Here is a 230686-nt window from a genome sequence, read left to right on the forward strand (position 1 = left end):
CACACACAGGCAGCATTTTCTCGGTGACTTCGCCCGACCACAACAACAGATTCATGCCATACTTCATCGAATTCTTTTCAACCTTGCTCAGGAGGGGGGGAAACAGGACGTTGGTAGCGTCACGGTGTAGCTTACCCTAGCTCGAACAAGCAGGCCACTGTCGTAGCTTGGGACCATTGTCCCGAGCGAGCGGACCGGTCTGGGACGGGACAATGGGTCCCATCTCACGAATCGCAGGATATTACAGAGCCGGATACGCCGCTGCCCCGTTCGGGTCGCTGAGCAGCCGGTCGTGATTCTGCAGCACTTCCGCTCTCGCCTCCGGCAGCCACCGCTTCACCGCCTCGGGCAGTGGTTCCAAACCGACCCGGGCCATGACCTGATTGAGACGCATCAACAGAGACGTATCGTCGGCATAGTCGTACAGGAACCGGGTTTGGGCGAATCGCCGCAACGTCTCCGCAATCCGGTCACTCGGCTTGCCCGTGATTTTATTGACACGCGCCTCGATTTCCTCCAGGGGCGCCTCATCGAACAATCCGTAGTAGCGATCGACCCACGGACGCTGTGCAATCACATAGTTCGCATCGAGCAGCATTTCGATCAGGATGTGACCGACGAACGAGGGCCGAAATCCTGCGTCGCCCGGGAGACGGTCCCGCAACTGTACGGCGAACTCGAGATTCATCCGAGCGAAGGTCTCGCCGCCGTGGAACCAGTGGTCGTCTGCGATATGGGTGACGATTCCCTGGGCGACGTTTCGCAGGATGATATCCGACGAATCCAAAAAAGGCTCCGCCGCACGCCCGCGAGCCCGAACGCGGCGATCGATCACCGATAGAAAATCGGGCATCCCGGTACAAATCGCTCGCGCGGGTGCATCCGATGGGGAAGACCGCATCATGGTGGGGAGTGCATGGCAAAGAAAGTTCATGGTGCCAGTTGAGCAAGCCAATCAGCCATCGACCACCGGAGAGAGTCTTGATTCTCCGCGATGGCTTTGTTGAGTCGGTCGACCAAGCGGGCGTTTTCCTTGCGAATCCAGACCTTACCAATCGTGTGTTCTGCTAGGTCGCCAATTTCTTCGGCGGCGTCGCCGCCGAGTTTGCTGATCCGTTCAACTTCGAATCCGCTCACCACGAGTGAAGCCTGCTCGATGGCCACATCCAAGTGCATCGCGGGTGGCACTTCGCTAAAGTCCGCCGCCATCCCCATCGTCAGTGTCGTCCGCATGGCCAGGTTCATCTTGCCGGAAATCTCGATGCTGTACCACTTCGCACCCAAATTCCAACGCTCGACACGGATCGAGAAGTGGGCTGGCGTCGAGACCGTCGCGTCGGCACGCCAACTCTGCAAACCGTCGTCGGACGAAACCGGCGTCACGCTATGAATTCGGACAATGTCGGACGCTTCATAGGGCTGCAGCAACGCCGCAACATCGCCGTCGGGCGGCTCGGTACTCGCAAGTGAAATGGGTGAGATTTCTGCCTCGGCGATCTGAGACGCCTCGTCGAGTTGCCCGGGGAGTTCGATTTCATAGCGAATCCAGCGACCGTGCCGCAGTTCACGCCAACGTCGATGCGTTTTGAGTTCCCAGCCCTCGCGGCGGACTTTTACCCCTGCCCAGACTTTTTTGGTGTCGCCCCAATCGTCGTCGCCGTCGATTCGGTGGGGAACGTGCTGCATCAATTGGTCCGCCAGCCACTGTACCGACTGGCGAGTTTGGTCGGGCGTCATCGATACCCCGGCCGTTGGCGGGGCAAAAACGGCGGGAGGCACTGATTGTGCGGCCAGGGAATTCGCTCCGCATATCATCAACACGCTGGCAATCATCAACACGCTGGCAATTGCCATCCGGATGACGGGCGAGTCGTCGGCATGTCGGGATCGCTGGTGTTGCACGCGGGCACTCCGTACCAAAAAAGAAAGAATGGACAGCACCGTGACCAAACGTGTCACCCCGTGCGGCGATGCTATGGATGTTCCAGTTCGGAAGCTTGCCACGTTTCCATCCTTTTGAATAATACCAACCCATGACCACACTCACCCTCGACCCCGTCACTTCGTCCGCACCGGTCGCTCTCGTTCAGCCACGCCAGCGAAAACCGCTGACGCCTCAGCAGATGCTACGAATCGCGATGCTCGACTCCGACCAATGGGCAATCGAGCTGGACTACGCCGACAGCAAAGGCAAACGGACTCGCCGCACGGTCAGCCCGATTCGCTTTTCCACTTCGGAACGATTCCTGGGCCTGTGCCTGTGTCGGGAACAACCGCGACAGTTCTATCTCAACCGGTGTAGCAACCTCCACATCGTCCGCAGCGAAGACATCATGATGCCCGTCGAAATGGTGCAACTTGACGACTGATCACTACACAAACATCTCCCACGTCGTCGGCTCGCCTCGGGTGAGTTTTCGTTTGGCGGTGCGGCCGCAGACACGTGGCCATTCTTTGGGCGTCAACCCATGGCCAGGACGGACGATACGAAGGCAATGAGGGCCGACCGTTTCGCCTTCCGCCACATCTTCGCTGATGAAAATGGAGCGGCGGAATACCAGTGATTTCTGTTGCGGCCCGGCGCTGCCGTATCGAATTTCACCGAGGGCCTGCCAAGCCCGCTCGGTTTCAACGACCAAACTTTTCAGCTCGTCCGGTTCTAGCGAGAATGCGGAATCGACGCCACCATCGGCGCGGCGGAGCGTGAAGTGTTTCTCGATCACCGTCGCACCCAATGCGACCGCGGCAACGGCCGCACCGATCCCACCGGTGTGATCCGATAGTCCGACCTGCAGACCAAAACTGTCTCGCAGATGCGGGATCGTTCGCAGGTTCGTCGACTCCGGAGTCGCGGGATAATTGCTCGTGCACTTCAGGAGCACCAATTCGCCGCAACCATGCTCGCCAGCACACTCCACCGCTTGGTGAATTTCAGCGAGCGTCGCCATGCCGGTCGACATGATCAGTGGCTTGCCCGTTGACGCCGCTTTGGCGATCAAGGGCAGATCCGTGAGCTCAAACGATGCGATCTTGTACGCGGGTGTGTCGAGAGTTTCAAGGAAATCAACGGCCGTTTCATCAAACGGCGAACTGAATGCGATGATCCCACGAGACCTGGCATGGGCAAAGATCGCCTCGTGCCAATCCCAGGGGGTAGCGGCTTCCTGGTAGAGTTCGTGCAGTCGGCGTCCAAACCACAGACTCTCCGGGTCCAGGATCTTGAACTCATCTCGATCGACGTCCAGCGTCATCGTGTCGGCAGTGTAGGTTTGCAGTTTGATCGCGTGCGCGCCCGCATCCGCGGCAGCGTCTACAATTGCAAGAGCTCGGTCGAGCGACTGATTGTGATTGCCCGACATCTCGGCGATCACAAAGGGAGGTTGATCCGGTCCGATCGAGGTCGTGGCGATTTTCAGGCTCGGCAAACTCATGCGGCTTTCAACGCTTTTTGCTTCACGGTGGCATTGATGCGACTGAGTTCCGGTCGCCGCGTGAGCAACTCCAGCACCTGATCGGTCGTGACGAGCTCGTCCCTGCCGATGTGGCGGAACACGGCTTGGAAAAACACAAAATCGGTGGGCTCGTCGAGCGTCCAACGCATGGCAGATTGATCGACTGACTGGGCAACATTCTCGAGCACGAAACGCTCGGGGTGCTGATAGAAATAGGGCGTCACATGCTCGCGTTCGTATCTTTGGGTCGCCTCTTGATAAGCGATCTGCAACACGCGCATGCTGAACATCTCGATGTCGAGCCCATGCGGATAGGTCCGGTGCTGCGTGTTCGAAATGTAGTCGACGGGGCAGTCACTGTTTAACCGTGCCTGGTACCGCTCGACGAGATGGTCCACCAATTTGGGGTCGATTAACGGACAATCGGCTGTGATTCGAATGATTTCGGTAGCACGAGAAACAAGGGCCGCATGATGATAGCGGGCGAGCACATCGTGCTCGCTGCCGCGAATCACCCGTACCTTGCAACGTCGACATTCATCGACGATCGCATCATCGGCGTCTTCGTTGGTTGTGGCGACGACCACTTCGTCGACTCGCGTGCAACGCCGCATTCGCTCGACGATTCTGCTCAGTACGGTTTGATTGCCGAGACGAAGGAGCACCTTACGTGGTAACCGGGTCGAGCCTACCCGAGCTTGGATAATGACAACTGTTTTCATGGGTTTTACTTTAGATCCGAAAAATGGAACGTCGCCCTACCTGGTTGGCGGCAGGGCATCCACCCATGACCGCTTCGATCAATTGTCCGTGTATCGCTCCGTCAGCCAGAGCGTGGCCGGGTTGGTCGCGTTGTTGGCAGATCCGTCGACCGTCTGATGACGAGAGCGGCGCTGCGTGATTCAAATTCCCAAACGCATTCTTACGCGGCAATGGATCGTGACGTTACCGATGAGGCAAACGTCTGTTGAACCGACGTGATGACCTGAGTCACCTCCGCATCTGTCATCGCTGGAAAGATCGGGATGCTCAGTGCTCGATCGTAGTGTTTCACTGCACCCGGAAATTGGGGTGCGGTGTGACCATAGCGATCGGCATAAAAGGGCTGCATCGATACAGGGTAGTAATGAACCTGCGTGCCAACACCGCTGTCACAGAGACTCTCCATCACGTCGACGCGACTGCGTCCTAGCGATTGAAAATCAACATGCAAGCAGAATAGATGCCAGGCCGATGTTGAGAGTGTGCTCGCCTGCGGCAAGCTCACTCCGGAAATGTCAGCGAGTTCGTGCAGGTATCGATCCGCGATCTCCCGACGCCGGGCTACAAACCGATCGAGTTTCTTCAGTTGCGAGCAAGCCAAGGCGCACGACATTTCCGGAATTCGATAGTTGAATCCAGGTGCGTGCATCTCATAATACCACGGCCCTTCGGTGGGGCGGCGCAGCTGGGTGATCTGTTTCGTCATCCCATGGCAGCGAAAGCTGCTCAGGCGTTTTTGTAGGTCGGGGCAATCGGTCATGACGGCGCCGCCTTCGCCCGCAGCGATATGTTTAACGGGATGGAAACTGAATGTCACCATCGACGCATATCCCAACGATCCGATAGGGGAACCATTGCGGTGGACTCCGCCAATCGCGTGGCTGGCGTCTTCGATCACTGCCGCGCGTGGGCACAATCGTTGGACGGTTTCGCCAATCGCCGCCATGTCGCAGGCTTGACCGGCAAAATGCACCGGAGCAACGGCACGAACCTGCTGGCGAACATCCGTGCGGAGCGCAGCGGCGAGCGTCGCGCTCGTCATCAGACCCGTTTCGGCATCCACATCGCAAAAGCGAACTTCCGCACCGAGATAAATCGCGGCGTTGGCGGTGGCGAGGAACGTGTTGGTGGGGACGATCACGACGGTTCCTGGACCGACGCCGGCAGCGGCATAAGCCATGTGCAGAGCAGCGGTCCCGGAATTGCATGCGACGGCGTATCGCGATTGGCACTGCTGAGCGAGAGACTCTTCGAATGCATCGATTGCCGGGCCCTGCGTCAACCAGTCTGAACGTAGAGTCGCTGCGACCGCTTCAATATCCGCCTCGTCAATTGATTGACGACCGTATGGAATCACTTGAATGGCCCTCCTTGGCCAATAAGACATTCTTGGTGTTGTCTCGTTCAGAGACCCCGCTAAGCGGTTGTTGGTGTCGTCGAAGTTCGACCGGCAATGGTGAGCCGAATGCAGTCAGGTATCGGGTAACACGTGCCACCCGGCCGCTTACGCGACTCGGCTCATTTAATCTACAGTCCGCTAAGCGGTTGTTGGTGTCGTCGAAGTTCGACCGGCAATGGTGAGCCGAATGCAGTCAGGCATCGGGTAACACGTGCCACCCGGCCGCTTACGCGACTCGGCTCATTTAATCTACAGCCCGCTAGGCGGTTGTTGGTGTCGTCGAAGTTCGACCGGCAATGGTGAGCCGAATGCCGTCTGGCATCGGGTAACACGTGCCACCCGGCCGCTTACGCGACTCGGCTCATTTAATCTACAGCCCGCTAGGCGGTTGTTGGTGTCATCGAAGTTTGACCGGCAATGGTGAGCCGAATGCCGTCTGGCATCGGGTAACACGTGCCACCCGGCCGCTTACGCGACTCGGCTCATTTAATCTACAGTCCGCTAAGCGGTTGTTGGTGTCGTCGAAGTTCGACCGGCAATGGTGAGCCGAATGCAGTCAGGCATCGGGTAACGCGAGCCACCCGGCCGCTTACGCGACTCGGCTCATTTAATCTACAGCCCGTTAGGCGGCAATTCGTACGCGATGGGGTTGAACGGGACCGCAATGTTTCGCAATCGTGTCACGCAGTTCCTCCACGCTCAGCCAGTGTGGGTTGTTGTCGCTGGCGTAACAGAACCCGTCTGCACACTGTTTCCCGGAGGCAACATAGCTCGGTTCCTCTTTGGACCACGGACGAGCAGAAGGTTGGACGATGTAATGATCGTCAAACTCCAGTGTCATCCGGGCTTCGTCAGCAGGAATCATGCACTCGTGCATCTTCTCGCCCGGACGAACACCGATGACCTTCGTTTTGCATTCCGGCGCGACCGCTTGGGCGATGTCCATGATCGACACACTTGGGATCTTCGGCACGAAAATCTCTCCGCCTTCCATCCGCTCGAACGCTTTCAGAACGAATTCAACCCCTTCTTCAAGCGTGATCACAAACCGCGTCATGTCGGGGCTGGTAATCGGCAAGACACCTTCGCTGCGTTTGTTTTCGAAGAATGGCACCACCGATCCATTGGAGCCGAGCACGTTTCCGTAACGAACGGCACAAAAACGAGTCCCGTCGACGCCTGAGAGTGAGTTCGCCGCGGCAAACAGTTTATCGCTGCATAGTTTGGTGGCGCCGTATAGGTTAACCGGAGCGGCCGCTTTATCGGTCGACAACGCGACCAGCTTCTTCACGCCGGTGTCAATACAGGCGTCGATGAGGTTTTCGGCACCGCCGATGTTCGTGCTGATGCACTCCTGCGGATTGTATTCGGCGATATCGACGTGTTTCATCGCCGCGGCGTGAATCACATAATCGATTCCACGGAGTGCACGCTGAAGGCGGTTCTTATTGCGAACATCGCCGACAAAATATCGGACCTCGGGAAACTCGGAAGCGGGGAAATGGTTTCGCGCCATGTCCACGTGTTTTTGCTCATCCCGGCTGAACACCACCAAACGCTTGGGGCGATGTTCTCGCAGCAGCGTCTCCACGCATTTTTTCCCGAACGAACCGGTACCACCGGTAATCAAAACATGGCTTCCTGCTAGCGACGACATTCGAAATCCTTTCGAGAGTTGGGTATCACGGCTGCAGTCTAGTGATTTGCCAATTCCTCACCAAGATCAATCTGGATGGAAATATTATTGGAGTTTCGGGGCTGATGATCCGCACGCGACGAAGGCGATCAGCACGGAGAGTCGGGCGACAAGGGATACCAAACCTCGCCGATACCACCGATGCTGCGGTCGCCACGACTGGTCGACCACGTGGAGATCTCGATCGCAGCACTCGCCGGTGGCCAGATGGACTGGATCTCGGGACGATTCAACACCAAAGCACGAAATGGCGTCTCGAGCTCAACTGGGGAAGTAAAGCGAATGGGCGGTAGCGATATCGGGGTCGCGAGGATCAACGTCCCGCGCCGCATGCCATAACCGACATGTTCAGCGACCACGCCGCCGACCCCGATGGTGCCGGCAACCTGCCACGACGCCAGCCCTGGCCCGGCATTCCCCGCGATCCAGACCTCGCCGCGCCGCATTCGATTTCCGGCAAAATCGCCCACGTTTCCCGAAACCACAATCCGACCACCATTCATCCCCACCCCGCGTGACCCGGTCGACGCACCGAGATACCCGCCGGCGTTTCCGCCAATCGTGATCGTGCCGCCGCTCATGCATGCACCGCAGTAGTCGCCAATGTCGCCCTCCACGATGATTTGACCGACGCGGTGTTGATGACCGATTCGATGGACGCCGCTGCAATTTCCTTGCAGAGTCAATGTCGGGGGGGCAGCGGGGGTTCCCCGGCAATCAATTTTAAATATTTCTCCTAGCTCCACGCGCGTCGATGAAACCAGAATCGACTGGCGAGCGATCTGGTCGGCGGACTGCTCGATGAGCTGATCGAGTCGCAGGCTCGCAGCATCGATCGATGCTGCGTCGTCGGCTCGCAAGCGAAGCGTGATCGACTTCATGACCTTGCCTCCGCCAGAACATCATGCAAGCGAAAGTGATGGCGACCGAGTTTGCCGCCATAGTTGCCCGCCGTAACGCCCACCAATCCATCGCTGCCCACCGATTCACAGGCGGCCTTCATCCCCATCGCCATCGCAGCGGCGATCTCGTCGAAGCTCATGCCGTCCAGGACAACCTCGAGCACGGCCGTTGTCTCGGCGGGCAGTTCCGTTTTCGTCAGTTCGCGAAGTGACGGACAAAAGGCTTCGTTCGTCGACGCAAACAGAGCTGCGTACTTCGATCCGACCTTGGAACCACTGCGGGTTGCACCGCCCGGAAAGGGCGTGATCACCCCAGGCAGAGGTGCGATCGCCGCGATCGCGGCGCGGCAGGCAACGCTCACTGCCTCGATCGACCGGCCGAGCAGAATGAAATTGCCACCGCCAATCGCTTCGGTACGTCCACAATCGTGCTGGCAAACGAATTCACCATCCATTACCGGAATCCGCCAATACCGGACCGCTTCTTCGCGAGCGGGCGCGTCGCTGCTCTCTCCGGTGCGCCGGATTTGTTTGCTGATTTGATGTCCATCGCCAAAGTAGCGGAGTGTTTTGCCTAACGGCACACGATTGGGGTACACGCTGCGATCACCGACCAAACCTGCATAAAGCGCCGTGGTTGGGCAGGTTAGAACGCACTGCCCGGCGCGACGCGGAATTTGTTTTTCGAGTTCCTTGCCTGAAACCGCGAACGCCAAAACCGCGACCCCCGGCCGCCCGTCAGGCGTTTCAGCAGGTGACAGCAGGCGTTCGACTGCGATCTCGACACCACACGCGATCACACTTGTGCCGAATCCCACCATCGCTGTTGCGGCGGCATCGCACCACTGCCGATCAGCCGCCGTGATGATCAACCGCGTCATTTTCATGTCGAACGCTTCGGCAAACGTCGCATGAATCGGCACGCCCCCGATCCTCAGCGGTGAATTGCGAACCCAATCGCTCGCATCCAACGCCATCGTGTTGTCTTCGCTGCTCACGATGCTGCTCCTGAATTGGCCGGTGGGATGTCCGATCGCAACCCCGTGCTGAGCAACCGGCTGCCGAGCACCTCCTCCATCTCGCCATCATCGATCCACAATCGATCCAGTGCGAAGGTGCCGTTTCGGGCATACCGCTCCCGAAAATCAGCGAGTTGCTGTCGATCGATCGGGCAGCCCGTCTCAGTCAGATCAGCGGCCAGTGTGCGGTCCAGCACCGTGTCGTTGGGGTGCACGACCTCGCCATCACGACGAATCAATCGCCCTGACTTAAAGACAAATCGGGGGACCGCGAACATCTTTTCAATGCTGTCCTGCTGTCGATAAACCACCACATCGGCGACGCGACCCGTCGCGAGCGTACCGCGATCGGTCAATCCCAGAATCCGCGCTGGTGCCGAACGCGTCATCGTGGCGATGTCGGTGAGCGAGTACTCACGCGAAATTCCCGCCAGCGAACTCGCCCCTGCCGCCTCGGTATGAATTTCAGCAAGCGCTGTTTCTCGCAGCGAACGATCAGCCAGCAGACCGAGCAAGTGGGGATATGCCGTGAACGGACCACCGTTGGGATGGTCGGTGGTCAAGAAGACCCGCGATGGATCATCAATCATCAAGAACAATTCCAGGCCGATCGCCCACTGCAACGAATGCACGAACTCCCGGCGCCGATAGCGGAACGGAACCACTCCGCATCCCGCTTCGCACTCCACATCCACCAATACGGATTTGCGTGGCTTCGCATGGGCCGCGTTGACATGCTGATGCATGGAATCGGCGCTGATGGTGACGGTTTGCCCAAACTGAATCTGCCCGACATCGATCGTCACATTGGGATGCTTGCCCATCGCCTCTACCAACTTCGATGCCGCCGACGAGAAGTGATAGGGGCCTTCGGTTCCGTAACAATGAAACTGCGCGTGCGTCAGATGAATCGGATATCCATCGGCCGCAGCAATCGTCGCCAGCGTGGAGGCGATATTGCCAGGCACACCCAGGTTGCTGCAGTGCACATGCAGCGGATGCGCCAAGCCGATCTCGTGCACGGCCCGGCACAGCGTCCGGATGATCTGCCCGGGCGTGACGCCGTTGTCCGGGTGCGGGGTGTCGACATCGAACGATCGCTGATTGAACTTGAAAGCGTTGATGCCGCCAGGATTGACGATTTTCACGGCGATGCAACGGGTCGCCATCACCATCCAAGCCACATAGGCATTGATCACTTCCTGCGGCGACTTTTCCGCGATCATTTGCAACAGGACGTCATCGTTACCGAGTAGGCAGTAGCCGCCGGTATCGATGCCCTGCACATCCGCCATTTCCGCGTGGGCCGAGCGTGCGTTGCAGGGAATCACAGCGGGCTCGAGACAGGTTGTATAGCCCATGTCGAGATACCGCGACGCCGTCATGCTGGCCGACGGCAGAAAGTGCGACTCCGCCGGCCGGGTCGCTGCGACGGGTTGCGACGTCCGCCAGGGTGGCATTTGATCCCGCAATAGCATCCGGGCCAGCGAGACCTTTCCGCCCCCGATGTGAGTGTGCAAGTCGATACCGCCCGCCATCGTCACGCATCCGCTGGCATCGATTTCGATGTCGGGCGCGACCGATTCCCGTGGAGCGTCGATGATCAAGCCATCTCGCATCCATAATTCCTGCTCATCCCCTGGGCCGCGTTCCAACCCACCAATCGACCGCTCGGGATCGATCAATCGGCTGCCGCGAATACAAGTCAGCATGAGTGTCAAGCTACCAGAGTCAGGAGATGGGGCCGCGAATGATCCGCCGGATTGTCTCACAAACCAGAGTGTTTTAGTAGACCGGAACACCCCTGGGCGCCCACATCACGTCACCCGACGGATGTCGCCCAACCGGATCATTCACTAGGGTATGCCGATTCATTTGCATGTGGATTCCTGTCAACTTTTCACCAAGAATACTTTCATGAGCGAACTGATTATCAGTGTGAGTGGTTTGCGCGGCATTGTCGGCGAAACCCTGACCCCCGACGTAGCCTGCCGATACATCGCCAGTTTCGCTGCTTCGATTCCCGCCGGCCCGATCGTGATCGGACGCGATGGCCGTACGACGGGTCCGATGTTGAAAGCTGCCATCATCGCGGCGCTCAACGCGTGCGGCCGCGATGTGATCGATGCCGATGTGGCCGCGACCCCCACGATCGGTGTACTCGTCCGTGAGAAATCGGCGGCCGGTGGCGTGCAAATTTCCGCCAGTCATAATCCGTCGCCCTACAACGGGATCAAGCTTTTCGGCAGCGATGGACGCGTGCTCGACGCCGTGTCGGGAGGCCGAATTCGTGATGGTTACCTTGCCGGTACTGCCGCGTGGTGTCGCTACGACGCGATCGGATCGACACAAACCGAGCCCGATCCTCACGCCGCTCATCTCGAGAAAGTACTCGCGACAATCGAGGTCGATGAAGTTCGTAACGCGAAATTCAAAGTGCTTTTGGACAGCAACCACGGTGCGGGTGGCCTGCTCGGAGTGCGGTTACTTGAATCACTCGGATGCGAAATCGAAGCCATTGGCCAGCAGCCCACTGGGGTTTTTGCTCATGTGGCTGAGCCGACGGCCGAGAATCTCGCCGGGATCGCATCGCGGGTTGCCGGCAGCGGGAGCGTGATCGGGTTCTGCCAAGACCCCGATGCGGATCGCTTGGCGTTGATCGATGAAAATGGCCGCTATATCGGCGAAGAAGCCACCCTGGCACTGTGCGTCCGGCGGGCCATGATGGTCGGTCGGACCGATGGCCCGATCGTGATCAACGGAGCGACCAGTTCCATGAGTGGACTCGTCGCGAAAGAATATGGTGTGGAAACCATTCGCAGCGCCGTTGGCGAAGCCAATGTGGTCGACAAAATGATCGCTCACTCGGCAGCCTATGGTGGCGAGGGCAACGGTGGGCCCATCGACCCCACCGTGGGATATGTTCGCGATAGCTTTGTCGGCATGGCCCAGGTGCTCGATTTGATGCAGCGGACCGGTAAACCGCTCAGTCAACTCGCCGACGAGCTGCCTAAACTGGCCATTTACAAGGACAAAGCCGAGATCACGGTGAGCCAATTACCGGCCATTTTTGAACGATTACAAAATCGATTTCAGGACGCTCACGCTGACACTAGCGATGGACTACGCCTACAATGGACAGATTGCTGGTTGCTTGTCCGTGGTAGCAATACGGAACCCATTGTGCGAATGATCGCGGAAGCAGAAACATCCGAGAAGGCCAAGTCGTTATGTGATCAAGCGGCTGATTTGATCAATCCGTAGCGGCAGTCGTCAAGACATCGAAAGTAAATGCCATGCTCAACAGCGACACCTCGACGCCATCAACATCACCACGAATTTTCGTGGCTGAATATCTCTGTGGTGGTGGCATGCTCGATACACCCGTCGACGCGATCCCCGAATCGCTTCTGCGCGAGGGAATGGCGATGTGGCGGACCCTCGTCACTGACTTAGCCGGTTGGGCGAGGGTGCGAACACCCGTCGATCCCCGCTTGTCATTGCCGGCACCCACTTTACCTTCGTCGATCGCCGCCCACGTCGAAACCGTTCCGATGCAGCCCTGCATGGAGCCATGGGTGGGCTGGATCGCTGCCGCCCGTGAGTGTGATGTGGCCATTGTCATCATCCCAGAGACGGACGGCCTGTTGACCAAAGGCATCTCACTTTTGCGCGCCGCGGGGATCCATGTGCTCGCTCCGACAGGTGTAGCGATCGGTCTGGCAGCGGACAAATGGGCGACCGCGAAATGGCTGCATCTCAACAACATCGCCCATCCAGATACCTGGTCACTCGAACGGCGAAGCACGGGGCTAGCGGATCGTCATTACACGCGTTCCAGGCCGCTGGCTGCCGGACGACTCGATCCCGTCTTCAGCGGCTTCCCAAACTCGGGGTATCTCGTCAAGCCACGCGACGGTTGCGGCGCAGTATGCATTCGCCGGTATGATGAACTCGAGCCGGCGCTCGCATCGATGAAGCCACACGAGATCACTCAGCAGTATTGGACCGGCCGCTCCGCATCGGTCTCCGTGATCGCCAGTTCCGGGGACGCCCGGGCCAGTATGTTGCCCGCCGTTTGGCAACACCTGGAGGTGGTGCCGCACGCGACATCGCTCGACAGCGTGTCCACCAGCCACTTTGTTTACCAAGGTGGTAGCGGGCCGCTTTCAAAGGAACTCCAACTCCGTGCTCATGCATTGACCTCACGCGTGCTCCAAGCTCTCCCGGGAAAGCTGGCCGGCTTCGTCGGCATCGATTTGGTCCTCGGCGAGAACGCCAACCATGACGCCGTGATCGAAATCAACCCCCGGCTCACCACTTCGTATATCGGCCTGCGAAAAATGACCGACGAAAATCTGACCCAGCGACTATTCGGCGCTCACGACCAAGCCGCCGCCATCAACGTTCCCGCCGAATCAGTTCACTGGAACCTGCACTCGGTCTTGGCTTAGAGTTTTTTCACGGCTGGGAATTTTGAGTCGACGATAGTGAAGCTTGTTGAAAATCCTCACGCAGCAGGATCGCTTGCTCTCGATCGAATCGTTCGCTCTCGACCGAGATGCCCCGCAAATGGTCAAACCCCAACCCGGCCTGCAACGCCACGAGCACGCCCAAGGGAAACAAACCGGGGATTAAAGAGAAGGTTCAGCGGCGAAAGAACCCTACGTTTTTTGGCCTGCGTACCGTAGGCCGCGAATGATCGCATCGCGGACATCCGCCGCGGAGGCGCGACGTGCGACCTCCATGTTCGTTTTCCATTCCGGACGCATGCGGCGATCGAACAACGTCATCCCACGTGTCAACTCGCCGCTCACTTCGACATCACCCGCCATTTCTTCCCATTGAAACAACTCGGGTTCAACGAGCGAAGTCAAGGTCACGGCGTCCTGCAGCGGCATCACTTCGCGACCAAGTTTTTGATGCCCGGCGCGAAACTTGTACGGCAAAATTTTGTGCAGCAGCCACCCCGCCCGGGTGCCTTCCCCAGGCAACTTTTCAATCAGATCGAGCCCGAACGTGATCGAGTCCGTCACGTCCAATGGCACTAAGCTCTTCGTTGTCAGTGACGCGAATACCTCTCGAGCACTGGTGGGATCGAAAAAGAAGTTCATCTCGGCAACCGCGTTCGCGTTACCGCTGTGGGCGACCGCGCCGCCACTGATGACGACTTTGTCAATCAATGGAATCAGCATCGGATCACGCCGCAGTAAGCGGGCGAGATTCGACAACGGTCCCAAACACACGATGGTCACCTCACCGGGATATCGCCGAATCACATCGGCCATTACCTTTACACTGGGATGATCGTTTTGACGCGTAGCCGTGGGGAAATGACACCCCGCTAAACCGTCGGGGCCGTTCAGATGCAAGTCATCCAGAACGGGTGCATCCTGGGGCGGTACCGCCGTGCCAATGCGCGGATAGCGTGCCGGATCCAGCTTGGCAATGATCGCCGCTGTATTCGTATTGGCCTGCTCCGCGTCCACCGTGCCCGCTGTGGCCGTGACGGCCAGCACGTCCAAGCGTGGATCGAACAAAGCCATCGTGATGGCGACCGCGCCGTCGATCCCAGGATCACAGTCGAGTATGATTTTTCGTGACATACCCTTCAGTCTAAGAACTCCACCCCCAGCGGAGAAGAGGAGAGAGGGGAAGATCGGGAGACACGGAGAGACAGAGTTTTTCGTGCCTGCCCCTTTGCCCGCACTCTCCCACCTCCTTATTTCCTCGCCCCACCTCTCAACCACCCGCTGACATGCTTGATTTCCCCGCAGCCATTGACCTCGCCCGCTCCGGCACCGATCTGACGTCGGAACAGACTGGGCATCTGATCGACATGATGCTCCGTGGCGAAGCGGCGGAGGCGAGCGTGGGCGAACTGCTCTTGGCCCTGCGAGACAAAGGCGAGTCGGTGAGCGAACTTGTGGGAGCAGCCACGGCGATGCGCGGCCACATGACACGCATCGAGCACGGCCACGATATCCTGCTCGATACCTGTGGTACCGGCGGCAGCGGATCGGGAACCTTCAATATTTCCACCGCCGTTGCCATCCTCGCCGCGGCGTGCGGCGTGGCGGTGGCCAAGCACGGTAACCGGGCCGCCACCAGTCGCTCGGGATCGGCAGACGTGCTCGAGCATCTCGGTGTGCCCATTGAATCGGATGCTACCGACGTCGCCCGCAGCCTCAACGAGATCGGCATCTGTTTCTGCTTTGCCGCGAAACTGCACCCGGCGATGCGTCACGTCGTCGCCATTCGCCGCCGCCTCGGCGTGCCCACGCTGTTTAACCTGCTCGGACCGCTGTGTAATCCCGCCGCCGCCACGCATCAGCTTCTCGGGACCGTCTCCCCCGCGTCACAGACCAAAATTGCCGCAGCACTGAGCCAGCTCGACACCCAGCGCAGCTTTGTCGTGCGTGCCGAGGATGGGCAAGACGAAATATCGCTCGACGGAACCACACAGTGTGTCGAAGTCTGCTCGACGGAGCAAACCAGCCACACCTGGACCGCCTCCGATTTCGGACTCCCTGCAGCAAAGGCCGACGCCCTCGTCGTCGCCGACCCAGCCGAAAGCGCCCAAGTCATCCGCGACATATTCGCAGGCAAACCCGGCCCACCCCGCGACACCGTCATCGCCGGCTGCGCCGCCGCACTCTTGCTTGTGCGAAAGACGGACGATTTGCTGCACGCCGCTCGCATCGCCGCAGACGCCCTCGACAGCGGAGCAGCTCAAGAAAAGCTGCGACAGCTCTGCCGCAATTAGGGGGCCGCCTGGCAACTCATGCTCTCAACGATGAATCTGGCCGGCATCACCGGCATCATTCGGGTAAGTCCGCAGAATCTTTCACGAGATCGATTGCCGCTTGCATGTCAGTCGACGCGGCGGTATTCGCCGCCCGTTTCGTTCGCGAGCGTTTCGAGGAAGTCGCCGGTAACGCGGTTCACTCCGATCCCGATGGTGTTGAATTTCAAATGCCGCATGCGATTCCGTCCCACGATGTCAGCGATGATCGTTTGGGGGCTGATCGTGACTCCGGCTGTGGGGCGCCCGTCGGTGAGCACGAATACGGCTTCGAGTTGATCGTCGAACCGGAGCGATTCGCTGAGGACACCGTGCGTGTTGGTGCGATCACCTAACTCGATGTGTTTCACAAAATCGATCGCACTGAGTTTGTTCTCCTGCGTCGCGGCCAATAGTTCGTTACGCCACGACTGGACTTCTGTTTCGAACAGCATGATGGCAAATTCCGCGTCGGGCGAAAGCTGATCGATGGCGTGAATGAGCTCACGCTTGGCACTCTGCAGGCGTGTCTCATGGTAGGCGGGCTCGCGCATGCTGCCCGAGCGGTCGATGATGAAGAGCATCCGACCGGCGTTCAGTTCAATGCCATAGTACTCGCCCTTGGTCAGCCGAACTTTTCCCTGCGACTCCGACGGAGCGTCATGTAATTTTAGTTTTCCTGGCCCGGAGAGAGAGACCGCCGAGGCTGGCTGGACGGGCGTGATCGATCTCGGAGGCATTCCAAGCTTTGCCATCTCGGCATCATCGTCGAGCTCCTCGAGGTAGGTCTGGTATCGTTCGCGGTCGCCATCAAAATCTCGCAGATCGACGTTTGCCAGCCGTGCTTCAATTTCATGACGAAGCTGACCGTCGAGCTGCTTGGCGAGCCGATGCAACCACTCGATGCTCTCGGGGCAATGCAGTCGAGCGAGCGCCCGCACCAACGCGAAACGAAACGCATACTGTTCCTCGAATGCCGGTCGCTTGATCTGCGAGACAATATCGTCAACGGCGGTGTTGAATTGCATTTCACCGATCGTGTCCATCGCGATCATGGCCACATGGGTGTCGGGATGATTCAGAGCCTCGATGACGACCGCGTGTGCGTCCTCTTGAGGGCTGTTGCCGAGCAGTTTGAGCAATTGCGTGAGGGTCTCGGAAACGGCGGTGCGGTTGCCCGTTCCGCGAGGCTTCTCGTCGTCGGGTAGATCATCAGCACGCTGGTCGAGAAGTTGCTCCGTGGCCTCGATGACCGCACTGAGATTGGCATCGAGCTCGCCCCGCCGGGTGAGAAACAGCGAGATCAATTTGAGTTTCGCCGGTTCGCTGCGCCCGGTCAAAATCTTGATCATCCGCTTCTGAGCGGGCGTTGCGGCGGCGTTGATCTCTCCATCGGCCCGCTCCGCAGCGACCAGTCGCGTCCCGCTCTCGGCAGCCATGAGTAGGCCCAGTACGAGCGCTGTCCATTTCCACATCATCTGAGTTCCCCGTGCGGCGCAGAATACACGGTCACAAAGATTCGACCGTTTTGAGACATCCTCGATTCTAACGAGTTTTAGTCGTCACGGGGAGACAAAATCGCGTTTCAGCGGCCTTCGCGTCGCGAGGAGGATTTGGTGGCGAACCGACTGAGGGTGCACTGCATGTCCGCCAAGTCCTGTTCGATCTCCACGCCAAAGTCCGCCTCGATCACGTCGCGGACGAATCGCTGCGAAAGTAGGTGCCAATCCAGGGATGCGATCGTGTCACGGTCGCAGTCAGTCCCTGAGCAGGGTGTGTTGGCGTCGAATTCAGCTTCCGAGGAGAGTGACATGATCAATTCCCTGATGAATGCGTTGGGCGGACACTATTAAGATGCAGCGAACCGGAAGAAAGTTCGGCAAATTGATTGCCAATCCGAAATGGTTCCGCCCGCCTCGCGGAATGCGACTACTCCTTTCTTCGGATTGTACGTGCCTCCGAGTCCAGGCTGATTGAGGCGGGTTTTGGCAAGAGTCGAGGAATTCTGAAGATTTTTGCGCCAGTTTGCCAAGATTCCCCCGCCTGTAACGAAGAACCTATCAGAGACCACATCTGTCCGAGACAACTCGGATGGTTTTGCCGCCCTGTCGCGGTAAAGCGGCCCGTTGCGGCAGACCGGTGGGACGAAACATCACTTTCAATTGGGGAAATCCATCATGTTACGCAAGATTTTTATGGCCGGGACAACCTTGGCTCTTCTGTCGGGGCTGACAATCGCCACACCGATCGGCTCCTACGCTCGCTGTGCCTGGAACTACGTGACCGATTCCGCTGGCGATGCCGTTCCGCTGGAGTGGGAACTCAAACGGGCCCGCCAAATGATCGCCGATCTGCAACCGGAAATCCAAAATAACGCGCGGCGAATCGCGAAAGAAAAGATCGAAGTCGTTAAGCTCGAGCGACAAGTCGGCCAAACCGACTCCGGCTTGGTCAAGGCGCAAAACGAAATCGAACGACTCACCAGCGACCTCCGTGACGAAAACTCCAGCTACACCTATGGTGGCAAAACGTACACCTCGGTACAGGTGAAGTCCGATCTGAGCAGCCGGTTCAAACGCTTCAAAACCCGTCAGCAAACGTCTGAAAAATTGCAGAAGATGCTGTCGGCACGACATGCCTCACTGCGAGCGGCGAGTGAGCGGATGGAAGCGATGCTCGACGCACGTCGTCAACTCGAGGTCGAAGTCGAGAATTTGCAGGCTCGATTGGGCGCCCTGCGGGTCGCGCAGACGAGCAGCGAACTGAACTTGGACGACAGTGCTCTGTCGCGTTCACGTGAGCTTCTCGATGAGATCGCCACACGCATCGACGTCGAAGAAGAAACCATGAACGTGGATGTCGAGTACTTTGGTGAAATCGATTTGGACGAACCATCGGACGAGAATTTACTCGACAACATTTCAGCCTATATCGACGGTCTGAGCGGGTCGAAGTCCAATACGATGGTTTCGATCGATTTCAACAATGACGACGACGACACTCTTTGAGCTCGATGAATCGCCATGTTTGCTACCCTGGAACCTACCGTCATGAACTTCACTTACTCTCCCAACGATACCGTCCTCGGCCGGTACACGATTCGTCGTGGCATCGGTGTGGGCGGTTTCGGTGAAGTTTACTTTGCCCTCAGCCAAGCCGGTAAAGAGGTCGCACTGAAGCGGATCCAGCGAAACTTGGCCGTCGAGCTACGAGGCGTTTCTCACTGTCTCAACCTCAAACATCCCAACCTGGTTTCGCTGCACGATATCTGTCGTGATCAAGATGACCAAACGTGGGTGGTGATGGAATACGTCGCGGGCAAAAACCTGCGTGAGGTACTCGATGACGCAGACCCGAGCGGCCGGATCTGCACGGCAACAACTTCCGGCGCGACGGCGTTGCCGAGTGGCCTGGCGATGGATGAAGTCCACCGCTGGTTTTGCGGGATGGCTGCGGGAACCGCCCATCTGCATGCCGCCGGATTGGTCCATCGTGATCTCAAGCCGGGAAACCTGTTTGACGATAACGGGCTGATCAAGGTGGGCGACTACGGATTGAGCAAGTTCATTTCGATGTCTCATCGCAGTGGTCACACCGAGAGCATCGGCACGCTGCACTACATGGCTCCGGAAATTGGACGCGGTCAATACGGCCGCGAGATCGACGTCTATGCGTGCGGGATCATCCTGTTCGAGATGCTCGTTGGATCGCTGCCGTTCGACGGGGAGACGCCGCAAGAGATCATTGTCAAACACCTAACCGATAGACCCGATCTATCAAACGTCCCCGCTGATTTCCGCAATGTCATCGCCGCTTGTTTGCAAAAGGATCCAGCGTCGCGTCCCAGCGATATCGCAGCGATGATGGAGCTGACGCCATGGGCAAACGACTTCCACACGCCCGTCGCATGGTCCTCGAGTTCACCCGCATCGAGTTCACCCGCATCGGGTGCAGCCGCATCGGGTGCAGCCACGTCAAATTCACCCACGGGCGAACCCGAGGGGGTCAGGTCAAACCATTCGGCGTCAGGCCCCGCTGCTCTCCCGCGTGTGATGTTGAGCCATCCGGCCACTGACGAACCGATCGCACGCGCTGTCGGCAGGGCGGTGTCGGACGCACGAATGTGGTGGCGGAGCCTGGAGTGTTCTCCGGTTGCCAAGTTGGTGATTGCGATTTCGGCTGCCGCCATCCTGTTGATCAATACGCACTGGTTGCTGCCGGTGCTCTCGCTGTTTGCGTTTGTTTATATTCCCTATTTCATCGTCCGCCACATTGTGTTGCAGTTGGCTGGGGCGGATGCGGCACCGAGGCAGAACATGGCCAATCAGTACGGAGAATATTCCCACGCGAAGTACAGCGGCACCTATTCAAGTTACAACGCTGCCCCGCCCGCGACCGTTCACCCTCGGCCGGCACCCATGCGGCTATCAAAATCGCAGACACGAAAGCTGCTCCGCGAATCGCTCGCCCAGCGAACACGGCTTTCGTTGGCTGCGGAGTGGGCGCTGTCGGCTGTGATTTCGTTGGTGGTCGCGGCCACGTTGCTGGTGATTTCAGCGGTGGTTGGGCTGCGGCACTCGGTGGTGTCGCCGATCACGATCGCGCCCTTCGTGTGGATGGCAAGCGTGGTGTGGCTGGGAGCCGCTGGGTTGCTCTCGCTCGGTAAGGCATGGGAGTCCAGTGACGGAGAAGGCCTGCCGCGTCGATTGGTTGCCGCGTTCCTTGGCGCCGGTGTCGGCGTGGTGGCTTACTTGCTCGCCGATGTCTTGATGGTGCCGCTGGACCAAGGATTGAGTCGCGAGATTGACGCGACGTCACTCCCATCGACTTTCTATCAGGCCTCGGGAGTGCCGACGGCGGCCGCGATGATGGCTCATTTCGCCCTGCTGTTCGCCCTGCTGCGAATGTGGAAACCGGTTGACCCGCTGCGTCGCCGACGGTTGAGCCCGTGGGCCGTTGCCGTCGCGGTGGTGGGCGAATGGCTGGTCCAGCAAATTGTTCCGATCCCGCAACCGGCCGGGATGCTGATTGTCGGCGGTATCATCTTGATGTCGCAAATCTCGGCGCCATGGGTGAAATCCGACTCGATCTCGACGGTCATCTCAACATGAGCGCTATCTCGAATCAAGGTTTGACAATGAATTTTTCATGCAATTGGATCGCCGTCGCGATAGGGGTGCTGGTCTCGGCCGCGTCCTGTGGGATGCACGCCCATGCCGAGGATCGGGCAACCGATGCCGAGGAGCGGGCAGTTGATGCGGAGGTCGCCGTGGTGACGGAGCAGGCATCGACATTAAGTGTGGCACCGCTCGACCACGTTGATTATCCGCTGGATCGGCCCAGTTGGATCGAGGAGCACCGCATTCCCAGCCCCCCCAGTGATGGCGAGGATCTTTTGATTTCGGTCGGTTCCGGCCCGGCGGCTTCTCCTGAAATCGCGTCCGAAATGATGGAGGTGATGGCTCGCGGGGCGGTGGAAAACTATCTCGAACAAATCGCACAGGAGGGGCCCGAGATTATCCCTGCCGACCGAATCCAGGTCGACATGGACTGGGTGCGCGACGAGCTGATCTCACGCCGGTACGAGGGCACCGTCGGCAGTGGCAATGATGTTCGCTACGAGAGCGTCTGCCTGTTGCGAATCAGCGAAGCGCAGCAGCACAAACTCGCACAGTCCATTGACAACTATCGGCTGCAGGGCCGGCTCTCGACGGTCGGCGTGATCGCCTTGACGGGCTTTGCCGGCCTGCTCGGTGGGGCCATCGGATTCGGATGGCTGGCCTCACGCCAACGGCCACGTCCCACGGTTTCGTAGCTGGGTCGCCTCGTAACTGGGTCAACTCGTAGCTGGCGGGCTATTAGCTAAGTGCGGGGCCCGAGCGTCTGGCATGTGAAAGAAAAATACCCTCGGCGGGATTCGAACCTGCGACCTGCTCGTTAGGAATGAGCTGCTCTATCCATCTGAGCTACGAGGGCGGGTGGGCCCAGAGTTTACTCGATCGCTCGCTGCGCGGGAACGGCGTCAGCATGCCCCCAGCAGAAATTTCAGGCTCGCCGCAACGGTAGCGGGACGTCCGCGTGAGCGCCCCGGAAATCTCGCTGAACGCTCGTTTTTCCAGCCGCCCCGCATTGTCGCAAGGGCAGGGCGGCGAGCGACAAGGCCCGCGGGCGCGGGACGCTGTAGTGTCCTGCCTGTGGCGCTGTGGCAAGAATAGCTAGCAAAGCGAGCCGTTGGGGTGTCACACGCCTGCCAGGCTGACACCACGGCCTTGGGGCTGATCTCGAAGACTCCCTCGTTCGCTGCCGCAAGCCTTTTGCAGATAGAGACTTGCGTCTTGCCTTCAGCGATCGGTACGGCGATTGCTCTAGCGAGTGGACCGTGGCGTGTCGCTGTCCGTCTGACCGATCGGACCGGACCCCACGTCACTTAACCAACTCATTCACCCCCTACCTTTCCCGGGCCGCAAGGCCTGTCTCAGGAGATTCACACCGTGGCAAAGCAAATCGTTTTCGACGATGACGCAAGAGGCCCCCTGCTGGCTGGCGTCAGTAAATTGGCTCGCGCTGTCCGTAGCACACTCGGCCCGCGTGGCCGTAACGCCGTCTTGGACAAAGGCTGGGGTTCGCCCAAGGTTACCAAGGATGGCGTGACGGTCGCCGAAGACATTGAACTGGATTGCCCGTTTGAAAACCTCGGTGCGCAACTCGTCAAAGAAGCTGCCAGCAAGACCAATGATGTCGCTGGCGACGGTACCACCACGGCCACCGTGCTGAGCGAAGCGATCTTCCGCGAAGGCCTGAAGATGGTCGCCACCGGCGCCGACCCGATGGCATTGACCCGCGGGATGCAAAAGGCTGTCGACGTTTGCGTGACGCAAATCGCAAAAATGTCGACGCCAATCCGAGAAGGTAATCGCTCGGATATCAAACAAGTTGCCACGATCGCTGGCAATAACGATCCTGAAATCGGCGACGTGCTCGCCGACGCATTCACTAAAGTCGGTAAGAACGGCGTCATCACCGTCGAAGAAGGTCGTTCCAATGAAACCTACGTCGACGTCGTCGAAGGCATGCAGTTCGATCGCGGCTTTCTGTCGCCGCACTTCGTCACCAACCAGGACGACGTGTCGGTCGAATTGGATGACTGCTACGTGTTGCTCTTCGAAGAAAAAATCAGCAACAACAAGAAGCTCATCCCGTTGCTCGAAGCGATCAGCGAATCCAAGAAACCGTTGCTGATCATCGCTGAAGACGTCGAGGGCGAAGCCCTGGCGACGCTCGTCGTCAACAAGATGCGTGGCATCCTGTCGGTGTGTGCGGTCAAGGCTCCTGGTTATGGCGATCGCCGTAAAGCGATCCTCGGCGACATTGCCGTGTTGACCGGTGGCAAGGCCATCTTCAAAGACCTCGGTATCGACCTGGAAAGCGTCAAACTCTCCGATCTCGGTCGTGCGAAACAAATTCGCATCACCAGCGAAGCGACCACGGTCGTCAGTGGTGCCGGCAAGAAAGTCGATATCGAAGGCCGCGTGACACAGATTCGCCGCGAAATCGAAAATACCGACAGCGATTACGACCGCGAAAAGCTGCAAGAGCGATTGGCGAAGCTAGCCGGTGGCGTTGCTCAGATCAACGTGGGTGCTGCGACCGAAACTGAAATGAAAGAACGCAAAGCATTGATCGACGATGCTCGCGCCGCGACTCAGGCCGCTCTCGAAGAGGGAATTGTACCTGGTGGTGGCACCGCGCTGCTGCATTGCCGCAAAGCCGTCGATAAACTCGAGAAGGAAACCGAAGGCGATCAAAAGCTCGGCGTCCGCATTATCCGTAACGTGCTCGACCAGCCCATGCGTGCGATCGCAAACAACGCGGGCGTCGACGGCGCCGTTGTTGTCAACCGTGTCTCGCAGCTCAAGAGCAAGACCGAAGGGTATGACGCCAATGCTGACAAGTACTGCGACCTGATCGCCGCAGGTATCGTTGATCCGGCCAAGGTCGTTCGCACCTCGCTGACCAATGCTGCCTCGGTTGCCGCACTGCTGCTGACGACCGAATCGCTGATCGTGGATATTCCTGTTGAGGAAGAACCCGGCGGCGGCGACCAACATGACCACGGCATGGGCGGTGGAATGGGCGGCATGGACATGGGCGGCATGGGTGGTATGGGCGGCATGGGTGGCATGGGCGGCATGATGTAATTCACGCCGCAGAGCACCCGCGTCTCTGCAGTCGAGCGAGCCCGCAGTCGCTCCAGTAGTTTGGGTGGTGGACCTTGAAAAAGGGTCCACTGCTGGGGATCTTTCGCAAGATCCGATCTTTCATCTTCAATACATCAATCAGTTTAAACATTTAGGGATTTCACACATGGCAGCGACCAAGACCATCAACCTTCGCCCGCTCGACGACCGCGTGATCGTGCAACCTAACGAAGCCGAACAAACGACCGCTGGCGGTATCGTGCTTCCCGATTCGGCTCGTGAAAAGCCACAGCGTGGCACCGTCGTGGCCGTTGGCCCCGGCAAGATGCTCGATAGCGGCAACCGTGGCGAACTCAGCGTGGCTGTTGGCGACGTAGTGATTTACGGCAAGTACGGCGGCAGCGAAATTGAAGTTGACGGCCAAGAGCTGAAGATTCTTCGTGAAAGCGACATCTTAGCCAAGATTGCCTGAGCTCTGCTCGCTCGCTTCCCTTCCTTCCATTTTTCATTCACTTAGGAATCTCAACTGTGGCAAAACAATTGCTATTTGAGGACCACGCTCGGGCCCGCATGCTGGCCGGTGTGGAGAAACTCGCCAACGCGGTCGCGATCACCATGGGCCCCACCGGCCGCAACGTGATCATCGACAAATCCTTCGGCGGACCGACCGTCACCAAAGACGGTGTGACCGTTGCCAAGGAAATCGAACTGGAAGACCGGTTCGAGAACATGGGTGCTAAACTCGTCATCGAAGTGGCTCAGAAAACGAGCGACCTCGCGGGCGACGGAACCACCACCGCCACCGTGCTCGCCCGTGCGATCTTCAAAGAAGGTCTGCGGAATATCGTGGCCGGTAGCAACCCGACGGCAATTCGTCGCGGCATCGAGAAAGCTGTCTCGGCTGCGTGCGAGAATCTTGTCGCGATGGGACGCCCAGTCAGTGGCAAGGAAGAAGTTGCTCACGTCGGTGCCATCTCGGCAAACAACGACAGTGAGATCGGGAACTTGCTCGCCGACGCGCTCGAGCGTGTGGGCAAGGACGGCGTGATCACGGTTGAAGAGGGCAAGAGTCGCTCGATGGAAGTCGAGTACGTCGACGGCATGCAGTTCGACAAGGGCTACATCTCGCCGTACTTCATCAACGAACCCGGCACGATGGAAGCGTCCCTCGAGAACGCGCTCGTCCTGCTCTACGAAAAGAAGATCAGCAACATCCGGGACCTTGTCCCATTGCTAGAAAAGTCGGCGCAATCCGGCCAACCGTTGTTGATCATTGCCGAAGACGTTGACGCCGAAGCGCTCACGCTGCTCGTCGTCAACAAGCTCCGTGGCACGCTGAACGTTTGTGCTGTTAAGGCACCAGGATTTGGCGATCGTCGCAAGGCGATGCTCGGCGATATTGCGACACTGACCGGCGGTACGTTGATCAGCGATGACCTCGGCATCCAGCTCGAGAATGTCACGCTCGAACAACTCGGTCGCGCCAAAAAGGTGACTGTCGACAAGGGTCACACGACCATCGTCGAGGGTGGCGGAAAACGCGAAGATATCGACAAGCGGGTTTCGCAAATCCGTGCTCAGATCGAGCAGACCGATAGCGACTATGACAAGGAAAAGTACCAAGAACGCCTTGCCAAACTTGCCGGTGGTGTTGCCGTCATCAGCGTCGGTGCCGAAACCGAGGCCGAGATGAAGCAAACCAAGGCTCGCTTGGAAGACGCATTGCACGCGACTCGTGCCGCCGTTGAAGAAGGCATTCTGCCCGGTGGTGGTGTGGCGCTTGTGTATTGCCGCGAGGCTGTCCAAGCAGCACTGAAGAAAGCGAAGGGCGACGAGAAGGTCGGCGTGAACATTGTGCTCCGCGCCCTCGACGCGCCCATGCGTCAGATCGCTGATAACGGCGGTATCGATGGCAGCGTTGTCGTCGATGAAGTGCTGCAGAAGAGCAACCCGAAGATCGGTTTCAACGCCCATACGGGCGAGTACACCGACATGATCAAAGCCGGTGTGATCGACCCCGTGAAGGTTGTTCGGACCGCGTTGATCAACGCTTCCAGCATCGCTGGATTGTTGCTCACCACCGAAGCGCTCGTGACGAACTACGAGCAAGAAGATAAGGACAAACGACCTGTCGAAGGCGTTGTCAGCTAACTCCGGATCCATCGCCACCCTCCTCTGGCATTGCCGCTGGGGGAGGGTGGTTTTGTTTCAAAATTCAGGCATTCTGCCTTCGAATCCCCTTCACTTGCACTCGGTTTCATGGCAGCCAAGACTTGTTACTACGAGATCCTCCAAGTCGAGCGATCGTCCAATAAGCAACAGATCGATCGTGCCTACCGCAAGCTGGCGATAAAGTATCATCCTGACTCCAACAAGGGTGAGGATGCTGTAGCACGCTTCAAAGAAGCGACCGAAGCCTACGAAGTGCTCAGCGACCAGTCCAAGCGTTCTCGCTACGACCAATACGGTCACGCGGGTGTCGAGGGATCGACGCATCAATACAACGATGTCGAAGACATCTTCGAAGCATTCGGCGATCTTTTCGGTGGCGGTTTCGGTGACTTCTTTGGCGGCGGAGGCCGTCGCGGCGGTGGCAGTCGGAAACGGGTGCGGCGTGGCGCCGACGTGCGCTGCGATGTCTCGCTTACGCTCGAAGAAGCCGCTCGCGGTTGCCACAAAGATATTGCGTTCCGCCGCCGGATCATGTGCGAAACCTGTGATGGCAGCGGCGCCGCTCCCGGCAGTGAGCCGGTCACCTGCACGATGTGCGGCGGGCATGGCCAGGTGATCCAGTCCGCCGGGATCCTCCGTGTGCAAACCACCTGCCCCACCTGCCAGGGTGCCGGCAAGCAAATCAGTCAACCGTGCGGCAGTTGTCGCGGCACCGGATTGCAAAACGAAAAAGCCGAACTGAACGTTGAGATTCCCGCGGGCGTTGATGACGGCATGCGAGTGCGTCTGCAGGGTGAAGGCGAGCCAAGTCCAGACGGCGGGCCCGCGGGCGATTGCTACTGCTTTATCGCGGTGAAGCCACACAGTCTGTTCAAACGCGACGGGAAACATCTCGTCCTGCAATTGCCGATCGCCTATGCCCAAGCGGCACTCGGAGCGGATATCGAAGTCCCCACGCTCAACGGCCCCCATCAGCTCACCGTGCCTGCGGGCACCCAAAGCGGTGAAGTGTTTACCGTTCGTGGGCAGGGCATCGTCGATCATCGCAGCGGTCGCAATGGCGATCTGCTTGTCCAGGTATTTATCGAAGTACCGAAGAAGCTCAGCTCCGAACAAGAAAAGATCTTGCGTCAACTCGCTGACCTTGATCATGAGGCTGTCCTACCACAACGCACTACATTCCTGGACAAACTCAGGCACTTTTTTGATCCTGAACCTGAAATCCCGTCGGAAACCAAATCATCATGAACGAAAACCAATCTCACCCTGAAGACGACGTTGACTTCGGCGGCGAAAACGACACGCAGAACGAAGTGGAAACTGCCACGGATCAAGCCCACCGAGCGTTCGATGCACCGGAGACTCGCGACGAAGAAGTGATGCGTCTTCGTAGCGACGTGGTGGCAGCTGACAAACGTGTGCTGCAGGCCCAAGCGGAAGCGGAGAACTTTCGCAAGCGGATGCGGCGGGATTATGAAGACCAGCTGAAGTTCGCCGCGATGCCGCTGATCAACGACATTCTGCAGGTCCGCGACAACCTCCACCGCGCCGTTGATGCGGCCGGTTCGAGCAGCGATAGCGGTTCCGCAGTCGGTTTGCGAGACGGCGTGGTGATGGTCATCAAGCAGCTCGACGATACGCTGGCGAAATACGGCGTTGAGCCGATCCCAGCGGAGGGCGAAGAGTTTGACCCGAACTATCACGAAGCGATCTCGCAGATGCCGCACCCGGAGATTGAAGCCGGCAGGGTTGCCCATGTCGCGGGCGGTGGTTTCCGCATGCACGGACGAGTCATCCGCCCCGCTCAGGTAGTTGTGAGTACTGGAACACCATAACGGTCTGATTCATTCACTGTATTCGGTCCACAGCACCGTGGGCTAATGCGACAAAGTTCCATGATCCACCGGCAGGCGCATGACCGGGTTTCTATCGATGTTTACCGGTCCGTTCATCGTCGCCTGCTGTACTGCGGCGGTGACATTGACGCTCACCGTCACGCAACTGCGTTCGCACGTCAACGGAGCTCGTGACTTGCACGATATGTGAGTCGCGACCATCGAAGGCTCTGTTTCAGTTACATTCGCTTCGCCAGTGTCGCGATGCGAACGCGGCGCTAGCGCGACTGGTCGTAGGCAAGTGTGATACGGTGGTCTGCGACGCGCCGAAAGAAGGCAGTGCAAGCTTCCGCAACGCGGCTCTCGCTGAATCGCTCCGCAGACACTCTCGCTCCAACGGAACTCTGTTGATAAAATGCTGCGTCGTCCCACAGTCGCTGAATAGTCACCACCCACGCGGCTACTTCATCAGCGTGCGGCAGTCTTCGGGATTCCGGAGTGTAAACAGCGGGGATAGAAAATAAAAAACCACCCTCGCCGACCACCTCAGGTAACGCCCCGCGATCGCTCCCCAGGAACGGAATGCCGTTGAGCATCGCCTCGATTGCGACTCGGCCAAAACTCTCATTCGACAGTGATGGCATCAACAGCATTTTACTGACACGGTAGAAGTCACGCGGGTCGGGTGTGTTGGCCATTCGGTGCAAGTTGTTTAATCCATCGAGCTGGATATCCAGCTCTTGAAACCGATCCACGCCCCCGCGTCCCTCCACTACTAGCAACGGGATGTCCGGTCGTATTCGCCCCAGTTCTGCTGCAATTCGGGCGAACACCGTCATGCCCTTTCCATACTGCGGATTCACGAATGTCACAAACCGCTGCGACGGGGCAGGCTCGCACCTTACCCGCTCCCAAATGATCGGTGAGGAAATTGGCGTGCATCTCAAGTTGAGCTTCCGGCGGTGATATGCCGCTGAGAACTGCGAAGGCACCAACACCTCATCGGCGTGGCTGAAAAAGCGGTCATCGCGATACGCAAAATTTCGCAGCGAGAAGACGATGCGGATCTCCCGCTGCTTTGCCGCCTGCATCAATCGTTGTCCCACCCACTGCCCGCCATAAGTCATCAACACGTCAGGTTGCCAGGTGTCCAGCAGCCGCTCATAGACCGACATGAACGCGTCGACCTCCGCCGAGTTGGGCTCGCCCTGCCCGTCAGGCAAAAAAACACTCACCGGCACAGCCCCCTGACGAAAATTCAAAATCGAGAATGGTGTCGCGGTCGAGTCAAAGCGGTTTTCGTCTACCGACACGCTGGCTTCCTCGATCACCCGTCGCGGTGATCGACCGTCGCCATGATCGAGCCGCGGACCACACATCACTCGCGTCGGCCAGCCTCTCGAGGCCAACATCTGCAGCATGTCGCGGGTCGACGTCGCTGCGCCGCTCGAAGGATCCAAATAACAGTGGTACGACGCAAACAGCACCCGCGGCTGCGTGTCAGCATCCAGCTCCGAGTCCATTCCACCCTGTCTTTTTCGAGCCTGAGCAATACAGCGGGCCGTGATGACACCCGCCACACCCGACCGCTCCCCCTGCTCCGGTTCAGAGCCAAAGGCGGAGTTTTTAGCACGTACGCTTCCCGAATTGCTCTGCCCGTCACCCAAACTCTCTGATCTCTGACGACGACTATCCCATTCGGGTCCGACTAGCCTCTCCGCCCGCAGCGGACGCATCGAAGCGATGGCAAAGGAACGGGTCAAATACAGAACGTGGGCGTATCGCCGCAGTGCCACGTTGTAACGCAAACGTTGCGCGTCGTGCAAACATACAACCGACTCCGGACGAGCACGCCGGCGAACTAAATCCAGACATGCGGCCCGGCGACGCGAATCGACGAAAAATAGATCGCTATCGGCTCGCTCGTGCAATTCAAAATACGCCCGCGAATGATTGGACGCCACCAACACCGCCAACCTCCGATTAGTGACCGGCAGCGGCTCGACCCACTTCAAAACCGGCGAGATGGCAAAGACCTCCGCTCCTGCAGCCAACGCCATCGACGTATTCTCACCCGGCCCCCATTCGAACACCCGGCGCGGCTGGATCACCTCCAGCACGCGAGCGTAGTGTTCCCGGTATGTCTGCACGCCCCCGCCGCAATCGCAATAGAGCACTGGGCAATTACAAAGCTCAAATGGGTTGTCGTACATGGAATTAAAATAAAAAAACGATGAACGAAGTTGGCGGACTGCTTGGTCGTATCACACCACGAGTGGCATGATTTCTCAGTTTGCGATTCCGAAATTGCCAACGGAAAGCTCATTCCCGAAGCCGTGCTTCAATTTGTTCGAATGCGTCGTCCCAAGATCCACGCTGAGCGGCACGGAAGACGCGCATCGTCGGATACCAGGGCGAATCTTCCCCCGCAAGAAACCATCGCCAGTCGGGAACAGATGACAGCATCAGCCAAACGGGAACCCCCAGCGCTCCGGCGAGATGCGGAATGGAAGTATCGGACGTGATCGCCAAGTCCACGTTGTGCAGAATCGCAGCGGTGTCCAAGAAGGCGCCGTAATCCTCGTCCAGATCGTCCAAATGCAAGATACCAGCATCGGTGAGTTGATGCCGAGTCGAATCATCCACGTGCTGTTTCTGCAAAGAAATGAACTGCACATGAGGAAGACGTTTTGCCAGACTCGTGAAATAGCGAAACGGAACACTCCTAAATTGATCCGTTTTGTACGTTGGACTCCCTTGCCAGGCGATCGCGATCTTACGGTCTTCATAGCCAGCCAAACGCTGCCGCCAAAGTTCAATCCGCTGGTCGTCCGCGTGCAGGTACGGAACGCTCTGCGGGATCGAATCGAGCGTCGTCCGCAAGATCGTTGGCAAACTCATTAAAGGTGCGTGAAAATCGAACGGCGGCTGACAATTCAAGACGTCGTCACGTGACACAACGACGTCACAACCTTCCGAGCCTGACAACAGCGGCACGAGTGGGCTCTGGCACGCCAACACAACACGCCCACCTCGCTGTTTGACCTCAGCGGCGTAGCGGACGAACTGGATCGTATCACCAAGTCCCTGTTCGGCGTGCAGGAGGATCGTCTTTCCTGCAAGCGGACGCCCATCCCAGCGCGGGCAAGGAAACCGACGCTGCCGCTCACTGAACTTGCGCCAACGCCACTCGTACTCCAACCACCCCCGTTGGAAATCTCCTAACGACAACAACGCCAGCGACCGGTTCCACCTCGCGTCGATAATGTCCGGCTGCATCCGCAAAGCGTCCTCAAGCGTTTGCAGCGATTCCTCAACCCGGCCCAGTAATAAATAGATCGCCCCCAGGTTACTGCGGGCCGCCGCATAGTCAGGTTTGATTTCCAATGCGTCCACGAACCAACTCTCCGACTCCTCGATCCGACCCTGTTCCATGATTGCGATGCCCAGGTTGTTCATACAAACCGCATCGCGAGCATCGATTTCAAGTGCTCGGCGGAGGGTGATTTCCGCTTCCTCATACCGTTTCAAGCCAGTCAGTAAGGCGCCGAGGTGTGTGTGCGCCGAAAGCGAATTTGGTGACAATGAAATCGATTTCTGGAACTGCTGCACGGCCTCATCCAGGCGATTCAATTCCCGACATGCTGAACCCAGCCCATCGAAAGCGTCAGCTCGATTCGCATCGAGCAAAATCGCCTTTTGAAACTGTTTCATCGCTGGATCGTAACGCTTTTGCGTTAGCAGCGATTTTCCCAGGTTGATATATACCGTCGGATCATGACTCGCCAGTTGGCGGGCCAGTTCCAGCGTCCGGGTCGCCTCCTCAACAAGTCCCAAATCGAGCTGGGTAACGCCGAGATTGTTAAGCGCGATCGTATTGTCCGGCTTCAGTCGCAATGAATCCTCGAACGCTCGCGCCGCTTCCTCTAGCCGGTTCGTCTCGCGGTAAACAAGCCCCAGATTACAGTAAAACGCAGTGCAGCCCGGAGCCAAACGGATTGCCTGGCAGAGCAACCGCTCGGCCTCCGTATACCGTTGTAATTGCATCGCCGTCACGCCCAAGAACGCCATCGCATCAACATGCTCGGGCTGCTCCGCCAGTATCTCACGGTAGAGACGCTCCGCAGCCTCATACTTACCTAGCTGCTGATACTGCTGAGCCTGTGAGAACTTCAGGCGGAGAGAATCAGGCATTTTTATCTCTACCGCTTGCCACGAGTATCCGACTCCGATTTATCGTTGGGGGACAATGCCAGAGGCGGGAACGCAGCATAGGCGTTCCATTTCGCGTAGCAAAAGTTCAGCATGCAATCAAAGCTAAACGCGGGGAATGTTCGATTGAGTGCAGGAACACTCAGTTGGTCATTACAGATTGGAAAACAAGCTTGCAGAAATTTGTTGGCGCCTGTCGGAGAGACTGCGTATGCGAGCGCACCAAAGGCATGAATCAATCGCATTGGGACCACCGGTTGACGGGTTTGTTGAAAGCGTTCGATTTCTGCAGCGCCGATGGCGTGATTGTCAAAGATCCCGTGCAGCTGTTGCACTCCAGGCAGAAACTCGACGGCGAACGCTGAATCAAAATTGTACCCCATTAGGACAAAATCCCAGTCCGCTGGCAGCAGCGCGAGCAGCGATTGCCACGCGGTGGCAAAATCGGCTCGGAAGACCGCGTCATCCTCGCAGACTAGCATCGGTTGCCCCGCATTTTTCGCTTTCAAAATCAATTCTCGATGACTGATCGCACAGGCCAGTGCTCCCAGCTCGCAATGGGCACCCTCTGCCAGCACGCCCTGACTCCGCACTTTTTCAACATCGAGACGCCGTGACTCCACGGCGGGAATAACCGAAAACGCCAGCCCCTCGATCCCGTCATTGAGCGAGAAAAAACGCTCCAGCCGATCTCGACGCCGCTCAAGATTGATGACGTGGAACGTGCGAACAGAAACGGCATCCGGTATGAATGGCACAGGCATAAGCAGGAAAATCAATAGGTAGTGGCGAGCGGGGGCATGAGTGGCCACAGGTCGTGCTAGCAAATACCTCCGACTCCCGCCCAGCACTCGAAATGCCAAACGCGAATCTGAAATCAAGGTGATATTCCGTTGAAATGGATTTTGACAATCTCTTACTTTCACTGGAGACCTCATCCTGAACACTCAATTTATCGACTTACTGCCTGACGTGCAAAGCAAATTACGATCAGCAAAATCTCTCTGTCTCGATCGGTTCCTGTCCTAGGCTGTTGATGATGCAGGGACACGATTTCTTGCCAGCGGTCGACATTCTCAGCAACTGGCTAGAGCAGTACCATCGCGACCTCAGCCAGAGGAAGTTCTCAGCCTAATCGATCAAGCCCATCCGATCTCCACCGACAACCACGCTCAGTGCGACCGCTTTGCCAAAGCGACGCACTTTTTTCATGCGTTGAGCACTCACCGTCGGAGCATGGCAGGCTCAAGCCTCGACTCGGTCGCTCCCATCGCACATCCCACGAACACGCTCTCTAGAATTCTCAGCAATTTGGCAAAAGGACCTTCTGAGGCTCCAGATCCATACAGTCACAATTCAGCAGAAAGTGCGACCGCAATTTGGTCGGCAACAACTATCTGATCCCTCTCAGCAGACCTTCTAAGCCTTCGTCAGAGAAGATGGTCCGATCACCAATAGGCTTAAATGGCCCAGCAATAACTTGATCGCCTTTGTCAATCAAAGAGACCTGCCACACGCCGTTGGACAGGGCGACGGACATTGTAGATGTAGCTTTAAAGAGTTTTTCGCTGACGGGCAATTTATTGAATTTCTGGCTAAATACGGTGGTGCCAGGAGACTTGATCCATAAAACCTCCAAGGCAGATTCAAGACGAACGTTCGAAAGCAACATTGTTTTGGCAAATTTTAGCGATCCGACTAAGATTCGTTGATCGCCGCAAATAATCACGGCATTGACTGGTTCATCCGCCATCGTCTCCAAGGTCAACGAACGTGACGGTTCACTAAGCACGTCGGGTGAATTTATTCGGCATAATTAAAAAGCGTAGGCATATACGACACTTCTCCAAACTCATTGAGTGTTTTCGTAAGTGTGTTTAGCAGTGTACTGAAGCGCTCCCAGGCGCCAGCGGGGAGCAGTTGGTACTTGAGTTTTTTCCAAAGCATTTCAATTGCATTCAGCTCTGGACTGTATGGCGGCAGATGGTAGATGTAGAGTCCTTTCTCTGCCCAGTCTTCCATGCGAGTTTGAAATGCTCCGCTCGTGTGGACTGAGGCATTGTCAAGGACCACAACAGTTGGACCGTCGATTGTTTGGCAATAATCATCGAAAATTGCAATCACCATTTCGCTGTTCACGTAGCCTTTGTGGAGATAGGTGTGGGTTTCACCGTCTTGACCCTGAAACCCAATCGCTTGAACGTTGCTGCCGTGTGCCCCGGTTACGGGTATTTCGTAGCGTCGACCGATCGGTTGCCATCCGTAGGGAACAACTCCTTTGAGCGAGAAACCCGCCTCGTCAAAGTAAACAACGTTCAAATCCGGTTCTTCGAGAAACTCGGCTAGCTCTTCCTTGGCCAATTGAAATTTCTTTTCATCCCGTTTTTGCCGCAAACTTCGACGATAACGTTTCCAACTCAGCCGAAACCGCCTCGCGTATTCTCGCAGAGTGGGTCGCTTGATTTCCTTGCCGGTTTTTTCTTTCAGCTCTTTCAGCACCTTGGCTGGTCGATTCGGGTATTTTCGAAGTAGTCGCCGGAGAGTTTGCTGCTCTGAGGCGTTGAGTATCGGCGGCGCACCGGGATGCTCGGAGTCTTCAAGTGCGTCGGGGCCGCCTTCTGAAAATCTGTCAATCCAACTGGATACCGAATCTCGATCCACGCCAAAGATATCGACAAGGGAACTTATTTCGTACTGTTGGTCGCTGAGTAAGATTGCGTGCGCACGAACTCGCGTATAGTGGCAATGATGACTTTTCCACATTTCCGTCAGTTGCTGTTTTTGCTCGACTGAGCCAATTTGTGCGAATTTTGTAGAGGGGCGTGCCATTTGAATCTCCCGGTTCGTGAAACAGGGAGAAACATGATGCTTCGCATAATCTCGACCATCGAGCATTTGCTAGCAAATCAGAAAGGATTCCCAACTCAACATGGGTGCAAAAAGCTTGCCAGTTATACCGAAATACTTACCCAGATGTGCTTACAAGAAGAGCAAAGCAGCAATATCGCGGCTACAATCATCATGAGAGGAATTGAGTTGTGTATCTCTGTCTCAGTACTGGGGTTCGTGGAACGGGAATATGTACTGGCGAGTCTGGGTCGATTTTCCGACGTTATCCACCGTCGCCTTCAGTCGGTATATTTGGTTCGTTTGTCTCGCAGAGAACCAAGTGACGGTAGGGTGCAGAACCAAGGAAGAGGGAAGCTTCCGCGATTCGTTATCATTGTAAATAAAAGCAGAATTGTCCGTAGGATAGAACCCGAGGAACCCGCTTTTTCCTTGGAATTCTTTCATGTAGCGATCATAGTGGGGTTGGTGTTCAGCGTCGAAGTAGGCCAGCGTGTTCTCATTAAATAGGTCGAGGCCGATTGATCGAATATGCTCAACCGCAAAATTACGTGTAAGGAACTCAAAGAAGTTTCGGCCACAACCGCCGCCAATGTCAGAATGCTTTCCCCGAAAACCGACTTGGTTCTTCTCGGAATTTAGTGGCTGACGGTCGATTTTGGCTGATTTTTGTACATTGCTGAGATGAACAGCCTGAATGAACATTACCGCGATCTTCTTGGTCTCGATGAATCTTGGAGCGTCTCCGATGTGGACCTTCAATTGAAGGATAATTCGGTCGTCATTGAACTGTTACCGGCCTCGCTTTGGTCGCACTTCCCGCCGGTTTTGGGCCGAATTGTTGTCGCAAGTGGCGGTGATTGTTTCACCGCTAATTCGGTACAGTTTCGCCCGTCCTCGTAACCCGCCTTTCTGAAGAATCAATCGTACCTCGCCTCGACCCCGCCCCTTTGGATGCGCGCAGTGCTCCAAACTGAAACCCGGTAGGCTGGCGCTGATGCCCTGCCATTTCGATCCAGAGCCTCGGGAACTTCAGCAGTATCGTGTGGATTTTCGCCTCCAAGGAGCAGCGTGACCGGCGACTCGCCCTGCTAAAGTGCCTGCCCTGTCCTCACTGCAAACACACCGGGGCACTGAATCGACATGGATTCCTCAAAGGTTATGACGAGCTGAACTTCAAGCAAAAAGCCATCCGGGCGATTCGTGTCTTCTGCTCCGATCGTGCAAACGCTGGCGGCTGCGGCAGAACCTTCAGTGTCTGGATCGCCGACAAAGTCAAAAGGCTCTTCCCCGATACCGACAGCCTGTGGCAATTTCTTGAACAAGCCGCTACGACGGGAAGCAAGTCCCAGGCTTTCAGAGACCTGCAAAGCTCACTGAGCGACTCGGCACCCTACCGGATCTGGAAACGATTTTTGCAAGCCCAGGCGGCGATACGAACCGCTCTGACGGCGATCGGGCCGCCGCCCAAGCATGTCCATCAAGACGGAGTGCCGTCGCCTGCCCAGTCCGCTGCCCAAGGGACCATCGCCCACCTCAAAGCAGCCTTCCAGGATTCGTCCATCAACCCCATCGACGCCTTCCAGAACGCGACACAGCGTTTCTTCATCTGATGGCAGTTCTGCTCTGACGGACATCCCGCTGAGACAACGGAAATCTCACGCCGTGGTCTCGCGCCATGATCTGTGACGCGGTGGCCCCACCACCGGCAAAGTCGGCACGGTCGGCGCGCCGCCGACTGGGCCGATTTGATGTCGCACCGGATCGCGACGAAAAATCGATTTCCACCCAGCAACACAACCCGACGATTGAGTCACCGCCAGACGCTTCTAAATTCGATGCCGGTCGAACTTCCGACCGCTGCCATTGGCACCGAAGTCCTCAACCCTCATCACCGGAGCGTCTGCATGAAACGTCCTCGATCTATCTCAAAATGAAAGTTCTCGGAGCGATCGACATCGCCGAAGGGAAAACGAGTGACGCACGCATCAAGAACGTCGCCGAAATGACATTCACCGACGAAGAAGGAAAGCCACACCAGTTCACCTGGCGAACCATCCATACGTGGCACTACCGCTACAAGAATCACGGCATCACCGCGATGCAAAACCAATCACGGTCCGACAAGGGACGCACGCGGAAAGTCACCCCTGAAGAGGTACTCGAAGCGATCAATGCGGCGCTGCCTCATTTTCATGGGAAAACACCGGGCAAAACCGCTATCTATCGTTTCTGTATCGAGAAAGGCTTGCTCAACGCAAACCAAATCGCACGAAACACGTTCAGCCGGATGGTGGGCAAGTACGAGTTCCTCAAAGAGGACTCCGGCGAGAGCCGTCAGCGTCGGGCCTTCAGCATGCAGTACGCTAACCAGCTTTGGCAGGCCGACACGATGTTCGGGCCGCACATCGCCGGCCGACAAGCCAAGCTGATTGCGTTCATTGATGACGCCAGCCGTGTGCTGTGCCACGGCGAGTTCTTCTTTGAAGAGAACGTCGACTCGATGGTCAAGGCAATCCGCTGTGCGTTTTACAAACGCGGTCTTCCCGAACAGCTCTACGTTGATAACGGCTCGATCTACTGTTGCCAGGAAATCACGCTGATAGCGGCGCGTGCAGGCTGCATCCTGCGTCACACGGCGGTGCGCGACGCGGCAGCGAAAGGGAAAATTGAACGCTTCTTCCGCCGAGTCCGTGACCAGTTCTTGATTCGCAACCTGGACCTCTCTTCGATCGAAAGCCTTAACAAACAGTTCAGTGCCTGGGTCGAAGGCGACTACAACTCGACCGTTCACTCAACCCTGGGCATGAAACCGATCGACCGCTTCGGCGTCGACCTTTCACGAATTCGTTTTCTCACACCCAGTGAAGACACTGACGAGCTGTTCTATGCCGAAGCGGAACGTCAGGTCAAAAAAGACAACACGTTCAGCTTCCGCGGCCAACGCTACGAAACGCCCATCGACCTCCGCGGTCGCAAGATTGACTTGCGTTACGAACGTCATCGCGACGGTGACGTGATCGTCTACCAAGGCGGTCGCCGGATCGGCAAAGCGCGCCCATTGGATGCCGTCGCCAACGGCCTGTTGAGGCGAACGGAATCGTAGTTGGTTAGCTGTTAGCCAACCAAACCTCACGCCTCATCTTTTCAAACTTCACCCTTCACCCTTCAAACTTCCAATCATGATTCGTTCCTACTTCGGTCTCAGCGAAGACCCATTCACTCTGCGTGACATCCGACTTCTGAGCCATCAACAAGAGATCCATGACACGCTCCGCGTTCACAGCCAACAAGGCGGCTTGTGTCTGGTCGTTGGCAGGCCCGGCACCGGCAAGTCAGTTATCAAAGAATCTCTGCGGGTTCTGCCCGACAAAGACTACTTGGTCGCGACCGTCGCCCGCACCCTGCATACCTACACCAACACGGTAAAAATACTCTGCGAAGCGTTCAAGATCGAGTTTGAATCGAGCGCGTTCAAGTGTTACCGACCTCGCTCTGATCGCATTTTACGGTCTTTTCCTGCCGAATTGTTGTCGTAGTCACGGACTGTTCTTACACCGGTAATTCGGTAGGCAGCAGCCCGCCGCCCGCAGACCAGAGCCTTGCCCCCCGCGCCTCGCAACCCGCCCCCTTCAACTAAATCGTACCCCGCCTCTCCCCTCGCCCCCCGACTCACTTTTCAGGCAGTCGGTTCGCGATCATTCGAATCCCTGACTCGACCAACTATCCTGCTGGACTTTTCTACTTCAAGTTCAAAAGCCAGCGCCCGTGCGAGCCAGAATCTTCCGCTCTCAAGCAGAACGTGATGAGTTCCTGCTGGAGCTCAAGCTCACCCAGTGCCCCCACTGCAAGAAAGTCGGCGCGCTCAATCGCCATGGGTCCTTGCGCGGATACGACGAGAACAACTTCCGCCACAAATCTATCCGGGCACGAAGGGTCTTCTGTAGCAACCGAAATCAAGCCGCCGGATGTGGACGCACCTTCAGCGTGTGGATTGCTGACAAAGTCAAACGACTCTTTCTCAGTGCAGAGCAACTCTGGGCATTCCTCAACCAGGCCGCCGCGACCGGCAACAAACGCAAGGCATTCAAAAAGCTCAATAGCAGCATGAGCGATTCGGCACCCTATCGAATTTGGAAACGATTGCAAGATGCACAATCCGCGATTCGGACCGCACTGTCGACCATGTGCCTGCCGCCAAAAATCGATAGCTCACAGCCCAGCAACACGCCCGCTGAGAGCACACTCGCTCATCTGATCAAAGCCTTCGCTGGCCACACGCTCAATCCCATCGCCGCCTTCCAGCTCACACTGCAGACCTTCTTCATCTGACACGCTGCGGCCGCACCTCAGCAGGCCGATTCGGTCCGTGATCACACGGCAACCTGTCGATCCTGGCCAGCATCGTCTGCCTCGGATGGTCGATTTGCCATCGTAGCTCACGCTTGCGAAATTCTTTTTTCTGCTCGACAACACAACCCGACGATAGATCCACCGCCGACCGCACTTAGACTCGCCTGCGAATCGATTTCATGAATCGATTTCGTTCAATCAAAAGTCAAAAACCAGCGGAGCGGTCCATGAAACGACCATCGATCTACGTCAAAATGAAAGTCCTCGGAGCGATCGAAGTCGCCCCCGGAAAAACACGTCACGAGAGAATCCACAACGTCGCGGCGATGACGTTCCTGGACGACCAAGGAGACCCACACCAGTTCACCTGGCGGACCATCCAAACGTGGTACTACCGCTACAAAAACGACGGCATCACCGGCATGAATGCTTCACCGCGAGCCGACAAAGGCAAGCCACGCAAGGTCACGCCCGAAGAAGTTCTCGAAGCGATCAACACCGCGCTGCCGCACTTTGTATCTGCGAAAACGGGGCACAAGAGGACGCCCACCAAGTCAGCCGTCTATCGGTTCTGCATTGAAAAGGGACTCCTGCACGCTAGCCAGATCGCTCTGACCACGTTCTGCCGCTTCGTCCGTGAGTACGAATTACTCAAGGACGATCCAGGCGAAAATCGACGCCGACTCGCCTTCAGCATGCAGTACGCCAACCAACTTTGGCAGGCCGATACCATGTTCGGACCGCACATCGGTGGCCGGCAAGCCAAGCTGATTGGCCTGATCGATGACGCCAGTCGTGTGCTCTGTCATGGCGAATTCTTCTTCGAAGAGAACACCGATTCGATGATCAAGGCGCTTCGCTCGGCCTTCTACAAACGAGGCTTGCCCGAACAGCTATACGTTGACAACGGCTCGATCTACTGCAGCCAAGAGATCACGCTGATCTGCGCCCGCGTGGGCTGCATCCTTCGTCACACCGCCGTTCGAGACGCCGCCGCGAAAGGGAAAATCGAACGCTTCTTTCGTCGCGTGCGTGATCAATTTCTAATCCGCAAACTCGACCTCTCCTCGATCGACGCTCTCAACAAACAGTTCACTCACTGGGTCGAACACGACTACAACGCCACTGTACACACGACCCTCGGTATGAAGCCGATTGATCGCTTTGGTGTGGATCTTTCTCGGATCCGATTTCTCTCGCCATCGGAGGATACCGACGAGTTGTTCTACGCCGAGGCGACTCGCAGTGTCAAAAAGGACAACACGTTCAGCTTCCAAGGCGAGCGTTACGAAACTCCGATCGACTTGCGTGGCAAGAAGGTCACGCTGCGGCATGAGCGACATCACCAAGGTGTGGTCGTCGTCTACGAAAACGATCGACGCATCGGCAAGGCCCGGTTGCTCGATGCCGTCGCCAACGGCATGAAACGCCATAAAGACTCATAAATGCCCGGCAGCCAATCCACCGTGATCCAACTCCTTCTTTTTCCAAAAGTCCACCTCACCATGATCCGTTCTTACTTCGGCTTGTCCGAAAATCCCTTCGCGCTACGCGACATCCAACTACTACAACATCAGCAGGAAATCCATGACACGCTCCGAGTCCACAGCCAACAAGGCGGCCTATGTCTGGTCGTCGGCAGACCCGGCACCGGCAAATCCGTGATCAAAGAATCGCTCAAACGACTTCCCGAGAAAGAGTACTTGGTCGCCACGGTTGCACGCACACTGCACACCTATACCAATACAGTAAAAATCCTCTGTGAAGCGTTTCGGATTGAGTTTGAAAGCTCGGCGTTCAAGTGCGAACGCAAGCTGATCCAGCAAGCCTTCAGCCTCAATCGCAGTGGCAAGATGCTCGTCACGGTGATCGACGATGCCCATCTGATGGCGATGGATAACCTTCGCCGACTACGACTCCTCTTGGAAGATTTCCCGAAGAATCACAACCTGATTCTGGTCGGCCAGCCGGAGTTGCTCGCCGATCTGGACTTGGCGGTCAACCTGGATTTGAAAAGCCGGGTGACGTATTCGGTGATCACCAAGCGGTTGCACGACGATGTGATGCGCGCGTTTATCGAACGTGAACTCGATTCGATCGGTCTAGCGCACAGCACGTTCACTGCTGGAGCAACGGAGTTGATTATCCGCTCTGCCGATGGAGTGTTGCGCAAGTGCCGCAACCTGTGCTTAGCGTCGATGCTCGAAGCGGTCCGAGCCGCCGCTGGAACGACGATCGATATCGACTTGGTCAATCGCGTGTTGCTTCAACCGCACTGGCAAAACGAAGTCGACCTAACAGATTTTTAAGACCCAAAAATGCTCCCTCCCCTCCCTCTAACTCCAGGCTTCTGTTATGAAGATGACGAACGACTTACTCCGCGCGATCCGCAACGATCTACCGATGAAACTGACGATCGTTCGGCTCGGCCAGCACGGTCCGATAGCGAAACAAAGCGACGGCTACTTCCGTTTCCAATGCCCATCGTGCAAAGAACTTCGAGCGACCGTGAACCCGAAGAACAATCTCGCTCATTGTTTTAGCTGCGGCCAGAACTACAACAACATCGATCTGATGATGACGCAGGGCCACGACTTCTTGCCGGCGGTCGACATCCTGAGCAACTGGCTTGTGCAATACCAAAGCGACCTCGGCCAAAGAAAGTCTTCGGCCTAATCAGTCAATCGCATCGGCCCCCAGCCAAAGCTCTTTCAATCAGTGCGACCGCTTTGCCCAAGCGATCGCACTTTTTTAATGCGCTGAGCACACACGGCTCCGAGCACACACGGCTCCGAGCACAACAGGTTCGAGCACAACAGGTTCGAGCACAACAGGTTCGAGCCTCGACTCGGTCGCTCCTATCGCACAGCCCCGAAACACGCTCTCCAGAATTCTCAACAATTCGGCAAAAGGACCATTTCGGGCTTCAAATCCCTACAGTCACAATTCGGCAAAAAGTGCGACCGCAATTCGGTCGGTAACAGTTACCGATTGCATCGTATTGATAGTGACTCGTACCGGCCTCGGTATAGGTTTCCCGAGTTTCAGGATCGATGTGAGTCTCCGGCGGCAATTCGGTCGACGTGAGTCGCCCCAAGTTATCGTACTCGTTCGTGATCACACGGGTTCCCCCCGGCGTGGTTTCGGTGACGGTGAGTTGCTGTCCGGCGTCGTTGTAGGTGTACTGAGTGCCCGGGGCTGCGTGCTGAGTGGTGGCCCGATCGGTGATCTTAACCACCCGATTGGCCGCGTCGTACTGGAACGTCACTTGGTTAGTAAGTGAGTCTTCGATCACGGTGACGTTGCCCGCCACATCATATTGCCACACGTTGTGAACACCTTCTGGCTGATACTCATCGGTGCGCCGTCCGAGATCATCATAGTCGTACGAAACGACCGTGCGCCCGGATGCGTCGACGACCGATTTGACCAGTTCGCTGCCACCATCGTACTGGGTTATCAGGTACGGTGCGCCGTGCGGATGCGTCCCGGTGACGGGATGATCGCCGGGGGCCGGCATGTCTTCGCGGGTTCGGCGGTTCAGGGCATCGTAGGTATAGGTCCGCTCGCGATCGACTGCGGCAGTGTCCAACGGATCTTTGCTGCTCTTGAGGTTGCCGAGTGTGTCGTAGGCAAAGACTGTCACGCTGACGAGGTGATCGTCGGTAGCAGGCAGGGTTTGCTTGGTCTTTCGATTCCGCTCGTCGTAGACATAGTCGATCGTCCGTCCGAGGGTGTCCGTGACCTTCTCCAAGTTCCCGGCTGCGTCGTATTTCTGAGTGACGATTCCCGTCGCCGTACCGTCATGGTTGATGGCGGCGGGGAGTGTGGTGACGGTCGGTCGGAACTCGCCGTCATATTCGAACTCGGTGATTCGTCCGAGTGCATCGGTCTGTTTGACCAACAGCCCCTGAGCATCGTACTCGAACAAGGTATGGGGCCGGTCCGTGATCGCTGCGCCCGACTCGTCGATGTATTCGGTGGAAGCCTCTGTTATTTCGACTTGGCGGTTCAATTCGTCATAGACGAAACTCGTTTGTCGGTCATCGGCGTTGTCCATCTTTTGAACGTGCGATTCGGGATTGCGACGGGCATCGTAGGTGAAGCTCTCGGTCGATGCGGCTTCGGCAATGCCGCCCGGCGTTGTCTTGGCATGCTCGATTTTCTCAATCAATCCGAGCTGCGAGCCGGACGTAAAATAAGTTGTTTCGGTTACGATCCCTCGCGGGTCGGTATACGTTTTGACGAGACCGCCGGGCAGATTGCCGGGGCTGGCAGGTGGAGCCGTATAGCTATAGTACTCCGTCATAGCTTCGGGCCGTGAAATGGAAGTCGCATTGCCGCGTGCATCCAGGCCGATGCTCGTTGCGAATCCACGGCGATCGGTATGGCTGGTCAGTACACTGAAGCTGCTATTGAATCCCCAAGCTTCCGTGATGCCGAGCGGGTAAAGAGCGTCGGTCCGATTTCCTCGCGCGTCGTATTGGTAGGTTGTTGTTAATTCACCGAGATTGGCGATCCCGCCTCCTCCGGCAGGTTCAATCATTGTTTCGACCAGCCCGTTTTCAAGTCGTTCGTATCGCCAGACATTTTGATAAGGGGCAGGATCGGCCATGGCGGTGATGAGACCATAGTGATCCGTCTGATACGTCCATTGATTCCCACGCGGGTCGCTGTATACGGCGCGGGGTTCGATAAAAGTATCGCCGGGGGAAGATGTATCGCGACTACCGATCGCAGCGGTGACGACCCGCCGAATGGCCGGACCATTGGCGGATTCAGCGAGTCCATCGACGATCAGGGGTGTGAGTCCCCACTGACGGTCATCCGCGTTGGTAACATGCGTCACACGCTCGGCAGTATCGTAGGTAATCGAAACATCATCGCCGCGGGCGTTGGTAATTTTGCTGAGTCGTTCGCCGGGACCTGCGTAGGCGAAGCTGATTACCGGCTGGTCGCCGCCTCCCACAACCGGATCGGGCGCGGTGATGCTGGTGATTTGGGACCCGCCCGCAAACGTCGTGATGCGTCCGGCGAAGTCAGTCAATTCGTTCAAGAATCCGCTGGCGTAGCTGAAGGTGGTTTCTAAGCCGTTAACGTCGGTGATACTCTCAATCTCGTCGGCCAATCCATCGCTATCGGCGTCGGTATAAGCGTATTGCGTTTGATTCAGGTTGCGGTCTTGATGGTTTTGCAGCAATCCATCTTGATCGAATTGGTAGTGACCTCCATGCTTGGTCAAAAGCGTAAAATCGCCGCTACCGGGCGTGTAGCCTGGGTCGACGGCATACCCGCCTGTGTCGTCCAGCGCGCCGTGGTCCAATTGGTTGTAGGAGCCTTGGGGGGTCTCGTAATTCCAGCTGCCCACCAACATCACTGCGTCGGCGATGACTTCACCGTCGACAAAACCGGCTAGCCCCAGCAATGTGCTTAAACTGACCGAGAGTGAACCAGCGGTGGGGACGAAGTATCCCAGGCTCCGCCAATCCGTCCCATTGAGAGAAAGTTCGCCAGGCGCATACTGCTGATTCACCAGAATCGTCTTGTTCGTCGCACCTGTACCGACTTCACGACCGTCGATCGTGTACGGCACTTCACTGGCCCGCGATTGGGCAGCGGTCCAAGTGGTGAAGACTTGGTACGACCGGTTCGCACTCAAACCCGTGAAGTCCCACTGAACGCTCTCTTCTTGTTCGGACAACCCGGCGGTGCTGACGCGATAAGTGCCTTGGTTTCCACCATTGCCGGTGCCGAGCCCCCAGCCGACAAGTGTACCGGGACTGAGGCTGCTGTCGTCCATCGTTGCGACAACGTCCGAACTGGTGACGTTGGCTTGATACCAGGCGGAGGTGCCATCGCCTCGGATCAGGGCGGCACCGTTCTGCGCGGCCGCACCTTCGGGGGCCAAACGCGAGGTTGCCTTCAGCAGCGACGAGGTGTCGGAACTACCAATATCGTGAGTCCGGATCGGCGAAATCCCATCACCTGGAACAATTCGGTCCAGACCATCGATCCACCATCGTTCCCCAAGTTCGCGGGTTCCGAAGTCGGCACCGACGCGGTTGATGATTTCAGTGGAGCCACGTAGCGTCCGGGTCCGTTGCTCGCCCCCGCCGGTAGCAGTGAGCTCGATGTCGTATTCGTAATGACCACTGCGCAATTCATCGACAATCTCGTCGCTGCCCAACACGACAATTCGTAATTTTGCTCCGCCATCAATTGAAGTGGCGTCGAAAGCAACTGCGTTACTTTCGATCCCACCGAAGGTCAACTTAGCGGCGATAGCGTCGGGCTGTATACCAGCGGGCACATCGAACTCGACCGCCACGATCGGACGCAGGTTGTCATTGCCGATGTATGTTGGCTCGTAGCCAGCGGGCACCAGCGGCAGTGTTAGGTTGACAAACCCCTGCTGGACGCCCACATCGACGGCACTGTTCGAGATGACTTCGGGGGATAGGCCCGTGCTCTCCGTGTCCACGTTGCGGTCGACGAATCCGCCCACCTCGTCGCTATCCAGAATGGTCACGGTTGCCGTATCGAGATTCGAAAAGTAGTACGGTGTAATCGGCGTCGGGGTGTAGGGCACGCCGGTATCGTATTGTGGGTTCGATAACAAAGTCATCTTGACCACTTCATCCCATTCGATCACCTCATCACCGAGTGGCCGTACATCGATCAGTGCATTCGACTTGCCAGCAGGGATCACGATCGTGCCGACACCGGTTGATGAATCGAACGTGGTCACCTCATCGCTGTAGAAGACGTAATCACTGTACAACGACGCGAGTGACTGCCCGCTATCGAGCGCCGACTCGTTCAGTGCCACTTTGAACCATACCGTCAAGTCACCCGAAATATTCCCTTCGCCACGATCAATGATAAATGACGCATCGTCCTTGTCGAGAAGCGGATCTTCTGCGGCATACATGTCTGTCGCGGCAAGCGTGACTTCATTGATGATCGTCACATTGACGGCATCCCATGGTCCGAAATCGGCGTTGTAGGCAATCACTTCACTCTGATATTCGTCGAGCGACCCGTAACTCGAAGAGCCGGATCCAGACCCAGGATCCGAGCTTTCGAGTTCGATCCCATCAGGGTCCAGCTCCATGAGAATGCGTTGTTGGCCGAGCAGATTGTCGCCCGCCGGTGAACTATCTATGCCCTCAATATAAAGGGTGATCGTTCGCCCTGTCCCGCTGGGATCGCCGCCGAGCTGTTCGAAGGAATAAATTCCGTCTTGCCCATCACCACCGGACGGGGCGATATAGTCGCCTGCGTCGTCCGTATTGGCGGCTGCCACGCTGCGTTCTTCGTTGCCGTTTTTCTTCCACAGTCGTAAAAAACCGTCAGCCGGTTTCGGCAGCCCATCGCCATCGAAGTCGAGTTCATTGGGATCCGAACCGCTATAGGAAAAGCGGATGCGCGCTTCGGAAAGCTCGACGCCTTCGGGCACCTCGAGTACGAGTGGGGTAAATTTACCTAGGTCACTGGCAATAACATCGTCGATGTTTCCATTCAACTGATCAGTATCGAATCCATCGGCAAAATCTGTCAGGCCATCACCGTCCACGTCGCGGTCATTGACAACGACAAACTTGCCAGGCCGCGAGGGATCGAGATAAATGTCTTCGACGTCGTCCTCAAACTCACTTCGATCGGGTGACGCCAAGTCGTTGTTGTTGTCCGAATCGACGTCCACATCCAGTCCCACGACGGTCACGCGCAGCGCGTCGGTGATTTCGTAACCGACGTTGCCATCGGTTGGGTTGTTTGAATCGGGTTCGCCGTCAGGGTCCAGCTTGACGACGATGCGTTCAGCGACTCCCGTGGTGATCGCGATCCCTTCGACATAGAGGGTCACGGTACGGGCGTTGTAGCCGGCAACGCCAAGGTCCGCCAACGTATAAACGTAGCCAGGCTTGACAAAATCGCCTCCAGCACGAACTTGGTTTTTGTTCCGCGTCTGGCCAGCATCTTTGGTCCAGATTCGCAGTGCTCCGCTGTTGATACTGCCAGAGGGGTCGGACGCACTGTACTCGAATTTGAATCTGGCGTCGGCCGTGTCGACCGGTGCAGGAATTTCCAACACCAGCGGTGTGAACCGAACGTTGGCGTCGGCAATCAGGTCGTCTTCGTCGCCGATGATTCCATTCGCATTGTACCCATCGAGTCGATCAGCAACGCCATCGCGGTCGGCGTCTACTACATTTTGCCATATGAACTTGCCGGGCTTTGTGGAATGATTTTCGATGACATCCTCGAAGGCGTTTCGATCAGGAGATCCTCCGAACTCTGCTGTGTTGTCGGAGTCAATGTCCAAGTCGACGTTAGCGACGGTCACACGCAGAATATCCTGGGCGATCGGAAGTATGTCGCCCGATCCATCGACATCGAGCGTGACCTTAATTTGATCACCCCCCAATACACCGCTCGTTTGGATGCCTTCGACATATAGCATCACCTCACTGGCACCGGATGCCCCAAGCTCTTCGAGCGTGTAGTCCATGCCGGGGACGACGAAAATGTTTTGGTCGGCGTCATCATCGATGTGTCGAGCATCACCGCCGTCTTTTGTCCATAACCGTAGATTTCCGGCGCTACCAGTTTCGAAGTGCGAGCCCTGATTGAGTATGTCTGCGGGAAGCGATGCGTTGTACACAAACTGGAGCGTTGCTTGCCCACGATCAACCGTATCAGGCAATTTCACCACGATCGGTGTGAACCCTGGGGATCCTTCAATCCTTGCATCATCATCCGCGTTGTCATCGCCATCGAAATCAAAGCCATCGGCGAAATCAACAATGCCGTCTTCGTCAATGTCCGTGTCATTGACATCGATAAATTTACCGGTCTTGCCGAAACCAAAGGCGTTCTCGTAACGATCTTCGACGGCATCTTGATCCGGGCCGCTTACCAATGCGCCCGTGTTGTCCGTATCGACATCGAGATCAATGCCGACAACAGTGACGGTCACCTTGTCGTCATGGGCCAACGAGGGATTCACGTCCGAACTGGGGACAAAAGAGGCTTTCATCGTGTCGAGGCCAGCCGAGATGCCTTCAACATAGAACGTCTTGCTGGCACCGGCTGCCAATCCCAATTCTGCCAACGTATAAGGCTTGTTAGGTTTGATTAAATGCCCCTTAGTGACCTCATCTTTTTTGCGGAGCGAGCCACCATCGAGGCTCCAAAGTCTTGACGTGCCGACGGGCATTGCGTAGTCGGAAGCTTCACTCCCGACGGTGCTAGGATTCGAAAACCCGAACGCAAACTGGATCTTGCCCTCGACATCATTGAGCCACTCGGGAACCTCGATCACCAAGGGTGTGAAGCGAACTCCCACGCTCAGGTCATCTTGGTTTCCGATGGTGTCATCCCGATTAAAACCATCGGCATAGTCGGGCACCTGATCTGAGTCGGCATCACCTGTATTGGCGGGGATGTATTTGCCGGGTAGTTCGTCGTCATCCTCGATCTCATCCTCTTCGTTCGTTCGGTCAGGTGCACCGAACGCGCCCGTCGTATCGTCGCTGTCGACATCAATGTCCAGACGCGCCCCGACCTTGAACTGGACCAGATCATCAATGACCGTGGAACCGTTTTGCATGAGTTGAACATTTAGGTTGGCGGTTCCCAGTGTGATCCCTTCCACGTAGAAGGCGGTGAGAGATGTCAAAAGTATAGATTCATCAGTCAGATCAATCTCGTTGCCTTTGGTTGGGGAATCCCAAACTCGAATTCCACCACTGGAAATCAACGATACGGTCCATCCATCAACCATCGAGGTCCCGGGCCCTGCCAGTTCATTGAGCAGCACCTCCGCCAAATCATTTTCACCCGAGACGGGACTGTCACTTTCATCTAAATCTGGAGTGTCATTCTCATTATCGTCATCATTGTTGATGAGTAGGATACGTCCTGGGCTGTATTCCTCGATCGGATCATCTTGACCGATCATAGTGTCATCGGGATCAATGGAACCATCGTTATTGGAGTCGACGTCGATATCGACTTCATCGTAGACCGAGATGCGGCGATCTTGCCAATTGCTGACACCGAGGTCGTCGTCCTTGATGGAGATTGACAGCTTAAATCCTTCGACGGCGTAGTCGGCGATGGAGTTGTACACGTGAGAGACCGAAAAATGGCCGTCGCTCCCCACCGCAAATTCTTGCCCGACTCCCTCGCCCCAATGTGCGTAGCCTGTGAACGTCTCGGTGGGCACGCCCAGTGCGGGGTCGGTAAAGGTGCCTGAGACTGTGAGCGTTTGCCCGATCTTGATCCGCTGGGGATTGCTGAGCGTGAGCGATGTGACGGTGGGGGCGACATTCTTCATCGTGAGGTTGGTCTCCGCGTTAACCGAATGCGTCGGACCTTCGGTTAACTCCGCACTGACATACAGCAGATCGCTGGGGGTCGCTGTCGCAGGATGATCATCGTCGATGAGACGGGTAACCGAGAACGTGCCGCCGGATGCGGTGACGGTTTGATCAATCGATCCGTCGTTGCCCCAATCAATTTTGACCGTGCCGGTCTCACTCGGCGATATCCCCGAGAAAGTGCCCGCCAACGTCGCGTACTGCCCCTCCTCGACCGGATTCGGTGTAGCACTAATGCTCAGGCTGAGCGAGTCGTCATCGTAGATCGTGCCGGTCGCCGCGCCACCTGCGATAACGGTCGGCTCGGTGGCTCCGGTCAGGTTGACCGTGAAGGATTCGGTCTCCTCCACGTACGGGTCATCGGTGACGTCAACGGTGATCCACTTGCTCTGCTCACCGGGAGCGAAAGTAAGCGTGCTGGTGGTGGATGCGTAGTCGCTGGTGCTGACTGCGGATCCATCGGTGGTACTGAAATCGACCGCGGTACTGTAGGCAGCTTCACGTGAGAGGGTCACGGCGAAGGACATCACACCATCGGCTTCAATGGCCGACGCATCCGCGATCGATACTGTGACGGAGTCGTCGTCTTTGATCGTGCCGATGCCTTGTCCGTCGCTGATGGAACCATCCGACGCGTTCGAAAGATCAACGTAGAACGATTCCTCGCGTTCAGCGATCTCATCATCGGTAATACTGACGACAACCCACTTGGTCCTTTGCTTGGGACTGAAACTGAGGGTGCCCATCGTCGATCCGTAGTCCGAGGTGCTTGTGGCGGTCTCGTCCGTGGTGCTGTAATCGACCGAAACGTCGAAAGCGGCTTCGCGGGAGAGTGAAACCGCGAACGAGGCATTGCCCGCATCCTCATCCACGGTGACGTTGCCGACGCTGATCGACAGCGAGTCATCGTCTTCGATCGTGACGGTACCGTTGCCGCTGGTGATATCAGTGCGATTGGAGGCCCCCGACAAATTCACCGTGAACGATTCGTCTTTCTCTGCAATTTCGTCATCGGTTATGCTGACGGAGATATATTGGGTCGTTTCACCGGGAGCAAACGTGATGCTGCCGGTGGTCGCTCCATAATCACTGTCGCTCTTAGCCATACCGTCATTGGTGCTGTAGTCGACGGAGCTGGCGATGGCGGAGGATCCCGTCAGAATCACGGGGATCAAGACGGTGCCATCATCCTCTTTTACACTTTTGTCGCCAACCGAGATCGAGACGGTATCGTTGTCGGTGATGGTGCCAACTCCTTGACTGCCGCTGATGGTGGCTTCCGACGCATTGGACAGCGAGACATAGAACGACTCGGTGAGTTCTTTGATCGAGTCATTGGTGATTCCGACGGAGACCCACTTGGTCGTTTCCCCAGAGCTGAACGTGACCGTGCCGCTATTGGCGGTGTAGTCGGGGCCCGTGGCGTCACCGTCACTGGTGCTGTAATCCACGCTGACGGTCGTCGAAGATGATTCAGAGAGAGTAATTTGGAATGATGCCGATCCGCTGCCTTCGGTTGCCGAGGCGTTTCCGATGGAAACACTGACGGACACCGTATCGCTACCGCCTGAGTCATCGCCGCCTCCCGAGTCACCGCTACAGCTTGAACCGCCACTGCCACCTGAGTCACCACTATCGACCGAGTCACAACTACCACCCGAGCCACCGCCGGAACCTGACCCACCGCCGGAACCTGACCCGCTGCCGGAACCTGATCCACTGCCCGAGCCTGATCCACTGCCCGAGCCTGATCCACTGCCGGAACCTGATCCACTGCCCGAGCCCGTGCCGCCACTACCATCTGAACCGCTGCCTGTGCCGCCACCACCAGAACCAGTAGCGCCCGAGCCTTCGCTGCCGCCCGATTGACCGCCTCCCGACGCAGTACCACCTGAACCACTGGCTCCAGTTCCACCCGAGCCCTCGCCGTCGCTACCTCCGGATCCTGCACCGCCTGAGTCACCGGATCCGCCACTGCCGCCCGAGCCTCCACTGCCGCCCGATTGACCGCCCCCCGACCCAGTACCACCAGATCCCGTTCCACCGCTACCACCCGAACCGCCGTCTGTGCCGCCACCACCAGAATCACTGCCGCCCGAGCCTCCGCTGCCGCTCGACTGACCGCCTCCCGACCCAGCACCACCAGAACCACTGGATCCGGTTCCACCTGAGCCCGCGCCGCCACTGCCGCCGGAGCCGCCACTGCCGCCGGAGCCGCCACTGCCGCCGGATCCGCCACTGCCGCCCGAGCCTCCGCTGCCGCTCGATTGACCGCCCCCCGATCCAGTACCACCAGATCCCGTGTCACCGCTGCCGCCTGAACCGCCGCTGCAGGAACCACCGCTGCCGCCTGAACCCGTTCCACCACTGCCACCTGAATCGCAGTTCCCTCCCGATTCACTGCCTCCAGATCCACCGCTTCCTCCGGAGCCTATGGATCGATTCGCGTTGCCGTCACCGTTTCCGTCAAGCGTAGACTCAGCTTGTAATGGACCCATCAACTGTTTTGATGGGGATACTGAGGACGCGTCTTTTGGACGGGAACTGACAGTAAAACTCTCGATTTTACCATGCTCCTTCGTTGCTACGCGATCGGTCAACGGTGACTGCTCAGCGACGCGACTCGCCACACGAGAGGTCAGCAAAGCGTCGATGACGGCCGGGTCGAGCGAATCGGAATCGCGAGAAATGCCGGCGGCTGGATCAAAACTAAGATCACTCTCCGGCTGGGGTGTGTTGAGCACCGTGATGATACTCTGGACGTCCAATAGGGAAACCATCCCGTCCTGATTGACATCCAACATGGGATCGTCGATCGGCCCGGCGGTATTGAGCGCATTAATAATAATTAACGCATCGAGAGCTGACAGGTGCCCATCGCCGCTAACGTCATAATTCATTGACGAGGTACCTGCCGCAGCCATATGCGGGCTGGCAAGTGTCGCGGGGGCTGCTTGCCCCGCGATATCCGGGCGATTCGCCACCGAGACCATGCCTTCGATATCCGCAACGAGCAAGACGCGAGGCGTAAGCGTCTCCAAAAGTAGCCGACGTTTCGACGATTCGCTTTTGGCGGAAGTCCGTCGGGATTGGTTGCGTTGATTCATCGCTCAGGGCTCGCTCGAAAACAATTTGACGATGGCTTCGGTCAGGCGTGACAGCCTGATGCGGCGGATCGACGATTGTGATAAGAATCCGACCGCAATGCTGAATCGATTGTCGCTCGGCTCTCCACGCCGATAGCGAATCATAAGTTGAAGCGAAGTCCCGGCCTCTCGGCCAGAACGAGGTAAGTGGTGACGGCCTCGTGCCAGCTGATACTCTGTTAACGAAACTTGTTTACTCTGTCAACAAAACTTGTTTTTACCGCTAGTCAAACGACCGGTCAAGAAAAATCCGTCAGAAGTTCCGGGAATACTTGATTCGCTAGCATCGACGTGAATCCGCCTAGCCCTTGAACATGCGAAGTATGATGAAGGACTAGTGGTCCGTCAAAATTTGATTTTAGGGTAGACCGATTTCAGTTTGCATCGAGCGTCGTCGATTCGCATCTGCCAATCGACGCCACGTTGCTTGGCATTGATATCGCTGGACCACGCGGCGATTTCACTCGCTAGGAGCTCGATACTGCCGATCCGCCGGCCACTCACACACTGGCGAGTAATGCAGCTTAATTCATTCTCAGCAATATTCAGCCAACTACCGTGCCTGGGTGTGTAACACCAATTGATTCGCTTGACCAACGCTCTGGCTCGCGAGGGTTCAAACACTTCATAGAATGCTCCGCGGGTGTGCGTGTTGAGATTGTCACAAACGAGCGTCACGGTTTCACAGTCGGCGTAGCGACCCTCCAAAAACTCAGCAACCAATAACGCCCAGTCTGCCTTCGTTTTTGTTTCGCGTGCAAATGCGTCACGCCATCCAGCCAACGGTTCGCAGAACATAAAAATGTTCGCCACACCAGCGCGTTCGTATTCATAGTCCACGCGTCGCCGGTGGGTCAGAGTCTCTTCAATCGGTGCCTTGACGTCCTTGACCAGTTGAACCGGCTGCTCGTCCATGCAGATGACTGGATTCGCAGGATTGCACGGTTTTTCATAGGTTTCCAGCACGTCTTCCATACACGCTACAAACTCGGCGTCGCATTCCGGTGGGATGACCCAATACTCGATGGCGCGATTGTTCATCCTGTTTTTTTTAGCGTTTGGCGGATGGTTTCATGGGAGACTTTCACCACAATCTGAAGTTCAACCACCTTCTCAGCAAGAAGTCGGAGCGTCCAATTGGCATAGCCCGCTGACGGCTTCCCCAACCGCATGGCAATGATCCTGGCCTCTTCGTCGCCTGTGAGGCATTTAGGACGTGCCGGTTCACTTCGTATTTTTCCATCGAGCGTCTGGGTAAAGCCGAACTCGACGAGTCTTTGGCGGACGTTTTCAACCGTTTTGGTCCGGCAACCAAAAGCATCCGCTATCTGCTTGTCAGTCCAGCCAGGGCCATCTGCATCCGACTTCAATAGGATTTGAGCGAGACGAACCCTTTGACTTGAACCGCTAAACTTCTTGACTACTACATTGAGCTGTTCGCGCTCGGCATCGTTCAACCGAACGATCACGGTCAACGCGCACTCTGGGCTAAATAGGCAGCATGCGTCGAGTTTCGCTCGGCCGGTTTTTAGGTGATGATATGGAGGTGATTTGTTTGCTTCCCATCGCTTTCCAATATTCATCTCTATGGCCGAAATCCAGTTCGATAACGTCGATTCGATACTCACTTGTTTTGACGAACTCAACGACCCGCGTTCCCACGTCAATCGACTCCATATCTTCGGCGATCTACTCGTCATTTGTATCATGGCGGTCATTGCAGGAGCCGATGGACCGCAAGCAATCGGCATCTGGGCGGACACTAATCAAGCATGGTTGAAAAAGCATCTCAAACTCCCCAACGGTATTCCGTCTCACGATACGTTGGGACGCTTGCTTGCAGCCCTCAAGCCACTCGCATTTCAGAACTGTTTCCAGGCATGGATTCAAAAGGTTGCACCGTTGGAGGAAGATGCCGCGATGAATCAGATCGCGATTGACGGTAAGGCTCTCCGACGCAGCCACGATCGGTCAAAAGGACTGGGGCCTTTGTGGTTGGTTAGCGCCTGGGCAGTCGATCGCTCGATCAGCCTTGGGCAACTCGCCACGGAAGAGAAATCTAACGAAATCACTGCGATTCCTGAACTTCTGGACAATATTGAAATCAAGGGGGCGGTGGTCACGATCGACGCTGCAGGGTGTCAGCGAGAGATTGCTAAGAAGATCATTGATGGCGAAGGCGACTTTGTTCTTGCGCTCAAGGGCAACCAGGGAAAGCTGCATGACTCGGTACGAGACTATATCACCAAGCATATGGAAAATGACTTCGCGGACATCAGGGTACGCCGCTACGCTGAGACTCTCAAAGGACACGGTCGTGTGGATGAAATCACCTACTACCATATGCGGGCGCCGAAGGAACTTGCGAACTTCGACAAATGGTCAGGATTACGCACGATAGGTGTCGCTATCCGGCAAAGTGAGAGTGGCTCAAAGTCCTCAACCGAGGTTCGATTCTTCATCGCTTCGATTGTACCGGGAGTAAAGAAGTTTGCTCGCTACGTACGCGGTCACTGGGCGATCGAGAACACGCTTCATTGGTGCCTCGATGTGACATTCCGCGAGGATAAAAATCGAGTCCGCGAGCGAAACACTGCGAACAATATGGCGTGGCTGAAACGCTTCGGTCTGAGCATGCTGAAGCAGCAAGACGACAAGTACAGCGTTGCGATGAGGCGACGAGTCGCTGGTTGGAACCTGGACTATCTCGCTAAAGTACTGGGAATTCCTGTGCTATAGTGGGCTCATCCGACTAAAGCGTGCGCCGGGTTTGAAGTCGCGGAAGTTACGACGGATGGATAAAAAAGTGTGGACATGCCATCCTTCAAAGAGAATTCTCACATCTTCTTTGCAGGAACGTACATATCCACCTCCTTGTTGTATCACTCTTTCGGCATTCGTGGCTACCGGCAGACTCGAATCGAGCCCACCGGAGGCGTTACACGGTTCCATGTCCATCCAAATGAGAAGTCGATCTGCTGTTCCTCGTGCCAAAGCAGCAACGTGATCAAACGAGGCGTCACGCAACGCGAATTCAGGTGTTCGCCGATCGGATTGAAGCAGACCGTCATTGTCGGCACTTTGCCACGTCTGCAGTGCCGCGATTGCGGGGTCGTTCGTCAGATCAAGGTCGGCTTTGCCGATGCTCGTCGAAGCTACACCAAGAACTGGGCCAACTACGCATTGCAGCTCACTCGCAGCATGACAATCAAAGACGTTGCCGATCTTCTCGGTGTCACATGGGACGTGATCAAGGAAATCAAAAAAGACGATCTCAGGCGACGATTCGCCAATCCTTCCCTGAAAGACGTTCGGCGGATTGCGATCGACGAGATCTGCATCGGCAAAGGGCATCGCTACGTGACACTGGTAATGAACTTGGATAGTGGAGCGATTATCTTCGTTGGAGACGGGAAATCGGCTGAATCGCTGGTTCCCTTTTGGAAACGCTTGGGGCGTCGGCGGCATCGAATCGAAGCGGTGGCAATGGACATGTCCTCGGCCTACATCTCGGCGGTGCGCGGGAACCTCCCCAAGGCCGACATCGTCTTTGACCGCTTTCATGTGGCGAAGTTGATGAACGAGAAGCTGACCACGCTGCGTCGACAACTGTACCAAGAGGCGACGGCCGACGAGAAATCGGTGCTCAAGGGGAGTCGCTGGTTGCTGCTGAAGAACCCCGAGAATCTGAGCGAGGATCGGGACGAAGAGGCTCACTTGGCAGCGGCGCTGCAGCTCAATGAACCGCTGGCCACGGGATACTATCTCAAAGAGGAGTTGCGATTGTTTTGGGGGCACACCTTTCGATGGCCTGCGCAGTTGTTCTTGCGGTCATGGTGCAGGCGAGCCACCGCGACGGGACTTTCACCATTGAAGACGATGGCCAAAACCCTGACGCGGCTTGAGGAAGGGCTGTTGAGTTATTTCAAACACCGGATTTCTTCTGGACCGATGGAGGGCACCAATAACAAAATCAAGACGCTCCAACGACAATCCTACGGCATTCGTGATCGCGAATACTTCGAACTACTGCTTTATTCGCTCCATCAGAAAAAGTACGCTTTAGTCGGATGAGCCCTATAGTGTGCGTTTGCCGTGACCGAACGATATACTTTTTTCCATGGGAAACCTCCGTGTTCCCCACGTTGTCTCGCAAAACCCAACTCAAGCCAACCCTAATTCTTGAGCGTGACGGACCACTAGTCATAAGTATAACTTGTCTCTCCACCGTCGGGATCGATCTGTTTGGTTTTACGGTTGAGACTATCGTACTCATACTGAGTGACCAGATCATCGTCACCGCCCTCGGCACCGATGACGTGGGTGGTCGATACTTTTCGTCCCAGGCCATCGAAGGTGGTCGGGTGCATGACAGGGTTTGTTAGGTAACTTTGGTTTTGGTCTTGCGATGGCGGAAGCCGTCGTTTCGCTGGCCTCGACGATGCCAGAAGGCGTCTCGGTCGTGCGTTTCGCTCAGGTCGTCCGCTTTGAGCTGCAGTAGTGGCTCAAGCGAATCGTCTCGCCAAAACTTTTCCGTCCCTTTGATCCGCTCGTTGATTTGCTTCTGAGCCGATTCCACGGGCGAGGTGGTCACTGGAAGTCCCGCACGCCGATAACGAGCATACTGCATCCGCGACGCGTTGTTGCTCAGGTAGGTGATGGCCCGACGCAGGTCTTCGGGAACATCTTCGTGACCGGCAGCTTGCTGTTGCATCGCCGTGATGACTCGATCGACATCACCGCTCCACGTCCACTCGAGCCACTGGATATACAACTGCCAGCCATCTTCGATCCGCCCGCAGGATGCGATCGCACCGCCGTAGACGTAAGCCAAGGCGTGCATGATGTCGACGATCGGCGTGTAGTGCGAGAAGTGACTCGACCACAGCGACCAGTTCACTTTCAAGCCGTCGCCCATGAAGGCTTTGATTTTGGCTTTGTTAAAACCACGCCGATACGCCTCGGCCGCCAACGCCAACCCGAGATGATCATATCCCAGTCGGGTCGCAACGATCGTTTGTACCAACGGATCACCGCCGCTCCAACGCTTGTGATCCTTGCGTGACGACTTGCTGTTTTGGCTGGCTGGTTCTGCCGAAGCTGATTGCTTTGATGACGGCTGGCTGTCACGCGATGGCTCACTCTCAGGTTCGCCTGAATCACTTGATGAACCGCTGCTGCGATGGATTTCATTCACTTTGGGAATAATCCACAGCGGATCTTTCAAACATTCTGGGACCTCGGGGTGAGGGTCCACGTCCGATGGCCTGGACTGATACGTTTGCAGCACGCCGGCCTGAGTCTCTCGCCACCAACGGTGCTTTTTGTCGCTCGGTTTGTCCTGCCCCCAAAGCGAATCGCGAATCTGAGCACGACCGCCGTCACCCTGTATCACTGCGGCACGTCCGCTCCAATCATTTGCTGGTGCATCGTGGCTTTGGCCGTGCTGTTGCTCGGGGATGCTCGCGGCGGTGTAGCGATCAATGCTTTGTTGCTGTTCGCCGAGTCGTTCGTTGCCGATGCGAATGGCGATCCGCTGACATTGCTTGGAAGAGATGGTCAGTTCAGCGAGGTCTCGCAGGTTGCGACTGGCCACCGCATAGGAACGGTCTCTCGCTGCGGCGATGGTAACTTTCTGTAGGACTGCGGGCGTTTGCTCGATGTCGATGTCACACTGCAATGTTCTCATCTGAGGGAAAAAAATCGAGGCGGCAAGCCTCGCAATGAGATACGTCGGTTTTGAATTTCACTTGGCCTCGTCTACTTTGCAGCGAGCGATGCTGAGCCTTTTTCGGTGTCATTTCCATACCGCATTTGGGACAGGCGGTCACCGGATCGGCCTCTCGAGACTGCTTGGCGAGCAGTTCGCTCATGACGATTTGCGTGACCCGGTCGACTTCCTCGATGGTCCGTTGCTCGATCGTCATCAAGTTGGCGTTGGCGAGATCGGGAATCCCGCCACCATCGATGAGCCGCTGCATGACGAGGTCAGCGATTTGTTGGGCGGTGGGTGTGGCTGATGCCGATTCCATGGCGATTCCCTCGAAAAGTGTTCTCTAAAGCTCCCAGCCTTCCCGGCTGCACGCCGCAAAGTGTAATTCATATCCAAATTCAAGCCGACCCCAATCCCAGCCGCAAACCCTGTCATGCACCCAGGTGGTCAGGGTGATCGGTGGCAGTTGCGGTCCGTCGTCATCGGGATCAGGTCGGGTTTCGCGAATGACGCGGCCCCAAGCGTCGTACTCGTAGGCGACCTGTCGGCCCAGCGGATCGGTCTGCAAGACAACCTCTCCGGCTTCGTTGTATTGATATTGGACGAGAGAGGGCTTTTCGACAATGCGGATCGCATCGGCAATCGCTTCGCCGTCCGCATTGTCGGCGAGTTGTACCGACAGCGTGCCACTGGAGATGGTGAACTCACCGAGTTTCTGCCAGACAGGGTCACCGGGGTTTTCTGGATCGTCGCCCGAGGGTGCGGAGGTTTGGTTGATGGAGGTGGAGTGTTCCAATGCGTCCCCATCGAAAACCGAGACGGGAGTGGCCGTCGACGCGGTCGCGAGGGCGGGCCACGTGATGTAGACATCGTAGGTGGCCGAATCCAGATCATCGATGGTCCAGGTCGCCGTATTGTCGCCGGTGCCCACGGAGATGCTGGAGTAATCGCCCGAGAAGCCGTCATCGGAATGGCTGGTCCAGGTGCCTGGTCCGGCGGTGGTGAACCCGTTGATCTCATCGTCGCTGAGCACACCATCACCAAACGCGGGGAGTTCCACGCTTTGGCGACGGTCTTGGTTGTCAAACTTGGTAAACGTCAGGCTGCCGGACGGGTCGATCGAGGCGACTTGATTTCCGGCGATGTCGTATCCGAACTGCCAAGTCGAGGCGACGCCGCCCACGCTCGGGCGCTGGATCTCGGTCATGCGGTCGAGGTTGTCGAACGCGAACGAGGTGGTTCGTCCGAGCGCATCGCTTTGCGAGGTTCTGCGTCCCAGAATGTCATAGACGTTCGTGGTCGCTGCGCGGCTGAGGGTGGACACGCCGGTGACCGGGTCGGCATGCGACGTTGCTGGAGCGAGTATTTGCGTGGCATGCCCGTAAGCATCGTAGTCGACGGTGGTGGTGTACCCGCGTGGGTTGGTGATCCCCGTCGTGCGACTGACATCGAAGACGAATTCAGTGGCTCGCGATATCCCGTCGATTGTGGGGTCGCGTTGCAAAATCATCTGACCTTGGGCATCGTACACATACTGAGTAACTCGATTGCCTCCATCGACGTTTTGCGTGCGCCTGCGAAGTTGGTTCGCGTTGTCATACGAAAGCGTCGTGGCGATGTAGCCTAACGCGGAGAGGGAAACCGGGGACTCCGTCAAGTCGATCGAAGCCGAGTCGTTGGATGCGGAAATGGCTGCAGTTTGTCGATTTCGGATATCGGTCGCGACCGTCTTTGGGAGCATCGGCAAGCTTGTTCCGTAGCCCTATCTCTTCACTCATCGAAAAAGTGCTTTAAGAGAGCTCAACGCAATTGGAACAACAGACAGGAAAAAAACTATGCCAAATAAATGAATAGCGATACCAGTTTTCATCGCTGAACGCCTTGGCAACCGCTGCTTAAGGCCGACCACCAAGGTAATCAAAGTAGTAGCAAATATTGACAATATGATGCCCGCGAACACTGAAACGGTAAATGGCAGGCCGAAATACAAAAAAAACACTACGTCAGGGTTTCCGGTGGCAGGGGTGGTATCTTTATCGATATTCACATAGAGAGAGACTCCCATAGCCACTACACACGCAATGAAAGGAGTCGCTACAATTATCCCTGGATATAGGCACGCATACCTCACGGCATGCCACCACGTCTCTTTTATGGGGGGGGGTGCCTTGGCAGTCATTGCTCGTCTTGAGTTGACTTGACGCTAAGACCTAGTATCACTTTCGAACGTGGAAGCGATTCAATAAACCGTCTGTCCTCGAAGCAGCATAATGAGAATGACCATGTGTTGTCACTGCAGAATTCCCCGGAGTCGTTTCTCCTGACGCCCACCCCGGTTCGTGGATTCACGGATTCGAAGATTCGGCTTTTGTTAAGTAATCCCTGAAGTTTTTCTTTCGAGATATGGCTAAAGTATTTGCAGGGAATGATAGACGCACCTGGATGATGCCGTGCATAAATCTCGTTATACGTCAGGCTGAACTCGAGAATACCAAGTTCGTCATTCTTCCAGCCCTCCTCCATTGGTGGTGTCAGCAACGCTGGCATCTTTGCCAGTTCCAACACGCCATCCATAGTTACAAGCGAGTCTTTAAGGTGCACGCTTCTTAAATTCTGAAACCTAGTGATCTCCTTGAGTCCATCATCGGTGATTCGGCATCCATGTAGGTTTAATTTTTCTAGAGGGGACGCGTGATCGAATGACTGGAAGCCAACGCCCGACAGATTGCGATGATTGGCGATGTGTAAATCGTGCAGTTGGCTGAGGCTGGACAATCGTTCCAAATCATGGTCATTCCATTCCATTTTCTGACGACCCTGATCACTGACCATCACTTTCTCACTACGAATCGCTTTGGTGTAGGGGGCGACAATGTCTAATGACCTAATTTCCGTGAATGACGCAACTAATTCTCTCGCCTCAGGTTCCATTCGGCAATGCCAGATTTCTAGCGTGCGCAAAGGCATACCTCGAAATGATCGCAGTGTAGCTTTATCAAGATCCATGTCACCAAGCGATAAATCAACGCAATCATTAACTTGATTGATATTTGCGAGCAATAAATCGCGAGCAGAGTTTCCGTCGGCCTCGACCTTAGATCGAGTGCCAGAAAACGTAACATTGAGTTTCCTATTTTGATCAATCGACCTCACAAATGATTGATGGGAAGTCCGTGTGGTCATGACATAAGCAATCGCTATAGTGACCGCAATAATCGACAGTGATACATATTTATAGTCTGATATCACGGCGTAGCTCCTCGTGTCGATTTTATTCCGGTTATGTCATGCAGCTCCACACAAAACGTTTTCGTCCTTTCGATACCGTGATAGAATTGGTGCGAGTGAGTACCTACCGCAGCCATATACGGGCTGGCAAGTGTCGCGGGGGCTGCTTGCCCTGCGATATCCGGGCGATTCGCCACCGAGACCATGCCTTCGATATCCGCAACGAGCAAGACGCGAGGCGTAAGCGTCTCCAAAAGTAGTCGACGTTTCGACGATTCGCTTTTGGCGGAAGTCCGTCGGGATTGGTTGCGTTGATTCATCGCTCAGGGCTCGCTCGAAAACAATTTGACGATGGCTTCGGTCAGGCGTGCCAGCCTGATGCGGCGGATCGACGATTGTGATAAGAATCCGACCGCAATGCGGAATCGATTGTCGCTCGGCTCTCCACGCCGATAGCGAATCATAAGTTGAAGCGAAGTCCCGGCCTCTCGGCCAGAACGAGGTAAGTGGTGACGGCCTCGTGCCAGCTGATACTCTGTTAACGAAACTTGTTTACTCTGTCAACAAAACTTGTTTTTACCGCTAGTCAAACGACCGGTCAAGAAAAATCCGTCAGAAGTTCCGGGAATACTTGATTCGCTAGCATCGACGTGAATCCGCCTAGCCCTTGAACATGCGAAGTATGATGAAGGACTAGCAACGTACTCATCGATATTCCATGGGCTCCCTTCGAAGCTGGTCCGGTCTCTGGGGCAACACCCGCATAAGGTAGTCGTAGATGTTGTAAGTGACAGCATCATCCGATTTGCCGATCGCGGGGACGTTGTTGCAGTTCAGCGAAACGCTTCGTAAGTGCATCGGTTCGTTCGGATACCCAAACGAGTGAGAGTTCTTTATCGTTTCCGAATGTACTTTCTCGGTCGAATCATAAAACAGACTACTCGTCTTTCTTGCGGGGAGCTACTCGGATGTTTGTGGCTGCCGCGGATTTGGACTTTGGCTACGAAGTTGGTTTTGCTTCCTCGTCCTGAGTTTCCGTGACAACTTCTACCTTGTTCCAGTAGGCCCACTCGTTCATCCAGTTGTTGGCGTTATTTTCAACCACGAGCGTGATCGCTTTTCCAACAAAAGCAGTCAAGTCGACCGAAACATCCAACCACTCGGTATCGTCGACGGTTTTTGAGCCCACGATTTGGTGGGTCAGCGTTTTCCCGTTGGCCAGAACTTTCAGTTGCCAGTCCCCGTGAGGATGATGGCTGACGCGAAGATTCAGCTTCGTTTTCCCGTCGGTGGGTACCTTTAGTTGGCGAACGAGACGACTGGGAGTTTCTCGATTAAGAGGGTGCGTCTGCACGGCAATTTTGTTACGAAAGACGTCGTGGTAAACCACGCCTCCCTCACCGACGCCGTCGACGCGAAAGCCTGGAGCCACTTTTTGCATTGTCCACTGCCATTCGGGGTTTGGATCCGCACTCTTTTTCGCCGCTTTGTTGAGATCAGCTTTCACTTTGCCTGACACCATGCGGCGAGCAACGAACTCTTGCAGTTTTGAGATTTTGCCGTTGACGACCAGCATCAAAGCTTCTTCTTGATGATCGGGAACCATTGGCTCCAAGCCAAACCAGTACATCCTTGGCAGGTTATTGTCCTCGATGTCTTCGGCATGCGAAACAAGCCCCTTGAGAATCGACCATCGATCCGAAAACGGCAATCGCTCAACAGCAGAAGCTAAATACAAACGTACAATTTTCGACGAATCAGATTCGGCCATCGCAGCGAATTTGTCGAGTATGTCGTCCTTCAAACCAGGGACGTTCTTCCGTGAAGGCACAACGTTTGAAGCACCTGATCCATTGGGTTCGAACGCATTGATCGTACTTTCTTCGGCGAGGAATTGGACTGCCCAACCACGAATGTATTCATCATCGTGATCGAGCAATGAGACCAGTTGATCCTGTCCCAGCCCAGCGGTTACGTGCAACGCCCACATCGCGCGAAGCCGTTTCGGCGATGTGGAACTGGTTTCGAGCAAAACCATCAACTCGCGATGAACGCTCTGCGCATCCATCGTTCCGCTCGCGGCACGGGATTGAAGCTGCGTTCTGGCTTGCCGGACGTACCAATCGTTGTCGTGCATTTGAAGCTTGACCAACTCGGTGTCGGACATCTCACGCAAGTTGGGCGGCGTGATCGGCTTGGCGCCCGCGGGCATGATTCGATAAACCCGACCGCTGTTGGGGAAATTCACGGCATTTCCACAGACATCCGTATCGTGCCAATCAAGAATATAGACGCCGCCTTCGGGACCGATTTCAACACTGAACCCGACCCACGCCCTATCGTTGGTCGGCATGAAGTCATCACCATGCTTGCCGATGAAGCTCGAGCCATTGGGGACCATGTAATCGGTCAGCACGGCGTGTTCATGAATATTGCACATGAACAAGTGATTTCTGTCGTTGTACGGAGCTGGAAACGCGTCAGCGAGGTAGAAACGCGCGCCGCCGTGAGCTGACAGATGCGTATGGTCGCGGATCGTTTTGATGTCATCGTAAACATACGGATTGATGTGGGGAAGACTTTGCTTGTGATACACGCCGCCCTGAACGATGTGAAACAGATGTGGGATCACGCAACAGGTCGCAAAACCCTGGCCGTGATCGTCAAAGTCAAATCCCCATGGGTTGGAGAGTCCGCGGGCAAAGATCTCAAACGTCTTATTCGTGGGGTGATAACGCCAGATACCACCGTCGATGAATTGTCTGTGGTCGTCAGCGTCACCCGGTTTGCCGACTTTTGATTGAGTAAAAACACCATGGCAACCGTAGAGCCAGCCATCCGGCCCCCAGATAAAACTGTTCAATGTTTCATGCCGGTCGTTGATGCCCCAACCGTCGAGCAACACCTCAGGTGGCCCGTCGGGTATGTCGTCGCCATCCCCGTCTGGAATAAAAGAGAGATTGGGTGGCGAACCCACAAACACTCCGCCAAATCCGCATGCCAAACCCGACGTAAAAGTCAGCTTGTCCGTGAACGTCTTCTTCTTGTCGAAGACGCCGTCGCCGTTGGTGTCTTCGAGTATTTGAATCCGCGTGACGGGGTCGTCGGTGTGTTGTCTGCGAGTTTGGTAGTTGAAATTCTCTGCGATCCACATTCGGCCACGATCGTCAAAACAGAACGCAATCGGTTCGGCGATGTCCGGCTCGGATGCGAAAATCGAAACGTCGAATCCGTCCGGGATCGCCATTTTGGCGACGGCTTCTGATGGTTTTAGAAACGGCGCGTCGCTCGTTCTATGTTGTTCTAGCGGAAGCTGGTTCTTGGAGTCCTGGGCAACTGACGATCCTGCAATTGAGAACATCGCGGCAACAGCCGTAATCCTGCAGAAGGTGTCTAACCCAATGCTTTTCGCCCACGGCAAGCAAGGTCGCCCAATTTCAAAAATGAATTTAGAAGGCATTCTCATTTTGCTCTCTCCACTTGCTCGGTCGTCTGTAGGTACTTGATCAAGTTGATAACTTCTTGTGATTTCATCGGGTCTAACTGGCCGTCCGGCATGATCGACTTGTCGGAAATCTTACGTTCCTCGATGTCTTCTTTGGCAATCACCACTCTTGGCTGCTGAGCTGTTTTCAAAACCAATTTGGTGTCGTCTTCCTCGGCGACGACGCCGTTGATCAGCCGCCCGTCAAGCGTTAGTACGGTAACCATTTTGTATCCGTCGGGCACGTCGTAGCTCGGGTCGACACTGTTCAACAAAATGTAATCCAAGTTGGCTCGATTGGAGCCGGTCAAATCCGGGCCGACTTTGCCGCCTTCACCATAGAGCAGATGGCACGAACCGCACGTATTCTCGAAAATGACACGTCCATGAGCGGCGTCGGCTTTGGCGAGTGCTGATGGCGAGAGCATCGCTTTGTACTTTGCAATTTGTTTTTCTCGATCAGCACCGATTGATTTGACCTCTCCAAAAACCTCAACAAACCGATTGCCGAGGACGCCCTGCAGTGAACGAGCCACATGAACCGGAATGTCATCTCGAGAGATTTTTCGGGACTGAATCGCCGCCAACAGAGCTTGTGCATAGCGTTGGCGTGTCGCCAGCGTTTCAATAACGGCTCTTTGCTGGTCTGAATCCATCTGTTGGTAACGACCCAGCAAAACGGAAGGACCCGTTGGGTTTTCAACCGTCGCGTATCCGCGAATCGCGTCGATCTGCAAACCGGGTTCATCCAGGAGCGACTCCAGTAAGGACGATGCGTCCTGATTGCGCAGAGACAAAAGCGAACGGAGTGCACGCCGCCTTGCATTGACATCTTCTGATTGATCCAACAACGTCTCAAGCGACTTTCGCGTTGCCGTTGGATCCCCAAAGACCTGCGAAAGCTGAACGGACAGTTCGCGAACGCTTTTATCATCGCTCCCCGTTAGTCGCTGGCTCAAGTTGGACCAGCCTGCGGGCGGTGAAATATTTCGGCGACCTTCCAGTCCGCTCAGCATGCCCCTCAGCAAGGATGCCTGAACAGCGGGATCGCTGCTCAAATCGATCGCATCGACGAGTAACACCAGCGATTTGGATTCGTCAACCAGGTCATCATTGCCTATGCCACCGACGGCATGGATCGCGAAAACAATCACGAACGAAAAGCGGACGGTCAGGAAGAATGCTTGCCAGCGAAATGGGGGGCGACTTTTATTGATCGACACTTCGTGAATCCGTACATTGGATGATGACTTTTTGTGTCACCCATCTTAGTTCATTTCCCTGCTGCGGGTGATGCCGCAGACCAACAGAAACAACCCAGCGCTGTCATCCGTATTCCCGAGCGCATCTGCGTTGCGGCGTCTATTGAGACGCCCAAATGACATGGACTGCGCACTTTCCAATGAGGAGATCGCCCCATTCCTGTCCGTAGAAGTCGCTTGGCCCAAAATGGTGATCGTGCCCATCAGCGCTGACCACGTCGCCCCATCCGCCGACGCTCTTTGACTGGTGAACCTAGTTGCGTTTGGGTTTTGCGACTGCTTGCCTCTCGGTCATGTCGATGGAGTACTTCGCTGCATCCATGGCCTTCTGACGCGCACCGGCTGGAAGATCGCGTGTCGCCAGTTCGGTGAATTCATCGACGTGGTGTTTCCACCGCGTTACAAGCTCCTGCAACTTGTCGGCCTGCGGTACGGCCAGGTCGTTCGATTCCTGGCGATCCACGGCCAGATTGTAAAGCTCCCACGGCTCACCAACGGGCGAGACTGCTTTCCAGTCGCCCCGGCGAATGGCTTTGTTACCATCGTGGAACCACCAAATCGTTCGGCGCCGAGCAGCATCGTCTTGCCAGAGCCTATCCTTTTGGGAGAACGCGGGCACAAGACTCTTCCCCGGAGCAGGCGGCGCGCCAGCCAGCGATTCAGCACCAGCCAATTCCAGCAGCGTTGCAGCGATGTCGATCACGTGCCCTGGATCTCTGCGGATTTCTCCACGCGCTGAGATGCCCTCCGGCCACGCCACGAGCAACGGCGTGGATGTGCCTCCTTCGTGTGTCCATGTTTTGTGACGACGAAACGGGGTATTGCACATTGTCGACCAACCAGGGCCGAGGCACAGATAAGTGCCGGCGGAACCGGGTACCAAGTCCCGATCGTGCCCATCATCGCGGACCATGATTTCGGCACTCGCGCCGTTGTCGGACAAGAACAACACAATTGTGTTCTCCCATTGGCCCATCTCTTTGATTTGATCAAACACGCGACCGATTTCGATATCCATGCGGTGAATCATCGCCGCATGAATCGACATTTTAGTGGCCTGGAATTTCTTTTGCTGGTCGTCCAGGCTCTTCCACGGAATTGGCTTGTTGACTTCTTTTTCACCAAGGATTTCAAGTGTATCGGGGAAAGAGTAGGGAGGCCCAAGCTCGCGTTCGACCCGCGACGGTTGGCTGACGGCCTTCGCATCAAGCAAGCCCAGCTGTTGCATGCGCCGCCAACGTTGCTCGCGAATGACCTCCCATCCGGGCGTGTAGGTGTCTTCGTAGACAGCAATGTCTTCGGGCAACGCGTGTAGCGGAAAATGAGGTGCGGCAAACGCGAGATAGTGGAAAAAAGGCGAGTCGGAATGCTGCCGTTGATGCTCGCTCAGCACTTCAATGGCGTGATCCGCCAGTGCCGTGGTCGCATAGTAGTCAGTGCCCTTTTCAATGGGCGGCAGTTTGACATCGTCTTTCCAGTGAGCGGTCGGATTGAAATAGCGACCTTGATCCTTCAAGTAATAGGAATGATCGAAGCCTGCTGCGATCGGCATGCCATCGAGATGCCATTTGCCGGAGTGGTACGAACGGTATCCAGCGGGTTTCAATAGCTCGGGAAGCAAGACCGCCCATGCAGGTCGAGACCCTCTATTTCCACCGGGAACGCTGGGCAAGACATCACGCCGGATCTGCTGCGCATAGAACCCAGTCATCAACGCACCACGCGTCGGCCAGCATCTCGCCGTGTTATAGAACTGACTGAATCGCAAACCGTTCGCCGCGATCGAGTCCAGGTTGGGCGTCGCGATCTCACCGCCATAGCAGCCGAGGTCGGAGAACCCCAAGTCGTCGGCCAAGATCAGCAAGACATTGGGCCGGGGCGCATCGGCGGCCGCTGCTGCGTTCACGAACAAGGCCGCGACCATGATCATTCCAATGTGTCGCAATCGAGATTTCATGTGGGCTCCAAAGGCGTTTCTTTCAATTCACTGATTGTAACGATTCAGTCGCGAAAGTGATCAGTTGGCCGAGCTGTTTTGCATCGACGCCCCATTGAGAGGCATGTCTTGCGTGTGGGCCAGGAAAGCAGAGCCATCGCGGGTGTCGGAACGAATCACCTGGCCCAGGATCTGGAGACCGTCGCGTTGTGGTCGCTCGAATCGTCGAGTCTATTATCACTGCCTAACTCACCAACGCGTTCCCATGTCAGGCTACGTTCCCCATCCCCCGTCAGCCCGCGATGATCCTGCACGTTGATATGGATGCATTCTATGCCTCCGTCGAAGAGCGAGAGCGACCTGAATTGGTTGGGCGTCCGGTCGTTGTTGGCGGCACTCCTGAGGGGCGTGGAGTCGTCGCAGCGGCAAACTACGCGGCGCGTCGATTCGGCGTGCACAGTGCCATGGCGACGTCCACAGCGTTGCGGCTCTGCCCCGAGCTCGTCGTCTTGCCCGTTCGGATAAGCCTTTACGCCCAGGTCTCTCGCCAGATTCGGGACATCTTTTTTCAGTACACACCGCTGGTGGAACCGCTCTCGCTTGACGAGGCTTTTCTCGACGTTGCCGGATGCGAATCATTGTTCGGTCACGCGGCACAAATTGCCCGGCGTATCAAAGATGAGATCATGGAAAAAACGTCGCTCGTCGCATCGGTGGGCGTTGCTCCGAACAAATTCCTCGCGAAGATCGCCAGCGACGTGCAAAAGCCAGATGGCCTCGTCGTCGTATCGCCCGATCAGATCCAAGCCTTCCTGGATCCACTGCCGGTGGGGCGTCTGTGGGGCGTCGGGAAGGTAACCGGCGGCGTATTCGATCGACTTGGCATTCAAACGATCGAGCAGCTCCGGCAACGCTCCGTGGAAACACTGCGGCAAAACGTCGGAACTCAGGGCGAGCATTTCTGGAAGCTGGCGCGAGGGATCGACAATCGGGCGGTTGTCCCCGACCGCGAAGCGAAATCGATCTCTCATGAAACGACGTTTGCGGCAGACATCGCTGACCGAGAGCTGTCGCGAGCGTGGTTACTAGACCTCACCGAACAGATCATGCGACGCCTGAGGCGGCAACAGAAGCAAGCGAGAACGATCCATCTGAAGATCCGTTTTGCCAACTTCCGGACGATTACTCGTTCTCAGACGCTCTCCGACCCTACCGATGTGACCGCCGAGGTCTGGCGGATTGCGAAACGGCTGCATGATGCCGCCCTTTCGGAAAGTCAGTCGAGCGTGCGTTTGATCGGCGTCGGAGTCAGCAATTTCAGCGGCGACCGCATGGTCCAACAGACATTATTTGACGCCGGCCCCGAAAACGAGGAACACGCGAAGCAGCGAAAGTTGGATGCGGTCACCGATGCTGTGCGTGATAAGTTTGGTCGTTCGTCGCTGAGCAAAGGCAACATGCGGTTGCGATCCCAAGCGGAGAACTAACGGCTCCGGACGACGCCGCAGAGCGATGAGGTCGTCATTCGAGCATTCCGGTTGCTCCGATTCGCGGCGGGAGTTCTTCGCTTCCCACGCGTGGTATCGTACCCGGGAATGAGAAATATAGAATTCAGCCTTTCGGGATCCCCAAGCCGATGACGAAACAGCGACAGCACGCCTACACGACGAAAGCGGAAGAGCCCAACCCGGCTCCTGAAACATCCTATGCCGAGCGAGCGCGAACGATGCTCTCGCTCAATCAAGTCGGTGTGATATCCACCCATTCGAAAAAGTGCCAGAGGTTTCCATTCGGCTCGACGATGCCCTACGCCCTGGACGATGTTGGACGGCCGTTGTTCCTGATCAGTGCGATGGCGATGCATACGCAGAATCTGAAAGCTGATTCTCACGCATCCTTGTTCGTCACCGCTCCCGAGGCCCAAAGTGATCCGTTAGGCGCCGGCCGAATGACATTGATCGGCAACGCCGAGCCCGTGCCGGAGGAGGAGGTCGCCGCGGCGCGAGCGGCGTATCTCGCACGCCACGAAAATGCCCGCTATTACGTGGATTTCGCGGACTTCTCCTTTTGGCGTCTGCATCCCATCGATCTCTATTTCGTCGGAGGCTTCGGTGTGATGGGCTGGGTCGAAATCTCGGAATTCGAACGGGCGATGCCGGATCCGTTGGCCGCAGCGGCTCAGGGGATCCTGCAGCATATGAATCGCGACCATTCGCCGGCATTGATCGATATTGTTTTGCACGAAAAAGGCATCGCCGCTTCCGAAGCCAAAATGACGGCGGTGGACCGTCTCGGCTTTCACCTTCGCCTGAAGACACCCGAACGCGTCCACTCGGTGCGCATCGGCTTCCCGAACGAGGTGCGTCGTGCGGATGAGTGCCGTGCTGAGCTCGTTGCGATGGTTACGCGGGCGCGAGCGGATACCGCCCCAAAAACGTGAGATCGTGCTGGCCTTCCGCCTTGCCCGCCTCCGCAGGAGATCCGCCCGACACAGACATGGCACCGGCAGGGTGTTTGACTTTGCACCCGATGCCGAGTGATACTGGGTTCTCACGATAGACCGAATCCCAGGTATTGAATTGCAGGATTGGGATTGATGCCTAACCGAACCGTTCGGCGATTTTAACTTAACCAATCGAGTCAACTCCACATGGATCGAAAAGAGTTCTTCAGGGTTTCTGCGGGCATCCTTGGCGGGCTGAGCATTCCCGGTGTCTGGGGAACGAAACTCTGGGCTGCAGACACACAGCCGATCCACGGCGGCGTCTTGGACGAAGCCTATCTCTCCAAGGGCCTCAATGCACTTGCCAGGGCCCACCGGATGAGCGCGATGGCGGGACATCTGGGAGCCTCCCTGGTGGCCGGTTACTTCATCGGGCAGCAGCGTCCGGATCTCGATCCCGAAGTGTACGAGGGAATCGAAGGCGATCTCGATCGGGTGATGGCCGGGGAGTCGGTGTTCGGATCAAAGATGACGAAGAACTCGAAGATCGTGGATTCGGAGCTGTTTGAAGACTTTCCAAAGGAGCCCCCCAACGAAAGGCTGATCGATGGTATCGCCGAGGCGCTGGAAAGGAACATCAAGGCACCACGCCAGTCTGGTCATAACGTGATTTTCGCTTCCATCGCGATTCATGCCCTCAAAGAGCACCCGGAGCTGGCAACGCCATCGATCGTCGACGGCATCCGAAAGCTCGTTGGCCTGTTCGACAACGCTCACCCTGGAAGCGGCTACTACGGGAAGGCGAAGGGCCGAATCACCGGGAACAAAATCACCCTTCCGGAGGTCGATGACGGGGTGCCACCTTACACGGATGTGGCGGGGATGGCCGAGGTCGTACTCCATGAGATCATCAACCAGGATCCGACGATCCGACGCCAGGGCTATGGTGGCCTCGTGCACGTCAACAACCATGCCGCCGCGATCACCGACCTGGCGCAGGATGGCTATCCCGAACTCATGCCCGCAGCGATCGCGGCGCACCATCGGCACCTGCGACTGTGGCGGAACCTGCCGAACGTGGCCGCTGAATTCGGCCCCGAGCCCTGTTCAGAGTTCAGCCCTTACACCTCCGACTACTGGATCTCCGGCAAGGTCCCCTACGACCGCGCGCTGCTCACGCACCGCGTGAAAACGATGTTCGGTTTCGATGAGTTGACCGGTGCCATCGACGATGATCGGAAGGAACAGCGGACGTGCGACAAACTGCGCTACATGATGTAGTTCGCGAGTCATGCCTTGCCAAACAACGATTTGCGTTTCTCCGCCATACCGGAATCGGGCACAGACACAGACCGCCGCATCTCGCTCGTTCCCTACTTCTCCGTCGCACTCCCACTCCCCCACGCAAGCCACTGGAGCTTCGAACAGAACGGGGACGCGGGCAGGCCAGCATGATTGTAGAGCAACGGGCCTGATGGACGATTGAGGCAGGCGTAGCGAACTTCCCGCGGTGCTGGCACTTGTTCGCTTTTCACGACAACCGTTCTGCCCTGGATGGTCGCGGTGGCTGGGTACCAGACCCCATCGGCGGCCGCCAACTCAAAGTACGGCACATTGTGCTGGTCCGTGTTTTCTTTTGGCGGGTCCAGCCCCCGCTTTTCAGCCAGCATCAATCCGGTTTCGGCGGCGGTAAAGTGAACCGTCACCTCATCATTGACAACGGTGTGATTTTCGAACAGCGGACCACTGTCGACGATCGTCTGGCCGTAATCTCGTCGCAGCGCCAACTTCGCAAGCCGCTCGCCCACGTCCACCTTGTTGGCCGGGTGGATGTCATCGCCACCGGTATCGATGGTCACCACCATGGCTGTCGTCTCTGGGGCGACTGATCGTCGCTGCTCCTCCCGCATCCGAATCCATCCGAAAGCTTCCGGGCGATAATTTGGCAACTGCACAAAATACAGAGGCAGGTCGTCACGATTCCATGCATGCCGCCAGCCGTTGGCAAGCGACTGCATCTTGTGACGGTAGCCTCGAGGGTCCTCGCCGCTGCCGCAATTGGATTCAGCCTGGTACCAGAGAAATCCACGCAGACCGAAGCCCTCCAACGGACGGATCCGGGCGTCATAGATTGCTCCGGGATAACCTTCCGGATTGCGAATCACGACTCCGCCTTCCAAGGCGGCCAGCTCGTCGAGTTGTTCGCTGTCTGCCAGGCGTTTGATCTCAGTCAGCAGCGAGTGTTTCGAGAACTCTTCAACCGGAATAAATGGTTCGATCGGTTTGCCACCCCACGATACGTCGATGATGCCGATTGGAACGTTTAAGTCCTCGTGCAGTCGGCGAGCAAACACCCAGGCGACAGCCGAGAAATGCTTCGCTGATTCGGGATCGCACTGCTGCCACGATACGTCACCGCCAAAGTCTGCACGACGACCGCCTGCGACCGGTTCGTTCACCCTCAGGACTCGTAGGCTTGGCAGATCCGTGTCCGCAAGAACAGACGCCAACTGTGGCAACTTGCCGACCATACTCTGCACAGTCATCTGCATATTTGACTGACCAGCTGCCAGCCATACTTCTCCCACCAGCACGTCCTGCACGACCAACTTCGTGTCCCCACCAATCACCGTCAGTGTGGTTGCCGTTGAATTGGCATCGCAGGGTTTCAGTTTTGCACGCCATTTCCCCTGTTCGTCAACCAACGCAGAAACGCTTTGTCCGGCGAACGTAATGTCGAGCGTTGAGCCTGCGACTCCCGTGCCCCAGACCGGCAAATCAATGCCTTGCTGCAGAACGACACCGTCGCAGAAGATGGACGCCAGTTTGAGGTCAGCGCCTGCGGTCGTCGTCACGACGCCCCACAGAACAAGGGTGACTAACGTCCGTTTGAAATAGAGCATCGTGTGTGCCTGGTGTTTCTACTGTAATTGGTCGGCTGCGATGATCTCGCGGTCTTTCGATGTCAGACAGAGTGTTCCAGGGTCGATGTGCCCTTGGGCATATCGATACAGACGATGACGTCGGGACCATCGCTGGTCCAGGTTCCTGCTTCGAGGCTCGCAGCCGTCGCGACTTCACGGAGTTCGCCACGGCAATGCACGGCGCCGCCTGCCCGTGGAATCTTCAGCGTGAAGTTCGGTGTGCCAAAGGGTGCCTCTAGATGGACCAGATTGCCTGCACGTGTGATCGTGGTTAATTCTTTTGCCGTCCAATAGCGTCCGATCTCGCTGAGCTTCATCCACATCGTTTGCTCGCTGAACCGGTCGGACAGTGAGTTGACGATTCGCTGAAACGCGTGAAAGCCTTCTTTCGTTCCGTTGCTGTAGATACCGGGCCAATGGCAAAGCATCACCGCGGGCTGGCGGCGCTCTATCAACTCGACCATCCGCCCACTGGTCGCGTCCACATTGGCATAGCGATCTGGCTCTGAGAGCCCGTCTCCCTGCCAGCCCCCGAACCAGTCCCCTGTACCGGCGGGCACGTTGGCGATCACGCGAACATCGTCGGTGCCCTCGCCTCGCAGATGCTCGAGGACCGGGGTGGTACTTTCGTCACCACTCCGGACGTACTTGAAATAGTGTGGCAATTCGACGTGGTAGACATCGCGCACAGCCTGGTCGATGGCCAGCGAGAGCTCGCTCTTGACCAGATTGCCGAACCCGCCCGGGGTCGTGACGCCTTCGCAAGGCAAATCGCATCGCTCGAGGATTCGCAGTGCATAGGCGATGTACGCCGCTAACTCGTCCACGCTCGTCTTTTCCTGCGGGTACGAATTCTCCATCGTCTGCGCGTTGATTTTCTCAAAGGGGCGTCCCGTCTTCAGATCGATCACTCGCGTGTGCGTGATCATTTCCGGATGGATGTCCCAATTGGGAACCATCAAGTCGCGGACCAGTTTTAGACTGTTCTGAAGTTCGCTGCGTGACCAGCCGGGGAGCTCGCGATCGAGCCAGCCAACACAAGCTGGATTGGGCACAATGCTGTACTTGCCTTTGACGCCCCGCTCCGCACACCATTCGCCGAACTCGCGGACAAAGTCATCCGGGATCTCGCGTGGCCACTGGCGCCACGGTTTCTTGTACTCGTCCCGATTGGGGAACGCCTCGGCGAATTGCGGAGTACAGAAATGACCCATGTTGACCAGGCAAGTGGAATCGTCAATCACGAATGACAGCGGTACGCGATTGCGTGGCAATAGGACACTGATACCCGCATTGCCTCCACCGGCGGGCGTCCCGTTCACTTCGTCGCCCCGAGTCTGGTCGTCGCCCCGAGCCTGGTCGAGTAACGGCCCGCCGATGGCGGTTCCGCCCATCCCCATCGCCGAACATTGCAGAAATTTTCGTCGATCAATCATGTCGCTCACCTCGGGGCGTTACGTCGAAGAGCATCCGCATTGTTTCCCAATCGTTGAACTGCCCGCCGCAAATGGACTGCGTGCAGGCTGAAAAGGACTCGACACCCGAACCGATCGCGACCGGCGGGCGAAGCAATGCTGTGGATACCCATGAATTCGTGTTGGTTCTCTGTGATGAGACGCGAAGCGACAGCGAGCCAATAAAACGCGTCGAATCAAATGTCGCCACCGTCGCCAGACGGTGGAATCCACGTTCTGGCGAACGTAGCGACTCGGGTGATTCAGTCGCGGTCGCTAAGTCATACCGAGGAATGCCATTGGTTGGGTAGACATTCCATCCAAAGCCGTCATCGGCCTGAGCCATGCGGCCATCACGAGGACATTGTACCCGACTGAGACCGCGGGGTTTCAACCGATTGCAAGTTGGTTGTATCGAGCCGGGGCCGCCCGAGCGACCACGCCGTGCAGGTAAACGTACGAGATCAGGGCGGGTGGCTACACGAGGTCGAGCGGCTCGCCCCACTTGTTGCCGAAAACGAACTCCCGCAAGGGCTTCCGCTTGCGGGGCGACAGGTCACGATCCTGAAGTTGCTTCGGCATCGAATCGACGGGTGCCGCATAACCGATCGCGAGTCCCGTTTTAGCCTCGACTTCGTCCGGAAGTCCGTACAGGCTCCGGACACGCTCGGGCACAATTCCGATCATTTGGTGCACGACCAAACCTCGCGATGTCGCTTCGAACGTCAAATTGGCGCTCGCGAGACCCAGGTCGTGTTCAGCCGCGGCGTTGGGTTGACCATTCCGAGAAAACTTCAAGCTGATACAACCGATCGCCAGCACCGGAACACTCTTCGCCCACCCTTGGTTGCCGTCGACCAGGCACGACAGCAACCGCTCGAACTCGGCCGCATCCTCGCGCCGCGCCACCAGATAGCTCCAGGGCTGTTCGTTGTAAGACGATGCTGCCCAACGAGCAGCCTCAAACATTGACCGCAGATCGCCCTCGGAGACGCTCTGGTCAGCGAACGCATAGGGACTCCACCGGCGGGCGATCAAGTCGTGGACGGGGTGATCGGTTTCGGCGTGTTTCGGGTGATTCATGGACAATGCCTTGTAGGCGACGAGGATGGAAAAGAACGGGATCGATGCGTTTCCTTATTCTGCAACCGCCATCGAGTGGCGGATCAACCATTGCTGGCACAGCCCAGGCCACTGCGAGGCACCCGGTACGGAGGCGGCCAGGCCGAGCCCATGGCGTCCGTCGTTGAACAGATGCATTTCGACATCGACACCGTGCTTAACACAGGCTTCGTAGTAAACCAAACTGTTTTGAACGGGGACCGCTGTATCGGTGGCGGTATGAAACAAGAACGTTGGTGGAGTGTCTTTGGTCACACGAGTCTCATTCGATAGTGATTCGACCAACTCCGCATCTGCATCCTTGCCGAGCAAATTATGCTGGCTGCCACGATGGGTGAAAGGCTTGCCCAAGGCAATCACCGGGTAGCACAGGATACTGAAGTCGGGTCGCGAGGAGACTCGCAACACGGGATCGGCGGCGTCCGGATCAGCTGCGGCGAACTGGGTCGAGACCGTCGAGGCCAAGTGGCCGCCGGCGGAAAACCCGATCACCCCAATGCGATTCGGATCCAAATTGAGTTCTTGGGCACGGCTTCGGAGCGTCTGGATCGCGCGTTGGGCATCGATCATCGGTGCTGGGTGAGCATAGCCTTTGCCCTCGTTTCCCTTGCCACGCATCCGATAGGTGCAGATCGCGGACGAGATCCCCATGGAATCAAACCATTCTGCGAATGCATGTCCCTCATGCCCGATCGCGTGATGGCCATAGCCCCCACCCGGTAGAATCACGACGCCCGCGGTCGGCTGGTCCGACTCCACTTGGTGAATGATCAGCTCAGGAACGTCGCCGTCTGCGTTCAGATCCACACCAGGAATCCCCTCCTCCCAAAGTTTGACCGTGGTCGATGGCAGTGAGGACTGGGCCATGCAGGAGATGGAGCAAAGCAAGCCGAGGCAGGAAAAGAGCAAGGCAGAGAAACACGATCGCATCAAAGACTCCGGTAGGACATGAGGATAAAGGAACGGCCCAATTCTAACTGAGATTGGGGTGCACGGGGTGGATACCTTGCGTGATAATTCGGCATCGCAACGGTGGATTGTCAACGAAACACCCAGTACAGGCCCGCCATCACGATCACGAGTCCTACCGATAGCAAGCGGGGGTCGGACCAGCGACTCGGGGCGGGGATTTTCAAGGCAGCCAAAGGTGTTTCCCAGGCCAGATCGGCGCCGCGAAGCTGGTCACCCGAACGAGGGACATCGGCGCTCACACGTGATGGATCGGGCCACACGAAACTGAGGGTGACTTGCATCACGCAGCAGACCACAAACAGATTGAACGCCATCATCATGAATCCGCCTGGCAGCTGATTCAATTCACTCTCGGGCCACACTGTGTTGTTGGTAAACACGCCGATGCCGAGCAGCGAGCCGGCGATCAGTGTGGTCGCGGCAGCGCGTGAACTCGAGCCCCGCCAAAACACGCCGAGCACGAGTACGGCACTGATCGGTGGTGCGATGTGTGAAATGATCGTCGCCATGCCATTGAAAATGCTCTCAAACATGTTCAGCGCCGGCACCAGCGCGACCGCAAACACGAGTGCGACGGTGGCTGAGATTCGACCGAATCGAACCAACGACGCATCATCAACCGTCGGCCGAAACCGCTTGATCAAATCATAGCTCACGAGCGTCGAGATTGAATTGAGCGCCCCTGACACCGTACTCATCAGCGCCGCCATCAACGCCGCGACTAAAACGCCGCGCAGCCCAATCGGCAACAGCTCCGTGATCATGCTCGCATAGATGCCCTTGCTCTTAACCTCTCCGTCGACCGTGATCATCGACAGATCCAAACGTCCGTCCTGGTAAAGGGCGTAGGCCAACAGCCCCGGAAAGACAAACAAGAACACCGGCAAAATTTTCAGCACGCCTGCGAAGATAGGACCTTGTCGGGCGTTGAGTTCATCCTTGGCACCGAGCACGCGTTGGACGATCGTTTGGTCGGCGCACCAGTACCAGATACCGAGCACGGGATAGCCGAGCAGGATCGCGTACCAGGGCATGTTGTCGGGATCGCCGTGCGGCCGCAGCATGGACAGTTTTTGCATTTCACCATCACGCTCGAGCACCGTGGTGAGGTGCTGCCATCCGTCCCAGCCACCGGGAGATTCAGGCGGGCCGCCGAGCTGGTAAAAAGCGAGCCCGGTGATCAATGCTGCTCCAGCCAACAGCACGACCGTCTGAATGCACTCCGTCACGACCACGGCAAGCAGTCCACCGACAATCGTATAGACACCCGTTAACACGCATAGCACGACGATGCTGAGCATCATCGACACGCCGAGCAGCTCCTGCAGGATGATGCCGCCGGTGAGCAGTGCAAAGGCGATGTGAATCACGACTGCGGACACAATGGAAATCAAGGCCAGCACGTCGCGGCAGATCCGGTTGTACCGTCGCTCGAGAAAATCAGGCAGCGTCGCGATCGATGACCGGATGTAGAACGGGGCAAAGAACAGTCCCAGGAGAACGAGGGTGAACCCCGCCATCCATTCGAAGTTCCCGTTGAGCAGCCCGGTGTCGAAACCGTTCTGTGCGAAGCTGACCAAGTGCAGCGTCGAGATGTTGGTCGCGAACAGAGCCAGCCCGATACTGAGCCAGCCGAGACTCTTTCCGGCGAGAAAATACTCCTCCGCAGCGCCCTGCTTCTTTTTATGACGCCAGGCTGCGAACAAGCCGATCGCGACGATACCGATCAGATACGTGATGGCGGTGATCATGTCGATCGCCCCGAGCCGGATACTGCCGGCGTCAGGACTTAGCGGAGCAGCGTCGTGAGTCGCCAAGAAGGAAAATGAGTTCAATGGACCAGCTCGATGGGGGCAGTGCTGTTGGAAGGATGAGTGATACTTTAACGTGGATCTCACGCGTTTTGGAAAATGCCACATTGACAATTTCCTGCCGTCGGCAATCTTGTTCTGTTAATGCGGTTTCGCTGTGGTTGGTGCTGATCAATCCGAAATCGTGGCGCTGCGAAATCTGCGGTATGAACGAGCATCTTTTTTCGGGTTTGTTGATTCTATCAGGGCTGGTCGCACTCATTGTCGGCGGCGAACTGCTCGTGCGAGGAGCGTCGGCTGTGGCGGCGGCGTTTCGCATCCCGCCGCTGGTCATTGGGCTGACCGTGGTTGCCTTTGGAACCAGCGCCCCGGAGCTTGGCGTCAGTTTACAAGCGGCGTTTTCCGGAGCTTCGGACGTCGCGGTCGGCAACGTTGTCGGCAGCAACATTTTCAACGTGCTGTTGATCCTCGGCATCTCGGCGCTCGTGACGCCATTGGTGGTTTCGAGTCAATTGATCCGGTTCGATGTCCCGTTGATGGTTGCCCTGTCCTGCTTGACGTGGGGACTCGCTCGCGATGGAGTGATCAGTCGAATCGACGGGATGATCTTGTTTTCAGTGCTGATCATCTACCTCGTGATCTGCTTGCGAACGGCGCGGCGTGACTCCCAGGCGGTCCAGCAGGAGTTCGCGGCAGAGTACGGTGGCAACGATCAAAAGCCGGTTCGTTTGCCGTTGCAATTCGCCCTGATCGCCGCCGGCCTGGTTTGCTTGGGTCTGGGGTCGAAGTGGTTGGTCAGTGGTGCCGTTGCGGTGGCGACCTGGTTCGGTGTCAGCGAACTGGTGATTGGGCTGACCGTTGTCGCGGCGGGCACATCGCTACCCGAAGTCGTGACGTCGTTGGTGGCGAGCGTACGTGGCGAACGTGATATCGCCGTCGGGAATGTTGTCGGCAGCAACATTTTCAATCTTGCCTGCGTGCTCGGATTGACGGGCATCATTTCGCCAGCGGGGATCCCCGTCAGTCTCGAGGCGATTCGCTTTGACATTCCGATCATGGTCCTGGTCGCCGCGGCGTGTCTGCCCATTTTCTTCTCGGGAAGTCGCATCTCACGCACCGAAGGAGTCCTCTTATTGGTGGGCTTTGCCGCCTATAACGTGGCTCTGATCTGGAAATAGATTTCGCGAGTAGCGATTCCCAATGGCAAATCTCGAATCCTATGTACTGGCGCTGCGGGTTCCATCGGTCGGCATCCTCAATACCGGCCAAGCATCATTGCCAACCTCGCGGGTGGCTGGATTTTTCGCTGGCCGGGACAACCGACCGTGGTGGGCGAAATCTTGGCCGGTTGGCTTCCCGAACCGCTCGCCAGCCCTGTGAGCGATCGCGGTCGTGGTCGCCACTTGCGATCATCACCCATTGAATGGGCGTGCTTCCCGCGTATTTGGAGCGTTCGTCGTGGGGGCGTGTCGGTCACATCGCGGAGAGAATGTCGCATTGGATCACCCTGCGGCGTGATCTTCGTCGTTGCCTGTGTGGGCAAACGGCTGGATTGCGGACGGGCGACGCGACTGGCAGGAGATTCCTGGCGTGAGGCGGCTGCAGTGGCGGTGCAGATGAAGACACGCGCATGGATGGGCCTGGCGCGATCAATATGGAACGCGATCTCGGCGCCATCCCCGACTCCGTCTCCAGCATGCTGGTGCTGATGGCGGTCGGCACGACGGTGATAGCAGTTCCGATGGTGAAGCTGAGTAGCCGAGTCGGTCGGAGACTCGATTCAGATCTTCAGCGCGGCGCCGTTCCCAAAGCACCCCTGCGAAACTTCTTCGTTTCCCCCGCATGGGTATCGCCCCGCGCTTCCACCGTTGGGATCGCGGCCCGAGGGGCACGCTGTGCAACGACGTCTGGCTCGAGAACTTGGGTGCGGGTGCTTCGTTCCGCGGCGGACGCTCAGTTAGAGCACACCGCCGTGAGTCCGGATGGGAGTCAGGTGGCTCGGTGCATCGAGCTGCCAGAATCGCTCCCACTCGTCGACCATCGCACGCAGGTTTTCCGAGGTGTACAACAACTGCTGGACACGGCGTTCCGGACGGGCGGAGTAGATGGGGAGAAAACAGCCGACCGAGGTAGTAATCGCCATCATCAAGGCGATGCCCAGGATCAATCGGGTGGCGAGCGCTCGCAGCGATGCCGCGGGACTTCGCTTCGCCCGGCCAGTCGTTTCGGCCGCTGGGTTGGCGTCGATCGCCGTGGTCGCAAGTTTCATGGGAAGTTCCTCCGTGAACAACATGGACTCGCGAATTTGAATCACCCCCACTCGCCGGTCGGGCGAATCGGACGGTCAGCTTCGCGAGCTGATTTCGAATTTTGGCTGTGCGTGGATCGAGCGGAATGCTCGGTTGCGTCGGCGGTCGGTTTCTGAGGCGGTTTGCCGCGAGGTTCATAATCCGAATCGAGCCACGCCGGACGTCCGGGCTGCTCGCTCAGATCCTGTACGCGCTGTTCCATCACCTTGCCGGGTTTGAAACTGACGACGTATTTCTCAGGAACATGAACCTTTTGGCTGGTTTTGGGATTCCTTGCACTGCGTGCGGCCCGAAGTTTCACTTCAAAGACGCCAAAGTTCCGCAGTTCGATTCGTCCCTCCCGGACCAACATCTCGACAATCGAGTCGAAAGTCCGCTGCACCACCTCTTTGGTCTGCTGTTGCGTCAAACCGAGTTCTTCGGAAATGACACGTACAATTTCTTTCTTGGTCACTCCGCTGGCACTCCCATCCAGTTAACTCGTTCAGGTGCACAGCGAGGTCGGCGTCGTGTTGACGCAAACCATTAAAGCTGCTCGACTTAGGAGTCGTCACTGTATGGACGTGAGCGTGCGAGTGTCAAGCGGCGTGGCTGCAGAAAGTCAGGCGAAACATGAATTTCGCCCACTAACTGCTCGTCGTTGGCCCCGTTACCGAGGCGGCAGACGCCGCGCCACAATGACCCGCACTATGGGTATCGACCGGCACAATCGTCAAAGTCCAATCAAACTGAGAATAATTTGATGTTGCCGACTTTGCGTCGCCCGGGATCAGACGGATTTCTCTCGACGGCGGATCTCGATCTGGTCAAATGTGTACAATTGACCACTCCCTGCGCCAGGGCAAACGTCGCACGTTGCTTGCCAATCTGCGGGTGATTCCAGCGTACTGTCCCAAAAGGGCCACGTCCGGCATTGGATCGGGCGAGCCTTATAGACCAGGCAATGCCGCGACTTCGGATCCAAGAAAACACAGTCGCCATCGGGGCGTTCAATCAGGCTGGATTCTTTTCCCACCCGCCGGGTGAATTTCATCTCGAACTCGGCGACGCTCTGCTGGAGTTCCTTCGCCATCGCGGCGGTTTCCGCCTCATTGATGAACACATAGCCCGGTTCGCCGCTGCAACAGGCACCGCATTGGGTGCATTCAAAACGCAATCCGTCGGCATACCAGGGTGGATCGGACTTATCGGTGGAGGCTGATTGGCGTCGCGACATGAGTTGTGAGAGCTGACAAAAGGGAGATTGAGCTAGAAAGTCCGCCGCCCCGCGGATTGAATCGTTCGTTTCACAACGCAGACGAGTGAGAGCGGGAGGACGTGCGGTGATCCCTCCGGCGGGAGACTGGAACGCAGTCGTGTTGTCCGTCGTCGGCCGACTTCAGCTACGGGCGGGGGGGCCGGTCGTCTACGAATTGTATCCGTGAGGATGGGCTTGGTGCCATCGCCAGGCGGTCTCGACGACTTCTTTGACGTCGGTGTATTTGGCTTTCCAGCCCAGCACGTCGCCTGCCAGTGTTGCGTCGGCGACCAATTCGGCGGGATCACCGGGGCGTCGTTCGCCCATCACAACGGGGATTTCGTGGCCGGTCACTTCGCGGCAGGCATCAACGATTTCGCGGACGCTGATCCCGTTGCCGGTACCAAGATTGACACAAATCCCCTTGCCGGGCTCGAGACGATCCATGGCTCGCAAATGGGCATCGGCCAGATCTTCGACGTGAATGTAATCACGGATGCACGTCCCATCGGGCGTAGGGTAATCATCACCGAAAATCGTAATACTCTCACGCTGGCCGAGGGCAACCTGCAGGACGATCGGGATCAGGTGGGATTCGGGGTCATGGTGTTCACCAATGTGACCATCTGGGTGGGCTCCAGCGGCATTGAAATAGCGCAGGGCTGCGTAGGCAAATCCATAGGCGTGGGCATAATCGGCGAGTGCTCGCTCGATCACAAGTTTGGTGAATCCGTAGGGATTGATTGGATTTTGCAGGGTCGTTTCGGCGATTGGCACCTTGTCGGGTTGGCCGTAGGTAGCCGTCGTGCTGCTGAAGACAATCTTTTTGACGTCGGCCCGCCGCATTGCTTCGAGCAAGGAGAGGGCAGCGACCACGTTGTTCTGATAGTAGGAGGCGGGGTCTTTGACCGATTCCCCGACCTCAGCGAAGGCCGCAAAGTGCATGACGACGTCGATAGCATTGTCACGCAGCGTTTTTTCGACGAAATCCGTATCGTTCAGGTCACCGCGAACCAGCATCTCGGTAGGCACCGCAGCGGCATGGCCGCGGGAAAGGTTGTCCAATATGACGACTTTGTGATCTGCGGCGATCAGCCGCGCGACCGCATGCGAGCCGATATATCCGGCGCCACCTACTACCAATACGTTCATCTACTTCATTCCAAACGAAAGCTGGGTCGATAAGAAGTAGCAGAGAATAGCGAATCCACCCAGGAGAGACCACTCATGGCGAAACGAATGACCAAGCTGCAGCAGCTCCAAAACGGCGGCTCGGCCCCGAAGAAAGCGCCTGCGAGCGATTCGATTTGTGCTGATTTCCTGACCTATCTCAAACGCGAATGTCACCTAGCTAAAAACACGGTCGAGGCATACACCCGCGACATGAAGCAGTTTGTCGCGTGGCTCAGCGGTCGCAACCCCGCCGCAGTGAGCGTCACGGAGTTGTCCGATTTTGTCGGGTTTCTTCACGATCGCGATCTGGCACCGGCTTCGATATCGCGAAACATCGTTGCGGTACGGATGTTTTACAAATATCTGCAGCTCGAGGGCCTCGCCAGTGAGAATCCGGCTGAGCTGATCGCCACCCAGAAGGCTTGGCAGCGGATGCCGGGCGTGATGTCACCGTCGGAGGTGGAAGCATTTCTCACTGCGGTCAAAAAGAGCGATTCGTTTTGGGAGCGGGACCGGGCACTGCTCGAAGTGCTCTACGCCACGGGCTGTCGCGCCTCGGAGGTGTGCTCGCTGCGGGTGCGAGACCTGTCGCTGCCCGAGAAGCATTTACGCTGCCACGGCAAGGGCGACAAGCAGCGGATGGTGCCGATCGGCGGGCGGGCGATCACTGCCATTGAATTGTATTTGTCGCAGGCTCGCGGGATTCTCGCGGCGCGGGCCCCTTCGCTCTGCGATGAGGTGTTCCTGTCTCGCAGCGGCCGACCGCTCGACCGCATCCAGCTCTGGCGACTGGTCAAGCGGTACTCCCAGCGAGCAGGGATTCTCTCGGAAATCAGTCCCCACTCGCTGCGGCACAGCTTCGCCACACACCTCTTGGCCGGCGGCGCCGATTTGCGACAGGTCCAGGAGATGCTTGGTCACGCGAGCATCCAGACGACCCAAATCTACACGCACGTCGAGCACAGCCGCTTGCAACGCGTCCACCGCGAGTTCCACCCCCGGGCGTAGTAATGTCGCCCGTCGGCTCCGGCTGTCGTGAGAGCGGAGTGTGTCTCAATTCAGACCGGCAGAAGCTCCTCGCTGCCATGAAAAATCTTAGGTAGGGAAACATTTCCGTAGAGGAGTGGCCAACAGCGGGGAAAAGCTTAACATTGCAGGTCTATTCATCCAGGCACCCGCATCCCCACAGAGCCATGAGCAGTTCTTCGAGTCTCGACACCGCGTTTTCACTGGCGAACGAGCGATACGAAAGCATCGGTGTCGACGTGGACGCCGCTCTGAAAACGCTCGCCAAAACCGCAATTTCCATGCACTGTTGGCAAGGCGACGATGTCGCAGGCTTTGAAAACAGCGGCCAGGAATTGGGCAGCGGTTTGGCGGTCACCGGAAATTACCCCGGTCGCGCCAGCACGGCGGAGGAACTTCGCAGTGACCTGGAGATGGCCTATTCGCTGATCCCAGGCCGTCAGCGGTTGAATTTGCATGCGATGTACGGCGAGTTCGACGGCCCCGTCGATCGCGACGAAATCGGTATCGAGCATTTTCAAGGTTGGATCGATTGGGCGCGTGAGCAAAGCGTCTCGCTCGATTTCAATCCGAGCTATTTCTCTCATCCCAAGGCCGCCGATGGCTTCACACTGGCGCACCCCGACGCAGGCATCCGCCAGTTTTGGATTGATCACGGGATCGCTTGTCGCCGGATCGCGGCCGCGATGGGTGATGCCCAGGGCAATCCGTGCATCAACAATGTCTGGGTTCCCGATGGATTGAAAGACACACCAGCGGACCGGATGGCACCTCGACTACGACTGGCCGATTCGCTCGATAAACTGTTCGCCGAATCGATCGACCCTTCGCGGATGCTCGACGCCGTCGAATGCAAACTGTTTGGGATCGGGTCGGAGAGCTATGTGGTTGGATCGCACGAGTTCTACATGGGATACGCGATCACACGCCACAAAGTCCTGTGTCTCGATGCGGGGCATTTCCATCCCACCGAAGTCATCTCGGACAAGATTTCCTCGATGTTGATCTACGTTCCTGAATTGCTGCTGCACGTCAGTCGCGGGGTGCGTTGGGACAGCGATCATGTCGTGACGATGACGGACGAACTGCAAGCGATCATGCAGGAAATCGTTCGTGGTCAGCACCTCGATCGCGTCCATATCGGCTTGGATTTCTTCGACGCGAGCATCAACCGGATTGCCGCTTGGGCGATCGGCACTCGGAACACCCTCAAGGCGCTGTTGATGGCGTTGCTCGAGCCCACCAGGGAACTCCAGCGATTTGAGCTTGAAGGTGATTTCACAGCCCGCTTGGCGTTGATGGAAGAACAGAAAACGATGCCCTTCGGTGCCATTTGGGATCACTACTGCGAAACATCGGGCGTCCCCGTCGGTCGCGATTGGCTGACCGCCGTTCGCCAGTACGAAGCTGACGTACTCGCGAAACGCTGAAGGACGCAAAGCGAAAAACGGAGGGTTCAGAATTCCGAACAAGAACTTCGCTCCCTTCTCTTTGAACTCTTAGTCTTCTGCCCCCTCTCTCTCATTCCTTTTTGAAAATTTCCCTTGAGCGACGCGAATTCCTCTGAACCGACTGCCTCGAGCGGTGGCGAGTTCGAACGAGAGCCTGTACCGAAATCCGCACTGCTGGGGGCGGGAAAGTTTTGGGGCATGTACGCGGGCGAGCATGCTGCGGGTACCGAGTTCATGATCGGCCCCTTGTTCTTGGCAGCAGGCGCCAGTCTGCAGGATCTGCTGCTCGGGCTGCTGCTCGGTAATTTCCTCGCGGTCTTAACGTGGCGTTATCTGGTGACGCCGATTGCCATCGCGAAACGGATGACGTTGTACTATCAGCTCGAGCGGATCGCCGGGGGCGGTTTGGTCAAGTTTTACAACGTTGTCAACGGAGTCCTCTTTTGTTTCCTGGCCGGCGCGATGGTGACGGTATCGGCGAGTGCTGTCGGGATTCCATTTGGCACGCTCTACGAGGTCCCGGAGTCCACCTTCGGTCTGGGCAGTCCTGATTTCACCGTGATCGTGATCGCGGTGGGCGTCGTGATGGCGGTCATCGCTGCGGCCGGTTACAAGATCGTCGCTCAAGTCGCCAACATTGCGGCCCCTTGGATGATCGCGATCTTTGCCGCGTGCGGGATCGTCTCGCTCGTGCAGGTGGACGCCAACAGCATCGCGGCGTTGAGCGAGGGGAAATTCTGGCAGGATGCGATTAATTTCGTGCAGGCCACTGAAGGCAAAAAGCAGTTTGGATTTTGGCAGATCGTCGTCTTTGCCTGGCTGTGCAATGGTGCGATGCACTTTGGCATGGCCGACCTGTCTATCTTCCGATTTGCGCGGAGCCCCTCATCCGGCTGGGCACCGGCGATCGGCATGTTCTTGGGCCACTACATGGCTTGGATTGCCGCCGCGTTATTGCTGGCGGCGCAAATCAAATTGTCGCAAGACGCCACGGCCAACCCAGGTGCGTTGGCTTGGGGGGCACTCGGATGGACTGGCATCGTTTGCGTGATCATCGCGGGTTGGACAACGGCGAACCCGACAATCTATCGCGCCGGACTGGCATTCCAGGGGGTTGTTCCCAAGAGTCCTCGTGTGGTGATGACGCTGGTCGCCGGAGCGGTCGCCACCGCGGCGGGTGCGTTTCCCAACCTGTCCGCGAAACTGCTCGATTTCGTCGGTACTTATGGCACGGTACTCGGACCCATGGGCGCGATTATTTTCGTGGATTTCTACTTCATGAAACGCTTTGGCATGCGCGATGAATATGCACTGGAGCAGGGCACCGCGATCAACGTTGCTGTGCTGGTCGCCTGGCTATTACCCGTCGTGATCGGCCTGTATCTGATCATGGTGCCAACCGAGTGGTTCCCCGACAAACTGTTCGCCGCCTACGCGGTGATCCCCTGTTGGATCGCCTCGGGCGTGATCTATCTAGCCCTCAGCAAAGCCCTCCAGAAAGACCAACCCACGTAGGATGGGACCATTGTCCCGTCCGCCGCCTCTCATCCGCAATTCTCCCCCGCCCCCGCCCGCTCGGGACCATGCTCCCAAGCCACCTTCACTCTCAATTCCTAAATGCGACTACCCCTCAAACTCGCCTCGTTATTCGCGTTGGCGCTCGTGATCGTGCCGAGTCTTCTTTATTTCACCGGCAATATCTCTCACGCTGCAGTGGTCTCAATCGCCCTGGTCGGGACGATTCTGTGGTTCGCGACCACGCCGTTTTGGATTGGCCGTGAGATACCGGTCGACGCGGATCAGGTCGAGATTTAGTCGACCAGCGTTGCGATACCCCTCCTGCTGCCACCTCCACTGCCCCCCCACCATGACCCGACTGCTCGTCCTCATTCTGATGCTCGCCACGTCGACGATTTCCGCAGGTGAACTGTCCGCCGTGCACCTGCGCTGCGAGTACCGAGAGGCACCTCATGGGATCGACGAAAACCAACCTCGGTTGAGCTGGCAGGTTGAATCGGAACAACGCGGTCAGGCCCAGACGGCCTATCAAATTCTCGTTGCCTCAACGCGTGAGAAACTGGACGCTGGGAATGCGGATCGATGGGATAGCGGCAAAGTCGACTCGGACGAAACCCTGCATATTGTCGACGCCGGTGAGCCACTCGAGTCGCAGCAAACATGTTTCTGGAAAGTCAAAACGTGGGACGCGCAAGGCAACCCTTCGCAGTGGAGTGATGTCGCGTTCTGGTCGATGGGACTGCTCGACGAGAGCGATTGGTCGGCGAGTTATATCAGTTATCGTGACGAGTCCGAGATCCAAACGGATCCATCGACCTTGCTGCTGCCGCCGGCGCGACAGTACCGGAAAGAGTTCACGGCGCCGAAAACGATTCGGCGGGCGACGGTATACGCGACGGCCCTTGGCATCTACGAATTGCATCTCAACGGCAAACGCGTCGGCGACGCATACTTTGCTCCGGGTTGGACGGACTATCGCCAACGTGCTTATTACAACACGTACGATGTCACGGACATGGTTTCGAGCGGCGACAATGCGATCGGGGCTTGGGTCGCTGACGGGTGGTACAGTGGTTATGTCGGCTTTGGGCTGCTGACGGGGATGGGGACGGAGAAGTGCGATCGATCCAACTACGGCAAAACACCGGCGTTGATGGCGCAGCTCGAGATCGAGTACGACGATGGCTCCCGTGAAACCATTGGTACCGATCCATCTTGGAAGGTGACTGGTGAGGGTCCGGTCCGTGAAGCGGATTTGTTGATGGGAGAATTCTACGACGCCTCCCGTGAGATCAAGGGCTGGGCATCGCCCGCGTTTGATGACTCGAATTGGCAGTCGGCGATCCTGGCTGAGGAGAACGGCGACACCGTCGCGACGTTCTATCAATTCCGTAATCCCAAGCGTCCAAATCAAGGTATTACCAAGCCTGGCGAACCTCGTTCACTCGGATTTCACCGTCCGAAACTCGAGGCCTTCCCGGGCGTGCCGGTTCGCATCACCGAGGAGCTGCCGACACAGTCCGTGACGATACTGAAACCGGGGACAGCCCTCTTTGATCTCGGCCAAAATTTCGCCGGTGTGATCCGATTGAAAGTGAAGGGCCCAGCCGGGCACCAAATCCGCATTCGATACGGTGAAATGTTGCATCCCGATGGCAGCCTGATGACGGAGAACCTTCGCAAGGCAAGAGCCACGGATTTCTACGTCTGCCGCGGCGACGAGAACGGTGAGATTTTCCAGCCCCGCTTCACATTCCATGGTTTCCAGTTTGTCGAGGTGGAGAACTTCCCCGGCGAACCGACCACCGAGGCGGTAACCGGCTTGGTCATGCACAGCGACACGCCCATGACGAGCGAGTTTGAGTGCAATGACCCCATGGTCAATCGTCTGTTCCAAAACGTCCTGTGGACGCAGCGTGCGAACTTTCTCGACCTGCCGACGGACTGCCCCCAACGCGATGAACGGATGGGCTGGACCGGAGACGCTCAGGCCTATGTGGGCACGGCCGCTTACAATGCAGACATCGGCGCGTTCTATACCAAATGGTTGCGTGAGCTGATGGAATCCCAGCGTCCCAGCGGTGCATTCCCTGGTTACGCGCCTTTTCCGTTTCAACATGGATGGGATTTTGGTACGGCATGGGCTGATGCCGGCGTGATCTGCCCCTGGACGATCTGGCAAGCCTACGGCGACACCCGCGTGATCGAAACGTGCTGGGAACCCATGACGCGGTTCATGCACTGGCGGACAGAAACCAGCCAGGATGACCTGGGCATTTCTCATGGGAACCATTGGGGCGACTGGTTGGCGCAAGGTGCCCAAACACCGCTTGAGTACGTTGACACCGTGTACCTCGCCATCTCAGCAAAGATGATGTCGGAGATGGCGGCGGCGATCGGTCACGATGCGGAGGCCATCGCCTATCGCCAACAGTTCGAGCGAACCCGTGCGGCGTTCAATAAGAAGTACGTCGATGCCAACGGACACGTGAACGTCAGGACGCAATCGGCTCAGGCGCTTGCATTGTTTGCGGATCTGATCCCAGCTGAAAAACGCGCGTCCACCGGCCGCTTCCTCGCCCGCATGATCGCGGAGAACGGCAACCGCATGTCGACTGGATTCCTGGGCACGCGCCCGCTACTGCCCGTGCTGTCCGCATCGGGGCAGAACAACCTGGCCGTGTTCCTGTTGCAATCCCGCGATTTTCCGTCATGGGGTTATGAGATCGCCAACGGTGCGACGACGATCTGGGAACGCTGGGACAGCTACACGAAAGAGGACGCCTTCGGCCGCCACAACGCCGCGATGAATTCATTCTCGCATTATGCGTTCGGTGCCGTCTGCGAATGGATGTTCCGCACGCTCGCGGGAATTGTCTCGGACGGTCCCGGCTACCAAAAGATCATCATCCATCCTCAACCCCCGCAGCCCAACAGCAATGCGATGCGGCAGGCGATCCATCAGGTCCGCGCGACATACGATTCGATTCGAGGCAAAATCGTTAGCGATTGGCAACTGGAAGACGGTGAATTTCGTTTGTCCGTCACCATTCCGGCCAACACGACCGCCCAGGTCTTTATCCCCACGGCCGATGCGGCGCAGGTGACCGAAAGCGGTCACCCTCTCTCGGACGCCGAACATGTTTCGGTGCTGAGATCCGAAGCTGGCCACGTCGTCTTGTCGATCCGTTCGGGCACCTATGTGTTCGCGGCCCCGAGCGATATCGGCACTGCGGATACGGCATTGGAGACATCCGAGCCCCAGGACCACTCGCTCAACCCAGACGAAATCGATCTGAGCGATGCGACGCGATTGATCCAATGGGATTTCGGTGATCCGGCGGTGCTGAAACAGTGGGGCAGTCGCCACCGCGTTGCGATCACGAACCAAGCTGGCGTGACAACGGTCAAAGCGACCGGCGACGACCCTCAGCTGTCGGTCAAGTTCGATCGGCCCGTCTCGGGTAAGATGGTCATCGAGTTGAAAGCACAACCGCTCAGCGACAATGCCGTCGAGCTCTTTTGGGCGTCGCCTCAAGGCGGTTTCAATGGGGGCCAGATGACTTCGCGATCGATCAAGGCAAGCGAACAAACCAATTCGTACCTGTTCAATCTCAACGAACCGGGAGCGGTTGGGCAACTGCGATTCGATCCGTTTACGACTGCGGATAGCGGCTCGAAATCACAAGGCATGAGAATCGAATCCATCTCGATCTATGCGTTAGAGTAACGGCGGACCTCCTTTCTTTTCTTTCAACAGTCGCTCGGCGAGAAATCGATCATGCAAGCCTCAGCACCAGACCAACGAGACCAGTGGACGCATCCTCGCGATAAAATCATCGCCACGATGCAGCGAATCTACCGCTCGCGGATGACGACGACGTCGGGGGGCAATCTGTCGATCCGAGATACCAACGGGGACATTTGGATCACGCCTGCACGCGTGGACAAGGGGCGTTTGAAACGTGAAGACATCGTGTGCGTGCGGGCGGACGGTTCCCTCGACGGGAAACATCCGCCGTCCTCGGAGTACCCATTCCACAAGGCGATCTACGACGTTCGCCCCGACATCGGCGCGATCGTACACGCCCATCCAGTCGCCCTGGTCGCCTTCAGTATCTGTGGCCGGACGCCAGACACAAGAATCTTCCATCAAGCCAATGCGGTTTGCGGCACGACCGGATTCGCACCCTACGCCCTACCGGGCAGCGAGCGACTCGGGGAATCGATCGCCAAGCAGTTTGTAGCGGGCTGCGATAGCGTCATCCTGGAAAACCACGGGGTGGTGGTGGGTGGCGAATCGTTGTCGCAGGCATTCGAGCGTTTTGAAGCATTCGAGTTCTGCGCCAAGACCCTGATCCACGCTGGCCAGATCGGCAAGATCAACTACCTCGACGAATCCCAATTGAAACGGGCTCACGATCGCAGCGTCCATCTCGATTCACTCGACAACCATCAGCCGTCTTCGGAAGAGCTCGAACTTCGCCGCACGCTGCGTGAGTTCGTTCGCCGGGGGTGTCGACAAGGGTTGTTGATCAGTACCGAGGGCAGTTTTTCGGCCCGGGTGGGAGATGATTCCTTTGTGATCACGCCAACGCAGCGTGATCGAGAAACGCTGGCGGCCGGCGATTTGGTCTACGTCCAGGGTGCGGCGCGCGAAGCGGGCAAGAAGGCCAGTCGCGCGGTATTGGCTCACCAGGCGATTTATCGGAAACATCCGAGCGTCCATGCGATTGCCTTCGCCCACCCCGTCGCAGCGACTGCGTTCAGTGTCACCGACGCGACCTTCGACTCGAAAACGATCCCAGAGAGCTACGTGTTCTTGCGAGATGTCGGCCGGGTCCCCTACGGAATCCAGTACCGTCGCGACGGCTCGATCGCCGATCATATCTCCGCGTCCTCGCCGACCGCGGTGCTCGAGAACGATGGCGTGCTGATCACAGGAGCGAACATTTTGGCAACGTTCGACCGCCTGGAAGTCTTTGAATCGACGGCCGAGGCGCTCGTCCAATCTCGAGCCATCGGGGCACTTTCAGTGATGCCCGAAAACGTGATCAGCGAACTGCGAGATGCATTCGGCCTGAATGACTAAAGCCGAAATGACGAACCCCGAACGCTCAAACCCGCTTGGCGACGAGCACGCGGAATAGTGACAGCGGGTTATTTTTGTGGCAGCTCTCGACTTCGATGGGCAATTCGCTCAGCAGCTTGTTGACTTCCAAGTCGGTGCGCCAACCCAACCGGCGGGTGATTCCGCCCGCCGAATCGACGACGCGAGCGATCAGGGGGTTTCCGCTGCGGAAGTGATTGATGACCAGAATCCGGCCGCCGGGTCTGCAAACGCGAACGAGCTCTCGCATCATTTTGTCGGGCCGAGAGACCACGCTGATGGTGTGAAAAGACGTGACCAGATCAAAACTGGCGTCGTCAAACGTCAGCTCTTCCGCGTTCATCGGCCGCACCTGGATGTGGTTCCACCGATTCTTCTCGATCAGCACCTCGGCCTCGGCCAGCATCGATTCGGATAGATCGACGCCGAGCACGTCCGCGTGGAGCGGATAGGACTCGAGAGACAACCCCGTCCCCACACCGACTTCGAGAATTTTGGTTCCCTGTGGGATGTCCAGGGCCGCCAGATTGGTCTGGATGCCACGCTTGGCTACCGCAGGCCAAACGGCTTGATAGGCGGGAACCAAATTGTGGTAAAAATGACTTTCGTGAGGCTGCGGAGCAGTCTCCTTGGAGGTTGATTCCATTTTCAGCATGAATGCCCTTTGTCCCGATGCGTTGATCGGTGAGCGACCGGCTCACGGATACACTTGTTGAGTAAGGATCGAACGGAAAGTTTCTGTCAAATTTTGTGGTCGAACGCTCCGATACGAGTTTTTAATCGATATCGAGTCCCGTGTCCTCGGCCTGAAGTCCATTTCTCGGCGAATTTTGCGCCACAATTACACTCCCACTACCAATTTGATCCTGTTAGCGGAAGAATAGGCCGTGGCACGATTGATTCGTGATCAGGCAGGAGCTTGAGCCTTCCGCCCGTTCCGCCTTGCAGGGCAGCGAAGGGACTCCAACCCGTCGCCTCTTTCCCCACCGATGCGAGCCCAGTGCCATGCGATTGACGCGGGAACAGCCACCGTCTATCGTAGATGAACGATAGAGGAGTCCTTGGGTAAAACACCGCACGGCGAGTTTGATTGCAGGACAAGTCGCCGGTCCGAAGGTTGGTTACGGCAAGCCGTCGGACCAATCGGGAGCGACTCAGCGACCTGGCCGCGGACCGCTGCTCGCATTTTTTTAAAGCGAACTATCGTTATTCGTCGATAGACGATTATGAGAGTGTGCTTTGTTTCGCGAACGGAACACGGAAGTTTGCCAAACTTCGCTCAGCGACAGGTGCCGCCTTTCGTTTGCAGTCAGTTGCTCACCCAGCGGCCACCGGAAATACAGAACAGGACTCCCACATGATCGCATTCGCAACCACCGAAACGGGAATTTGAAAATGAGTAACGAAGCGAGCTGTCGCGTCGACGAACCGAAACAGATGAGCTTCTTTGAACGCTATCTGACGATTTGGGTTGGCCTGTGTATCGTCACGGGGATTGCGTTGGGGAAAGTCGCACCGGGATTCGCGAAGTCGCTCGACGCGATGGCGATCTACGTCAACGACGCGCCAGTGATTTCGATTCCGATCGCCATTTGTCTGTTCTTCATGATGTATCCGATCATGGTCAAGATCGACTTTGGCGAGGTTGTTCGCGCCAGCAAAGCGGTACGTCCGGTCGCGTTGACGCTGATCATCAATTGGCTCATCAAGCCGTTCACGATGTACGCGATCGCGACCTTCTTTCTCGGCACGTTGTTTCTCGGCTTCATCGGGCCGGATGCGGTAGATCTCGTCAAGGCTCCACTGGGAAGCAACCTCGAAGTCGGTGCAACCTACGGTGCGGGAGAAGTGGTCTTGGTCGATGGGGTCAAGATGTTACAAGTTCCCTTATGGCGAAGCTACTTGGCGGGTTGTATTTTGCTCGGCATCGCTCCGTGCACGGCAATGGTTCTGGTATGGGGACATCTGTCCAATGGAAACGATGGACATACGTTGGTCATGGTGGCCATCAATTCCCTAACGATGCTGGTGCTGTATGGCGTGTTAGGCGGTTTACTGCTCGGTGTCGGGCAGCTGCCGGTTCCCTGGCAAGCGTTGATGCTCTCCATTGTCGTTTACGTTGCCTTGCCTCTGGCCGCCGGATACCTCTCCCGTCGCTGGTTGATCGCCACGAAAGGCGAAGAATGGTTTCGCGAAAAGTTTCTTCACTTCTTAACGCCGGTCACGATCACGGCATTGCTAGCGACGCTGGTACTGCTGTTCTCGTTTAAAGGCGAAACGATCGTCGCGAACCCGTTGACCATTCTATGGATCGCAATCCCGTTGACGATTCAGACCGTCATGATTTTCGCGTTGGGTTACGCGGCATCCAAACTGTTTGGGTTCACCTATGAGACCGCTGCTCCCACGGCAATGATCGGAGCGTCGAACCATTTCGAGGTTGCGATCGCAACGGCAACGATGCTTTTCGGATTGTCCTCAGGAGCCGCGTTGGCAACCGTGGTTGGCGTTCTGATTGAAGTGCCGCTGATGCTCCTGCTGGTCAAGTTTTGCTTGCGGACGCAGGGCTGGTTTCCGTCCGAGGCACCACGTGTCACCCAACGTGACGGAGCACATCAATGAACACGAATCAACACCCTGAATGAGATGAAGAGAGGTTGCCCGGCGACTTGCTATTGCCGGCCAATCAGCCCCATCGAGGCAACGCGTTCGCGTGTTGCCCAGCCCATGCTAGCGATGATTCCTAGAACCTCGCGTTTCGCCGTCAATCCAGCCCCAGCCATGACGCGCCGGTCGCGAAAACTCCCCCCTCGGTGTTGTGCACGCGATGGGCAGGATGGTCAATGGTGCCACTGAAGCGGGGGCCGGTACCGAACGCATTTCGAACGTCTTGACGCGAATCGGCACGCATACTCCCGGAGTTCCAAATGATGGTTCCGGATTCACGTTCGACAGCGAACAGGGAGAGTTTCGAAACGCCGAACTGGGTATAGCGGACGCACAGGGTGACATCGGGAAGCTGAATCGCCTCGGCCACGCCGAGGGTGCTCTTGTAGGAATCCGTCCCATAGACCGCCATCCCCGCCTCGACCACGACATCGGCCGCCTCCCTGGAATCCGCTAAACGAACCCCGCAACCGCCCATTGCCTCACGGATTCGGTACGCAACGTATTCTTTGCCGGAGCCTCCGAGTCCTCGCGTTTCAAGGTAGCACAGCCGACCGGCGAGCGGCGAGAAATCGAAAGAGCAAACGACCGCATCGACCGCGCTGGTGAGCAGCAGTTGCGCAGAAGCAGTCTCGGACGTATCGGTGATCGTGACGGTTGATCGACATCCCGCCGCGCCGACCATCCCCATCGCCACCCACAGACCAATCCATGATTTGAGTCGGGAGCCTATCAACCAATCCATTGAATCTCACCAATTCCCTATTCGACGTGCCGCGGGCGTCTCCCAATAAACCTGTCGGCGGTGAGCCAGCGAGATCGATGGGGACGTTGCGGCTGAGCGTGAACAATGCAATCCGTTGCATCGCCGTCCTCTGTTGCGTCGACCGATCCTGGCCGATCCATTGACTTCAAGCGGCAGAGAGCGAATCGGTTCCCTGACACGCACAACCGGTTTCACCGACAGATCTGACGAATTCGCGAGCAATCAGTGCCGTGCTCGCGACGCCGCACTTTTCGGGGAACCGTTCACGGGCTTGGCGATGACCGTCGCGGATCGCTCCGTCGATCCCTGTTCGGTTGTGAGCGGCCAATCCCGTGGACTCCGCCTCTCAATACGGGCACCCAACCGTGCGGTCAATCTGAGCGATCGTACCGGCAAGTGTCGCGTGGACCCGTGCGAGCTGGGTCTCGAACATCAATAGTTCACGATACGTTTCGACGAGAGTGAAGAAGCTCGTTCGTTCGCCACGATAGTCGGCAATCGCCAACTTCAGCGTATCTTCGGTCCGCGGCACGAGTCGGTTTTCATAGAGTTCGGTCTGCTCGACGAGCGAGTCCGCTTGCGCGAGCAGGCGGCGCAAGCGACCGTAGATTTCATTGCGTTCGGCCTCGAGTCTTTGTTGGGTGCTGCTCGTGCGGCGATTGGCTTCACGGACGCCTGCATTGATCTTTTCACGCCAAATCGGCAGCGTCGTGCCGAAACTGATACTGAGATTATCGTTGCCGTTGGCGACAGGGCTGATCACGTTATGGTTGTCGCTGATGACGCCCCAGTTCAACCCTACCGTGAAATCTGGATACTGTTGCAAACACGCAAGCTTCTGCTTTTGGCGATCACGTTGGATTTCAGCTGCCAGGCCACGGAGATTGGGATTGCACTGCTCGGCGTTCGCAATCAACGCATCGAGCTGCATCGGTGCGTCGGCAACGTCAATTTCCTCGGTTGCTTCTGGCATGAGTGAAACAGGTTGCTGTAGCAGTGCCGCGAGGTCAGCCTGGGAAACTTCCTTTTGCCTTCGAAGCTGAAGGAACTGGTCCTCTAGCCTCGCCATTTCGAGTTGCGCGCGGAGCACGTCTTGCTGGGTACCGCCAGCACGATAGCGTGCTTCGGCGACCCTGCTGAGACCGTCAACGAGCCCCTGTGTTTCCTCGATGATCTGCATTGCGCGGGTCGCATACCAAACTTCATAGTAGGCCAGACGAACCGACTCGGTGACCTGTCGTTCGATGCGTTCGACTTCCGCTTGAGCCATCTGAGCTTCGCGGCTGACAATGGCTCCCTTCGTGCGCAGTTTGTCGGGGAACGGCACGCCTTGTTGCAGCGACATCTGGTTGGCGACGCGACCGGCGGCCGTTTGGGTGGCGTTGTTTTCGAACGGCCAAAACGTGTTGTTGAACTGGGGGTCAGGCAGGGCGGTCACCTGCGGGATTCGATCCTGTTCGGCTTGGACGCGCTGGCGTGCTGCTCGGATGCTGGGGTGCGCCGCAAGGGCGTGCTGCACAAAGTAATCGACCGACTGGCCAGCGAGGGATGATGGGGAATGGGGGAGCGGGGCAGCGGGAGCGTCAGTGTTTTCGTCTCGCTGGTCCCGCATCTCTGCGTCTTCCAGACGCTCCAACTTCCCCTCGCTTTCGATGAGTTGGCTGAATGATCGTTCTGCGGCATCTTCGTCAGGCGACGCGACGGGCGCAGCGAACGACAGCCCGCCTGGGTTGCTGTCATCCGCTCCTTGAACGTCCTCGTAGCCAACCGACTGAAGACTGGATGACTCCTCACCAGGGCGCTCTGTCGAATGGTCCTGGGCAACTTCCGAAACTCCGCCGAGAACGGTGGGGCTCGACGTGGCGTGCCTAGCCAAACTGGATTGCGAAGGTCCGGTGGCACAGCCACCCGCCGAGCATACCACCAGCGATAGCGACAGAAATCCACACTTTTGCAGACGCAAAATATATTGATTTTGACACTGTGGCATGACAGACTGGCTCCATCCAGTTACTCTCTTAATTGGGAGGTTTGCAACGAAACTCAAATTCGTCTTGAACTCTTTAGCCCGATTTTGCGTTATACTCCCTAATACCAGGCCTAGGTATCTGTTTCGGAAAGTTGAAGTGGTCCGCTCTCGTTTAATTCGTACTGTCGTTAACCTTTCACTGATCGTCGTAATGATGATTCAGCCGGGGATGGCGTTGGTTTTCGCGAATGATTGCGGCATCAAGTGTGCATCCTCGTACCAGTGCGACGGCTGCCGATGTTGCCAAGTCGCCTCAGCGGAAGTGAAATGCTCATGCTGCGGTGGCAGTGAACAAGCCGCAGCCGAGCCTAACTGCTACATCGGCGAAACAGAGTCAGACGGCACGTCGCAGATGGGTGGATTCACGGGCCCCCAAACCACTTTGATCCGAGCAACCGACCCGTCGGTTGCCGCAGATTCGGATGTGGTCGTTGTCGATGCAGTGGCTGGCATCGAGGTCACTTCCACCTGTCATTGCGGAGTCGAGAGCTCGCCGCTGGGAGAGCCTTCGTCAGCTCGACCGACGGTGCCGACACGGGATTCGGTAGCGATCCGACATTCGGATTTAGCGGATATTTTCGGTGACGAGCGTCTTCCACGACGCCCGAGCAGCATTCGTGGCGACGATTTCTTGCGGCCACACTTCTCTCAGATCCAGCTCTGTATCTGGCGACTGTGATTGCGACTGCATAGGCAGTTTCATACGCGTCCCATAACGCCCGCCCACGCTGTTACGAAAGTCGTCACGGCTTGCGGTGCGCACTGAGCCTCTGGCAACTCATCATGAGCTGCCGACTCTTGTGACGCGTTGCTGAACCGGGTTCCGCAGGCACCGAGTCTCGCCACCAACCCGGCTACTGCCGCGCCTCGGCGCACTCAACCGGCCGCGCCGCCAGGGCGTCTATGGAACGTCCCTGCGGGCGCGTTCCCGCAGTCCCAAGCCACCGTTTACGGAGCAGGAGGTAACGACGATGAATCAAGCTAACCCCAACAACGATATCGAGCCGGATCAGGTCGAAGCGTCGCCGTCGACATCCTCACCGTCGAGCGACATGCCCCATCCAGATGCAGGTGACATTTGCGAAACGGCGACTTCCGACGAGGAGGCGACGGCGGAGTCACCAGCGGCGAAATCAGAACCGCATGAACAAGCCGCGACGTCTACGGCCCGCGACGAGACACGCGTCAGTGGCTCCGCTTGGCTGCTGCGCACGGGTATGAACGCGAGCGTTGTCGCAGTCGTCGCCGCTCTTATTCTTTTCATGATCGGCGTGGCTCAACGGTCTCAATGGATTACGGCCGATGGGTTCTCTGGTGGTGGCGACGCGGTTCCCGCCGCCAATGGGGGCAAGGAAAAACGCTACATCTGTCCCATGATGTGTACTCCACCTTCGACGCAACCCGGGCGTTGTCCGGTATGTGGGATGGAATTGGTCGAAACGACCAGCGGTGGAGGTGGCGATGGAATCTCGGTAACGATCGAGCCGTCCGCCCGCCGCCTGGTTGGAATTCAAACGGCGACCAGCAAAATGGGTGAAGTGAATCGGACGATTCGCACGATCGGTTCGATCGACTTCGACGAGAGCCGACTGGCAACGATTTCCGCCTACATCGATGGGCGATTGGAAGAGCTGTACGCCGATTACGTGGGCGTCGAAGTGAAAGAGGGCGATGACCTCGCGCTGATCTATAGCCCCAAACTTTACTCGGCGCAGACCGAGTACCTCCTCAGCGTGGAAAGTGATGTGTCGGGGCGGTTTAGCATCAACAGTCGCGATATGCAGGCGATGGCACGAGAAAATTTGAGCGAACTCGGGATGACCTCGGGTCAGATCGATGCGCTTCGCGAAAGTGGTGAGCCCCAGTCGCGGATCCGCATCAAGTCGCCGCAGACAGGGACCGTACTCGAGAAGGCAGCCATCGAGGGCGACTATGTGAAAACCGGGCAGAAAATCTATCGCATCGCCGACCTGACATCCGTTTGGATGATGCTGGATCTATTCCCCGACGATGCCGCATCGGTGCGGTTCGGCCAACAGGTCGAAGCCGAAATCCAGTCGATGCCGGGCGAAGTCTTTACGGGCCGCGTTGCATTTATCGACCCAACGGTCAGTCCGACCACTCGCACGGTACGAGTACGAGTCGAAGTGATGAATTTGGATGGCAAACTTCGCCCCGGAGATTTCGCGACCGCTCGCATCAGTGTTCCCGCCGTCGCAACCGAGACGGTCTACGATCCTGCCCTGGCGGGCAAGTTCATCAGCCCCATGCACCCCCAGGTGATACGCGATGAACCAGGTGAGTGCCCGCTATGCGGCATGGATCTGATCCCGACACGACAGTTGGGCTATTCATCCGAACCCGTTGATGCGCAACGTGTCGTCACGGTGCCACGTGAGTCGGTGCTGCTCACGGGCCAACACGGCGTCATCTACGTCGAAACTGAGCCGGGAAGGTTTGAAATTCGCCGCGTTACCGTCGGCGCGATGAACGATAAAGACGCGATTATTGTCGAGGGGATCGCTGCGGGCGAGACCATCGCTACGAACGGCAATTTCCTGATTGACTCTCAGATGCAGCTCGCGGGCAACCCATCGTTGCTCGACCCCAGTAGAGCACCGAAATATTCTCCGGGTCCATTGAAACTTCCCCAACATGAGCGGGTCATGTTAGCCGGTGAGTCAGGCGAGCGTTTCGACCAGGCCTATGAAGCTTACTTCGACATTCAGCGTGCGTTGGCGAACGACTTGACACCTCCGCCCGTTGCCCTCAACACGCTACGGGATTCACTGACCCAATTGGAACTGCAGCCCGACGTACCCGACGCTGCACAAATTCAATTTGCGAAAGCGCGACGCGGTGCCGGTCGCATGGGTGGTTCTCTCGAGTCAGCCCGCACTGCCTATCGGACCGTGAGCCAAGCAATGTTGAGAGCCACGACAACCGTGATGGGGCCACGATCGAAAAAGGGGATCTATCACATGTATTGCCCAATGGTCCCCGGCGGCGGAGGCGACTGGATGCAATCGGATGCAGAGCTTCGCAATCCGTATTGGGGTAGTGAAATGTTGGCGTGCGGGGAAGTTGTCGGAGAGAGGGGAGGGGATTCGAAATGAGCGACCGCATTGATCGTCATCATGGTCTGATCGTTGATCAGAAGACCTCCGCGGCAGCAGAGCCGATGCTTGCGTTGTCGAAGGGATCCCCGCGAGACGAGGGGTACTCGTTGACCGCCCCCGCGCAGCGTTCATCGCAGAGCGCAAGCATCGTCTGGCCATGGCAAAAGCGACGTTACGAACAGCCCTTGTGTCGCACGCGAAACAACCGCCAAGCCGAGGCTGCCGAGACGCCAAGTTGGCGCGACGTCGCCGCCGTTCATCGCTACCGAAACGACAGCATCGCGAAGCAGGCGAGCGAGTGCGTCGACGCGATCCCTCGGAAGATCGTGAAAAAGTCTACCTCCTTGATGAAGCCCCTGTCATCGATCAATCAGGGTTGTTCCCCTGACTCACCCCATGTCCGTGTCTAAATGCTCAACCTCCTCATCCGCTTTTGCGTGAAAGAACCGTGGCTCGTCGTCTTTCTAACCATCGCCGCGTCGATCGGTGGGTACTTTGCCTTCCAAGCCGTGCCTATCGACGCGATTCCCAACGTCGGCGAGAACCAAGTCATCGTGCTAACGCCGTGGCCGGGTCGTTCACCGAAAGACATTGAAGATCAGGTCACCTATCCGTTAAGCGTATCCTTGCTGGCGGTTCCCGGCGCCGAATCGGTACGTGGCAAGAGCATGTTCGGCTACAGCTTCGTCCAGGTGACATTCAAAGACGAGATAGATTTCTATTGGGCCCGCAGTCGCGTGTCCGAGCAACTCGGTTCCGCCGCATCGCAATTGCCCGATGGTGTCGTTCCCCAACTCGGGCCGGATGCCACTGGTCTTGGGCAGATCTACTACTACACGCTTATTCCGCCGCAGGCAAAAGAGGGGACTCCGCCTGACGAGGGCATGAGTCTGGCGGAACTCCGCAGCATGCAAGATTTCGTCATTAAATACGAATTGCAATCCGTCGAAGGCGTTAGCGAAGTAGCATCCATCGGCGGCTATGTTCGCCAGTATCAAATTGAGGTGGATCCAGACAAACTGCGATTCCATAACATCTCGCTCGACAAACTTGCGATGGCGGTCAAAGAATCGAACGTTGATGTGGGCGCAAAGACCGTTGAGACGACCGGCATGGAGTTCATCGTCCGTGGGAAAGGCTTCTTAGGTACCGACGGCAACAAAGAGAAAGCGATTGCTGATATTGAAGACACGGTGATCATGCAGCGTGGTGGCGTCCCTGTTCGTGTCAGTGATGTCGCCCGAGTGCAACTCGGGCCCGACTTCAGACGAGGTGCACTCGACTACAACGGATCCGAAGCGGTCGGCGGTGTGGTCGTGATGCGATACGGTGAAAATCCGCGCGTCGTGATTGATCGGGTCAAGGACAAGATTGCGTCCATCACACCATCGCTCCAAGGCGTGCAGATCCACGGCGTTTACGATCGCAGCGGGTTGATTGACGAGACCATGGCGACGCTCACTCACGCACTGCGTGATGAGATCATCATTACCGCGATCATCATCCTATTGTTCTTGATGCACATCCGCAGCAGTTTCGTGGTTGCGATTTGCTTGCCGGCCGCCGTGCTCATATCCTTCATCGCCATGCACGTTGTTGGTGTGGGGTCCAACATCATGTCATTGGCTGGCATCGCGATTGCGATCGGCACCATGGTCGACATGGGAATCATCGTGTCGGAGAACATTTATCAACATCTGGCCGAGTGGGAACGGGAAGAGGCTGAGACGGGGAGTTCCTTGTCATCTTGTCCCCCACGCTCCCCACCCCGCTCGCGGAGCGACGTTGTCTACGAGGCTACCATCGAAGTGGCTCCCGCAGTCGTTACCGCCGTGGCGACAACCATTGTCAGTTTCCTGCCCGTGTTCTTTCTGACCGGTCGTGACTACCGGCTGTTCTCGCCGCTGGCATACACCAAAACGTTTGCGATTGCCGCAGCGATGATCACGGCCGTCACCGTGGTGCCGGCCCTGAGTCGACTACTTCTCAAAAGTGCGAACTATCGAAAGCGGTCGGCACTGGCAGCGGGGATCGCGTTGGCACTGTTGTTGGCTGCGACATCCCACTTCATGTGGGCCGATGATTTGGCGGCCTACTTCGGTGTCGCGTCCTGGATCATCACCGCGGCAGCGGGATTGCTCGCATTCGTCTTTGGATGGCAACTGCTTCGTGAACGCATCCGACCAATCCAAGAGATACCTTCGAGTCGCTTTGTCCACTGGGTTTACGCCGCACGATTGAAACACGCTCTGAACCACAAAATATTTGCGCTGTCATTCCCCGTGATCTTGCTGTTTGTCGGCGTCGGGGCCTTTTTCGGCATGCCAACAATTCTGCAACCCTTTGAGCGAGTGGCCCGTGTCTTCGGCGCAGAATTGAACGACTTACCCAGCTACGTCGAGGCCAAACATGTCTTTACCGGATTGCAAAGCGATGACTGGATCGCACTGGATGAGGGGAGTTGGTTCTACATGCCGACGCTGTACCCGGCCGCCAGTTTCTCGCAAGCGATGCAGGTGCTGCAGACTCAAGACGTTTTGATCGGACAGATCCCAGAGGTGAAAGACGTGCTCGGCAAGATCGGTCGCGTTGAGTCGGCACTCGATCCTGCTCCGGCGGCGATGGTGGAGACCTATGTGATGTTGAAGCCGGAAAGCGAGTGGCGTGACGGTATCACATCGCGAGACATTTGGGACGAGATCAACCGTGTCGCTACGCTGCCCGGTGTCACGCCCGCCGCGGCATTACAGCCCATCGAAGGTCGCGTGGTGATGCTGCAATCGGGAATTAAAGCGTCCATGGCGATTCGCATCTACGGCGACGACTTGGACGAACTTGCGACTGCGGCGATGGATGTCGCAGCGAGTCTGAAGAAGTCGCCTTTGGTCAATGCCGGTACCGTCAATCCCGACATCGTCATGGGGAAGCCGTATCTCGAATTCACCGTTGATCGCGATGCTGCATCACGTTACGGCATGAGCGTCTCGATGGTGAACCAAGTGATCGAAACCGCACTCGGTGGGATGAACCTCATCAACACTGTTGAAGGTCGCGAGCGTTACCCGGTTCGACTGCGATACAACCGCGACCTAAGAGAGCGAATGGATCAATTGAACCGTCTGCCTGTTGTCACCAACAGCAACGCGGTCGTTCCGCTGGAAGAACTTGCAACGTTAGAAACGACGTGGGGCCCAGGGGCGATCAACAGCGAGAACGGACGTTTGGTCGCGCATGTTGCCTTCATGACCAATGGCACCCAAGGCGACCTGGAGTCCGTCGCCGCGATTGAAGAACAGTTGCGATTGGAACAACTGAGAGGGGAGAGTGAGAGACCAGGAGACCAGCAGATCACCGATTCTCCCACGCTGAATTTACCGGCAGGCTATTCACTCGAAGCGGTCGGCAGTTTCCGAAACCAGATCGAAGCCAACCTGCGGCTCATGTGGATCGTCCCGGTAGTGATCCTGATCAATTTGCTTCTGATCTACTTCGAGTTCCGGAACTTGCCAATCGCGATGGTGGTATTCACCGGCATCCCGGTCGCATTCGCGGGCGGGATGATCCTGGTCGCCTGCATGGAGGTGAAACTGAACACCGCCGTCTGGGTCGGCTTCATCGCCTTGTTCGGTTTAGCGGTCGATGATGGTGTCGTGATGGCCACGTACATTCATCAACTTCTAAAGAAACGTCGCATCAACAGTGTGCAGGACATTCGAGACACGGTTTACGAAGCCGGTTTAAAACGCATTCGTCCCTGCATGATGACGACGGTGACCACTCTCGCCGCACTGGTTCCAGTTCTACTTGCTACCGGTCGTGGTGCCGACGTCGCTCGCGCGATGGCGATCCCCGTGTTCGGTGGCATGCTGGCCGAGCCGTTTACCTCATTCATCGTGCCCACGCTCTATTCCGCCTATTTGGAAATGAAAATGCGGTTCGGTATGCAGGATGAACTATGGAGCGGAACCGAGGACATGCCCCAGGAGGAGAGGGTGAAAACAGCTTAACTTTCTCAGACAGCTCGAGCAGAAACCAATCGGATCGAGCATTGAATCCACAACGACCGAAACAGGTGACCGAACGGATTGGTCGCCATACCTTTTTTAACAGAGCCTCAATGATGAAATACAAACTCGCACTCTCTGCCGCACTGACCGTCGCCGCGGTAGCGTCGACCGCCCATGCCCAGCACGACCACACCGGCCACAACCATGAGATGCCGACGCCAACAGCAACCGCGCGGCCGAGTCGTCCGGCGACTGGCCCTCACGGCGGATCTTTAAAACCGGCGGGCGTCCTACAGTTCGAAACGGTCGTGTCCCAAGGCGGAATCCAGATCTATGTTGTTGACACGAACGGGAAACCCGTTTCGGTCGAGCATGGCCGTGGAGTTGTGTCAGTTCGAGTGGAAGGTCATTCCAAACGCTATCGCTATGACTTGCTGCCTGATAGCAAAGAGGGCTTGATCGCGCCGGTCGACCTTTCGAAGCTTGCAGGGCGTCAAATCGAAATTGACATTCAAGTGGTTGGCATCGACTCGACTCGTGGTCGAGCGTTGAAACTCAATGAAATCGCTTCGGTGCCCTCCAGCGAGATTCAGATGACGACCGCTGCTATCGCTCGCCAGAAGATTTGCCCGGTGAGTGGCAAACCGCTCGGCAGCATGGGCGATCCGATCGCTGTCGATGCAAGTGGACAGCGTGTCTTTGTTTGCTGTGCAGGTTGCGTCAATGCCGTTCAGGCGGCCCCCGCAAAATATGCTGCCGGTCGTCCATCAATCACGATCGCGACCGCTACGACCGCCGACGCTGCCGCGATCGCTCGCCAAAAAACATGCCCTGTGATGGACGAACCTCTCGGTGGCATGGGTACCCCGGTCAAGGTGACCGTTGGTGGCAAACCGATTTACCTATGCTGCAAAGGCTGCATCAAGAGGATCGAAGCCGAACCAGGAAAGTATCTCGCGATGGTTTATGGGCCAGGCCGCTAGGGAGCCAGGCCGCTAGGGAGCCAAGGAGAGTGTCTAACATGGCTCCTTAGAACTTAGCAACGAGCGGAGAATTACGGTCTGGAATTGCGGTCGAACGCTCCGCGGCCGATCATTCCGACCGCGGAGCGTTCGGCCCCTTGTTTTCCGCTCGTTCTTTAGACACGCGTGAACCGTTTGAGAGGATCGCGGCGGCGTCCAAAATCAGCGATGTCGTCGCAGAATAAGCGCCGACGGCGGACGCAGCCGCCACCGGCTAAAAGGCACCTTTCGGCTCAGGTGCGATCGACAAATCCCTCAGCAATGCACTCCCTTACAGAGCGTGCGTCCCGATTGCCCCGGTCCACCGATTCGTCCCCCGTTCCATCAGACTGACAAAAGTTTCGAACGCCACCGCGATCCTTGAAAATTCATGTCTAGTGATCGAGGTTTGCCGCTCTCAATCGCAGCGAGTTGGCGATCACGGACACACTGCTGAAGCTCATTGCCGCCGCGGCGATCATGGGACTCAATAGCACCCCAAAGAACGGATACAAAAGTCCCGCCGCGAGAGGGATCCCCAACGCGTTATAGAAGAAAGCAAAGAACAAATTCTGCCGAATATTGCTCATTGTCTTGCGGCTCAGGTTCGCAGCGGCCGCCACACCGCGAAGATCGCCGCCGACGAGTGTCACTCCCGCTGATTCGATGGCAACACCCGTTCCTGTCCCCATGGCGATTCCGACATCCGCCTCCGCCAATGCCGGTGCGTCGTTGATTCCGTCACCGCACATCGCGACCGTGTTCCCATTCTTTTTCAGTTCTCGCACAAAGTCATGCTTTGCTTGCGGCGAGACGCCCGCATGAAATTCATCGATTCCCAACTTCGCTGCAACCGCCTTGGCAGTGGGCTCGGCATCCCCCGTCAACATCACGACGCGCAAGCCCAGTTTGTGAAGTGTCTCGAGCGCGGCCGGTGTCGACTCTTTGATGGGATCGGTGATCGCCATGATCGCGGCCAGCACTCGGTCGACCGCAACGAATACCACCGTTGCGCCTTCGGACTGATGAGTGCGTGCGAGTTCGCGTTTCGGTTCCACGCCGGCCACCTTCCGCTGGACCATTAACTCTGCCTTACCAATCACGACATCGTGCCCATCGACCGTCCCGTGAACGCCGCCGCCCGTGATGCTATCGAAATCAGTTGCTTCCGAAATACTGAGACCGTCGAGTGTGGCGCGTCGCACAATGGCATGGGCCAATGGATGCTCACTCTGCGCTTCGACTGAAGCGGTGAGTTTCAAGACATCCGCCTCCCGCCAATCACCGAAGACTTCAATGGCCGTCAATTCCGGTCGCCCCTGCGTCAGGGTCCCGGTCTTGTCCACCACAATCGTGTCAACCTTTTCCATCCGTTCCAACACTTCCGCATTCTTGATCAGCACCCCGGCCTTGGCTCCCCGGCCGACGCCCACCATCACCGACATCGGCGTGGCCAATCCCAATGCACACGGGCACGCAATGATGAGCACGGCAACAGCCGCAACAAACGCATGTGCCAGTTGCGGCTCAGGCCCCCAAACGGCCCACCCGATGAATGCAGCGATCGCGCATCCGATCACCGTCGGAACAAAATAACGAGCCACGACATCGACCAATTTCTGAATCGGAGCCCGGCTTCGCTGTGCGTCGGCAACCATCTGCACAATCCGGCTGAGGACGGTATCGCCGCCCACACCGATCGCCTCGATCACCAAAGCCCCGGTTTGATTCAATGTTCCTCCAGTGACGTCATCCCCGTCCGCCTTATTGACTGGGATTGGCTCACCGGTCAGCATCGATTCATCGACGCTGCTCGAACCGCTGAGGATGCGTCCATCGACCGGCACCTTTTCACCGGGCCGAACCCGCAGCCGATCGCCTTTTTCAACCACATCGAGCGACACGTCTTCCTCGCCCTCGTCGGTAATTCGATGGGCGATATCGGGCGTCAGCTGCATCAATTCACGTATCGCGCCGCCGGTTTGTTGGCGTGCTCTTAGTTCCAGAACCTGGCCCAGCAACACCAGCGTGATGATCACCGCAGCAGCCTCGAAGTACAGCGGCGGAACCCCCTCTTCATAGAACGCTTCGGGGATCACCCCGGGCAACAACACAACAACCAAGCTGAATGAGTAGGCAGCGAGCGATCCCACGGCGATCAAGGAAAACATGTTGAGGTTCATGCTGCGAAACGATTTGGCGCCTCGCACCAGCAGTGGCCATCCACACCACCACACCACCGGTGTCGCGATCGCGAACTGCAACCATCCCATCGCGGAATGGCTCATCCAATCGGCGACACGCAATCCCACCATCGGTCCCATCGAAATGACGAGAAGTGGAACCGACAATGCCACACCGACCCAAAACCTTCGCTTCATGTCGGTGTACTGTTCGTCATCACCCTCTTTAGCGATTTCGACAAACTTCGGCTCCAGATCCATTCCGCAAATCGGACAGTCACCGGGGCCGACCTGCTCGATCTCCGGGTGCATCGGGCAGGTGTAGACCGATTCGGAGGTGGGGGAGCAGCTTGAGCGACCAACCTTCGCCGTACTGGACGATCCGCCACAGCACGAATGTTCGCCGTCTCCCCCGCTCCCCTTTGCCCCCGCATTCTTCGCGCGCGCATTCTTCGCTCGCGCAGCGAGCACCCCCGCGGGGTCCGCTTCGAATTTCTTCAGGCAGCCATCGCTGCAGAAAACGTAATTTGCGCCGTCGTAATTCACCGCACGCGGGCTGTCAGCGGGAACCGTCATCCCACAAACCGGGTCGATCTTCGTACTGGAGTCTGCAACGGGCAGAGCGACTTTGTGTTGAGTGTGATCCATCGGGGGCTTCCTCAGCTGTCAGTTAGTCGGCCTGCATGATACCTCGATTGTATAATGCAACTTGCATTCCAATCCGCGAAATAAACATCCGCGCCGAAGATTTTCGGTTCACCGCGTGGCCATCGCCCCATCGTCCTATCGCCCCACGTTTGGGCTCATCCGCCCGTAGAGACCGGGCTGGTGATTCAATCGTTTCCCAAACAATGGCGACTCGCTACCGAGATTCCAGCTCTGAGGCCGCGAGTTCATCGAGCACGAAATGGACGTTATCGTGCAACTGCAGGAACGAGGCTGGATTGTCCGAGCTTACGGGACCTTGGACCGCACCGGCGACAGCGGCGGCTTTCGCAGCACCGGTGGCCAACAGAACGATTTTCTCAGCGCGAAGGATTGTGGCGATGCCCATCGTGATGGCTTGCCGGGGTACCTGGTCGGCCGATTCAAAGAACCGTTGGTTGCTGTGTATCGTGCTGGGGGCCAAGTCGACGACGCGGGTCAAGGAGTCCCGTTGTGTCCCCGGTTCATTGAAACCGATGTGCCCGTTGGTGCCGATGCCGAGCAATTGCAGGTTGATGCCGCCGGACCGTTGCAACTGCCGTTCGTAATCGTCCGACGCGGACTGCATGTCGGCCGCATGGACGTCTGGAAAATGGGTACGAGCTAAGTCAATATCAACATGCTCAAAGAGATGAGTCTGCATGAAATACCGGTAGCTCTGCGGATGCCCGGATTCCAAGCCCAAATACTCGTCGAGATTAAATGTGGATGTTTGGGAAAACGAGAGGCTTTCATCACGGTGACGTCGGCACAGTTCGCTGTAGACCTGCAGTGGCGTTGAGCCGGTGGCGAGGCCGAGGACACACGAGGGTTCGGCGACCAGCACGTCGGCCATGATGCTGGCAACGTGGTGGGATGCGGCGAGATGATCGGGATAAACGCTGTAGGCAATACTCACGCATGTAACCTTTTATGGGGATGTTTTGTCGCTCGAAACGGCGAACGACACCACTTTTCCTCGTGGCTCCCCAGTGATACCAGATGGAGACGGCAGCGAGGAGAGTGCCGGGTACATCTGGGGATGCTCTGGCTGTAAAATGCCCCCCAGTCCCTTCTGACGCCCCGTTTCTTGCGCCCCGTTCTCTTGCGCAGCCCGTTTCGTGGCGATCCCCCTCCCATCCCGCGACCACCATGGGCCGTCCAGCATGAGCATCAGTACCGCGCCCTTTGGGCAGACCGCCGACGGGTCGCCCGTCACCAAGACCACGCTCACCAACCGCCATGGCAACCGCGTTAGTCTGATGAATTGGGGCGCCTCTTTGCTGGAGGTGGAGGTGCCCGATCGAAATGGCAAGCGTGCCAACGTCAATCTCGTTTTTGAATCGCTCGGCCCCTATCTCGGCAAACATCCGGGCTTCGGCAGCACGATGGGACGGTTCTGCAACCGCCTCGCCTACGGCAAGTTCTCGATTGACGGCGTGCCCTACCAAGTCACCGTCAACCATGGCAAGCATTGTCTGCATGGGGGCGCGGTGAACTTTTCGCATCACAACTGGACGACCGAGGTGATCCCTGGGGATTCATCGGCAACGCCAACGGACAGCCGCGGCGATCGCGTCCGCTATACCCTGGTCAGCCCCGATGGAGACGAAGGCTTTCCCGGCGAGCTGACGGTATCGACGCAGTACAGTTGGGACGACAACAATGAACTGACGATCGAGTACACGGCGACCACCACTGCCGCAACGCCTATTAATCTGACCAACCACAGCTATTGGAACCTGGGCGGGGTCAATGCGGGGACGGCCCTCGACCATGTGGCCGTGATCCATGCTGATGCAACGTTGCAAGTCGACGCAGAATTGATCCCCACCGGGAAGCTGCTCGACGTCGCCGGCACACCATTTGATTTTCGCGAGCCGACTGCGTTTGCCCAACGCATCGCATCTTTGGCGGCGACGAAAGGATACGACCATTGTTATGTGGTCGCCGGTGAGGCGGGCGTACGACGACCGGCCGCTCGCGTCAGCGACCCGCAATCGGGGCGGGTATTGGAGGTTGAAACGACCCAACCTGGCATGCAGCTCTATACCGCCAATCATCTTCGCGGCAATGAGAGCAGTAACGATCACGGACCACACGATGCCTTTTGCCTGGAAACCCAGCATTACCCCGACGCGCCGAACCACCCAAACTTCCCGTCAACGCTGCTGCGTCCAGACGAGGATTTTCGCGAAATCACGGTACTTCGGTTCACGTGCTAGCCTCACATGCGGACGCCAAATAGCGTAAAACTACCCGCCCATCAGCCCATAAAATCATTCCGTCTCGCGCCCTTGTCACCGATTCATGAACATTCTCGAAGTCGTGTTGTTTCTGGGATCGGTCATCGGCGTGATCGCGTTAGGGATTTGGATGGCGAAAGAACCCGAGGATGGTGATCCGAGCGATGATGCATCGGATTACTTTCTCGCCGGTCGCGGACTGACGTGGTGGTTGGTGGGCTTCTCACTGATTGCGGCGAATATTTCGACTGAGCAGTTTGTCGGGATGTCGGGATCGGCGGCCAACTGGTTGGGGATGGCGATCGCATCCTATGAATGGATGGCGGCAGTCACGTTAGTGCTCGTTGGGTTTTTCTTCCTCCCGCGGTTCCTCAAGGCGGGTTTGTTCACAATCCCGGAGTTTTTGGAATACCGCTTCGACTGGATCGCCCGTTTGGTCATGGCGATCCCCGCGGTGGTCACGCTGGTGTTTGTGGCCACGTCCTCGGTGATTTACTCGGGGGCGAAATTCATTTCCGAGTATTACAACACCGTCCCGGTGCTCAATAACCTGACCGCGATGTGCTGGCTGATTGCGGTATTTGCGGCCGCTTACGTGTTTGTGGGGGGCCTCAAAGCGTGTGCGTGGACCGACTTGGTGTGGGGATCGGCATTGATCCTCGGTGGTTTGATCGTGATGGTCATGGCATTCGCTCAACTCAGCGAACGACCTGCCGAGGATCTGATCAAGACCAAGGTTGCGAACTCCAATGCCACGGTCGAGGACCTTGAGAACGCCGGTTTCTGGCGACGATTCATATTGCTCAATGATGGCGTCGACGACGAAGCGGTTGCGGTCAATGGTGAGAACGGCAGCGGTGGTAAAACTCACATGGTCCGCCCCAAAGAGGACTCCGACATTCCCTGGACCGCGTTGCTAGTCGGATTGTGGATCCCGAACTTTTTCTATTGGGGGCTGAACCAGTACATCGTGCAGCGAACTCTTGGATCAAAGTCTCTCGCGGAAGGTCAGAAGGGAATTGTTTTCGCCGCATCCATGAAATTGATCATTCCATTCTTGGTGGTCATCCCCGGGATCATGGCATTCAATCTGTTCAGCGGCGACCTGCATGAGTCGGCGTCCGAGCGCAACATCAATACCGTCGCGACCGCCGGTGCGTCCACGGTGTTCACTGTCGACAACTCATTCGTCGAATTGCAACCGGACCTGGCCTGGCAGGCATTGCAGCAGAATGCCAAACAGGCCGGCGAGGATCTCGACGTCGCCCCTACCGATCCGCCTGAGCGAATCAGCGATCAGATTAACGACTATGCCAAGATCGCGTTGGTGAAGGACCCTGAGTTAGTCGCGGCCCATAAACTGGTGGGCTACGATTATGATTCCGCGTTCCCTGTCCTGGTCCGGAACTTGATCAAGCCCTACCCCTTGATTTCATGGTTTATCTTGGCCGCCCTATCCGGTGCTGTGATCAGCTCGCTCGCGTCGATGCTCAACTCCGCATCCACACTCGCAACGATGGACTTGTATGCCAAGGTGACCCGAGAAACCAATCAACAGCGATTGGTCACGGTTGGCCGCGTCTTCGTGGTCTTGTTCGTGGCGTTGTCAGCGATGGTGGCTCCGTACCTCGATAGCTTTGAAAGCATCTTCAAGTTCATCCAAGAATTCCAAGGGTTCATTTCACCGGGCATTCTCGCCGTGTTCTTGCTCGGATTCTTTTCGCCGCGCACCCCCCGCTACTTCGGTTGGTTGGGGATCTTGATCAATGTGATTGCCTATGGCGCACTGATGCTATTTCTCGGCGACTGGATCGTGCAAGGCGGGTGGTGGTATGCGGATCAAATCGCATTCTTGGACCGGATGGCCATTTGCTTTTTCACCGTGCTGTTGACCGGATTGATCGTGACGCTCACCAACCCGCTGAAGACGCCTGTGACGATGCCAGTCAATGAGGCGATGGACATGACGTCGTCGCGGGGGGCACAGATCTCTGGTGTGTGCGTGATTCTGATAACCGCCTGTATGTACTACTATTTCTGGTAAGGATTTTCCATGGACTGGATGACAATAGACGTGTGTCGACGCCAAAACGACCTCCCGACGGCGGCGGAAATCCGCGGTTGGGTGCGGACGCGGCGTGATAGCAAGGGAGGGTTTAGCTTTCTCGAAATCAACGATGGAACCTGCTTGGGTAACCTGCAAGTGGTCGTGCCCGCGGAGCTCGATAATTACGCGAGCGAAGTGCAGAAACTGACCGCAGGCTGCAGCGTGATCATTCACGGACAGCTGCTCGAATCTCCCGCCAAAGGACAGACCACCGAACTGCATGCCGAGTCGGTGCAAGTCATCGGATGGTGCGACGCAGAGACGTATCCCCTGCAGAAGAAACGCCATTCGTTCGAGAAACTGCGTGAGTGGTCGCACCTGCGCGCCCGCACCAACACGCTCGGCGCGGTCATGCGGGTGCGCAACCGGCTGAGCCAGTCGATCCATCGATTCTTTGACGATGCGGGTTTCTACTACTTGCACACGCCCATCGTGACCGCGAGTGATTGTGAGGGCGCGGGCGAAATGTTCCGCGTGACCACGCTGAACTTGGAAAAACTCGCTGGCTCCAATCGACCTTTGGATGCGTCGCAAGATTTCTTTGGCAAGCCGACGCACCTGACCGTCAGTGGCCAGCTCGAGGGTGAGACGTACGCCTCTGCCTTGTCGAAAATCTACACCTTCGGTCCCACCTTCCGCGCCGAAAACAGCAACACGTCGCGGCACCTGGCCGAGTTCTGGATGGTTGAGCCCGAGGCAGCCTTCTTCGACTTGCGAGATAATATGAAGCTCGCTGAGCGGTTTCTCAAACGCATCTTTGCGGATTGCCTCGAGCACTGTGCCGAGGACATGGCCTTCGTCGACGAACGAATCGAGAAAGGCAAACTCGCTCAGCTGCAAGGTGTCATCGACAAGCCGTTCGAGCACATGACGTATACCGAGGCGGTCGAACGTTTAATGTCGTGCGGCGAGGCCTTCGAGTATCCCGTGCAATGGGGCATCGACCTGCAGGCTGAACACGAAAAATACCTGACACAGTTCGTGGGTGGCCCATTGATCCTCACCGATTATCCCGCTGCGATCAAACCGTTCTACATGCGTGTCAGTGACGATGGAAAAACCGTTGCCGCGATGGACGTCCTCGTGCCCGGAGTCGGTGAAATCATCGGTGGTAGCCAGAGAGAAGAACGACTCGACGTTCTGCAGCGACGGATGGGTGAGGCGGGACTCGACGAGCAAGAGTACTGGTGGTACGTCGACCTACGTCGGTACGGAACCGTGCCACACGCGGGTTTCGGCTTAGGGCTTGAACGCGCTGTCCAGTACGCGACCGGCATGACGAATATCCGCGACGTGATCCCCTTCCCTCGAACCCCTGGTAACGCTGAGTTCTAAGCCCTCTCATCGGCTGGAACCCTGCGCTGAAGAACGACGACAAGGCAAACCGCCGATGCCGCGTTACAGCGGGGGTTTGCCGAGCCAGCGGACCGCGGCGAGGAGGCACAGAAGCCCTGTGCCCAGACACACCCAAACCGGTACTCCACAGGCCACCGGCAGCGTACCGGTGACGATGCAGACGCCGCCTCCCAGAAGCGCATAGGGAATCTGGGTGCGGACGTGCAAAACGTGATCGCAACCACACGCCCGGCTCGATAGGACCGTGGTATCGGACAACGGTGAGCAATGGTCGCCGAAGATCGCACCGGCCAGCACGCTACTGAACGTGGCCAAGGCCAGAGGTGAATTGACTGCCGCATCACCGATCGCCAGCACCGAGTTCGCTTGCATGTCCAGCACGAGACTGACGGCGATCGGTGTCACGATCGCCATCGTGCCCCAACTCGTGCCGGTGGCGAACGCGATTCCGCCGGCCAAAATGAATACGCAGGTCGGCAGCAATCGAATGTCAATTTGGTCGCTCAAAACGCTCGATAGATAGCCACCGGTATCGAGCGTCTCCCGGCCGGTCATCGCTGACAGCGCCCATGCGAGCCACAGCACCGCCAGGGCCGGCATCATCTGCAATGCCCCCGCGAGCAAACCGCTGCCCATTCGAGCGATGGATAGGCGCGAGAGAGACAATGCCAACAGCATGGCGAGCACGAGCCCGCAACCGCCACCAACCACCAGCGCAAGGTAGGAATCTCCGGACCCGATAACATCACCGGCCCACTGGACCTGGCCCATGAACGCAGATTGATCGACGGCCGAATCCTTCTCGCTGCTTCCCGTCACGATCAGTGTGGCGAGAACCGCGACCAAACAGGCTGTGATCGGGCCGAGTGCCGCCGTCACGTCCTGCCAGGTGGATGAGGCTGGACGGCCCTGTTCAGCGGTGCTTTGCTCGCCTTCATTGGCAGGCACTGCCCGCTCGCCATCGGGTTCATCGCGATGCTCGCGGAGTTTATCGATAGCTTCCTGCTCGGCAACTCTCATCGGTCCAAAGTCGCGTCCCGATCGCGAGATGATGAATACCAATGCCAACGCGAACCAAGGATAGAAACGATAGGGAATGCTCTGAATGAAAAAGTCAAATACGCGAATGGATGACGCCGAGGGCGATTGACCGTAGGAGGACGCATCGATGCCGGCTTGAAGATAACTCAACTCCGTCGCCACCCAGGTACTGACCAAGGCCAATCCTGCGACCGGGGCGGCGGTCGAATCAACCAGATACGCCAGTTTGGCGCGAGAGATACCGAACCGATCCGAGGTGGACTGCATCGTACCGCCAACGAGCAGCGTGTTGGCATAATCGTCAAAGAACACAGCCAGCCCCGTGGCAGCGATCATGGTCTGCACGCCTTGACGGTTCTTAACCCGCCGGGCCAGTCGGGCGATCGCGCGCCGCATCGATCCAGCGACTTCGATCACCCCTACCATCATGCCCAAGAGCAAGGTGAACGCCACCACCATCAAGTGATCAGGATCGGTGATCGACCCCATGATATTCGCACCGAAAATCGCGAGCGTGTCCCGAATCCAGTCTCCGTCGGGTTCCGCTCGTGCCAGCAGCGCAGCCCCCACAAGAATCCCCGTCGCCAGGGGTAGCAATACCCGTCGCGTTAGCAATGCCAATGCGATCGCGATCAGCGGCGGCAGCAGGCTGGCGAATCCGTAGTCCAATGGAACATCCTTGTAGAGCAGTGAACGCGATGGTCTACCGAAGCGTTTCCAGTTCCATTCCCATCTTCACGTCGGTGGTCATCTGTTGCTTCTGTCCCGCCGATTCGACGTCCATGGTGGACTTGCTCGAAATGGTCAGCGAGGACTGAACAGGGATCACCGACCCTGTTTCGACCTGGGACGTGCCCTCTCCATTGGTGTCCAGAGACGCCAGCGTCAAGGCCGTTCCCGCTGGCAGTGCTGGGTTCTTAATTTCCTGCCGGTCCGCGTTCTGGGTCACGTTGATCTCCATCGTGAAACCGCCCGTACCGAGCTTCTTGATTTCATGAGTGGAGATTTGCTCCATGTGGATCCCGTTGGCGACCAAATGTTGGGTGACTTTCCATTTCGCCCCCAGCCCGATCGGCTCACTCGGTACGGGCGAGCTGATGCGGTTCATCGACTCTTTCATCCCATCGAGCATCTGTTTCATTTGCGGCGCCATCCCTTCCGGAATATTGAATTCAGCCGACTTCGTAATGCCTCGATTCGTCACGGTTGCCGAGCCAGTCGCCCCCACCAATGATTTGATCATCTCGGTGAGCATCGGAGCCATGGGTGATGGCTTTTTGGGATCGTCAATGACCTCCGCACCCGTGTAGATGAAGCTAAACGTGATGTCACCGTCAGCGTTGATCTCATCGACGGTGGTGTCAAAGGTTACCTTCTGGGCCGGAATGGCTTGGGTCGGCATCGCGTTGCCAGCAATCGACATCGTCATGCCAATCGAGATTGTCATGACAGCCGACTGCGTCTCGCCGACGCGTGGCGAATAGCGGATCGGCTGAAGCGGGGCTGAGCCAGCATCGATCAATTCGACCTGGACTGGCGCATCGGGGTCGGCAGCCGGAGCCGTCCTCACCGCAACCGCGGCGGTGAGCAGGAGCGGCAATACCCAAACGTTTGTGCGGCGTAACATAATCAACGATCCCAAAGGTGAGGAGTGGAAGCCAGGGGGCGGAGTGACGGAAGAATAGTCTACCATGGCTCGAATGGGCGGGGTGCGTGGGCCACGATCGGTGGCCCAAAAGTTCGGTCGTGAGGATCGCGATCCAATCGCTCACTTGATGACGAGGTTCACCATCCTGCCAGGCACCGCGATTCTCTTGACGACTTGTTTGCCGCCGATCGCCGCGATGACCTGTTCGTTTTCCAACGCTGCCGCGATCATTTGATCTTGGGTCGCATCGGGTGACACGTTGATCTTCGCTTTGAGCTTCCCATTGAGTTGAACAGGAATCTCGATGCTCGATTCAACCATTGCCGCCTCGTCCCACTGCGGCCACCGCTGCAATGCAATCGACTCGTCATGGCCCAGCAATCGCCACAATTCTTCGCACAGGTGCGGGGCGTACGGATTCAGGAGCACCAAGAACGTTTCGAGGGCCTCACGTGGTCGTGTTTCGCAGCGTGTGAAATGATTGGAGAACTCCATCATTTTAGCGATCGCGGTATTAAAACTCATCGCCTCGGTATCCTCGGTTACCTTGCGAATCGTCTGATGGAGCACCCGAAGTTGCTCTTCATCACACGGCGTATCGACGACGGCGTCGCTGACGCATAGTTCGTCGGCTTTCTCATCGACGACCAATCGCCATACCCGGTCCAGGAATCCACGCACGCCACCGACACCGTTCATGACCCAGGGCTTGGTCGCTTCCAAGGGGCCCATGAACATCTCGTAGAGTCGCAATGAATCGGCCCCGTAGTCGCGGACGACGCCATCCGGATTGACCACGTTGCCACGCGTCTTGCTCATTTTGAACGCCCGACTATCCACTTTGATTGCGGGATCCGACGACAATACAAACCCTTCGCCCTTCTTTTGCACATCGTCTTCGGCAATTCGGATCGATTCGACGACGCATCCATCTTTGGTGACACGATTCCCCTCGGCATCACGGCGGACATTTTGAGTCGATACCGGTTTCCCGTCGCCGTCGACATAGCCGGTGAATTCAACTTCGCCCAGGATCATGCCCTGATTGACGAGTCGTTTGAACGGTTCAGGGCACGCCACATGCCCGCGATCGTAGAGTACTTTGTGCCAGAAACGTGAATAGAGCAGGTGCAGCACGGCGTGCTCGGCACCGCCCACATACAAATCAACAGGCATCCAGGCTCGTTCGAGCTCCGGATCGACGAGGCACTGTGTGTTGTGGGGGTCGATGTAACGCAGGTAGTACCAGCACGAACCGGCCCACTGCGGCATCGTATTGGTTTCGCGGCGATATCGTTTGCCGTCGAGTTCGACGATCAACCATTCGTCACCGGCTTTGGCCAGTGGCGGTTCAGGTCGACCGTGCGGTTTGAAATCCTCCAGTTCCGGCAACGTGACGGGCAGTTGGTCTTCAGGCACACCGCGTTTGATTCCCGTCGGATTTCCGTCCTCGTCGATCTCGTGCAGGATGGGGAACGGCTCTCCCCAAAATCGCTGGCGACTGAACAACCAATCCCGCAGTTTATAATTGACAGCCTGGCGGGCGATCCCCTGCTCGGCCAAAGCGTCGGTCAAATGTGCCTTCACCTCGTCGGTGGTCTTGCCGTCGTAATCACCGCTGTTGATCGCGACGCCCTCGGCGACAAAGCACGCACGACCAGCCAGAATCTCGTCGCGTTGGGCATGTTCGGCCGGCGGATCGACGACGGCGATGACGGGCAGTTCAAACGCGACGGCGAATTCGAAATCGCGAACGTCGTGAGCGGGCACCGCCATGATCGCCCCGGTGCCATACCCCGCCAATACGTAATCGGCGACCCATACCGGGACCGACCGCCCGTCCGCCGGATTGATCGCGTGCGTTCCGGTGAAGACGCCCGTTTTCTTGCGATCACCCTCGGTGCGTTCCCGATCGCTCTTGAAGGAAGCTCGCTCACGATAGGCATCCACCTCGGCCTTGCGATCCGGGCTGACCAGTCGATCGATCAAGGGATGCTCTGGTGATACGACCATGTAGGTCGCGCCAAAAAGCGTATCGGGCCGCGTCGTATAGACACGCAGTGCATCACGGCCCGGGTCCGACGGAAAACCGCTGGCGGCCCGCTCGCGTTTCCAAGCGACATAGGGTCCCCGGGCAGCTGCGTGAGACGTTGCATCGGAGGTCGCATCGGATGCACCGCCCGGTTGCAAGTAGAAGTCGACTTCCGCACCCGTGCTGCGTCCGATCCAGTCGGACTGTAGCTTTTTGATACCCGCCGGCCACTGCAATTCATCGAGCCCATCGATCAGGCGTTCGGCGTAATCGGTGATTCGCAACATCCATTGCCGCAGCGGAATGCGTTTGACCGGATGACCACCGACCTCGCTCTTGCCATCGACCACCTCCTCATTGGCCAGCACCGTGCCGAGTTTCGCGCACCAGTTCACCAGAGCGTCGTCCTGGTACGCCAATCGTTGCGAGTCGCGGTACAGATCGATCGCTCGTTCTCCTTGGGTCTTCACCTCGGGCGGGATCGGCAACTCCGAGATCGGCCGGCCCTTCTGCATCGCGGTGTCGAACCAGGTGTCATAGAGCACCAGGAAGATCCACTGGGTCCAGCGAAAATAGCCTTCATCTGTCGTGGCCAAAACCCGGTTCCAGTCGTAGCTAAACCCGAGCATTTTCAGCTGGCGGGTGAAGTTGTCGATGTTCCGCTGCGTTTGCACACGCGGGTGCTCCCCCGTCCGAATCGCATGCTCCTCGGCGGGCAACCCAAACGCATCAAAACCCATCGGATGCAACACGCACTCGCCGCGGGCCCGAGCGAATCGCGAGACAATGTCCGTCGCCGTGTACCCTTCCGGGTGCCCCACATGCAACCCATCACCACTCGGATACGGAAACATGTCCAGCACATAACGCTTAACGACGTCGCCAGACGCGTCTGAGATTTCAGGGGTGGCAAAGGTTTGATTGGTTTCCCAATAGGTTTGCCAGCGGGGTTCGATCTCGTTGGGGTTGTAGCGGACCATAACTTGTCTAAAGAGCCGTGTCGAAAAAGAAGGGTCGGTGAAAGATCGTTATAGGCGGAATTAGAATCGCCTCACCGAGAAACGACAACGCGAAAGAGCCGCGGGCGCAATAAAAAAGCGGGCGACATCCGAAAATGTCGCCCGCTTTTTCTAGATTGCTCTAGATTGCGTGAATCCGTGTTGCTTAGTTGCAGCAAGGAGTGGCGCAAGGATCGCAGCAGGCGCGAGCGGCTTTGCGGGCAGCGCACTTGGCGTGCAGACGTGCGAACAGACCGCAACGAGGTGCTGGCTCGCAGCATGGGTCAGGACAGCAAACGGGTTCTGGGCAGCAAACAGGTGCTGGTGGGCAGCAAACAGGCTCTGGAGCTGGGCAGCAAACGGGTGCTGGTGCTGGGCAGCAGACGGGTGCTGGTGCTGGGCAGCAGACGGGCTCTGGGCAGCAAACAGGCTCTGGGCAGCAAACAGGTGCTGGAGTTGGGCAGCAAACGGGTTGCGCGCAAGCCGACCGCTTTTTGTGGAAAAAGCCAGCTTCGGCTTGGGGTGCAACAACACTGCCAACAACGGCGAGCAGAGCAACTGCCAGGATCGTACGAATCATCGGATTCTCACCAAAATGGGGGGAAGGGGTAATGCTCGTCGCTCGACGAGGCAATTTGGGTAAAGTTTAAGACTTAAAGCTAATGCGTCAACTGGGTTAGATATTCCGATGTTGCCACATCCGCCACAATTGCCCATTCTATGGACCCAATTCTCACATCACCGAATTTTGTGTTTTTTTGTGGTTGCATCGCAGCCACACCACTCGGGCGGTCGCCCCTGTTCAGTGAGAGTGTGAGTGGGGATCGCGGTCATGATGGCCTTGGTCGACATGCACGTGCAACTGAGGATGGTGCTGAAATAACCAGTCCCATCCGGCCTCGGTGACGGCGCAATCGTCGAGGTATAACGACTCTAAACGCGGCAAGCTCGCCAGCGATTGCAATCCGGCATCGGTCACAGGCACGCCGATCAGATGCAATCCGCGCAGTGATTTCAGCTCCGCAATCGCTGCGCAACAGTCGTCGTCGAGCAGGGCCGAGCCGAGCCGAAGCTGTTGCAATTGGGTCAATTTCTGGAGCGATTCGATGCCCGCGCTGCTGAGCCGCGATTGCGGCAGGTTGAGCAGCCATAGTTTTTGGCACTCTGCCAAGGCGGCGATGCCTGTGTCAGTGATCGGTGAGTGCCGCAAACGCAATTGTTCCAAACCCGGAAGTTGGGCCAGGACAGCAGCCCCCGCATCGGTAACCACGCCTTGATCGGCGATCACCGTGTCGAGACTCGCCAGCGATTGCACGGGCAAATCGCTTAACATGCGATCGGAGATTTCGATCTCCGCAAACCGCAACCGCGTCGACTCCCCCGCGAGAACGTCGGCTACTTGATCCGTAAAGTCGTGGTCAATCGGTTCTGTTTCCGCCACAACCGTGTCAGGACCGCTCACCGTTTCGGCTCGACGCCCGCGAAACAGTCCGACGATGGCGAGACAGGCCACGAAAACGAAAACGCCAGCGATTAGGCGTTTCGAGCCCCAACGGCGTGGTTGGGGGCCCATCGAAAGAGCGTCAGCATGGGTTTCTGACGTGGCGGAATCAGTGTCGGGTGGTGATGGCACGGGATCGAATGGCAACGGGATCATGGACAGTAGATTGCCCAATAGCTTAACCACAGCGAAAGAATAAACCGAGTCGCTACGCGAGTCAGAACGTGGGCCTCACCGGTGACGGGCGATTGAGTGAACGAATCAATGCCCCGTCGATGGACGGTGCACCGGGACGCCCAACATCGAACGTCCCGGTGCAGCTAAGGATTTCGTTGGGAAACTGAACCACCGAGAAGATTGACCCAGTAATCTTCGCGGCAGGATAGGCGTTTCCGTCAGCAGAGCTGATCGAGAAGCAATTCCCGCAAATCAACGACTCAACAACGAAAACCAAATGGATGGTTTGGAATTCCAAGTGAGGTATCAATTGCAGCCTGGGGCTGTCAACGCGACTTTGAAAGTTTCTGTTCGAATCGTTTGACCTGCTCGTGCAAATGCCACTGACCGGGGTCGTCGATCACGCAGCCGCGTTCGATCTCGGCCGCCTCATCAAAATTGCCTAAGCGGGCCAGAATTTCGGCGAGTGTATCGCGATATATGGCACTGTCGGGCTCGAAACGCACGGCGTGGCGGGACAGGCGAAGAGCGTTTTCGAGTTCAACATCGTTGACTGCGGCGCCCCAGGCAACATTATTTGCGATGACCGCGTCGGTCGGAAAGGTTTTCAGGTGGGCGTCGGCGGCGGCGATCATGCGTTTCAATTCGGCGGCCGCGAGATCTCCCATGCCGAATTTACTGAGTTGGGGCAAAACCGATTCCGCGGTGGTGATGTCCATCGAATCGAGCTGCTGCAACCGGTGGAGCAGCTCGACGATAGTTTGGGGCGTCGCCGCCGAGGGGCTGGCGGGATCGGTGGCGAGAGCGAGTTCTAACCGCTCTCGGGCGAACAGCCGTGGAAAGACGAGGTAGAGCTGGGGTTGCAGATTGAGGTCGTTGAACGTCCTGAGGAAGGCGATCTCGACCCATTTGCTCGCATTGCGTCGGAGTTCCAACTCGTCCGCACTGAGTTCGCCGATGGATTCGCTATCCCATGCCGATTCGGTCGTCTCGATACTGGAGGCAGTCGCCTTCTCGACAAACCCTTGGTATTTTCGAGCGATATCGAACATCGACTGCGTTTCATCGAACGTCAACGCGGTCATCACGAGGACGGAACGGTAAATGTCATCGGCGATCTGCCATTGACCGATCTCTGCCAGGACATCCGCGATCTGTTGCCGCATATCAGTCGATGGCGTGCAGGCCATGGCCCGCAACTGCAGCAATAGTTCCGCTGCGGTCCGTTGGTCACCCGCATCTCTAGCGGCTCGCCACTGTTCCCCCACGGCTGCCACGGCGGTGATCACGTCATCGCGAAAGCGAGGATTGCCATTGCTCGCGGACATCGCCACCGCGTCCCAAATTTCTTCATCGAGGTCGCGACTGACCGCTGTTGGTCCACTGAGGCGATATTCTTTGGCGAGCGTTAGGGCCGCTTTGAGATCACCGCTGCTGGATCGCCGCTGTAGAAAAGGTTCGGCTAAGTCAGGGCGACCGTGTGCTGCAAACAAATCGCTCCACACTTCGACCGTTGGTTGAAAAAAGGCTTGCAACTTAGGGTCGTCCGCGACGCGACGGCGGAGCGAGCCGTCGCGCAGGCTCTGCCCCAGCTCGGAAACCAACCCCGCGTGCTGGCGACGGTCGACGTCATCGGCGCGCGCGATTTCACAGGCGATGCGGAACGCGTCGGTCGTCGTCGCTTCGGGGCGACGTAACTGCACAAAACGTTGCAGGATCGACAACACCTGATCGACGTCCCTGGCGTTTTCGATGACGGTCATCTTGCCGATCATGCTTCGGCTGATGACCGTCGATTCCGTCTCCCAATCCCGCAGCCCCAAACGGATCATCCAGTCCGAGTGGGTGGTCCACAGCAACGACAGCAATACAAAGTCGCGAACGAGGTAGGTCTGCGAGGCTTGCGATTGCTTGATACGTAGATCGGGCAGTGACAAACGGTCGGCAATCCGCCACGCGGCGTCATCTCGATTGACGCCATCGAGCAAACGAATCAAAGAGAAAAGATTTTCAATCTGGGGTGCGACCCCCGTCCACGCCGCGCCGCCGGCCTCCGCCATTGCCAGCGGATCGTCTGAATTCGTCGCCTCGAACAATTCACGCTGGGCCACGATCGCTTCATCGATCCAAGTCTCCAAATGCGTATCGATTTGATCCGCGGGGAAACCGAAGATCTCAAACGCGTCGGCGTTGCGAGACGCATTGGCGGCAATCATGGCCGCCCCCGCTGGATCGTCTTTCCCGATCACATCGAGACCGGCGTCGAGCTCGCCATGCATCAAGAGGGTTCGCCATGCCAAAGCGAGTGCATCGGCAGTCGTACTCGATGCGTGTTCGCCATCGCCAAGTGCCGCTGCATTGGCAGTCAATCCGGCAATCGCCTCGGCACGAAGCTCCTGATCGAAACTGCGTTCCGCGGCGATCAGGGCATCGGCCCATTGCCGGATCGCTGCCTCGCGATAGCGGGCAAGTTTAGCGATCACGGTCGGCGTCAAGGCTGAATCCGATTTTGTATCGTCGACGCCCTCTGCGGGATGAGTGATTTTTGCTGCGGACTGTTCCCATTCGCGTGCGGACTCGGCCGAGGCGGCAGCCATGGCTGCCCACCGTGAGGTCAACATCTGCACTGAGCGGAGGGACGATTGTTGCTGGCTCTCAACCAGCGTGTCAGAATCCGCAGCGTCGGGGTCACCCGGTTTGGCATCGACCGCATCATCGATGATCCGCGCCGACTCGATCGCCGCATCGGCATCGCCCGCAAGTAGGTCCAGCATGACCTGCGTCCGCTGTGCCAATTTCGGGTCCCAGGACTTGGCTGAGTCCGGCAGTCGCATCTCATCGCTTGGGATCGCTGCGGTGGCAAATAAGCTCGCCCAGTCAGCGTGACTCACCGCCATCCTCGGCGTGCTGCTGGCCACATCGAGAAACTCCAAAAATTGGTCCGTCCGATCTGATCTCACAGCCGCTCTCGCGTAGACGGGAAATCGTTGATCGAGGGTCATGGCCACACGCTTGGAGATCGTTTTCAAATCGAGCGTGCCGTAGGATTCCTGCATCGCGATCGTCGCGGCAGCAAATTGCCCCGCCTCGAGCAAACGCTCGATCGCGTCGACGGGAGAGAGTGTGGCGAGTTCGCGGGCGAGTTCGTCCGGTGTGTCCGACAGGATGCCTCTTTGCCATCGGCCGAGGACCCACTGCGCACGCTCCGCAGTATCAGAATCGTCGCTACGCGCCGCCATCAGAATCGCCTCGCGATTTCGCTCTCGATCTCGCCATAGCTCCAGCGTTGAACGACGGCGCAGCGAAAACTCGTCGCTGCCGAGTGGGCGTGACACGTCCAACTCCACCGCCCCGGCAGCCTGCATGTGTTCGGGCCCCCGAGCGGAGTCGGCTTCATCCGATGCGAGCGCACACACTGCGACCATCGCCATCGAGATGGACGAGAACAATGTTCTGGCGAAACGTTTCATAGTCAATGACAGACGTGGGATAGGGAACAACACAGCCCGATATCGCTCGGCGATCCGAGTCGGCCGCAGCGCAGCAATCGCAGTGGGCTCGGAGAGCCGAGCGAGATGCCATTCTAACATACGTACGCGGGAGGCTGCCCGTTCCACACGACTGCGGCCATGTTCGTGACTTGCCTGTGGGCGCGACACTGCCTATTAATTGCCCGACGCCAAAGAGAAGTCGCTGGCCTAAAAATGGGGCCGGCGGCGTGTTTCACGTCTGAATATCGTGAAACATTCCCGTGACGATTTCTCTTTCACGCGCAGCGGAAGCGCAAACCGCCTGAAAAAACGAGACCCGTGCGATGCTCGCACTTGCCTCCGTTTCCTCCCAATCGACTCGACCGCACCTGCTCAGGTGGGCTTGTTCGGGTTGGAGGGGATGCAGCAGATTTTTTCGGTGAGGTTTTTTGACCAGGCACCAATTGTGACCTAAGTTTGCTCAGCCGCGTCTTCTCGAGTGTCCATCACGCGGCGTTCCCCCCACTCTCCGCCCGGGCACTCCAATGGAATTTTCGCATGGAAATCTTGCCAACCGAATCGTGTCGCCAACCCCGTTGGTGTTGTCGCCCGAGTATCGTGCTGGGATCGTGGGTTCTGCTCAACGTGGTCACCCTTGCCGCGCCGCTGCCGGCGTTTGCACAGGAACATGCGGGGACTTCCGCAGTAACGGTTCCGAGCGGCGTCCCCGCCGTGACGGCCCAGCCTGACGCCGCGTCACTGGGCGACTCGTCCGCTCTGGACCGCTCACTCGAAGCCGGACTGGAACTGGAACGGGCCGAGCAGTGGGGCGATGCGATCGACCACTACGATGCCGCGACACGGGCCTTTCCCGACGATCGGATGCTGTATCAGCGGTTGCTGATCAGCCGCTTGCACTTTGACGTGATTCGGCGATATGACGATCGCACGTATTTGCAAAGCGTGCGTGAGATGTCGACGTCGCAGACCCTGGATTTATACAGCGAGATTCTCGCGAATCTGCAAACGCACTATGTCGATACGATCGAATGGTCCCGCGTTCTGCTGCACGGTACCGCAGCACTCGAAGTCGCGTTGACCGAGCCCGCGTTCGTCGAGCGGGTCGTCGATCCGGATCGCCGCGACCGTATCGAAGCGTTTCGCCAAGCAATCCATCATCGGATCGCCGAACGATCCACACAAAGCCGTTTTGATCTGCGGGCGACCGTCAATTTGGTCGCGACCATGGCCCACGAGGAACTCGGTATCTCGGGCACCGCCACGGCACTCGAATATGTCAGCGGGGCTGTCTCAACGCTCGATACGTTTACCCGTTTGCTCTCCCCGGGCCAGTTGGACGAAATGTTTTCGACCATCGAAGGCAATTTCGTTGGGCTGGGCGTGGAGCTCAAAGCGGGTGAGGATTCGTTGCTGATTCTGTCCGTGATCCCTGGCGGCCCGGCTGCGGAGGCTGGGATTGTCCCGGGCGACCGCATCATCGCCGTCGGCGGAAACCGTGCCGACGAGCAGGAACCCAACTACGTCGCCGATTTGCTACGGGGCCCCGAGGGCACGGCCGCGGCGTTGACCATTCTCGCCGCGGATCAAACCGAACGCCAACTCTCGGTGACCCGCCGACGCGTGGATGTGCCCTGTGTTGAGAACGTCCACATTGTCGATTCCGCCCGCCACATCGGCTACTTCCGGTTAACGAATTTTCAAAAATCCACTCCTCGCGAAGTCGAGCAAGCGTTGTGGACTCTGCATCGCTCAGGCATGCGGTCACTGATCATGGACCTCCGCGATAATCCCGGCGGTTTGTTGTCGGCGGCCGTGGACGTCGCGGATCGCTTTCTGAGCGACGGACGGATCGTCACGACACGGGGACGCAATGCTCGTGAGAATTTTGATTATGCCGCTCACCGCGCGAATACTTGGGACGTCCCGATGGTGGTCCTGATCGATCGCAACAGTGCCAGTGCTAGCGAGATTTTCTCGGGTGCGATTCGCGATAGCGAGCGGGGTGCCGTCGTCGGCGAGACGAGCTACGGAAAAGGTAGCGTGCAAGGCATTTTCCGGATGCAATCGGGCAAATTTGGACTCTGCCTGACGACGGCCAAGTTCTACTCGCCCAGCGGCAAGGCGATCAGCCGAAACGGGGTGGAGCCCACCATCGTTGTTCCACCCACCTATATCGCCGCCCGCCCGGACAAAAATGGTCATGTGACCACCGAACTCGACGATGCCGTCTTGCAAAAAGCGATCGAACACATCGGTGCAGGTGGAAACTGAACCGTTCAACCCTGCACAATCGGCAAAACCTGCCAAATTCGCTCAACCCTCCCAACCCGAACGCCCGATATCACTGTCGGGCGTTCGCTTTGCGCGGCCGCCTCGCTGGGTATGTCCTAGCGAAACGGACCTCGGTTGAATGAATGTTGCGATGAACCCAAAATCCCGTCAAATGAACGCTGGTCCCATAACCGGGGCTCTGCTCGCGATGGCACTGTCCAGCACGCTCGCGGCGCCCACTCCCGTGATGGCACAGGTGCGAACCAAGCTGCCCGATCGGGCCACGTATCAGCCTGCGGGCCCATCCATCCCTCCACCCCAGTCAGCGTTTGCGTCCAGCGAGCCTGATGCGGCCGGTGTCTCGGATGAATCGATCGCCAAATCGCTGCGGCAGCCTGCGTTACAAGACGCTCACGGCGAGCTCGAACCGGTCACACTCCGCCCGCTCCCCTCGATGGTGCCGCGGGGCAAAGCACGCGTGCTCGCACTCGCTGGTGATGCCGGCGACCAGAACCCCGGACTTAACACCTCCCACGAAGCGGCATCGATACAGCAGAGTTCCTACGTGCAGCCCGAGCGAATCAGCGGGACGCCACGCCAGGTACAGCCGCCCTCACAACGCCCGTTGATCGATCCCGGACAGCAACAAAACATGGGGCGAACTGCGGTCCGCCCACGCCAAACGTTGATCCAGTACGGTACCCCCGAAGAAACTTGGATCGAGGACGGTGTCATCGGCTCGGGGGGCCCCCGATGGACCAACAATGGCCGCATGGGCGAGATGTGGTCAGGCGACTACGCCTGTGACGGGTGTGGCGGTGGCGGATGCAGCAGTTGCGATGGCTGGTCCGACGACTGCAACAGCTGCGATGGTGTCGGTTGCGATGGCTGTGGTCAGAACTGCGATTTCAGCAACGCGTCCTTTTCGCTGGATCCCAGTCGATGGTTTGGTTCTGTCGAACTGCTGCTACTGTTTCGCGAAGGCGATTCGATTCCCCCACTCGTCACAACGAGCCCATCAGGGACGGCGGCGGACACGGCGGGGCAACTTCCCGGTGCCACCATCCTCGCCGGTGGCGAGCAAGCATTTAAAGATCTCACTGCGGGCGGGCGATTGACCCTCGGCACGTGGCTGGACGACCAACGTAACCGCAGCCTCGTGTTTCGGGGCTGGACCGCGGCCGAGGCAGACCTTTCGTTCTCTGCTCGTGAGGGCATTAACGCCGGCCCCATCCTGGCGATTCCGACCACCAATGCCGGTGCGGCAGACTCGGTGCTGATCGCATTCCCAGACTCCTCTGAGAACTTCGGTCGATTCGGTAGCGTGAACCTCAGCGCGAACAGCAAAGTGTACGGCGGCGACATCTCGGTGCGGCAATTCTTGACCGGCGGCTTGGGCACGACCTTCGACGTGCTGTACGGTTATCAGTACATGCGTCTGGACGAAGACTTGCAGCTGTCAACGAGCAGCACGAAGACGCAAGATTCGTTCCCCGACCAAATCGGCAACAATCTGACCACGTTGGACCAGTTCGAAACCACCAACAATTTCCATGGTGGCCAGTTTGGATTCGCAGGGGCATACCGCGAAGGATGCTGGAGCTTCGACTGGTTGGGCAAGGTCGGCTTTGGACAAGTCAAGCGTCAAGCCGAGCGGCATGGACAATCCGTGATCACCACCGACACGCCTCCGCCAGCGATCAACGACACCGGTTTGCTGGTCAGTGCCGGCAACACCGGCTCGTACTCATCGAGCACGTTCGGATGGGCACCTGAGTTCGATGTTTCAGTCGGCTGGCACAAATACCCACGTTTCGACGTGACATTCGGCTACAACATCATCGCCATGACCGATGCCGTGCGATTGTCCGGGATCATGGACCCCACAAACACACTCGACACGCCCCAATCAAGCGTGAACTACGGCACCTTCATGATGCAAGGCATGCACTTCGGCATCCGCCACGTGTGGTAGGATGGGACCATTGTCCCGTCCGACACAAACGCGATCCGACACCAACACGATCTGATACCAACGCGACCCGGCATCGATCTTGCCCACTCCGGACAATGGCCCCCCAGCGACGTCCATCACCACGCCGGCGGCACGCGGAATCCGTCGTCACGGAGGTCAATGATCGATTCAATATCGAGCGTTCCGTATCGTGAGTAGCCCGTGTGCACGATCAGGTTGGGCAACATGATGGCATCACCCTCGTGATGAGTGTGGCCGCACAAGACAGAATGAAATCGGTCCGGGTTCGCTTGGGCGGCCCGCCGTAATGCGGCGCCGACGTGACCACAGACAAAAAACGGTGCCCAGTTGTCGTCCGTGATGTGGCCGTCGTACCAGCACGCCTCGCGAAAGGGCGGGACGTGGGTCGCGATCAGCACGTGTTTCACCGACGCGGGCAATGACGCCAGTTTCTGTGTCAGTCGCTCACTGCTGCGGCGTCCCTCACGCTGCAATATCGCCCGCGAACTCTCCGGTGCCTGATCGCGAAAATCATCGATCAGTTCAAAATCTCTCAACCGAACGGTGGTCTCGAGATAGTCACCTTCGCTGGCATCCCCCCATCCGTCGTCGCCGATCAAGACGGCGTCATCGGTGAGGAACACGGGGCCGCAATCGGTGAGGTAGTGCAGATGCTCGTGATCGCGTGCGAGTTGCGTGATCACGCGGCGAGTCTCGGCAATCGACTTGCCATAGAAGTCATGGTTGCCCAGCACGAAGTAGATGGGGCGATCGAATGCTTCCGCTAAACACTCGAGCTGGTAAGCGACATCGTCGCCTTCGGAAATGTCTCCCGTGACGATCAAGGCCTCGGGCCCAAACGCAATCACTTCGTCAGCCCAACGGCGCCACGTCTCCAGCGTCACGTGATCAAAATGCGGATCCGTGATCCATGCCAGACGCCTCGATCGTTCAAATTCGACACCGTCGGTCTCAGCAGGATTGATTCGACGAAGCAAAAGCGAGGGTTCAAAAAAGAGAGCGTGCGGGATTCAGAAATCAGAGTTTCGACAACCAGAGTTCAGGATCTCATGAGGGACCCTGAACCCTTCGTTCCACTGAATTCTGTCTAACGGCGTGTTGATTTCATGAGCCGAGTCGCGTGAGCGGCCGGGTGGGTCGCATTACCCGATGCCTGACGGCATTCGGCTCATGATTCCCGGTCGAAATTCGACTCGATCAACTGCCTACGAACAGCGTGTTGATTTCATGAGCCGAGTCGCGTGAGCGGCCGGGTAGGTCGCGTTACCCGATGCCTGACGGCATTTGGCTCATGATTCCCGGTCGAAATTCGACTCAATCAACTGCCTACGAACGGCGTGTTGATTTCATGAGCCGAGTCCCGTAAGCGGCCGGGTGGGTCGCGTTACCCGATGCCTGACGGCATTCGGCTCATGATTCTCGGTCGAACCTCGACTCGATCAACTGCCTACTAAGCCATCGCAACGAGGCCAGCGGCTTCGGCGAGTGCTTCGGCCTTGTCGGTCTTTTCCCATGTGAACGCGTCGCCATCGCGACCGAAGTGGCCGCCCGAAGTGGTGGCGGTGAACACGGGTCGGCGGAGCTTTAGGTGCTCGATGATCTGACCGGGCTTCAATTGGAAGTGCTTACGGACGAGTTCGCACAATGTCGCATCGGCAATCTTGCCCGTGCCTTCGGTGTCGACGTGCACGCTGACCGGATCGGTAACGCCGATCGCATAGGCCAGTTGAACTTCGCAGCGTTCTGCCAATCCGGAGGCAACGATATTTTTGGCAATGTAGCGAGCCATGTACGCGGCACTGCGGTCAACCTTGGTGGAATCCTTGCCACTGAAGGCACCGCCACCGTGACGTCCCCATCCGCCATAGGTATCGACAATGATCTTGCGACCGGTCAGACCACAATCGCCATGCGGGCCACCGATCTCGAACTTGCCCGTCGGGTTGATGTGATACTTGATGTCACCCTTGTCGAGTTCGGCAGGGATCGAAGGTTTGATCACGTTCTCGATGATGAACTTACGGATCTCTTCGTTACTGACACCTGGTGCGTGTTGAGCGCTGACCACGACCGTATCAATCCGAATCGGTGTGTTGCCTTCGTATTCGACCGTCACTTGACTCTTGTTGTCCGGACGCAGCCACGACACTTCTTTGTTGAAGCGAGCTTCGGTGATGCGATTGATGATGCGGTGCGAGAGCGCGATCGGCAGCGGCATCAACTCGGGGGTGTCCCCGCAGGCGTAGCCGAACATCAAGCCTTGATCGCCGGCACCAATCTCTTTGCCGCTCTCGTTGGAGTTGACTCCTTGAGCGATATCGGGGCTTTGAGCATCCAAGCGAACCTGCACTTCGCAGTTTGCTCCGTCGATGCCGGTATCCGCGTTGTCGTAACCCACTGCGAGAATGGTATCGCGAACGATTTTTTCGTAGTCCACGTCGGCTTTGCTGGTGATTTCACCGGCAACGACGGCCAAGTTCGTGTTCACGAGCGTTTCGCAGGCGACACGGCTATACGGATCTTGCGCGAGCAACGCGTCCAAGATACTGTCGGAAATGCGGTCAGCCAGTTTATCGGGATGCCCCATGCTGACCGATTCGCTGGTGAAAAGATAACGACCTGACTGATTACTCACTACTGAAAACTCCGCGGATTCGGTCCCATGCGGTATCATGCGTCGCACAATTCTCAACCGCTGGCGACCAGATGGGTCTGGAAAGGGGCCTCGCCAACGGCCGCGTTCCCAAGCAGATTGAGAAAAATCGTCGCGTCGCCAGACCCCCAGGCAGCCACTACCATAATCTTCCGCAACCATCCTGAAAACCATCGAATTTGGCTGTTCGCATGATTATTGCGCCGGCGTAGGCTACGCTAGATGCGGGAAATATACCGAATATCAACGTGCCCTTTTTACGATCTTTGTACGAGAATCCCCCCATGAATCCAGTCTTTATCACACGGCTCTTCTGCGCCGCAGCCCTCCCGGTGCTGATCGCAACCAGCACACTGGCGGCTGACGATCTACTATTTCCCAACTCCGACTTTGAGACGGGCACACTGCAAAACTGGACCGCCCAGGGCGACGCTTTCACGAATCAGCCGACTCGGGGGGACAACCCGAGTGCTCGCAACCGTGAACCGAGCCTACATCAAGGTCAGCATTGGATCGGCACCTTCGAGCGATTTGACGGGAAATCGGGGGTGGCAGGCGAGGTTCGCGGTGATGGCCCGACGGGAACACTGACGTCGCAGGAGTTCACGATCACCCGGCCCTACATCACATTCAAAATCGGTGCCGGGAATTTGCCCGGCGAAACGGGCGTGAATTTGATCGTCGCTGACGAGGTGATTGAACTCGCCACCGGCGTCGACTCGGAATCGATGATCACGATCAGCAAGGACGTCTCCAAGTTCCTCGGCAAACCCGCCAAACTGGTCGTCTTCGACCATGCCACGGGAGGCTGGGGACACATCAATGTCGACGACTTCACCGCGACCGATCAGCCGGTGATCGATGAGCGGAGCAAGTTCACCCTCACGCCGGGCATCTCACCGCAAGCCTATCCAGAGACCGGCTACGATCAACTCCGGCGTCCGCAGTTCCATTTCAGTTCGCGGCGTAATTGGCTCAACGATCCCAATGGCATGGTTTACGACGGCGAAAAATACCACCTTTTCTTTCAGCACAACCCACACGGCACCGCCTGGGGCAATATGACGTGGGGCCATGCCACCGCGCCAGACATGCTGCACTGGACACAACACGACCACTCCCTATTGCCCTATTCAATCGACACCCATGCGGGAACGATCTTTTCAGGTACCGTCGTGACGGACGACCACAACTCGTTGGGAAAACAGGTCGGCGAGATCAAAACCCTCGTGGCGTTCTTCACCTTCGCAACCAAACCGAAGTTCTACCAAGCGATGGCGTACAGTACCGATCTTGGCGAAACTTGGACGTACTGGAACGAGGGCCGCGCCGTCGTGCCCAACCAAGGTCTCGATAGCGGCGAGCGAGATCCCAAAGTATTCTGGCACGCGGCGAGTAAGCAGTGGGTGATGGCACTCTGGGTGCAACGTGATCCAGGCCGCATTCGCTTTTTCACATCCGACAACCTCACCGACTGGAAATTCGCCTCCGACCTCATGCGGGACTGGGCATTTGAGTGCATGGACGTGTTGTTTTTGCCCGTTGACGGTGATGAAAACAACACCAAATGCGTTATCTACGACGCCAGCTTCGACTATGAAATTGGCAGCTTTGATGGAGAGAAATTCACCACCGAAGCGGGACCGTTCCAGGCCGGTGGAGGAAATTTCTATGCGGCCCAAACATTTTACAATCAACCGCAAGGTCGCGCGATTCAAATCGGCTGGATGCGGGGCGGCCCCAATGCCGCTGAACTCTACGATGTTCCCTTCAACCAACAGATGTCGTTCCCGTGCGAGCTATCCCTCCACGATACCGAACAGGGTTTGCGTCTGTTCTCCCAACCCATCGAGGAAATCCAAACGCTCGTCCAAGAAACGCACGCCAAGACCGATGTTGAGTTGACCGCAGGGGAAAACTTAATTGCTGACCTCGAGCCGCTCGACCTCGTCGACATGACAATCGAATTCGATCCGGGAACAGCAGAGTCCATCGTCTTCGACCTACCGGGCGTCCAGGTGATTTACGATTCGAATCAAGGAAGCACCACGTACACCGGGGTAAACAATGATGGCAGTAGCCAAGTCCACACGCTGCTAACGGATCTGCAACCACGTGATGGCCGGGTGCGACTGCGATTCCTCGTCGATCGAATTTCGCTGGAAGCCTATGCGTTCGGTGGCGATGATTTCCGCGCCGTGTACACATCACCAAACACGGCGCCGAAAACGAATTCGATTCACGCATTGGGAGGCACCGCTCACATCCACGAGTTGACCATCCATCGGCTCGAATCGATTTGGAAGTAAGCGTCCCCCTGTGTCTTGCGTTTTCCGCGGTTGACACGGTTGCCTTAGTAACCCGACGCGTTGGCGAAGGGTTCGTTTCCAAGCAACGTTCGTCGTAAAACGGAAGAGTTCTACGCGAGACAGCAACAGCCCCCACGATTGCGAGAGTCGTTTCGACCGACCTGTTTCGAACCTGCCACAGGTGGCTCACAGGCGAGCTGGATGGAAGGGCGTGGTCGGCACTTTTCCGGATGCGTGTTTTCCCAGCATCTCGCGAAGCCGATCCATGACGCGTCGCGAATTTGCGTCAGGCTCCTGGGCGAGGTTGTCGAACTCGCCCGGGTCTGCGTGATGGTCGTATAACTCGGCGCCATGCTTGCCTTCGCCCCACTGTGTGAAACGATATCGATCGGTGCGAATGCTGCATCCCATCACGGGTTCAGCGAGCCGATCATCAGCCGGGCGTAACACTTGGGTCACCGCATACCCGTCCCAACGACGGTCAGGATTGTTCAGCAGTGGTCGCAGGCTTCGGCCGGCGAGATTGTCCGGTGAGGCGATGCCCGCCAGATCGGTCAGTGTGGGATAGATATCGACGAACTCGACGATGCGTCGACAGGGGCCGCTGACTGGAGATGCGTCCGTCGCCCCGTTGGCCACTCGAATAATCAATGGTGCTCGCGCGCCCTGTTCGAACAGAGTCCGCTTCTGCCAGACTCCATGGTGCTCGCCCAAATGATATCCGTGGTCGCTCCAAAACACGACGATCGTGTTGTCGGCGATCCCCAAATCCTCCAACGAATCCAACAACCGTCCCACCTGGGCGTCAATGAACGAAACGCACGCATAGTAGGCTTGCGTCGCCCGGAGCAACGTCGGCTCGTCCAAGCCGTAGTCGGGAACCGGGCAGTTGTGTGCGAATGCTGCGGTGGGAATGTCGTCACGATCTCCCTGGGGCGCGTAGGGCAACCGCAGCTCATTGACGGGGTACATGTCGAAGTACTTCTGCGGCGCAACGTATGGTGTGTGAGGGCGAAAAAATCCCACGCCTAAAAAGAACGGTTCGTCTCTCTTCTCACGCATGATTTGAATCGCTTCGGTCGCGATCATGCCATCGGTTTGCTCTTCATCCGTTCCCTCCGCAGCCAACCAACTCAACGCTCCACTGATCGCACGGTGTGGTTCCGCATTGAAGATCAACGCCTCGTCGTCTTTGTCACGCCCTTTCGGATTAACCATGCGATTCCACGACGGAGGATCGTCAAACCCATCGGTGCCAATCGCAGCCGGCACGTTATAATGGTAGATTTTGCCCACGCGAGCGGCGAAATAACCCGCCCGCTGAAATGCCTGCGGCAGCGTTACCACATCGGGGACCGCATCGCGAAAATGACGGTCCAAATCGTAGACCTGGATTGTATCAGGACGAAGCCCCGTCATGATCGAAGCACGGGTGGGATTGCACAGCGGCAGCTGATTGTACGCCCGCTGAAACGACACGCCGCTGGCCGCGAGGCGATCGATGTTCGGCGTCTTGGCGAGGACATCCCCGTAGCATCCCAGCGTGCACGCCAGATCGTCGACGGCGATGAACAGCACATTGGGCTGGGAAGTCGGATCCGTCGGGGAACCTGCCCACAGCATCGGTGATGAAACACAGAGAGCCATCCAAGCGATGCCCAGACCCCAAAAATGATTTCTTGCTTTCACCACCGAGTTCATCCCCTATGCTCCATCGCTGAATTAATTTCGTTGCTGGATCATATCTCGCCGGCTGGGTCCGACGCAAATCGCCAGTGCCCCCACGGGGTCCCCGAGCCTCTGCAGACGGCAGACGGCAGACGGCAGACGGCAGACGGCAGACGACAGACGGCAGACGACAGACGACAGACGACAGACGACAGACGAGGGTGCATGACAGGGTTTGTTAGGTAACTTTGGTTTTGGTCTTGCGATGGCGGAAGCCGTCGTTTCGCTGGCCTCGACGATGCCAGAAGGCGTCTCGGTCGTGCGTTTCGCTCAGGTCGTCCGCTTTGAGCTGCAGTAGTGGCTCAAGCGAATCGTCTCGCCAAAACTTTTCCGTCCCTTTGATCCGCTCGTTGATTTGCTTCTGAGCCGATTCCACGGGCGAGGTGGTCACTGGAAGTCCCGCACGCCGATAACGAGCATACTGCATCCGCGACGCGTTGTTGCTCAGGTAGGTGATGGCCCGACGCAGGTCTTCGGGAACATCTTCGTGACCGGCAGCTTGCTGTTGCATCGCCGTGATGACTCGATCGACATCACCGCTCCACGTCCACTCGAGCCACTGGATATACAACTGCCAGCCATCTTCGATCCGCCCGCAGGATGCGATCGCACCGCCGTAGACGTAAGCCAAGGCGTGCATGATGTCGACGATCGGCGTGTAGTGCGAGAAGTGACTCGACCACAGCGACCAGTTCACTTTCAAGCCGTCGCCCATGAAGGCTTTGATTTTGGCTTTGTTAAAACCACGCCGATACGCCTCGGCCGCCAACGCCAACCCGAGATGATCATATCCCAGTCGGGTCGCAACGATCGTTTGTACCAACGGATCACCGCCGCTCCAACGCTTGTGATCCTTGCGTGACGACTTGCTGTTTTGGCTGGCTGGTTCTGCCGAAGCTGATTGCTTTGATGACGGCTGGCTGTCACGCGATGGCTCACTCTCAGGTTCGCCTGAATCACTTGATGAACCGCTGCTGCGATGGATTTCATTCACTTTGGGAATAATCCACAGCGGATCTTTCAAACATTCTGGGACCTCGGGGTGAGGGTCCACGTCCGATGGCCTGGACTGATACGTTTGCAGCACGCCGGCCTGAGTCTCTCGCCACCAACGGTGCTTTTTGTCGCTCGGTTTGTCCTGCCCCCAAAGCGAATCGCGAATCTGAGCACGACCGCCGTCACCCTGTATCACTGCGGCACGTCCGCTCCAATCATTTGCTGGTGCATCGTGGCTTTGGCCGTGCTGTTGCTCGGGGATGCTCGCGGCGGTGTAGCGATCAATGCTTTGTTGCTGTTCGCCGAGTCGTTCGTTGCCGATGCGAATGGCGATCCGCTGACATTGCTTGGAAGAGATGGTCAGTTCAGCGAGGTCTCGCAGGTTGCGACTGGCCACCGCATAGGAACGGTCTCTCGCTGCGGCGATGGTAACTTTCTGTAGGACTGCGGGCGTTTGCTCGATGTCGATGTCACACTGCAATGTTCTCATCTGAGGGAAAAAAATCGAGGCGGCAAGCCTCGCAATGAGATACGTCGGTTTTGAATTTCACTTGGCCTCGTCTACTTTGCAGCGAGCGATGCTGAGCCTTTTTCGGTGTCATTTCCATACCGCATTTGGGACAGGCGGTCACCGGATCGGCCTCTCGAGACTGCTTGGCGAGCAGTTCGCTCATGACGATTTGCGTGACCCGGTCGACTTCCTCGATGGTCCGTTGCTCGATCGTCATCAAGTTGGCGTTGGCGAGATCGGGAATCCCGCCACCATCGATGAGCCGCTGCATGACGAGGTCAGCGATTTGTTGGGCGGTGGGTGTGGCTGATGCCGATTCCATGGCGATTCCCTCGAAAAGTGTTCTCTAAAGCTCCCAGCCTTCCCGGCTGCACGCCGCAAAGTGTAATTCATATCCAAATTCAAGCCGACCCCAATCCCAGCCGCAAACCCTGTCATGCACCCACAGACGAGCCGAAAATAAATTAGACTTGACGTGGGCGTCGTGGGCGACTAATTCTGGTTTTCAGGTATTTTGATTCGCATCGGTTTCTCGGGTGTTTTCAACCGGCCCGCGAATCGCCCTTCATCCTTGAAGGAACAAACGTGATGTCTGAACACGCTCAACCCAAGCGATCGACACTCGATCGCTTTCTTAGCGGACTGTCGGAGTACATCTTCCAAACCAAACTCGGCGTCGCCGATGTGCAGTTGGTCGAGTACATCAGCGAATTGATGCTGCGATTCACGCGCGTCGATGCCATCCAGCGTGTCCGCCGTGATGATGGACGGCCGGCCACCGAAATTTTCCAGCTCATGTGCGAAGCCGAACGGCGAATGGGTACCGCTCGGCGTGATGTCCATCGACATATCGGCGATGTCACGCTGTTTCGCTCAGGCATGTATCCCGAGAGTGTTCGGGGCAACGCCAAGGGCTCTCCCGATCAACTGCTCGACTACTTCCATCAGGGCAAACGATCCTACAAGATAGCAGCGACGATCGAGGCCGACGTCGACCGACCGCCCTGCGATCTACTCGATCGTCTGAGCGATCAATTCGAGTTGTGTGCCTACGGACTGCGAGAGATTCGCCGGGCGTGGGAAGAATCCGATCCATCGGATGACCTGATTCTCAGCTAAGTCGATCGAGTCTCCCCGAGCCTCGATCGATCGTCTCGGGCCGACTCGACTCATTTCTCAGCGTCTCGGAGAGACGCTGCTACTTTCACGCGAGAATTCTGACGCATGCTGATCGATTCACACCATCATTTATGGGCCTACGATCCGGACGAGTACCCCTGGATCGACGATGAGAAGGCCGTGTTGAAACAGGACTTCCTGGCACCGCAACTGCGCCAAATCTCCGGTGAAGATAATGTCGACGGCTTCGTCAGCATCCAAGCACGCCAGAGTTTGGATGAAACACACGCACTGCTTCGCATCGCGGCAGCCGAACCGCTCATCGCGGGCATCGTTGGCTGGGCTCCCTTTGCCCAACCTGAGGTCGCCGCCGTCATCGACCAATTCGCCGAACATCCGAAACTCAAAGGATTTCGGCATGTGGTTCAAGACGAGCCGAACGACCGCTTTTTAGATGGTGCCGATTTCAATACTGGCATTCGGACACTTGCGGGCCGCAACTTGGTGTTCGACCTGCTCGTCTATCCGAAACAGTTGGCTGCGGCGATCGACTTCGCCGACCGGCATCCAGACATCCCCATGGTACTCGATCACATCGCCAAACCAGCGATCGTTGAAGGCACCTTCGACGAGGCATGGCGTCGTGACTTCTGCGAACTGGCCCGGCGTGAAAACGTCTCCTGCAAATTCTCAGGTCTGCCTACCGAAGTTCGCGATGCGTCATGGTCAATCGATACCATGCGTCCGTACTGGGATGTTGCGCTCTCGGCATTTGGCATGGATCGCCTGATGTTCGGCAGCGACTGGCCGGTGTGCTTACTCGCGACTCCATACCGGCGGTGGCTCGATACCGCTCGGCAACTCGCCGCCCCACTGAGCGAAAATGAACAAGCCCAATTCTTCGCGGGCAATGCAACACGCATCTACAGGCTCGGCCGGCCCTAGTCGCCTCTGCCCCCGTGAATGCAGCGAACCGCCAAGCTTGCCAGCGGTAGGCGAACTCGACAGCCGATCGCACCTGCACCGCACATAAAAACCGGGGCGCATTAAAAAACCACTTGCTGAGACCAAGGTAACCATCTCAGCAAGTGGCAATAGCTCGCGCTAGGCTCATTTATTGAGCGAGGCTCAAAAAGTGAGAGTGATCGCGAGTGGGGTGGCCGACCCAAGCGTCAGCCCGCCGACTTTCGTCAAGGGTTTCCACCCCGTTGGCTAGTACAGCAATAATCCACTTGATCACCTCCTTTGTAAACATGGTTGGACGCGCCCTCGCCCAGGTGCCAACCAGAGCGGACGAGACTCGCGTACGGAAGTTTTGTCGTGACGCGTATCACGACCCGGTGACGGTATTATCGTCATTGGTAGAGACGATGGCAAGCGAGATCAGGTTCGCGGAGGGTCTCGGAATTCTATCGAAAACTTTCATCGCACCACTCCGCTCGGCCCGGCGACCGGGTCGACCAACGACTCGGACCGCCCGGAGGTCACCCTCACCCATCCGCCGCAGAGCGTGTTGGCTCGACTCGCCGCGGGGCGATCTGGCCACCATCAACAGCCACTCGTCGCCGCTCTAGTCATCACCACTACTGAGCACGGACATGAATGCCTTCTGACTGATCTCGACGTTGCCGATCGCCTTCATGCGTTTCTTGCCCTCTTTTTGCTTTTGCAGTAGCTTCCGTTTGCGGGACACGTCACCACCATAGCACTTAGCCGTCACGTTCTTGCGCATCGCGGGGATGTTTTCCCTCGCGATCACGCGGCTGCCGATCGCCGCCTGCACGGCGACTTCGAACATGTGTCGCTCAATTTCCGATTTGAGTTTTTTAGCGACCGCACGTCCGCGCCGGTCCGCGTCGGCCCGGTGACAGACCACCGAGAGAGCATCGACGCGGCTACCGTTGACTAAGATATCCAAGCGACACAGATCGGCGGCTTCATAACCGACCATTTCATAATCGAGTGTTCCGTATCCGCGTGTGCAACTTTTGATCTTGTCGTGCAGGTCGTAGATCACTTCGGCCAACGGAATGTTGTACGTCAACAACGCCCGGCCGGCGCCAAGGTATTCCTGGTTGCGTTGAATACCACGACGTTCTTGGCAGAGTTTAATGACGGCCCCGATATAGTCCTCCGGCACGATCACATTGCACTTCACGATGGGTTGGCGAAACTCCTCGATCGCACCAGGATCCGGGACGTCTTGCGGCTTATGAATCATCAGCGTCTCGCCCTTCTTGGTGACAATTTCATAGGTCACGTTGGGGGCCGTTTGGACGAGGTCAATGTCCGACTCATGCTCGAGCCGCTGTTGGATAATTTCCATGTGCAGCAGTCCGAGAAAACCGCAGCGGAACCCGAACCCGAGCGCGTCGCTGGTCTCCGGTTCAAATTCGAAACTCGGGTCGTTCACCGCCAACCGTTCGAGGGCATCACGCAAGTCGGAGAACTCTTGACCGTCACTCGGGAACAAACCGCAGTACACCATGCGCCGCGGTCGATCGTATCCCGGCAACACCTCAGCGGGATGTTTGCCCGCGACGGTGACCGTGTCGCCGATGTGGACGTCGCCAAGGCTTTTGATGTTGCAGATCAGATAACCGACTTGGCCGGCGGCAAGTTCGTCTCGGGCGACGCGCCCCGGTGCGAACTGGCCGAGTTCGACAACCTCGTGCTCTGTTTCGGCGCGCAAGAAACGGATTTTCTGTCCCGTCCGAACCGTTCCTTGCATGACGCGAATGTAGGTGATCGCGCCTCGAAAATCGTCATAATTGGAATCAAACACCATCGCCTGCAACGTGCCGTCGGGATCACCGGCGGGCGGTGGGATGCGGTCGATGATCGCATCGAGCAGCCCGGCAACTCCCAGCCCCGTTTTCGCGCTGACACGCACGCAGTCCTCGGGATCGGTACCAAGCGAATTCATCATCTCGTCAGCGACTTCGTCAGGGCGGGCGTGAACGAGGTCGATCTTGTTGATCACGGGAACAATCAACAAGTCATGCTCCATCGCCGCAAAGGCATTGGCCATCGTTTGCGCCTCGACGCCCTGGAACGCATCGACCAATAGCAATGCCCCCTCGCAACAGGCCAGCGACCGCGAGACCTCGTACTGAAAGTCAACGTGACCGGGAGTATCGATCAAGTTCAGTTGGTAGGTGATCCCACCGCGGCGAAAGGGCATCGCCACGGCGCGCGCCTTGATCGTAATCCCCCGCTGACGCTCCAACGCCAGATCATCGAGCAATTGCGATTTCATCTCTCGCGTGCTCACCGTCCCGGTCTCTTCGAGCAGTCGATCAGCGAGCGTACTCTTGCCATGATCAATGTGGGCAATGATGCAAAAGTTACGGATGTATTTCGTTTCGACTTTGGGAAGCAAGGCGGTGCAGCGGGGAGAGAGGAAGCAGGGGGTGGGCGGCCCAGAGAATGTGGGCGGTCCAGAAAAAGGGGGCGGGCAGCGGGCGTGAGCCTGACGCCAGCACTCAGTCGCTGGTGGCTTGCTTTTTGGCGTAGCCGGCGGCGCCTAGGTAACCAGCATCGCTGCCGAGGGTGGCGAAGCTGATTTTGGTTCCAGCGTAAACGTTGGGAAACGTTCGCTCACGAAATTCCGAGCGAATCCGCTCGATAAAACGCTTGCCGATGGAGCAGTCGGCACCGCCAAAATTCATCGCGCCGCCGAGCACAACGTTGCCGGGATCGACGGTATGAACCAGCGTCGTGATCGCGATGCCCAGCCAACGTGCGGTTTCATCGATCACCGACAGTGCGAGGGCGTCACCCGCCAGGGCCGCCTCGTGAACGTGCTTGCTCGTCAGCCCCTCTGCGCCATCGTCGGCGCCGAGACAACGATGCAGTTGGCTGTCGGGAGCTTCTTTCAGTCGTCTCTGTGCGTTGGCGGCGACACCGGTTGCCGATGCGTAGGCCTCGATCTGCCCGCGACCACCGCCCCAGCCACAAAGCTGAGCGTCGGGGGCCGAGTCGACGAGAATGTGCCCGCACTCGCTGCCGAAGCTGTTGACACCATTGATGAGTTCGTTCTCAACGATGATCCCTCCGCCCACACCCGTCCCGAGTGTCAGCAACACCATCGAAGTTTGCTGCGATCCGCGGCCGAGCCAAAATTCGCCATACGCCGCCGCATTGGCATCGTTGAGAAACGACACCCCGCGTCCGGTGGCATCGCTAAGCGCCTTCACAATCGGAAAGTCGTTCCAGGACGGTAACTGCGGAGGGGCAACGAGCAGCCCGCGAGGCAGGTCCATGGGTCCGGGTGCCCCCATGCCAATCCGTTTGACCTGGCCCGTCGTGCCCGTTCGCTGCTCGGTTTCGTGGATTAGCTTAGCCACACGATTCACAGCGGCCTGGGGGCCCGCGGACTCCTCGGTGGGTACCTGTTCGAACGACACCGTGTGTCCCTCATGATCGACGAGACCGCACTTGATGCTGGTGCCGCCAATGTCGATCCCCCAGTAGTACGGAGGGGTGTGGCTGTGGGTGGATGTGGTTAACGAGGCAGGCACGGCAAAGGTTTCGTTGGTGGAAAAACGTGAGGGCAGCAACGTGGCGGGGCCATTGTAGCCAGACCGCTCCGCCCGTCTGAGCTGATCGGACAGCAATCACTCCCGACCGGCGGAGCGGCCGGCAGACAGTCGAAAAACGACCAGTATAGGGGTGCTGCAGATTTCGGCGAGGTCACAATCGCAGCCATTTCGGCTAGGATATCGCCCTCTGCCCTCCCTGCCCCCTTCCATCCGTTTCTTTCCCTCAACCCTCATTTCCCATGCAGCGATTGTTGAATCTCGTTGGACCGATGCTCGCGCTGATCATCGTGGTTACGCTATTTGCCGCGGCCGAGTGGATCTCTGGCACCGACGGCAATTTCGCGTCCATATCGTCCGCTCGCTTGGTCGGCGTTCAGAGTGTCAAAATCGGCATCGCGGCTCTGGGCATGACCCTGATCATCATCAGCGGTGGGATCGACCTATCCGCCGGGACGGCTGCGGCGATGTGCGGCTGCGTCGCCGCTGTGGTGCTCGACGGCGGGCATTCCATCTATCTGGCGATTACCGCCGCGGTTCTGGCTGGCGCCGGTTGCGGGTTGTTCAATGGTGTGCTGATTGCGGGGCTACGGCTAGTTCCGTTTATCATCACGCTGGGCTCGATGACGATTTTCGTAGGCATCGGCAAAATGCTGTGTGATCGCGGTGGCACGATCACGCCACCGCGTGAGAGCATCCCCGACTGGTTGCGTGAGATGGTGACACAGTACCCCGAACCACGTTGGATCCCCTACCTCTATCCGCTCCCCAATTTCGGCTGGGGCGTGTGGCTGATGCTGGTTCTCGCCGCCGTCGTTGCCGTAGGACTACATAAAACTGTCTTCGGGCGGCATTTGTTTGCCATTGGATCGAGTGAGGCGACGGCGAGATTGTGCGGGGTCCGCGTCCAATCCACCAAGATCCTCGTTTATGTGATTGCGGGAGCCTTGTTCGGGCTGGCCGGTTGCGTGGACATTGCGCGGCTGGAAAAAGGCGACGCGACGGCCGGGGCAGGGCTGGAACTAAAAATCATTGCTGCCGTCGTCATCGGCGGAGGATCACTGCTAGGAGGGCGTGGCAGTATTCTAGGGACCCTCTGCGGTGTGCTGATCATGGGCGTGATCGGGCTGGGCTGTACCTCTCTGGAACTCGAAACCCACTTTGAAAATATTCTGGTGGGGGTCATCATTATCGGTGCCGTCTACGTCGATCGGCTGCGGAGTACTCGATTTTCCAAAGGTGCGACATGACACAGCGACACCAACGATGGCTGGGAGCTGCATTCTGGATCAGCTTGATGGGTGTCGCTGCGTTCTGGATCTTCAAGGAAAGTCACCCGACGGGCGAACCCCAACGGGCCGCCTCCGCCCACACCAGCCCCGCATCGCTGATTTTGGCTTCGCTGTGGTCACCGACCGAGTCGTTCGAGATCGAGGATCCCACCGGCGTGGTCCGGGTCGGCGATGTCGCTTTCGCACCACGAGGTTCTGGGTGGTACGAAGTGGGTTACATCACCGCAGTTCGTCACGTAGACGACGCTGCCAATCGCTTGACCCTCACGGCATTCGATCGCCAAGCATGGTCGCCGGCGGCAACGTTCCAGGTCCATCGCAATAGCGGTCGCTTAGCAGATGTCATGACGACGTTGATACCGCCGGGAAAACGTGAACTGCTGCAGCAGAAGCTTGCCGACGCGGTGGAAGCTCATGCGGATGCCGTGACCCAGGAATTCCTTCCGCTGGTCCTGGAGTCCTTCCGAATGTCGGTTCCGATAATCGAAACGGCTCTCGGTGACGCGATTGAACGCCATCGAGTGGAAATCGACGCGATCGTCGCCCGCTATCGCAAAGAAATCGTCAACGAGAAGGTCGTGCCGTTGATCCGCGCCGAAGTGCTGCCGATTGTGCGAAAGCATGGCTCTAAGCCCGCCGAGACGATCGGGCGGGAGATCTGGGATAAAGCGTCGCTGTGGCGGTTCGGTTGGCGAGCGATCTACGATAAATCACCACTTCCCGAGCGGGAACTTGTTGTGGCCGAATGGGACCGCTTTGTCGAAGACGAGGTCACCCCCGTCGTCGAGGCTCATCTCGACGAAATCGCCACCGCAGTCGAAAATATCGTCAAGGACCTGGCCGCCAACCAGGTTCTGCGTGACGAGCTATCGGACGTTGTCAACACGATCGCCCAGGACCCCCAAGCCCGCCAGCTTCTTCGCACGATCCTCCGCGAAGCAATTGTCGACAACCAACAACTCCGCCAAACATGGAAAGAGGTGTGGTCGTCACCGGCAGCCAAGGAGCGACTCCGCCGCGCCGGCAAACGCCTCGAACCCATTTTGCGGGATTTCGGCGACGAAGTCATGGGCACGCGAGAGACAGGCATTGAACCCGGATTCGCCCGCGTGCTGCGAAACCAAATCCTCAGCAAAGACCGGACGTGGATCACGATCACACCGCCAGCCCGCCGCGAGGGCCCAGAACGAGAGGGCCCAGAAACGGGGGAGACACGCCGGCACGGCGACGAGGGGATTGGGAGCGGGCAGACGATTGTTCTGCGCCGAGCGGATAAGTTCATGCCCTATCCGGTCGTCTATCTCGCCAAGTAACCTTCACGTACGGGCTGCCATCCCATTCCAAAGTGGAATCCCTAAAAATCATCGGCGCCAGCCCACCACATCACACCACCGCCCCCACCCAACACCAAACCAACCCCCAGCCCACTCTCCTTACCACCAGTCTCCCCCTCAACATGTCCCGTAGCCGACTCGGACCGCTTGCCATCGAATCCCCATTGGGGGCGAACCCGACGAGCCGTGATGCTCGTGTCTGGCGGGCGGTGCATGTGTCGCAGCGAAAAGCCGTGGCGGTGCGGATTTTCCATGTGGCCTTCGGGGGCACGCTCGAGTCACGGTCAGCATTTTCGGAGGAGTGGGATCGGCTCAAAAAGCTGAGTCACCCCGCGATTTGCCAGTGCTACGGCGGCGGGTTCGATGCAAGTGATGCGTACCTGGTGCACGAGTTGATCGAGGGGCCGACACTCGCCGATGAGATTCGCCGCCGCGGCCGACTGTCGTGGGAAAGCGTGCTCGAACTCGCTGAACCCATCGCCGAGGCGATCAGTTACCTGCACAAACAGGGGATCGTGCACGGTCGTATCGGTCCCGACAAGATCATGATCGCGGGATTGAGCCCCGTGCTCATTGACGTTCGTGATGAAAACGGCAGCGCCCCTTTTCGCGATGGGCCCTATCATTTCCAAAGGCCACCTGCTCCCGAGCAGATGCAACGACGGCCGCCCGAATCACCGGGCCTCCATGACGCGGTCACCCCCCGCAGTGACCTCTATATGTTCGGGGCGGTGCTGTACGAAGCGTTGACCGGATCGCCACCCATCAGTGGCTCGACCATCCAAGAAACCACCGCAAATCTGCAGTACCAGCAGCCCACCAAGGTCGCCTCATCGGTGATGGACACCCCGGTGTGGATGGATAGCCTGGTCATGCAGCTACTCGCCAAGAATCCCACCGAGCGGCCTGTCTCGGCCGATGCGGTCAAACTACAACTCGCCGAAGTCCGGCGGCGGTCCATGAGTCGCAGCGGCGTTGCCGAACACGCTTCGGCGGGTTTCAGCCCATTGGCGGTAACCAATCAAGCCGACCGGGACGAGGCGCGCACCTTGCTCGGACGCGATGCGGTCGCCAAGAAGCGAGCTCGCTCCATGGATGCTACACCATGGCACGACAAAGCCTGGGTGCTACTCCCCGTACTCGGATTGCTGCTCGCGATGCTGGTCTGGATCGCCTGGCCCCCTAATCCCGACACAATGCGTCAGCGCGCACAAGAGCTACTCGACGAGGGCACGCGATCATCCATGTCGCAAGCCCGAATCAGCTATCTCGAGCCGCTCGTCCGACAGTATCCCGATGGCGAACACTTCGCGTGGGCGTCCGAGCAGATTGATCACGTCGAAATGCTCGAAGCGGAGCACGCCTTGACGGTCAAGCTAAATCGCAATCTACCGCTAAAAAACGAGGCGGAGCGACTCTGCGCCGAAGCGATGCGGTACGAAACCTTCGGCGACAACACCACGGCCATCGATAAATATCGCAGCTTGATCACCTTACTGGGCGAAGAATCGGGTGAAAAAGAGCCCGACAAGTATGCTGAGTATCGACCGCTGGTGAATCTCGCTCGCACGAAGATCGCTCGCATTTCAGCGGCCGACACCGATCAAAGTGAAGCGGCCCGGATCATTTCGGCCAAGCTCGACGAAGCTGACAAGCTGTATCTGACAGGCCGCACGATCGCAGCCAAGGAAATCTGGTACTCCATCGTCGAACTCTACGCGACGAACTCCGCCGTCGCACCGCTCGTCCAAACCGCGCAAGAGCGTCTGGCCGAAACCTCCGCCAACAGCCCCGGGGCCACGGATAAGCCGGAGTAGCGTACTCACCCTGAACTTACTCGCACCGTGCCGGCCATTGCCGCCATGGTCAGCGCAACAAAAAACTCTCCGCCCCATAAATAAACGGGCTCATCCGCACCCGGGCTCCGCGCCCGCTGCCCATCGAACGAACCCCCAAAGAGCGGCCTAAGGAGAAGATCAAAGCCATATCGCCTCAAAACGCGAGGCTCCTGACCACGCGAGCAAATCGCTCAGACGGCGAGGTTCGGGAAAAAGGAACGCTTTTGCCCAAGAGCCCCTTGCGAGGAGTTCGCCGGGACAGTATTTTTCCCCCCGCGACGCCAGGAGACTTCGGTCCCCAGCAACGTTGCACTGAAACGTATCGCCCAGCGAAACGTTTCAAAAACGAGAAGAATCAGCGGTTAAGAAAAACTTTTGAACTTTGTGTCAAAGTCAACTTGACGCCCGGCAACGGGACGCTATCCTTCTCAACCCGCAGCCAAGAAACGAGCCGCGAGCTTCACCGCTCAGCAAGTTTCTAACTGTGGTGCCGAGTGAAGCTCTGATGAAAACTTTCTTAAGAATTCAATCACTGCTCCACTTGACGCGAGTTTAGCGAGTCGCTAAGCTCTCCGCTCGCTCGAAAACGACCGGCCGAGATCACCCCGCTAAGGGGAACTAATGATCTCGACCGGCTGTCTTCGACAGCGACTCGTGGGTCGATTGTGAAAGCAATTCATCCACGAAACTGATATTTGACAATTTGGTTGTTTGGTAGTTTACATCTGTAAAGAACACCTACGTAAGTGGAATCTGAACTCTTTAATGGGTCCAGTGATCAGGAGCGAGGTAATTTAAATAAGTTCTTCGGAAGCGTTGCCAGCTCAGTTTTGAAATCGCATTCGTGCGGTGGTGAGATTGCTTTGGTAATAAATTTCGATTGGATTCTTGAGCGGTTAGACTTACTTAGAAGAGTCTGACCACTGTGTGATATCGTTAATAGATTAAAGTTGAAATCTATGGGTTTGATATCGATCTGTTGCTGGAGTGGTTCGCCACGAAGGAGATGGATGGGTTTTGAGTTCGGGATTTCGGTGGCCAATCTATCAAGGGCACATGGGGGATGTCTTGGCGTTAGAAGGAGAAGGGCGTGGAAGTCTGCGAAAAGCCTGGGGAAGTTGACACACAAGTGATGATCCCGGGATTCCCGACCGCAGTATACTGAATACATAGGTATATTTGTAACAACCTAGTGAACTGAAACATCTAAGTAACTAGAGGAATAGAAAGAAAAATCGATACCGTCAGTAGCGGCGAGCGAAATCGGTATAGCCCAAACCGAGGGGGTTTCCCTCTCGGGGTTGTAGGACTTCAATATGGGATTGTGATTGGTTAACGGAACGACTTGGAAAGGTCGGCCACAGAGGGTGACAGCCCCGTACGTGAAAACCGGATCACACCTTAGAAGCACCTGAGTAGGTCTAGTCACGTGAAACCTAGACTGAATCCACGGGGACCATCCCGTAAGGCTAAATACTCTCTAACGACCGATAGCGAACCAGTAGCGTGAGTGAACGGTGAGAAGAACCCCTGTTAGGGGAGGAATGTGAACCTGAAACCATGTGCCTACAAGCGGTCGGAGCACTATTTTAATGTGTGACGGCGTGCCTTTTGCATAATGATCCGGCGAGTTGTGGTAAACGGCTTGGTTAAGTTCTGACGGAACGAAGCCCAAGGGAAACCGAGTCTGAATAGGGCGTTGGTCGTTTGCTGCAGACGCGAAACCTGTGTGATCTACGCATGGGCAGGTTGAAGCGCGGGTTAAACTGCGTGGAGGACCGAACTCACTTGGGTTGAAAACCGAGGGGATGACCTGTGCGGAGGACTGAAAGTGTAATCAAACCAGGAGATAGCTCGTTCTCTCCGAAATATCTTGAGGGATAGCGTCGAGTAAATTAGTAACCGGGGGTAGAGATACTGAATCGGATGGGGGCCCCTCCCGGGGTACCCCACTGAACCAAACTCCGAATACCGGTTGCCGTACCTCGGCAGTCAGTCCCTGGGGGATAAGCTCCAGGGTCGAGAGGGAAACAACCCAGATCGCCTGCTAAGGTCCCGAAGAATTGCTTAGTCACTAAGGAAGTTGAAGTGCCGTGACAGCTGGGATGTTGGCTTAGAAGCAGCCACCATTTAAAAAGTGCGTAATAGCTTACCAGTCGAGCATTTCTGCGCCGATAATGAACGGGAGTAAGTAATTCACCGAAGCAGCGGATTCTAATCTTAAGGATTAGAGTGGTAGGAGAGCGCCGATGACGAGATACAAGCCGTACGGTAACGAGCGGTGTTGGCGTCATCGGGTGATTATGCCGGAATGAGTAACGATAAAACAGGTGAGAATCCTGTTCGCCGAAAGCCTAAGGTTTCCTGGGGAAGGTAAATCCGCCCAGGGTTAGCCGGTACCTTACCCGAGGCTGAAAAGCGTAGGGGATGGATAGAAGGTCAATATTCCTTCGCCGGTTGTGTATCTAGTCGCAGGGACGGCGTCCGGAAAGTGAGCGGTACGAATAGAAATGTCCGTAGCAACCACTGAGGTGTCTGGGGTTAAAATACCGGATATAGCCAAGGTCAAGCTCGAGAGCATCCAAGTTCTCGAAGTCATTGGAAGGACGTCCAAGAAAAGCTGCGAAGTTAAGCAACTGACCGTACTAAAACTGACACAGGTAGGCGAGATGAGAATTCTAAGGCGCTCGGGAGAACGGTGGTTAAGGAACTCTGCAAAATGGCCCCGTAAGTTCGCGATAAGGGGCGCCTCCGACGGTTCACGCTGTTGGAGGCCACAGAAAATCGGCTCTAACGACTGTTTATCAAAAACACAGGTCTCTGCTAACACGCAAGTGGATGTATAGAGACTGACGCCTGCCCGGTGTTGGTAGGTTAAGGAAGAGGGTTAGCCTCACGGCGAAGCTCGCGACCGAAGCCCCAATAAACGGCGGCCCTAACTATGAGGGTCCTAAGGTAGCGAAGTTCCTTGTCGGGTAAGTTCCGACCTGCATGAAAGGCGTAACGATTGGAGCACTGTCTCAACCACCGACCCGGTGAAATTGTAGTTGTGGTGAAGATGCCACATACCCGCGGTTAGACGGAAAGACCCCGTGAACCTTTACTGTAGGCTGATATTGGGCTGAGATATAATTTGTGTAGGATAGCTGGGAGGCTTTGAACTTTGCACGCTAGTGCATCGGGAGCCGTTGTTGAAATACCAGCCTGGTTATATTTTAGTTCTAACTTTGAACCCCTGAATCGGGGCAAAGGACAGTGTCAGTCGGGCAGTTTGACTGGGGCGGTCTCCTCCCAAAGAGTAACGGAGGAGTGCAAAGGTACACTCAGCCTGGTCGGTAATCAGGCGTAGAGCGTAAAGGTATAAGTGTGCTTGACTGCGAGACCCATAAGTCGAGCAGGAACGAAAGTTGGTCTTAGTGATCCGGTAATCCCGAATGGAAGGGTTATCGCTCATCAGATAAAAGGTACTCCGGGGATAACAGGCTTATCGCATCCGAGCGTCCACAGCGGCGATGCGGTTTGGCACCTCGATGTCGGCTCATCACATCCTGGGGGTGTAGAAGCTCCCAAGGGTTTGGCTGTTCGCCAATGAAAGTGGTACGTGAGCTGGGTTCAGACCGTCGTGAGACAGGTCGGTCCCTATCTGCCGTGGGCGTTCGAATCTTGAGAGGATTCAACTTTAGTACGAGAGGATTTAGTTGGACGAAGCTCTGGTGTACCAGTTGTCGCGCTAGCGGCACGGCTGGATAGCTAACTTCGGAAAGGATAAACGCTGAAAGCATCTAAGCGTGAAGCCCGCCTCGAGATGAAGATTCGTAGACATTAGTCGAGAGCCCCCTGGAAGACGACCAGGTTGATAGGTTGGACGTGTAAGTACCGTAAGGTATTCAGCAAACCAATACTAATGGGCGAAAGTTTGGCCACCGATATCCCGCACTCAAGAAAAGTGCCAATCGATGGCGACCGAATGATTTAACAAGTGTGACTACCAAGCAACTTGGCCATACGGCGGCGAAATATTCGTCGTATGGTCTTTCTGGCGACCATATCGCAAAGGTTATACCTGTTCCCATCCCGAACACAGTAGTCAAGCTTTGTGAGCCGATGATAGTGCCCACCAGCGTGAAAGTAGGTATTGCCAGATTTTTTGAATTTATAAAAGCCCTCCAGGTTAAACTGGAGGGCTTTTTTTATGCGCTGTGCGGCCGGCTCCGACCGCCCTCGTCCGCACGGCTCGTCCCCTGAGATTGGGTACAGCCCCCGGCGCATACGGCCGGTAGGAACCGGCCCTACTACGTTTTCCAGTAGGGCCGGTTCCTACCGGCCATCCACTTGGCTTGTCCCCTGAGATCGGGTGCCGCCCCCGCGCATACGGCCGGTAGGAGCCGGCCCTACGTAGGTTGGCCCGTGGGCCGGTTCCTACCGGCCATCCACTTGGCTTGTCCCCTGAGATCGGGTACTGCCCCCACGCATACGGCCGGTAGGAACCGGCCCTACGTAGGTTGCCCGTAGGGCCGGTTCCTACCGGCCATCCACTTGGCTTGTCCCCTGAGATCGGGTACTGCCCCCACGCATACGGCCGGTAGGAACCGGCCCTACGTAGGTTGCCCGTAGGGCCGGTTCCTACCGGCCATCCACTTGGCTCGTCCCCTGAGATCGGGTACTGCCCCCGACGCATACGGCCGGTAGGAGCCGGCCCTACGTAGGTTGGCCCGTGGGCCGGTTCCTACCGGCCATCCACTTGGCTTGTCCCCTGAGATCGGGTACTGCCCCACGCATACGGCCGGTAGGAACCGGCCCTACGTAGGTTGCCCCGTAGGGCCGGTTCCCACCGGCCATCCACTTGGCTCGTCCCCTGAGATCGGGTGCAGCCCCCACGCATACGGCCGGTAGGAACCGGCCCTACATAGGTTGCCCGTAGGGCCGGTTCCCACCGGCCATCCACTTGGCTTGTCCGCTGAGATCGGGTGCAGCCCCGGCGCATACGGCCGGTAGGAACCGGCCCTACGTAGGTTGGCCCGTTGGGCCGGTTCCACTAAGTTTTATTCGTGTCATTCGCGTGATTCGTGGTTCAATCACCACGAACTAGCGCCCGACTTATTCCGTTTTTTCAAGACCTGGGATCCTCGCCAATGAGCGCGGTGATCTGTTCGATTAGTCGGTCCATCTCGACGGGTTTAGAGTGAAACGCATCACAGCCCGCTGCAGTCGCGCGGGCCGCGTCGCCAGGTAGCGCATAGGCAGTCAGCGCGATCACGGGCGTGCGAGCCTCCGCATCAGCGGCACGGATTTGTATCGTCGCTTCAATACCGTCCAATTCCGGCATATTGATATCCATCAGAATCAATGCAGGTGCAGTCTGAGCGGTCTGCAAGACCGCTTCGAGACCGTTACTGGCCGTCACGACGGTATACCCTCGCTTTTGAAGTTGACGCGTCATCATGTCACGGATGTCGTCGTGATCGTCGACGATTAAAATAGTGGTCATGCTAGCGGTCGCACCGTGGCTTGATTGTCAACACCGATGTTGGGGACGACGAGTTCCGACGTGCAGTGTGGACAACGCGTCGCTCGGAACGAGATCGTGGACCGACAGAAGTCGCATTTCTTATCAGCGGGCTCCGAATCGGGCTTGGGCTCCCCGAACGCTTCGTCGAGTTGCTCATCCAATCGATTGACCATGCGGATGATGACAAACATTGCCAATGCGACAATCAATAGCGCCAGGCAAGTGTTCAAGAAGATGCCGTAGTTCATTGTCACGACCCCCAACTCCTGGGCATCTTTTAACGTCTTGAATCCACCCGCCGGTGAGTCGACTTCTGAGGGGACATGCAACACCCAAAACAGATCGGAGAAGTCAGCGTTGCCGGTCAGCAGCCCGATCGGCGGCATGATGATGTCGTTGACCAGCGATTTGACGACCGTTGTGAACGCTGCCCCGACAGTGAACCCGATGGCCAGATCCACCATATTCCCACGAAGTGCGAACTTCTTGAAGTCATCGAGAAAACTCATACGGCAACGCCCATCTGCAAACGGTACGAACGGAAACACAACTGAGACTCAGATGCATTTCCCGTGCCAATGGTCGTGTATCGCTCCACCGCACCCGCTAACGAGCGAGTCCATTTCTGCTAACGGCGTATTGATTTCGTGAGCCGAGTCGCGTGAGCGGCCGGGTGGCTCGCGCTCCCCGATGCCTTAGACCATTCGGCTCACCATTGCCGGTCGAACTTCGGCTCAATCAACCGCTTCCTGATCGACAGCGAGACAATCGAACGCGTCCAACGCAAGGCAACTACGCTCGCCAGAGCGTGGGGTCCATGATGATCACCCAAGTCGAGGTGCGTCTACTGCTTCTGCAGTACCAGCCCTTCTTTATCGTCGGGTTGGGCGAGGGACAGGATACCTCGACATCGGCCCGCCGCCGTCTTGGGACCAGAGCCGACCCATAACTGCTGTGCTCCGACGCCCACGATACCTAGTGAGCAATTGAACTCGTAACGGCCCGTCATTTGGAAGTTTTCATCCGTCTTGATCAATGGATGGTCCTTGCCATAACAACCAAACCACCAGAAACCGTCGTGGAACGTCGCCGTCTGAATGCCGAGTTGCGTCCACTTACTATCGATCACATGTTTCTTTTGAAAACGGAAATCGGTGTCATATTCGTAGACATAGTTCTCTTCGACTCCATCAGGGAGGCCTCCCACAACATAGAACCGATCCCCTCGGACTCCGATCCCTCCCGCTCCATGAAAGACCTCTTGAACCTCATGTTTTTCAATGAGGTCGAGCGTTCCTGAGTCGTAGACATAGACCCATGAATCAGCATTCCCGTTGGGGTCATTAAATTTACCCAGGTTCACCGCGACATAGATGCGGCCGTCGCTGAAACAGAGATCGCCATGATGACTGGCAACGGGAATCTTTTTCTGGATCTTCCCCGCCAAATCGGTTTTCACCAATTCAGTGGTAAACGACCAGAAAATGGAACCTTGGTCGTCGAGACAAACACCTTGCAGGTGCCCTGAATAATCGCCTTCGCATTCCACACCGTCCGTGATCCGTGGCGTAGGGGGCACCAAGAGAGAGGACAAGACCTGGGCATAGACCCGGTGACCAAAATCATTGGGATGGTTCACTCCGTTGCCGGTTAAATCGGAATCGTTTTTGCGTCGTAGCATCTCGGTCCACACACTCGTCATGTCGGCCAGTGCGATCCCAGTCCCGACCATCCCTGCCAACTGATCTCGATATTGCGGAAACAGGTCTTGATCGAGTCGCGGCCAATCGGAGTTACCCAACATCGTGGCGATCAAAACAAACTCAGAGGCGGGCAGTTCACTGCGAATTCCCTCGATCATCGCCTTGATATCACGTCCATACTCGGCTGCGGATCGACCTGCTGAGTCGTTCATGCCAAATGCGAGGATGACCAAATCGGGTTTTGACTTGACGACTTCGTCGACCATTGTGACTCCCCAGGCAGATGTCGTCCCACCCACAGACAAATTGGTCAGCGTGATGTCTGAGTCATATTGCATTTGCAAATGCTGAACGAACAGGTCTTGGAATGCCGGTTGGAATGGCGGGCCTCCCCCCCATAACGATGCATTGCATCCCGTCGAGATACTGTCGCCCAACAGGACGATCGAGACAGGTTCGCCTGCCTGCAGTTTGGCGAGCGTTTTCGCGAGCGAATCGGCCTGGAAAGAGGGCCTCGCGGGAGGCCAATCATCCGATGACTTTTGATAGGTCACCATCGTTTGCATTTGGTGGTATTCCAACTTCCCTCCAAACAGAATCTCACCGTTTCCATCTCGATGCGTCAGTTGAAAGCGTTGGGATTTCGCTGGGCGACGTAGTGCATCGGGAGCAACCGCAACGATTCGAGAATCGGCCGGCAGCGTGATCGTGGAATCTCCTGGCTGGAACTGATAATCAACTCCTCGCTCGTATAACACTTCCCCCGACGAGTCTCGGACCTCCAGGATCTCGTCGACAGGAAAGAGCAATCTACCTTCGGCAACTCCACTGGCGGGATCTCGAATGAACAGGATCGGTTCGCCTCGGACAATTTCGTCCTGCCAAAATGGCCGGAGTAACGTTGGCGAATACTCCCACTCGGTGGTCTCTTCCGCTGTGACCGCTCCAGCGAGCGATACGCACCCGCAGAGTATCAAACCGATGATCCAAAACGTCTTCATGAACTTGCTTGGGAAAGTGTTTCGTTGTCTAGTCAGGTAAATCGCGTCATTGCGAGGGTTCGATCCTACGACAAGCTCCAACCTTCACGCGGATCGATTCTCTGCAGGAACCGCTCGGCGTCCGTATTGGTAACCTTCATCGTCTTCGTATCCCAATCAATTGGTTGGCCGACCCGGAAGGCCACGTTGCCCAAGTGGTTCGCTTCGGTCAGCGGGCCCGCATAGCTAAACGGACTGGCCGTTTCACCCTGGCCGCGGATCGCCGCGAGCCACTGCTGATGATGGCCCGGCGAATCCGGAACAAAGGGCTCGGGTGATTGAAAGTCAGCGAAATCCGCTTCGGGCAAAAGCAGATACTTGCTGTAGTCCGAGAGCAGCATGCCTTTGTCCCCGACAAACAACGTGCCGCTGCCCCACTGTGGAATTCCTTTCTCTTTCCAAATTTCCGGTTTGTGTGAGCCTTGGTACCACGTGTGCGTGACCGGTGGCATTTCGCCACGCGCTGCGTAGCTGTACGCCGCGGACATGGATGCCGGTGCGATTTCCGGATGCGGCTTGTCACCGAACGCTTCAATCCGGTACGGGGCATCGAGCTCGAGCGCCCAGTAGGCCAAGTCGTTCCAGTGGCTGCCCAAATCACTCATGGTTCCGTTGCCGAAGTCCCACCAGCGGTACCATTTCGGGCCGGGGAAATAGACGTCGTGGTAGGGACGATCTTGCGCCGGGCCGAGCCAAAGATCCCAGTTCAAATAATCCGGCGGTGTCATCGACTCGGTCGGCCGATTCTGGACCGAGACAATGTCACCGTTGGCTTTCGCGTCTTCAGCACTCTGCAGTCCCCAGGCGCGACCAACCCAGGTGTGAACTTCGCTGACATTGCCGATGGCCCCCGTTTGGATCAGCTCGACCACGCGGTGGTAGTTGTTGCCCGCGTGAATTTGAGTTCCCATTTGCGTGACCACACCCGCGTCCGCTGCCGCTTTGGTAATCGCCCGCGATTCGTGCACGTTGTGGGTTAGTGGCTTTTCACAATAAACGTGCTTGCCCGCCTTCAGTGCAGGCATGGTGGCATAGGCGTGCGTGTGCTCACTGGTGGAGACAACGACCGCGTCGATATCGTCAGTCTTCTCATACAGTTTGCGAAAATCTTCGTAGCGGCGGGCTTTCGGGAACCGGTCGGCCGCGCTCGACAGGTTTTTACCGTTGACGTCGCACAACGCGACAACATTGACCCCCGCATCGGACGCGATCGTATGCAAATTCGCTCCGCCGCGGCCACCAACACCGATGAAGGCGATATTGAGACGGTCGCTCGGGGCTGCGAAAACACGATGTGGCGAAGTGGCGGCGACACAGGCTGTGGCCGCTGCGGCGTGGCTCAGGAACTCGCGGCGCGACGATTTGCAGAGGTTGGACATGGTGTTGCAATCCGGTGGGAGGTGGGAGGGGACTTCTTTAACGACGAGGCGTTGCTTGAAATCTTAGCAAAAGTCATCACGACGATGGTCCCAAACGAAGAAAAGACTCCAAAACGAAATATCATGACCCTCCTGATGCCCGTCCACTGACATACCCAAACGCCGAGAGATGGCATCCCGCTAAAACTTGCGTCCTGAGCTGATAACTGCTCACCCCACCCTGGCATCGCGCCCCCACATCATGCCTGCCAACAACCTCGCACCTCCAACACAAACCATGACGAATCTCTTTGCCGAACTCCCCACGCAGCTCCCGAATGAATTGGTCGACGTGCTCGCCGAGAGCCAACATGTTCGCATTGAACGGATTGTCTCGACCGGCCACAGCAGCCCCGAGGGTTTCTGGTACGACCAAGACGAAAACGAATGGGTCGTCGTCCTCAGCGGTGAAGCCCGCCTACGACTCGATGGCGAGGCCGAGCCAATCAGACTCACCCCAGGCGACCATATCGACATCCCAGCCCATCGCAGACATCGTGTTGAATCGACAACTCCCGATGAGCCAACCGTGTGGCTCGCTGTGTTCTACCAACCCTAAGTTCTAAGGAACGAGCGGGAAATTACTGTCTGATATTGTGGCTGAACGCTCCGCGGTCGACCATTCCGACCGCGGAGCGTTCGGCCACTTATTTTCCGCTCGTTCCTAACTGCCCGCGACACACGTCGGTCAACATGAAGGGTTCGCAATGATGTTCGCCCGGGCGAGACATGACGAAACCCCAACACAGACCTGTTCGAGCGTGTATTCTTCCAGATGGAAGGTCCGTTTCTATTTCAGAATCTTGCTTGTCCGATGAACCTCCACTCAAATAGCAACCCGATGAAGAACATCCTCCGATTCTGCAACATCGCCATCGTCCTACTGCTCTGGTGGGCGGCGCCGGCGCTCGCGGCGGAATCGGCGCTCGCGGCGGAACCGGCACCGGTGGGGAACCTCTTCGAGCAGAGTCCGGGCCAGTGGGAGTTCGTAGAAGAACTATCCGACGAATTTGAGGGTGACCAAGTCAACAGGAAGCTTTGGAATACCAACACCGAGGACTGGGGCACGTGGAGCTGGGAACCCGAGAATACCTTTCTAAAGGATGGCTCGCTGCACCTGCAAATGGCTCAGGAGTTCCACACTCGTGACGGCAAAGAACTCGCTTACACATCCGGCATTGCACGCCAGCACCAAACCGTTACCTACGGTTACTTCGAGGCTCGCGTGAAAGCCTGCTCACGATTCCCTGGCGCCTCACCCGCATTCTGGCTGCACAGTAAAGGCCCCGAGAACCGCTATCAAGCACAAGATGGTGAAACGGTCACGTACTCAGAAATCGATATCATTGAACTCTTACAATCCGAGTACAACAACGAAACCAAGCAAAACAACGGCCCTGACATCATCGATTGCAATTTGCACAACGTCTTGATGAAGAACGGATCAGGCCAGTGGATGCGCCCCGGCACCCACCCTGAAACCAACAAGAACGAATATCATGCTCCCTTTGATCCGCGAAACGACTTTCACGTCTACGCCGTGGAGAACAACAAGGACTTTGTCGTTTGGTACATCGACGGCAAGGAAATCGCTCGCAAACCGAATCTCTATTGGCATCTTCCCATGCATGTGACCTTGTCGCTTGGGCTGCGTCGCCCCTTTGAAAGTTACCAGCGTGGACAACGGGTTGCCGTGCTGGAGGCCACAACCCAAGACGGCTTTCCCACCGACATGATCGTCGACTACGTCCGCGTCTGGGAGAATAAAGACGTCGCTGCTCCCGCGGCGGCACCGCACAAGCCCGCGATGGATACCGAACAAGACTCCACGGGGGCTCCAAAATCCGAAGCGAGTGCCAGCGGCATGACAAAAACGCAATTCGTGGCCATGGAAAAGGCCAAATGGGAAACAAACCGATGGGCTTGGGACCCAGCCAAAGTGGAAGCCAACTTTGACGAGATGGATGCCAACAAGGATGGCGTTGCATCAGGGATCGAACGGCAAGATTGGTTCGCGAATAAAAAAGCTACGTTGAAAGAGTAGTGCGAACGGTTCGAGCGTGAACTCGATTTGAGGGCCCCCGAACCATCGCGTGCGAGCCTCAGCGAGACTCGGCTACTCACACACAATCTCGACCAATTCGATAGCGGGTTGGTCGTTGCAGCGGATGAGTGCCGTTCGTCCATAGACGACTTCGTGGGGGGTCGTTTTCAAGAACGACGCCAGTACTTCGTGGGGTGTGATCTTCCATAGCCGGTCCAGCTCGACGGAGCGCAGCACGTTGTGGTTGATCAAGGCTCGTCCCAGTGGAATGCCCTCGCCAGCAATCTCCATCCAGACTTCGTGGCCGATCGTCGAGGGGTCTAATCGCACGAGGCCGTACTGCACAATTTTACCAGTACTCTGTGTGACCAGCGTGATTTCGCGCGAGTAAGAAACCGTTTGTTCGGCGATCGAGCGACGTCCCTCGCCTTGCAATGCGGGGTCGTCTTGCCAGATGAATCGTCCATCACGCAGGCGATTGCAACTCCGGTGCACGACGACATTGACTTGATCCTGATGGAAGGCCTCGACCGTCACGGTCATATGACTGTTGTGATCGAGCAGCTGATCAAACGGTGGTGGGCAAGTAGCGACCTGTTCAAATTTCGCGAGCGTATCGGAGTCGGGGTAGAACTTCGAAATGAGCGAGTCGATGTCAATGCAGCGGCGCAGCGGTGGGTCGGATGAGGAGGGCATGAAGCGGTCCGTGAGGGGTGGGGCAATTGGCGGGCTTGCGATCGCTGCCATCGCCTGGCAACGGATTCCACGCTCTGGCGAACATGGCGACACCCAACGACTCGCTCGTCAGGCGACCGGCATCGCTGCGGACAACGAGACCGTGGCGGGGGTTGGCATCTCAGGACGCTCGAGCACGGTGTCGACGAGGAAATACAAGAGCCTGCGAAGCGGTTCACTTTCCAGTTCATCGGCGACCTGTTCGGCACGCGCCTGATGTTTCTCGACCAATTGTAGCGACAGATCAAACACGCCGGCCTTGCGGTACAAACGCTCGGCCGTCCGCAATCGCTCTCCCACGCTCATCTCGCACTCGTCGCTCGCGAGCCCCAGCAGGGTGTCTTGATCATCTTCGTCCAAGTGCTGTAGAGCCAGCGCCCACAACAGTGTCGGTCGACCGGCGATCACGTCGGCGCCAGCGGTGAGTTTGTTCGAATCGTCTCCGATCCAATCATTGAGGTCGTTGATAATTTGAAATGCGACCCCGAGATTGCGTGAGAACCTGCGAATGGGCTCGACGAGTTTGGATGCGTCGCCGCCCATCCGCACGCCGCTGTAGAGCGCCGCTTCAAAAGCGGGAGAGGTTTTTAACGCGTAGATTTTCAACGCATCGATCGGTTGCAAGCGGCGATCTTTGGCATCTCGCCAAATCAGTTCGGCACCCTGGCCTTCGGACAAGCGGACGTGGGCGGCCGCGAGCGAATCGAGCAAGTCCACCCGTGTCGCCGCGTCGACTTGATCACCGACCATGTCGCGGCTGAGCAGGCGATACCCCAGCCCAATCAGGTAGTCGCCGACGTTGATTGCCGACGCGATGCCGAAGCGGTGATGGACGGCGGGTTGGCCGTACCGGTAGGCATCATCGTCCTCGATGTCATCGTGCACGAGGCTGGCCTTGTGAAACGTCTCGATGCTCAGGGCCGCACGTCGGACGGCATCGGGGAACTCTGCCGCTTTGGTTTCACCGTTGCTCGATGTCGCCTCGCCACCCGTGACCGCGTCATAGGCAGCCAGTGTGATAAAGGGACGTGAATGCTTGCCGCCCCGGGCGAGGAAGTCGTAGGCAATCGCCTCGGTCGCGCCGATCGGATCCACACCGGCCAGCTGCCCCGGAGTGATCGCGTCGGCCGCATAGTCAGGCGTTTCGCGTTGGAGACGTTGAACCGCACCATCGACACCCGCATCGCGTGAAATCGATGCTGGATTCGTTCCGGCATTCTCACCTGAAGTCGGATCAGCCAGTCCAATCCCGCGCATCGGCGGGGCGAGTCGGTGCAATGTATCGCGACCGAACAAATTTCCCGCCGAACGCATCAGATGTACGTAGCTGCGAGTTTTTGCAGTCGCGGGCACGTACGGTGTGCGGATCATCTCTTCGACCCAAGACTCGTCGACTTTTGTGTTTCGGCAATCGCTCGAGAGCAGCGGCACCGCCATGCACGGGATACCTGCCAGCAAAACTTTGTCGATCGCTTTTTCAAGCACATTCAAGCACGCGACGCCGACGACCGCATCGACATAGCCACCGACAATGATCTTCATCACCACAGGCGAACCCTCGGCCACGAGCACCCGGTAACCCATTTCTTCGGCAACGCTGCGGAAATCGGCGATGCTGCAGGCACCACACTGTTTACAGTTCATGCCAAACTGATCGTAATCGGCCGGGCAGCCCTCAGCGTGTTTTAGGCAGTGGGGCAGCAGGAACAATCGCCGCTCAGGGGGCACGGACGACAATTGGTGTCGCCAAAACGCGCTACTGATATTGACCATCGTCCAGCCGAGCAGGCCCTCCGGCAGATCAGCCTCAGTGAGCATCCGCCGCGCCACCTGCTCCATCTCGTCCTTGGTCAGTGGATGATCACGATCGAGCCGATCGGCGACCTCCCGGCAGCGATCCCGTAGACTTTCTCGCATCGCGAGTGTTTCGGGAACGTCCTTGAGGTTGCTCGTGTTGCGGCGCTGACGACGCGACGATTCGCTGCGAGACGTATCGTTTCGCGTCGTTTCGTTTCGAGTGGTGGGATGTCCGGTCGACAAAATGATTACCCTAGGGAGTGTCGTCTTGGTAGGCACCACCAACAAAAGGCAACGTGGCAACGCGACCGAGCGCAGCGGTGGTGAAAATCAGGGGGTACAGGCGTTCGTGATACCACAATTTGGCAAAATAAAAACCGATCGGCCAAGCAACGCGGTGCTGCCCAGCGGCAACCGCGTGCACCAGCCAATCGGAACCCGCTAGTATAGCGTCTCGCGTCGACTCGGTCAGGGAAGGGTATTTCGGCGAGAATTTTAGGTTTCCCGAGAACTCCTCGCTGCCTAGATAACCCCACAGGCTAGCAAAAGCCTCGACTGCCAAGGCAGTTTCTTCGATCGTACTGGTAACGTCACCCCCCCCCTGCGTTGCCGGGAACGATTTGCCTGACTCGTGGTAGCGCGTGACGGACTCGCCACCGCCCCAGCCACCATCGGCATTCTGAGAGTCGAGAAGATAACGGACACCGTTGCTAATCGCGTCGCTCCCCAGATCCCGAGAAACGTCAACGAGCACCTTGGCGGTCCCGTAAACGGGGTTGTCCTCCGCCGGTCGGTCTTGATTGCCAAACCACAGCGGCAGCCACGACCCGTCGGCCTGCTGCGCCGCCCGCAAAAACTTGAGTCCGCGCCCGATCGCCGCTTCACTGCGGGAACACGGTGGCATCAATCCAAACGCGCGGATCGCGTGGGCGGTCAAATCCGTACTGCTCCGATCAAACGGCAATTTGCCCCAACCACGGCAAAACGTCGGCCACCCCCCATCGCGGTTCTGTAAACCGAGTAGCCACTGCTTGCCCGCGGCACAGGCATCGTCGATCCGTGTGGCCTGCGGCTCGTCGGCGGACCCTCGAAGTTTCGCCAGGGCAATGATCGCTCCAGGCGTGTCATCGGCATCGGGAACGGCCCCCGATAAATCCGTCCACCCCCACCCCCCCGGGTCCGCACCGGTAAACGGATGCCGCGTGCGATGCTGACACGACAACAGCCACTCGACCAGCGATTCGCTCGACCACTCGCGTGCGTCGGCGGGATCATTGGCCAGTGCGGTGAGGGACAATGAAGTCACCCAGGTTGCCAGGTTCGTATCGATCGGCCAACTGCCCTCGTCGTCCACGGATGCTTCGAGAAACCGCAGACCACTTTCGATGACCCGGTCGCGGCTCGCGTTGGGCTGTGGCGAAGTGATGAGCGTATCCACTAGCGACATCACCACGAATGCGGTCAGGGGCGTCGCCTCAAGATACCCGCCACTGCCAGGCTGCATCTTTTCGAGTGCCCTCAGCGACGGCTTGATCGCCGCTTGCCGTACGAGCGACCAGGGCGGCAGGCAGCTCGAACGACAGAACTTTGCCTGTCCAATCGCGACCAGAGCGGGCACCGCGTAACTAACCACGGGCATTCCCAAAAACCGATACATCGACTGGGGGAATACCGCAGCCTCAAACGGCAACGCAGCGACTTCGGACCAAGGCACCAGCCCCGCGATCGCCAAGTTATTCAAGATGGGGACGACAAACGTCTTGTCCGTGCCATAACGCTCGCGTAATGCCGGTATCCCTCCGGCGGCATCCAAATACTGCTGCAAGGCAGCGTGCGACTGATCGCCCCGCGCGTCATCACCCGTTCGGCCAAGGACATTTGCCGCCAACGTTCGCGCCGCCAACACAAGATAACTGGTCGCGATGTTGGAGTGACTCAGGTCCGTATCACCAAAACCACCGTCTGCGTTCTGCTGAACATCCAGCCAATCGCAGCCGCGCCGAATCAATTCGAGATAACGCTCATTGTCGACCGACGGAGCGGTACGGCTACAATCCAGCGCCACGCTCAATGCGCTAATCGCCGTTGCCGTGCTCAGTGCCGACGCCGACAGGCGACCGGTCCAGTGGTCGGCGTCCCCGCGATCAGCAATCAGTTCGCCGCGCAGTTGATCGAGTGTTGGTCGGATGCGAGTTTGGATATCAGAGGCGTTCATGAACGTGTTTCGTCGTCGCGTAAATCTAAGCGTCCGCGTGCCTCGTCGGCCCATGGACTTCCCGGGGCGAGTTCGAGGAACCGCTGCCAATGCCGCTCGGCTTCGATCGGTCGATCGAGCTGGTCGAGCAGACGCGCTAGATTGTACTGCACGTCAGCATAATCATCATGCCGTGCGAGCGTTCCCTGATAAGCCGCCACGGCGAGTTCGAGCTGGTTTGTCTCGGCCAGTACGCCGGCCAGACTCGAGCGTGCCTCGACAAAATCTGGATCGGCTTCCAACGCTGCGTAGTATCGCTCCCGCGCGGCAATCGTCTCCCCCATTCGGTAGAGCAATTCACCGATTTGAAAATGCCAGTCGGCGCGACTGCCGTCTCGGGCCAAGAGTGCGTGGTAGCAATCGACGGCGTATGCGAGGTCGCCGTTATCCTCGGCTGCGTACGCTGACATCAGCAACTCGTCATCACCCTCATCGTCCAACTCGGCGGCGTCAACAGGCGGGAAGGCGAGCGAATGGTTTGAACCTGGGCCGGGAAAACGAATGGAAACCGTCGAGTCCTGCTCCTCCTCGGGCGAATCGAGATCGGTCGTCGATTGACCGAGATGATCGAAATCAAAACGCAACTGCCCGCCCGGTTCAATCAAGCCCTCACCCTGCCGCAGCAGCACGTGTTTGCCCTCAATCAAAATGGAGAGTTGGTCTAAGGGACGCCGGAGTTCGGGCACGATTTCGATCAGTTGCAGCAACCGCCTCTCGATCGCCTCGGGGCTCGCCCCCGACGCCACCCACGCCGCCAACCGCCGCGCCGTCGCTACCTCCTGGAAATCAAAATAAGGCAAGCGGTGGAGCGTGCGGACAGGTTTGATCAACCCTCGCCGATGCCAACGCCGGATCACGCGAACGGAAACGCCCAGCAGGTGAGCCAGCATCGCGGGTGTGTGCAGTTTGCGGACGGAGTGTTCGCTATCGACCAACCCGATGCGTTGCCATAGATCCGTCTCGTGCAAAATCTGCGATTGGCTCGGCAGCCCTCGGCGACGGGTCGCCTCCTCGATCAATTCGGCTTCGGCCAGCGGTGACTCTTCGGCACCGATCACGATCCAGTCCACCGCAGCGGAATCCGATTCGACGACGACCGCGCCGTAAGACCGCAGCAGGTTCGTCGCTTCCCGACGATTCATCCCGCCAAGTTGACCTACGATTGTGATCCGCCGACCACGGATGGCTGCCTCGCTGGGAAGCTCATCGGGTGGCACGACATCACTCTCACCGGCGAACGACACTTCGTCCGCCTCATCCACGCCATCATCGTCGAGATCAATTTCATCCATGGCCGTCATGTTAACAACTTTCCGATCTTTTGGGCGTCGGCTACCTCGCGGACAATCGATCACTAAGGAACGAGCGGAAAATAAGTGGCCGAACGCTCCGCGGTCGGAATGGTCGACCGCGGAGCGTTCGGCCACCATATCAGACAGTCATTTTCCGCTCGTTCCCAAGGAGCTCAACAAGTGATCACAGGGCGTTCGTCCGTCAGCGGCCACGACGCAACAGCGCGACGTCGACGCGAAACGGGGAGGGAGGCAGCCTCTCGTCAAACACGTTGCCCCTGAGCAAGAGGGCAATTTTACGTCTGGACCGATCGGACGGGTAGATCGTTGCGAGTGCCTTGGCGTCTCTCATCAACTGGGCAGAACGTCCTGCATCTGCCCCATCGTCAACAAACCGCTGCAAAGATGCTCTCGCACCCAACGTCGTTCACGCAACACATTCGTTAGGAACCCCCGAATGAACAAACGAGATTATACAATGGAACCGCCCATTTATCGCTGCTAAGGTTGCGACTTCGAGATGCTTTTTATTCCGAGTCTCGAACGCCGGAATAATCGGTGGGGTAGGTTACCAGCCCGTCATGTTCCCCAGACATACTGGAACCCTCCCGTCCCTTCACGCCATTGTCCCAAGAGTTCATCCGGATGCGATTACCAGCGCGAGCGATTTTAGTTGCGGCAACGTTCATGTTGTCGGTGCTGCTCTACGTCGATCGAGTGTGTATTTCGGCGGCGAAGCAGGACGTCGCGAATGACCTCATGCTCAGCGACCAGCAGATGGGCTGGGTATTTGCGGCTTTCTCGCTCGGCTACGCGTTGTTTCAAACACCCGCCGGATTGCTGGCGGACCGCTTGGGTCCGCGGCGGGTGCTCGCCGGGATTGTGGCCGTCTGGTCAGTCTTCACTGGATTGACGGCGACGGCGGGTTCACTGGCGACGATGCTGACGGTTCGATTTTTGTTTGGCGCAGGTGAGGCGGGCGCCTTCCCAGGCATGGCTCGGGCGATGTACTCGTGGATCCCGATGCAGGAACGCGGTCTCGTTCAAGGGATTAATTTCTCCGGCTCACGCATCGGCGCTGCCGTGACGCTACCCGTTGTCGCCGGGTTGATTACGCAGTTTGGTTGGCGGCCCACGTTTGTGATTCTGATGGGCGTGGGTCTCGTGTGGTCGGTTTTATGGTTCCTCTTCTTTCGCGATGATCCTGTCGACGCAGCTTGGCTGGGCAGTACAGAGCGGGACTATATTTTGGCGAACCGACAAAGCGATACGGCGCCGCCTCAGTCGGACACGAATACAAAATCATTTTCACAGACCATTTTTCGCTCGGGGAACGTCCGCGCGTTGTGTGTGCAGTACTTTGCGTCCAACTTTATTTTCTTCTTTGGACTGACGTGGTTCTTTCCGCAACTGATGACCCGCTATGGATTGACTGGCATGCAGGCGAGTCTATTCACAGCGGTACCGATGATCTTCGGCGCCCTAGGAAACTGGACTGCGGGGTGGTGGGTTGATCGCTTGTATTCCAAAGGCAACTGGCGACTATCGCGGCGATTGCCCGCGGCGACGGGGTTTGCCTTAGCAGCGATTGGTATCGTGGGAAGTGCCTACGCATCGACTCCATTGTCTTCATCGCTGTGGTTTAGCTTGTGCATTTTCGGAGCGGACATGACGCTCTCGCCGTCTTGGAGCACGTGCGTGGACATCGGCAAATCGAGAGCGGGAGTGGTCTCGGGGATGATGAACATGGCGGGCAACATCGGTGCGTTCGTGACTTCGTTGGCGTTCCCGTATCTGCTGGACTGGACCGGCTCCCCGCTACCATTTTTCTATATCGCCGCGGCACTGAACTTAGTGGCGATCGGCATGTGGTTTCGCATTGATCCAACCGTCGCGTTACAGGAATCCGCATCATGAATTCTTCTCTCAACTCACTTGCCTCAGCTCCGGTGCAGCTGCGCGGATTGTTGATCGGTGCCGGTTACTTCAGCGAATTCCATCTGGATGCTTGGCAGCGTAGCGACCGAGCGAGCATCGTGGCCGTGTGTGATCGGGACATCGAAAAGGCGCGTGCGGCAGCGGGCAAATATGGCATCGAGCATGTCCTGACCGACATCGACGACGCGCTGAAACTGTCCGATATTGATTTCGTGGACATCGCGACGGGACCGACGGAGCGTTTGGATTTGATACGGCGAGTCGCGCCGCGTCAGCTGCCGGTGATCTGCCAAAAACCACTGGCCAACGATTTCACCGACGCATCGCAGATTCTGGAGATCGCGACGTCGACCGGGACCCCATTCATGGTGCATGATAACTTTCGTTTTCAGCCCTGGTATCGTGAAATCAAACGCTTGCTCGGCGCCGGTGTGATTGGTCACCAGTTGCATACGATGACGATGCGAACACGGATGGGAGACGGTTGGGGGCCGGATGCGTACCTGGGCCGCCAGCCCTATTTCCGCACGATGCCGCGGCTTCTGATCCAAGAGACGGGCGTGCATTTTATTGACACCTTTCGCTATCTCGCTGGCGAAGTGGCTGAATGCTCGGCGCAGTTACGGCGAATCAACGACGCGATCGAAGGCGAAGACGCGTGCCTGCTGACGTTGCAAATGGACAGCGGCGCGACGGCGGTCTGGGACGCGAATCGTTACAACGAATCGGACAGCAACGATCCCAGGTACACGTTTGGTCAGTTCATCGCCGAAGCCGACGGCGGCACCATCACGCTGGCGACGGACGGCACGATCACGATCCATCCGCTCGGCCGGGCCCCCTACCAACACGACTACACTCCCTCACGCCACGGCTTCGCCGGTGACTGTGTGATGGCCTGCCAAGAACATTTCCTTGACGTCCTCGAGGGTCGCGCCCCGTGTGAGACATCTCCGGAGGAGTATCGAAGAACGCTGCAGGTGGTCGAAGCCGCTTACGAATCGGCAAACGTCCATCGTCCCGTTTCCATCGGTGGCACAGTTTCCCGAAGTGGCACAGTCTCCCGAAATAGCACTGGCGTTGAGCCCATAGCGGGCGAGGGATACGTAGCGACGTCCGACACAGCCCGAATGCCGCAGCCACGCCGGGTGATCGATTTGAGTCTTCCGGTAACTGAAAAAATGCCCGGCGTTGAGATCCAACCGTGCAAGACAATCGAAACCAATGGCTGGAATGCAACGACATTGTCGCTGTATTCTCACGCCGGCACTCACATGGACGCGCCGCGTCATTTCCTGCCCGCGGGGGCAACACTCGACGCACAAGATCTATCGGTTTGCTGCGGCGCGGCGAGGCTGGTGAATTTGCCCGACACGGCGCCCCGTCACTTGATCTCAGTCGATGACGTCGTGAAGTCCATCGGCGATGTCTTTGCTGGGGATCGCTTGATCTTCCGGACCGATTGGCACCGACGTTTCGGCACGCCCGCCTATCGCGATGAGTTGCCTCGCATCTCAATAGAACTGGCACAGTGGCTTGTTGAAAAACGAGTCGCATTGATTGGTGTCGAACCGCCGTCAGTGGCCGATGTGAACAATCCTGTGGAATTGACGGACGTGCATCAGACGCTGTTTCGCGGCGGGGTGGTGATCGTGGAGGGCTTGGCCAATTTGGATCAGCTCGCCGCAACTCGATTTGAGTTCATCGCACTGCCGTTGAACATTGGTGGCGGAGACGGATGTCCCGTGCGCGCGATTGCGATCGTTTGCGATGAGGTGGCATCATGATGTCGCGTTGCCTGGGCTGCATTGCCGATGATTACACCGGAGCGACCGACTTGTGCTCCATGCTGGTGCGGGCGGGCCGGCGAGTGATCCAGTGTTTCGGGATTCCCGAGCCGGACCAATGCGTTGATCTGCAGGACGCCGACGCGATCGTGGTGGCGTTGAAGTCGCGTTCGATATCGGCCGAAGACGCCGTCTCGCAATCTCTCGACGCCCTGCGATTTCTCCAGTCCTGGGGTGCCGATCGATTCTTCTTTAAATACTGCTCGACCTTTGATTCGACTGGCCAAGGCAATATCGGTCCGGTAGCCGATCGCTTGGCTGTGGAACTGGGCGTCGATCAGCTGTTCTTTTGCCCGGCGTTTCCCGAAAATGGACGCACCGTCCATTGCGGCTACCTGTTTGTCGATGGCGTGCCGTTGAGCGAGAGCGGGATGCGCAACCACCCTCTCAACCCGATGACCGACAGTAACCTCGTTCGTGTCCTGCAAGCTCAGACGGATTATCCAGTCGGTTGGCTGTCAACGCACGTCCAGTCAGGATGCGCGCGTGAGCCGCGTGTCATCGTCGACGCGATCTCCGACGAGGATCTGCGGGCAGCAGCGTCACTGGCGAGCTCCCATCGGCTCCTGACGGGCGGTTCGGCGATCGCTCGCTACTGGGCCGACGCGATCGAACTTCGCCGCTCGGAAAGTTGGGCCACATCGGTATCGGACAACAACGGCTCTCGACCCAGCGTGATTTTGGCGGGCAGTTGCTCGGACGCAACTCGTGCTCAGGTCGCTGAATTTAAAAAAACTCACCCGGTGTGGCGTCTCAACGTTGCAGATGAGGCGACACCGGAATCCATTGCCGACGAGGCCCTGCGTTGGTGTGCGGACCAATGGCGTCAATCCGATCAAACGTCGCAGCCATTGCTGATCAGCTCAGCGGCCGATCGGGAAGCGGTCTCTGCGGCTCGTGCTCGCTGGGGCGAAAGAGCGGCGGCCGATCGAACGGAATCGATTTTCGCGTCGATTGCCGTGGGGCTTCGGCAACTCGGGACGACGCGAATAATTGTCGCCGGCGGCGAGACATCCGGGACGGTCGTGGGCGCCTTGAAGATTCCCGTGGTGCGGATCGGTCGTGAAATCGCGCCCGGGGTGCCTTGGGTGACCTCGGTCGGTGCCGCGACCGATTCGGAGCCGACAATCTCGCTGGCGTTGAAGTCCGGCAACTTCGGCGGCCCGCGATTCTTTTTCGATGCACTGGAGATGTCCCCATGAGCGAGCGAGAACTACGTGAACGGATGGCAGAACAGGGTCGATCGATCTACGAGCGTGGCTTGACCGCCGGCAGCTCCGGAAACATCAGTGTGCGGTTGCCCGACGGCATTCTGGTCACGCCTACGAACTCGTGTTTAGGAAGACTGGACCCCGACGAAATCTCGCGACTTGATTCGGTCGGAAATTTGATATCGGGCAAGCCCCCGTCAAAGGAGTCCTTCCTGCATCTCGCTTATTACCATGCACGTTCCCAGGAACAGGCGGTCGTCCACTTACATTCGACGTGGTCGGTTGCCGTCAGTTGTTTGGCTGACATCGACCCTGACAATGTGATCCCACCGATCACGGCATACTTTGTCATGCGTGTCGGCAAATTGCCGCTCGTCCCGTACTTTGCGCCCGGCGACGAACAATTGGCGGATGCTGTTGGCCGGGTGGCGAAGTCCTCGCGAGGCGTACTACTCGCCAACCATGGCCCCGTCATCGGAGCGATCGACTTAGATCGAGCCGTGTATGCCATCGAAGAACTCGAGGAAACCGCCAAGCTATTTTTGATGCTGCGTGGTTTGCCGACTCGTTATCTCACCGACGCACAGGTTGCCGACCTGTGAACCCTTTTTCGTTTTCGATGCAGGCCGGCAGCCTGCTCTACCTAGGACAACTATGAGCCAACCCACTTTTGCGATCTCGGTCACATTTGGCATCAAGCCCGAGCATGTTGATGAGTTTCAAGCACGCGTCTTGCAACAAGCACGCGACTCCGTTGACCATGAACCCGGCTGCCATCAGTTCGATGTGCTCGTGGCCGAAGCCGATCGAGCGACGTTCGTTTTGTACGAGACCTATACCGATGCGGCAGCATTCGCAGCCCACAAGCTGACACCTCATTTCTTGGACTTTGATGCAACCGTCACCGCTTGGGTGGAATCCAAAGAAGTTCGCCGTTTGACGTTGTTGGGGAACTAGTTGATGAAAACCTACCAAATCGCAGCTTTACCCGGTGATGGTATCGGGCCGGAATGTATGGATGCGACATGCATTGTGCTGGACCGTATTCAATCCGAAACACCGGGTCTGCAACTTGCGATCACCCCTCATCGCGCGGGAGCGGAACTGTACCGTGAGACAGGTGTGACGCTGCCCGACGCGGTCGTGACGGCATGCATCGACGCCGATGCGGTCCTACTGTCCGCCATCGGTCTGCCCGACGTGCGATTTCCCGATGGTACGGAAGTCCAACCGACCATGATGGTGGGGCTGCGGCGAGCACTTGACGTTCACTCTGCCGTTCGTCCCGTGAAACTGTATCCCGGTGCTCCCTGTGTGCTCAAAGACACAGGCCCCGGAATCGACTTCGTCGTCATCCGCGAAAATCTCGAGGGATTGTTTGCCTCGTTCGGTGGTGGCGCGAGAGTCGGACGCGAAGTCGCCACCGATACCATGGTGATCACACGGGCGGGCACCTCACGCGTCTCGGACTTTGCTTTCCGCTTGGCACAGCGACGCAACGGACGGCCGAGTGATGGCAAAAAGATGGTCACCTGCGTGGATAAAGCGAATGTGTTCCGGAGCATGGCATTCTTTCGCGAAGTCTTCATGGACGTGGCGAAGTCCTATCCCGACATTGAAAACAATGCGGTGTATGTGGATGCCATGAGCTTGTACATGGTGCAGAACCCATGGGATTTCGACGTCTTGGTGATGGAGAACCAATTCGGTGATATTCTATCGGACTTGGGAGCCGGTTTAGTCGGCGGCTTGGGACTCGGCCCATCCGCCGAGATTGGCGAAGAACATGCTCTGTTCCAACCCTCCCACGGGACGGCCCCGCAACTCGCCGGCAAGAACGTGGCCAATCCCATGGCGACGATTCTCTCAGCCGGCATGATGCTCGATTGGCTAGGCGACCGGTACAGCGATGACGTCTGCACCCAAGCCGCCGTGAGACTGGAGAATGCAGTCGCCCGCGTCCTCAGCGATGGCCGTGTGGGGACGCCCGACATTGGCGGCAGCGCCTCGACCACCGACGTTGCCCACGCAATCGCCGACGCAATCGAATCGACCTGATCGCTCGTTTACCTGTTCCACCTGGCAACGCACGATCCGGTCTAACGTTTTGAGGCTTCGGCCCGACGGTCGCCTCTGACGCGACAAACGATTCCCACACCCCCGACCCCCTTCACTCCTCCTTCCCCAAGATCAATCATGAATCGATTTGTTTTCCCCACCGTCCTGCTGCTGGCGGCTTGCTGCCCGCCCGCTTGGTCGCAACAGCCGATCGTCGATGAGTCCCTTGTTTTTTCTGAGGCAGACGGCTTGGTCGCCGTAGAAGCCGAACACTTTTATCGCCAAGGGGCGATGGATGCCCGTGCGTTCTATTTGACCCATCAAGGGGCAACGCCCGATGTCCAGCCTGACGGCGACCCCAATCATGCTGGCGGTGCGAGTGGCGGTGCTTACCTGGAAATCCTCCCGGACACCCGTCGCACCCATGCCGACAAACTGATCAAAGGAACCAACTTTGCACCGGACGCCGGCTCAATGGCTGTGCTTTCGTACAAAGTGCATATCGAAAATCCAGGCCGCTACTACGTCTGGGTCCGAGCTTATTCGACGGGGGGCGAAGACAATGGATTGCATGTCGGTCTGGATGGAACATGGCCCGAGAGCGGCCAACGTTTGCAGTGGTGCCAAGGCAAGAACGGTTGGCGTTGGGAAAGCAAGCAACGTACTGAGCAAACACACTGTGGCGAGCCCTACAAGATTTTTCTCGACATCGAGAAAGCGGGCGAACACACGATTGAGTTCTCGATGCGTGAGGATGGTTTTGAGTTTGACAAGTGGCTGATGACATCGAACCGTGATTTTCAACGACCCGAAAATGCAGGCCCGAGTTCCAAAATCAAATCAGGCACACTCCCCAAAGACTTCTCGATGGTCGGCGTGACCCCCGCCGCCGCGTCGGCCCAACCGAGTGCACCTGAGCAAGCCCTGCGTGGGGGCGAAACGGCGCTCAGCATGCCCGCGACCATGTTTGCCGATGGCAAGATGAGCAAGTACTACCTGGACGACGGAAAATGGCTGGCGATCAACCCGGACACTGCGAAGACGGGCTCCGCCGAACGCACGTTCCCCTACCCCACGGGCCTGTATGACGTGACGCTGAAAACGGTTGGCGAGAACGACGGACAGTCGACCTATCGCGTCAGCGTGGATGGAGAAACAATCGGCGAGTACCAGTCCCCGTTGGCGCCCAGCACCACCCAAGAAGGCAAAAAATACAACGCCACTTGGAAGAGCCTCGACATTACCGAAGGTGCGATCATTTCCGTCACGTCGACCATCGGCAGTGTGGATGGTGATCAACACAGTCGCGCACGCTGGAGCGAAGTCACGTTCACGCCTGCGAACGCTGCCACTCGCAAGGCTGCAAAGCCGTATGTGGCCGAGCAGGCCAAGATGGCGAGCAGGAACCGAACGAAGTCATCCGTGCCGAGTCCGACGAAACCGGTCAGTTCGAAACCACTACACGAGCCCCGCCAAGCGGATGGGGACGGAAGTGTCTCGATCAGCGGCGAACTGAAAATGTGGCACAAGGTCACCCTGGATTTGAGCGGTCCCTACGCTCATGAACAAGACAATGCACCGAACCCATTCACCGATGATCGAATGACGGTGACATTCTCTCATCCCAGCGGCAAGCAATTTGCGGTTCCCGGCTACTTTGCTGCCGATGGGAACGCGGCCAACACGTCCGCCCAAGACGGAACGGTCTGGCGCGCCCTGTTCGCTCCGGACGAACCAGGCGAGTGGTCGTATGCGATTTCATTTGTCCAAGGGAACAATGCGGCCTTAGACGCCGATGCAAAATCGAAACCTCTGGTAGGGTTTGATGGCAAGCAGGGCAAGTTTCAGATCGCCGCTTCGGATAAACAGGGTCGCGACCTGCGCGCCCACGGGCGTTTGGAATACGTGGGGAAGCACTACCTGCAGTTTGCCGGATCGAAAGAGTACTTTCTCAAGGCCGGAGCGGACGCGCCTGAAACGCTGCTCGCATTTGCTGATTTTGATAACACCATCGCAGGCAATCCCAAAAAGGCACCGCTGAAGACATGGACGGCTCACGAACAGGATTGGAAGCAGGGCGACCCCACCTGGCAGGACGGCAAAGGCAAGGGGCTGATCGGTGCGGTCAACTATCTCTCAGGCAAAGGTTGCAATGCATTCTCGTTCTTGACCTACAACGCTGGTGGCGACGGTGACAATGTTTGGCCGTTCATTGATCGCGATGACAAGTTGCACTATGACTGCAGCAAACTCGAACAATGGGGTACGGTGTTCGATCATGGAACCGCACTGGGAATGTACTTGCACTTCAAACTGCAAGAGACCGAAAACGACGACAATTCACGTGGTACCGGCGGCAAAGGCGGACGTGTTGACGAATCGCTCGACGGTGGTGATCTCGGTGTGCAGCGAAAGCTATATTGCCGCGAAATGATCGCTCGGTTCGGGCACAACCTCGCACTGAACTGGAACCTGGGCGAAGAGAACACGCAGACGACCGCTCAGGTCAAAGCGATGCTCAACTACATCGCCGCCACCGATCCCTACGGTCACAACATCGTCATCCACACGTTTCCTAGTCAGCAGGACAAAGTGTATGGTCCGCTGTTGGGTGACCAATCCAAGTTGACGGGCGTGTCACTCCAAAACAGCAGCCTGGAAACGACCCACGAAGAGACGATCAAGTGGGTCAAAAAATCCTCCGAGGCAGGCAAACCATGGGTGGTCGCATTCGACGAATCGGGCTCTGCATCTCATGGCCAATGTCCCGACCTTGGCTATCAGGGCTTCGATGGCCATGACCGCAGCGGAAAAATGGCCTACACCCAGCACAAAGTCCGCAAGCAAACCCTGTGGGGCAACCTGATGGGTGGCGGTGCGGGCTGCGAATATTACTTTGGCTACCAATTCGACCAAAACGACATCGTCTGCGAAGATTGGCGGAGTCGGGATCAGAGCTGGGACTACTGCCGCATCGCAATCGGATTCTTTCACGATCACGACATCCCCTTTTGGGAGATGAAGAATGCGGACGAATTGGTCGGCAATCCGAACCACGGCACGTCACGGTACTGTTTCGCCAAGGACGATGAGGTCTATCTCGTTTACCTGCCCAACGGTGGCGAAACGGAACTCGACCTTACCGGCGCAACGGGCGAGTTCACAGTCGCTTGGTTCAACCCACGAAGTGGCGGCGATTTGGCCAGCGGCAGCGTCGACGCGGTCAAGGGCGGCGGAACCGTGTCCCTGGGATTGCCCCCAGAGGATGCACAGGAAGATTGGTTGGTCGTTCTAAAGTCCAAGCAAAATCAAGTTGCCCAGCGTCCACTGCACTGGCAGAACGTGGCAACCAACGGTCAGCCACATGCGCGTCATGAAGCGGGATTCATTGCCTGCGACGGCGAGATGTACCTGATCGGTGGCCGGCGAATCCAACCGGTCGACGTTTTTAATCCCACCACTCAGACGTGGACTCACGGGGCTAAACCACCGATCGAAGTGCATCACTTCCAACCCGTCGTGTGGGACCATCGCATTTTCTTGGCCGGAGCAATGACCGGAAAATACCCCCGAGAAACAGCAATCGACCGTGTTTTGATCTACGATCCACGCAGCGACGAGTGGTCGTGGGGCCCCGAGATCCCGCAAGACCGCCGACGCGGAGGTGCGGGCGCTGCCGTGCACAATGATTCGCTGTATCTGGTTTGTGGAATCCAAAACGGGCACTGGGACGGCTGGGTGCCTTGGCTCGATCGGCTCGATCTGAAGACAGGCACTTGGGAACGCCTCAGCGATGCACCTCGCACCCGCGATCACTTCCAAGCCATGGTCATCGGCGACAAAGTCTACGCGGCGGGCGGACGCAAGACTTCAGCGGTCACCAAGCACGTTTTTGATCTCACGATTCCAGAGGTTGACGTGTTCGATCTGAAGAACGGCACGTGGTCGACACTGCCCGCGGCGAGCAACCTGCCAACGCCCCGGGCTGGATGCTTTGCATTTCGCATGGGAGACGAATTGCTGATCGCCGGTGGAGAGTCGAACCAGGCGGCTGCCCACGATCAAATCCACGCACTCGATACCCGGTCGGGCGAGTGGCGCGTGATGTCGGTGTTCGCCGCAGGCCGCCATGGAACAGGCATCGGGCAATACCAGGACATGCTCTACACCGCCGCTGGAGCTGGCAGTCGGGGCGGCGGAAAAGAACTCAACTCGACCGAGATGCTGGTTCTGCCAGCGACCTAGGAGTGTTCTTAAAATTGACCTGACGCGGATCGGCGAACCGATCCGCGTCAGGTCGTGAGTCGCCATGCAGATAGCGGAATGTTACTCGCTCTGCTGTGCGTTCTTTTGACGTTCTCTCCGCATCTCGAGTCCGCGTTCTTTGACGGACGCAAGTTCCTCACTGGAGAGAGCACCATCTTCATCGCGATCGATGATTTTGATGAGGCGTTGGCCTGGCTCGGGCAGGCTGGTCAGTTCGTCTGCTGACAGGGATCCATCACCGTTCTCGTCAAGTTTCTTCAATCGCTCTAACATCGGCGAAGCATCGCGTTGGCCGCCTTTAGCGGTCGCCTGTTTTTCGCCCTGGGGTTTGTCGCCGCGGGGTTTGTCGGCGTGGGGTTTGTCGCCGTGGGGCTTGTCGGCTTGTTCGCCGTGCTGCTGATGGCGGGGACCACTTTCTTGTGATCCTCGTTCTCGGTGCTGCCCGTCTTGCCGGTCACGTCGTCCCCGTGGACCACGGCCTTCATCCGAGCGATCCCGTGCACCGCGTTCGCGTGCACCGCGATCCCGTCCGCCGCGTCCGTAGTCTCCGCGGCCCCGTCCGCCGCGACCATAATCTCCATGGCCACGTCCGCCGCGACCGTAGTCACCGCGTTCCTGTGATTTTCGTCCACGCGGACTTCGGTCCATATCGCGATGAGCGCCACGGCGAGGCGGGCGAGCGTCGCGTTGCCCCGAACGGGCATCTCGCTGCCCCGGGCGTGCATCTCGCTGCCCCGGGCGTGCATCTCGCTGCCCCGGGCGTGCGTCGCGTTGACCCGGGCGTGCGTCGCGTTGACCTGGCCGGGCATCACGTTGACCGGGCCGGGCCTGTCCAGCCATTTGAGGTCGCATTTCGCTCACATCAAGCTTGCCGTCATTATTTTTATCGATTCCCTTCAGGGCTGCCGACGCGTTTTCGATCTCTTCGCTGGAGATGCTTCCATCCTTGTCGGCGTCGAGGGCCGCGAGAACAGGCAGCATCTGCATCATACGTCCTGGTTCGACTGGGCCCCCCGGGCCACGCTGAGCCCCAGGTCCATCGCGATGATCTCGTGCGCCGTCTTCACCATGTGGGCCATGCTCACCATGTGGGCCATGCTCACCGCGTGGGCCATGTTCCGCTTTTGAATCACCATCACCGCGTTCATGTTCGCCACTTGGTGGACGTCCGTCGCGACCATTTTGCTCGGGAGGGGCGGCTGACACGATCGGTGCGAACGTCCAGGCAACGCCCGTGACCAACAACAGACCGAATGTTTTCCTACGCATTTTCCAACGCCTAATTTCGAGAATAGAGGGGAAGAGATTTGTTTCGTTTCCTCAAGACATTTAACGTAGTAATCACACAAAGGTTTCGCAGAGTTTCTATAATTGGCGCCGTGGCGGCGGAGCTTGAGTGTCTGAACCCTTCAGCGAGCGACGTGGCAAGATCCTGTATTGCACGAGCTTTTTATGACGACGAATCAGTTGTGGCGTTGGACTTGGATCACTGGTTTCATCGCCTCGTTAAGCTGCGCAGCTTGGTCAACCGCCGCTGCAGCGGACAGGGATCGGCATGTCGTGTTAGTTTCGCTTGATGGCTTGGCAGCGTACTTGGTTGACGACCCACAGGTTCCGCTACCGACCATTCGCGCGCTCGCACGCGAGGGTGCCATTGTTGACGGTGGGATGACGGTATCCAACCCATCGGTGACGTGGCCGAATCACACCACCTTGGTCACGGGAGTGCGACCGGAAAAGCACGGCGTGCTGGCCAACGGCGTCCTTGTGCGAGGTGCCATCGGCGTACCGACCACCATTGACAGCGATCGCAATCAAGACGATCTCGTACGCATCCCCACGCTCGTTGACGCCGTGCATGCCGCGGGCCTTTCGACCGCAGAGATCAACTGGCCATGCACGCGAGGGTCGGACTCGCTCGACGATTCCTTTTCGGATGTCCCACGGGCGGTTGAGTACATGACGCCTCGACTCCGAAGTGAACTGATTGAGATGGGTTTCTTGACCGACGATACCGACCAGTCGTTCAAAGCCGTCAGTTCGGTGGGGCGTGACTACATCTGGACGGAGGCGGCATGTCATCTCATTCGCGAGCGGAAGCCGAATCTGTTACTGCTACACCTGCTCAATGTCGACGGCACGCACCACAAGTTCGGACCACAATCACCGGAGGGCTATACCGCCAACGCCTACGCTGACATGTGCTTGGCCCGGATCATCGCTGCGCTCGACGAGGCCGGCATTCGAGAAAACACGACATTGATCGTCGTTTCCGATCACGGATTTACGAGAACCCCCAAAGCGATTCGCCCCAATGTGCTGTTACGGCAAGCGGGATTGCTGAGTGTGGATGAGGGGAGACTGAGCACGGCCCAGGTCCATGTGGTTCCCGAAGGCGGCATCGGACTCATTTACTGCACCCATCCTGGCGAAGCAGCACAGCAGGCCGAGAAGGTCAAACAAATGTTCGAGGGCCAAGAGGGGGTGGCTGAGGTCGTGTTACCCAACCGCTTTAGCGAAATCGGTCTGCAACATCCACGCGAATACCGCCAATCACCGGACGCTGTTTTGGTCGCCGCCGATGGGTACGCTGTCTCGGGGTCGGTAACCGGTGAGACATTCGTGACATCGAATACGGAAGCGAAGACGGCCCTGGGGTCTCACGGATTCATCTCCAAGCAGCCGAAGATGAAAGCGATGTGCATTTTGTCGGGTGCGAACATTCAGCCCGGAACGCACCTGTCCACGATCGAAAACATTGACATCGCGCCGACCATCGCCAAATTGCTCGGCGTGACGTACTCGCTCAGCGACGGCAGCCCGCTTGACGCTGCGATGGTCAAGTAACGCTGCCGAGGGTGTGGTTGCACTTCGCATTTCCGGCATCGTAGGATGGGACCATTGTCCCGTCCGGGATGCCTCGATGCGAAGTCGACTTTCGATTGCTCGCTCGGGACCATAGTCCCAAGCTACGTTTTTTCTCGCTCAATGATCGCTGCGAGATCCGCTTTCATCTGAGCCGCGATCTCCGGATGTTGTTCGATCACGTTGTGCTGCTCAGAGGGATCTTGCTCGAGGTCGAACAGCATGAATGCAGGCACTTTGCGATTCTGCAGCGGTTCTTCGACGACGACGTTGCGTGCTTGCCCTGAATCATAGCGGTGCAGTTTCCACTTGCCTTTGCGGAAGCCGAAATTGCCTCGACTACCGTTGTCTTGCTGAATCAAGCTCTCGCGGCCTTGGGCCCCGGCGCGTCCCAACAGCACTCCCGAGACATCAACGCTGTCCTGACAGGCGTTTCCAGGCACCCCTTGGCCCACGATCGCCGCCAGACTCGCGGCCAGGTCGATGGTGCAGACGACCGCATCTTCAACGCCTGGCTCGATATGCCCCGTCCAGCGGGTGACGAAAGGTACTCGAGTGCCGCCTTCATACACGCTGTATTTTCCGCCGGTGAACTCGCCCGCGGCGCGATGCTCGCCGATCTTCTCGATCGCCCCGTCCTTGTACCCGTCATCGAGCACGGGACCGTTGTCGCTGGTCAAAATAACGAGCGTGTTCTCCGCAAGATCGAGCCGATTGAGGGTCTTCATGAGTTCGCCGACGCACCAATCAAACTCGATGATGCAATCGCCACGATACCCCAACGTCGTCTTCCCTTGGAATCGTTCATGGGGCATCCGGGGCACGTGGATATCATGTCCAGAGAAGAACAAAAAGAACGATTCATCTTGATGTTGCTCGATAAACTCATTGGATTTCTCAACCCACTTGTCGGCCAAGTCCTCGTCGCGGAATCGGGCGTCCTTGCCTCCGGTGTAGAACCCAATTCGGCTGATACCGTTATGAATCGTCCCATTGTGTCCGTGCGACCAATCCATTCTCAATGAATCACGCTGCGAAATCCCAGTGGGATAGTCCTTGCTCGGCTTTTTATTGCCGACCCACAGCGGATCGGCGGGATCGAGATTCAGCACGCGATGGTTCTGCACGTAAACCTGGGGCACCCGGTCGTTCGTGGTCGGCAACAGGAAACAGGAATCAAACCCAATCTCCAGTGGTCCCGGCTTCAATTCTCCATTCCAGTCCGGGCCGCCATCGCCCCCCAGACCCAGGTGCCATTTGCCAACGACGCCGGTCGCATATCCAGCCTTCCCGAGAAGGGATGCGACGGTTTCGGTACCGGGCTGGATGATCGCCGGCGCATTCGGTGCCGCAATGCCCGTGCCCGCAGTCCGGAACGCATAGTCGCCCGTCAGGAACGAGTAGCGAGTCGGCGTGCACGTCGATGCCGAGCAGTATCCGTCCGTAAAACGAATTCCTTCAGACGCAAGTTTGTCGATATTCGGAGTCTGCAGCGCTGTCGCACCGTTGCATGAGACGTCCCCGTAGCCAAGGTCATCTGCCATGATCACGATGATGTTGGGCCGCTCCGGCGAGGCGGCACGTGACGATGCTCCGCCAAGCGAGATGAAACACAAAGCGGACAAGGCCGCCCAAAAGAAGGAGGTGGTTTTGCTCATCTGGTTTTTTTGAGGGAGGAGAGAAGTTGGGATCGCTACCTACTATCAACGCTGGGTTCAGCTACGTCAAATCGGCTCGGTTCGATTCGCGGATCGAGCATCGCCGTGCGTCGCCGGGAGACACTTCCGCCCCTTCGAAAACGCACTTCACTCGGTTTCGGAGGCGGCACGACTGAGCGTTTCGGAGAGACTCGGCGACTCATAGCGGCGACTCATAGCGACTACACTGGGGACCTACGGTTCACTCAAAACACCTCCCTGGAATTACCGATGTCCGTTTCGATGACGCGTTCGACTCGTATAGACGACGCCCCGCCGATACTGGCGAGTTATTGCCCAGTTGTCCTATCCTTGCTGTGCGTCGGACTCACCGGGTGCGGTGTCGTGGTGGCTCAAGAAAGCGACGTGACCGCCGCATCGAAGTTGATTTGGAGTGACGAATTCGATGGCGATTCGCTCGACTATTCTCAATGGGGTGTCGCCGTGGAAGCATTTGGTGGCGGCAATCATGAATTGCAGATCTACACCGACCGCTCGCAAAACGTCCGAGTTGAGAACGGCAATCTGATCCTCGAGGCGCGACATGACCATGCTGGCATATCGGGCACGGTACGCGACTATTCCTCCGGCAAGGTTCACACCAAACATCGGGGTGATTGGAAATACGGGCGTATCGAAGTACGTGCAAAACTGCCGGTCGGTCAAGGAATTTGGCCCGCGATTTGGATGCTGCCGACCGATGATGTGTACGGTGGATGGGCTGCGAGCGGCGAGATTGACATCATGGAGTATCGTGGCCAAACGCCCAATGAAGTCCTGGGGACGTTGCACTACGGTGGTGGCTGGCCGAAAAACACACACACGGGCTCATCCTACAGCCTGCCCACCGGTACATTTCATGATGACTTCCACGTCTATTCGGTGGATTGGCGGGAAGGACAGATTGTTTGGTCGGTCGATGGAAAACCCTACCAAACGCAGACCCAGTGGCGTTCCGATGGTGGCGACTATCCCGCACCGTTCGATCAGCGATTCCATCTGATACTCAACCTCGCCGTCGGTGGCGGATTCGTCGGCAACCCGGACGCGACGACCACCTTCCCACAACAGTTTTTGATTGACTACGTCCGTGTCTATCGCTAGCGTCAACAATCCAGTCACCTGCGCTGCCTCGTTCGTCAGAACGTGAGTTCCTCCCACCAACAGAAAGCAACCACCATGCATCACCACCTCCGATTGCCGCTCACTTTCATCCTCTTGTTCGCCATCAGCCCGTTGGTAAATGCGGCCCCACCAACATCTTCGACATCAGAATCGGGTTCGCAGGCGAAACCCCAAGCGGGCAAGTGGGCGGTGACGCCTGATGCTGATCTGCCCAACGTGTTGATTCTCGGCGACTCGATCTCGATTGCATACACGCTGCAGGTCCGCGAGGCACTTGCGGGCAAAGCCAACGTGTATCGTCCGCACGCGGCGAACGGAACGCGGCCGGAGAATTGCTCCGGCACGACCAGGGGCGTGGCCGAGATCGATCGCTGGTTAAAAGGACATCAGTGGGATGTGATCCACTTCAATTTTGGCCTGCACGATCTCAAACATGTCCAACAGGCCGGTGCATCCAAAGCGTCCAACTCCATGGAGGATCCACGTCAGGCAGATCCGCAAACCTATCGTGAGAATCTGACCAAGATCGTTGAAAAACTCAAAGCGACCGATGCGGAGTTGATCTACGCCACCACGACCGGATATCCCGCTGGCGTGAGCCCAGCACGACTTCCAGCGGACGCGAAGGTATACAACGATGTCGCGGTCGAAATCATGAAAGCGAATGATATCGAGATCGACGATCTGTACGCCCTATGCCAGGACCGTCTCGACGAGCTTCAGCTGACCAAGAACGTGCACTTCAACGCAAAAGGCCAGGCCGTCCAAGCCAAGCAGGTAGCAAGTTTCATTGAGCAGGCATTGAAGAGTCGCCATCCATCCTCGCCGAACGTTTCCAAATGAATCCGTCGAGGACATAGTGGGTGATCTGGGGCACAGCGAGCAGCGGTGCCAACCATGCTCCATGGGCGACTTCCCCACCGTCCGCATCCGTCCCCCCTTGGCTAGCGAAATCGGCCCAGCCGAATAGCCAGGGGCGCTGATGCGAGAGGCCGCAGTCCCAAATTAATTCTTCGGCATAAGCGAGCATCCAAATGGCGCCGAGGAACAGCGAGAGGCGACCGACGGTGGTGCGCCAACGCGGTGGCGCCGACTCGTCACCGCGGCGCCACCGGAACCAATAGATCAACACCATGTAGGGTACGCCGTGGATAATCACGTTGGTGACCGTGAAGGCGTAATCGGAATTGAGCGAAATGATGCCGACATACCAACACAACGCCGTGCTAGTCACGACGATGTCTTTGCCCGGATTCCAATCGCCACGCAGGGCGCCGCGGTACAGTGACCGGGCGGCGTATAAGAGCAGCGCGGCCCAGTAGATTGGCTGCAGGATCGTCGCCGTCATCGGTGGCAACGTGATAAAATCGCCGGCATTGAACCAACTGAAATTGCGTGGCAAGTGGGCGTGCCAATAGACCAAGGGGTAAACGGTCGCGAGGTAGATCGCGGCCGCGTCGATCCACCACCCCCACTTTTCATTGTCGTGCTCGCGAGATCGGTAGAGTGCGACCCACCCATACTGCTGGCGAATGAAGTGAAAGACCGCGAGATAGGCTAACAAGCTCCAAAACAAGGTCACGCTTTCACTATAGACCGAAGCACCCACTAGAAAAGCGAGCAAAGGCGTCAGCGAGTACAACCAGGGCCGGCGGCGCAATTCAGTCGGATCGAAATAGACGCGAAATCCTGTCGCATAGACGTGTGCCACGTCGATGAGCAAGATCGCGGCGATCCAGGTCCAACCCGATGTCTCGTCGTGCAGTATCCCCAACGCCGCCCCGATCGGCAACATCGCCAAAGCGAGCACCGCGCTGCCGCCAAAGGTGAGCACATCGACGAGCGGCGAGAACAATGCGGGAAATCGAGCGGGCGATCGTGGTCGAGTCGCGTTTCGCAAAAGGCCGTCAGAAGATGACATGAGACAAGATGGCTAGGGATCGCAAGCTGGCCAGAGAATCACATTGCCGTCGCGTCCGGCGGTCACCATCAGTGTCCCACTCGAATTGAAATCGATCGCCGTCACGCCGCCACGGTGCCTGACCAATTCCAGCAACTCGCGGCCCGTCCGCTCGATTTGATTTCTCGCAGTCCCCGCGTCGAGAGTCATGGGTGTCTGCTCGAAACGTGGATCCCAAACGCGGACGCTGCGGTCTTCCGAAGCGGTAAATAAACGCAGAGTCGATTGGGACGTCGTTGAACTGGACGGGGCTTCTGCGTCTTCGGACGGGCGGAGTGGTTGGTCGACAGTGGCGGCCGCACCAATCATTGCAACTCCAGAAATCGCTTCAGCATGCCCTTTCAAAACCGCATCCGGTGGATCGCCCGGTTCTCGCGGCTTGGACAGATCCCACATCCGCGCTAATTTATCGCTGCCCGCAGCGGCCACAAATCGTCCGTCGGGTGAAAAGCATCCGGCGAAAACACTGCCGATATCTGGATCCGAAAGCAAAACTTGTTGCGTTCCGCCCACGAGATCATACAAAATGACGTGTCCACGATTGGTCGTCGCAAGTAACTCGCGGCCATCGGGAGAGATCGACAGTGACAATGCCGTTCCCGCATCTCCCTCGTGCCCTGCATTCTGCGAAGTGAGTGTCTCGAGTGGCTCGAAGCTGCCCGCGTCCCGATGGAAAGCCCACCGTCGGATCGAGCCGTCGTCGCCTCCGGTAAAGAATTCATGCGGCGCCGCTTCGCCGACAAACGCGATCGACCGCACAGCACCTGCATGAGGCGATTCCAACTTGCCGATCGCGACGCCGGTGTGCGAATCCCAGGCCTTCACGCTGCGACTGCCGGTGAGCACGATCTCTCCATCGGGCGAGACCGCAGCCACACTGATCGCTCCATGGATACGATAGCTCACCTCAAGACTGCGTGATGCCGTATTCCAGCGGTACGCCGAGTTCCCGTGCAACGTGATTAATTCGTCGCCGCCGAGCGGGATGGCTGCCGAGACATCGCCCAGACGCTCAGGTAGCCCCAACGCAACCTCTTTGCTGGCGTGGCCAAGGTCCGCATCGGCCCGCCAACGCTCAACGCGGCTAGGAGCCTCTCCGGGAGGATTGATTGCCACGAGCGCATGATGCCCCGATTCATCGATGGACACCGACGCGATTCCGGGACGCCCCCCTGAGCGAGTGAGTTCATCCGCCTTCACGTTTTGTGTTACGAGCGTTTGATAGGCAGCGGATTGATCGCTCGTCGGCAGTCGCCAGAACACCGCATGATGGACGGTGGCGTCCACCTTCTGCAGTTCGGAAGACGTGACGGCTCGCTGTCCATCGCCGGAGAGTCTCACGCTTGTGACGATCCCATCATGATCCAAACGATCAACAATTTCCCGCGAACCGAGATCCAATCGGGTGAGTCGCTCGTCGTCGGCCGCAATCCAAACGCTGTCCCCATCAGGCGTCAGGGCGAGGTCGTTGATTCGCGTCCCCAGCAGCAGATCAATAGGCTCGCCCACCGCCGCACCGGTTTCAACGTTCCACACAATGATCCGCCCCGCGCGGTCAGCGGTCAGTGCACGTTTTGCATCGGCAGTAATGGCGGAGGCGGTCACGGCTTCCTCGTGCCCCGCAAGTCGATGCTCGGCCGTTGCCGTTGAGGTTTCGGGATCGAAACGCCAGAGGATGACGCGTGTTTCGGGCGAGCTGGATCCGGTCAGGATCACACGGCTGTCAGCGGAGAGCGATAGCACCTGGTTCAGCCCGGTGCCGGAGAGCGTTCCCAACTCCGTCCCCCGGCCAAGATCCCAAATGCGTACCACGGCATCGGCACCGCCAATAAAAAGTTTGTTCGCTGAACGATTGACACGCATCGACATCGCCCGAAACTCGCTGCCTTCGTCCAAGGAAACCAGGGGCGTCTGCTCACTGCGTGATGGATCCGTCGCGCTCGTTGGGACCTCGCCGATCGCCATTTCGGCGGTGGTTTTCAACCGCAGTGTGGTCGGATCGATCGTCAGCACCCGGGCCGTGCGATCACGGCTCGCCGTGACGACGCGTTGTCCATCAACGGAGAGTACCGCCGATGAAATGGAGTCATCGTGAACATGCGTGAGGATGGGATCGTGAACGAGAAGTCCCGCACAGAAGCCACCTGCGTTCACACTCGATATCGCCGCCTCTGCCAATTTCAGCGAAGCGTCCTGGCCAATGAGAACGCTTGCGTCGCCGGGGGCCAACTCGACACCCGACCGCCAGAGGCGAATCGAATCATCCTCGCCCACCGAGACCACCTGTTGACCATCAGAGGACAGGAACGCGGCATCCGAGACAGCCCCGCCATGACCGCGAAGCGTCCTCAGTAGACGATCGGATGGAAGCGTTGCCGATGAATCGGCCGGTTCGATCTGCCACAGATGGATCAGATAGTCGTCGCCACTGGTGAGCAACGTTTGGCCATCGGCCGAAAATGAAATACTGCGCACGTTCGAACGATGTGCCGGTGCGACCTCAGACACCTCTGCGAAGTCATCGGCATCGATCTCTGGGTTGCTCAAGCGGGTAAAGCTCATCGATGCGGCATCGTCCCCGGTGCGGCGGGTGGTTCTCGAATCGTCGCCTGGTTCTGATTGGCTGGCCACTTCCACTGCGTTTTTAACGAGACTTTCGACGTCCCGCTGCTGAAGCTCCGCGATCGGCCACAGCATCACATTGCCGTCGACGTCACCGGACGCGGCGATCCTGGCGTCCGGCGAAATGGCAACACGGGTCACCGGGGACGTATGTTCGGCAAAGACGCCGCGGCGTTCGGAGTGCAATTCCTCACCCGTTTGAACGTCCCACACGACAACTTGACCAAGCCGTTTTTCCGCCACGCCCGCCACGATACGGAACCCATCAGGAGCGGGACCACATGCGATGTCCACGACGGGCGCGATGTGCCATAGCACCTTCTCGTCGTCGAGGTTATTGAGGTTCCAAATGCGTACCGTACGATCATCCGATGCCGACACCAGGTAATCCTCATCGATCATTTGGATCGCGGTCACAGGTCCCTGATGCCCTACCAAACGCTGGAATTTCAGACCGGATGGCGAGGTCGCCGCACCGAGCGACTGGGGGTCGAACAGCAGAATGTCACCGTTTTCGGTCCCCGCCGCCCCGCGTTTGCCATCTTCTGCAATCGCGATGCAGGAGGCGTGCTCGCCATCGGGTAACCCCATCGGCCGCGGGGTGTCAACCACGATTGGTGGGTCCGCTGCTGCCGCGACCGTGATCGCTGAGAGCGTCCCATCGTCGAGTCGCACGATCGCGGGAGTCCCGATACCAGGCTGGCTCGGTCGGCCTGCTATCGCCAATCCCACCACTTCGGTCGCAGTGGCTAATGACGCCGTCGATTGGTTGGCGAGTGAAGAGAGGTAGCGCAGTTCCCAAGGGACCGCATCGGAATCTCGCTGCGCGATCAATTCCTCGATAAGTCGTCTCGCTTCAGTGAATTCATTGCGGTCGATACGCGCCTTGGCGAGACCGACGCCTGAAACATAACTTTCGTATTTGGCTTTCGATAGATTTTCCATGGCGCGGTACTCACTCTGACGGGCAGCACTCTCGCTCGCTCGCGCGTCGTCAGCACTTTTGTCGGCACGCAATCTCGCTTCGATCGCCTCACGCTGCTTGCTTTCCGCAAGAAACCGTTGCTGATCGGCGATCGCCCGTTGCTCATCAGCCTTCAAACGTTGCTGATCGGCCTTGATGGTTTGCTCGATCGCTTCTTGGGCGCTAATGTCTGCCTTCGTCCGAGCTTGATTGATCACAAAGATCGCGACCGAACCGCCAATGAGGATGAATGCGAGCAGCGCGGCAGCCACTTTTTTCAGCACTGCAAATCGCGTCTCCCGCTGGCGTCGTTGCTGCAACGCAGTCTTCAAATCCTCGATCAGCTTAGCGTGATTTGGGTTTTGCTCGTCGAGCAGTGTCAGCCCGAGATCGAAGTCTTCGTTTTGAAAGGCCGCCTCCGCATGGGCGAACTTGGCCTGATCAAGTCCAATTCGGGCCGCCTCGTTGCCAGGCCACAGCGTGATGGCTTCCTCAAAGCCGAATTGTGCACGGGTATAACTCGTATAGGACTTCTCTTTTCGTGCGCAACGCAAGTCGCTGTCCGCCCGCATACCCAAGGCGATGCTCTCGGCATGCGATCGGTACTTTCGAATTGCGTCTTGGAACTCCGTGGTTTCGGCGTAGCGATCGGCAGGGTTCAGCGACATCGCTTTGAGCGCGATGCACATCAGCTCCCCTTGGTACTTCGGATCAAACTCACAAATTTCGTTATTGGCAACCGCCCGCAAACATTGGCTCACGTTGGGCGCATGGTGCGGCGGCCGGCCCGTGATGATCATGAACAGCGTCGCGCCGAGCAAATAGATATCGGCCGCTGGACCGACTTTCTCAAGCGGCCCCGTCGCCATTTCGGGCGCCATCATCGAGGGCGTCCCACCGAGCCCCGTGGCGGGAGTGATCGAATCGAGTTTCTCAAAGTTCGGCTTGGCCAGGGCGATTCCCCAGTCCATCACCATCACGACACCAAAATCACCCAACATCACGTTCTCGGGTTTGATGTCGCGGTGCACGACGCCTCGAGTATGGGCATAGCCGATCGCGTCGGCGACCTTGATCAATATCTCAAGGTTCTCTTCAAGCGTTTTCTCGCCGATCGCCTCGGACCATGGCGTGCCAATGACACGTTTCATCGAATAGAACAATGTGCTGTCGCCGGTCAACGCAACATCGTGAATCGGCACAATATTCGGATGGTCGAGATCCCCCGTCACAACCGCTTCAGTTAAGAACTGTTGGCGTCGCCCTTGTTCAACGCTGTCGAGTTGTCCCTGCTGAGCGAGCTGTTTGCGCTTGGAATCGTCGAGCGGCCGAATCACCTTCACGGCGATCAAGCGATCGAGCGATCCCTGCCGTGCGACAAAAACGTTGCCCATCCCGCCACGTCCGAGCAACCGTACAAGCCGGTAGTCGGCGGCTTCGTTCTCGCCGTGAATTTGCGTCGCCACGATTTGACTGCGCAGCTGCAAGCGTGTTTCCACGATCGTCCGGTCAATCGGCAGTGGCTGCACCGTGGGTTCATTCGGCGAGGTGAACTCCGCCGACATCTCAGCCCAGTACTTCGCTTCGGCAGAGGAGAGGGCCCGAGGGTTGATGGTCTGGTCGAGGTTCGAGTCTTCTAGTACCGAGCCGCCATCTTCACCACTGCCGCCCGGAGATTCACCCAGATCGATTGAGAAATCACCCGACGACGCCATCGTGGCATTGGGATCAAAGTCACCGGTGTGCTCAATCGTTGCATCGGCATCAAAACGCTCATCGCCCCCAACCTCAACATCGGCGTTGGCATCGAAGTGGTCGGTTTCCTCGAGCGTTGCGTTGGGATCAAACTCTCGAATTTTGGGACTGGTCGGTGCGACGTCGAACTGTTCCGTTCCCTCGATGGTCGCATCGGGGTCGAAAGGAGCTGCATCCTCAACAGTCGCGTTCGGATCAGATCCGCCTGTCTGCTCAATCGCCGCATCTGCCTCCAAACGGTGCTCGACCTGGTCCGTTTCGCGCCGAACAACTCGTCCCGCGTCCTGCACCGTGGCATTCGGGTCGCCGCCATGGGTGTGCTCGATCGTCGCGTTGGGATCAAACGGATTGGTGTCTGTTACCGTTGCGTCTGCATCAAAATTCGGGATCTCGTTGATCGTAGCATCCGGATCCTGATCCGGTAAGTTTTTATCGCGTTCCATCATCCAACTCGTTGGCAGGAGTCGCCTCTAGCTGTTCGATCTGGCCCGAAAGGTCGAGCACGTCGAGTTCCAAGGGAGCACCCTCAATGTCGTTTTCCAAGATGATGGCTTTGCCACCTCGCAAATCGACTCGCAGTATCATTCGTTCATCGCTATTGCCGATCACATAATCGATCTCGTACGCACCATCAGGTAGTTCCTCGAAGAGTTCATCCAATCGATCTTCCGCGAGGATACTCTCAGGCAAGCGAATCGGCTCGATCAAGTCTTCGCCATTGGGATCCGGCGACAGGGTGCGCAACTGAAAAAACTCGTCGCGAATCGAGGGCGGCGACGCGGACGTTTCGACCGCATCGACGATCACGCGATTGAGTTGGACGGAGGAGACCAAAATCACCGGAGGCGTTGGCTCAATGGGTTCAGGCAGCACGTCGCGGACGGGATAGAACGCCATCGGCACGTTCACTCGCGGGATGACAAAGAACGCCCGCCCACTTTCGAGCGGCGACGTCAATGGATTGTCCGTCGATGAGAGCACTCGACCGGGGACCGAGTTCTGCAGCGTCGGCCCGCCAGCGGTCGCAACTTGATTTGCCGGTACGGTTTGTTCGATCGAGTCACCCGTGACAACAATGGAAGCGTGGTGGGAAACGGCGAAGCGGACGGCGAGTGGATCCGTTGCGCTGCCGCGGCCGTTGAGCGTCGAATTCAAAATGTCCGATTGGAGATAGATGTGGGAGACGTCGACGCGCGTGTGGTCCCCTGCCAAATTATCAAGTTGCTCGAAGCGGTTGGACTCCCCGCCCCAATCAATCGATAGCGTGAGCCCATTCTCACCGGCAGCCCCGATGTCGACCGACAGCACGCCCGACGCATCGTTCACATTGGCCTGGGTCAGAATATCCGTACTGATCGACTCCACATCATAAAATGCGGTTTCAATTTTGACGTAATTTGGGTCCGTAGGATCGGTGATCACCCCCGGATAAACAGGCTGAATCTGGCCAGATCCCACAACGACCAGTTCCGGTCGTGGCGCGAACCGGTGTGCGATACCGATTCCGTCGCCCGTGTTGATCTCAAAATCATCACCGAGGACAACCGTCGTTGCATTGATTTGCACTGCACCGTCCGTGATTTGGCTGGCGTAGATTTGTACAGAGTCACCCGCGATCCACCCATCACCTGCTGACATCATGACGCGACCATTGTCACCGCCGGCAATGATCTCGTGATCCGCTGCGGTGTCGTGGTTGCCGGCCACAATGTCCGTGATTTGAATGTCGCCGCTGGCGATGACACTGATTTCACCATTTTCGGTCGTCAGAACATTGTCGTTGTTGAGATCAGATGAAACCAGTTCGACAGAACCTGTGACGCTCACATGGATATCGCCGCGCACGCTGCCGCTGGCCGTTTCGATCTGGTGGACGGTCATCGTCGCCCCGGGGCGACCACTGACGTCACTATGCAAATCGACACTTCCCCTGCTATCGATCCGGTCGACGGTACCGATTGAGTTCGCGACCTGTGACAGGTCGATATCACCATCGGCGTCGACCGACAGGTAAGCCGCGGTGATGCTGGTACCGCCGGCCTGGCTAATCGCACCACCCAACGGGGGCCCGACGCCTCCGATCTGCAACGTCCCCTCGGCCACATTGACCTGACCGAGCCGCAGAGAGCTGGCATCGTCGATCGTGATCAACCCTCCGGTGATGTCAGATGTCAGCGTGCTGGTGCCCAAATCAACATCACTACCACCACCATCGATGTGAATGTCGCCGGCGACAAGGTTCAGCGTGCTGCCCGGTACGCCTGAGCCCAGAAAGACAGTCAGGTCGTCGATCGAGTTACCGCTATTGGATATGTCCACGTCACTCCCGGCATAGACCGACACGAGAGGCGCTGTGATGCTGGTCCCCGCAGCCTGGCTGATCGCACCGCTCAACGGGGTCCCGACGTCTCCGATCTGCAACGTCCCCTCAGAGACATCGATCTGACCGAGCAGCAGAGAGCTGGCATCGTCGATCGTGATCAACCCTCCGGTGATGTCAGATGTCAGCGTGCTGGTGCCCAAATCAACATCACTACCACCACCATCGATGTGGATGTCGCCGGCGACAAGGTTCAGCCTGCTGCCCGGTACGCCTGAGCCCAGAAAGACAGTCAGGTCGTCGATCGAGTTACCGCTATTGGATATGTCCACGTCACTCCCGGCATAGACCGACACGAGAGGCGCTGTGATGCCGGTCCCCGCTGCCTGGCTGATCGCACCGCTCAACGGGGTCCCGACGTCTCCGATCTGCAACGTCCCCTCAGAGACATCGATCTGACCGAGCAGCAGAGAGCTGGCATCGTTGATCGTGATCAACCCTCCGGTGATGTCAGATGTCAGCGTGCTGGTGCCCAAATCAACATCACTACCACCACCATCGATGTGAATGTCGCCGGCGACAAGGTTTAGCGTGCTGCCCGGTACGCCTGAGCCCAGAAAGACAGTCAGGTCGTCGATCGAGTTACCGCCGTTGGATATGTCCACGTCACTCCCGGCATAGACCGACACGAGAGGCGCTGTGATGCTGGTCCCCGCTGCCTGGCTGATCGCACCGCTCAACGGGGTCCCGACGTCTCCGATCTGCAGCGTCCCCTCAGAGACATCGATCTGACCGAGCAGCAGAGAGCTGGCATCGTCGATCGTGATCAACCCTCCGGTGCCAGCGGACACCAGCGTGCTGGTGTTCAAATCAATATCATCGCCACCACCGTCGATGAGGATGGTCTCCCCCGCCAGAACGAGCGTATTGTCTGACACGCCCGATCCGTCTGCATTGAGAAGAATCGTGAGCGAGTCGTCGCCCGCCCCGCCATTCGCGGTGATGTCGAGCCCTACCGGCACATCGACCTGCAGTGAATCATCTCCAGCGCCCAAATTAGCGATCAGCCGCCCCGATGTGATCAGGCTCGGATCGAGCGAGTTGGCATACACTGGGTTGCCTGACGCATCCGTGCCCGTGTAAATCGGCACCAAGACCCCGGAATCCCAAATGGACAGGTTGCCAGATAGATCAAGCCTCACATCCAAATCGTCCGCCGGATCTCCAACCGCGCTATCGCCGGTAATGACCAAGTCGCCTGAGTCAAACAGAGCGGCGGTAGCATTGAGCACAATCCGCGGCTCGAGCACGCGAACGCGTGGAATCCATGGCTCGTTCCTCGCGGGAGGAGACCTACGGCGCGGCTCACGCTCCTGAGCGGATTCGAGCAACCCACGACGCCAATGACCGCGTACGGCCTCGAAAATCGAGCGAAATCGGTTTGGCGAGCGGAATTTCATACATCGTCAGTACGAGCGGAGGGTACATCTGCCCTGCAATTCTACTCAAATTGGGCTGAATAAGCGATTGAGACCGCTATTTCAAACGCAGAAATTTGCATAGATCGCCAGACAGCTCCGACCGGTTTGGTTTTGCGGTAGGCTCGAATCAGACGACATGACTTCGAAACCTCCTGCTGACGATTCAGCCGAAACTCGCCCGCGACCGGGCTGGCGGCGGTACCCGGTGCCTTACGGCACACTCGGATCATCAGAGTGGTGCCGACAAAAGGGCGGGGAAGTACGCGGCGGTACCCGGTGCCTTACGGCACTCGGCTCAAAAGAGTGGTGCCGGCAAACAGGCGGGGAAAGTACGCGGCGGTACCCGGTGCCTTACGGCACTCGGCTCAAAAGAGTGGTGCCGGCAAATAGGCGGGGGAAGTACGCGGCGGTACCCGGTGCCTTACGGCACTCGGCTCAAAAGAGTGGCGCCGGCAAATAGGCGGGGAAGTACGCGGCGGTACCCGGTGCCTTACGGCACTCGGCTCAAAAGAGTGGCGCCGGCAAATAGGCGGGGGAAGTACGCGGCGGTACCCGGTGCCTTACGGCACTCGGCTCAAAAGAGTGGCGCCGGCAAATAGGCGGGGAAGTACGCGGCGGTACCCGGTGCCTTACGGCACTCGGCTCAAAAGAGTGGTGCCGGCAAATAGGCGGGGGAAGTACGCGGCGGTACCCGGTGCCTTACGGCACTCGGCTCAAAAGAGTGGCGCCGGCAAATAGGCGGGGAAGTACGCGGCGGTACCCGGTGCCTTACGGCACTCGGCTCAAAAGAGTGGTGCCGGCAAATAGGCGGGGGAAGTACGCGGCGGTACCCGGTGCCTTACGGCACTCGGCTCAAAAGAGTGGCGCCGGCAAATAGGCGGGGGAAGTACGCGGCGGTACCCGGTGCCTTACGGCACTCGGCTCAAAAGAGTGGTGCCGGCAAATAGGCGGGGGAAGTACGCGGCGGCACCCGGTGCCTTACGGCACTCGGCTCAAAAGAGTGGTGCCGGCAAACAGGCGGGGAAAGTACGCGGCGGTACCCGGTGCCTTACGGCACTCGGCTCAAAAGAGTGGCGCCGGCAAATAGGCGGGGGAAGTACGCGGCGGTACCCGGTGCCTTACGGCACTCGGCTCAAAAGAGTGGCGCCGGCAAATAGGCGGGGGAAGTACGCGGCGGTACCCGGTGCCTTACGGCACTCGGCTCAAAAGAGTGGCGCCGGTAAACAGGCGGGGGAAGTACGCGGCGGTACCCGGTGCCTTACGGCACTCGGCTCAAAAGAGTGGTGCCGGCAAATAGGCGGGGGAAGTACGCGGCGGTACCCGGTGCCTTACGGCACTCGGCTCAAAAGAGTGGCGCCGGCAAATAGGTGGGGGAAGTACGCGGCGGTACCCGGTGCCTTACGGCACTCGGCTCAAAAGAGTGGTGCCGGCAAATAGGCGGGGAAGTACGCGGCGGTACCCGGTGCCTTACGGCACTCGGCTCAAAAGAGTGGTGCCGACAAATAGGCGGGGAAGTACGCTCGCCGTCGGCAGCCCATTGCTTTCGAGGCGTTTTCAGAACGGTGCGTCGTCATCTTCGCCGCCCGCTTCGGCGAATGCGTCATTTGCCGAACCGCTCGATGTTGGCCCGTCACCGACGACCTGGTAGGTCAACGCTTCGAGATTGACGAAAAACTTGACCTCGCTGTCGGCATCCTTTTGCCAGCGTCGCCCGTTGAGCCGATAGACAATTTCGACTTCATCGCCTTTTTTCAATCCATCGACGGTATCGCAGGCGTCACGCGTGAATTCGACGGGGACATAGTTTGTGAAGCTGCCTTTATCCTGCTCCAGAACGACCATCCGCTTGCGAAACCCTTTCTGACCGTAGGTCTTGGTTTCTTCGATCATATGGACCACGCCACGTACTTTTGCGTCACTCATTGTTTACTCGATCATTTCGCCTGTCAGGATTATTTCACGCTCGGCTCGCCGCCGCCGTTTGCACCGACAGAGTGTAAACCTTTCGGCTGTGAGACTAAAGGGCGTCCCTGATCTCCGATGGTGACGGTCAGTCCGATCGAGCGATATGTCCGGTTGAATTCATCTACAAAAGACTCGGTTTCGGTTACCGGCATCACCAACGGCCCGACGGGGCGCTGCCCGTGGTGGACGACGGCGGGCGAGGCAATGGGCGGCCGATGGCTGCTCAAGATTCACCTCGGCCGTGTTCCGGAGCAGTGGTCGCAGAATTTGCCACAGCGTCCGAACCTGGCCCCGCGACTCGATACGATACGCTGGGGTGCGGAAACCCGAGAGTCTTGTCGACGCGGTTGAACAGCGGTGCGCCGGCGAAGTAACGTCGCAGATTGATACAAACCAAGTCCGTTGTGTCATCCACCCGCCGAATCGATTGGGCGCCCACGTGAGGCGTGATTAACACACGAGGATCTGTCCACAGTGGGCTGCTCGGCGGCAGCGGTTCGACCTCGGTCACATCGACGCCGACGCCTGCCAAATGCCCCTTCGACAATGCGGCGACCAGGGCGGTTTCGTTGACGACCGGGCCGCGCGCGACGTTGACGAAATACCCGCCGGGCTTCATCGCCGCAAACTGTTCGTCGCCGATACAGTGATGGGTGGACGCGTTCAGAGGCAGGGTCAAGATCACGATGTCCGACGCCGCAAACAGATCATTGATCCGGGCCGCGGGCCAGAGTTCGTCCACTTCGGGCGGCTGATTTTCGGGATAGAAATCGGTTGCGAGGATCCGCACGTCCCAAGGTCGGAGCATTTTAGCGATCTCGCGACCGTTGCCGCCCAAGCCCACGATGCCCACGGTCTTGCCCCGCAAATCGTCGGTCGGCCGCCGAATGAACTCGGGAATCTGCCGCGCTCGCTCGAATAATCCGATTCGGCGCAGCAAGCCCATTAGCAAGGCGAACGTTTGCTCAGCGACTTGGGGAGCAAACAGCCCCGACGCACTGCTGACGACGATTTCCGGTTCGGCAATCACGCCGGGCACGAGGCAGTGATCCAACCCCGCGGCAGATGACTGGATCCAACGCAGCCGTTTGGCCGCGAGGACGCGATCCCAGTCCACAGGCACTTTGGCGTGGCCGATGAAGATATCCGCCGTCGGCAACAACTCGTCCACACGCTCCTGCCCCGCGTCGACAACCTCGATCGCATGCTGGAGCGGAATGTTGGCGTCACGCTTCAATTCCAAAAGCGTTTGCTCGATTTGTCGTCGATGCCGAGCCTCCACCGGATAACACAATACGATCCGACGAATCGATTCAAAAGGTTGCTGCTTGATCATGCCATCGAAATGTTTGATTGGTAGGCGAAAAGTCCGAGGTGCATCCTAACAGAGAGCGCCCGATCCGCACGAGTATGACCTCGTGATCAATGTGGAGCACCGGACGCGGCAAGATGCCGCTGACTTGATCGTCGATGCCGCCCGTCGCTGGATCAAAAAATCCGGCGTGACCGCAACCAGAATGGCAGCGTGTGGCAGCATCCTCTGGAGATGATAGCCGATCCGCTACCGGACCAGAATCAAGACGGGCAGGAAAAAATCGTTGCCCGTGGTCGACAATGATTCCGCCTGCATGCCTTCTCCCCGACTCTGGATCGGCGTGAAGGCTTGGTCACCGAGCAATTCTCGGAAGGCAGCGAGTTCATCGCTGTCGCTGTTTTCCAGATCAAAACTCAGTGGACCTTCATGCTTGATCTGCGTCGCGTCGACGTGCGTCAACTCATTCGCCATTTGCAGCAGCGGTACATCGGTGACCATTTTCATCCCAACAGACTCCACCAATCGCTGATCCTGTTGCAAAGTCAAAAACATTCGATCGAGTTTTCTAGCGGATGCTTTCAAGAAGACGATCTGAAACTTCACATCTTCGTCAAACGTATCCGCTTGCTTTGCCGCCGCGATCACGTCGCGATTGACGGGCAGGCGTAACACGTCCTGCAGACCGGCTTGCCGCATCGCCTCACTCAACACATTCATCCGGCGTCCTTCGCGGCTCAGGCGTACTTCGTACACCGGCATCGCGAAAGTGAAAACCGAATTACCCGGCAATGACATCTCATCGCCAACAGACACCGACGCCGAACGATTCAACCGTCCGGCGGGAGCCGTCGTCGCAGCAATGGCCGCTGCCGACGACTGCGGCATCTCTTTTTCGCGAGGCGGCGTGCCCAGCGTTTTCTCAGCAGGATCAGCCGATGCCATCATCGACTCGCTCGCGATGTCGACCGCCTCGATATCGACGGCCTCGGGCTCTGCGGGCTTCTCCATCGACGAAGACGCGATGTGGGTGGACGGTCGCACCGGTGGCGGCTCCGGCAACTCACTGCGATCTACATCCGACGGCAGAGCCGGTTGATTTTGAGCGACCGTTCGATCGTCGTTGCCAAGTTGCCCGCCACGAAATGAGAGCGAGACCACCAGCAAAACGGCGGCGGCAACTGCAATCAATCCCATCACCAACGACACGCGATGCTGCTTCGGTGCAACGACGGGTTCCTCACGTCGCTGAACCGTAGCGGCCTGCGCCGTAGCGGTCTGCGCCGTAGCGGTTTCCGAAGCGTGGCGTTGACCGTCTGTCTGCAGTCCTCGGCGGCGGCTTTCGGCGAGCACGCGGCTGGCGAAATCGCTGCTCAGGCGAGGCCCCGCCGATTGCTGCGACGCAAACAGCCCCCGGAGGTCTTGACGATCCGATCGCATCGCATCAAATTGCGACTGCAGCGAGGGATTCTCCCGCATGCTCTGTTGCAACAGCTGCACATCGGCCTCGTCGAGACGGCCATCGAGATGGTCGCTGAGAAGTTGGTCGAAGTCGGGTTTGGGAGCTGACATGCTGTCGGGGTCTCAAAAGAATCAGTTAGACGATGCTGGGGTTTGGTTGCGCGGACGGGCTGGTTGACGTGGAGCATCGAATCACGGGCTTGAGTATCAACCGCTTTGGCGGCGTCGTGGGACTCACGACGAGGCCCCCCTTGCGCAGATCGGTGCTCTGACCATCCGTGTAAATCCGTGCCGATCCGTGGCTTAAAACGTGTCCGATGTCGTGCCACGAATGCACACCGGTTTGCGCGGTCGGCTTGCACATCTTTCGCGAGTTGATACTGTCTTGGCACTTCAACGCATCGTCTAACATGGTTTTGCCGCTGAGGCCCTACGGGCACGCCTACGTTGGTAATTCACCTTCCCCCAGCGTATCATTAGCTGTTCGCAATTCCACGCCGCTCGCTTCGGTCACCACCGGCGTCGGCAAAACCTCCCGTAGTGTGCGGCGAGCCGTGTCAGAGCAAATCCGTTCGCTCAGCTTCGTCGCGTGGCATCCGTGGGGCGGAAAAGTCGTCCGGCTTGGTTGACAAAAGTGAGATGAGTTGTACCCAAAAAAAGTTCCAAAAATAAGCGAAAACCCGATGGAACTTCTCGGTCCTGGGTCCGTACGGGCCGAAAAAGGCGAATTATTGCTGGCGTGCGTTAAAATAGCGTGCTCTATCTTGCCCCCTTCCACTCGCTGACGCAGGTTCCTTTGACCGTCGACCGCCAAGCCCTGCTCCGGGCCAACCGACAATGCTACCAGCAAATGACGGCCGCCGATTCGCCGCTATGCCGGATTGCCACGGATGCCGAACTGCGGGATCCCCTGCGAACCGTCGATGGCATCGGCTGGCTGGGGAAAAATATCCGCGGCTGGAACGTGCTCTGCCTGGCCGCAGGCGGGGGGCGACAAAGTTGTCTCTACGCCGCCGCAGGGGCGAACGTGACCGTCGTCGACCTCAGCCCCGCGATGCTGGAACTCGATCGCCAGGCCGCCGAGCGACACAAATTCAAAGTGCGATTGATCGAAGGCTCGATGGACGATCTGTCCATGCTGCCGAGGGCCGCCTTTGATCTCGTCATCCATCCCGTCAGCACCTGCTACGTGCCCGACATCGCAGCGGTCTACGCTCAGGTTGCCGCTGTCACACGCCCCGGCGGACTCTACGTCAGCCAGCACAAAACCCCGACGAGCCTCCAGTCATCAGCCCACCGCCGGGACGGACAGTTCACTTGGCTGCACGACTACTACCGAACCGATCCTGTGCCACCACCGGACCCATCGACGGCCGTCTCGCGACGATTGCGAGAAACCGGGGCCGTGGAGTTTCTACATCGCTGGGAACAGCTCATCGGAGGCATGTGTCGGGCCGGTTTCGTGGTCGAAGACATGATCGAGCCCAAGCATGCGACCCCGGACGCCGCACCGGATAGCTTCGCCGACCGCGGCTCGGTGATCGCCCCCTACGTCCGCATCAAAGCCCGCCGAATTGGTGGCCGTAGCGAACCGAAACCATCCGATCAAGACGAAAAACCCAACCTGTGGCTGCCCTCCTGACCATACGTGTCCACCCGGTGGCCAAGACTATGGATGTCGGTCATTGATCCATCGGGTCACTGATTCGCGTTTCCACTGATTCGTTCATCCACAGGGGGTACTTTTCGTGAACCAGTCATTCATCACCTATTACCGCGGCAACAAACAACTCCACACCAGCAAACTGAACGGTTTTCCCTTCGTGTCCTTCGGTGATCCGGTGGGCGAGGTCAATGGGGCAACTTGGTTCGATAGCGTTACGATTACCGTGGGCGGAAAACGCGAACGCGTTGTTACCACGAAAGATTTCGACGGCCCCGTCGCGATCTGCTTCGAAACAAAAGGCCAACCCCCGCGGTGGTTCGGCTTAGCTGAGTCGACGGCCCATCTCGGTAGTACCGAACTGAGCGGGCGGGATGGTGGACGGCAAGAGCCGTACGTGCAAGAGATCTCCGCTTAGGAACGAGCGGAAAAAAGTGGCCGAACGCTCCGCGGTCGGAATAGTCGACCGCGGAGCGTTCGACCACAATTTCAGACAATACGTTTCCGCTCGTTCCTTAGGCGATTGGCACTCGGCCGCTACACCATCCACTGTGGCTGGGACTTCGCATCTTCACCAAACCAACCACGTCGTTTGGCCGCGTCGACCAGACGGGCGGGCGGGCGGACGACGAGCAGTGTGGTCAGCATAATGAACAGGATACCAAGCACAGCGAGCGGACGACGCAGGTCCGCGATCGTGTAGACGCCACCCTCACCGGCGTGAATGACTTCCGTCGAGCAAATCGGCAATCCGTAGACCTCGGCCATTTTCACGACGTTGATCATATTGATCACCGGTACACCGGAGGCCAGAAACCGGGTCGCAACGCAATCTGTCGCTGCGGCTGCAGAGGATTCGCCCGTCGGATCGTCTTCGGTCACCACCCGTGCGGTCGCTGCGGGCTTTTCGCGGCCGATCCCGAGCAAGCGTCGTGGATTCATTTTCGACATCGGATAAATCAGGCCTTCACCGAGCACGTCGTTGCCGACGGTGCCGCCGACCGACGCGTCCCCGCCACCGACATTGATATAGACCGCATAGGTTTCATCTTCGACCGCTTGCGAATACACCAGCATGCGTCGCTCGATCGCGTCTTGGTCGCTTGCACTGTCCATCAACGGCAATCCACTGCGTTGGATCGAAGCATCGAGTAACGCCAAGGTGTCTTCACTCATCCCTGCCGCACGATCTTGAAAACCACCTCGTGAAACCATCTCGCTGCGATGATGGATGATGCCTTGATCAAAGAGAAGTTTCTCCATGTCCGGCCACATCATGTCGGGCGAGTTGGCACCAAACTGACTCGATGCCGCACTGCTGATGATGACGGGCCGCAGGTCCATTGCTTCGGCAGCAGCGTACACCGCGATATCCAACGCTGGAAAGGATCCCGTGCAGCCGATCGCAATCCGATCTCCCGGGCGAACGCCCGCGTCGACCAGCAGTCGCATGGCGACGGCAGCGAAGTTCGGGTTGACGCTCGTTAGTTTTGCGTCCAAGTGTCCCGGCAAGCTCGTAACCATCGACATGGACGGGCCGACCATACCGGTGTTGGCCGGATCATGGACTTTCAGCAGCCGATGACCGAGCAGCACGCGTTGGCAGTGAATGGCCTCGAATGCTTGCGCCGTTTGCTCGGACGCCCGCAGCATGCGTTCCTCCAGATCGGGGACATGCATCGCCCTACCGGCTAGTCTTTCGAGTCCCCGCGAACGACTCGGTGCATGCCGCAGCGAGATCACTACCGCGACGGACAGTGCCGCGAGAAACAACAGCGATGCCGAGGATATTTTCTGCGGCCGATAATACAGCTTTTTCATGGTTCGTTACTGGGAAGCGCGGTCCGATAAACGTGGGCGAGAATGAGGTTCGGACGGAGACACACATACCGACGCATCTAGCGTCGAAAAGACGACAGGCGGGGGCATCAGGCCAAGTGGGTGACCCCCAAGGCAACAAGCGTCAGATACACCAGTGAGGTTGCGATGATGAGCGGTGAGAGTGTTTGCACAACACCGCTGCGGGCGATCCACAAAGCGACCAGCCCAGGGATCACGAAGCCGATCACAGTCATGCTATGCATCCACGCCAGCGAACTCGCTGGATCGCCAGCCGTGCCGCCCACCAGCGACATGCTGATGCTCGGCCACACCATCTCGAGGGCCCCCCGCAGCGTGGCCGCGACCGCAAACCCAAACACCATGGTCAACACCACGCGGCGACGGCCGAACAAGATCGCATAGCGATCAATCTCATGGACTAACCATGCCGTCAGCAAGGCTGCCAGAATCGTTGCGATGACTGTCAGCGGTTGATCGAACGAGAGCGCCAAGTAACCCGGCACAATCATCCCGCCAACGCTCAGCCCGAACGCCTCGGTAAACAGCAAACTAACGACCAAACCAATTCCAATTGACAGGGCGAGCCATTCCATTTCAGACCATCTCCAATACACGAGCGGGGGCTGATGCAGGCGATTCGTAGCGTTCCCAACCTTCCTTCTGCTCGAAAAAATCTGCCAATGCCATTCCCGGGCCAGCAATATTCCCGACGCCCATTAGCAGCATGTCCGCACCTGAGCGTTGAGCAACCGCCGTGGTCGCCATCGCCTCATCACGAGCGGGTGCACGTTTGGCCGCCTCGGCCGCAAACGACTCCAACAGCATCGTGACGACTTCATCACCCATGGCGTTGCCCAGGCAAAGTATCCGATTTTGGTCGATGCCCCCCTTGAGCAGTCGCCGCAGGAAGACATCCGTTCCCGAACCGATGATCACGACCCGGTCATAGGCTCGCCAGTCGACACAGGCATTGGCCATCGTCACCGAGCGGTCGATGCGGTCAACACGGCAATTCATCACCAAGACGCGGCGTGTCACACCGGGGAAGTAGTCATAGGCGGCATCCCAGATGCGAGTCGTCGACTCAGGATCATTCGCGGCGAATGCATTGACAAAGTGCCACGAGTCACCCCGCACGGTTTGCTGGTGGACACGCATCGCACCGGGGTCAGGCTCGGCGGCCCACATCCCCTGCAGTGCCACGTGCCGAGCGACGCCCAACTGCGCACAGACGGCGAGCGACAGGGCGACGTTCTCAGCATGCTCCAGGTATGAAAACTGAGCGAGTTCCTCCGGCGTGATCGCAGCGGAATCGGCGGCCGTCATGTTCGTCAGTGTCGAACCACGGTCGGCACACGCTTCCTCCATCACCTGCAGCGAGTCGGCACGGTCTTCAGCCGTCAACAGCGTCCCACCGACCGGCACCGTCGCCGAGAGCGCCCGAGCCACATCCAGCCTCGTGGGCCCCATGACATCAAGGTGATCGGCCCGAGCATTGGTAATCACACCGTGCGTCGAGCGAACCAGCTTCAACTCGCAAACCGATTGCAACAACGGCTGCAGCGCCATGCACTCGATCACGAGCGCTTCGGCACCCTCAGCAACCGCGGTTTTGACGATCCGTTTTTGCTCGATCACGTTGGCGCGATCCGGCCGGAAAATCGGCAACTCACGCCCGTCATCGAAAATCATTCTCGCCAGCGTTCCGGTGGTTTTGGCGCAGGTGCGTATCCCACCTGCCCGCAATCCTGCAGCGATCAGTCGCGTCACCGACGACTTGCCACGGGTTCCATTGACGTGAATTCGATACGGAATTTTCTTGAGTTGGCGGTGGTACCACCACGCTTCTAAAAGGGCTACCGAACCAACGATGGCGGCGACTGCCACCAATGCTACCAAGCCGTTCACTGACCGTTCTCTTACAATTTGAGGAGAAACCTGGTCGCTCGACGATTGCCTACATAGGCATATGGGGAAAACCGAGCGACGTATGCGCGACAGATCCAATGACCATGCTGCAGTCCAGCAGCTGATCCATGAGTGGTTTTTAAATAGCGCCGAACTTCGTCATCGCAGTGCTACGAGCCAATCTCATCTGTCCATCACGCGATGGATAAGACTTTGACCGACACGCAAAAACTGGGCCGATGGGAAGGGGCGTCTTTTGATTGCTGGGAAAAGGTCGACAAACTGAGTCAGCAACGCTCAAAGCCATGTTCGTCGATATCGTGAAGATTATTCCCTGTGTTCGGTTGAAGTAAAGAGTCATCCGCAAGAATTCTCTTTCAAACGAACAAAGTAATTTTCACGGCCACTGAAACCTCCCAATGGTGCCGTCGGTATCGCAACGGCAACTCGTCGCCTCTGATCTACGACGTCCGCCGATCCACGCCAATTTGAGTTTCTCGATAATCGGGCTGTCGTGGGGATGAGCCGAGTCGCGTCAGCGGCCGCGCACCGATTAACTCCCCTAAGCCGAGTCGTCTAAGCGGTCGGGTGTAACGCGTTACGCGATGCCCTGCGGCATGCGAGTCATCGCTTCGCCACCCGGATCGCTGCGGTCATCGCCCGGTGGCAACGGGGGGTGATAAAAGTGTCACACGGCCAGGCAAAACCTCAATTTGCACCGGAAGTCGTCCCGCGTAATCGCCGTCAACCTGATATGGCACCCGGGTGGGCGACGTCCAAACCGCTGTCCGAAACCGGCGGCGGGCCACATCGTGATGGCCTAAGTGCCAACCCAGCCGAATTCGCAAAAAGTAGTTCAGTCCGTTCCACAAAAACCCCTTCCGCAACGCGATTCGGTCGAGCAATCCATCATCACTCTTGGCACCTGGCTCGATGTCCAAACCACCACCGTAGCGGGGCAGGTTGAATGCCATCATCCAGCATGCCGAGCTGGTGGACTCTTTTCCATCAACCGCCGTTTCCCGAGATGTGATCAAAGGATAGGCGTACTTCGCGATGGCTCGCAGAATGGGGCGGGCATAGCTCCACCGCGTGATGTGACCGCGGCGAGTCAGATGCATGCCGCGAACGACCTCCGCATCCATCCCCGCCGAGACCATCACGAGGAATAATCGTCCGTTGGCCAATCCCGCATCGATCACCAACGGTTCGTTCCGCTCGATGCTAGCGAACACCGCTGTGGCGCGACACGCATACCCAAAGTACCGTGCGAGCAAGTTTTCCGTTCCCATCGGCATCGGCACGATTGGGATTTTGCTGGGCAGATTCTGCGCCACCAAGGCGAGCGTCCCATCGCCGCCCGCGGCGACAACTGCAAATCGCTGAGTCGATCGAGATTCGTCGGCGACGCGGTCACGCAGCGCCGCGATGCTGTGAGTGACGTGCACGCTGATCGAAGCAGCCCGTAAGTTTTCAACGAGCAAATCGATTTCGTGGCGTCCCTGGCCGCGGCCAGCTTTGGGAGACGCACAGATCCAGACCTCGTCGATGCGTCGATCCGCGTCAACTGGTTCGAGCGAAGGGGAATGTGGTAGCCTCATCGGAGACATCTTACACATGCTTAGAATTGCAGTTGCATGCCGAGGCTCAGACCATGGGCGTAGTAATCGCTTTCAACAAATCGGAACTGCGGACGGTGTGATCCCGTCAGCGGGGTGACCGGTGGTGCTAGCAGATTGGTATTCACGTCCATATCGATTTGATCGCCGGCACGAACGACCGCAGGCAGATAGACGACGGTGTAGCCAACGGTGGCATGCATCCAGTCAAAAATTCGCACGCCCAGGTTCAGTCCTAATTCGGGGATCATCGTGAACTGGTTCCGCTCAAACGAACCGGAGTTGAATTGCTGAGCGAGTAGCCCTCCCGGGTAATTCGTGGTGGTGCCGTACTGAGTCAGTGACGTCGAACCACCGATCCCCACGGATTGCTTGTTCTGGCCGACCGCGACACGGAGTAGAGATTCCAACCAGACACGTTTCATATTGGCTTGGTAGGCCACTCCCAACTGCAGCCCGTTGAACTCGTTCTTGGTGTTGAACTGATCGTTCAACTGCACCGTCCCCAGAGCCCCCGGAACAAACGATTCGCTCGACTCGGAGATCGACAACTGATCTTCCAATTGCATATGTCGGTATCCGACGACCCAGTCCACCCGATCCGAGTTGCTGCACGAGGTGCAGTTTCCACCGCAGGTCGGACACAGCGACGCGCGACCCGCCAGCATCGCAGAGCGAAGGCTGCTCGACGATGTGATTGCCAAATTGCCGGCGAAGGTCTTGGGGAAATTGATCAGCTGAGCGGTTTCGCGGTCCTTGGTCATGTCAAAAAAGGGCCTCGCGAGAATGTCGTAACTGCTGCCGCCCGAAAATCCATCGTTCTGGTCGGTGAGCCCGAAGTACTCACCTTCGATGCCGACCGCCGCCGAGGGCGTGAAGTAGAACCCACCCTTGAGCCGCAGACCGTCCGTGTATCCACCGTTGATTTCCGTACCACCGAACAGCACACTCGTCGAATCAAAACCGAGAATCCCTGCCTCGACCTGGGGTGTCCCCGCGGGGCTGGTCGTGGCCAAAGGAGGCGTGTTCATGCCCTGGGTCATCCAATACAAATATTCCGCTCGGAACCATAGCCGATCGCTCGGCTGCATTGACCCTGAATACCCCATCGAACTCGGGGAGCCGAGCCACGTCGCTGGAGGCGCAAAGACATTCGTCGTCCCACCCGAGTAGCCGCCCGTCGCATAAGGGTCCATTGCGGGGGCCTGAGCGACCGCGTTAGCTTGCCACAGAATCGCCAGCAGGCACACGGCGACCAACCTTGCTTCCACGATGGGCAAGCGAAAAAACAGGGGGCGATTGTCGAGGGTTGAATTTGGCACCGGATCAGACTTTGGAGTTTTTTTTAAGAATCACTCAAGATTTCTTTCGTAACTTCCGCAGCATTCGGATTTTCTCCAACCGGTGTCAAGATCAGTCCGAGCCGAAAGGGGAACCCACGTTCACCCCGTCCGTTACCCGCCACGATCTCGAAGGGAATGAAGCGATTTCAGGAGCGCGTGAAACAGGACGGTCTGAATTTGCGTCTGAAGATGCGGTCGACCGCTCCGCGGCCGACAATTCTGACCGTAGAACGTTCGGCCGCGGTTCCTTTCCCTGGGCCATCTCCCCTCGGAAATGTTTTTCTTGCGAATCTGCCTAATGAACTTGCCGCTGAATCGTTATCTTGAAAGCACATGTCCGTGTGCACCTCCTCCACTATCTTGTCTCCCCCGTGAAAAGTCTTCCATGAATGCTCGTTGTGGTCTGATCGGCGCCTTCGTTTCGCTCGCATTTCTCCTCGCTCTGCTCGCCCCCACCCAGCTCATGACCACGAATGCTGCCCCGCCTCCGGACCCATCCGGCTGGAAACCGATCCAGGATGCGATCCAATCAGGATTGCCGAAGACAGCCATCGAGGAAATCGAAAAACAACTTCCCCTTGCGATTGAGCGAAAGGATGACGGACTCGTCGTTCGCTTTCTCGCCACCCGGGCCACGCTCGACGGGCAACTCGAGGGCCGCGACGAAGTGCACCGGATCGTCAAACTGCAAGCCGATCTGGACACCGCGCCCGCCTCGACCCGGCCTGTCCTGAAAGCCATTCTCGCCAACTGGTTCTGGAGCTTCTACCAACAAAACCAATGGAGATTCCAGAACCGCACGGAGATCGATCCGCAGATGATCGATGCCGCCACACCGGTCATGATCAAATCCGCTGAAGACATCTCAACGTGGACCCGCAACCGCATCATCGCGCAAGCAGCGGCCTTGTTCGAAGCGGCGTTGAACGCCGAGGACGGCAGTGTGGAAACGCTCCAGCAGACACCCATCGGCAACTACGACGACTTGCTCGTCAAGGGCTCGGCCCCAGACAATTACCGCCCGACGCTCTACGATTTCGTGGTTGCTGACACGATTGATTTCTATACCGATGCCAATAGCACCTACGCCGGCCCTGCCGACCGTTTTGAATTGGCTGCTGACTCGCCGATTTTTGAAAATGTCGACCAGTTCATCGCCTGGCAGATTCCTGACGCAGACGCCCACTCCCCGCTGCGGCGAGCTACAGCGCTCTATCAAAACTGGCTCGCCTTCCACAACAGCGACGACGATTCCTCGGCGTTGATCAACACCGACCTAAACCGCCTGGAATTCGCTCACGCACACGCTGTCGGTGATGTCGACGACGACCGATATCGCGAAGCCCTGAAGTCGTTCGTGGTTCGCAATGGCAAGAGTCCGATCTCGACCCGAGCCCAGTTTCATCTCGCCACTCTCGCTCAGCAAAATGACGATCTCGTCCTCGCCCACTCGATCGCTCAGTCCGCAATCGACGCCCACCCCAAAAGTTTTGGTGCCACTCAGTGCCGCGTGCTGATCGAGCAGATCGAAGCCCCTTCGATTCAGATCGCTACCGAACAAGTCTGGAATCCGGAACTGAATGAATCCGCCCTGGCCAAGATCGATGTGAAGTATCGCAACACCACAAACGTCTACTTTCGGTTGGTGGCACTCGACTACGAATCGCTGCGGAAATCGGGCCAGCAAGCGAACTATCTCAATCAGAGTCAACGGCTCGATTTGGTGGCGAGAAAGCCCCTTGCCGCTTGGTCGGCTGAACTGTCCGCCACGAATGATTTTCGTGATCGCACGGAGCATCTGCCCGCCAACGTGAACGTACCTCGCGGTGCCTACTACCTGATTGCGAGCACGTCTGAAAAATTCCCCATCGAAGCAGGGTTCACCGCCCTGACGGACGTTTGGGTCACTGGTTTATCGATGATCGTGGAAATTCAGCATAAAGATCGCGACATTGTCGGATACCTCGTCGACGGACGTAGCGGCAATCCCGTCAGCGGCGCTTCCATCGACGTCTGGGCACGCCAACAAACCAACCGTGGTCGCCAAGACGCAGCCAAACAAGCCACTCTCCAAACGGATGAGCGGGGGCGTTTCGAATTCGACAGCAACGAACTCCGCGACGTCAACTTTTTGGCCACGCGCGGCGAAGATCAGTTGTGGTCCCAGTCCTACACAAACTATCGCTTCCACCAAAACAACAACGACAACGACGTCACACGTAGTTTCTTCTTTACCGACCGATCGATTTATCGCCCCGGTCAAGTCGTGCGTTACAAAGTCATCTCCACTCGCTCGAACCCAACCACCAACCAGTACCACGTTTCCGCCGATGAACCCCTCACGGTGGAATTGCTCGACGCCAACGGCAAAGTTGTTTCTACCGCGAAACATCAATCCAACAAGTTGGGCAGTTGCCATGGGAGCTTCAACCTTCCCACCGGCGGTTTGACTGGCCAGATGGTGCTCCGCACGACCGGCCCCTTCGGTGGCTCCGCATCGATCCGTGTCGAAGAATACAAACGCCCCAAATTCGAAGTCAAAATCGACGCGCCCGCGGATCCTGTGAGATTGGGCGACCCCGTCACGCTCACCGGGCACGCAACCGCATACACCTCGGCGCCGATCGATAGTGCAAAGGTTAGCTACCGGGTCGTTCGCAAAACACAATTCCCGCCCTGGTGGGGATTCCGCTGTTGGTGGATGCCGCCTTCGCCCGCCCCTGAGCAAACGATCGCCGAAGGCACGACCACGACGGACGAACTCGGCAAGTTTTCAGTGACGTTCGACGCGGTCCCCGACCAATCCGTCGATCGCGAGAGCGAGCCCAAATTCCGCTACGAAATCACCGCGGACGTGACCGATACCACGGGCGAGACCCGCGACGCGGCCACCACGGTGTTGGTCGGGTACACGACGATGGACGCCGCACTGAGCACATCGCAGACAAGCTGGTTAACCGACGCAAAACCGATTGAAGTGAACGTCGCAACGAAAACGTTGCAGGGCGACCCGGTCTCAGCGAAAGTCAAGGTCGACGTCTACTCACTCAAAAAACCTGATCAGATCGGCCGAAAACGGCTCGACAATTCGATTGCGTGGGACCGCATCGATGCCCACCCCGGTCAGCTCGATGCCGGACAGGACGAAGTCCGCGCCGATGAACCCAACTCCTGGGCCACCGACAAAGTCGTCAAAACGGTCGAGTTGACCACGGACGAATCGGGCAGTGCCCGTTTCGACGTTGAACTCGGTGCGGGAAACTTCCGTGCCGTGCTGTCGGCATCCGACGCAGCCGGCAACAACGTCACAGCCATCCTACCGTTGCAGGTGATCGATCCGGATGCCGACCAATGCGAACTGGCGATCGCGAACGTGTTCGCCGTTGAGAAAAACTCGTACGAACCGGGCGAAACCTTTCGAGCGGTTTGGGGCAGCGGCTACGACTCCGCTCGCGCCCTCGTCGAAGTCACGCATCGTGGCAAAACATTGCAACGATTCTGGACACCGAAAAACCAAACCCAAATAGAAATCAAACAGGACATCGACGAGTCCATGCGGGGCGGGTTCAACGTGCGGGTATGGATGGCCCGCGAGAACCGCTTGTACGTCAACGACACCCACGTCAACGTGCCCTGGTCCAACAAAGAACTCAAGATTCGCTGGGAGCACTTTGTCTCCAAACTCAAGCCTGGTCAACAAGAGACCTGGACCGCTGTCATTGAAGACCCATCGGGTCCATCAACTGGTGATGGCGAAGTTGCCATCCGACGGGCCGCTGAAATGGTCGCGACACTCTATGACGCGTCTCTGGACGCCTTCACGCCGCACGGATTCCCAAGTGGATTCGGGCTGTTTTATCACGACAACACGTACACGTCCGTCAACGACCAGAACCGCTGGGACCACCTGCAACAGATCTCAACGGGGCAACACTATGGATCGGGAGTCGGTCAGCTGACGTATCGCCAGTACCCGCCGGAACTGCAGGGCCAGGCTGCCTTTAGGGGCCGGATGATGAGAAAAGGCGGTCGGGCGATGCCAATGATGATGATGGCCGACGGAGCCATGCCGCCTGCTGCTCCGATGATGATGTCCAGGAGTGCGGCGACTGCTGAAGAGAGCGTCGAGTCATTCGCATTGCAAGACAGCGACAGTGCCGCAGGAGAACCGCCAGCGGACAAGAAAGAAGTTGACCTCTCGGATGTCTCACCCCGCAAAAACCTCAACGAGACCGCGTTCTTCTTCCCCGAACTGATCGCTGACGACCAGGGTGTTGTGAAGATGAACTTTACCATGCCCGAGGCCCTGACGCGGTGGCAGTTCATTGGGTTCGCACATACCGCGGACCTCGCCGGTGGTGTGCTCCGCGATACCGCTGTGACCAGCAAGGACCTGATGGTCCAGCCCAACCCGCCCCGTGTACTGCGTGAAGGCGACGAAATCGAAATCACGGTGAAGGTCACCAACCAATCGCCATCGGTGCAGAGCGGTACCGTCGCGTTGCAGTTCTCCAGTGCCCGCACCGGAGACAGCGTTGACGATAAGCTCGACAATGTCCACGTGCGTCAGTCATTCGAGATTCCCGCTGGCCGCTCACAATCGTTCTCTTGGCCAATCCGTGTCCCAGATGGAATCGGTTACCTGACGTACAAAGCCGTCGGCTCGACGGGCCGGTTGTCCGACGGCGAGGAAGGGTACTTGCCCGTTCTATCGCGCAGCATCCTGGTTCAGGAATCAATCGCTCTGCCGATCGACGGTAAAGAGACCAAGACGTTCACGCTCGAGAAACTCGCCGACCTCGACCCGAAAACCAGCTCCATCCGCAGTGAGTCGCTGACCGTGCAGATGACCTCAAACCCAGCTTGGTACGCCGTCATGGCGCTGCCGTACCTGATGGATTACCCATACGAATGTAGCGAGCAGACGTTCAATCGACTCTACGCCAACCTATTGGCGAGACACATCGCGACGTCGGATCCCAACATCGAACGCGTGTTCAATACCTGGCGTCATCAACCGCTGCCGTCCAAGGGATCTGACCGCGCGCGTGATGCGCTCGCCTCACCACTGCAACAGAACGAAGAACTCTCTTCGATCGCGCTAACGGAAACACCGTGGGTTCTCGAGGCCGAGTCGGAAGCCGAGGCTCGCCGGAACGTGGGCATTCTGTTTGATCAAAACCGAGTCAACGATCAAGTCCAACGACTGACTCAGCGGCTGACCGATGTCCAAGCCGACGACGGCAGTTGGCCGTGGTTCCCCGGTGGCCGATCGAACTCGTTCATCACCCTCTACATCGCGACGGGCTACGGTCGACTGCGGCACCTCGGTGCGGATGTCGATGCATCGCCCGCCATTCGTGCACTCGCTCACTTGGATGCCTTTTCCAAGAAGATGTATGACGACATCAAACCGGGCGATCGCGAGCACAACCATCTGTCGAACACGATTGCGCTGTATCTCTACGGTCGCAGCTTCTTCCTCAAAGACGCGGACGTTGCCGCTGACGCGAAACCGGCTCTGAATTACTGGCTCGATCAAGCTGCCGAGCATTGGCTGACTCTCCCTCGTATGAGCGAAGCACATGTGGCGGTAGCGTTGAAGCGATTTGGTCGTGCCCCAGACGCCGCTGGAATCGTCAAATCATTGGATGAACGCAGTGTGACAGATGACACGGGCATGCACTGGAACGATGAAGTGCGTGGTTGGTTCTGGTACCAGGCCGACATCGAAACCCAGGCGATGATGATCGAAATGTTCGATGAGGTTGCCAACAATCAAGCCGCTGTGGAATCGTGCAAGGCATGGCTGCTTCGCCAAAAGGAAACTCGCTCCTGGGAAACCACCAAGGCCACCGCGGATGCCGTCTACGCGTTGCTATTGCGGGGCGTCGATCTGCTCGCCGACCAAACACTGGTCGACGTGAAGGTTGGCGAACAAGCCGTCGAGCAGCAGAACGTGGAAGCGGGAACCGGTTTTTATGAACAGCGATTCACCGCGGCGGAAATCACACCGGCGATGGGCTCGATCACGGTGACCAAGACCACCCCGGGCATTGCTTGGGGCGGTGTGCACTGGTCGTTCTTCCAGAATGTTGAGGACGTGACCCCACATGAAGGCACGCCGCTGGAGATTGAAAAACAGCTCTTCGTCGTCCGCAGTACCCCGAGCGGCGAAGTCCTACGTCCGATTGTCAAAGGACTCGTGGCCGGCGACGGTGATGAATCAAAGTCGGGCAACAACGTGGATATCGATGGCTCGCCCATCAAAGTCGGCGATGAGATTGTCTCCCGTCTGATCGTTCGCACCTCACGGGCAATGGAGTTCATTCATCTGAAAGACTCTCGCGGCAGCGGCACCGAACCGACCAACGTTCTCTCAGGCTATCGCTGGCAAGATGGAATGGGTTACTACCAAAGCACCCGTGACGCCGCCGAGCACTTCTTCATCGATGACTTGCCCAAGGGTACCTACGTGCTCGAGTCGAGAAGCCGGGTGCAGCTGAAAGGTCGGTATCAAAGTGGTCTCGCGACGATCGAGTCCATGTACGCTCCCCAATACAACAGTCACAGCGAAAGCTATCTGATGAAGGTGGGAAAACAGCAACGCGACTAGCGACGGGTTGATTTCTTGAGCCGAGTCGCGTGAGCGGCCGCGTGCCGGGTGCCGGGTGGTACCCGATGCCTCACGGCATTCGGATCAATATTGCCGCGCGAAATCGTTGACCGGGCTGCGGATGGATTGAGCCGAGTCGCGTGAGCGGCCGGGTGCCGGGTGCTACCCGATGCCTCACGGCATTCGGCTCAATATTGCCGCGCGAAATCGTTGACCGGGCTGCGGATGGAATGAGCCGAGTCGCGTGAGCGGCCGCGTGCCGGGTGCCGGGTGGTACCCGATGCCTCACGGCATTCGGATCAATTTTGCCGCGCGAAATCGTTGACCGGGCTGCGGATGGATTGAGCCGAGTCGCGTGAGCGGCCGGGTGCCGGGTGGTACCCGATGCCTCACGGCATTCGGATCAATATTGCCGCGCGAAATCGTTGGCCGGGCTGCGGATGGAATGAGCCGAGTCGCGTGAGCGGCCGGGTGCCGGGTGGTACCCGATGCCTCACGGCATTCGGATCAATATTGCCGCGCGAAATCGTTGGCCGGGCTGCGGATGGATTGAGCCGAGTCGCGTGAGCGGCCGGGTGCCGGGTGATACCCGATGCCTCACGGCATTCGGATCAATATTGCCGCGCGAAATCGTTGGCCGGGCTGCGGATGGATTGAGCCGAGTCGCGTGAGCGGCCGGGTGGTACCCGATGCCTCACGGCATTCGGCTCAATCAACAGCCTGCTAGCCGTCGCGGAGCGACAGTAGCCGCCGGGCGGAAATAAAAACGCAGTGGATCGATTCACCCGCCCGCGGTGGAGAAGCCACCCGCTACGGGGCCGAGGAGGGCGGATGCTGTGTTCCCATCAAATGAATTATTGATTGCCGAAACCCAGCATCTGGTGACTGATGATCCGATGCGGGGCTCAGCCCGCCATCCGGCAATGTTCCAAGATTTCTTTGCCGTCGGCGCGATAACCGACGAAGAAGGGCCCGAATTCGCCGTACTTGGCACTCGCTTCGTCAAATCGCATCTTGTAGACGATCTCTTTGAGGTATTCAGGATTGCGCCCCCATAACGTGACCATCCACTCCCAATTATCCAGCCCGACGCCAACAGAAATCAGTTGGCTGACTTTGCCCGCGAATGCCATCCCGCTCTGAGCATGCTCGGCCATCATCTGGTTGCGTGAACTGAACGGTTCGGTAAACCAGTTCGCCCCTGGTACTCGGCTTTTGTTCATCGGATAAAAGCACGCTGCCGGCCAGTCGGGAATGTCGGGTTGCAGGCGATTGCGGTTCATCATCGGCAGGCGGCGTTCATAGGCGCTGACTTTCGCAGCCAGTTCGGGCGAGTCGGGTTCGCCACCCTGACGGATCAAACGATCGCGATACGCCTCGACCGAAGGTACATACTCACTGACTTCACTCACCGAGGTAAACGACCATACCGGCTCGATCCAACGACCGATTCCCGGGGCGAGCAGCGACTGATGAATCGCGTCGACTTTTCCAGGATGCGGATCCATCACGACGACACCGAAATCGGCTTCATGACCACTGGTCCAATAAGATGCGAGTCGCTCGGGCATACGATCATCGCTCGGGGCGAGCGCCGCACAGAACTGCTCGCAGACCTCAGGCGACAATGGCGCGTCGAGTTGATCGCGGCGGAATCGGTAGAAAAAATGCCCCACATGCCAACCCTGCTCGGGGATCATCGATGGTTCGGGCAGAGACGCATGCGGCCGCACCCCTGGAGGCGGGCCTCCCGCTGAGGGGGCGTGCGTGGATGCTGGTCGTCCAGAGGGAGCTGGATTGGCGGGTTGATCAGTCATGGTTTTGGCTCCGCAGGTGGGTTGGGGGCAGGTAGAGGACAACGTGCTTTGTACCGTTTCAGACATTGTGGCGCAAGCCGGCGATCGGTTTCGCTCTCGCAGCTCGGAACGATGCCCCCCGAGCGAGCAGATCGATCCTCGGACCGGATGAGGATGCCACGCCCCGTCTGCTCAAACACGACACTCGGTCACAGCTCGGATTTTACATATTCGTACCCAGCGATAGAAATCATTCCCGTCTTCCTCTATCCTCCACGCTGCGTGGAGAACCGGATTGGCCGGGAGCAGGGGGCGATTCCGCAAATATCGGCGTTTTGCATCATCGTCAAGCAGCCCGACAAAAATTCTCAAAAAAACATCCCGGACATGCGACGTTCTGGCACGCCGCGTCAATATCTGCGGGCCGGTGCCCTCAGCCACACAGGCAATTGATAGTGGAAGCCATCGGCACGCTGCGCGGGTCGGCGCGGGTCTCACGCAATTTGTGACCCATGATTGAAAGCGTCATTCGACGTTGACCGATCGTAGCAGGCGGCTAATATCCGCTACAAAACTAATAAGTTTCGAGAATCCTCGCTGAATCGCTATGCTGAATTTCTTCCGTCATCAATCCAACTCTTTCAAAAACGATATCCTGTCCGGGCTCACGGTCGCCTTGGCATTGGTCCCCGAAGCCATTGCATTCGCATTCGTCGCGGGCGTCTCGCCCCTGGTCGGTCTCTATTCCGCGTTTTTCCTTGGGCTGATTACCGCAGTGGTGGGAGGTCGCCCCGGGATGATTTCCGGTGCGACTGGTGCGATGGCCGTTGTCGTGGTCGCGTTGGTTCATGAAAACGGCGTCGAGTACCTATTTCCTGCCGTGATGCTGTGTGGATTGTTACAAATCGCCGTGGGGGTGGGCCGTCTTGGTAAACTCATCCGGATGGTGCCCCACAGCGTGATGTTGGGGTTCGTCAACGGGCTCGCCATTGTGATTGGGATGGCCCAACTGGGCAGTTTCAAGACACTTTCGGACAGCGGTAATCTCGTCTACCTAAGCGGAACCCCGCTGGCGATCATGCTAGTGCTGGTCGTCCTGACGATGGCGATCATTTACCTGCTGCCGAAACTAACCACGGCGGTCCCGGCTTCACTCGCGGCCATCCTGACGGTCACCCTCCTGTCGGTTGCCATTAACCAGTCCATGGCGACGAGCAGTGGCCAGAATATGCTGGCGACGGTCGGCGACATGCTCAAAACGAATACGCAGGCCGCGATCATCCAAGACCGACGCGAGAGCGCGGCGAACACGGATGCCGAAACCCTCTCCCATGCCGGTTCACTGACACTGATCAGTGCTCAAGCAGCGCCGATCGGTGACGCCATGCAGTCCGGTGTCGACCGCCTCACACCGCCCACTGCTGCCCAGCCTAAAGTAGCCCTTCCCGAAGTTGAATCGGGCATCAGCGGCGGTTTGCCAGTGCCTTTCTTCATGGGCGAGCATGTCTTGGCGCCCCTGAACTTTGAAACTCTCAGAATCATCTTTCCGTATGCCATCATTCTCTGCGGCGTTGGACTGATCGAATCATTGATGACGCTGACTTTGATCGACGAGATCACCGAGACACGCGGCAAAGGCAATCGTGAGTGCGTCGGCCAAGGTGTTGCGAACCTAGTCTGTGGCTTCTTTGGCGGCATGGGTGGCTGTGCGATGATTGGCCAGTCGCTGATTAACGTCAATTCGGGCGGTCGCGGGCGACTCTCTGGTATCACCGCTGCGGTTTGCTTGCTCGCCTTCGTGCTGTTTCTCGCCCCCTGGATCGAACAAATCCCCATGGCGGCGCTCGTTGGCGTGATGTTCATGGTCGTGATCGGTACCTTTGAATGGGCCTCGCTCAAGATGTTCCGCCGGATGCCCCGGAGCGACATGTTCGTGATGGTGCTCGTCGCGGGCTATACCGTGATCATGCACGACCTCGCATCCGCTGTCATCATCGGTGTAATCGTGTCCGCGTTGGTATTCGCGTGGCAACATGCCACACACATTGCCACCGACGTGAAATTCAATGAGTTCGGCAGCAAGATCTACCAACTCCACGGACCGCTGTTCTTTGCCTCCGTCTCTTCATTCAAAGACATGTTCAGTGTCGCCGAAGACCCCGATGATGTCGTCATCGACTTCTACTACACACGTGTCTACGACCAATCGGCGATCGAAGCAATCAATACGGTTTCGGAAAAGTATTTGGCCGCCGGCAAACGGCTGCATCTGACCCACCTGAGCGAAGAATGCCGCAAACTGCTCGACAAGGCCGGCGACTTGGTCGAAATCAACGTCAGCGAAGACCCTCACTATCACATCGCCACTGACCGGTTGGGTTAGGATACCAGGAACAATAAGTGACGGGTTTACCGTAGAGGATCTTGTGAAAGATCCTGTTCTGGATGGATCTTTAACAAGATCCTCTACGCCAGTTATTGATCCCGCGTTGCTTAGAGGCACGAGCGAGAACGAACGCTCCCCGAGAAAGGCGCTCCTGTCAAAACATTGACTTCAGCATCTCGGACGCGACGGCTGCGACTCAGGAACGAGGCACCTCGATGCCACGCATCATTGCCCTCAGCTCTTCGTCGACCTGCTTGCCTTCGATCTCTGCTTCGGCAGTGAGCTGGACGCGATGGCGGAGGACGGGCAGCGCGATGCGTGTGACGTCGTCGGGAACGGCGAAGTCGCGAGAGGAAAACGCGGCCAGCGTTCGGGCGGCTTGCATCAGCGAAATCCCGGCTCGCGGTGAGGCACCGATATGGAATCCGGGCCAGTCGCGGGTTGCCCGCACGAGCGAGCTGATGTAGGTGACTAAGCGATCGTCAATCCGCACCCGGCTGCATGTCTGGATCGTTTGATTGACCAGCTCCGGATTCATGACGCGATTCACCTCCTCCTCCAATCGCTTGTTGAAATCAACCTGCTGTGAATGCAGCTTGAGAATCTCAGTCTCCTCGATTGCCGTCGGATAATCGACGTTCAATTTGAACATGAATCGGTCCAACTGAGCCTCGGGCAGATTATACGTGCCTTCACTCTCGAGCGGGTTCTGTGTCGCGAGCACGAGAAAGGGGCGCGGCACCGGATGCGTCACGCCATCAATCGTGACGCTGTATTCCTGCATGATCTCCAATAACGCCGCATGTGTCTTGGCGGGTGAACGGTTAATCTCATCGGCCAGCAGAAGCTGGGTGAATACGGGCCCAGGGTGAAAGCGGAACTCGCTTTTCTGCATATCGAAAACCGGTGCCCCAGTGATATCCGAGGGCATCAGGTCGGCGGTGAACTGAATCCGCCCGAACTCGCAACCCAAGATCCGGCCGAGCGTGCGGACGAACAGTGTCTTGCCGAGCCCCGGCACCGATTCGATTAGCACGTGCCCCCCCGCGAACAAGGCGGTCAACGTACCGAGCACCAACTCGTCTTGGCCGACATACAGTTTCGCGACTTCGGCTTGAATCCGCTCGAAAAGCTCCCCCACGGCCCGGAATTCAGGATCGACCGATGTCGCCTCATCAGACGCGGGCGGCAGAACAGGCGGTAGATACGGATCACTCAAGGTCATGGGCTCAGGCAAGCGGAGATTCAAACAGAGGAGCTTCGTTTGACACCAAAAAGGATAACCGATTACCCGGTGTTGCGTCCTACCTGTAAACCATCGGGAGCGAAAATTCGCCGGCCCCCGTCGACAGGCAAACAGACCCCGGTGACGAAGGTGCTCTCACAGAGAAACGCAACCGCAGCGGCAACGTCTGCGGGCAGACCGATCCGCCCCACCAAGGTACTGGCGACCAGCCGCTGGCGAGTTCCCTCGTCGACATCGCCGGCGAGCATGACGGGTCCGGGTTGCACACAGTTCACACGGACTCCACCATGCCGGCTACCCAATTCGACGGCGAGTGACCGAGTCATCGTCTCGACCGCACCCTTGCTGGGGAAATACGCCGCGTGATCCGCATACGGTCTCCCCGTTGCCCAGTCGCCGAGATTGATGATGGAACCGCCCCGAGGCTGCGTCAGCATGATTCGGCCTGCCGCCCGTGCACACAAGAGCGAGGCGACCGAGTTGATTTGAAAGTACCGCCGAACCTCATCGCCGGTGATGGCGTCGAGCGGCGTCGGTGACCAGATCGCGGCGCTATTGACGAGGATGTCCAAACGGCCAAAGTGCTGGGCCGTTTCGTTGACGATGCGGTCACAGGTGTCATCCTGTTCGAGCGAACCAGTGACCACGATGGCATTGCGTTGAAACCGCTGTGGCCAAGTGGCCGCTGATTCCGCCGCCTCAGCACAGCTCGAATTCGCGTGTAACGCCACATGGCACCCACGCCGCGATAGCTCCTCGGCGATTGCCCGTCCCACGCGAGGTGCACCACTACCAGTGACGAGAGCTACCGGAGCCTCACAATCGAAGGTTTGTTGCAAAGGTGTCATCATTCCTTTTCCCACAGTGGTATCGCCCGCATCCATGTCGCTCGGCCCTCCGAGCCGATAGCGAATTGCTGCATTGTAGCCAGACGGCTCCGCCCGCCTGAGCGGATACGCGCCCCTTCCTCACGACGGCCAGCGCCGTCGGTCGCCCCTCACACACTGACTTCTTCGCACGACCCAGTGATTTCGAATCCGAGATCAGAGATCATGTCATAGTCAGCTTGTGGGGCTTGGCCCTGGGTCGTCAAGTAATCACCGACGAACAAGCTGTTGGCGACGTACAGCCCCATCGGCTGGAGCGAACGCAGGTGCAGTTCGCGCCCACCGGCAATCCGCAACTCGCGACTCGGAGCGACGAAGCGGAACATGGCCAGAGCTTTCAAGGCATCTTGCGGGGACAGGGACTCGGTTCCTTCGAGCGGGGTGCCATCGATCGCATTGAGAATGTTTACCGGGATCGACTGGACCCCCAATTCCGCGAGATCGAATGCCATCGAAACGATATCAGCCCGCGATTCGCCCATGCCGATGATCCCGCCGCTGCACATTTCCATGCCCGCATCACGCACGTGACGAAGCGTCTGGACGCGATCGGCGTAGGTGTGCGTGGTGCAAATTTTCGCGTAGTGCGTCTCGCTCGAATTCAGATTGTGGTTGACGCGGTCGACCCCGCATGCCTTCAGCCGCTCGGCCTGTTCGGCGGTCAACAACCCTAAGCATGCACAGATATCCAAGCCGTATTTTTGTTTAATTTCCGGCACGATCGTTTCGACGGCGACCATTTCGCGTTCGTTGGGGCCCCGTGCGCTGATGACGAGACAATACGTTTTCGCGCCTCGCTCAGCGGCCACTCCGGCCGCTGCCATCAAGTCATCTCGCTTGAGAATATTGTATTTCGGTACCGGAGCTTCGGAGACCTTCGATTGGCTGCAGTAATGGCAATCCTCCGGACACAACCCGCTCTTGGCATTCATCAAGAAATAGAGCTGGACGGAGTTTCCGAAATAGTGATGCCGGATGCGATACCCCGCGGACAAAATCGCTGGCAGATCGAGATCGGACGCCTCAACAATGGACAGCGCCTGCTCACGCGAGATCGGCCGTCCATCGAGCACCTGGGATGCCATGGCGTCGAAAGTGCCCGGAGGTGAGAACGAAACGGGAGCAGCAGAAGTGGCAACACTCATCGGGATGGACCCAAGGAACAAGCGAAAGGAATGACAAAAACCTGGCAAATTGGGTTCAAAAAGCCAGGCCAGGATGGCCGACCATCGTGGCCTGTATCGGCCCGATCGGCAAGAGGGGCCATCCTCAACCGCCGGCTCCGCCTGTCGTGAGTTGCCCGAATGATGTGGCCCTTGTGAGCCTACGGGATCGGCCAAGCCTTGAGCTGACCGTGCAGATCACCGGTGACGAATTGGGTCCCGTCACTTCGTCAGGCGGAAGGGACGCCAACAGTTCCAGCGGACCAGGATTCAACAGCACGACGTCACCGCCGCCTGAGCCGATCGCAAGTGACAGGCGGTCAGAGGACCGAAGCAATGACGCCATTCCGAAGGGTGGTAATCGACGTGGAGGCTTCAGCAGCGAGATGGAGGTATGCAGGGTTCACTCCTCTCAGTGGCGACGCCACGGCATGCGATAGCCCCGGACGTCAGTCCGGGGAACCGGTCGGGGCGAAGTCCAGCAGAGTCCTGAAGAGACGACATGCGGCTCACGCACCACACGATTCGCAGGCAAAATATTTAAAACGCCTGTCATCGCTTCGCGATTTCAATTTGTCGGGCAACTCGATACCCCGGACTGGCGTCCGAGGCGATCGCATGCCACCGCTTTGGGTTCAGGGAGCAGAAGCGGCACCCAAAACACTGCGAAACCGTCACTTCGGAGCGGCCCTGGATGGGATGGTTGCACCGCCCGAGACCGATATACTCGCTCGGGATGGTGAAGTTGGGACAGAAACCATCTCAATCAAAATCAACCAGAACTGCTCAGGCGCCCGAAGATGACACCGTCCAGGACAATCCAAGACTAGCGTACCGTCTCCGCGCCACCTGTTCGATTGACCTAACTCGCGTCAGCGTCTGCGTCCGCACTCGCATCAGCGCCCGTGTCCGCGTCTTTGTTGTCCAATCGTACCAGCAACCACTGCTCGGTTTGGTCGGCACCGATATGCACCAGGGCCGGAGCTTCGTCTTTGGTGAGGTTGTAGAGTCCGGTTTCGACAAAACTGGTTTCATTATCACCGACCGTGAAGGCGACTCGCTGAGTCTCCTTGTCGACGGAGCCTTTGACCAGTTGAGTTTGATCCGTGGCGGTATCGCTATAGTTGCCGCGGATGATCCCTTCCTTGTTGACAGCGAGCTGGATCGTGATATCGGGTTTGACATTTTTGACCGCGGCACCGCCAGCTTTCGAATCATCAACCTTGGTGAACGCGAACACACCCAGGGGCAGCCAGTCACCGTCCTCGGGTGCCTCGGCAGTGGCGCCCGCTTGGGCAATCTCGCTGGCTTGGTCGTAGTATTGTTGCGAGGTCCCCACGTTGTCGCCGTTGACGTAGACATCGCCTTCGTTGTAGACGACGGTGTTGCCGTAGTCATAGTAAACTGGCGTGCCCCATGAGTAAGGCATCCAGGCACCGACGGAGTACCATGTTGCTGGTCGCCAGATCGCGTTTGCGGTCCAACCGGCGGCGAACCAAGCTCCGGGATGATTGGTGTACCAACCGCGGCCATAGATGCCCCAGTTATGGTAGTTATGACGCACGGCGACAGCACTGGTGTAGCGTCCTGAAGGTGTGACGCGAGCAAACCCAGCGGCTGCACCGCGGGGACCGGCCGCGACGCCGCGAGCGGCCGCACCGCCCCCGGGCCCACGCACTGCTCCACCTGCTGCGACACGCCCATTGGGTCCGACTGCGGCACCCCGTGCCGCTTCGCCACCGCCGGGTCCTCGCACGGCGCTGCCAGCGGCTGCGCCCCCGTTCGGACCAACGACCGCCCCACGTGCGGCTTCGCCGCCTGCGGGCCCCCGTGCGACACTGCCCGCGGCGGCTCCACCGTTGGGTCCAACCGCAGCGCCCCGTGCCGCAGTTCCTCCCGCTGGACCACGCGACGCACTGCCTGCGGCCATGCCTCCGTCGGGTCCTCGGACGGTCCCCGAAGCGGTTCCTGCCCCGCGTGGCCCCTCGGCGCCGCTCGCTCGGGCGACGCCTCCGTTCGCACCGACACCAACGGCGCTTCCCCTGGTAACCCCGCCCGGCCCCGTGACTGAGATCCCAGCTGCTTTGCCACCGTTCTCGCCACTCGCCGTGCCTTTATTGACCTCAAAATTGTCGCCGCTGAGCCCGGAGCGATTGCGGGCACTTCCCCCGCCCCCCAAGCCGCCCATGCCGGCATCCGAAGGAAGCCCGAGGAACCCGTCAAGCTGGCTGCGGCTCGGTGCTGAGAAACGGTTATTGCCCGCGCCGCCGAAGTTACTTCCGCCGCCCAAGCCGCCCGTGCGCCCGCCCAGGTTGCCACCGCCCAGATTGTTGGAACCACGGTCGCCGATGCCCCCCGCGCCACCGAGCCCACTGCCACCGCTACCGAGTCCACCGCCGCCGAAGTTGTTGCCGCCGCTGCCGAGTCCACCGCCACCGAAGTTGCGGTTACCGCCACCCAAGTTACCGCCACCCAAGTTACCGCCACCCAAGTTACCGCCACCCAAGTTGCCACCACTTAGGCCGCTACCGCCAAAGTTGCGGCTACCGCCACCCAAGTTGCCGCCACTGAATCCGCCGCCACTGAATCCACCGCCGCCGAAATTGTGGCTACCACCGCTGAATCCACCGCCGCCCATGCTACGACCGCCGCCCCCGCCCATGCTTCGGCCGCCACCGCCGCCGCGTCCGCCGCCACCGAAACCGCGCCCCCAGCAGTCGTTCAGAGGCAGACTAACGATCAAGATGATCGCAAAGAAACGGAGCAGATTTTTTCGGGACATGAGACGAAACCTATGAGGATGAGGGTGATGCGATATTGATTTGAGTGCGAAGGAACGAGCGGTGAATAAGTCGCCGAACGTACCGCGGTCGAAATTGCCGAGCGTCGAGCGTTCGGCCACTTATCCAAACGGTAAATTCCCCGCTCACTCCGAAGGGCAGCGACGGGCCTATTCTTTCTGGGACGGTACCCGCTTAACGACAACTTCGTCGGTATCGGGCAGAGCGACTCCGCCGACGGTTCGCTGCGTCGACTGCCAGAAATAAGCGTTGTCATCGAGTCGCCCAAGTCGGTTCAGAGACGTCGTCAGTGTCCCATCGCCGGTGGCCCCGAGTGTCTCTGCAACCCATCCGGTCGGCGTCAGCGACCAGATACCGACCGCGTGGCCACCATCCGGGCTGAACATCCAGGATTGGATGCGATCAGCACCTGGGTTCCAACCGATCAATTGCAGTCCCGACGTCTCGGTCCCGTCGACCTGAGTCGTCGTGTACGTCCGCGCGACGAAATGCTTGTCGGCAACCCACCGGCAAACCGAGTGCATTCGGATGCCGTGCTCCTCGGCGATCCAGTCGCCGATCAGGAACTCGAGATCAACTGCATCCTCGCGTGTTGCGGTCGCTTCGATCCACGTATCGCGAACCGACGCCATCCGCCACTGGCCATCGACTTTGGCATGCACCGCGGTGTACCTGCTGAGGCCGGCAGCCCCCGTCGGGGGAGGCAACACGATCGAGCGGCCATCCTCGATGGCCACGGTATCGCTGAGCTGACGCAAGGAGTCGATCACCATCTGAATTTTCGCGTCGGGGTGCGCAGCAAAATACTGCCCGTAGGCTTGCTCGATCGCGTCTCGCCCCTCGTAAATGGTCCCGGAATCATCAACAAACTCGGCATCTTCCGTCCATAGAGCCGCCACCAACTTGGCATCATGTTGATTGAATGCCGCGACGAAGGCGTCCGATTGGGCTCGGATCGCAACCAAGTCAGGTGAGAGTTTGGCCGGCTGGCTCGGCGAGGTCGCAACCGGATCGGTAGCCGCAGCAGGCCCCGAGGCTGCGTCTTGGGCCAGCCCCGACGGCGTCGGTGTCACCATCAAAACAAGACAAAGGGTCAGTAAACGCATGATGCGAACTCTCGTAAGGTTATGTGTCGATGAGTGCATCCTTGCAATAAAATTGATTTCGTCGCCGCCGGTCAACGCCCCGCCCCCCTGAGACGCTGTCCCCCTGAGACGTCGCTGCCCCTGTTGAGGTCGCGATGATTCCAACTCGGTGCGGCGAGCCGAGGATCACTGCTTATCATACGTCCGCGAAGTGCCACTGTGAACTAAAAACCTGCTCAAAATGGGAGCGTCCACGCAACCTGGCAATTATGCTGAGCACCGACCAAATCGCTCTTTGTTTCTTTCTTGCTCGTGGCCAACATGAATCCGCTGAACCTGTTTCGTCGCTCTGGACGCGCAAATGCACATCCACAGGCGCACATGACGTGGGCCTCGCGGAGCATGTCGCGGACAGTCACACGCACCGGACTGTTCCTGAAAAAGCAGATTTGGGTCTGGCCGATTGTCGCGGTCATCCTGCTGGCGACGATCGGTTACTTCGTCCAGAACGCGATCGAATCGACGATCAAAAGCAACGTCCGCGCCGGGCTATTGAGCTTCGTTCATATCGAAACGGAGATGCTCGAAAAATGGTTTGCCGTCCAGGAATCGACCGCCTCGTCGCTGGCCAATGACGAAACGGTCCGCCACTCGGTCGACACATTGCTGTCGAAAAACAAAGCGAATGAGAATGGCGATGATGCTGTCGCCAGCGCGAATACCGAAACGGCGAGACGAGAGTTGGCCGACGAACTCGCCCCCGCTCTGGCCGCACACCACTACGCCGGTTTTGTGCTGATCGATAAGTCACACCGGGTCATGGCCTCATCCCATTCCGCCATCGTGGGACTGCAGGACATCCCCGAATATGAATCGATGACCGAACGTGGGATCCAGGGGGAATCGTTCGTGGCGCCACCGTTCCCGAGCGTGGTGATGCTGAAGGACGCCGATGGGCGGACGCGGATGGGCGTGCCCACCATGTATGCCTGTGCGCCGATCCGCAACGAATCGTTTCAGGTGATCGCGGTGCTCTGCCTGCAAATACGCCCGGAACTCGAATTCACTCAGATTATGGAGTTGGGTCAAGTCGCAGATTCAGGGGAAACCTATGCCTTCAATGCGGAGGGCGTGATGATCAGCAATAGCCGCTTTGACGAAGAACTCATTTTGCTCGGTCTGTTGCCCGACCAACCCGGTTCGCGATCCATGCTGCAGCTCACCGTCAGTGATCCGGGCGGCGACATGACGACCGGTTTTCGCCCTGGGATGCGGCGATCCCATCTGCCGCTAACGGTCATGGCGGCGGACGCGATCGACGGCAACGCCAACATCAATGTCGATGGGTACCGCAACTATAGCGGTGTCGCCGTGATCGGCGCGTGGCGGTGGATGCCGAAGTACAACATCGGCGTGGCGACGGAAATCGACGCGGCACATGCTTTCCGGCCCTTGGTGATTCTCAAGCGAACGTTTTGGTTCATCTACAGCCTGCTGATTCTCAGTGCGATCGCCATCTTTGTCTTCACTCTAATCGTGGCCCGTTTGCAGCGACTTTCCCGCGAAGCGGTCATCGAAGCCCAGCAACTCGGCCAGTACACACTCGACCAAAAACTCGGCGAAGGCGCGATGGGGGTTGTCTACAAAGGGCACCACTCGATGCTCCGTCGCCCCACTGCGATTAAACTTCTGCATGCTGAAAAGGTGAATGAGTCTTCCATCGCGAGCTTTGAACGAGAGGTGCAAATCACCTGCCAGCTCAATCACGCCAACACGATTGCGATCTATGACTACGGCCGGACACCCGAGGGCGTGTTCTACTATGCGATGGAGTATCTCGATGGAATCGATTTGCAAGATCTCGTCAGCGAGTATGGTCCGCAACCCGAAGCCCGAGTGATTCATATCCTTCTGCAGGTCTGTGGCTCACTCTACGAAGCCCATTCGCAGGGCCTGGTTCATCGCGACATCAAGCCTGCCAACGTGATGCTAAACCGTCGTGGTTGTGAACCGGATGTCGTGAAAGTTCTCGACTTTGGATTGGTCAAAGCGATTGACTCCTCGGGCGACCCACGCCACGCAACGACTGGTTCGCTGGCGGGCACTCCCCTGTACATGTCCCCCGAATCGATTCAGGCCCCGATGTCGGTCGACGCCCGCTCGGACATCTATGCCGTCGGTGCGGTGGGCTATTTCCTGTTGACAGGACATCCCGTCTTCGATGCCGAGAACTTCTCGCAACTTTGTCACAAGCACATTGACGAGTCTCCCGTCCCACCATCGAAACGCGGTGGCATGAAGGTTTCGAGTCAACTCGAAGACGCCCTGATGAGCTGCTTGGCGAAGTCTCGAGCCAAACGTCCCCAAACGGCTCGTGACCTCGCTCTCCTGCTCACCGCCTGCCCGTCGGCGGGCCAGTGGTCGATCTCCCTCGGAGATCGCTGGTGGGGCCGCCATGAACGCGGGTCTGACCCCGAGGATCAAATCTCCTCACGAAGCCGTTCGGACGCGAGTGAGAGCGTGACGTTGGACCAAACGATCGACCACAACTCATTTGATAAAACGATGGATGAGTGATGTGTCGACCAAAAATTATCGGGACTCCGAACTGAACGCAGTCATGATCTGCGGTCATCAAACTGATCACTCGGCACATTTTCGTGTCCAATTACTCTCGATCATTGTCCTTCAGCTGGGTGAGCGTTTTGATCAATTGTTCAGGATCATCACAGAGCAGAGACTCAGGGCGATACTCCAGCAACGGCACCACTTCCTTCCGTGTTCCTGCGGTGGCGTCGAGATGAATTTTGGCTCCGCCTTCCCGGATCTTCGTCAGAAGTGTTGGATCTTTTAGGATCCAATCGATCTGGGGACGCAAGTAATCCACCTTTGCGGCGAGCGACAAATCGACCTGGTCCATCGCACGAAGAAAAATCAGAGTTTCCATTTCAGGCACACGCTGTTGCAGTTGCTGTGCTTGTTCGACACTCCGCACCGCCGCAATGGTATTTGAGGGGTCACCGTAGGCTTTCAAGGACGCTGCGACACGGTCCGCGTAGACGGTTCCTTCTTCCTTGAGGTCCAGATGGATACCGATGCGTCCGCGGCAGACCCGCAATACTTGATCGAGCGACGGCACCCGCTCGGCTGCGTAGTCCGTCCCAAACCAACTGCCCGCGTCCATGGCAGATAACTCGGCCCAGGCCAGGTCGTTGATCCGGCCTGTGCCATCGGTTGTTCGGTCCACCTTCGCATCGTGCATGATCACCAATTTGCCATCTCGTGACGTGCGAACATCGATCTCGATGGCGGTTGCTCCCGCCTCGATGGCTCTTCCAAATGCTGCGATGGTGTTCTCTGGCCGATCGAGGCTCGCGCCACGATGAGCGGAAATGCGTTGGACCCCACGAGCGGCAGCCGCCAATTCCGCTGAGGAATCGGCAGCGAGAAGGCGATCGGCAGCGTTCACTTGCGAATCGTCGCCTGCCAACGCGGTCCAGAGGCACGCCGCCAAACAGGCGAGGCAGCTGATCCTGCCACGCATCAAATTGCCGATCCGGCCTCGGGACTGTGCCATGTTAGAAACCGTTTCATCTCAAAAGGGAATGTTGATCATCACAACCCACAGCAGGCATCGCACCCCCTAAACCGTCCGCTCATCTGCATTGGCGGCGTGGCTTTGCTTTTTCCACCAAAACCCGAACACCACAGCGGCTCCGTAAATCACCCAAATCGTGGCAACGATCCGGAACGAAAGTGGATTAGGGTCGTGGTATTTCTCCATCAATGAAGTGATGGCTGCTGCGGTCGCCCCGACAGTCGCCAAGCCCATCAATGCATTCCAAACCAAGCGGCTGGTCCCGGTCGGTCGGTCGGCGCCGAGAATACGATCGCTGTTCATCATCAGGAAGAACGTGAAGTAAGCGATTGGCAGTAACATCACCGCAAACGTGCTGGCGAAGATCGCCAGCCAAAAACGCAGACTGTCGTCCGTCCACAACGCCACCCAGCTCGCTCCGGTCAAACCCGCGACCGTCACTCCGAGGATGAACATCGCTTCGCTGTTGGGACGACCGGCAATTTCACGGAATGCGTAACCGTTGATCAGCATCAGAATGATGATCGTGGAGAACCCCATACCGAAGACCCCCAGACCGAACACCAACTTGGCGTTTTCTTGCCCCAGCAGCGGTGCCAGGGTTTTCGACAACTCAAAGGCGTCGCGTTTGACGAGTGCCGCCGCCAATCGTTTTTCGGCTTCGGGCAGGGCGGCTACCATGTTCAATTTCGTTTCTTGATCGGTCGATTCCGCCGCCGCTCCCAGCGTCACATCGACTCGCTTGAGCAGGTCCCCTTCGACTTTGGTGAACAAGGGTGACTCCTGCATCTCCACCAGATTGCTCGATGCCAATTTTGCGTCGATTTTATTGTGGAAGGAAGAGGCTGCTGCGATCACGACACAGCTCGTCACGAGCACGAACGGAATCGCCATGCCGGTGGCCAAGTCGAATCGTGCCAGGCCTCGAAATGTTTTGTCCCAACCGCGGGCCAGCATCGAATAGGGCAAAAGAAACGTCATGTTGATACCGACGGCCGTGGCGATCGCCGAAATCATCACGCTGCGCTGCGTGGGCATCAACGTACCGAGCCAATACGTTTGCGCGTCTGGGGATAGCCCCGCGATCAGCTCCCGCAAATCGCCCGCGGGACGAACAA

156 protein-coding genes, 1 tRNA gene and 2 rRNA genes (2 of these 159 running past the window's edge) are annotated in these 230686 nt (G+C 57.8%); 71 read left to right on the forward strand and 88 right to left on the reverse strand.

Annotated elements, in window-relative coordinates; genetic code table 11:
* The 3 genes from SH410x_RS22325 to SH410x_RS22335 form a co-directional block, all read right to left on the reverse strand.
* Window positions 1-67, reverse strand: the 5' portion of a protein-coding gene (locus tag SH410x_RS22325) for a sugar phosphate isomerase/epimerase family protein (RefSeq protein WP_473670877.1). It extends 782 nt beyond the left edge of the window; the window shows 67 of its 849 coding nt (coding positions 1-67); it begins with the start codon at window positions 65-67; the stop codon falls past the left edge of the window.
* Window positions 68-241: 174 nt separating this feature from the next.
* Complete coding sequence (locus tag SH410x_RS22330) at window positions 242-934, reverse strand: hypothetical protein (RefSeq protein ID WP_473670879.1); 693 nt, start codon at window positions 932-934, stop codon at window positions 242-244.
* A complete protein-coding gene (locus tag SH410x_RS22335; protein WP_473677371.1) occupies window positions 931-1815 on the reverse strand; it encodes a hypothetical protein in 885 nt (294 codons plus the stop codon). The genes SH410x_RS22330 and SH410x_RS22335 overlap by 4 nt, the downstream gene beginning before the upstream one ends.
* 218 nt (window positions 1816-2033) lie before the next feature.
* Here SH410x_RS22335 and SH410x_RS22340 point away from each other — a divergent pair, with 218 nt between their 5' ends.
* Window positions 2034-2369 carry a hypothetical protein gene (locus SH410x_RS22340; protein ID WP_473670880.1) on the forward strand — a complete coding sequence of 112 codons (336 nt, stop codon included), beginning with the start codon at window positions 2034-2036 and terminating at the stop codon, window positions 2367-2369.
* Window positions 2370-2372: 3 nt separating this feature from the next.
* On the opposite strand, the gene pseI is transcribed toward SH410x_RS22340, so the two are convergent.
* Both pseI and SH410x_RS22350 read right to left on the reverse strand, forming a co-directional pair.
* The gene (pseI, locus tag SH410x_RS22345) at window positions 2373-3431 is read right to left on the reverse strand and encodes a pseudaminic acid synthase (protein WP_473670882.1); all 1059 of its coding nucleotides are present in this window, start codon (window positions 3429-3431) and stop codon (window positions 2373-2375) included.
* On the reverse strand, window positions 3428-4174 hold the full coding sequence (locus SH410x_RS22350) for a cytidylyltransferase domain-containing protein (protein ID WP_473670884.1): 747 nt from the start codon (window positions 4172-4174) through the stop codon (window positions 3428-3430). Before SH410x_RS22350 ends, pseI begins: the two co-directional genes overlap by 4 nt.
* On the opposite strand from SH410x_RS22350, the gene SH410x_RS22355 reads away from it, so the two are divergent.
* On the forward strand, window positions 4173-4331 hold the full coding sequence (locus SH410x_RS22355) for a hypothetical protein (protein ID WP_473670886.1): 159 nt from the start codon (window positions 4173-4175) through the stop codon (window positions 4329-4331). The genes SH410x_RS22350 and SH410x_RS22355 overlap by 2 nt on opposite strands.
* A gap of 43 nt (window positions 4332-4374) precedes the next feature.
* On the opposite strand, the gene pseC is transcribed toward SH410x_RS22355, so the two are convergent.
* The 5 genes from pseC to SH410x_RS22380 form a co-directional block, all read right to left on the reverse strand.
* On the reverse strand, window positions 4375-5571 hold the full coding sequence (pseC, locus tag SH410x_RS22360) for a UDP-4-amino-4,6-dideoxy-N-acetyl-beta-L-altrosamine transaminase (protein WP_473670888.1): 1197 nt from the start codon (window positions 5569-5571) through the stop codon (window positions 4375-4377).
* Between the two features lie 664 nt (window positions 5572-6235).
* A complete protein-coding gene (pseB, locus tag SH410x_RS22365) occupies window positions 6236-7270 on the reverse strand; it encodes a UDP-N-acetylglucosamine 4,6-dehydratase (inverting) (RefSeq protein WP_473670890.1) in 1035 nt (344 codons plus the stop codon).
* A gap of 128 nt (window positions 7271-7398) precedes the next feature.
* A complete protein-coding gene (locus SH410x_RS22370) occupies window positions 7399-8190 on the reverse strand; it encodes a formylmethanofuran dehydrogenase subunit C (protein ID WP_473670892.1) in 792 nt (263 codons plus the stop codon).
* Window positions 8187-9188 carry a formylmethanofuran--tetrahydromethanopterin N-formyltransferase gene (gene fhcD / locus SH410x_RS22375; RefSeq protein ID WP_473677372.1) on the reverse strand — a complete coding sequence of 334 codons (1002 nt, stop codon included), beginning with the start codon at window positions 9186-9188 and terminating at the stop codon, window positions 8187-8189. Before fhcD ends, SH410x_RS22370 begins: the two co-directional genes overlap by 4 nt.
* A 17-nt stretch (window positions 9189-9205) precedes the next feature.
* A complete protein-coding gene (locus tag SH410x_RS22380; RefSeq protein ID WP_473670894.1) occupies window positions 9206-10942 on the reverse strand; it encodes a formylmethanofuran dehydrogenase subunit A in 1737 nt (578 codons plus the stop codon).
* 205 nt (window positions 10943-11147) lie between these two features.
* Here SH410x_RS22380 and glmM point away from each other — a divergent pair, with 205 nt between their 5' ends.
* Genes glmM through SH410x_RS22395 form a run of 3 tightly spaced genes read left to right on the forward strand, consistent with a single transcriptional unit; the run spans window position 11148 to window position 13868 of the window.
* Window positions 11148-12494 (forward strand): phosphoglucosamine mutase, encoded by a 1347-nt coding sequence (glmM, locus tag SH410x_RS22385; protein ID WP_473670896.1) that lies wholly within the window; start codon window positions 11148-11150, stop codon window positions 12492-12494.
* A gap of 32 nt (window positions 12495-12526) precedes the next feature.
* Window positions 12527-13684, forward strand: coding sequence for an ATP-grasp domain-containing protein (locus tag SH410x_RS22390; protein WP_473670898.1), 1158 nt, complete (start codon window positions 12527-12529; stop codon window positions 13682-13684).
* Window positions 13685-13727: 43 nt separating this feature from the next.
* Window positions 13728-13868 carry a hypothetical protein gene (locus SH410x_RS22395; RefSeq protein ID WP_473670900.1) on the forward strand — a complete coding sequence of 47 codons (141 nt, stop codon included), beginning with the start codon at window positions 13728-13730 and terminating at the stop codon, window positions 13866-13868.
* A 26-nt stretch (window positions 13869-13894) separates the two neighbouring features.
* Here the strand turns inward: SH410x_RS22395 and SH410x_RS22400 are convergent, their stop codons facing one another.
* Complete coding sequence (locus SH410x_RS22400) at window positions 13895-14836, reverse strand: nucleoside hydrolase (RefSeq protein WP_473670902.1); 942 nt, start codon at window positions 14834-14836, stop codon at window positions 13895-13897.
* 152 nt (window positions 14837-14988) lie between these two features.
* Between SH410x_RS22400 and trpD the strand changes: the two genes are divergently transcribed.
* A complete protein-coding gene (gene trpD / locus SH410x_RS22405) occupies window positions 14989-15996 on the forward strand; it encodes an anthranilate phosphoribosyltransferase (RefSeq protein ID WP_473670904.1) in 1008 nt (335 codons plus the stop codon).
* Window positions 15997-16103: 107 nt separating this feature from the next.
* On the opposite strand, the gene SH410x_RS22410 is transcribed toward trpD, so the two are convergent.
* On the reverse strand, window positions 16104-17489 hold the full coding sequence (locus SH410x_RS22410) for a VWA domain-containing protein (RefSeq protein ID WP_473670906.1): 1386 nt from the start codon (window positions 17487-17489) through the stop codon (window positions 16104-16106).
* Window positions 17490-17599: 110 nt separating this feature from the next.
* Window positions 17600-17827, reverse strand: coding sequence for a hypothetical protein (locus SH410x_RS22415; protein WP_473670908.1), 228 nt, complete (start codon window positions 17825-17827; stop codon window positions 17600-17602).
* Between the two features lie 364 nt (window positions 17828-18191).
* Between SH410x_RS22415 and SH410x_RS22420 the strand changes: the two genes are divergently transcribed.
* The 3 genes from SH410x_RS22420 to SH410x_RS22430 are packed head-to-tail and all read left to right on the forward strand — an operon-like array spanning window position 18192 to window position 21829.
* The gene (locus tag SH410x_RS22420) at window positions 18192-19022 is read left to right on the forward strand and encodes a hypothetical protein (protein ID WP_473670910.1); all 831 of its coding nucleotides are present in this window, start codon (window positions 18192-18194) and stop codon (window positions 19020-19022) included.
* 15 nt (window positions 19023-19037) lie between these two features.
* Window positions 19038-21125 carry a serine/threonine-protein kinase gene (locus SH410x_RS22425; protein ID WP_473670912.1) on the forward strand — a complete coding sequence of 696 codons (2088 nt, stop codon included), beginning with the start codon at window positions 19038-19040 and terminating at the stop codon, window positions 21123-21125.
* A 26-nt stretch (window positions 21126-21151) separates the two neighbouring features.
* Window positions 21152-21829, forward strand: coding sequence for a hypothetical protein (locus tag SH410x_RS22430; RefSeq protein WP_473670914.1), 678 nt, complete (start codon window positions 21152-21154; stop codon window positions 21827-21829).
* Between the two features lie 87 nt (window positions 21830-21916).
* On the opposite strand, the gene SH410x_RS22435 is transcribed toward SH410x_RS22430, so the two are convergent.
* Window positions 21917-21990: transfer RNA gene (locus SH410x_RS22435), tRNA-Arg, on the reverse strand.
* A gap of 515 nt (window positions 21991-22505) precedes the next feature.
* On the opposite strand from SH410x_RS22435, the gene groL (SH410x_RS22440) reads away from it, so the two are divergent.
* The 5 genes from groL (SH410x_RS22440) to SH410x_RS22460 all read left to right on the forward strand — a co-directional run bounded on the left by groL (SH410x_RS22440) (window position 22506) and on the right by SH410x_RS22460 (window position 28219).
* Window positions 22506-24212, forward strand: coding sequence for a chaperonin GroEL (groL, locus tag SH410x_RS22440; RefSeq protein ID WP_473670916.1), 1707 nt, complete (start codon window positions 22506-22508; stop codon window positions 24210-24212).
* 166 nt (window positions 24213-24378) lie between these two features.
* Entirely contained in the window at window positions 24379-24684 is a 306-nt protein-coding gene (gene groES / locus SH410x_RS22445) for a co-chaperone GroES (RefSeq protein WP_473670918.1), read from the forward strand.
* 56 nt (window positions 24685-24740) lie between these two features.
* On the forward strand, window positions 24741-26363 hold the full coding sequence (gene groL / locus SH410x_RS22450) for a chaperonin GroEL (protein ID WP_473670920.1): 1623 nt from the start codon (window positions 24741-24743) through the stop codon (window positions 26361-26363).
* A 108-nt stretch (window positions 26364-26471) separates the two neighbouring features.
* Window positions 26472-27632 (forward strand): molecular chaperone DnaJ, encoded by a 1161-nt coding sequence (gene dnaJ, locus SH410x_RS22455; protein WP_473670921.1) that lies wholly within the window; start codon window positions 26472-26474, stop codon window positions 27630-27632.
* Window positions 27629-28219: a nucleotide exchange factor GrpE gene (locus SH410x_RS22460; RefSeq protein ID WP_473670923.1), complete on the forward strand. Its 591-nt coding sequence runs from the start codon at window positions 27629-27631 to the stop codon at window positions 28217-28219. The genes dnaJ and SH410x_RS22460 overlap by 4 nt, the downstream gene beginning before the upstream one ends.
* Window positions 28220-28497: 278 nt before the next feature.
* Here the strand turns inward: SH410x_RS22460 and SH410x_RS22465 are convergent, their stop codons facing one another.
* From SH410x_RS22465 to SH410x_RS22490, 6 genes are all read right to left on the reverse strand, one after another.
* A complete protein-coding gene (locus SH410x_RS22465) occupies window positions 28498-30432 on the reverse strand; it encodes a glycosyltransferase (protein WP_473670925.1) in 1935 nt (644 codons plus the stop codon).
* 109 nt (window positions 30433-30541) lie between these two features.
* Window positions 30542-32413 (reverse strand): tetratricopeptide repeat protein, encoded by a 1872-nt coding sequence (locus SH410x_RS22470; protein ID WP_473670927.1) that lies wholly within the window; start codon window positions 32411-32413, stop codon window positions 30542-30544.
* Window positions 32414-32421: 8 nt separating this feature from the next.
* A complete protein-coding gene (locus tag SH410x_RS22475; RefSeq protein ID WP_473670928.1) occupies window positions 32422-33195 on the reverse strand; it encodes a glycosyltransferase family 25 protein in 774 nt (257 codons plus the stop codon).
* Between the two features lie 629 nt (window positions 33196-33824).
* On the reverse strand, window positions 33825-34184 hold the full coding sequence (locus tag SH410x_RS22480; RefSeq protein ID WP_473670930.1) for a hypothetical protein: 360 nt from the start codon (window positions 34182-34184) through the stop codon (window positions 33825-33827).
* A 50-nt stretch (window positions 34185-34234) separates the two neighbouring features.
* Entirely contained in the window at window positions 34235-35326 is a 1092-nt protein-coding gene (locus SH410x_RS22485; protein WP_473668492.1) for an IS630 family transposase, read from the reverse strand.
* Window positions 35327-35482: 156 nt separating this feature from the next.
* Complete coding sequence (locus SH410x_RS22490; RefSeq protein ID WP_473670932.1) at window positions 35483-35983, reverse strand: hypothetical protein; 501 nt, start codon at window positions 35981-35983, stop codon at window positions 35483-35485.
* A 338-nt stretch (window positions 35984-36321) separates the two neighbouring features.
* Here SH410x_RS22490 and SH410x_RS22495 point away from each other — a divergent pair, with 338 nt between their 5' ends.
* The 7 genes from SH410x_RS22495 (at window position 36322) to SH410x_RS22525 (ending at window position 42307) form a co-directional block, all read left to right on the forward strand.
* On the forward strand, window positions 36322-36891 hold the full coding sequence (locus SH410x_RS22495; RefSeq protein WP_473670933.1) for a hypothetical protein: 570 nt from the start codon (window positions 36322-36324) through the stop codon (window positions 36889-36891).
* A 320-nt stretch (window positions 36892-37211) separates the two neighbouring features.
* Complete coding sequence (locus tag SH410x_RS22500) at window positions 37212-38384, forward strand: DDE-type integrase/transposase/recombinase (protein ID WP_473670935.1); 1173 nt, start codon at window positions 37212-37214, stop codon at window positions 38382-38384.
* Between the two features lie 76 nt (window positions 38385-38460).
* The gene (locus tag SH410x_RS22505) at window positions 38461-38817 is read left to right on the forward strand and encodes a hypothetical protein (RefSeq protein ID WP_473670937.1); all 357 of its coding nucleotides are present in this window, start codon (window positions 38461-38463) and stop codon (window positions 38815-38817) included.
* A 229-nt stretch (window positions 38818-39046) separates the two neighbouring features.
* Window positions 39047-39610 carry a hypothetical protein gene (locus SH410x_RS22510; RefSeq protein ID WP_473670638.1) on the forward strand — a complete coding sequence of 188 codons (564 nt, stop codon included), beginning with the start codon at window positions 39047-39049 and terminating at the stop codon, window positions 39608-39610.
* 248 nt (window positions 39611-39858) lie between these two features.
* A complete protein-coding gene (locus SH410x_RS22515) occupies window positions 39859-41076 on the forward strand; it encodes a DDE-type integrase/transposase/recombinase (protein ID WP_473670640.1) in 1218 nt (405 codons plus the stop codon).
* Between the two features lie 60 nt (window positions 41077-41136).
* Window positions 41137-41940: an AAA family ATPase gene (locus SH410x_RS22520; protein ID WP_473670642.1), complete on the forward strand. Its 804-nt coding sequence runs from the start codon at window positions 41137-41139 to the stop codon at window positions 41938-41940.
* 46 nt (window positions 41941-41986) lie between these two features.
* Window positions 41987-42307 carry a hypothetical protein gene (locus SH410x_RS22525; RefSeq protein WP_473670643.1) on the forward strand — a complete coding sequence of 107 codons (321 nt, stop codon included), beginning with the start codon at window positions 41987-41989 and terminating at the stop codon, window positions 42305-42307.
* A gap of 250 nt (window positions 42308-42557) precedes the next feature.
* On the opposite strand, the gene SH410x_RS22530 is transcribed toward SH410x_RS22525, so the two are convergent.
* From SH410x_RS22530 to SH410x_RS22540, 3 genes are all read right to left on the reverse strand, one after another.
* A complete protein-coding gene (locus SH410x_RS22530) occupies window positions 42558-53123 on the reverse strand; it encodes a Calx-beta domain-containing protein (protein WP_473670939.1) in 10566 nt (3521 codons plus the stop codon).
* A 384-nt stretch (window positions 53124-53507) separates the two neighbouring features.
* The gene (locus SH410x_RS22535) at window positions 53508-54203 is read right to left on the reverse strand and encodes a transposase (protein ID WP_473670941.1); all 696 of its coding nucleotides are present in this window, start codon (window positions 54201-54203) and stop codon (window positions 53508-53510) included.
* A complete protein-coding gene (locus SH410x_RS22540; RefSeq protein ID WP_473677373.1) occupies window positions 54200-54631 on the reverse strand; it encodes a helix-turn-helix domain-containing protein in 432 nt (143 codons plus the stop codon). The genes SH410x_RS22535 and SH410x_RS22540 overlap by 4 nt, the downstream gene beginning before the upstream one ends.
* Before the next feature lie 118 nt (window positions 54632-54749).
* On the opposite strand from SH410x_RS22540, the gene SH410x_RS22545 reads away from it, so the two are divergent.
* Window positions 54750-55901 carry an ISAs1 family transposase gene (locus SH410x_RS22545; protein ID WP_473670943.1) on the forward strand — a complete coding sequence of 384 codons (1152 nt, stop codon included), beginning with the start codon at window positions 54750-54752 and terminating at the stop codon, window positions 55899-55901.
* A 75-nt stretch (window positions 55902-55976) separates the two neighbouring features.
* Entirely contained in the window at window positions 55977-57236 is a 1260-nt protein-coding gene (locus SH410x_RS22550) for an ISL3 family transposase (protein ID WP_473670944.1), read from the forward strand.
* A gap of 125 nt (window positions 57237-57361) precedes the next feature.
* On the opposite strand, the gene SH410x_RS22555 is transcribed toward SH410x_RS22550, so the two are convergent.
* The 9 genes from SH410x_RS22555 to SH410x_RS22595 form a co-directional block, all read right to left on the reverse strand.
* A complete protein-coding gene (locus SH410x_RS22555) occupies window positions 57362-57532 on the reverse strand; it encodes a DUF6443 domain-containing protein (RefSeq protein WP_473670946.1) in 171 nt (56 codons plus the stop codon).
* An 11-nt stretch (window positions 57533-57543) separates the two neighbouring features.
* Window positions 57544-58851, reverse strand: coding sequence for a hypothetical protein (locus SH410x_RS22560; RefSeq protein ID WP_473670264.1), 1308 nt, complete (start codon window positions 58849-58851; stop codon window positions 57544-57546).
* On the reverse strand, window positions 58832-59194 hold the full coding sequence (locus SH410x_RS22565) for a hypothetical protein (protein WP_473670265.1): 363 nt from the start codon (window positions 59192-59194) through the stop codon (window positions 58832-58834). The genes SH410x_RS22560 and SH410x_RS22565 overlap by 20 nt, the downstream gene beginning before the upstream one ends.
* Before the next feature lie 24 nt (window positions 59195-59218).
* On the reverse strand, window positions 59219-60616 hold the full coding sequence (locus SH410x_RS22570; protein WP_473670948.1) for a golvesin C-terminal-like domain-containing protein: 1398 nt from the start codon (window positions 60614-60616) through the stop codon (window positions 59219-59221).
* Between the two features lie 33 nt (window positions 60617-60649).
* The gene (locus SH410x_RS22575; RefSeq protein WP_473670950.1) at window positions 60650-60922 is read right to left on the reverse strand and encodes a hypothetical protein; all 273 of its coding nucleotides are present in this window, start codon (window positions 60920-60922) and stop codon (window positions 60650-60652) included.
* Window positions 60923-61050: 128 nt separating this feature from the next.
* Window positions 61051-62124 (reverse strand): leucine-rich repeat domain-containing protein, encoded by a 1074-nt coding sequence (locus SH410x_RS22580; RefSeq protein WP_473670951.1) that lies wholly within the window; start codon window positions 62122-62124, stop codon window positions 61051-61053.
* Window positions 62125-63103: 979 nt separating this feature from the next.
* Entirely contained in the window at window positions 63104-65464 is a 2361-nt protein-coding gene (locus SH410x_RS22585) for a PVC-type heme-binding CxxCH protein (RefSeq protein WP_473670953.1), read from the reverse strand.
* Between the two features lie 101 nt (window positions 65465-65565).
* A complete protein-coding gene (locus SH410x_RS22590; protein WP_473670955.1) occupies window positions 65566-66810 on the reverse strand; it encodes a hypothetical protein in 1245 nt (414 codons plus the stop codon).
* A 292-nt stretch (window positions 66811-67102) separates the two neighbouring features.
* A complete protein-coding gene (locus SH410x_RS22595; RefSeq protein WP_473670957.1) occupies window positions 67103-68806 on the reverse strand; it encodes an arylsulfatase in 1704 nt (567 codons plus the stop codon).
* A gap of 281 nt (window positions 68807-69087) precedes the next feature.
* Between SH410x_RS22595 and dinB the strand changes: the two genes are divergently transcribed.
* From dinB to SH410x_RS22610, 3 genes are all read left to right on the forward strand, one after another.
* Window positions 69088-70272 carry a DNA polymerase IV gene (dinB, locus tag SH410x_RS22600; protein WP_473670959.1) on the forward strand — a complete coding sequence of 395 codons (1185 nt, stop codon included), beginning with the start codon at window positions 69088-69090 and terminating at the stop codon, window positions 70270-70272.
* Between the two features lie 149 nt (window positions 70273-70421).
* On the forward strand, window positions 70422-71225 hold the full coding sequence (locus SH410x_RS22605; protein WP_473670961.1) for a HugZ family pyridoxamine 5'-phosphate oxidase: 804 nt from the start codon (window positions 70422-70424) through the stop codon (window positions 71223-71225).
* A gap of 210 nt (window positions 71226-71435) precedes the next feature.
* On the forward strand, window positions 71436-72509 hold the full coding sequence (locus SH410x_RS22610) for a hypothetical protein (protein WP_473670963.1): 1074 nt from the start codon (window positions 71436-71438) through the stop codon (window positions 72507-72509).
* 92 nt (window positions 72510-72601) lie between these two features.
* Here SH410x_RS22610 and SH410x_RS22615 read toward each other — a convergent pair whose 3' ends face one another.
* From SH410x_RS22615 to SH410x_RS22640, 6 genes are all read right to left on the reverse strand, one after another.
* Complete coding sequence (locus SH410x_RS22615) at window positions 72602-74131, reverse strand: sialate O-acetylesterase (RefSeq protein ID WP_473670965.1); 1530 nt, start codon at window positions 74129-74131, stop codon at window positions 72602-72604.
* 62 nt (window positions 74132-74193) lie between these two features.
* A complete protein-coding gene (locus SH410x_RS22620) occupies window positions 74194-75588 on the reverse strand; it encodes a hypothetical protein (protein WP_473670967.1) in 1395 nt (464 codons plus the stop codon).
* Window positions 75581-75952, reverse strand: coding sequence for a hypothetical protein (locus SH410x_RS22625; protein WP_473670968.1), 372 nt, complete (start codon window positions 75950-75952; stop codon window positions 75581-75583). Before SH410x_RS22625 ends, SH410x_RS22620 begins: the two co-directional genes overlap by 8 nt.
* Window positions 75953-76083: 131 nt before the next feature.
* The gene (locus tag SH410x_RS22630; protein ID WP_473670970.1) at window positions 76084-76689 is read right to left on the reverse strand and encodes a nitroreductase family protein; all 606 of its coding nucleotides are present in this window, start codon (window positions 76687-76689) and stop codon (window positions 76084-76086) included.
* 54 nt (window positions 76690-76743) lie between these two features.
* The gene (locus tag SH410x_RS22635; RefSeq protein WP_473670972.1) at window positions 76744-77595 is read right to left on the reverse strand and encodes an alpha/beta hydrolase; all 852 of its coding nucleotides are present in this window, start codon (window positions 77593-77595) and stop codon (window positions 76744-76746) included.
* A 173-nt stretch (window positions 77596-77768) separates the two neighbouring features.
* Complete coding sequence (locus SH410x_RS22640) at window positions 77769-79535, reverse strand: sodium:solute symporter (protein WP_473670974.1); 1767 nt, start codon at window positions 79533-79535, stop codon at window positions 77769-77771.
* A gap of 182 nt (window positions 79536-79717) precedes the next feature.
* On the opposite strand from SH410x_RS22640, the gene SH410x_RS22645 reads away from it, so the two are divergent.
* Window positions 79718-80689 carry a calcium/sodium antiporter gene (locus SH410x_RS22645; protein ID WP_473670976.1) on the forward strand — a complete coding sequence of 324 codons (972 nt, stop codon included), beginning with the start codon at window positions 79718-79720 and terminating at the stop codon, window positions 80687-80689.
* A gap of 22 nt (window positions 80690-80711) precedes the next feature.
* Window positions 80712-80891 (forward strand): hypothetical protein, encoded by a 180-nt coding sequence (locus tag SH410x_RS22650; protein WP_473670978.1) that lies wholly within the window; start codon window positions 80712-80714, stop codon window positions 80889-80891.
* Between the two features lie 577 nt (window positions 80892-81468).
* On the opposite strand, the gene SH410x_RS22655 is transcribed toward SH410x_RS22650, so the two are convergent.
* The 4 genes from SH410x_RS22655 to galE all read right to left on the reverse strand — a co-directional run bounded on the left by SH410x_RS22655 (window position 81469) and on the right by galE (window position 84209).
* Window positions 81469-81780, reverse strand: a complete 312-nt coding sequence (locus SH410x_RS22655) for a hypothetical protein (RefSeq protein WP_473670980.1) — start codon at window positions 81778-81780, stop codon at window positions 81469-81471.
* 41 nt (window positions 81781-81821) lie between these two features.
* Window positions 81822-82274, reverse strand: a complete 453-nt coding sequence (locus SH410x_RS22660; protein WP_473670982.1) for an HU family DNA-binding protein — start codon at window positions 82272-82274, stop codon at window positions 81822-81824.
* A 315-nt stretch (window positions 82275-82589) separates the two neighbouring features.
* Window positions 82590-83036, reverse strand: coding sequence for a YkgJ family cysteine cluster protein (locus SH410x_RS22665; RefSeq protein ID WP_473670984.1), 447 nt, complete (start codon window positions 83034-83036; stop codon window positions 82590-82592).
* 189 nt (window positions 83037-83225) lie between these two features.
* Complete coding sequence (gene galE / locus SH410x_RS22670; protein WP_473670986.1) at window positions 83226-84209, reverse strand: UDP-glucose 4-epimerase GalE; 984 nt, start codon at window positions 84207-84209, stop codon at window positions 83226-83228.
* Window positions 84210-84284: 75 nt separating this feature from the next.
* Between galE and xerD the strand changes: the two genes are divergently transcribed.
* From xerD to SH410x_RS22700, 6 genes are all read left to right on the forward strand, one after another.
* Complete coding sequence (xerD, locus tag SH410x_RS22675) at window positions 84285-85238, forward strand: site-specific tyrosine recombinase XerD (RefSeq protein WP_473670988.1); 954 nt, start codon at window positions 84285-84287, stop codon at window positions 85236-85238.
* A gap of 185 nt (window positions 85239-85423) precedes the next feature.
* Window positions 85424-86686, forward strand: a complete 1263-nt coding sequence (locus SH410x_RS22680; RefSeq protein WP_473670990.1) for an L-rhamnose isomerase — start codon at window positions 85424-85426, stop codon at window positions 86684-86686.
* A gap of 114 nt (window positions 86687-86800) precedes the next feature.
* On the forward strand, window positions 86801-88222 hold the full coding sequence (locus SH410x_RS22685; RefSeq protein WP_473670992.1) for a purine-cytosine permease family protein: 1422 nt from the start codon (window positions 86801-86803) through the stop codon (window positions 88220-88222).
* Window positions 88223-88324: 102 nt separating this feature from the next.
* Entirely contained in the window at window positions 88325-88522 is a 198-nt protein-coding gene (locus tag SH410x_RS22690; protein ID WP_473670993.1) for a hypothetical protein, read from the forward strand.
* A 52-nt stretch (window positions 88523-88574) separates the two neighbouring features.
* Entirely contained in the window at window positions 88575-91955 is a 3381-nt protein-coding gene (locus tag SH410x_RS22695) for a family 78 glycoside hydrolase catalytic domain (protein ID WP_473670995.1), read from the forward strand.
* 51 nt (window positions 91956-92006) lie between these two features.
* On the forward strand, window positions 92007-93317 hold the full coding sequence (locus SH410x_RS22700) for a class II aldolase/adducin family protein (protein WP_473670997.1): 1311 nt from the start codon (window positions 92007-92009) through the stop codon (window positions 93315-93317).
* 25 nt (window positions 93318-93342) lie between these two features.
* On the opposite strand, the gene SH410x_RS22705 is transcribed toward SH410x_RS22700, so the two are convergent.
* Window positions 93343-93990: a class I SAM-dependent methyltransferase gene (locus SH410x_RS22705; RefSeq protein ID WP_473670999.1), complete on the reverse strand. Its 648-nt coding sequence runs from the start codon at window positions 93988-93990 to the stop codon at window positions 93343-93345.
* A gap of 740 nt (window positions 93991-94730) precedes the next feature.
* Here SH410x_RS22705 and arsB point away from each other — a divergent pair.
* Window positions 94731-95957 carry an ACR3 family arsenite efflux transporter gene (gene arsB, locus SH410x_RS22710; RefSeq protein ID WP_473671001.1) on the forward strand — a complete coding sequence of 409 codons (1227 nt, stop codon included), beginning with the start codon at window positions 94731-94733 and terminating at the stop codon, window positions 95955-95957.
* A 142-nt stretch (window positions 95958-96099) separates the two neighbouring features.
* Here arsB and SH410x_RS22715 read toward each other — a convergent pair whose 3' ends face one another.
* Both SH410x_RS22715 and SH410x_RS22720 read right to left on the reverse strand, forming a co-directional pair.
* Window positions 96100-96747, reverse strand: a complete 648-nt coding sequence (locus SH410x_RS22715) for a DUF6655 family protein (protein ID WP_473671003.1) — start codon at window positions 96745-96747, stop codon at window positions 96100-96102.
* Between the two features lie 367 nt (window positions 96748-97114).
* On the reverse strand, window positions 97115-98758 hold the full coding sequence (locus SH410x_RS22720; protein WP_473671005.1) for a TolC family protein: 1644 nt from the start codon (window positions 98756-98758) through the stop codon (window positions 97115-97117).
* 190 nt (window positions 98759-98948) lie between these two features.
* Between SH410x_RS22720 and SH410x_RS22725 the strand changes: the two genes are divergently transcribed.
* From SH410x_RS22725 to SH410x_RS22745, 5 genes are all read left to right on the forward strand, one after another.
* The gene (locus tag SH410x_RS22725) at window positions 98949-99476 is read left to right on the forward strand and encodes a membrane or secreted protein (protein ID WP_473671007.1); all 528 of its coding nucleotides are present in this window, start codon (window positions 98949-98951) and stop codon (window positions 99474-99476) included.
* Between the two features lie 538 nt (window positions 99477-100014).
* A complete protein-coding gene (locus SH410x_RS22730) occupies window positions 100015-101913 on the forward strand; it encodes a heavy metal-binding domain-containing protein (RefSeq protein WP_473677374.1) in 1899 nt (632 codons plus the stop codon).
* Window positions 101910-102326 (forward strand): hypothetical protein, encoded by a 417-nt coding sequence (locus tag SH410x_RS22735; protein ID WP_473671009.1) that lies wholly within the window; start codon window positions 101910-101912, stop codon window positions 102324-102326. The genes SH410x_RS22730 and SH410x_RS22735 overlap by 4 nt, the downstream gene beginning before the upstream one ends.
* A complete protein-coding gene (locus SH410x_RS22740; protein ID WP_473671011.1) occupies window positions 102327-105923 on the forward strand; it encodes an efflux RND transporter permease subunit in 3597 nt (1198 codons plus the stop codon). It abuts the gene before it with no gap.
* A 113-nt stretch (window positions 105924-106036) separates the two neighbouring features.
* Complete coding sequence (locus tag SH410x_RS22745; protein ID WP_473671013.1) at window positions 106037-106906, forward strand: hypothetical protein; 870 nt, start codon at window positions 106037-106039, stop codon at window positions 106904-106906.
* 413 nt (window positions 106907-107319) lie between these two features.
* Here the strand turns inward: SH410x_RS22745 and SH410x_RS22750 are convergent, their stop codons facing one another.
* Entirely contained in the window at window positions 107320-109755 is a 2436-nt protein-coding gene (locus SH410x_RS22750; protein WP_473671015.1) for a heavy metal translocating P-type ATPase, read from the reverse strand.
* A gap of 214 nt (window positions 109756-109969) precedes the next feature.
* Window positions 109970-110710, reverse strand: a complete 741-nt coding sequence (gene nagB, locus SH410x_RS22755) for a glucosamine-6-phosphate deaminase (RefSeq protein ID WP_473671017.1) — start codon at window positions 110708-110710, stop codon at window positions 109970-109972.
* Between the two features lie 247 nt (window positions 110711-110957).
* Between nagB and SH410x_RS22760 the strand changes: the two genes are divergently transcribed.
* The 3 genes from SH410x_RS22760 to asnS all read left to right on the forward strand — a co-directional run bounded on the left by SH410x_RS22760 (window position 110958) and on the right by asnS (window position 115479).
* Window positions 110958-112016, forward strand: coding sequence for an aldose epimerase family protein (locus tag SH410x_RS22760; protein WP_473671019.1), 1059 nt, complete (start codon window positions 110958-110960; stop codon window positions 112014-112016).
* A gap of 85 nt (window positions 112017-112101) precedes the next feature.
* Entirely contained in the window at window positions 112102-114081 is a 1980-nt protein-coding gene (locus SH410x_RS22765) for a sodium:solute symporter family transporter (RefSeq protein ID WP_473671021.1), read from the forward strand.
* 9 nt (window positions 114082-114090) lie between these two features.
* Window positions 114091-115479 carry an asparagine--tRNA ligase gene (asnS, locus tag SH410x_RS22770; RefSeq protein ID WP_473671023.1) on the forward strand — a complete coding sequence of 463 codons (1389 nt, stop codon included), beginning with the start codon at window positions 114091-114093 and terminating at the stop codon, window positions 115477-115479.
* 63 nt (window positions 115480-115542) lie between these two features.
* Here the strand turns inward: asnS and SH410x_RS22775 are convergent, their stop codons facing one another.
* The 3 genes from SH410x_RS22775 to leuS form a co-directional block, all read right to left on the reverse strand.
* Window positions 115543-117210: a Na+/H+ antiporter NhaC family protein gene (locus SH410x_RS22775; protein WP_473671025.1), complete on the reverse strand. Its 1668-nt coding sequence runs from the start codon at window positions 117208-117210 to the stop codon at window positions 115543-115545.
* Window positions 117211-117244: 34 nt separating this feature from the next.
* Entirely contained in the window at window positions 117245-118168 is a 924-nt protein-coding gene (locus SH410x_RS22780; protein WP_473671027.1) for a hypothetical protein, read from the reverse strand.
* Window positions 118169-118309: 141 nt separating this feature from the next.
* A complete protein-coding gene (gene leuS, locus SH410x_RS22785) occupies window positions 118310-121201 on the reverse strand; it encodes a leucine--tRNA ligase (RefSeq protein ID WP_473671029.1) in 2892 nt (963 codons plus the stop codon).
* Between the two features lie 165 nt (window positions 121202-121366).
* On the opposite strand from leuS, the gene SH410x_RS22790 reads away from it, so the two are divergent.
* A complete protein-coding gene (locus SH410x_RS22790) occupies window positions 121367-121831 on the forward strand; it encodes a hypothetical protein (RefSeq protein WP_473671031.1) in 465 nt (154 codons plus the stop codon).
* Between the two features lie 190 nt (window positions 121832-122021).
* Here SH410x_RS22790 and SH410x_RS22795 read toward each other — a convergent pair whose 3' ends face one another.
* Window positions 122022-122876: a leucine-rich repeat domain-containing protein gene (locus SH410x_RS22795; protein WP_473671033.1), complete on the reverse strand. Its 855-nt coding sequence runs from the start codon at window positions 122874-122876 to the stop codon at window positions 122022-122024.
* A gap of 347 nt (window positions 122877-123223) precedes the next feature.
* Window positions 123224-126367 (reverse strand): tetratricopeptide repeat protein, encoded by a 3144-nt coding sequence (locus SH410x_RS22800; protein ID WP_473671035.1) that lies wholly within the window; start codon window positions 126365-126367, stop codon window positions 123224-123226.
* Between the two features lie 558 nt (window positions 126368-126925).
* On the opposite strand from SH410x_RS22800, the gene SH410x_RS22805 reads away from it, so the two are divergent.
* Both SH410x_RS22805 and SH410x_RS22810 read left to right on the forward strand, forming a co-directional pair.
* On the forward strand, window positions 126926-128659 hold the full coding sequence (locus SH410x_RS22805; RefSeq protein ID WP_473671037.1) for a S41 family peptidase: 1734 nt from the start codon (window positions 126926-126928) through the stop codon (window positions 128657-128659).
* A 172-nt stretch (window positions 128660-128831) separates the two neighbouring features.
* Window positions 128832-130634: a BBP7 family outer membrane beta-barrel protein gene (locus SH410x_RS22810; RefSeq protein WP_473671039.1), complete on the forward strand. Its 1803-nt coding sequence runs from the start codon at window positions 128832-128834 to the stop codon at window positions 130632-130634.
* 116 nt (window positions 130635-130750) lie between these two features.
* Here the strand turns inward: SH410x_RS22810 and SH410x_RS22815 are convergent, their stop codons facing one another.
* Window positions 130751-131632 (reverse strand): metallophosphoesterase family protein, encoded by an 882-nt coding sequence (locus SH410x_RS22815; protein ID WP_473671041.1) that lies wholly within the window; start codon window positions 131630-131632, stop codon window positions 130751-130753.
* 473 nt (window positions 131633-132105) lie between these two features.
* A complete protein-coding gene (gene metK / locus SH410x_RS22820; protein WP_473671043.1) occupies window positions 132106-133290 on the reverse strand; it encodes a methionine adenosyltransferase in 1185 nt (394 codons plus the stop codon).
* Between the two features lie 302 nt (window positions 133291-133592).
* Between metK and SH410x_RS22825 the strand changes: the two genes are divergently transcribed.
* On the forward strand, window positions 133593-135617 hold the full coding sequence (locus SH410x_RS22825; RefSeq protein WP_473671045.1) for a glycoside hydrolase family 32 protein: 2025 nt from the start codon (window positions 133593-133595) through the stop codon (window positions 135615-135617).
* A 186-nt stretch (window positions 135618-135803) separates the two neighbouring features.
* Here the strand turns inward: SH410x_RS22825 and SH410x_RS22830 are convergent, their stop codons facing one another.
* The 3 genes from SH410x_RS22830 to SH410x_RS22840 all read right to left on the reverse strand — a co-directional run bounded on the left by SH410x_RS22830 (window position 135804) and on the right by SH410x_RS22840 (window position 139174).
* The gene (locus tag SH410x_RS22830) at window positions 135804-137264 is read right to left on the reverse strand and encodes a sulfatase (protein ID WP_473677375.1); all 1461 of its coding nucleotides are present in this window, start codon (window positions 137262-137264) and stop codon (window positions 135804-135806) included.
* 259 nt (window positions 137265-137523) lie between these two features.
* Window positions 137524-138831, reverse strand: a complete 1308-nt coding sequence (locus SH410x_RS22835; RefSeq protein WP_473670264.1) for a hypothetical protein — start codon at window positions 138829-138831, stop codon at window positions 137524-137526.
* The gene (locus SH410x_RS22840; RefSeq protein WP_473670265.1) at window positions 138812-139174 is read right to left on the reverse strand and encodes a hypothetical protein; all 363 of its coding nucleotides are present in this window, start codon (window positions 139172-139174) and stop codon (window positions 138812-138814) included. The genes SH410x_RS22835 and SH410x_RS22840 overlap by 20 nt, the downstream gene beginning before the upstream one ends.
* 263 nt (window positions 139175-139437) lie before the next feature.
* On the opposite strand from SH410x_RS22840, the gene SH410x_RS22845 reads away from it, so the two are divergent.
* Together SH410x_RS22845 and SH410x_RS22850 are read left to right on the forward strand one after the other, a co-directional pair.
* Window positions 139438-139971, forward strand: coding sequence for a hypothetical protein (locus SH410x_RS22845; RefSeq protein WP_473671047.1), 534 nt, complete (start codon window positions 139438-139440; stop codon window positions 139969-139971).
* A gap of 105 nt (window positions 139972-140076) precedes the next feature.
* The gene (locus SH410x_RS22850; RefSeq protein ID WP_473671049.1) at window positions 140077-140916 is read left to right on the forward strand and encodes an amidohydrolase family protein; all 840 of its coding nucleotides are present in this window, start codon (window positions 140077-140079) and stop codon (window positions 140914-140916) included.
* 625 nt (window positions 140917-141541) lie between these two features.
* Here the strand turns inward: SH410x_RS22850 and lepA are convergent.
* Window positions 141542-143353 (reverse strand): translation elongation factor 4, encoded by a 1812-nt coding sequence (gene lepA / locus SH410x_RS22855; protein ID WP_473671051.1) that lies wholly within the window; start codon window positions 143351-143353, stop codon window positions 141542-141544.
* Window positions 143354-143456: 103 nt separating this feature from the next.
* Window positions 143457-144494 carry an ROK family protein gene (locus SH410x_RS22860; RefSeq protein ID WP_473671053.1) on the reverse strand — a complete coding sequence of 346 codons (1038 nt, stop codon included), beginning with the start codon at window positions 144492-144494 and terminating at the stop codon, window positions 143457-143459.
* 260 nt (window positions 144495-144754) lie between these two features.
* Between SH410x_RS22860 and SH410x_RS22865 the strand changes: the two genes are divergently transcribed.
* The 5 genes from SH410x_RS22865 to rrf all read left to right on the forward strand — a co-directional run bounded on the left by SH410x_RS22865 (window position 144755) and on the right by rrf (window position 153120).
* On the forward strand, window positions 144755-145762 hold the full coding sequence (locus SH410x_RS22865) for an ABC transporter permease (RefSeq protein ID WP_473671055.1): 1008 nt from the start codon (window positions 144755-144757) through the stop codon (window positions 145760-145762).
* Window positions 145759-147117, forward strand: coding sequence for a hypothetical protein (locus SH410x_RS22870; protein ID WP_473671057.1), 1359 nt, complete (start codon window positions 145759-145761; stop codon window positions 147115-147117). The genes SH410x_RS22865 and SH410x_RS22870 overlap by 4 nt, the downstream gene beginning before the upstream one ends.
* A gap of 143 nt (window positions 147118-147260) precedes the next feature.
* The gene (locus SH410x_RS22875) at window positions 147261-148955 is read left to right on the forward strand and encodes a serine/threonine-protein kinase (protein ID WP_473671059.1); all 1695 of its coding nucleotides are present in this window, start codon (window positions 147261-147263) and stop codon (window positions 148953-148955) included.
* Window positions 148956-150012: 1057 nt separating this feature from the next.
* Window positions 150013-152900, forward strand: a 23S ribosomal RNA gene (locus SH410x_RS22880).
* A gap of 111 nt (window positions 152901-153011) precedes the next feature.
* A 5S ribosomal RNA gene (gene rrf / locus SH410x_RS22885) occupies window positions 153012-153120 on the forward strand.
* Between the two features lie 966 nt (window positions 153121-154086).
* Here rrf and SH410x_RS22890 read toward each other — a convergent pair.
* The 4 genes from SH410x_RS22890 to SH410x_RS22905 form a co-directional block, all read right to left on the reverse strand.
* Window positions 154087-154464 (reverse strand): response regulator, encoded by a 378-nt coding sequence (locus SH410x_RS22890; RefSeq protein ID WP_473671061.1) that lies wholly within the window; start codon window positions 154462-154464, stop codon window positions 154087-154089.
* Entirely contained in the window at window positions 154461-154994 is a 534-nt protein-coding gene (gene mscL, locus SH410x_RS22895; protein WP_473671063.1) for a large conductance mechanosensitive channel protein MscL, read from the reverse strand. Before mscL ends, SH410x_RS22890 begins: the two co-directional genes overlap by 4 nt.
* Window positions 154995-155329: 335 nt before the next feature.
* Entirely contained in the window at window positions 155330-157189 is a 1860-nt protein-coding gene (locus SH410x_RS22900; protein ID WP_473671065.1) for an SGNH/GDSL hydrolase family protein, read from the reverse strand.
* 65 nt (window positions 157190-157254) lie between these two features.
* Window positions 157255-158607, reverse strand: a complete 1353-nt coding sequence (locus SH410x_RS22905) for a Gfo/Idh/MocA family protein (protein ID WP_473671067.1) — start codon at window positions 158605-158607, stop codon at window positions 157255-157257.
* A 277-nt stretch (window positions 158608-158884) separates the two neighbouring features.
* On the opposite strand from SH410x_RS22905, the gene SH410x_RS22910 reads away from it, so the two are divergent.
* Window positions 158885-159205 carry a cupin domain-containing protein gene (locus SH410x_RS22910; protein WP_473671069.1) on the forward strand — a complete coding sequence of 107 codons (321 nt, stop codon included), beginning with the start codon at window positions 158885-158887 and terminating at the stop codon, window positions 159203-159205.
* A gap of 282 nt (window positions 159206-159487) precedes the next feature.
* Window positions 159488-160690, forward strand: coding sequence for a kappa-carrageenase (locus tag SH410x_RS22915; RefSeq protein WP_473671071.1), 1203 nt, complete (start codon window positions 159488-159490; stop codon window positions 160688-160690).
* Window positions 160691-160762: 72 nt separating this feature from the next.
* Here the strand turns inward: SH410x_RS22915 and SH410x_RS22920 are convergent, their stop codons facing one another.
* From SH410x_RS22920 to SH410x_RS22935, 4 genes are all read right to left on the reverse strand, one after another.
* Complete coding sequence (locus SH410x_RS22920; protein ID WP_473671073.1) at window positions 160763-161386, reverse strand: hypothetical protein; 624 nt, start codon at window positions 161384-161386, stop codon at window positions 160763-160765.
* Window positions 161387-161494: 108 nt separating this feature from the next.
* Complete coding sequence (locus SH410x_RS22925; RefSeq protein WP_473677376.1) at window positions 161495-163342, reverse strand: DUF116 domain-containing protein; 1848 nt, start codon at window positions 163340-163342, stop codon at window positions 161495-161497.
* Between the two features lie 133 nt (window positions 163343-163475).
* A complete protein-coding gene (locus SH410x_RS22930; RefSeq protein WP_473671074.1) occupies window positions 163476-165437 on the reverse strand; it encodes a prenyltransferase/squalene oxidase repeat-containing protein in 1962 nt (653 codons plus the stop codon).
* The gene (locus tag SH410x_RS22935; protein ID WP_473671076.1) at window positions 165434-166777 is read right to left on the reverse strand and encodes a helix-turn-helix domain-containing protein; all 1344 of its coding nucleotides are present in this window, start codon (window positions 166775-166777) and stop codon (window positions 165434-165436) included. The genes SH410x_RS22930 and SH410x_RS22935 overlap by 4 nt, the downstream gene beginning before the upstream one ends.
* Before the next feature lie 636 nt (window positions 166778-167413).
* Between SH410x_RS22935 and SH410x_RS22940 the strand changes: the two genes are divergently transcribed.
* From SH410x_RS22940 to SH410x_RS22970, 7 genes are all read left to right on the forward strand, one after another.
* The gene (locus SH410x_RS22940) at window positions 167414-168685 is read left to right on the forward strand and encodes an MFS transporter (protein ID WP_473671078.1); all 1272 of its coding nucleotides are present in this window, start codon (window positions 167414-167416) and stop codon (window positions 168683-168685) included.
* Window positions 168682-170493, forward strand: coding sequence for a cyclase family protein (locus SH410x_RS22945; protein WP_473671080.1), 1812 nt, complete (start codon window positions 168682-168684; stop codon window positions 170491-170493). Before SH410x_RS22940 ends, SH410x_RS22945 begins: the two co-directional genes overlap by 4 nt.
* Window positions 170493-171755, forward strand: a complete 1263-nt coding sequence (gene otnK, locus SH410x_RS22950; protein WP_473671082.1) for a 3-oxo-tetronate kinase — start codon at window positions 170493-170495, stop codon at window positions 171753-171755. The genes SH410x_RS22945 and otnK overlap by 1 nt, the downstream gene beginning before the upstream one ends.
* Window positions 171752-172366 (forward strand): 3-oxo-tetronate 4-phosphate decarboxylase, encoded by a 615-nt coding sequence (gene otnC, locus SH410x_RS22955; RefSeq protein ID WP_473671084.1) that lies wholly within the window; start codon window positions 171752-171754, stop codon window positions 172364-172366. Before otnK ends, otnC begins: the two co-directional genes overlap by 4 nt.
* Window positions 172367-172418: 52 nt before the next feature.
* Complete coding sequence (locus SH410x_RS22960; protein ID WP_473671086.1) at window positions 172419-172721, forward strand: putative quinol monooxygenase; 303 nt, start codon at window positions 172419-172421, stop codon at window positions 172719-172721.
* Window positions 172722-172724: 3 nt separating this feature from the next.
* Window positions 172725-173822 carry an isocitrate/isopropylmalate dehydrogenase family protein gene (locus SH410x_RS22965; protein WP_473671088.1) on the forward strand — a complete coding sequence of 366 codons (1098 nt, stop codon included), beginning with the start codon at window positions 172725-172727 and terminating at the stop codon, window positions 173820-173822.
* A 138-nt stretch (window positions 173823-173960) separates the two neighbouring features.
* Window positions 173961-178067 carry a Kelch repeat-containing protein gene (locus SH410x_RS22970; protein WP_473671090.1) on the forward strand — a complete coding sequence of 1369 codons (4107 nt, stop codon included), beginning with the start codon at window positions 173961-173963 and terminating at the stop codon, window positions 178065-178067.
* Between the two features lie 81 nt (window positions 178068-178148).
* On the opposite strand, the gene SH410x_RS22975 is transcribed toward SH410x_RS22970, so the two are convergent.
* Window positions 178149-179357, reverse strand: coding sequence for an EF-hand domain-containing protein (locus tag SH410x_RS22975; protein ID WP_473671092.1), 1209 nt, complete (start codon window positions 179355-179357; stop codon window positions 178149-178151).
* Window positions 179358-179648: 291 nt separating this feature from the next.
* On the opposite strand from SH410x_RS22975, the gene SH410x_RS22980 reads away from it, so the two are divergent.
* On the forward strand, window positions 179649-180935 hold the full coding sequence (locus SH410x_RS22980) for an alkaline phosphatase family protein (RefSeq protein ID WP_473671094.1): 1287 nt from the start codon (window positions 179649-179651) through the stop codon (window positions 180933-180935).
* A 122-nt stretch (window positions 180936-181057) separates the two neighbouring features.
* Here SH410x_RS22980 and SH410x_RS22985 read toward each other — a convergent pair whose 3' ends face one another.
* Window positions 181058-182611, reverse strand: a complete 1554-nt coding sequence (locus SH410x_RS22985; RefSeq protein ID WP_473671096.1) for a sulfatase family protein — start codon at window positions 182609-182611, stop codon at window positions 181058-181060.
* A 270-nt stretch (window positions 182612-182881) separates the two neighbouring features.
* Here SH410x_RS22985 and SH410x_RS22990 point away from each other — a divergent pair, with 270 nt between their 5' ends.
* Window positions 182882-183754, forward strand: coding sequence for a glycoside hydrolase family 16 protein (locus SH410x_RS22990; protein WP_473671098.1), 873 nt, complete (start codon window positions 182882-182884; stop codon window positions 183752-183754).
* Window positions 183755-183829: 75 nt separating this feature from the next.
* Complete coding sequence (locus tag SH410x_RS22995; protein WP_473671100.1) at window positions 183830-184618, forward strand: SGNH/GDSL hydrolase family protein; 789 nt, start codon at window positions 183830-183832, stop codon at window positions 184616-184618.
* Here the strand turns inward: SH410x_RS22995 and SH410x_RS23000 are convergent.
* The 6 genes from SH410x_RS23000 to SH410x_RS23025 all read right to left on the reverse strand — a co-directional run bounded on the left by SH410x_RS23000 (window position 184563) and on the right by SH410x_RS23025 (window position 199726).
* On the reverse strand, window positions 184563-185696 hold the full coding sequence (locus SH410x_RS23000; RefSeq protein ID WP_473671101.1) for a hypothetical protein: 1134 nt from the start codon (window positions 185694-185696) through the stop codon (window positions 184563-184565). The genes SH410x_RS22995 and SH410x_RS23000 overlap by 56 nt on opposite strands.
* Window positions 185697-185708: 12 nt before the next feature.
* A complete protein-coding gene (locus SH410x_RS23005; RefSeq protein WP_473671103.1) occupies window positions 185709-191519 on the reverse strand; it encodes a WD40 repeat domain-containing serine/threonine protein kinase in 5811 nt (1936 codons plus the stop codon).
* A complete protein-coding gene (locus SH410x_RS23010) occupies window positions 191506-194856 on the reverse strand; it encodes a beta strand repeat-containing protein (RefSeq protein WP_473671105.1) in 3351 nt (1116 codons plus the stop codon). Before SH410x_RS23010 ends, SH410x_RS23005 begins: the two co-directional genes overlap by 14 nt.
* A 1575-nt stretch (window positions 194857-196431) precedes the next feature.
* Window positions 196432-196800 carry a DUF3127 domain-containing protein gene (locus SH410x_RS23015; protein ID WP_473671107.1) on the reverse strand — a complete coding sequence of 123 codons (369 nt, stop codon included), beginning with the start codon at window positions 196798-196800 and terminating at the stop codon, window positions 196432-196434.
* A gap of 265 nt (window positions 196801-197065) precedes the next feature.
* A complete protein-coding gene (locus SH410x_RS23020) occupies window positions 197066-198178 on the reverse strand; it encodes a D-2-hydroxyacid dehydrogenase (RefSeq protein ID WP_473671109.1) in 1113 nt (370 codons plus the stop codon).
* A 225-nt stretch (window positions 198179-198403) separates the two neighbouring features.
* On the reverse strand, window positions 198404-199726 hold the full coding sequence (locus tag SH410x_RS23025) for an anti-sigma factor family protein (RefSeq protein ID WP_473671111.1): 1323 nt from the start codon (window positions 199724-199726) through the stop codon (window positions 198404-198406).
* A 739-nt stretch (window positions 199727-200465) separates the two neighbouring features.
* Between SH410x_RS23025 and SH410x_RS23030 the strand changes: the two genes are divergently transcribed.
* Together SH410x_RS23030 and SH410x_RS23035 are read left to right on the forward strand one after the other, a co-directional pair.
* Window positions 200466-201257, forward strand: a complete 792-nt coding sequence (locus tag SH410x_RS23030) for a methyltransferase domain-containing protein (RefSeq protein WP_473677377.1) — start codon at window positions 200466-200468, stop codon at window positions 201255-201257.
* A 106-nt stretch (window positions 201258-201363) separates the two neighbouring features.
* Window positions 201364-201696 (forward strand): hypothetical protein, encoded by a 333-nt coding sequence (locus tag SH410x_RS23035; protein ID WP_473671113.1) that lies wholly within the window; start codon window positions 201364-201366, stop codon window positions 201694-201696.
* 119 nt (window positions 201697-201815) lie between these two features.
* On the opposite strand, the gene pgsW is transcribed toward SH410x_RS23035, so the two are convergent.
* The 5 genes from pgsW to SH410x_RS23060 form a co-directional block, all read right to left on the reverse strand.
* Window positions 201816-203099 (reverse strand): poly-gamma-glutamate system protein, encoded by a 1284-nt coding sequence (gene pgsW, locus SH410x_RS23040; RefSeq protein ID WP_473671115.1) that lies wholly within the window; start codon window positions 203097-203099, stop codon window positions 201816-201818.
* 107 nt (window positions 203100-203206) lie between these two features.
* Window positions 203207-203713, reverse strand: coding sequence for a poly-gamma-glutamate biosynthesis protein PgsC (gene pgsC / locus SH410x_RS23045; RefSeq protein WP_473671117.1), 507 nt, complete (start codon window positions 203711-203713; stop codon window positions 203207-203209).
* Window position 203714: 1 nt separating this feature from the next.
* Complete coding sequence (gene pgsB / locus SH410x_RS23050) at window positions 203715-205028, reverse strand: poly-gamma-glutamate synthase PgsB (RefSeq protein WP_473671119.1); 1314 nt, start codon at window positions 205026-205028, stop codon at window positions 203715-203717.
* A gap of 653 nt (window positions 205029-205681) precedes the next feature.
* A complete protein-coding gene (locus SH410x_RS23055; RefSeq protein WP_473671121.1) occupies window positions 205682-206629 on the reverse strand; it encodes a diacylglycerol/lipid kinase family protein in 948 nt (315 codons plus the stop codon).
* Between the two features lie 20 nt (window positions 206630-206649).
* On the reverse strand, window positions 206650-207969 hold the full coding sequence (locus SH410x_RS23060; RefSeq protein WP_473671123.1) for a BBP7 family outer membrane beta-barrel protein: 1320 nt from the start codon (window positions 207967-207969) through the stop codon (window positions 206650-206652).
* Between the two features lie 406 nt (window positions 207970-208375).
* Between SH410x_RS23060 and SH410x_RS23065 the strand changes: the two genes are divergently transcribed.
* Complete coding sequence (locus SH410x_RS23065; protein WP_473671125.1) at window positions 208376-214606, forward strand: alpha-2-macroglobulin family protein; 6231 nt, start codon at window positions 208376-208378, stop codon at window positions 214604-214606.
* 905 nt (window positions 214607-215511) lie between these two features.
* Here SH410x_RS23065 and hemQ read toward each other — a convergent pair.
* Window positions 215512-216321 carry a hydrogen peroxide-dependent heme synthase gene (gene hemQ / locus SH410x_RS23070; RefSeq protein ID WP_473677378.1) on the reverse strand — a complete coding sequence of 270 codons (810 nt, stop codon included), beginning with the start codon at window positions 216319-216321 and terminating at the stop codon, window positions 215512-215514.
* Window positions 216322-217009: 688 nt separating this feature from the next.
* Between hemQ and SH410x_RS23075 the strand changes: the two genes are divergently transcribed.
* Window positions 217010-218785 (forward strand): SulP family inorganic anion transporter, encoded by a 1776-nt coding sequence (locus SH410x_RS23075; protein ID WP_473671127.1) that lies wholly within the window; start codon window positions 217010-217012, stop codon window positions 218783-218785.
* Window positions 218786-218984: 199 nt separating this feature from the next.
* Here the strand turns inward: SH410x_RS23075 and SH410x_RS23080 are convergent, their stop codons facing one another.
* The 5 genes from SH410x_RS23080 to SH410x_RS23100 all read right to left on the reverse strand — a co-directional run bounded on the left by SH410x_RS23080 (window position 218985) and on the right by SH410x_RS23100 (window position 225991).
* Window positions 218985-220013 carry an AAA family ATPase gene (locus tag SH410x_RS23080; protein WP_473671129.1) on the reverse strand — a complete coding sequence of 343 codons (1029 nt, stop codon included), beginning with the start codon at window positions 220011-220013 and terminating at the stop codon, window positions 218985-218987.
* Between the two features lie 62 nt (window positions 220014-220075).
* Complete coding sequence (locus SH410x_RS23085) at window positions 220076-220885, reverse strand: SDR family NAD(P)-dependent oxidoreductase (protein WP_473671131.1); 810 nt, start codon at window positions 220883-220885, stop codon at window positions 220076-220078.
* Window positions 220886-221031: 146 nt separating this feature from the next.
* Window positions 221032-222066, reverse strand: a complete 1035-nt coding sequence (bioB, locus tag SH410x_RS23090; protein WP_473671133.1) for a biotin synthase BioB — start codon at window positions 222064-222066, stop codon at window positions 221032-221034.
* 880 nt (window positions 222067-222946) lie between these two features.
* Window positions 222947-224866, reverse strand: a complete 1920-nt coding sequence (locus SH410x_RS23095; RefSeq protein WP_473671135.1) for a protocadherin — start codon at window positions 224864-224866, stop codon at window positions 222947-222949.
* 168 nt (window positions 224867-225034) lie between these two features.
* Window positions 225035-225991, reverse strand: coding sequence for a YybH family protein (locus SH410x_RS23100; protein ID WP_473671137.1), 957 nt, complete (start codon window positions 225989-225991; stop codon window positions 225035-225037).
* A 300-nt stretch (window positions 225992-226291) separates the two neighbouring features.
* Between SH410x_RS23100 and SH410x_RS23105 the strand changes: the two genes are divergently transcribed.
* Complete coding sequence (locus SH410x_RS23105; RefSeq protein ID WP_473671139.1) at window positions 226292-228547, forward strand: serine/threonine protein kinase; 2256 nt, start codon at window positions 226292-226294, stop codon at window positions 228545-228547.
* Between the two features lie 91 nt (window positions 228548-228638).
* Here the strand turns inward: SH410x_RS23105 and SH410x_RS23110 are convergent, their stop codons facing one another.
* Complete coding sequence (locus SH410x_RS23110; protein WP_473671141.1) at window positions 228639-229547, reverse strand: glycerophosphodiester phosphodiesterase; 909 nt, start codon at window positions 229545-229547, stop codon at window positions 228639-228641.
* A 66-nt stretch (window positions 229548-229613) separates the two neighbouring features.
* Window positions 229614-230686: the 3' portion of a divalent metal cation transporter gene (locus SH410x_RS23115; RefSeq protein WP_473671143.1), read on the reverse strand. The gene runs 733 nt beyond the window's last position; 1073 of the gene's 1806 nt are visible here — the last part of the coding sequence; the start codon falls outside the window, past its right edge; its stop codon occupies window positions 229614-229616.

The organism is Rhodopirellula sp. SH410 (assembly GCF_055811895.1).

What these genes read in the sequence shown, in the direction of transcription:
- trpD (WP_473670904.1), top strand. Translation starts at nt 14,989, where the DNA reads ATGCTTGATTTCCCCGCAGCCATTGACCTCGCCCGCTCCGGCACCGAT.
- SH410x_RS22830 (WP_473677375.1), bottom strand. Translation starts at nt 137,264, where the DNA reads ATGGCTCTCTGTGTTTCATCACCGATGCTGTGGGCAGGTTCCCCGACG.
- SH410x_RS22570 (WP_473670948.1), bottom strand. Translation starts at nt 60,616, where the DNA reads ATGCTCCCAAAGACGGTCGCGACCGATATCCGAAATCGACAAACTGCA.
- SH410x_RS23010 (WP_473671105.1), bottom strand. Translation starts at nt 194,856, where the DNA reads ATGAAATTCCGCTCGCCAAACCGATTTCGCTCGATTTTCGAGGCCGTA.
- SH410x_RS23055 (WP_473671121.1), bottom strand. Translation starts at nt 206,629, where the DNA reads ATGAGGCTACCACATTCCCCTTCGCTCGAACCAGTTGACGCGGATCGA.
- leuS (WP_473671029.1), bottom strand. Translation starts at nt 121,201, where the DNA reads ATGGTCCGCTACAACCCCAACGAGATCGAACCCCGCTGGCAAACCTAT.
- SH410x_RS22940 (WP_473671078.1), top strand. Translation starts at nt 167,414, where the DNA reads ATGCGATTACCAGCGCGAGCGATTTTAGTTGCGGCAACGTTCATGTTG.
- SH410x_RS23110 (WP_473671141.1), bottom strand. Translation starts at nt 229,547, where the DNA reads ATGGCACAGTCCCGAGGCCGGATCGGCAATTTGATGCGTGGCAGGATC.
- SH410x_RS22555 (WP_473670946.1), bottom strand. Translation starts at nt 57,532, where the DNA reads ATGCACCCGACCACCTTCGATGGCCTGGGACGAAAAGTATCGACCACC.
- SH410x_RS22905 (WP_473671067.1), bottom strand. Translation starts at nt 158,607, where the DNA reads ATGTCCAACCTCTGCAAATCGTCGCGCCGCGAGTTCCTGAGCCACGCC.
- SH410x_RS22465 (WP_473670925.1), bottom strand. Translation starts at nt 30,432, where the DNA reads ATGTACGACAACCCATTTGAGCTTTGTAATTGCCCAGTGCTCTATTGC.
- SH410x_RS22850 (WP_473671049.1), top strand. Translation starts at nt 140,077, where the DNA reads ATGCTGATCGATTCACACCATCATTTATGGGCCTACGATCCGGACGAG.
- SH410x_RS22535 (WP_473670941.1), bottom strand. Translation starts at nt 54,203, where the DNA reads ATGAACAATCGCGCCATCGAGTATTGGGTCATCCCACCGGAATGCGAC.
- SH410x_RS22530 (WP_473670939.1), bottom strand. Translation starts at nt 53,123, where the DNA reads ATGAATCAACGCAACCAATCCCGACGGACTTCCGCCAAAAGCGAATCG.
- dinB (WP_473670959.1), top strand. Translation starts at nt 69,088, where the DNA reads ATGATCCTGCACGTTGATATGGATGCATTCTATGCCTCCGTCGAAGAG.
- asnS (WP_473671023.1), top strand. Translation starts at nt 114,091, where the DNA reads ATGGACTGGATGACAATAGACGTGTGTCGACGCCAAAACGACCTCCCG.
- SH410x_RS22525 (WP_473670643.1), top strand. Translation starts at nt 41,987, where the DNA reads ATGAAGATGACGAACGACTTACTCCGCGCGATCCGCAACGATCTACCG.
- SH410x_RS22945 (WP_473671080.1), top strand. Translation starts at nt 168,682, where the DNA reads ATGAATTCTTCTCTCAACTCACTTGCCTCAGCTCCGGTGCAGCTGCGC.
- otnK (WP_473671082.1), top strand. Translation starts at nt 170,493, where the DNA reads ATGTCGCGTTGCCTGGGCTGCATTGCCGATGATTACACCGGAGCGACC.
- SH410x_RS22475 (WP_473670928.1), bottom strand. Translation starts at nt 33,195, where the DNA reads ATGCCTGTGCCATTCATACCGGATGCCGTTTCTGTTCGCACGTTCCAC.
- SH410x_RS23000 (WP_473671101.1), bottom strand. Translation starts at nt 185,696, where the DNA reads ATGTCATCTTCTGACGGCCTTTTGCGAAACGCGACTCGACCACGATCG.
- SH410x_RS23075 (WP_473671127.1), top strand. Translation starts at nt 217,010, where the DNA reads ATGCTGAATTTCTTCCGTCATCAATCCAACTCTTTCAAAAACGATATC.
- SH410x_RS23105 (WP_473671139.1), top strand. Translation starts at nt 226,292, where the DNA reads ATGAATCCGCTGAACCTGTTTCGTCGCTCTGGACGCGCAAATGCACAT.
- dnaJ (WP_473670921.1), top strand. Translation starts at nt 26,472, where the DNA reads ATGGCAGCCAAGACTTGTTACTACGAGATCCTCCAAGTCGAGCGATCG.
- SH410x_RS22430 (WP_473670914.1), top strand. Translation starts at nt 21,152, where the DNA reads ATGAATTTTTCATGCAATTGGATCGCCGTCGCGATAGGGGTGCTGGTC.
- SH410x_RS22730 (WP_473677374.1), top strand. Translation starts at nt 100,015, where the DNA reads ATGAACGCGAGCGTTGTCGCAGTCGTCGCCGCTCTTATTCTTTTCATG.
- SH410x_RS22735 (WP_473671009.1), top strand. Translation starts at nt 101,910, where the DNA reads ATGAGCGACCGCATTGATCGTCATCATGGTCTGATCGTTGATCAGAAG.
- SH410x_RS23020 (WP_473671109.1), bottom strand. Translation starts at nt 198,178, where the DNA reads ATGATCAAGCAGCAACCTTTTGAATCGATTCGTCGGATCGTATTGTGT.
- SH410x_RS22500 (WP_473670935.1), top strand. Translation starts at nt 37,212, where the DNA reads ATGAAAGTTCTCGGAGCGATCGACATCGCCGAAGGGAAAACGAGTGAC.
- SH410x_RS22595 (WP_473670957.1), bottom strand. Translation starts at nt 68,806, where the DNA reads ATGAAATCTCGATTGCGACACATTGGAATGATCATGGTCGCGGCCTTG.
- SH410x_RS22355 (WP_473670886.1), top strand. Translation starts at nt 4,173, where the DNA reads ATGGGTTTTACTTTAGATCCGAAAAATGGAACGTCGCCCTACCTGGTT.
- SH410x_RS22800 (WP_473671035.1), bottom strand. Translation starts at nt 126,367, where the DNA reads ATGAAACGTTTCGCCAGAACATTGTTCTCGTCCATCTCGATGGCGATG.
- SH410x_RS22340 (WP_473670880.1), top strand. Translation starts at nt 2,034, where the DNA reads ATGACCACACTCACCCTCGACCCCGTCACTTCGTCCGCACCGGTCGCT.
- SH410x_RS22650 (WP_473670978.1), top strand. Translation starts at nt 80,712, where the DNA reads ATGGCAAATCTCGAATCCTATGTACTGGCGCTGCGGGTTCCATCGGTC.
- SH410x_RS22875 (WP_473671059.1), top strand. Translation starts at nt 147,261, where the DNA reads ATGTCCCGTAGCCGACTCGGACCGCTTGCCATCGAATCCCCATTGGGG.
- SH410x_RS22865 (WP_473671055.1), top strand. Translation starts at nt 144,755, where the DNA reads ATGCAGCGATTGTTGAATCTCGTTGGACCGATGCTCGCGCTGATCATC.
- SH410x_RS22910 (WP_473671069.1), top strand. Translation starts at nt 158,885, where the DNA reads ATGACGAATCTCTTTGCCGAACTCCCCACGCAGCTCCCGAATGAATTG.
- SH410x_RS22490 (WP_473670932.1), bottom strand. Translation starts at nt 35,983, where the DNA reads ATGTTCATTCAGGCTGTTCATCTCAGCAATGTACAAAAATCAGCCAAA.
- SH410x_RS22520 (WP_473670642.1), top strand. Translation starts at nt 41,137, where the DNA reads ATGATCCGTTCTTACTTCGGCTTGTCCGAAAATCCCTTCGCGCTACGC.
- SH410x_RS22420 (WP_473670910.1), top strand. Translation starts at nt 18,192, where the DNA reads ATGTTACGCAAGATTTTTATGGCCGGGACAACCTTGGCTCTTCTGTCG.
- bioB (WP_473671133.1), bottom strand. Translation starts at nt 222,066, where the DNA reads ATGAGTGTTGCCACTTCTGCTGCTCCCGTTTCGTTCTCACCTCCGGGC.
- SH410x_RS22750 (WP_473671015.1), bottom strand. Translation starts at nt 109,755, where the DNA reads ATGGATCACACTCAACACAAAGTCGCTCTGCCCGTTGCAGACTCCAGT.
- glmM (WP_473670896.1), top strand. Translation starts at nt 11,148, where the DNA reads ATGAGCGAACTGATTATCAGTGTGAGTGGTTTGCGCGGCATTGTCGGC.
- SH410x_RS22965 (WP_473671088.1), top strand. Translation starts at nt 172,725, where the DNA reads ATGAAAACCTACCAAATCGCAGCTTTACCCGGTGATGGTATCGGGCCG.
- SH410x_RS22705 (WP_473670999.1), bottom strand. Translation starts at nt 93,990, where the DNA reads ATGCTGAAAATGGAATCAACCTCCAAGGAGACTGCTCCGCAGCCTCAC.
- SH410x_RS22700 (WP_473670997.1), top strand. Translation starts at nt 92,007, where the DNA reads ATGCAAGCCTCAGCACCAGACCAACGAGACCAGTGGACGCATCCTCGC.
- SH410x_RS22335 (WP_473677371.1), bottom strand. Translation starts at nt 1,815, where the DNA reads ATGATATGCGGAGCGAATTCCCTGGCCGCACAATCAGTGCCTCCCGCC.
- SH410x_RS22560 (WP_473670264.1), bottom strand. Translation starts at nt 58,851, where the DNA reads ATGAGAACATTGCAGTGTGACATCGACATCGAGCAAACGCCCGCAGTC.
- SH410x_RS22765 (WP_473671021.1), top strand. Translation starts at nt 112,102, where the DNA reads ATGAACATTCTCGAAGTCGTGTTGTTTCTGGGATCGGTCATCGGCGTG.
- SH410x_RS22550 (WP_473670944.1), top strand. Translation starts at nt 55,977, where the DNA reads ATGCCATCCTTCAAAGAGAATTCTCACATCTTCTTTGCAGGAACGTAC.
- SH410x_RS22780 (WP_473671027.1), bottom strand. Translation starts at nt 118,168, where the DNA reads ATGTTACGCCGCACAAACGTTTGGGTATTGCCGCTCCTGCTCACCGCC.
- SH410x_RS22470 (WP_473670927.1), bottom strand. Translation starts at nt 32,413, where the DNA reads ATGCCTGATTCTCTCCGCCTGAAGTTCTCACAGGCTCAGCAGTATCAG.
- SH410x_RS22970 (WP_473671090.1), top strand. Translation starts at nt 173,961, where the DNA reads ATGAATCGATTTGTTTTCCCCACCGTCCTGCTGCTGGCGGCTTGCTGC.
- SH410x_RS23085 (WP_473671131.1), bottom strand. Translation starts at nt 220,885, where the DNA reads ATGATGACACCTTTGCAACAAACCTTCGATTGTGAGGCTCCGGTAGCT.
- SH410x_RS22920 (WP_473671073.1), bottom strand. Translation starts at nt 161,386, where the DNA reads ATGCCCTCCTCATCCGACCCACCGCTGCGCCGCTGCATTGACATCGAC.
- SH410x_RS23030 (WP_473677377.1), top strand. Translation starts at nt 200,466, where the DNA reads ATGACGGCCGCCGATTCGCCGCTATGCCGGATTGCCACGGATGCCGAA.
- pgsC (WP_473671117.1), bottom strand. Translation starts at nt 203,713, where the DNA reads ATGGAATGGCTCGCCCTGTCAATTGGAATTGGTTTGGTCGTTAGTTTG.
- SH410x_RS22890 (WP_473671061.1), bottom strand. Translation starts at nt 154,464, where the DNA reads ATGACCACTATTTTAATCGTCGACGATCACGACGACATCCGTGACATG.
- SH410x_RS22960 (WP_473671086.1), top strand. Translation starts at nt 172,419, where the DNA reads ATGAGCCAACCCACTTTTGCGATCTCGGTCACATTTGGCATCAAGCCC.
- SH410x_RS22400 (WP_473670902.1), bottom strand. Translation starts at nt 14,836, where the DNA reads ATGTCACGAAAAATCATACTCGACTGTGATCCTGGGATCGACGGCGCG.
- SH410x_RS22725 (WP_473671007.1), top strand. Translation starts at nt 98,949, where the DNA reads ATGATGATTCAGCCGGGGATGGCGTTGGTTTTCGCGAATGATTGCGGC.
- SH410x_RS22715 (WP_473671003.1), bottom strand. Translation starts at nt 96,747, where the DNA reads ATGGATTGGTTGATAGGCTCCCGACTCAAATCATGGATTGGTCTGTGG.
- SH410x_RS22975 (WP_473671092.1), bottom strand. Translation starts at nt 179,357, where the DNA reads ATGCGTAGGAAAACATTCGGTCTGTTGTTGGTCACGGGCGTTGCCTGG.
- SH410x_RS22840 (WP_473670265.1), bottom strand. Translation starts at nt 139,174, where the DNA reads ATGGAATCGGCATCAGCCACACCCACCGCCCAACAAATCGCTGACCTC.
- SH410x_RS22635 (WP_473670972.1), bottom strand. Translation starts at nt 77,595, where the DNA reads ATGGCCCAGTCCTCACTGCCATCGACCACGGTCAAACTTTGGGAGGAG.
- SH410x_RS23005 (WP_473671103.1), bottom strand. Translation starts at nt 191,519, where the DNA reads ATGGAACGCGATAAAAACTTACCGGATCAGGATCCGGATGCTACGATC.
- SH410x_RS22370 (WP_473670892.1), bottom strand. Translation starts at nt 8,190, where the DNA reads ATGAAGTCGATCACGCTTCGCTTGCGAGCCGACGACGCAGCATCGATC.
- SH410x_RS22605 (WP_473670961.1), top strand. Translation starts at nt 70,422, where the DNA reads ATGACGAAACAGCGACAGCACGCCTACACGACGAAAGCGGAAGAGCCC.
- pgsW (WP_473671115.1), bottom strand. Translation starts at nt 203,099, where the DNA reads ATGAAAAAGCTGTATTATCGGCCGCAGAAAATATCCTCGGCATCGCTG.
- xerD (WP_473670988.1), top strand. Translation starts at nt 84,285, where the DNA reads ATGGCGAAACGAATGACCAAGCTGCAGCAGCTCCAAAACGGCGGCTCG.
- SH410x_RS22380 (WP_473670894.1), bottom strand. Translation starts at nt 10,942, where the DNA reads ATGCTGACTTGTATTCGCGGCAGCCGATTGATCGATCCCGAGCGGTCG.
- SH410x_RS22900 (WP_473671065.1), bottom strand. Translation starts at nt 157,189, where the DNA reads ATGAAGACGTTTTGGATCATCGGTTTGATACTCTGCGGGTGCGTATCG.
- SH410x_RS22665 (WP_473670984.1), bottom strand. Translation starts at nt 83,036, where the DNA reads ATGTCGCGACGCCAATCAGCCTCCACCGATAAGTCCGATCCACCCTGG.
- SH410x_RS22330 (WP_473670879.1), bottom strand. Translation starts at nt 934, where the DNA reads ATGAACTTTCTTTGCCATGCACTCCCCACCATGATGCGGTCTTCCCCA.
- SH410x_RS22425 (WP_473670912.1), top strand. Translation starts at nt 19,038, where the DNA reads ATGTTTGCTACCCTGGAACCTACCGTCATGAACTTCACTTACTCTCCC.
- SH410x_RS22930 (WP_473671074.1), bottom strand. Translation starts at nt 165,437, where the DNA reads ATGAACGCCTCTGATATCCAAACTCGCATCCGACCAACACTCGATCAA.
- SH410x_RS22485 (WP_473668492.1), bottom strand. Translation starts at nt 35,326, where the DNA reads ATGCTCGATGGTCGAGATTATGCGAAGCATCATGTTTCTCCCTGTTTC.
- pseI (WP_473670882.1), bottom strand. Translation starts at nt 3,431, where the DNA reads ATGAGTTTGCCGAGCCTGAAAATCGCCACGACCTCGATCGGACCGGAT.
- SH410x_RS22805 (WP_473671037.1), top strand. Translation starts at nt 126,926, where the DNA reads ATGGAAATCTTGCCAACCGAATCGTGTCGCCAACCCCGTTGGTGTTGT.
- SH410x_RS22390 (WP_473670898.1), top strand. Translation starts at nt 12,527, where the DNA reads ATGCTCAACAGCGACACCTCGACGCCATCAACATCACCACGAATTTTC.
- SH410x_RS22825 (WP_473671045.1), top strand. Translation starts at nt 133,593, where the DNA reads ATGAATCCAGTCTTTATCACACGGCTCTTCTGCGCCGCAGCCCTCCCG.
- SH410x_RS22745 (WP_473671013.1), top strand. Translation starts at nt 106,037, where the DNA reads ATGAAATACAAACTCGCACTCTCTGCCGCACTGACCGTCGCCGCGGTA.
- SH410x_RS22935 (WP_473671076.1), bottom strand. Translation starts at nt 166,777, where the DNA reads ATGACGGCCATGGATGAAATTGATCTCGACGATGATGGCGTGGATGAG.
- SH410x_RS22350 (WP_473670884.1), bottom strand. Translation starts at nt 4,174, where the DNA reads ATGAAAACAGTTGTCATTATCCAAGCTCGGGTAGGCTCGACCCGGTTA.
- SH410x_RS22505 (WP_473670937.1), top strand. Translation starts at nt 38,461, where the DNA reads ATGATTCGTTCCTACTTCGGTCTCAGCGAAGACCCATTCACTCTGCGT.
- groES (WP_473670918.1), top strand. Translation starts at nt 24,379, where the DNA reads ATGGCAGCGACCAAGACCATCAACCTTCGCCCGCTCGACGACCGCGTG.
- SH410x_RS22460 (WP_473670923.1), top strand. Translation starts at nt 27,629, where the DNA reads ATGAACGAAAACCAATCTCACCCTGAAGACGACGTTGACTTCGGCGGC.
- SH410x_RS23100 (WP_473671137.1), bottom strand. Translation starts at nt 225,991, where the DNA reads ATGCGTTTACTGACCCTTTGTCTTGTTTTGATGGTGACACCGACGCCG.
- SH410x_RS22410 (WP_473670906.1), bottom strand. Translation starts at nt 17,489, where the DNA reads ATGTGGAAATGGACAGCGCTCGTACTGGGCCTACTCATGGCTGCCGAG.
- SH410x_RS22585 (WP_473670953.1), bottom strand. Translation starts at nt 65,464, where the DNA reads ATGTTCTCAATTGCAGGATCGTCAGTTGCCCAGGACTCCAAGAACCAG.
- SH410x_RS22810 (WP_473671039.1), top strand. Translation starts at nt 128,832, where the DNA reads ATGAACGCTGGTCCCATAACCGGGGCTCTGCTCGCGATGGCACTGTCC.
- SH410x_RS22760 (WP_473671019.1), top strand. Translation starts at nt 110,958, where the DNA reads ATGAGCATCAGTACCGCGCCCTTTGGGCAGACCGCCGACGGGTCGCCC.
- SH410x_RS23080 (WP_473671129.1), bottom strand. Translation starts at nt 220,013, where the DNA reads ATGACCTTGAGTGATCCGTATCTACCGCCTGTTCTGCCGCCCGCGTCT.
- arsB (WP_473671001.1), top strand. Translation starts at nt 94,731, where the DNA reads ATGAGTAACGAAGCGAGCTGTCGCGTCGACGAACCGAAACAGATGAGC.
- SH410x_RS22480 (WP_473670930.1), bottom strand. Translation starts at nt 34,184, where the DNA reads ATGGCGGATGAACCAGTCAATGCCGTGATTATTTGCGGCGATCAACGA.
- SH410x_RS23025 (WP_473671111.1), bottom strand. Translation starts at nt 199,726, where the DNA reads ATGTCAGCTCCCAAACCCGACTTCGACCAACTTCTCAGCGACCATCTC.
- fhcD (WP_473677372.1), bottom strand. Translation starts at nt 9,188, where the DNA reads ATGGCGTTGGATGCGAGCGATTGGGTTCGCAATTCACCGCTGAGGATC.
- SH410x_RS22695 (WP_473670995.1), top strand. Translation starts at nt 88,575, where the DNA reads ATGACCCGACTGCTCGTCCTCATTCTGATGCTCGCCACGTCGACGATT.
- SH410x_RS23015 (WP_473671107.1), bottom strand. Translation starts at nt 196,800, where the DNA reads ATGAGTGACGCAAAAGTACGTGGCGTGGTCCATATGATCGAAGAAACC.
- otnC (WP_473671084.1), top strand. Translation starts at nt 171,752, where the DNA reads ATGAGCGAGCGAGAACTACGTGAACGGATGGCAGAACAGGGTCGATCG.
- SH410x_RS22565 (WP_473670265.1), bottom strand. Translation starts at nt 59,194, where the DNA reads ATGGAATCGGCATCAGCCACACCCACCGCCCAACAAATCGCTGACCTC.
- SH410x_RS22545 (WP_473670943.1), top strand. Translation starts at nt 54,750, where the DNA reads ATGGCCGAAATCCAGTTCGATAACGTCGATTCGATACTCACTTGTTTT.
- SH410x_RS22740 (WP_473671011.1), top strand. Translation starts at nt 102,327, where the DNA reads ATGCTCAACCTCCTCATCCGCTTTTGCGTGAAAGAACCGTGGCTCGTC.
- SH410x_RS22610 (WP_473670963.1), top strand. Translation starts at nt 71,436, where the DNA reads ATGGATCGAAAAGAGTTCTTCAGGGTTTCTGCGGGCATCCTTGGCGGG.
- SH410x_RS22795 (WP_473671033.1), bottom strand. Translation starts at nt 122,876, where the DNA reads ATGATCCCGTTGCCATTCGATCCCGTGCCATCACCACCCGACACTGAT.
- SH410x_RS22680 (WP_473670990.1), top strand. Translation starts at nt 85,424, where the DNA reads ATGAGCAGTTCTTCGAGTCTCGACACCGCGTTTTCACTGGCGAACGAG.
- pseB (WP_473670890.1), bottom strand. Translation starts at nt 7,270, where the DNA reads ATGTCGTCGCTAGCAGGAAGCCATGTTTTGATTACCGGTGGTACCGGT.
- SH410x_RS22985 (WP_473671096.1), bottom strand. Translation starts at nt 182,611, where the DNA reads ATGAGCAAAACCACCTCCTTCTTTTGGGCGGCCTTGTCCGCTTTGTGT.
- SH410x_RS22925 (WP_473677376.1), bottom strand. Translation starts at nt 163,342, where the DNA reads ATGCGAGAAAGTCTACGGGATCGCTGCCGGGAGGTCGCCGATCGGCTC.
- SH410x_RS22990 (WP_473671098.1), top strand. Translation starts at nt 182,882, where the DNA reads ATGTCCGTTTCGATGACGCGTTCGACTCGTATAGACGACGCCCCGCCG.
- SH410x_RS22655 (WP_473670980.1), bottom strand. Translation starts at nt 81,780, where the DNA reads ATGAAACTTGCGACCACGGCGATCGACGCCAACCCAGCGGCCGAAACG.
- SH410x_RS22995 (WP_473671100.1), top strand. Translation starts at nt 183,830, where the DNA reads ATGCATCACCACCTCCGATTGCCGCTCACTTTCATCCTCTTGTTCGCC.
- mscL (WP_473671063.1), bottom strand. Translation starts at nt 154,994, where the DNA reads ATGAGTTTTCTCGATGACTTCAAGAAGTTCGCACTTCGTGGGAATATG.
- SH410x_RS22870 (WP_473671057.1), top strand. Translation starts at nt 145,759, where the DNA reads ATGACACAGCGACACCAACGATGGCTGGGAGCTGCATTCTGGATCAGC.
- SH410x_RS22615 (WP_473670965.1), bottom strand. Translation starts at nt 74,131, where the DNA reads ATGCTCTATTTCAAACGGACGTTAGTCACCCTTGTTCTGTGGGGCGTC.
- SH410x_RS23065 (WP_473671125.1), top strand. Translation starts at nt 208,376, where the DNA reads ATGAATGCTCGTTGTGGTCTGATCGGCGCCTTCGTTTCGCTCGCATTT.
- SH410x_RS22720 (WP_473671005.1), bottom strand. Translation starts at nt 98,758, where the DNA reads ATGCCACAGTGTCAAAATCAATATATTTTGCGTCTGCAAAAGTGTGGA.
- galE (WP_473670986.1), bottom strand. Translation starts at nt 84,209, where the DNA reads ATGAACGTATTGGTAGTAGGTGGCGCCGGATATATCGGCTCGCATGCG.
- SH410x_RS22515 (WP_473670640.1), top strand. Translation starts at nt 39,859, where the DNA reads ATGAAACGACCATCGATCTACGTCAAAATGAAAGTCCTCGGAGCGATC.
- SH410x_RS22690 (WP_473670993.1), top strand. Translation starts at nt 88,325, where the DNA reads ATGCGACTACCCCTCAAACTCGCCTCGTTATTCGCGTTGGCGCTCGTG.
- SH410x_RS22835 (WP_473670264.1), bottom strand. Translation starts at nt 138,831, where the DNA reads ATGAGAACATTGCAGTGTGACATCGACATCGAGCAAACGCCCGCAGTC.
- SH410x_RS23095 (WP_473671135.1), bottom strand. Translation starts at nt 224,866, where the DNA reads ATGTCCCGAAAAAATCTGCTCCGTTTCTTTGCGATCATCTTGATCGTT.
- SH410x_RS22915 (WP_473671071.1), top strand. Translation starts at nt 159,488, where the DNA reads ATGAAGAACATCCTCCGATTCTGCAACATCGCCATCGTCCTACTGCTC.
- SH410x_RS22625 (WP_473670968.1), bottom strand. Translation starts at nt 75,952, where the DNA reads ATGGCTCAGGCCGATGACGGCTTTGGATGGAATGTCTACCCAACCAAT.
- SH410x_RS22620 (WP_473670967.1), bottom strand. Translation starts at nt 75,588, where the DNA reads ATGATTGATCGACGAAAATTTCTGCAATGTTCGGCGATGGGGATGGGC.
- SH410x_RS22645 (WP_473670976.1), top strand. Translation starts at nt 79,718, where the DNA reads ATGAACGAGCATCTTTTTTCGGGTTTGTTGATTCTATCAGGGCTGGTC.
- SH410x_RS22415 (WP_473670908.1), bottom strand. Translation starts at nt 17,827, where the DNA reads ATGTCACTCTCCTCGGAAGCTGAATTCGACGCCAACACACCCTGCTCA.
- SH410x_RS22630 (WP_473670970.1), bottom strand. Translation starts at nt 76,689, where the DNA reads ATGAATCACCCGAAACACGCCGAAACCGATCACCCCGTCCACGACTTG.